191 protein-coding genes and 6 pseudogenes (1 of these 197 only partly in view) are annotated in these 228,090 nt (G+C 70.7%); 70 read left to right on the forward strand and 127 right to left on the reverse strand.

The annotated features are described in order from the left end of the window. Positions 1-44: pseudogene (locus AB0F04_RS24360) on the forward strand (winged helix-turn-helix domain-containing protein) (its annotated part extends 247 nt beyond the left edge of the window); the annotation flags it as partial. 21 nt (positions 45-65) lie between these two features. Here the strand turns inward: AB0F04_RS24360 and AB0F04_RS24365 are convergent. Further along, positions 66-791, reverse strand: a complete 726-nt coding sequence (locus AB0F04_RS24365; RefSeq protein WP_362044474.1) for a class I SAM-dependent methyltransferase — start codon at positions 789-791, stop codon at positions 66-68. A 4-nt stretch (positions 792-795) separates the two neighbouring features. Beyond that, positions 796-1,359 (reverse strand): PadR family transcriptional regulator, encoded by a 564-nt coding sequence (locus tag AB0F04_RS24370; RefSeq protein ID WP_362044476.1) that lies wholly within the window; start codon positions 1,357-1,359, stop codon positions 796-798. Between the two features lie 69 nt (positions 1,360-1,428). On the opposite strand from AB0F04_RS24370, the gene AB0F04_RS24375 reads away from it, so the two are divergent. The 4 genes and pseudogenes from AB0F04_RS24375 to AB0F04_RS24390 all read left to right on the forward strand — a co-directional run. Beyond that, on the forward strand, positions 1,429-1,827 hold the full coding sequence (locus AB0F04_RS24375) for a nuclear transport factor 2 family protein (protein WP_362044478.1): 399 nt from the start codon (positions 1,429-1,431) through the stop codon (positions 1,825-1,827). A gap of 68 nt (positions 1,828-1,895) precedes the next feature. After that, positions 1,896-2,723 carry a class I SAM-dependent methyltransferase gene (locus AB0F04_RS24380; protein WP_362044480.1) on the forward strand — a complete coding sequence of 276 codons (828 nt, stop codon included), beginning with the start codon at positions 1,896-1,898 and terminating at the stop codon, positions 2,721-2,723. A 246-nt stretch (positions 2,724-2,969) separates the two neighbouring features. Continuing rightward, positions 2,970-4,112: a transcription termination factor Rho gene (gene rho, locus AB0F04_RS24385; RefSeq protein WP_362044482.1), complete on the forward strand. Its 1,143-nt coding sequence runs from the start codon at positions 2,970-2,972 to the stop codon at positions 4,110-4,112. 84 nt (positions 4,113-4,196) lie between these two features. Then, positions 4,197-5,081 (forward strand): annotated as a pseudogene (locus tag AB0F04_RS24390) (serine hydrolase); the annotation flags it as partial. Positions 5,082-5,092: 11 nt separating this feature from the next. Here AB0F04_RS24390 and AB0F04_RS24395 read toward each other — a convergent pair. Together AB0F04_RS24395 and mptB are read right to left on the reverse strand one after the other, a co-directional pair. Next, positions 5,093-6,475 carry a glycosyltransferase 87 family protein gene (locus tag AB0F04_RS24395; RefSeq protein WP_362044484.1) on the reverse strand — a complete coding sequence of 461 codons (1,383 nt, stop codon included), beginning with the start codon at positions 6,473-6,475 and terminating at the stop codon, positions 5,093-5,095. Continuing rightward, positions 6,472-7,866: a polyprenol phosphomannose-dependent alpha 1,6 mannosyltransferase MptB gene (gene mptB / locus AB0F04_RS24400; protein WP_362044486.1), complete on the reverse strand. Its 1,395-nt coding sequence runs from the start codon at positions 7,864-7,866 to the stop codon at positions 6,472-6,474. The genes AB0F04_RS24395 and mptB overlap by 4 nt, the downstream gene beginning before the upstream one ends. Before the next feature lie 163 nt (positions 7,867-8,029). Here mptB and AB0F04_RS24405 point away from each other — a divergent pair, with 163 nt between their 5' ends. Then, complete coding sequence (locus AB0F04_RS24405) at positions 8,030-8,791, forward strand: alpha/beta hydrolase (protein WP_362044488.1); 762 nt, start codon at positions 8,030-8,032, stop codon at positions 8,789-8,791. A 28-nt stretch (positions 8,792-8,819) separates the two neighbouring features. On the opposite strand, the gene AB0F04_RS24410 is transcribed toward AB0F04_RS24405, so the two are convergent. The 11 genes from AB0F04_RS24410 to AB0F04_RS24460 all read right to left on the reverse strand — a co-directional run bounded on the left by AB0F04_RS24410 (position 8,820) and on the right by AB0F04_RS24460 (position 18,770). Beyond that, positions 8,820-9,743 (reverse strand): glutaminase, encoded by a 924-nt coding sequence (locus AB0F04_RS24410; RefSeq protein WP_362044490.1) that lies wholly within the window; start codon positions 9,741-9,743, stop codon positions 8,820-8,822. 43 nt (positions 9,744-9,786) lie between these two features. Beyond that, entirely contained in the window at positions 9,787-11,196 is a 1,410-nt protein-coding gene (gene aspA, locus AB0F04_RS24415) for an aspartate ammonia-lyase (protein WP_362044492.1), read from the reverse strand. Positions 11,197-11,319: 123 nt separating this feature from the next. Further along, positions 11,320-12,336 (reverse strand): asparaginase, encoded by a 1,017-nt coding sequence (locus AB0F04_RS24420; protein ID WP_362044494.1) that lies wholly within the window; start codon positions 12,334-12,336, stop codon positions 11,320-11,322. Between the two features lie 32 nt (positions 12,337-12,368). Beyond that, positions 12,369-13,811 (reverse strand): amino acid permease, encoded by a 1,443-nt coding sequence (locus AB0F04_RS24425; RefSeq protein ID WP_362044496.1) that lies wholly within the window; start codon positions 13,809-13,811, stop codon positions 12,369-12,371. After that, complete coding sequence (locus AB0F04_RS24430; protein WP_362044498.1) at positions 13,808-14,497, reverse strand: FadR/GntR family transcriptional regulator; 690 nt, start codon at positions 14,495-14,497, stop codon at positions 13,808-13,810. The genes AB0F04_RS24425 and AB0F04_RS24430 overlap by 4 nt, the downstream gene beginning before the upstream one ends. A 175-nt stretch (positions 14,498-14,672) precedes the next feature. Beyond that, entirely contained in the window at positions 14,673-15,509 is an 837-nt protein-coding gene (locus tag AB0F04_RS24435; protein WP_362044500.1) for an undecaprenyl-diphosphate phosphatase, read from the reverse strand. Between the two features lie 81 nt (positions 15,510-15,590). Further along, positions 15,591-15,938 (reverse strand): fluoride efflux transporter CrcB, encoded by a 348-nt coding sequence (crcB, locus tag AB0F04_RS24440; RefSeq protein ID WP_362044502.1) that lies wholly within the window; start codon positions 15,936-15,938, stop codon positions 15,591-15,593. Continuing rightward, a complete protein-coding gene (locus AB0F04_RS24445; RefSeq protein ID WP_362044504.1) occupies positions 15,935-16,315 on the reverse strand; it encodes a DUF190 domain-containing protein in 381 nt (126 codons plus the stop codon). Before AB0F04_RS24445 ends, crcB (AB0F04_RS24440) begins: the two co-directional genes overlap by 4 nt. Further along, positions 16,312-16,767, reverse strand: a complete 456-nt coding sequence (crcB, locus tag AB0F04_RS24450) for a fluoride efflux transporter CrcB (RefSeq protein WP_362044506.1) — start codon at positions 16,765-16,767, stop codon at positions 16,312-16,314. The genes AB0F04_RS24445 and crcB (AB0F04_RS24450) overlap by 4 nt, the downstream gene beginning before the upstream one ends. Before the next feature lie 737 nt (positions 16,768-17,504). Further along, entirely contained in the window at positions 17,505-18,464 is a 960-nt protein-coding gene (locus AB0F04_RS24455; protein ID WP_362044508.1) for an SMP-30/gluconolactonase/LRE family protein, read from the reverse strand. Between the two features lie 48 nt (positions 18,465-18,512). Continuing rightward, positions 18,513-18,770, reverse strand: coding sequence for a helix-turn-helix domain-containing protein (locus AB0F04_RS24460; protein WP_362044510.1), 258 nt, complete (start codon positions 18,768-18,770; stop codon positions 18,513-18,515). A 169-nt stretch (positions 18,771-18,939) separates the two neighbouring features. Between AB0F04_RS24460 and AB0F04_RS24465 the strand changes: the two genes are divergently transcribed. Next, the gene (locus AB0F04_RS24465; protein WP_362044512.1) at positions 18,940-19,971 is read left to right on the forward strand and encodes a LacI family DNA-binding transcriptional regulator; all 1,032 of its coding nucleotides are present in this window, start codon (positions 18,940-18,942) and stop codon (positions 19,969-19,971) included. Between the two features lie 61 nt (positions 19,972-20,032). Further along, positions 20,033-20,422, forward strand: a complete 390-nt coding sequence (locus AB0F04_RS24470) for a MarR family transcriptional regulator (protein WP_362044514.1) — start codon at positions 20,033-20,035, stop codon at positions 20,420-20,422. 305 nt (positions 20,423-20,727) lie between these two features. Here the strand turns inward: AB0F04_RS24470 and AB0F04_RS24475 are convergent, their stop codons facing one another. Beyond that, positions 20,728-21,126, reverse strand: coding sequence for an SseB family protein (locus AB0F04_RS24475; protein WP_362044516.1), 399 nt, complete (start codon positions 21,124-21,126; stop codon positions 20,728-20,730). Positions 21,127-21,403: 277 nt separating this feature from the next. Between AB0F04_RS24475 and AB0F04_RS24480 the strand changes: the two genes are divergently transcribed. From AB0F04_RS24480 to AB0F04_RS24490, 3 genes are all read left to right on the forward strand, one after another. Continuing rightward, positions 21,404-22,585: an MFS transporter gene (locus AB0F04_RS24480; protein WP_362044518.1), complete on the forward strand. Its 1,182-nt coding sequence runs from the start codon at positions 21,404-21,406 to the stop codon at positions 22,583-22,585. A gap of 91 nt (positions 22,586-22,676) precedes the next feature. Further along, positions 22,677-24,443, forward strand: coding sequence for a glycoside hydrolase family 35 protein (locus tag AB0F04_RS24485; protein ID WP_362044520.1), 1,767 nt, complete (start codon positions 22,677-22,679; stop codon positions 24,441-24,443). Between the two features lie 117 nt (positions 24,444-24,560). After that, positions 24,561-25,631, forward strand: coding sequence for a LacI family DNA-binding transcriptional regulator (locus AB0F04_RS24490; RefSeq protein ID WP_362044522.1), 1,071 nt, complete (start codon positions 24,561-24,563; stop codon positions 25,629-25,631). Positions 25,632-25,641: 10 nt separating this feature from the next. On the opposite strand, the gene AB0F04_RS24495 is transcribed toward AB0F04_RS24490, so the two are convergent. The 4 genes from AB0F04_RS24495 to AB0F04_RS24510 form a co-directional block, all read right to left on the reverse strand. Further along, the gene (locus AB0F04_RS24495) at positions 25,642-27,606 is read right to left on the reverse strand and encodes a heavy metal translocating P-type ATPase (protein WP_362044524.1); all 1,965 of its coding nucleotides are present in this window, start codon (positions 27,604-27,606) and stop codon (positions 25,642-25,644) included. Between the two features lie 106 nt (positions 27,607-27,712). Next, positions 27,713-29,152, reverse strand: a complete 1,440-nt coding sequence (locus AB0F04_RS24500) for an NAD-dependent succinate-semialdehyde dehydrogenase (RefSeq protein ID WP_362044526.1) — start codon at positions 29,150-29,152, stop codon at positions 27,713-27,715. Next, positions 29,149-32,016 carry an FAD-binding and (Fe-S)-binding domain-containing protein gene (locus tag AB0F04_RS24505; RefSeq protein ID WP_362044528.1) on the reverse strand — a complete coding sequence of 956 codons (2,868 nt, stop codon included), beginning with the start codon at positions 32,014-32,016 and terminating at the stop codon, positions 29,149-29,151. Before AB0F04_RS24505 ends, AB0F04_RS24500 begins: the two co-directional genes overlap by 4 nt. After that, positions 32,013-33,281, reverse strand: coding sequence for an aminotransferase class III-fold pyridoxal phosphate-dependent enzyme (locus AB0F04_RS24510; protein WP_362044530.1), 1,269 nt, complete (start codon positions 33,279-33,281; stop codon positions 32,013-32,015). The genes AB0F04_RS24505 and AB0F04_RS24510 overlap by 4 nt, the downstream gene beginning before the upstream one ends. A 212-nt stretch (positions 33,282-33,493) precedes the next feature. Between AB0F04_RS24510 and AB0F04_RS24515 the strand changes: the two genes are divergently transcribed. The 4 genes from AB0F04_RS24515 to AB0F04_RS24530 all read left to right on the forward strand — a co-directional run bounded on the left by AB0F04_RS24515 (position 33,494) and on the right by AB0F04_RS24530 (position 37,594). Continuing rightward, entirely contained in the window at positions 33,494-35,158 is a 1,665-nt protein-coding gene (locus tag AB0F04_RS24515) for a PucR family transcriptional regulator ligand-binding domain-containing protein (RefSeq protein ID WP_362044532.1), read from the forward strand. 62 nt (positions 35,159-35,220) lie between these two features. Then, complete coding sequence (locus AB0F04_RS24520) at positions 35,221-35,826, forward strand: RNA polymerase sigma factor (protein WP_362044533.1); 606 nt, start codon at positions 35,221-35,223, stop codon at positions 35,824-35,826. After that, positions 35,823-36,356 (forward strand): hypothetical protein, encoded by a 534-nt coding sequence (locus tag AB0F04_RS24525; RefSeq protein WP_362044535.1) that lies wholly within the window; start codon positions 35,823-35,825, stop codon positions 36,354-36,356. The genes AB0F04_RS24520 and AB0F04_RS24525 overlap by 4 nt, the downstream gene beginning before the upstream one ends. Further along, on the forward strand, positions 36,344-37,594 hold the full coding sequence (locus AB0F04_RS24530) for an acyltransferase (RefSeq protein ID WP_362044910.1): 1,251 nt from the start codon (positions 36,344-36,346) through the stop codon (positions 37,592-37,594). The genes AB0F04_RS24525 and AB0F04_RS24530 overlap by 13 nt, the downstream gene beginning before the upstream one ends. Here the strand turns inward: AB0F04_RS24530 and paaE are convergent. The 5 genes from paaE to paaA are packed head-to-tail and all read right to left on the reverse strand — an operon-like array spanning position 37,531 to position 41,270. Further along, positions 37,531-38,634 carry a 1,2-phenylacetyl-CoA epoxidase subunit PaaE gene (paaE, locus tag AB0F04_RS24535; protein WP_362044912.1) on the reverse strand — a complete coding sequence of 368 codons (1,104 nt, stop codon included), beginning with the start codon at positions 38,632-38,634 and terminating at the stop codon, positions 37,531-37,533. The two genes, AB0F04_RS24530 and paaE, sit on opposite strands and share 64 nt — an antisense overlap. 11 nt (positions 38,635-38,645) lie before the next feature. Continuing rightward, entirely contained in the window at positions 38,646-39,161 is a 516-nt protein-coding gene (paaD, locus tag AB0F04_RS24540; RefSeq protein WP_362044537.1) for a 1,2-phenylacetyl-CoA epoxidase subunit PaaD, read from the reverse strand. Continuing rightward, positions 39,155-39,982 (reverse strand): 1,2-phenylacetyl-CoA epoxidase subunit PaaC, encoded by an 828-nt coding sequence (gene paaC, locus AB0F04_RS24545; protein WP_362044539.1) that lies wholly within the window; start codon positions 39,980-39,982, stop codon positions 39,155-39,157. Before paaC ends, paaD begins: the two co-directional genes overlap by 7 nt. Positions 39,983-39,993: 11 nt before the next feature. Then, complete coding sequence (paaB, locus tag AB0F04_RS24550) at positions 39,994-40,287, reverse strand: 1,2-phenylacetyl-CoA epoxidase subunit PaaB (protein ID WP_030844556.1); 294 nt, start codon at positions 40,285-40,287, stop codon at positions 39,994-39,996. Then, positions 40,284-41,270: a 1,2-phenylacetyl-CoA epoxidase subunit PaaA gene (gene paaA / locus AB0F04_RS24555; protein ID WP_362044541.1), complete on the reverse strand. Its 987-nt coding sequence runs from the start codon at positions 41,268-41,270 to the stop codon at positions 40,284-40,286. Before paaA ends, paaB begins: the two co-directional genes overlap by 4 nt. Positions 41,271-41,480: 210 nt before the next feature. Here paaA and paaI point away from each other — a divergent pair, with 210 nt between their 5' ends. Both paaI and paaK read left to right on the forward strand, forming a co-directional pair. Continuing rightward, on the forward strand, positions 41,481-41,867 hold the full coding sequence (gene paaI / locus AB0F04_RS24560) for a hydroxyphenylacetyl-CoA thioesterase PaaI (protein WP_362044914.1): 387 nt from the start codon (positions 41,481-41,483) through the stop codon (positions 41,865-41,867). After that, the gene (paaK, locus tag AB0F04_RS24565) at positions 41,868-43,223 is read left to right on the forward strand and encodes a phenylacetate--CoA ligase PaaK (protein WP_362044543.1); all 1,356 of its coding nucleotides are present in this window, start codon (positions 41,868-41,870) and stop codon (positions 43,221-43,223) included. Positions 43,224-43,682: 459 nt separating this feature from the next. Here the strand turns inward: paaK and AB0F04_RS24570 are convergent, their stop codons facing one another. The 3 genes from AB0F04_RS24570 to AB0F04_RS24580 all read right to left on the reverse strand — a co-directional run bounded on the left by AB0F04_RS24570 (position 43,683) and on the right by AB0F04_RS24580 (position 46,866). Further along, on the reverse strand, positions 43,683-44,906 hold the full coding sequence (locus tag AB0F04_RS24570) for a PP2C family protein-serine/threonine phosphatase (RefSeq protein WP_362044545.1): 1,224 nt from the start codon (positions 44,904-44,906) through the stop codon (positions 43,683-43,685). 101 nt (positions 44,907-45,007) lie between these two features. Further along, on the reverse strand, positions 45,008-45,766 hold the full coding sequence (locus tag AB0F04_RS24575) for an IclR family transcriptional regulator (RefSeq protein WP_352099921.1): 759 nt from the start codon (positions 45,764-45,766) through the stop codon (positions 45,008-45,010). A gap of 14 nt (positions 45,767-45,780) precedes the next feature. After that, entirely contained in the window at positions 45,781-46,866 is a 1,086-nt protein-coding gene (locus tag AB0F04_RS24580) for a LacI family DNA-binding transcriptional regulator (RefSeq protein WP_362044916.1), read from the reverse strand. A 267-nt stretch (positions 46,867-47,133) separates the two neighbouring features. On the opposite strand from AB0F04_RS24580, the gene AB0F04_RS24585 reads away from it, so the two are divergent. From AB0F04_RS24585 to hypE, 7 genes are read left to right on the forward strand one after another with little or no spacing between them, the layout of a single operon-like run. Then, positions 47,134-48,879, forward strand: a complete 1,746-nt coding sequence (locus tag AB0F04_RS24585; protein ID WP_362044547.1) for an enoyl-CoA hydratase-related protein — start codon at positions 47,134-47,136, stop codon at positions 48,877-48,879. Beyond that, positions 48,876-49,463 (forward strand): hydrogenase maturation protease, encoded by a 588-nt coding sequence (locus AB0F04_RS24590; RefSeq protein WP_362044549.1) that lies wholly within the window; start codon positions 48,876-48,878, stop codon positions 49,461-49,463. The genes AB0F04_RS24585 and AB0F04_RS24590 overlap by 4 nt, the downstream gene beginning before the upstream one ends. 39 nt (positions 49,464-49,502) lie before the next feature. Further along, positions 49,503-50,246: a hydrogenase nickel incorporation protein HypB gene (gene hypB / locus AB0F04_RS24595; protein WP_362044551.1), complete on the forward strand. Its 744-nt coding sequence runs from the start codon at positions 49,503-49,505 to the stop codon at positions 50,244-50,246. Continuing rightward, positions 50,243-52,555, forward strand: coding sequence for a carbamoyltransferase HypF (gene hypF, locus AB0F04_RS24600; RefSeq protein WP_362044553.1), 2,313 nt, complete (start codon positions 50,243-50,245; stop codon positions 52,553-52,555). Before hypB ends, hypF begins: the two co-directional genes overlap by 4 nt. Before the next feature lie 3 nt (positions 52,556-52,558). Beyond that, positions 52,559-52,879: a HypC/HybG/HupF family hydrogenase formation chaperone gene (locus AB0F04_RS24605; protein ID WP_362044555.1), complete on the forward strand. Its 321-nt coding sequence runs from the start codon at positions 52,559-52,561 to the stop codon at positions 52,877-52,879. Continuing rightward, positions 52,876-54,021, forward strand: coding sequence for a hydrogenase formation protein HypD (gene hypD / locus AB0F04_RS24610; RefSeq protein ID WP_362044557.1), 1,146 nt, complete (start codon positions 52,876-52,878; stop codon positions 54,019-54,021). Before AB0F04_RS24605 ends, hypD begins: the two co-directional genes overlap by 4 nt. Then, positions 54,014-55,084: a hydrogenase expression/formation protein HypE gene (hypE, locus tag AB0F04_RS24615; RefSeq protein WP_362044559.1), complete on the forward strand. Its 1,071-nt coding sequence runs from the start codon at positions 54,014-54,016 to the stop codon at positions 55,082-55,084. The genes hypD and hypE overlap by 8 nt, the downstream gene beginning before the upstream one ends. A gap of 54 nt (positions 55,085-55,138) precedes the next feature. On the opposite strand, the gene hypA is transcribed toward hypE, so the two are convergent. The 8 genes from hypA to AB0F04_RS24655 form a co-directional block, all read right to left on the reverse strand. Next, positions 55,139-55,492, reverse strand: coding sequence for a hydrogenase maturation nickel metallochaperone HypA (gene hypA, locus AB0F04_RS24620; RefSeq protein WP_362044561.1), 354 nt, complete (start codon positions 55,490-55,492; stop codon positions 55,139-55,141). 7 nt (positions 55,493-55,499) lie between these two features. Further along, complete coding sequence (locus AB0F04_RS24625) at positions 55,500-55,691, reverse strand: hypothetical protein (RefSeq protein ID WP_159038813.1); 192 nt, start codon at positions 55,689-55,691, stop codon at positions 55,500-55,502. Positions 55,692-55,726: 35 nt separating this feature from the next. Beyond that, positions 55,727-55,933, reverse strand: coding sequence for a hypothetical protein (locus AB0F04_RS24630; RefSeq protein WP_344455147.1), 207 nt, complete (start codon positions 55,931-55,933; stop codon positions 55,727-55,729). 42 nt (positions 55,934-55,975) lie between these two features. Further along, positions 55,976-56,572 carry a DUF5947 family protein gene (locus AB0F04_RS24635; protein WP_362044563.1) on the reverse strand — a complete coding sequence of 199 codons (597 nt, stop codon included), beginning with the start codon at positions 56,570-56,572 and terminating at the stop codon, positions 55,976-55,978. After that, positions 56,569-57,120, reverse strand: a complete 552-nt coding sequence (locus tag AB0F04_RS24640) for a NifU family protein (protein WP_362044565.1) — start codon at positions 57,118-57,120, stop codon at positions 56,569-56,571. The genes AB0F04_RS24635 and AB0F04_RS24640 overlap by 4 nt, the downstream gene beginning before the upstream one ends. Next, positions 57,113-58,906, reverse strand: coding sequence for a nickel-dependent hydrogenase large subunit (locus tag AB0F04_RS24645; protein WP_362044567.1), 1,794 nt, complete (start codon positions 58,904-58,906; stop codon positions 57,113-57,115). The genes AB0F04_RS24640 and AB0F04_RS24645 overlap by 8 nt, the downstream gene beginning before the upstream one ends. Positions 58,907-58,970: 64 nt before the next feature. Further along, on the reverse strand, positions 58,971-60,059 hold the full coding sequence (locus AB0F04_RS24650; protein ID WP_053672768.1) for a hydrogenase expression protein HypE: 1,089 nt from the start codon (positions 60,057-60,059) through the stop codon (positions 58,971-58,973). A gap of 1 nt (position 60,060) precedes the next feature. Continuing rightward, positions 60,061-61,728: a hypothetical protein gene (locus AB0F04_RS24655; RefSeq protein ID WP_362044569.1), complete on the reverse strand. Its 1,668-nt coding sequence runs from the start codon at positions 61,726-61,728 to the stop codon at positions 60,061-60,063. Between the two features lie 362 nt (positions 61,729-62,090). On the opposite strand from AB0F04_RS24655, the gene AB0F04_RS24660 reads away from it, so the two are divergent. Both AB0F04_RS24660 and AB0F04_RS24665 read left to right on the forward strand, forming a co-directional pair. Then, the gene (locus AB0F04_RS24660) at positions 62,091-63,767 is read left to right on the forward strand and encodes an NAD-dependent malic enzyme (protein ID WP_362044571.1); all 1,677 of its coding nucleotides are present in this window, start codon (positions 62,091-62,093) and stop codon (positions 63,765-63,767) included. Positions 63,768-64,036: 269 nt separating this feature from the next. After that, positions 64,037-64,399: an MrpF/PhaF family protein gene (locus tag AB0F04_RS24665; protein WP_362044573.1), complete on the forward strand. Its 363-nt coding sequence runs from the start codon at positions 64,037-64,039 to the stop codon at positions 64,397-64,399. A gap of 78 nt (positions 64,400-64,477) precedes the next feature. On the opposite strand, the gene AB0F04_RS24670 is transcribed toward AB0F04_RS24665, so the two are convergent. The 3 genes from AB0F04_RS24670 to AB0F04_RS24680 form a co-directional block, all read right to left on the reverse strand. Beyond that, entirely contained in the window at positions 64,478-67,039 is a 2,562-nt protein-coding gene (locus AB0F04_RS24670) for a SpoIIE family protein phosphatase (RefSeq protein WP_362044575.1), read from the reverse strand. 100 nt (positions 67,040-67,139) lie between these two features. Further along, entirely contained in the window at positions 67,140-71,411 is a 4,272-nt protein-coding gene (locus AB0F04_RS24675) for a HAMP domain-containing protein (protein WP_362044577.1), read from the reverse strand. 243 nt (positions 71,412-71,654) lie between these two features. Then, positions 71,655-72,059, reverse strand: a complete 405-nt coding sequence (locus tag AB0F04_RS24680) for an STAS domain-containing protein (protein WP_362044579.1) — start codon at positions 72,057-72,059, stop codon at positions 71,655-71,657. A gap of 105 nt (positions 72,060-72,164) precedes the next feature. Here AB0F04_RS24680 and AB0F04_RS24685 point away from each other — a divergent pair, with 105 nt between their 5' ends. Continuing rightward, complete coding sequence (locus AB0F04_RS24685; protein ID WP_362044581.1) at positions 72,165-72,494, forward strand: helix-turn-helix domain-containing protein; 330 nt, start codon at positions 72,165-72,167, stop codon at positions 72,492-72,494. Positions 72,495-72,607: 113 nt separating this feature from the next. Here the strand turns inward: AB0F04_RS24685 and AB0F04_RS24690 are convergent, their stop codons facing one another. From AB0F04_RS24690 to AB0F04_RS24705, 4 genes are all read right to left on the reverse strand, one after another. Then, positions 72,608-72,985, reverse strand: coding sequence for a peptidase inhibitor family I36 protein (locus AB0F04_RS24690; RefSeq protein ID WP_362044583.1), 378 nt, complete (start codon positions 72,983-72,985; stop codon positions 72,608-72,610). After that, complete coding sequence (locus AB0F04_RS24695; protein WP_362044585.1) at positions 72,982-73,629, reverse strand: hypothetical protein; 648 nt, start codon at positions 73,627-73,629, stop codon at positions 72,982-72,984. The genes AB0F04_RS24690 and AB0F04_RS24695 overlap by 4 nt, the downstream gene beginning before the upstream one ends. A gap of 381 nt (positions 73,630-74,010) precedes the next feature. Further along, positions 74,011-75,318, reverse strand: coding sequence for a glucuronoxylanase (locus AB0F04_RS24700; RefSeq protein ID WP_362044587.1), 1,308 nt, complete (start codon positions 75,316-75,318; stop codon positions 74,011-74,013). Between the two features lie 251 nt (positions 75,319-75,569). Next, complete coding sequence (locus AB0F04_RS24705) at positions 75,570-76,436, reverse strand: LysR substrate-binding domain-containing protein (protein WP_362044589.1); 867 nt, start codon at positions 76,434-76,436, stop codon at positions 75,570-75,572. Here AB0F04_RS24705 and AB0F04_RS24710 point away from each other — a divergent pair. Both AB0F04_RS24710 and AB0F04_RS24715 read left to right on the forward strand, forming a co-directional pair. Continuing rightward, positions 76,423-76,761 carry a hypothetical protein gene (locus AB0F04_RS24710; protein WP_362044591.1) on the forward strand — a complete coding sequence of 113 codons (339 nt, stop codon included), beginning with the start codon at positions 76,423-76,425 and terminating at the stop codon, positions 76,759-76,761. The genes AB0F04_RS24705 and AB0F04_RS24710 overlap by 14 nt on opposite strands. Positions 76,762-76,830: 69 nt before the next feature. Further along, positions 76,831-79,287, forward strand: a complete 2,457-nt coding sequence (locus AB0F04_RS24715) for a SpoIIE family protein phosphatase (RefSeq protein WP_362044593.1) — start codon at positions 76,831-76,833, stop codon at positions 79,285-79,287. A gap of 89 nt (positions 79,288-79,376) precedes the next feature. Here AB0F04_RS24715 and AB0F04_RS24720 read toward each other — a convergent pair whose 3' ends face one another. Beyond that, a complete protein-coding gene (locus tag AB0F04_RS24720; RefSeq protein WP_362044595.1) occupies positions 79,377-79,934 on the reverse strand; it encodes a DM13 domain-containing protein in 558 nt (185 codons plus the stop codon). A 319-nt stretch (positions 79,935-80,253) separates the two neighbouring features. Here AB0F04_RS24720 and AB0F04_RS24725 point away from each other — a divergent pair, with 319 nt between their 5' ends. Next, positions 80,254-81,339 (forward strand): homoserine dehydrogenase, encoded by a 1,086-nt coding sequence (locus AB0F04_RS24725; protein WP_362044597.1) that lies wholly within the window; start codon positions 80,254-80,256, stop codon positions 81,337-81,339. Then, positions 81,332-82,762 (forward strand): aldehyde dehydrogenase family protein, encoded by a 1,431-nt coding sequence (locus AB0F04_RS24730; protein WP_362044599.1) that lies wholly within the window; start codon positions 81,332-81,334, stop codon positions 82,760-82,762. The genes AB0F04_RS24725 and AB0F04_RS24730 overlap by 8 nt, the downstream gene beginning before the upstream one ends. A 6-nt stretch (positions 82,763-82,768) precedes the next feature. Here the strand turns inward: AB0F04_RS24730 and AB0F04_RS24735 are convergent, their stop codons facing one another. The 14 genes from AB0F04_RS24735 to AB0F04_RS24800 all read right to left on the reverse strand — a co-directional run bounded on the left by AB0F04_RS24735 (position 82,769) and on the right by AB0F04_RS24800 (position 95,650). Beyond that, a complete protein-coding gene (locus AB0F04_RS24735) occupies positions 82,769-83,200 on the reverse strand; it encodes an Lrp/AsnC family transcriptional regulator (RefSeq protein ID WP_362044601.1) in 432 nt (143 codons plus the stop codon). 44 nt (positions 83,201-83,244) lie between these two features. Further along, positions 83,245-83,415: a hypothetical protein gene (locus AB0F04_RS24740; protein ID WP_362044603.1), complete on the reverse strand. Its 171-nt coding sequence runs from the start codon at positions 83,413-83,415 to the stop codon at positions 83,245-83,247. Between the two features lie 19 nt (positions 83,416-83,434). Beyond that, entirely contained in the window at positions 83,435-84,574 is a 1,140-nt protein-coding gene (gene solA / locus AB0F04_RS24745) for an N-methyl-L-tryptophan oxidase (RefSeq protein ID WP_362044605.1), read from the reverse strand. Between the two features lie 578 nt (positions 84,575-85,152). Further along, positions 85,153-85,281: a hypothetical protein gene (locus tag AB0F04_RS24750; RefSeq protein WP_362044607.1), complete on the reverse strand. Its 129-nt coding sequence runs from the start codon at positions 85,279-85,281 to the stop codon at positions 85,153-85,155. A 187-nt stretch (positions 85,282-85,468) separates the two neighbouring features. Continuing rightward, a complete protein-coding gene (locus AB0F04_RS24755; RefSeq protein ID WP_362044609.1) occupies positions 85,469-86,950 on the reverse strand; it encodes an NAD-dependent succinate-semialdehyde dehydrogenase in 1,482 nt (493 codons plus the stop codon). A 58-nt stretch (positions 86,951-87,008) separates the two neighbouring features. Then, the gene (locus AB0F04_RS24760; RefSeq protein WP_362044611.1) at positions 87,009-87,875 is read right to left on the reverse strand and encodes an ABC transporter permease; all 867 of its coding nucleotides are present in this window, start codon (positions 87,873-87,875) and stop codon (positions 87,009-87,011) included. Next, the gene (locus tag AB0F04_RS24765; RefSeq protein WP_362044613.1) at positions 87,872-88,768 is read right to left on the reverse strand and encodes an ABC transporter permease; all 897 of its coding nucleotides are present in this window, start codon (positions 88,766-88,768) and stop codon (positions 87,872-87,874) included. The genes AB0F04_RS24760 and AB0F04_RS24765 overlap by 4 nt, the downstream gene beginning before the upstream one ends. Positions 88,769-88,771: 3 nt before the next feature. Beyond that, positions 88,772-89,911 (reverse strand): ABC transporter ATP-binding protein, encoded by a 1,140-nt coding sequence (locus tag AB0F04_RS24770; protein WP_362044615.1) that lies wholly within the window; start codon positions 89,909-89,911, stop codon positions 88,772-88,774. Further along, a complete protein-coding gene (locus tag AB0F04_RS24775; protein WP_362044617.1) occupies positions 89,904-91,007 on the reverse strand; it encodes an ABC transporter substrate-binding protein in 1,104 nt (367 codons plus the stop codon). Before AB0F04_RS24775 ends, AB0F04_RS24770 begins: the two co-directional genes overlap by 8 nt. Before the next feature lie 429 nt (positions 91,008-91,436). Continuing rightward, the gene (locus AB0F04_RS24780) at positions 91,437-92,171 is read right to left on the reverse strand and encodes an SDR family NAD(P)-dependent oxidoreductase (RefSeq protein ID WP_362044619.1); all 735 of its coding nucleotides are present in this window, start codon (positions 92,169-92,171) and stop codon (positions 91,437-91,439) included. Positions 92,172-92,204: 33 nt separating this feature from the next. Next, positions 92,205-93,311: an alanine racemase gene (locus AB0F04_RS24785; RefSeq protein WP_362044621.1), complete on the reverse strand. Its 1,107-nt coding sequence runs from the start codon at positions 93,309-93,311 to the stop codon at positions 92,205-92,207. Between the two features lie 120 nt (positions 93,312-93,431). Next, positions 93,432-93,917: a RidA family protein gene (locus AB0F04_RS24790; protein WP_362044623.1), complete on the reverse strand. Its 486-nt coding sequence runs from the start codon at positions 93,915-93,917 to the stop codon at positions 93,432-93,434. A 355-nt stretch (positions 93,918-94,272) separates the two neighbouring features. Continuing rightward, entirely contained in the window at positions 94,273-94,482 is a 210-nt protein-coding gene (locus AB0F04_RS24795) for a DUF2180 family protein (protein WP_053674450.1), read from the reverse strand. A gap of 481 nt (positions 94,483-94,963) precedes the next feature. After that, positions 94,964-95,650: a GntR family transcriptional regulator gene (locus AB0F04_RS24800; protein ID WP_362044625.1), complete on the reverse strand. Its 687-nt coding sequence runs from the start codon at positions 95,648-95,650 to the stop codon at positions 94,964-94,966. Between the two features lie 291 nt (positions 95,651-95,941). Here AB0F04_RS24800 and AB0F04_RS24805 point away from each other — a divergent pair, with 291 nt between their 5' ends. The 3 genes from AB0F04_RS24805 (at position 95,942) to solA (AB0F04_RS24815) (ending at position 99,363) form a co-directional block, all read left to right on the forward strand. Beyond that, on the forward strand, positions 95,942-96,622 hold the full coding sequence (locus tag AB0F04_RS24805) for a haloacid dehalogenase type II (RefSeq protein ID WP_362044627.1): 681 nt from the start codon (positions 95,942-95,944) through the stop codon (positions 96,620-96,622). Positions 96,623-96,795: 173 nt separating this feature from the next. Further along, positions 96,796-98,199: an FAD-dependent oxidoreductase gene (locus AB0F04_RS24810; protein WP_362044629.1), complete on the forward strand. Its 1,404-nt coding sequence runs from the start codon at positions 96,796-96,798 to the stop codon at positions 98,197-98,199. 18 nt (positions 98,200-98,217) lie between these two features. Further along, positions 98,218-99,363 (forward strand): N-methyl-L-tryptophan oxidase, encoded by a 1,146-nt coding sequence (gene solA, locus AB0F04_RS24815; RefSeq protein WP_362044631.1) that lies wholly within the window; start codon positions 98,218-98,220, stop codon positions 99,361-99,363. Between the two features lie 39 nt (positions 99,364-99,402). Here the strand turns inward: solA (AB0F04_RS24815) and AB0F04_RS24820 are convergent, their stop codons facing one another. From AB0F04_RS24820 to solA (AB0F04_RS24895), 16 genes are all read right to left on the reverse strand, one after another. Then, entirely contained in the window at positions 99,403-100,575 is a 1,173-nt protein-coding gene (locus tag AB0F04_RS24820) for an ROK family protein (protein ID WP_362044633.1), read from the reverse strand. A gap of 75 nt (positions 100,576-100,650) precedes the next feature. Next, positions 100,651-101,730, reverse strand: a complete 1,080-nt coding sequence (locus AB0F04_RS24825; protein WP_362044635.1) for a phosphotransferase — start codon at positions 101,728-101,730, stop codon at positions 100,651-100,653. Positions 101,731-101,757: 27 nt separating this feature from the next. Beyond that, the gene (locus AB0F04_RS24830; protein ID WP_362044637.1) at positions 101,758-103,107 is read right to left on the reverse strand and encodes an aspartate aminotransferase family protein; all 1,350 of its coding nucleotides are present in this window, start codon (positions 103,105-103,107) and stop codon (positions 101,758-101,760) included. A gap of 139 nt (positions 103,108-103,246) precedes the next feature. Further along, the gene (gene aspA / locus AB0F04_RS24835) at positions 103,247-104,656 is read right to left on the reverse strand and encodes an aspartate ammonia-lyase (protein WP_362044639.1); all 1,410 of its coding nucleotides are present in this window, start codon (positions 104,654-104,656) and stop codon (positions 103,247-103,249) included. A 90-nt stretch (positions 104,657-104,746) separates the two neighbouring features. Further along, positions 104,747-106,030, reverse strand: coding sequence for an FAD-binding oxidoreductase (locus AB0F04_RS24840; RefSeq protein WP_362044641.1), 1,284 nt, complete (start codon positions 106,028-106,030; stop codon positions 104,747-104,749). 49 nt (positions 106,031-106,079) lie between these two features. Continuing rightward, positions 106,080-106,745, reverse strand: coding sequence for a haloacid dehalogenase type II (locus tag AB0F04_RS24845; RefSeq protein WP_362044643.1), 666 nt, complete (start codon positions 106,743-106,745; stop codon positions 106,080-106,082). A gap of 47 nt (positions 106,746-106,792) precedes the next feature. Further along, on the reverse strand, positions 106,793-107,731 hold the full coding sequence (locus tag AB0F04_RS24850) for an aldo/keto reductase (RefSeq protein WP_362044645.1): 939 nt from the start codon (positions 107,729-107,731) through the stop codon (positions 106,793-106,795). Beyond that, positions 107,728-109,188 carry an aldehyde dehydrogenase family protein gene (locus tag AB0F04_RS24855; protein ID WP_362044647.1) on the reverse strand — a complete coding sequence of 487 codons (1,461 nt, stop codon included), beginning with the start codon at positions 109,186-109,188 and terminating at the stop codon, positions 107,728-107,730. Before AB0F04_RS24855 ends, AB0F04_RS24850 begins: the two co-directional genes overlap by 4 nt. After that, entirely contained in the window at positions 109,185-110,138 is a 954-nt protein-coding gene (locus AB0F04_RS24860; RefSeq protein ID WP_362044649.1) for a M14 family metallopeptidase, read from the reverse strand. Before AB0F04_RS24860 ends, AB0F04_RS24855 begins: the two co-directional genes overlap by 4 nt. A 23-nt stretch (positions 110,139-110,161) precedes the next feature. Further along, the gene (locus AB0F04_RS24865) at positions 110,162-111,547 is read right to left on the reverse strand and encodes an aminotransferase class III-fold pyridoxal phosphate-dependent enzyme (protein WP_362044651.1); all 1,386 of its coding nucleotides are present in this window, start codon (positions 111,545-111,547) and stop codon (positions 110,162-110,164) included. Beyond that, positions 111,544-112,410 (reverse strand): ABC transporter permease, encoded by an 867-nt coding sequence (locus AB0F04_RS24870; protein WP_362044653.1) that lies wholly within the window; start codon positions 112,408-112,410, stop codon positions 111,544-111,546. The genes AB0F04_RS24865 and AB0F04_RS24870 overlap by 4 nt, the downstream gene beginning before the upstream one ends. After that, a complete protein-coding gene (locus tag AB0F04_RS24875) occupies positions 112,407-113,303 on the reverse strand; it encodes an ABC transporter permease (protein ID WP_362044655.1) in 897 nt (298 codons plus the stop codon). The genes AB0F04_RS24870 and AB0F04_RS24875 overlap by 4 nt, the downstream gene beginning before the upstream one ends. Before the next feature lie 3 nt (positions 113,304-113,306). Next, entirely contained in the window at positions 113,307-114,446 is a 1,140-nt protein-coding gene (locus tag AB0F04_RS24880) for an ABC transporter ATP-binding protein (RefSeq protein WP_362044657.1), read from the reverse strand. After that, positions 114,439-115,545, reverse strand: a complete 1,107-nt coding sequence (locus AB0F04_RS24885; RefSeq protein WP_362044659.1) for an ABC transporter substrate-binding protein — start codon at positions 115,543-115,545, stop codon at positions 114,439-114,441. Before AB0F04_RS24885 ends, AB0F04_RS24880 begins: the two co-directional genes overlap by 8 nt. Before the next feature lie 80 nt (positions 115,546-115,625). Continuing rightward, complete coding sequence (locus AB0F04_RS24890; RefSeq protein ID WP_362044661.1) at positions 115,626-116,687, reverse strand: succinylglutamate desuccinylase/aspartoacylase family protein; 1,062 nt, start codon at positions 116,685-116,687, stop codon at positions 115,626-115,628. Between the two features lie 2 nt (positions 116,688-116,689). Continuing rightward, the gene (gene solA, locus AB0F04_RS24895; RefSeq protein ID WP_362044663.1) at positions 116,690-117,829 is read right to left on the reverse strand and encodes an N-methyl-L-tryptophan oxidase; all 1,140 of its coding nucleotides are present in this window, start codon (positions 117,827-117,829) and stop codon (positions 116,690-116,692) included. A gap of 283 nt (positions 117,830-118,112) precedes the next feature. Here solA (AB0F04_RS24895) and AB0F04_RS24900 point away from each other — a divergent pair, with 283 nt between their 5' ends. The 3 genes from AB0F04_RS24900 (at position 118,113) to AB0F04_RS24910 (ending at position 120,222) form a co-directional block, all read left to right on the forward strand. After that, complete coding sequence (locus AB0F04_RS24900) at positions 118,113-118,859, forward strand: IclR family transcriptional regulator (RefSeq protein WP_362044918.1); 747 nt, start codon at positions 118,113-118,115, stop codon at positions 118,857-118,859. Positions 118,860-119,118: 259 nt separating this feature from the next. Then, complete coding sequence (locus AB0F04_RS24905) at positions 119,119-119,862, forward strand: IclR family transcriptional regulator (protein ID WP_362044920.1); 744 nt, start codon at positions 119,119-119,121, stop codon at positions 119,860-119,862. Positions 119,863-119,940: 78 nt separating this feature from the next. Continuing rightward, positions 119,941-120,222, forward strand: a complete 282-nt coding sequence (locus tag AB0F04_RS24910; RefSeq protein ID WP_362044665.1) for a hypothetical protein — start codon at positions 119,941-119,943, stop codon at positions 120,220-120,222. A gap of 17 nt (positions 120,223-120,239) precedes the next feature. On the opposite strand, the gene AB0F04_RS24915 is transcribed toward AB0F04_RS24910, so the two are convergent. Beyond that, positions 120,240-120,923: a haloacid dehalogenase type II gene (locus AB0F04_RS24915; protein ID WP_351414079.1), complete on the reverse strand. Its 684-nt coding sequence runs from the start codon at positions 120,921-120,923 to the stop codon at positions 120,240-120,242. Between the two features lie 353 nt (positions 120,924-121,276). Beyond that, positions 121,277-122,494: a helix-turn-helix domain-containing protein gene (locus tag AB0F04_RS24920; protein WP_362044667.1), complete on the reverse strand. Its 1,218-nt coding sequence runs from the start codon at positions 122,492-122,494 to the stop codon at positions 121,277-121,279. Positions 122,495-123,221: 727 nt separating this feature from the next. On the opposite strand from AB0F04_RS24920, the gene AB0F04_RS24925 reads away from it, so the two are divergent. Next, entirely contained in the window at positions 123,222-126,248 is a 3,027-nt protein-coding gene (locus AB0F04_RS24925) for an aminotransferase class III-fold pyridoxal phosphate-dependent enzyme (protein WP_362044669.1), read from the forward strand. Between the two features lie 190 nt (positions 126,249-126,438). Here AB0F04_RS24925 and AB0F04_RS24930 read toward each other — a convergent pair whose 3' ends face one another. From AB0F04_RS24930 to AB0F04_RS24965, 8 genes are all read right to left on the reverse strand, one after another. Next, a complete protein-coding gene (locus AB0F04_RS24930; RefSeq protein ID WP_362044922.1) occupies positions 126,439-126,636 on the reverse strand; it encodes a ferredoxin in 198 nt (65 codons plus the stop codon). Between the two features lie 32 nt (positions 126,637-126,668). Continuing rightward, positions 126,669-127,853, reverse strand: coding sequence for a cytochrome P450 (locus tag AB0F04_RS24935; protein WP_362044671.1), 1,185 nt, complete (start codon positions 127,851-127,853; stop codon positions 126,669-126,671). A gap of 267 nt (positions 127,854-128,120) precedes the next feature. Then, the gene (locus AB0F04_RS24940) at positions 128,121-130,274 is read right to left on the reverse strand and encodes a SpoIIE family protein phosphatase (protein WP_362044673.1); all 2,154 of its coding nucleotides are present in this window, start codon (positions 130,272-130,274) and stop codon (positions 128,121-128,123) included. Between the two features lie 84 nt (positions 130,275-130,358). Continuing rightward, on the reverse strand, positions 130,359-130,712 hold the full coding sequence (locus tag AB0F04_RS24945) for a DoxX family protein (protein ID WP_362044675.1): 354 nt from the start codon (positions 130,710-130,712) through the stop codon (positions 130,359-130,361). After that, positions 130,709-132,676 (reverse strand): acetoacetate--CoA ligase, encoded by a 1,968-nt coding sequence (locus AB0F04_RS24950; RefSeq protein WP_362044677.1) that lies wholly within the window; start codon positions 132,674-132,676, stop codon positions 130,709-130,711. Before AB0F04_RS24950 ends, AB0F04_RS24945 begins: the two co-directional genes overlap by 4 nt. Continuing rightward, positions 132,673-134,256, reverse strand: a complete 1,584-nt coding sequence (locus AB0F04_RS24955) for a bifunctional 3-(3-hydroxy-phenyl)propionate/3-hydroxycinnamic acid hydroxylase (protein ID WP_362044679.1) — start codon at positions 134,254-134,256, stop codon at positions 132,673-132,675. Before AB0F04_RS24955 ends, AB0F04_RS24950 begins: the two co-directional genes overlap by 4 nt. Positions 134,257-134,274: 18 nt before the next feature. Continuing rightward, positions 134,275-135,252: a fumarylacetoacetate hydrolase family protein gene (locus AB0F04_RS24960; protein ID WP_362044681.1), complete on the reverse strand. Its 978-nt coding sequence runs from the start codon at positions 135,250-135,252 to the stop codon at positions 134,275-134,277. A 29-nt stretch (positions 135,253-135,281) separates the two neighbouring features. Next, positions 135,282-136,427 carry a VOC family protein gene (locus tag AB0F04_RS24965; protein WP_362044683.1) on the reverse strand — a complete coding sequence of 382 codons (1,146 nt, stop codon included), beginning with the start codon at positions 136,425-136,427 and terminating at the stop codon, positions 135,282-135,284. Between the two features lie 135 nt (positions 136,428-136,562). On the opposite strand from AB0F04_RS24965, the gene AB0F04_RS24970 reads away from it, so the two are divergent. Continuing rightward, positions 136,563-137,243 (forward strand): TetR/AcrR family transcriptional regulator, encoded by a 681-nt coding sequence (locus tag AB0F04_RS24970; protein ID WP_362044685.1) that lies wholly within the window; start codon positions 136,563-136,565, stop codon positions 137,241-137,243. Between the two features lie 443 nt (positions 137,244-137,686). On the opposite strand, the gene AB0F04_RS24975 is transcribed toward AB0F04_RS24970, so the two are convergent. The 9 genes from AB0F04_RS24975 to AB0F04_RS25015 all read right to left on the reverse strand — a co-directional run bounded on the left by AB0F04_RS24975 (position 137,687) and on the right by AB0F04_RS25015 (position 145,832). Continuing rightward, positions 137,687-138,082 (reverse strand): SRPBCC family protein, encoded by a 396-nt coding sequence (locus tag AB0F04_RS24975; RefSeq protein WP_362044687.1) that lies wholly within the window; start codon positions 138,080-138,082, stop codon positions 137,687-137,689. A gap of 56 nt (positions 138,083-138,138) precedes the next feature. Next, a complete protein-coding gene (locus AB0F04_RS24980; RefSeq protein ID WP_362044689.1) occupies positions 138,139-139,599 on the reverse strand; it encodes an aldehyde dehydrogenase family protein in 1,461 nt (486 codons plus the stop codon). A 45-nt stretch (positions 139,600-139,644) separates the two neighbouring features. Further along, complete coding sequence (locus AB0F04_RS24985; RefSeq protein ID WP_362044691.1) at positions 139,645-140,430, reverse strand: SDR family oxidoreductase; 786 nt, start codon at positions 140,428-140,430, stop codon at positions 139,645-139,647. Then, the gene (locus AB0F04_RS24990; protein WP_362044693.1) at positions 140,427-141,290 is read right to left on the reverse strand and encodes a fumarylacetoacetate hydrolase family protein; all 864 of its coding nucleotides are present in this window, start codon (positions 141,288-141,290) and stop codon (positions 140,427-140,429) included. Before AB0F04_RS24990 ends, AB0F04_RS24985 begins: the two co-directional genes overlap by 4 nt. Continuing rightward, positions 141,287-142,159, reverse strand: coding sequence for a fumarylacetoacetate hydrolase family protein (locus tag AB0F04_RS24995; protein WP_362044695.1), 873 nt, complete (start codon positions 142,157-142,159; stop codon positions 141,287-141,289). The genes AB0F04_RS24990 and AB0F04_RS24995 overlap by 4 nt, the downstream gene beginning before the upstream one ends. Further along, positions 142,156-142,773 carry a carboxymuconolactone decarboxylase family protein gene (locus tag AB0F04_RS25000; protein ID WP_362044697.1) on the reverse strand — a complete coding sequence of 206 codons (618 nt, stop codon included), beginning with the start codon at positions 142,771-142,773 and terminating at the stop codon, positions 142,156-142,158. Before AB0F04_RS25000 ends, AB0F04_RS24995 begins: the two co-directional genes overlap by 4 nt. Before the next feature lie 70 nt (positions 142,774-142,843). After that, positions 142,844-143,632 carry an SDR family oxidoreductase gene (locus AB0F04_RS25005; protein WP_362044699.1) on the reverse strand — a complete coding sequence of 263 codons (789 nt, stop codon included), beginning with the start codon at positions 143,630-143,632 and terminating at the stop codon, positions 142,844-142,846. After that, entirely contained in the window at positions 143,632-144,288 is a 657-nt protein-coding gene (locus AB0F04_RS25010) for an MBL fold metallo-hydrolase (protein ID WP_362044701.1), read from the reverse strand. The genes AB0F04_RS25005 and AB0F04_RS25010 overlap by 1 nt, the downstream gene beginning before the upstream one ends. Before the next feature lie 8 nt (positions 144,289-144,296). Continuing rightward, on the reverse strand, positions 144,297-145,832 hold the full coding sequence (locus AB0F04_RS25015) for a carotenoid oxygenase family protein (RefSeq protein ID WP_362044703.1): 1,536 nt from the start codon (positions 145,830-145,832) through the stop codon (positions 144,297-144,299). A gap of 197 nt (positions 145,833-146,029) precedes the next feature. Here AB0F04_RS25015 and AB0F04_RS25020 point away from each other — a divergent pair, with 197 nt between their 5' ends. Beyond that, entirely contained in the window at positions 146,030-146,950 is a 921-nt protein-coding gene (locus tag AB0F04_RS25020; protein ID WP_362044705.1) for a LysR family transcriptional regulator, read from the forward strand. A gap of 396 nt (positions 146,951-147,346) precedes the next feature. Here the strand turns inward: AB0F04_RS25020 and AB0F04_RS25025 are convergent, their stop codons facing one another. Further along, on the reverse strand, positions 147,347-149,170 hold the full coding sequence (locus AB0F04_RS25025; protein WP_362044707.1) for an alpha-L-fucosidase: 1,824 nt from the start codon (positions 149,168-149,170) through the stop codon (positions 147,347-147,349). A 1,165-nt stretch (positions 149,171-150,335) separates the two neighbouring features. Here AB0F04_RS25025 and AB0F04_RS25030 point away from each other — a divergent pair. Further along, positions 150,336-153,698: a discoidin domain-containing protein gene (locus AB0F04_RS25030; protein WP_362044709.1), complete on the forward strand. Its 3,363-nt coding sequence runs from the start codon at positions 150,336-150,338 to the stop codon at positions 153,696-153,698. Positions 153,699-153,901: 203 nt separating this feature from the next. On the opposite strand, the gene AB0F04_RS25035 is transcribed toward AB0F04_RS25030, so the two are convergent. From AB0F04_RS25035 to AB0F04_RS25075, 9 genes are all read right to left on the reverse strand, one after another. After that, positions 153,902-155,500 (reverse strand): RICIN domain-containing protein, encoded by a 1,599-nt coding sequence (locus AB0F04_RS25035; RefSeq protein ID WP_362044711.1) that lies wholly within the window; start codon positions 155,498-155,500, stop codon positions 153,902-153,904. A gap of 252 nt (positions 155,501-155,752) precedes the next feature. Further along, complete coding sequence (locus AB0F04_RS25040; protein WP_362044713.1) at positions 155,753-158,050, reverse strand: ricin-type beta-trefoil lectin domain protein; 2,298 nt, start codon at positions 158,048-158,050, stop codon at positions 155,753-155,755. A gap of 1,115 nt (positions 158,051-159,165) precedes the next feature. Continuing rightward, positions 159,166-159,933 (reverse strand): SDR family oxidoreductase, encoded by a 768-nt coding sequence (locus AB0F04_RS25045; protein WP_362044715.1) that lies wholly within the window; start codon positions 159,931-159,933, stop codon positions 159,166-159,168. Next, complete coding sequence (locus AB0F04_RS25050; protein WP_362044717.1) at positions 159,930-160,901, reverse strand: fumarylacetoacetate hydrolase family protein; 972 nt, start codon at positions 160,899-160,901, stop codon at positions 159,930-159,932. Before AB0F04_RS25050 ends, AB0F04_RS25045 begins: the two co-directional genes overlap by 4 nt. Positions 160,902-161,014: 113 nt before the next feature. Beyond that, complete coding sequence (locus AB0F04_RS25055) at positions 161,015-161,953, reverse strand: VOC family protein (protein WP_362044719.1); 939 nt, start codon at positions 161,951-161,953, stop codon at positions 161,015-161,017. Between the two features lie 25 nt (positions 161,954-161,978). Then, positions 161,979-163,055 (reverse strand): amidohydrolase family protein, encoded by a 1,077-nt coding sequence (locus AB0F04_RS25060; RefSeq protein ID WP_362044721.1) that lies wholly within the window; start codon positions 163,053-163,055, stop codon positions 161,979-161,981. Next, entirely contained in the window at positions 163,052-164,173 is a 1,122-nt protein-coding gene (locus tag AB0F04_RS25065) for an FAD-dependent oxidoreductase (protein WP_362044723.1), read from the reverse strand. The genes AB0F04_RS25060 and AB0F04_RS25065 overlap by 4 nt, the downstream gene beginning before the upstream one ends. Before the next feature lie 22 nt (positions 164,174-164,195). Continuing rightward, positions 164,196-165,161 (reverse strand): cyclase family protein, encoded by a 966-nt coding sequence (locus AB0F04_RS25070; RefSeq protein ID WP_362044725.1) that lies wholly within the window; start codon positions 165,159-165,161, stop codon positions 164,196-164,198. Continuing rightward, the gene (locus tag AB0F04_RS25075; protein WP_362044726.1) at positions 165,158-166,153 is read right to left on the reverse strand and encodes a fumarylacetoacetate hydrolase family protein; all 996 of its coding nucleotides are present in this window, start codon (positions 166,151-166,153) and stop codon (positions 165,158-165,160) included. Before AB0F04_RS25075 ends, AB0F04_RS25070 begins: the two co-directional genes overlap by 4 nt. A 130-nt stretch (positions 166,154-166,283) precedes the next feature. On the opposite strand from AB0F04_RS25075, the gene AB0F04_RS25080 reads away from it, so the two are divergent. The 4 genes from AB0F04_RS25080 (at position 166,284) to AB0F04_RS25095 (ending at position 170,577) form a co-directional block, all read left to right on the forward strand. Further along, positions 166,284-167,225 (forward strand): LysR family transcriptional regulator, encoded by a 942-nt coding sequence (locus AB0F04_RS25080; RefSeq protein ID WP_362044728.1) that lies wholly within the window; start codon positions 166,284-166,286, stop codon positions 167,223-167,225. Between the two features lie 311 nt (positions 167,226-167,536). Further along, a complete protein-coding gene (locus tag AB0F04_RS25085) occupies positions 167,537-168,823 on the forward strand; it encodes an MFS transporter (RefSeq protein ID WP_362044730.1) in 1,287 nt (428 codons plus the stop codon). A 150-nt stretch (positions 168,824-168,973) separates the two neighbouring features. Next, on the forward strand, positions 168,974-169,675 hold the full coding sequence (locus AB0F04_RS25090; RefSeq protein ID WP_362044732.1) for an EthD domain-containing protein: 702 nt from the start codon (positions 168,974-168,976) through the stop codon (positions 169,673-169,675). 251 nt (positions 169,676-169,926) lie between these two features. After that, complete coding sequence (locus AB0F04_RS25095; protein WP_362044734.1) at positions 169,927-170,577, forward strand: TetR/AcrR family transcriptional regulator; 651 nt, start codon at positions 169,927-169,929, stop codon at positions 170,575-170,577. Between the two features lie 277 nt (positions 170,578-170,854). Here the strand turns inward: AB0F04_RS25095 and AB0F04_RS25100 are convergent, their stop codons facing one another. Further along, entirely contained in the window at positions 170,855-172,585 is a 1,731-nt protein-coding gene (locus tag AB0F04_RS25100) for a glycoside hydrolase family 6 protein (RefSeq protein WP_362044736.1), read from the reverse strand. 1,144 nt (positions 172,586-173,729) lie between these two features. Here AB0F04_RS25100 and AB0F04_RS25105 point away from each other — a divergent pair. After that, positions 173,730-176,645 carry a glycoside hydrolase family 48 protein gene (locus tag AB0F04_RS25105; protein ID WP_362044738.1) on the forward strand — a complete coding sequence of 972 codons (2,916 nt, stop codon included), beginning with the start codon at positions 173,730-173,732 and terminating at the stop codon, positions 176,643-176,645. A 286-nt stretch (positions 176,646-176,931) separates the two neighbouring features. Further along, positions 176,932-178,068 carry a cellulose binding domain-containing protein gene (locus AB0F04_RS25110; RefSeq protein WP_362044740.1) on the forward strand — a complete coding sequence of 379 codons (1,137 nt, stop codon included), beginning with the start codon at positions 176,932-176,934 and terminating at the stop codon, positions 178,066-178,068. Positions 178,069-178,207: 139 nt separating this feature from the next. Here the strand turns inward: AB0F04_RS25110 and AB0F04_RS25115 are convergent, their stop codons facing one another. Continuing rightward, complete coding sequence (locus AB0F04_RS25115; protein WP_362044742.1) at positions 178,208-179,029, reverse strand: hypothetical protein; 822 nt, start codon at positions 179,027-179,029, stop codon at positions 178,208-178,210. 211 nt (positions 179,030-179,240) lie between these two features. On the opposite strand from AB0F04_RS25115, the gene AB0F04_RS25120 reads away from it, so the two are divergent. Further along, positions 179,241-180,263 (forward strand): LacI family DNA-binding transcriptional regulator, encoded by a 1,023-nt coding sequence (locus AB0F04_RS25120; RefSeq protein WP_362044744.1) that lies wholly within the window; start codon positions 179,241-179,243, stop codon positions 180,261-180,263. Positions 180,264-180,388: 125 nt separating this feature from the next. On the opposite strand, the gene AB0F04_RS25125 is transcribed toward AB0F04_RS25120, so the two are convergent. Genes AB0F04_RS25125 through AB0F04_RS25145 form a run of 5 tightly spaced genes read right to left on the reverse strand, consistent with a single transcriptional unit; the run spans position 180,389 to position 184,674 of the window. Further along, positions 180,389-180,700, reverse strand: a complete 312-nt coding sequence (locus tag AB0F04_RS25125; protein WP_362044746.1) for an L-rhamnose mutarotase — start codon at positions 180,698-180,700, stop codon at positions 180,389-180,391. After that, positions 180,697-181,707, reverse strand: coding sequence for an aldo/keto reductase (locus AB0F04_RS25130; RefSeq protein WP_362044748.1), 1,011 nt, complete (start codon positions 181,705-181,707; stop codon positions 180,697-180,699). The genes AB0F04_RS25125 and AB0F04_RS25130 overlap by 4 nt, the downstream gene beginning before the upstream one ends. Beyond that, positions 181,704-182,477 carry an SDR family oxidoreductase gene (locus tag AB0F04_RS25135; protein ID WP_362044749.1) on the reverse strand — a complete coding sequence of 258 codons (774 nt, stop codon included), beginning with the start codon at positions 182,475-182,477 and terminating at the stop codon, positions 181,704-181,706. Before AB0F04_RS25135 ends, AB0F04_RS25130 begins: the two co-directional genes overlap by 4 nt. Further along, positions 182,474-183,811, reverse strand: coding sequence for an L-fuconate dehydratase (locus AB0F04_RS25140; RefSeq protein WP_362044751.1), 1,338 nt, complete (start codon positions 183,809-183,811; stop codon positions 182,474-182,476). The genes AB0F04_RS25135 and AB0F04_RS25140 overlap by 4 nt, the downstream gene beginning before the upstream one ends. A gap of 11 nt (positions 183,812-183,822) precedes the next feature. After that, on the reverse strand, positions 183,823-184,674 hold the full coding sequence (locus tag AB0F04_RS25145; protein ID WP_362044753.1) for a fumarylacetoacetate hydrolase family protein: 852 nt from the start codon (positions 184,672-184,674) through the stop codon (positions 183,823-183,825). 865 nt (positions 184,675-185,539) lie between these two features. Here AB0F04_RS25145 and AB0F04_RS25150 point away from each other — a divergent pair. The 4 genes from AB0F04_RS25150 (at position 185,540) to AB0F04_RS25165 (ending at position 190,158) form a co-directional block, all read left to right on the forward strand. After that, entirely contained in the window at positions 185,540-186,589 is a 1,050-nt protein-coding gene (locus AB0F04_RS25150) for a sugar ABC transporter substrate-binding protein (RefSeq protein WP_362044755.1), read from the forward strand. A gap of 147 nt (positions 186,590-186,736) precedes the next feature. Beyond that, the gene (locus AB0F04_RS25155) at positions 186,737-188,332 is read left to right on the forward strand and encodes a sugar ABC transporter ATP-binding protein (protein ID WP_362044757.1); all 1,596 of its coding nucleotides are present in this window, start codon (positions 186,737-186,739) and stop codon (positions 188,330-188,332) included. A gap of 2 nt (positions 188,333-188,334) precedes the next feature. Continuing rightward, complete coding sequence (locus AB0F04_RS25160; RefSeq protein WP_362044759.1) at positions 188,335-189,378, forward strand: ABC transporter permease; 1,044 nt, start codon at positions 188,335-188,337, stop codon at positions 189,376-189,378. A 78-nt stretch (positions 189,379-189,456) separates the two neighbouring features. Beyond that, the gene (locus AB0F04_RS25165) at positions 189,457-190,158 is read left to right on the forward strand and encodes an FCD domain-containing protein (RefSeq protein WP_362044761.1); all 702 of its coding nucleotides are present in this window, start codon (positions 189,457-189,459) and stop codon (positions 190,156-190,158) included. A 311-nt stretch (positions 190,159-190,469) separates the two neighbouring features. Here the strand turns inward: AB0F04_RS25165 and AB0F04_RS25170 are convergent. Continuing rightward, positions 190,470-190,645: pseudogene (locus AB0F04_RS25170) on the reverse strand (RICIN domain-containing protein); the annotation flags it as partial. A gap of 200 nt (positions 190,646-190,845) precedes the next feature. Here AB0F04_RS25170 and AB0F04_RS25175 point away from each other — a divergent pair. Next, positions 190,846-191,799, forward strand: a complete 954-nt coding sequence (locus tag AB0F04_RS25175; protein WP_362044763.1) for an expansin EXLX1 family cellulose-binding protein — start codon at positions 190,846-190,848, stop codon at positions 191,797-191,799. Between the two features lie 178 nt (positions 191,800-191,977). On the opposite strand, the gene AB0F04_RS25180 is transcribed toward AB0F04_RS25175, so the two are convergent. Then, the gene (locus AB0F04_RS25180; RefSeq protein ID WP_362044765.1) at positions 191,978-194,203 is read right to left on the reverse strand and encodes an MMPL family transporter; all 2,226 of its coding nucleotides are present in this window, start codon (positions 194,201-194,203) and stop codon (positions 191,978-191,980) included. 720 nt (positions 194,204-194,923) lie between these two features. Here AB0F04_RS25180 and AB0F04_RS25185 point away from each other — a divergent pair. From AB0F04_RS25185 to AB0F04_RS25205, 5 genes are all read left to right on the forward strand, one after another. Next, entirely contained in the window at positions 194,924-195,757 is an 834-nt protein-coding gene (locus AB0F04_RS25185; protein ID WP_362044766.1) for an alpha/beta hydrolase, read from the forward strand. 19 nt (positions 195,758-195,776) lie between these two features. Further along, on the forward strand, positions 195,777-196,682 hold the full coding sequence (locus AB0F04_RS25190) for an alpha/beta fold hydrolase (protein ID WP_362044767.1): 906 nt from the start codon (positions 195,777-195,779) through the stop codon (positions 196,680-196,682). Further along, a complete protein-coding gene (locus tag AB0F04_RS25195) occupies positions 196,679-198,268 on the forward strand; it encodes an FAD-dependent oxidoreductase (protein ID WP_362044769.1) in 1,590 nt (529 codons plus the stop codon). Before AB0F04_RS25190 ends, AB0F04_RS25195 begins: the two co-directional genes overlap by 4 nt. Then, positions 198,265-199,593, forward strand: coding sequence for an amidohydrolase family protein (locus AB0F04_RS25200; protein WP_362044771.1), 1,329 nt, complete (start codon positions 198,265-198,267; stop codon positions 199,591-199,593). The genes AB0F04_RS25195 and AB0F04_RS25200 overlap by 4 nt, the downstream gene beginning before the upstream one ends. Before the next feature lie 122 nt (positions 199,594-199,715). Continuing rightward, positions 199,716-199,892 carry a hypothetical protein gene (locus tag AB0F04_RS25205; RefSeq protein WP_362044772.1) on the forward strand — a complete coding sequence of 59 codons (177 nt, stop codon included), beginning with the start codon at positions 199,716-199,718 and terminating at the stop codon, positions 199,890-199,892. A 16-nt stretch (positions 199,893-199,908) separates the two neighbouring features. Here AB0F04_RS25205 and AB0F04_RS25210 read toward each other — a convergent pair whose 3' ends face one another. The 4 genes and pseudogenes from AB0F04_RS25210 to AB0F04_RS25225 all read right to left on the reverse strand — a co-directional run bounded on the left by AB0F04_RS25210 (position 199,909) and on the right by AB0F04_RS25225 (position 202,980). Continuing rightward, on the reverse strand, positions 199,909-200,535 hold the full coding sequence (locus tag AB0F04_RS25210) for a TetR/AcrR family transcriptional regulator (protein ID WP_362044774.1): 627 nt from the start codon (positions 200,533-200,535) through the stop codon (positions 199,909-199,911). Positions 200,536-200,982: 447 nt separating this feature from the next. Beyond that, positions 200,983-201,509, reverse strand: a pseudogene (locus AB0F04_RS25215) (amino acid deaminase/aldolase); the annotation flags it as partial. 53 nt (positions 201,510-201,562) lie between these two features. Further along, positions 201,563-202,416 (reverse strand): annotated as a pseudogene (locus AB0F04_RS25220) (MFS transporter). A 30-nt stretch (positions 202,417-202,446) separates the two neighbouring features. Then, positions 202,447-202,980 (reverse strand): 2,4'-dihydroxyacetophenone dioxygenase family protein, encoded by a 534-nt coding sequence (locus AB0F04_RS25225; RefSeq protein ID WP_362044776.1) that lies wholly within the window; start codon positions 202,978-202,980, stop codon positions 202,447-202,449. A 328-nt stretch (positions 202,981-203,308) separates the two neighbouring features. Here AB0F04_RS25225 and AB0F04_RS25230 point away from each other — a divergent pair, with 328 nt between their 5' ends. From AB0F04_RS25230 to AB0F04_RS25245, 4 genes are read left to right on the forward strand one after another with little or no spacing between them, the layout of a single operon-like run. Then, a complete protein-coding gene (locus AB0F04_RS25230) occupies positions 203,309-204,238 on the forward strand; it encodes an ABC transporter ATP-binding protein (protein WP_362044778.1) in 930 nt (309 codons plus the stop codon). Continuing rightward, positions 204,238-205,071, forward strand: a complete 834-nt coding sequence (locus tag AB0F04_RS25235) for an ABC transporter permease (RefSeq protein WP_362044780.1) — start codon at positions 204,238-204,240, stop codon at positions 205,069-205,071. Before AB0F04_RS25230 ends, AB0F04_RS25235 begins: the two co-directional genes overlap by 1 nt. A 20-nt stretch (positions 205,072-205,091) precedes the next feature. Further along, the gene (locus AB0F04_RS25240; RefSeq protein WP_362044782.1) at positions 205,092-206,408 is read left to right on the forward strand and encodes a histidine kinase; all 1,317 of its coding nucleotides are present in this window, start codon (positions 205,092-205,094) and stop codon (positions 206,406-206,408) included. After that, complete coding sequence (locus AB0F04_RS25245; protein WP_362044784.1) at positions 206,405-207,073, forward strand: response regulator transcription factor; 669 nt, start codon at positions 206,405-206,407, stop codon at positions 207,071-207,073. The genes AB0F04_RS25240 and AB0F04_RS25245 overlap by 4 nt, the downstream gene beginning before the upstream one ends. A 282-nt stretch (positions 207,074-207,355) precedes the next feature. Here AB0F04_RS25245 and AB0F04_RS25250 read toward each other — a convergent pair whose 3' ends face one another. After that, positions 207,356-208,021 (reverse strand): TetR/AcrR family transcriptional regulator, encoded by a 666-nt coding sequence (locus AB0F04_RS25250; RefSeq protein WP_362044786.1) that lies wholly within the window; start codon positions 208,019-208,021, stop codon positions 207,356-207,358. A 287-nt stretch (positions 208,022-208,308) separates the two neighbouring features. Here AB0F04_RS25250 and AB0F04_RS25255 point away from each other — a divergent pair, with 287 nt between their 5' ends. Both AB0F04_RS25255 and AB0F04_RS25260 read left to right on the forward strand, forming a co-directional pair. Next, entirely contained in the window at positions 208,309-209,526 is a 1,218-nt protein-coding gene (locus AB0F04_RS25255; protein WP_362044788.1) for an oxygenase MpaB family protein, read from the forward strand. 109 nt (positions 209,527-209,635) lie between these two features. Further along, complete coding sequence (locus AB0F04_RS25260; RefSeq protein WP_362044790.1) at positions 209,636-211,144, forward strand: MFS transporter; 1,509 nt, start codon at positions 209,636-209,638, stop codon at positions 211,142-211,144. 414 nt (positions 211,145-211,558) lie between these two features. Here the strand turns inward: AB0F04_RS25260 and AB0F04_RS25265 are convergent, their stop codons facing one another. Beyond that, positions 211,559-212,989, reverse strand: a complete 1,431-nt coding sequence (locus AB0F04_RS25265) for a glycoside hydrolase family 43 protein (protein WP_362044792.1) — start codon at positions 212,987-212,989, stop codon at positions 211,559-211,561. Positions 212,990-213,377: 388 nt separating this feature from the next. Between AB0F04_RS25265 and AB0F04_RS25270 the strand changes: the two genes are divergently transcribed. The 3 genes and pseudogenes from AB0F04_RS25270 (at position 213,378) to AB0F04_RS25280 (ending at position 213,963) form a co-directional block, all read left to right on the forward strand. Next, positions 213,378-213,554: a discoidin domain-containing protein gene (locus tag AB0F04_RS25270; RefSeq protein ID WP_362044794.1), complete on the forward strand. Its 177-nt coding sequence runs from the start codon at positions 213,378-213,380 to the stop codon at positions 213,552-213,554. Between the two features lie 18 nt (positions 213,555-213,572). Continuing rightward, positions 213,573-213,638, forward strand: a pseudogene (locus tag AB0F04_RS25275) (hypothetical protein); the annotation flags it as partial. A gap of 55 nt (positions 213,639-213,693) precedes the next feature. Further along, positions 213,694-213,963 (forward strand): RICIN domain-containing protein, encoded by a 270-nt coding sequence (locus AB0F04_RS25280; RefSeq protein ID WP_362044796.1) that lies wholly within the window; start codon positions 213,694-213,696, stop codon positions 213,961-213,963. 190 nt (positions 213,964-214,153) lie between these two features. Here AB0F04_RS25280 and AB0F04_RS25285 read toward each other — a convergent pair whose 3' ends face one another. Together AB0F04_RS25285 and AB0F04_RS25290 are read right to left on the reverse strand one after the other, a co-directional pair. Beyond that, positions 214,154-214,972, reverse strand: coding sequence for an LAETG motif-containing sortase-dependent surface protein (locus AB0F04_RS25285; RefSeq protein WP_362044798.1), 819 nt, complete (start codon positions 214,970-214,972; stop codon positions 214,154-214,156). 322 nt (positions 214,973-215,294) lie between these two features. Then, positions 215,295-215,825 carry an RICIN domain-containing protein gene (locus tag AB0F04_RS25290; RefSeq protein ID WP_362044800.1) on the reverse strand — a complete coding sequence of 177 codons (531 nt, stop codon included), beginning with the start codon at positions 215,823-215,825 and terminating at the stop codon, positions 215,295-215,297. Positions 215,826-216,093: 268 nt separating this feature from the next. Between AB0F04_RS25290 and AB0F04_RS25295 the strand changes: the two genes are divergently transcribed. Beyond that, on the forward strand, positions 216,094-217,515 hold the full coding sequence (locus AB0F04_RS25295) for an MFS transporter (protein WP_362044802.1): 1,422 nt from the start codon (positions 216,094-216,096) through the stop codon (positions 217,513-217,515). A 31-nt stretch (positions 217,516-217,546) separates the two neighbouring features. Here the strand turns inward: AB0F04_RS25295 and AB0F04_RS25300 are convergent, their stop codons facing one another. The 4 genes from AB0F04_RS25300 to lnt form a co-directional block, all read right to left on the reverse strand. Then, positions 217,547-219,466, reverse strand: a complete 1,920-nt coding sequence (locus AB0F04_RS25300) for a GAF domain-containing protein (RefSeq protein ID WP_362044804.1) — start codon at positions 219,464-219,466, stop codon at positions 217,547-217,549. A gap of 75 nt (positions 219,467-219,541) precedes the next feature. Then, the gene (locus AB0F04_RS25305) at positions 219,542-220,342 is read right to left on the reverse strand and encodes a 3-hydroxybutyrate dehydrogenase (protein WP_362044806.1); all 801 of its coding nucleotides are present in this window, start codon (positions 220,340-220,342) and stop codon (positions 219,542-219,544) included. Positions 220,343-220,396: 54 nt separating this feature from the next. Further along, positions 220,397-220,876, reverse strand: coding sequence for an NUDIX domain-containing protein (locus AB0F04_RS25310; protein WP_362044808.1), 480 nt, complete (start codon positions 220,874-220,876; stop codon positions 220,397-220,399). Positions 220,877-220,944: 68 nt separating this feature from the next. Beyond that, a complete protein-coding gene (gene lnt, locus AB0F04_RS25315) occupies positions 220,945-222,561 on the reverse strand; it encodes an apolipoprotein N-acyltransferase (RefSeq protein ID WP_362044810.1) in 1,617 nt (538 codons plus the stop codon). 216 nt (positions 222,562-222,777) lie between these two features. On the opposite strand from lnt, the gene AB0F04_RS25320 reads away from it, so the two are divergent. Further along, on the forward strand, positions 222,778-223,851 hold the full coding sequence (locus tag AB0F04_RS25320; protein ID WP_362044812.1) for an O-antigen ligase family protein: 1,074 nt from the start codon (positions 222,778-222,780) through the stop codon (positions 223,849-223,851). A gap of 78 nt (positions 223,852-223,929) precedes the next feature. Here AB0F04_RS25320 and AB0F04_RS25325 read toward each other — a convergent pair whose 3' ends face one another. Beyond that, positions 223,930-224,484, reverse strand: a complete 555-nt coding sequence (locus AB0F04_RS25325) for a hypothetical protein (RefSeq protein WP_362044814.1) — start codon at positions 224,482-224,484, stop codon at positions 223,930-223,932. Between the two features lie 116 nt (positions 224,485-224,600). After that, a complete protein-coding gene (locus AB0F04_RS25330; RefSeq protein ID WP_362044816.1) occupies positions 224,601-225,386 on the reverse strand; it encodes an aspartate/glutamate racemase family protein in 786 nt (261 codons plus the stop codon). A gap of 57 nt (positions 225,387-225,443) precedes the next feature. Between AB0F04_RS25330 and AB0F04_RS25335 the strand changes: the two genes are divergently transcribed. Continuing rightward, positions 225,444-226,616, forward strand: a complete 1,173-nt coding sequence (locus AB0F04_RS25335; protein WP_362044818.1) for a glycosyltransferase — start codon at positions 225,444-225,446, stop codon at positions 226,614-226,616. Positions 226,617-226,631: 15 nt separating this feature from the next. Here AB0F04_RS25335 and AB0F04_RS25340 read toward each other — a convergent pair whose 3' ends face one another. Further along, positions 226,632-227,912, reverse strand: coding sequence for a TerD family protein (locus AB0F04_RS25340; RefSeq protein WP_362044820.1), 1,281 nt, complete (start codon positions 227,910-227,912; stop codon positions 226,632-226,634). Positions 227,913-228,090 lie beyond the last annotated feature (178 nt).

The raw sequence follows: 228,090 nt of genomic DNA on the forward strand, positions 1-228,090 counted from the left end.
CGATGGAGACCCCTGCGTCGCTCACCTTCCCGCTCGGAGCCCGGCCGGGGCCGGACGGTCGGTGCCTAGGCCGGCAGCCGGGCCAGGACGAGCCGTACCCGGGCGCTGCGGTCCGGTCGCCGCCCGAACTCGGGCAGCGCGTGGAGCTCCACCCGGAAGCCGGCCCTGGTGAGTTCGCGTCGCACGTCCGCCAGACGGAACGCGCGGTAGTACATGACGAACGGAGGCCGCCAGAGCGCGTTGCGCACCCGCATCACGGTGTCGAAGCCGAGCAGCGCCCAGTAGCCGGGCGAGCCCGGGCGGGGCGGGGCGACCAGCGGGAAGGCGAAACAGCCACCCGGCCGCAGCACGGAGCGGACCTGCGCGAACAGCCCCGGCAGTTCGCGGGGCAGGAAGTGCCCGAAGGCCCCGAAGCTCACCACCAGGTCGAAGGCCGACGCGAAGGGCAGCGCTCGGGCGTCGGCCCGGACCCAGGAGACCGGCGGGCCCGGCGGCGTGACCTGCTGCCGTGCGACGTCGAGCATGCCCGCGCTGAAGTCGACGCCGGTGACCCGCTCCCGGCACACCCGCGTCAGCACACCGACGCCCGCCCCGGTGCCGCAGCACAGATCGAGGCCGGCGTCGAAGGGCCCGGTCCGCCGCAGCGCCGAGCCGACGGCGTCGAGGACCGCGTCGGGTGTCCGGAACGGCGTGTGGTCGAACTTCGGCGCGAGGAGGTCGTAGCCACGCTCGACGGACGACAGCGCCTGGACGGCGAGCTCGCGCAGACTGGGGCCTTCGGGGCTGAACATCGGCTCAGCCTAGGGGAGCCCGCTGCTTGAGAACGGCCAGTACGCGTTCGCACCAGCGGAGGTTCTCCTCCTCGAAGCCGATGCCTCCCATCAGGGTGAGGTACGGTCCGACGCGGTCGGCCTCCCTGAGGTACTCCTCCTCGCTGCGGCCGGCCAGGAGGCGCTCGCGTACACGCCGGTAGCGGGCGAGCTTGCCGCGGGACCACGCCTCGCGCTCCTCGACCAGCGCACGCGTCGCATCCGGGTTCACGCCGTCCATGGCCTGGATCTTGATGAGGAGTTCGTCGCGGATGGCGGTGGGCCGCCGGGGCGGCGTGGCGGCGAACGCGCGCAGGTCCTGCCGGCCGGTGTCGGTCAGCGTGAACATGCGCTTGTCGGGCCGCCGTTCCTGGCGCACCACCCTGGCCTCGATCAGTCCGTCCTGCGCGAGGCGCTCCAGTTCCCGGTAGAGCTGCTGGGGGGTCGAGGCCCAGAAGTTGGCCAGCGACACGTCGAACACCTTGGACAGCTCGTACCCCGAGGCCTCGCCCTCCAGGAGGGCCGCCAGAACGGCGTACTTGAGAGACATGTGGACACCGTATCAACGGGTGATTATTCTACTCCGCACCTACTCAATAAATTGACCAAGGCGGGTTCGATGCGTGCATTCCGTGAGGCGATCGAGAAGCCGGACCTCGACGCCGCCGAGGCGCTGCTGGCGCCCGACGTCGTCTTCACCAGCCCCGTCGTGTTCAAGCCGTACGCCGGCAAGGCGATCACGGCGGCGATCCTGCGTGCCGTCTCCGGGGTCTTCCAGGACTTCCGCTACGTGCGCGAGATCAACGACGCGGACGGGCGCGACTCCGCCCTGGTCTTCACCGCACGTGTGGGCGACCGGGAGATCAACGGCTGCGACTTCATCCACGTCGACGAAGACGGCCTCATCGACGAATTCACGGTGATGGTCCGCCCGTTGTCGGCGGCCCAGGCTCTCGCGGCGGCCATGGGCGAGCAGTTCGAGCGGATCGCCGAGGAGGCGCGCTCCCGCTCGGTCTGAGCTCCACGTCCCGGGCCTGTTCCCGCGTTCTGCGGGCAGCGGCGGCCGGTTCGCGGTTGGATGTCCCCATGACGTCCGTCGAGCACGACCGGCTGATGCGGGCCAACCAGGCGAACTGGGACGCCCGCACGCCCGTCCATCTCGCCAGCCGTTTCTACGGTCTGGACCAGGACCTCGAACCCGACCGCTGGTTCGCCCCGTTCGAGTGGGAGGACCTCGGCGAGCTCGCCGGGCGTGACGTGCTGCATCTCCAATGCCACCTCGGCACGGAGACGATCGCCTTCGCGCGGCGCGGCGCCCGGGCCGTCGGCCTCGACTTCTCCGAGGCGTCCGTGGCGGCCGCCCGGGACGTCGCGGCCAAGGCCGGAGCGGACGTGACGTACGTCCGGGCGAACGTGTACGACGCGGTCGAGGCGCTGGACGGACGGCGGTTCGACATCGTCTACACCGGCAAGGGTGCCCTGTGCTACCTCCCCGACCTGGGCCGGTGGGCGGAGATCATCTCGCGGCTCCTACGTCCCGGCGGTCTGCTGTACGTCGTCGAATTCCACCCCCTGCTCAACGCGCTCGGACCCAAGCCCGCCCCCGGCGAGGGGCCCGAGCTGTTGTTGCGCCACGACTACCTGGGCGGCGCCGGCCCGGTGCACCGCGACGGGACCCACACCTACACGGACGGCCCGGCCATCGAGGGCGCGACGGACAGTTACGAGTGGCCGCACGGAATGGGCGAGGTCGTGAACGCGTTGACGGGTGCGGGACTCGCCGTGCGGCGGCTCCGGGAGGGCGACGAGCTTCCCTGGCCGCGCTGGCCGCAGATGGTGCGCACCGAGTCCGGCTGGTGGCGGCTGCCCGAGCCGCGCGTTCCGTTGCTGTACGGGCTGCTGGCCACGCGTTGACGTAACGGCTTGCCCCCACCGTTGTCGGTGGTACAGTGCGAACAGCACTCGTGCACGCCCCCGTCGAGGGGCGCCGGTGCTGTCTCTTCACTCTCTCCTTCTTTCTTTCCGGCACCACGACGTGTTCGTCGTATCCGAGGTGCTGTTCCCCGCCGCCCGGAGGCGTGCCACAGGCCCTCCCCTCGCGGCCCTCCCCCCTTCCTCGCATGTCCCATGCCTGCCGTCCGTGAAAGGACACACACCCACATGACCACCACACTCGACAACCCACCCGTCCGGCAGCAGTCCCCGGACCGGACCGTGTCCGGTGTCCTCGACGTCGACACGAACGGGAAGGGGCACCTGCGCGCCGGGCACTGCCTGCCCTCGCCCGCCGACGCCGCGGTCTCCCCCGCGCTCATCCGCCGGTACGGCCTGCGCAAGGGCGACCTCGTCGAGGGCGTGACGGGAGACCGGCGCGCCCTCACCGACGTCGCACGCGTCGCCGGCCGTGCGCCCGGGGACCTGCGTGGCCGGCGCGACTTCCGGGATCTGACGCCACTGCACCCGCACGAGCGGCTGCGGTTCGAACACCCGGCCGCCGGCCTCGCCGGCCGTGTCGTCGATCTGATCGCGCCCGTCGGCAAGGGTCAGCGCGGGCTCATCGTGGCCCCGCCCAAGAGCGGCAAGACCGTCCTCCTCCAGCAGCTCGCCGCCGCCGTCAGCGGCAACCATCCCGAATGCCGGCTGATGATGCTGCTGCTCGACGAGCGGCCCGAGGAGGTCACCGACATGCGGCGCTGCGTACGGGGCGAGGTGTACGCCTCGACCTTCGACCGCAGCGCCCGGCAGCACATCGCGCTCGCCGACCTGGTGATCGAGCGCGCCAAGCGGCTCGTCGAGGCCGGCGAGGACGTCGTCCTCCTCCTCGACTCGCTGACCCGGCTGTGCCGGGCGCACAACAACGCGGCCGCCTCCGGTGGCCGCATCCTCACCGGGGGCGTCGACGCCTCCGCGCTGACCGGGCCCAAGCGGTTCTTCGGCGCCGCCCGGTCGGCCGAGGAGGGCGGGTCCCTCACGATCCTCGCGACCGCCCTGGTGGAGACCGGCTCCCGGGCCGACGCCTTCTACTTCGAGGAGTTGAAGAGCACCGGCAACATGGAGCTCCGCCTAAGCGGGGATCCGGCCTCCCGCCGGGTGTTCCCGGCCGTCGACATCACGTCCTCGGGCACGCGCCGCGAAGAACTCCTGCTCCGGCGTCCGGAGTTGACGGCAGTCCACGGCCTGCGGCGCGTCCTGCGGGACCGGGACGGTCAGGGCGGCCTGGAGACTCTCCTGGAGCGCATGCGCGAGACACCGGACAACGCGGCGTTCCTGCGGCGCATCCAGCCGACCCTGCCCGCGGGCTGACCGGATCATCCATCCGGGTGCCAGCGCGCGGACATGCGGCCCCGTCGTCGCCGTGCGGAACAGGACCGTTCCTACGTTGATCATATGATCATTGGACTCTCTTCCCGGGTGGCCGCGTCGGCCGGTGCGCTCTGCGTGGCGGGGCTCCTGGCTCTGACACCCGCGGCGGCGGCCGACCCCGGTGGCACGGAGCCCCCGCCACCGGGCGGGCCGAGGGCCGCGGCCCCGCACCCGTCGCTGCTGTACCGTCCCGGCACCCAGGTCCGGTTGCGCGCCGGGGCCCCTCGGGTCCCGGCGGTCTCCGCGCTGTCCTGGCTGGTGGCCGACGCCCGTACCGGGGAGGTGCTCGCCGCCCACAACGCCCACCGCAGGCTGCCCCCGGCCAGCACCCTGAAGATGCTGTTCGCCCTCACCTTGCTGCCGGGGCTGCCGGCGGGCGTCCGGCACACGGTCAGCGAGCGGGAACTGCGGGGCATCGGTGCCGGCAGCAGCCTGGTCGGGGTCACCGAAGGCCGCTCGTACCGGGTCGCCGACCTGTGGCGCGGGGTCTTCCTCAACTCGGGCAACGACGCCGTGCACGTCCTGGCCGAGCTCAACGGCGGCTGGCGGCTCACGGCCGAGCGGATGCAGGCCAAGGCCCGCTCCCTCGGCGCCCTCGACACCCGCGTGGTGTCGCCCGACGGCTACGACGCGCCCGGCCAGGTGTCGTCGGCGTACGACCTGGCCCTGTTCGGCCGGGTGGGGCTGCGCAACCCCGACTTCGCCCGCTACTGCGCCACCGTCGAGGCCACCTTCCCCGCCGGCGGCACCGCGTCGTACCCGATCCTCAACACCAACCGGTTGCTGAGCGGTGCCAAGGGGGTGAAGCCGTACCGCGGGCTGATCGGCATCAAGAACGGCTACACCAGCAAGGCCGGCAGCACCCTCGTCGCGGCGGCACGCCGGGACGGCCGCACCCTGGTCGTGACGGTGATGAACCCTCAGGAGGGCGGTGGGTCCGCCGTGTACGAGGAGGCCCGCTCGCTCCTCGACTGGGGCTTCAGGTCGGCCGGGAAGGTCGAGGCGGTGGGCTCGCTCGGCGCGCCGCCCACGTCCACGCGGCCGGCGCCCACGGCGCCCGCGGTCGCGGCGGCCGTACCGGAGGAGCACGACTCCGCCTGGACGGAGGCGGGGCTGATCGCGGGTGCCGCCGGTACAGGTGCGGCGGTCGTGGTGCTGGTGCTGCGACTCCCGGTGCGCGGACCGGGCCGGGACTGACCGACCGGAAGCCACAGCAGCAGCCCCAAGGCGATCCAGGCGTAGGTGTTGCTGCCCAGGAACCCGTCGACGCCGGAAGCGTCGTCGAACCACAGCCACACCACGCTGGTGCACAGCACCGCGTACAGGGCGCCCGCGATCCGGGGGCGCCCCGCCCGGACCAGCACGGCGAAGGACGGGAGCAGCCACACCAGATGGTGCACCCACGTGATCGGACTGACGAGACAGGCGGCGAGGCCGGTCAGGGCGAATGCCGCCGTCCACTCCCCCGCGGCGGCCGCCCGGCGCGTCCGCACCACCCACACGACGAGGACCGGCAGGACCGCCACCGCCCACACGGTGCGGTCCGTTTCACCGAGCCGGGCGAGGATGCCCTGCACCGACTGGTTCGAGACGTAGTCGAGGCGCCCCACGCGGCCGGTGTCCCACAGCGCCTCAGTCCAGTAGAAACGCGAGGCGTCCGGGTCCACCAGAGCCGCGAGGGCCGTGGCCCCGAGGGCGGTGGCCGTCGCGACCGCCGCCGCGTGCCACCGTCTGGCCACCAGCAGCAGACCGATGAACAGCGCCGGCGTGAGCTTCACCGCCGCAGCGAGCCCGATGCCGACACCCGTGAGGCGTCCGCGTCCGGTGCCGAGCAGCGTCGCGTCGGCGAGGACGAGTGCCAGCAGCAACAGGTTGACCTGACCGAAGCTGACGGTGTCGCGCAGGGGCTCGAAGAGGGCGAGCAGGCAGGCGATCAGGGCCCAGCCGAACCAGCCGGGGCGCCCCCGGTCCGGCCCCGCGAGCAGGCGCAGCACCACGGCGAGGGCGGCCAGGTTGAGCAGCAGGGCGACGACGATGGTGGTACGCAGTCCCAGCAGGGCCATCGGCAGCATGGCGACCGCGGCGAACGGCGGGTAGGTGAAGCCGTACGTCGTCCCCGGCACTCGGTAGTCGTACACCCGGCCGTAGTGGTGCACCCAGCTGTCGATGCTGCCGTGGTAGACGCGCAGGTCGAACCAGTCGCGCAGCAGCGGCACGGTGGCGGTGAAGACGGTCACCAGTGCGGCGAGGACCAGTACCAGCAGCAGCCGGCCCCGGTCGGTGGGCGGCAGGGCCGGGGTCATGCCGCGCGTCCCGGGGCCGGGGCGAGTTCGGCCTGGTGGGCCTGCCACAGCACGACGAGGGCGAGTGCCCCGCCGCAGACGGCCAGCACGAGTTGGCTCGAGTCCGCCGGACCGCCGCTGGGCAGGACGGACAGCGCGAGCACGGCGGTCACCACCGCCGTGCGGTGGCGGACGGAGGTGCTGGGCGCGGCGGCGGCGATGAGGAACAGGCCCCACAGGGCGTACCAGGGGCGGATGGCTGGGCCGAGCGCGGCCACCGTCGCCAGGGACAGGCCGAGCGCGTACACCGGCCGCGGGCGCAGCCGCCACCAGACCAGCACGATCGCGACCACGGCGGTCACGACGCCCAGCGCGTGCCAGGCGGGGACGGCGAACGGCGCGAGATCACTGCCGGCGTGCGTGAGCAGGGCCCGGGTGGCGCGGCCGAGCAGGCTCGTCAAGGCCCAGTTCTGGGGTGAGACGGGGGTGTTCAGGGCGCCGACCCAGCCGTATCCGGTGCCGGCCGCGGCCGTCGCGGCGACGGTGGTCCCCGCCGCCGCGACGGCGGTCGTCACCGCGGCTCTCGCCGGACCGCGTCCCGCGCGGACCTGGAGGAGGACGACGGCGGCGAGACCGAGCACGGCGGGCGCCTTGACCAGGGCGGCGAGGGTGACAAGGACGGCGCCTAGGACCGGCCGGCGGCCGAGCGCGGCCACCAGGCCGACGCCGAGCAGGCCGAGCATGACGGCGTCGTTGTGGGCGCCCGCGACGAGGTGCAGCAGGACGAGCGGATTGAGGGCTCCCAGCCACAGCGCGGCGGACGGGTCGGCGCCGTTGTGGCGGGCGAGGCGGGGCAGCGCGGCCGCCATCAGGGCCACGCCGGCGAGCGCGACGAGCCGCATCCCGAGAAGTCCGGCGGGCAGTTCGCCGCGGGTCATGCCCGACAGGGCCGCCGCCACGGCCAGGAACACCGGCCCGTACGGGGCGCCGGTGTGCCGCCAGAGCGGTGCGACCTCGTCGGCGAGCGGACCGCCGAGCAGGGACGGCCCGTGCGCGTAGACGTCCAGGTGTGCCTCGACCATCGCCCCCTGCGCGAGATAGCTGTAGACGTCCCGGCTGAACAGCGGCGGGGCGAGCAGCAGTGGGGCCGCCCAGGTCGCGAGCACGAGCAGCAGGGCGCGCGGCGCGGGGGGTCTCGGCCCGCGGACCACCCGGCCCAGCAGCGCCCAGGCCGCGATCAGCAGGACGACGCCGAAGTACGCGCCGACCAGGCCGAGAGCGGCGCGTGCGGAGTCCGGGTGAAGGAGGTCCTCCACGGGCAGGGCACCGGCTGTCTCACCGCCCAGGGCGAGGCAGGCGCTACCGGCCAGACCGAGCATCTGGCAGCGGCGGAGATCGACGGGGAAAGCCATGGCCAACACTCGGGCAGCGTGTCAACGGCGGATGGCCGGAAGGGGACGCACCGCTCTCCGGAGGGCGGCCCGGTGATGACCGGCCGGTGATCGCCGGCCGATGAGTTCCCGCCGGGACGGGAGTCCTACCGGCATCGGCACACCGACGAACGGACGTGATCCCATGACCGGCACCTCGGGCTACGCGAAGGTCAACGGCCTGGAGATGTACTACGAGCTGCACGGCACCGACGACGCGGAGCGGCCCCTGGTGCTGCTGCACGGCGGGGTGCTCACGATCGGTCTGTCCTTCGGGGCCGTCCTGCCGCACCTCGCGGCCACGCGCCGGATCGTGGCTCCCGAGTTGCAGGGCCACGGGCACACCGCCGACATCGAGCGGGAGATGAGCGTGCCGGTCCTTGCCTCGGACGTGGTCGCCCTGCTGGACGGGCTGGGCATCGAGCGGGCGGACTTCCTGGGGTTCAGCCTCGGCGGCCTGACGGCACTCGAAGTGGGCGTGCGCCACCCCGAGCGCGTGGGACGGCTGGTACTCGCCGCCACCCACTACCGGCAGGACGGCTACTACGAGGAGGTCCGGGACCCGGAATACGCCTCGCCACGACTGCCGAGCCAGGCCGACTTCCAGGAGATGGCGGACGCCTACGCGGCCGTGGCGCCGGACCCCGGGCACTTCGCGGACTTCATGGCCAAGTGCGGCACGGCGGCACACGCCCCGCTGCCCTGGACCGAGGACGACCTGCGCGCTCTGGCCGCGCCCACGCTCCTGGTGCTCGGGGACACGGACTTCCTGCGCGTCGAGCACGCCGCCGAGATGCGCGACCTGATCCCCGACGCCCGGCTGGCGGTGCTCCCGGACACCACCCACATGGCGCTCATGCGGCGTACGGAGCTGCTGCTGCCGATGCTGGAGGAGTTCCTCGGGTGAGGGAGCAGTGGCGGGACGGCACCGGCGGTCAGAACACCGACAGACCGGTCAGGGTGGTGAAGCGGTCGAGCGCGGCCACGCCCGCCACCGAATTGCCCCGCTCGTCCAGGCCCGGGCTCCACACGCACAGGGTGCAGCGGCCGGGCACGACCGCGATGATGCCGCCGCCCACTCCGCTCTTGCCGGGCAGGCCCACGCGGTAGGCGAAGTCGCCGGCCGCGTCGTACGTGCCGCACGTCAGCATGATCGCGTTGATCTGCTTGGCCTGGCTGCGGGTGAGCAGCCGGGTGCCGTCCGCGCGGATGCCGTGCCGGGCGAGGAAGCCCGTGGCGAGGGCCAGATCGGCGCAGGACGCGGCGATCGAGCACTGCCGGAAGTACTGCTCCAGGAGCGTCGGCACGGGGTTGTCGATGTTGCCGTAGGACGCCATGAAGTGGCCGAGCGCGGCGTTGCGGTCGCCGTGGGCGGTCTCGGACGCGGCGACCTCCTGGTCGAAGGTCAGGTCGGGGTTGCCGCTCTCGGCCCGCAGGAACGCCAGCAGTTCTCCTGAGGCGTCCCCGGTACGCGTGTGCAGCCGGTCGGTGACGACGAGGGCGCCCGCGTTGATGAACGGATTGCGCGGGATGCCGTTCTCGTACTCCAGCTGGACGAGGGAGTTGAAGGGATTGCCGGAGGGCTCGCGGCCCACGTGCTCCCACAGGACGTCGCCCTCGCGGGCCAGGTCGAGGGCGAGGGTGAAGACCTTGGTGAGGGACTGGGCGGAGAAGGGCTCCCGCCAGTCCCCCACCCCGTACACCGTGCCGTCCGGCTCGGCGACGGCCATGCCGAAGCTGCGCGCATCGCGGGCGGCGAGCGCCGGGATGTAGTCGGCGGGCCGGCCGCGGCCGGGGGTCCGCTCGACCTCCTCGGCGATGCGCTCCAGGACCGGCTGGAAGGTCGTCGACGACGTCATGATCGCTATTGTCCCTCCGCCGGTCCCGGTGCGCTCCGGCAGGTCAGGCCGGTGCCTGGCCGCTGCCGGCGAGGATCTCGGGGCGCAGCAGGCCGGCGAGGGTTTCGGCGGGCAGCAGGCCCTTCTCCAGGACGAGTTCGGCCACGCCCCGGCCGGTGGCGAGGGCTTCCTTGGCGATGTCGGTGGCGGCCGTGTAGCCGATGTGCGGGTTGAGGGCGGTGACCAGGCCGATGGAGTTCTCCACACTGGCGCGCAGCGCCTCGGTGTTGGCGGTGATGCCGGACACGCACCGCTCCGCCAGGGTCACGCACGCGCTCTGCAGGTGCGTGATGGACTCCGACAGGGAGTGCAGGATGATCGGCTCGAAGGCGTTGAGCTGGAGCTGCCCGGCCTCGGCGGCCATCGTGATCGTGACGTCGTTACCGATCACCTCGAACGCGACCTGGTTGACGACCTCGGGGATGACCGGGTTGACCTTGCCGGGCATGATCGACGAACCCGCCTGCACCGGAGGCAGGTTGATCTCACCCAGACCCGCACGCGGCCCCGAGGACAGCAGCCGCAGGTCGTTGCAGCTCTTGGACAGCTTGACCGCGATCCGCTTGAGCACCCCGGACATCTGCACGAACGCCCCGCAGTCCTGAGTCGCCTCGACCAGGTTGGCCGCCGTCACCAGCGGCAGTCCGGTGATGGCCGCGAGGTGGCGGCGGGCAGACTCGGCGTATCCGGCGGGAGCGTTGAGGCCGGTGCCGATCGCGGTCGCGCCGAGGTTGATCTCGTGGATCAGATGGACAGCCTCGGCGAGCCGGGCCCGGTCCTCGTCCAGCATGACGGCATAGGCGGAGAACTCCTGGCCCAGGGTCATGGGCACCGCGTCCTGCAACTGCGTGCGGCCCATCTTGAGGACCTCGCGGAACTCGACGGCCTTGCGGGCGAACGTGTCCTGAAGGACGGACATGGCGTCGAGCAGACCGCGCACCGCGAACACCGTCGCGATCTTGACGGCGGTCGGGTAGACGTCATTGGTCGACTGACCGAGGTTGACGTCCTCGTTGGGGTGCAGGAACCCGTACTCGCCCTTGGCGTGGCCCAGCAGCTCCAACGCCCGGTTCGCCACGACCTCGTTGGCGTTCATGTTGGTCGAGGTTCCGGCGCCGCCCTGCACGACGTCCACCACGAACTGGTCGTGCAGCTTGCCGTCGTGGATCTCCCGGCAGGCCTCGACGATGGCAGCGGCCTTCTTCGGGTCCAGCAGCCCGAGTTCCTCGTTGGCGAGGGCGGCGGCCTCCTTGACCGCGGCAAGGGCATCGATCAGATGCGGATAGGCGGAGATCGGCATGCCGGTGATCGGGAAGTTCTCCGTGGCCCGCAGGGTGTGCACACCCCAGTAGGCATCGGCAGGGACGTCACGGTCACCGAGCAGGTCGTGTTCGATGCGGGTGGCGGCGGTCATGAGGGTGAGGATCCTCTTTCTGAGGGAAGTGAGAGTGGGTGTGCGCCCCTTCAGGGGCGCGGGGAACTGCGCGACCAGCCACAGGGGCGCCGCAGCCACCGGACGGAAGAACCCGGCACACGTTCAGGGACGGGCCGCACCGGCGACCGGCTCCAGCGAACGAACGGGCCGCACCCGCCCGACCTCCCGCCCACCACCGAGCAGCGGCTCACCCGCGAACTCGGTGAGCAGCTCCGGGTCGACGCCCGCCCGGGCCAGCGCGGCGGCAGCCACCGGCACACGCGCCCGGTTCGCACCGTCCGCGATCTTCACCGCGACGGCCCGCCCATCGGCCAGAGCAGCGACCTGCACGCCCTCGAAACCGTCCTTGGACAACAGCCCCGGCACGGCCCGCATCAGCGCGGCGACGTCCCGGCCGGAGCCGGAGGCCATCTCGGCGTGCTCGCGCATCGCGTCGGCGACCCGGGCTTCGGGCGTGCCCGGCGCGGCGGTGGTGATCCGGGCGGCGGCCCTGGCCAGTCCGTGCAGGGAAAGGGAGAACAGGGGCGCTCCGCAGCCGTCGACGGTGACGCCGGCGATGCGCTGCCCGGTGAGGTCCTCGACGATCTCGGCGATGGCCTGCTGGAGCGGGTGGCCGGGGTCGAGGTAGTCCTCCAGGGACCAGCCGTTGAGGGTGCAGGTGTAGAGCATGGCCGCGTGCTTGCCGGAACAGTTCTGGGCGAGCCGTGAGGGCAGTCGGCCCTCACGCACCCAGGCGTCCCGGACGACCGGGTCGAACGGCAGATCAGGCACGTTGCGCAGGTGGTCCTCGGTGAGCCCGGCGAGTTCGAGGATGCGCCGGGCCCCGGCGAGGTGGCGTTCCTCGCCGGAGTGGCTGGCGGCCGTCAGTGACAGCAGCTCGCCGTCGAGCGGCAGCCCGGCCCGGGCCATGGCCACGGCCTGCACGGGCTTGATCGCGGAGCGGGGGTAGAAGGCGGCCTCGATGTCTCCGATCTGGAGCCGGACCTCTCCGTCGGCGTCGAGGACGACGACGGAGCCGTAGTGGATGCCTTCGACGATTCCGCCGCGTACGAGGTGGGCGACGGGGGCGTGGAGGGGTTCGCGGACAAGGGGTGCGTCCGCGAGAGAACTGCTGAACATCACTGCCTGCTTCTCAGGGAGCGACGCGTTCCTCACGCGTCGGCTCCGGTGGTGGACTTGCGTGCGATACGGCCGCGGATGCCGAACCATCCGGCGACCAGGGCCCCGACGATCAGCGGCAGGCACAGCACGGTGGTGCGGCCCGCGCCGCCGTCGGCGTACATGAGGACCAGGACGGAGGCGAGGAACACCAGCGTCACGATCTCGGTCCAGGGGGAGCCCGGGAGCCGGTAGCCCGGGCGGGTCAGCTCACCCCGCTGGGTCTTCTGCCAGAAGAGGAGGTGACAGATCATGATCATGCCCCACGTGGCGAGGATGCCGATGGCCGCGAAGTTGAGCACGATCTCGAAGGCGTCGGCGGGCACCACGAAGTTGAGGCCGACGCCCAGCACGCAGATGCCGCTGGTGAGCAGGATGCCGCCGTAGGGCACCTGGCTGCGGCTCATCACGGAGGTGAACTTGGGCGCGGACCCGGACATGGCCATGGAGCGCAGGATGCGGCCGGTGGAGTACAGGCCGGAGTTGAGCGAGGACATGGCCGCGGTGAGGACGACCAGGTTCATCACGCCGCCCGCGGCGGGGATGCCGATGTTGGACAGGACGGTGACGAAGGGGCTCTCGCCGGCGGTGTACTTGTTCCAGGGCAGCAGCATCGACAGCAGGACGACCGAGCCGACGTAGAAGAGGGCCACCCGCCACATGATCGAGTTGATCGCCTTCGGCATGATCTTCTCGGGGTTCTCGGTCTCACCCGCGGCGACACCGACCAGCTCGACGGAGGCGTAGGCGAAGACGACGCCCTGGATGATCAGCAGCATGGGCAGCAGGCCGTGCGGGAAGACGCCGCCGTTGTCGCTGATGAGGGACGGGCCCGGGCTGTGGCCGTCGACGGGGTGCTGGGTGACCAGCAGGAAGATGCCGATGCACATGAAGACGACGAGGGCGCCGACCTTGACGATCGCGAACCAGAACTCCAGCTCGCCGAAGATCTTCACCGAGATCAGGTTCACGGTGAGCACCACGGCCAGCGCGATCAGCGCGATGACCCACTGCGGGATGTCGGAGAACATGCCCCAGTAATGGGTGTAGGTGGCGACGGCGGTGATGTCGGCGATGCCGGTGGTCGCCCAGTTGAGGAAGTACATCCAGCCGGCGGTGTAGGCGCCCTTCTCCCCCATGAACTCGCGGGCGTAGGAGACGAAGGCGCCCGAGGAGGGCCGGTACAGGACGAGTTCGCCGAGGGCGCGCACCACGAGGAAGGCGAAGAGGCCGCAGACCGCGTAGGCGACGAAGAGGGACGGGCCGGCGTCGGCCAGACGGCCGCCCGCGCCGAGGAACAGGCCGGTGCCGATGGCTCCGCCGATGGCGATCATGTTGACGTGCCGGGACTTCAGGGACTTGCTGTAGCCCGCGTCTCCGGCATCGACATGGATGGAACGTTTCTGCACATCGTCGTGCAGGGACTGCTCGCTCACGCCTCGGTTCCGCCTTCCATGGGGGTTTCCGTGGTGGTGTCCGTGCGCGACGAACGCACGATGTCGGTGAGGGTCGTCTCGACGCGGTCCAGGTGGTGGGCCATGGCCTCCACCGCGTCGGTCTCGGAACCGTCGGTCAGGGCCTCGACGATCGCCCGGTGCTCGCGATTGGACTGCTCGCGGCGGCCGCCCAGCTCGTTGAGGAAGGCGGACTGGCGGGCCAGCGCGTCCCGGATCTCCTCGATGACCCGGCGGAAGACCGGGTTCTGGGCGGCCTCGGCCACGGCGAGATGGAACAGCGTGTCCATGGCGACCCACGCGGTGGTGTCCGTCTCCCGCTCCATCCGGTCCAGGAGGTGGGCCAGGTGGTCGAGGTTCTCCGGGGTGCGGCGCCGGGCCGCGTACCCGGCGACCGGGATCTCGACGTGGCGGCGCACCTCCAGCAGGTCGCTCGCGGAGTAGTCGCCGAAGGTGGGGTCCTCGACGGTACTGGCGACCACGAAGGTGCCCTTGCCGGTCCGGGACACGGTCAGGCCCATGGTCTGCAGCGCCCGCAGAGCCTCGCGCAGCACGGGCCGCGAGACCTCCAGGGTGCGGCACAGCTCCGCCTCGGAGGGGAGCTTGTCGCCGATGGCGTACTCGCCCCGCTCGATGGCGCCGCGCAGGTACGCCAGTACCGCTTCCATGGCACTGACGCGACGCACAGGCTGTCCGGCTGTCCGGCTGTCTGACAGGTTCACGGGAGAGATACTCCGGCCGACGGTCCAACCTGTCAAGGGCCGCCCCGAAAGGGGCGCGGGGAACTGCGCGACAAGCCACGACGGCGCCGCAGACAGCCGACGGCGCCTCCCGGCAGACCACTCAACTGTGCAGCACACCCGCTCCGAGCAGCCCGAACAGCACCACGCCCACCACAACCCGGTAGATCACGAACGCGTTGAAGGAGTGCTTCGCGACGAACCTCAGCAGCCAGGCGATGGAGGCGTACGCCACGACGAAGGAGACGACCGTGCCCACGGCGAGCGGGGCGGCGCCCACTCCCGTGCCCAGGGCGTCCTTGAGCTCGTAGAGACCGGCGCCGGTCAGCGCGGGGATGCCGAGGAAGAAGGAGAGCCGGGTGGCGGCGACGCGGTCCAGGTCGAGGATCAGCGCGGTGGACATGGTGGCCCCGGAGCGGGAGAAACCGGGGAAGAGCAGGGCGAGGATCTGGGAGCTTCCGACCAGCATCGCGTCCTTGAAGGAGGTGTCGTCCTCCCCGCGCTTGTGCCGGCCCATCTGGTCCGCCGCCCACATCACGCCGCTGCCGACGATCAGGGAGCCGGCGACCACCCACAGCGAGGCGAGGGGGCCCTCGATGAGGGGCTTGGCGGCGAGTCCGACGACGACGATCGGGATGGTCGCACAGATCACCCACCAGGCGAACTTGTAGTCGTGGTGGTACCGCTCCTCGCGGTCGCGCAGGCCCCTCCCCCAGGCGGAGACGATCCGCACGATGTCCTTGAAGAAGTACACGAGCACCGCCGCGATCGCACCGACCTGGATGACGGCCGAGAACCCGACCACCGCGTCGTCGTCGACGGGGATGCCCATGAGGCCCTCGACGATCTTCAGATGGCCGGTGGAGGAGACGGGCAGGAACTCGGTCACCCCCTCGACGGCTCCGAGGACGACGGCCTGACCGACGCTGATGACGCTCATGGGATCCAGTTCTGCTCGGGGGCGGGAGCGGAGGGGACCGTCTTACTACACCCGGACGAGAACGAAGCTCATGGAAGCGCCTCACATACGCGCCAGTGCCGCCCCCGCGAAAGCCGCGGCGAGGCCGGCCACCACAGTGAGGCCGACGTTGAGGGCGGCCTGGAGACGTGCCCCGGTCTCCGCCAGCCGCAGCGTCTCGTAGGAGAACGTCGAATAGGTCGTCAGGGCCCCGCACAGGCCGGTGCCGAGCAGCAGTTGGAGGTGGGTGGCGGCTCCGGTGAGCAGGCCGAGGACCAGGGAGCCGGTGACGTTGACCGTGAAGGTGCCCCAGGGGAAGACCGAGTCGTGGCGGGCCTGGACCGCCCGGTCGGTGAGGTAGCGCAGCGGGGCGCCCACCATCGCGCCGCAGACGACCAGCAGCCAGTTCACAACGACTTCTTACCGTGCTGGCCCGCTGTGCCGGGATCGTCCCCGCGTCCGGCGTACCGGATCACTTCGCAGTCGTCGAGGGTGACGAGCCCCTCGGTGACGATGTCGTCGAGGTGCGGAAGGAAAGCACGCACGCGTGGCTCGGTGTCGACGATCACCACGGCGACCGGCAGGTCCTCGCTCAGGGAGAGCAGCCGCGAGGTGTGGATCAGGGAGGAGGCGCCGAAGCCCTCGATGCCGCGGAAGACGCTGGCGCCCGCGAGGCCCGCCGCGTGGGCCCGGTGGACGATCTCCGAGTAGAGCGGCTTGTGGTGCCAGGTGTCACTTTCGCCGATGTAGACGGTCAGGCGCAGGGCCCTGCCGGTGAGCCTCGTCATCGGTGCCTCCCTTTCAGGACGCGGCGCGTGGTGCCGGCCGCGAGCCACACCGCCGTGAGGGCCGCGAGCGGGGTCGCGACGAGGTACGCCAGTCCGGGGCCGGCCTGGCCGGCGTCGAGGAGTCGCCGGATGTCGACGGCGTACGTCGAGAAGGTGGTGAAGCCGCCGAGGACGCCGGTGCCGAAGAAGGGACGGACGAGGGGGTGTGCGGTGCGGACCTCGGTGATGATCACCATGAAAACGCCGATCACGGCGCAGCCGGCGATGTTGATCCCGAGGGTCGTCCAGGGGAACCCACCCGCGGGCGTGGGCCACCCGAGGGAGGCGGCGTAGCGTGCGGTCGCCCCCGCCGCCCCGCCGAGCGCCACGACCCCGACGACGGGCGCCTGGGCACGCCAGGAGGACTGCCGCGGACTGGAACCCCGCACGCGGAGGCTCTCGGGGGATGTCATGGGGATGTGTCTCCTACTCGCCGGGAGCCCGGGGTCGTGCGGGCGCGTGCCGTCGCAAGTAGGGACCGTTGGCGGCGTCCTTGCCGCGGTTCGGGTACGGCGGGCCCCACCGCCGCGCCGCGACAGGGCCGCGGCCGGGATTCAGAGTAACCCCGGGGCGCGGTGGGGTCACTCCGAGGCGGTGGAGATCACTACGGGGCGGGCGGTGCGGTCACTTCGGCGCGGACGATGCGGGTCATCTGGGGCGGGTGGCTCACGGACCGCCACCCCGCGTACCCGGACGCTGCCGATGCCGATGCAGATCACTCGGGACGGATGGCTCTCGGAGGCGACCCCCGTACCCGGACGCTGCCGATGCAGATCACTCGGGCCGGGCGGCTCACGACGGCCAGGCGCCGTATCCGGCTGGTGGCGCTGCGGATCACTCGGGACGGGCGGACTCACGGACCGCCCCCCCGACGTACCCGGACGCTGCCGACGCAGATCACTTCGGGACGGGCGGACTCACGGACCGCCCCCCCCGACGTACCCGGACGCTGCCGACGCAGATCACTTCGGGACGGGCGAGCTCACGGACCGCCCCCCCGACGTACCCGGACGCTGCCGACGCAGATCACTTCGGGACGGGCGGACTCACGGACCACCACGCGCCGTACCCGGCTGCTCCCGCTGCGGATCAGTGGGGCGGGTGGCTTGCGGAGCGCGACACCCCCGTATCCGGAGGCTGCCGTTGCGGGTCACCCCAAGACGGGTCGCTCGCAGATCGCCACGCCCCGTTCCCAGACGCTGCCGAGGACCAGGTGCCCGCCCGCTTCGCAGACGCTGGTGGGCATGCGGTAGCCGGAGCGGCGGCGGGTGAGGTGGTGGACGACGCGGCCCTCGTCGTCGAACGCCTGCAGGGCGATCGTGCCGGTGGGACGGAACGGGGCGCGTACGGCGACACGCGCGGCGGCTGTCCGGAGGCCGGGCGCGCCGCGGTGGAGCAGGGCGAGGGGCGGGATGCGGGGCCCGGCCAGCGCGACCCAGATCGGTCCGTCGGGCGCGCCGCGCCAGAGGTTGTCGGGCATGCCCGGGAGGTTCTCGACGAACGGTTCGCTCCGCCCGGCCCGCGGCCCGGTGACCCAGTGGCGCAGAAGCCGGCAGGCGCCGGTCTCCGCGACGACCAGGAACGACTCGTCGGCCCCCACGGCGACCCCGTTGGCGAACTGCAGGCCGTCCAGCACGACCTCGGGTGCGTCGGCGCCGGGGGCGAGCCGCAGCAGCCGTCCCGTTCCGGAGTGTTCGACGATGTCGCCGATCCAGTGCTCCAGGGGGTACCGGCGGCTGGAGACGGTGAAGTAGACGCTGCCGTCGGAGAGGGACACGACGTTGCTGCAGAACCGCAGCGGCTCTCCCGCCACCGAGTCGGCGAGGATCCGCACCGTGCCGTCGCCGGTGCCCACGCGCAGCAGCCCGCGCTCGGCGTCGCACACCAACAGGTCGCCGTCCGGGAGGAGTTCCAGCCCGAGCGGCCTGCCACCGGTCTCGGCGAGCACCTCGACGCGGGCCGCGACCGGATCGGCGAGGGCGTCGAGCCGCAGGATGCGGCCGTCCGCGACGCCGGTGAGGACCCGGCCGCGCGGGTCGGCGACGACGTCCTCGGGGCCGGGGCCCACCGCGATGTAGTGGCGGGGGACGAGTGCTGTGGGACGGTCCATGGCGCGCGTGTCCTTCATCATCGGGGGCGATGCCGCGGTACGGGTCGCCTACCAGCCCTTCTCAAACATCCGGGCGACCTCGGCGATCCGCATGTCGTCGCGGTGGTAGCGCACACGGCCCGCGGACCTGCTGGTGCGCAGCATGCCGGTGGCCTCCAGCAGCCGGAGATGACCGACGGCGGCCGGGCGCGGTATCGAGAACCGCTCGGCGACGTCGTCCGCGGTGACACCGTCCGCCGCGGGGCCGGGTTCCTGCATCCAGGCCAGGATGCGCAGCCGTGTCTCGTCCGTGGGAGTCCTCAGCATGTCGTGCCCCTGCCTCGCGGCTTCGCCCTCTCACCGCGCCTTCCCCCACTGTCTCGCAGGCGACGCCGCCCCGTCCGGCACTCGGCATCGTATGACCGATACCGAACTGCCGTGACGGATCGCGGAGTTCGGATGGGCCGGTGAAGGGAGGGAGAGGAGCCGTACAGTCATGACCATGAACGCTGCGGGAGGCAGGCGCAGGCCGCCCACGATCCACGACGTGGCGCGCGAGGCGGGGGTCTCACGCGGCACCGTCTCGCGCGTGCTCAACGGCGGCCACTACGTCAGCCCGGCCGCCCAGGAGGCGGTCAACGCAGCCATCCGCAAGACGGGTTACGTCGTCAACCGGCACGCCCGCTCCCTGATCACCGGGCGGTCCGACTCGATCGGCTTCCTGCTCACCGAACCGCAGGAGCGGTTCTTCGAGGACCCCAATTTCAACGTCCTGCTGCGCGGCTGCACGCAGGCGCTCGCGGCGCACGACATCCCGCTGCTGCTGATGCTGGCGGGCACCGAGGGTGAACGGCGGCGCATCACGCGGTACATCACCGCCGGGCACGTCGACGGGGTGCTGCTGGTCTCCAGCCGCTCCGGTGCTCCCGTGGCGGAGCGGCTGCGCGAGGCGGGGGTGCCGCTGGTCGCGTGCGGAAAGCCGATCGGGCTGGCCTCCAAGGTCAGTTACGTGGCCGCCGACGACCGCGACGGGGCCCGCGACATGGTGCGCCATCTGCTGTCGCTCGGGCGGCGCAGGGTGGGCACGGTGACCGGGCCGCTGGACACACCCGGCGGCGTCGAGCGCCTCGCCGGCTACAAGGAGGTACTGGCGGAGGCGGGCCTGGAGTTCGACGAGCGGCTGGTCGTCTCCGGTGACTACAGCAGGGCGAGCGGCGAGGCGGGCGCCGAGCGGCTGCTGGCGCAGGCCCCGGACGCCGACGCGGTCTTCGTGGCCTCCGACCTCATGGCGCAGGGGGCGCTCACGGCACTGCGGCGGGCCGGGCGGCGGGTGCCGCAGGACGTGGCGCTCGGCGGCTTCGACGATTCACCGGCCGCCGTGGCCTCCAGTCCCGGGCTGACGACCATCCGGCAGCCCTGGGACCGCATCAGCAACGAGATGGTGCGCTTGCTGCTCGCGCAGATCGGGGGCGAGGATCCGGCGGCGGTGATCCTGCCGACGGAACTGGTGGAGCGGGAGTCGGCGTAGGGGTTGCCGAAGGTGATCCATGCACGGTCATTGAATCCCGCACCGGTGTTACCGTTCCCTTATGGCGGCGAGAACGGCTGGTGGACAGCTCGAGGAACGGTGGCGGGACATCCTGTCCGCTCACGCGCGCACGATGTGCGAGATCGACCGGGCGCTGCATCCGCACGGTCTCGGCGCCTCCGACTTCGAGGTCCTGGACATGCTCGCGACCACGGCGCCCGAGGAGGGCGAGCAGTGCCGGGTGCAGAACCTCGTGGGGCGGGTCCACCTGAGCCAGAGCGCGCTGTCGCGGTTGATCGCCCGGCTGGAGAAGGACGGTCTGGTGACGCGGTCCGTGTGCGCGGAGGACCGGCGGGGCGTGTATGTCGCCCTGACCGCCAGGGGCCGTGACCTGCACGCCGAGGTACTGCCGCTGCAGCGGGCCGCGCTGGCCCGGACGCTGGGCGAATAGGCGCCGGGCGTCACGCCCCGGCGGACAGGCCCCCGGGCATATCCCCTTGCCCCCTTCTCCCGTTGCCCGTCGTGCGGTGCGACGACGCCGCTCGGCGAGCGAGGAAGGGGCCGTCGCCCCGGCTGCCGGAGCCTTTGGTGACGACGTCGCAGCGGCCGGAGGAGCCGGCTCGGGCAAAGGCCCTGCCGACCGCCCGCGCGGTGCGGCGGCGGGTCAGGGTTTCTGTCGGCTCGCGGGGCGTCTCGAACCCCGGCAAAGCGCGCTCTGACCTGCCGCGACCGCGCGGGCACCCGGTGTGAGTGCTGCTATCGGACCAGTAGGGTGCGGACTCCCTCCGAGGTGAGCGTCAACCGGTGCTCGGAGCTGCCGTCGATGGTGAGCGACAGGTCGTCGGCCGGCCACTGGGCGGCGAGGGCGCCGAGTGGCACCATGCGGTAGCGGGAGACGAACGGCAGCAGCCCGGCCATCTCCACCTCGGAGGTGAACACGGGCACCACCGGTTCGCCGCCCGGCTGCTCGAGCACCGGCAGGGCCACCGCCGAGGGGTTGGTGGCGTCGGCGTCGGCCGCGTCGTCGGGCACGGGGATGAGCACGTCGCTGTTGGCGAGCGCGTCCAGAGCCGCCGCGTCCTCGGTGTTCTCGGCGAGGACGTCCAATGCCTGCTGGGCGGGCGTGGGCGTGGGGTCGTTTGCGGGTGTCTCCATGGCACATTCCCTGGTTGCGGCGGTCGTGCGGCCTGCCCGGGGCAAGATCCGCCCCGAGTACGGTCCTGCTCGCGTACCCGAACGGGAACGGGGCAACCCTGGTGGATCTTCAGGGTTCGTGGGAGGGCCGGGGAGATCCTGTGGTGGCACCCGGGCGATCTCCGGGCCCGCCGGGGATGTTGACGGGCTTGATGTTACCGGTAACATCACTCCTCTCATCCCGTCCGCAGACCGTGCCCTCCGCCCACCTCCCGGTGGGCCGTCCCCCGGAGTCCGCGTGATCGAAGAGCACGTCGCCCGTCCCTCTCCCGCCCCGCCCGGCCCGCTCTTCAGCAGAGCCGCCGTACTGGCCTCGTGCGCCGGTTTCGTACTGATCGGGGCGTTGCAGGCGCTGTACGGGCCGGCGATCCCGGCTCTGCGTGCCGAGTTCGGACTGTCGCCGTCCGCCGCGGGGCTCGGGCTCAGTGCGCACTTCGTCGGTGGTGTCGCCGGTGTGCTGCTGTTCGACCGGCTCTACGGGCGGGTCGGGAACCGGCGGATCCTCGGCAGTTCGTATCTGCTGATGGCGATCGGCGCGGCGGGTTTCGCGCTGGCGCCCGACTGGCCGGCCGCGCTGGCGGCGGCCCTGCTCGCCGGGCTCGGCTTCGGAGGCATCGACTACGGCCTCAACCAGTTGTTCGCCGTGGGCTTCGGCCACCGCTCGACCGCGATGCTGAACATCCTCAACGCGCACTTCGGCATCGGCGCCATCGCAGGCCCCGCCGTCATCGGCGCGGTCGGCTCCGAGCACTACCCGGCCGTCTTCCTCGCCTTCGCCGCCGCCAACCTGCCGTTGCTGCTGTGCCTGAAGGGCGTGCGGAACCAGGCGCCCGTCGCGGCCGCGGAGCGGACCGGCGGCACGGCCGTCCTCGGACGGAGCCTCGGCTCCGTGCTCGCCGTCTTCGTCGTCCTCTACGTGCTGCACGTCGGCATCGAGGCCGGTGTCGGCGGCTGGGAGCCCACCCATCTGGAGACCGTCGGCTACGGCGCCGGTGTCGCCGCCACCGCCACCTCCGTGTACTGGCTCATGATGACCGTCGGCCGCTTCCTGGTCGCCCCGCTCGCGGTGCGCTTCTCCGCCCAGGCCATCATCACCGTCTCCTGCGCGGGCATGACGGCGTGTCTGCTGGCCGCGGCCGTCCCGGCACTGGCGCCCTACGCGTACGCCGGTGTCGGTCTGTTCATCGCGCCGATCTTCCCCACCGGGCTGCCGTGGCTCAACCGCGCCGCCCCGCGGGCCCGGTGGGCCGGTGCGCTGGTCATCGCCGCCTCCATGGCTGGGGGCGTGGTAGCGGGGCCGGCTCTGGGCAAGGCCATCGAGTGGTCCGGGGTCCGCGCCGTGCCGCTCCTGCTCTGCGGTGTATCGGCGCTCTGCCTGTCCGCCACGCTCTGGCTGATCCGCGCCACCCGCTCCCGCTGACCGCACTCCCGCCCCTGCGGACCAGCTGCCGCGCTCCCGCATCTCCAGACCGGCCGACCGCACTTCCACCTTCCAGAAGGGAAGCCTCCGCATGCCCGCCCTGACGACGACGTCCGACGGATTCCTGCTGCACGGCGAGCCGTTCCGGATCATCTCCGGCGCGCTGCACTACTTCCGCGTCCACCCCGGGCTGTGGTCCGACCGGCTGCGCAAGGCGCGGCTGATGGGGCTCAACACGGTGGAGACCTACATCCCGTGGAATCACCACCAGCCCGGGCCCGAGGGCCCCCTCGTCCTCGACGGCTTCCTCGACCTGCCCCGGTTCCTCCGGCTCGCGCAGGACGAGGGGCTGCGGGTGCTGCTGCGTCCGGGGCCGTTCATCTGCGCCGAGTGGGACGGCGGCGGCCTGCCCGACTGGCTGACGTCCGACCCGGACATCCGGCTGCGCACCAGCGATCCACGCTTCACCGGGGCCGTCGACCGCTACCTCGACCTGCTGCTGCCCGCGCTCCGCCCCTACCTGGCGGCGGCGGGCGGTCCCGTCATCGCCGTACAGGTCGAGAACGAGTACGGGGCCTACGGCGACGACGGCGCCTACCTGAAGCACCTCGCCGACGCCCTCCGCTCCCGCGGCGTCGAGGAGCTGCTGTTCACCTGCGACCAGGCCGATCCCGAGCACCTGGCCGCGGGGAGCCTCCCGGGTGTGCTGACCGCCAGTACCTTCGGCAGCCGCATCGAGCGGTCCCTGGCCCGGCTGCGCGAGCACCGGCCCGAAGGCCCGCTGTTCTGCGCCGAGTTCTGGATCGGCTGGTTCGACCACTGGGGCGGCCCCCATCACGTGCGGGACGCGGCCGACGCCGCCGCGGACCTGGACCGGCTGTTGTCCGCCGGGGCGTCGGTGAACATCTACATGTTCCACGGCGGCACGAACTTCGGCTTCGGCAACGGCGCCAACCACAAGCACGCCTACACACCCACCGTCACGTCCTACGACTACGACGCCGCGCTCACCGAGTGCGGCGACCCCGGCCCGAAGTACCACGCCTTCCGCGAGGTCATCGCCCGCCACGCCGCCGTGCCCGACGAGCCAGCCCCGGCCCCGAGTGCCAAACTCCCGCCCACTTCGGTCGAGTTGGGCAGCCGGGCGGACCTCCTGCCGCTCGCCGGCTCGCTCGCGGCCGGCGTACGCGCCGACACGCCCGTGACCATGGACGAGCTCGGGCAGCGCACCGGCTACGCCCTCTACCGCACCGCCCTCCCCGCCGGCGGCGACGGCCTGCTGCACTTCGCCCACGGGGTCGGGGACCGCGCCCAGGTCTTCGTCGACGGTGCACCCGTGGGCGTGCTGGAGAGCGAGCGCCACGACGAGTCGCTGCCCGTGCGGGTGCCGCGCCCCGGCGCGAAGCTGGAGGTGCTCGTCGAGAACATGGGCGGCGTCAACTACGGCCCCCGCATCGGAGCGCCCAAGGGCCTGCTCGGGCCCGTCTCCCTCGACGGCACGGAGCTGACGGGCTGGGAGTGCCGTCCGCTGCCCCTGGACGACCTGGGCGCGGTGCCGTTCGCCCCGGCCGGCAAGGCACCGGTCACCGTGCCGGCCTTCCACCGCGGCAGCTTCGACGTCGGCACCCCCGCCGACGCGTTCCTCTCCCTGCCCGGCTGGTCGAAGGGCCAGGCCTGGGTCAACGGCTTCCACCTGGGCCGCTACTGGAACCGCGGCCCGCAGCGCACGCTGTACGTTCCCGCGCCGGTGCTGCGCCCGGGCACCAACGAACTCGTCCTGCTGGAGCTGCACGGCACCACGACCACCCGTGCCCGGCTCACCGACACCCCCGACCTCGGCCCGGAGAACACCTGGTGAGGCATGCCGTGGGTGCCCTGGTCCGCGGCTGGGACCCCGCGAGCGCCGCCCGGCCTATGCTGTGGTTCCGCCGGGCGGCTTCAGGACCGCCGTGCCGACCTCGAGGAATCATCCGCCATGACACCGAGCGCCCCCGACGGCCCCGTGCCCAAGGGCCGCAGCAGGCGCAACTTCGCCGGTACCCGGCCGGTGATGGCCGACGTGGCCCGGATGGCCGGGGTTTCCAAGCAGACGGTCTCGCGGGTACTCAACGACCATCCGGCCGTCCGGACACAGACCCGCGAGGCGGTCCTGGACGCCATGCGCACCCTCGGCTACCGGCCCAGCCGCAGCGCGCGGTCCCTGGCCAGCGGCAGGACCCGGATGCTCGGGGTGATCTCCTTCGACGCCGCGCGGTACGGGCCCGCCTCGATCCTCACCGCGATCAACACGGCGGCGCAGGAAGCCGGTTACCTCGTCAGCTCCATCGCTCTCGACACCGCCGACCACGACACCGTCGTCGAGGCGTTGAACCGGCTGTCGGCCGAGGGGGCGGACGGCGTGATCGCGATCGCGCCCCAGCTGTGGGTGGGCCGGGCCCTGGCGGAGGCGACCGATCCGGGCACTCCCCTGGTGGTGCTGGAGAACGCGCTCGACGACGAGACGTCCCTGGTCACCGGCGATTCGCGCACCGGTGCCCGCAAGGCCACCGAGCATCTCCTCGGCCTCGGCCACGCCACCGTGTGGCACCTCGCGGGCCCCACGGGCTGGACCTCCGCCGACCACCGGATGACGGGCTGGCAGGCGACGCTCCGGGCGGCCGGTGCCGCCGTTCCGGACCCCCTCGTCGGGGACTGGAGCGCCGGCTCCGGCTACGAGCTCGGCCGTCGGCTGGCCCGGCGCCCCGAGGTGACGGCGGTGTTCGCCTCCAACGACCAGATGGCGCTGGGCCTGCTGCACGCGCTGCACGAGTCGGGACGATCGGTCCCCGGGGACGTCAGCGTGGTCGGTTACGACGACATCCCCGAGGCCGCGCACTTCCTCCCGCCGCTGACCACCGTCCGCACCGACTTCGCGGAGATCGGAACCCGTTCGCTGCGGCTCCTCGTCGACCGCATCGACGGCCCGGGCGAGCGGCCCGGCGTCGGCACCCTCGTGCCCGTGGACCTCGTGGTGCGGGCGAGCAGCGCTCCCCCACCGGTGCGCTGACGGGCGTTCCTCAGTCGTCTCCCCCGGCGGCCCGCTGCCAGGCGCTCTCCCTCAGCAGCCGCAGCCCGTTCAGGCCGACCAGGACCGTGGAGCCCTCGTGGCCCGCGACGCCCAGCGGCAGCGGCAGGTCACCGGCGAGATCCCAGACGACGAGGCCGGTGATGAACACCCCGGCGATCACGAGGTTCTGCACGACGAGGCGGCGGGCGCGACGGGACAGGGCGATCGTGGCCGGAACCGCGGCGAGTTCGTCGCGCACGATGACGGCGTCCGCTGTCTCCAGGGCCAGGTCGGAACCCGCCCGGCCCATGGCGATGCCGGTGTGCGCGGCGGCCAGCGCGGGAGCGTCGTTGACGCCGTCGCCGACGACCAGCACCTTGCGGCCCGCCCTCTCCATCTCCTCGACGGCGGCCAGCTTGTCCTGCGGCAGCAGCCCGGCGCGCACGTCGTCGATGCCGGCTTCGGCGGCGAGGTGCGCGGCGGCGCGGGGGTTGTCGCCGGTGAGGAGCACCGGGGCGGTGCCGGTGAGCCGGGCGAGGGAGGTGACGGTGGCGGCGGCGTCCGGGCGCAGCCGGTCGGCGATGCCGAGCAGCCCGGCGGGAGTGCCGTCGACGACGACCAGGACGGCGGTACGGCCGGACTCCTCCAGTTCCGCGGCAGCGGCCACGGCGTCGGCCGCCAGCCGGGCCGGTGCGCCGACCTCGACCGTGCGGCCGCCGACGACGGCGGTGACTCCCACGCCGGGCGCGGAGCCGAAGTCCCGTGCGTCGGGCAGGTCGAGACCGCGCTCGCGGGCCGCGTCCACGACCGCCCGGGCCAGCGGATGCTCACTGGGCCGCTCGGCGGCGGCCGCCAGCGTCAGCACCTCCGCCTCGTCCAGGCCGGATCCGGGCAGCGGCCGGACGTCGGTGACACGGGGACCGCCCTCGGTGAGGGTGCCGGTCTTGTCCAGGGCGACGGCGTCCACCTGGCCGAGCCGCTCCATCACGACGGCCGACTTCACCAGCACGCCGTGCCGTCCGGCGTTGGCGATGGCCGACAGCAGGGGCGGCATGGTGGCCAGGACGACCGCGCACGGCGACGCCACGATCATGAAGGTCATGGCGCGCAGCAGGGCGTCGGTGAGCTCGGCCCCGAAGGCGAGCGGGACCAGGAAGACGGCCAGGGTCGCGGCCACCATGCCCAGCGAGTAGCGCTGTTCGACCTTCTCGATGAACAGCTGCGTGGGCGCCTTGGTCTCGGACGCCTCCTGCACCATGCGGACGATCCGGGCGATCACCGAGTCGGAGGCGTCGCGTTCGACCCGGATCCGCAGCGCGCCGGTGCCGTTGAGGGTGCCTGCGAAGACCTCGTCGCCGGGCTCCTTCGCCGCCGGCAGCGGTTCGCCGGTGATGGTCGCCTGATCCACCTCGCTCGCCCCGTCCAGCACCCGGCCGTCGGCGCCGATCCGCTCCCCGGGGCGTACGAGGACGGTGTCGCCGACCTCCAGCTCCTCGACGGGGACGGCCTGTTCGGCGCCGTCCGGGCCCATCCGGGTGGCGGTGGCGGGGGCCAGGTCGAGCAGGCCGCGCACGGAGTCGGCGGTACGGGCCGTGGCCAGGGCCTCCAACGCGCCCGAGGTGGCGAAGATGACGATGAGCAGGGCGCCGTCCATGACCTGCCCGATCGCGGCCGCGCCCAGTGCGGCGACGACCATCAGCAGGTCGACGTCGAGGGTGCGGTCCTTCAGAGCCTTGAGGCCCTCCCAGCCGGGCTCCCAGCCCCCGGCCACGTACGACAGGGCGTACAGGGCTCCCCAGGTCCAGGCGGGTGCGCCGGTCAGCTGCAAGGGCAGGGCGAGCAGGAAGAAGGCGGTGGCCGCGGCGGCCCAGCGTGCCTCGGGGAGCGCGAGGACACGGGTTCGCCGCCGGGCCGTCGCTCCGGTGCGTGCGGGCTTCGCCCGTTCGACCGGCTGGGGCGCGAGCGTGGAGGTCATCAGGGGTCCTTCTGGCGGGGTCGCGTGGCCACCCCACCATACAGGAACACATGAAGACTCATTCATACCTTCATGCGACAGCCTCGGCGCCGTCAGCACCCCGCCCTCACCGCACGGGCACCGCCAGGTACTGGTACTCCAGGAACTCGTCGATCCCGACGCGGCCGCCTTCACGCCCGAGCCCGGACTGCTTGACTCCACCGAAGGGCGCGGCGGGGTTGGAGACGAGGCCGGTGTTCAGGCCCACCATGCCCACCTCCAGGCCCTCGCTGACGCGCAGCCCGCGGTCCAGCCCCTGGGTGAACACGTACCCGACGAGGCCCCAGGGCGTGTCGTTGGCGCGGCGCAGCACCTCGTCCTCGTCGTCGAAGGTGAGGATCGCGGCGACCGGGCCGAAGATCTCCGTGTCCATCAGACGGCTGCCGGGATCGACGTCGGCCAGCACGGTCGGCGGGTAGAAGTGGCCGGGCCCTTCCGGAGTGCGGCCGCCGACGAGCACCCGGGCGCCGCGCTCCACCGCGTCGGCGACGAGGTCCGCGACCTTGGTGCGTCCGGCGGCGTCGATCAGCGGGCCGACGTCGACGCCGTTCCGGGTCCCGGGTCCCACCACGAGGGCGCCCATCCGCTCGGCGAGCCGCCGCCCGAACTCTTCGGCCACCGACCGGTGCACGAAGAACCGGTTCGCCGCCGTGCAGGCCTCGCCCATGTTCCGCATCTTGGCGACCATCGCCCCGTCCACGGCCACGTCCAGGTCGGCGTCGTCGAAGACGATGAAGGGCGCGTTCCCGCCCAGCTCCATCGAGGTGCGGACGACCGCGTCGGCGCACTGCGCGAGCAGCAGCCGGCCCACGGCGGTGGAGCCGGTGAAGGACAGCTTGCGGATCCGGCCGCCGCGCAGCAGCGGCTCGCACACCTCGCCGGCGCGGGAGGTGGTGACGACGTTCAGCACCCCGTCCGGCAGACCCGCCTCCTTGAGGATCCCGGCCAGCGCAAGGCTGGTCAGCGGGGTCTGCGGGGCGGGCTTGAGGATCATCGTGCAGCCCGCCGCGATCGCCGGGCCGATCTTGCGGGTGCCCATGGCCAGCGGGAAGTTCCACGGCGTGATCAGCAGGCAGGGTCCGACCGGGCGGCGGGAGAGCAGCATGCGGTTGCGGCCGTCGGGCAGGGTGCCGCAGCCGCCGTCGATACGCACGGCCTCCTCGGAGAACCAGCGGAAGAACTCGGCGGCGTACGCCACCTCTCCCCGGGCCTCGGCGAGCGGCTTGCCCATCTCGGACGTCATCAGGTGGGCCAGTTCGTCGGTGCGCTCCAGGACGATCTCGTAGGCGCGGCGCAGGATCTCGCTGCGCGCCCGGGGGGCCGTACGGGCCCAGTCCCGCTGGGCCTCCACGGCCGCTTCCTCCGCGAGCCGGGCGTCCTTGGGGCCGGCGTCGGCGATGCGGCAGAGGATCTCGCCGGTCGCGGGGTCGTCGACGGGCATGGTGGCGCCGTCCGCGGCGTCCACCCAGGCACCGCCGATGAACAATTGAGTGGGAACCTCGGTCATGTCGTTTCTCCTGGCTGGTCGGCGGCGGGGTCGAGCAGTTCGGCGAGGTGCAGGGCTCGGATGTCCCTGCCGCCCGCGAGGTGGTCGATCTGGGTGGCGCAGCTGAAGCCGTCGGCGATGACGGGCCGTCCGTCGAGGTGGTCGAGGCGGGGCTTCAGCGCGAGGTCGGCGACGGCCATCGAGGTGTCGTAGTGCTCTGCCTCGAAGCCGAAGTTGCCGGCCAGTCCGCAGCAGCCCTCGGCCTCGTCGACTCCGCGTACGCCCAGGCGCCGCAGCAGGTCGGCGGGGTGGCGGCCCTTGAAGGTGGCGTACTCGTGGCAGTGGGTCTGGAGCACGACGTTCTCGGGGAGGGGCGGTGGAGTCCAGCCCGGTTCGGCAAGGTCGGTCAGGGCCCCGGTGAAGGTCCGCACCCGGTCGGCGACCCGCCGGGCGGCCTCGGTGCCGAGGAGCTCGGGCACGTCGCGTTTGAGGGCGGCGGCACAGCTCGGTTCGGCCACGACGACGGGCCGGTCGTCACCGTCGTCGAGGGCGGCGACGGTACGGGCCATGACCTTGCGGGCCGTGTCCAGCTGGCCGGTGCTGACCCAGGTCAGCCCGCAGCACAGGCCGTCCCGGGGTGTGCAGGGGATACCGGCGTCGGCGAGCACCCGGCTCGCCGCTCCCACGACCCGGGGGCGGAAGGCGCGGGTGAAGCTGTCCACGAAGAGGACCGCCTTGGCGGGTCCTGCGGGCTGTGCCGCGCGCAGGGTCCTGCGCAGGGCGCGCCGGGAGGCGAAGGCGGGGATCCTGCGCTCGGTGGTGACACCGCCCAGACGGGCCAGGAGTCTGCCGAGCGGGCCGCGCAGCAGGGCGTTGACCGGCCGGGCGGCGTATCCCGCGAGCGCCGAGGTCTTCGGCAGCCAGCCCAGGGAGTAGTGCGACCGGGGGCGCAGGCGGCCCCGGTAGTGCTGGTGGAGGAACTCGGCCTTGTAGGTGGCCATGTCGACACCCACCGGGCAGTCGCTGGAGCAGGCCTTGCAGGACAGGCACAGGTCGAGGGCGTCCTTGACCTCGGTCGAGCGCCAGCCGTCCCGGACGGTCTCGCCCCGGACCATTTCCTGGAGCATGCGGGCCCGGCCGCGGGTGGAGTCGTTCTCCTCGCCCGTGGCGCGGTAGCTGGGGCACATCACCCCGCCCGCGTCACTGCGGCAGCGGCCGACCCCGACACAGCGGCGTACGGCTCCGGCGAAGCCGTCCGCGTCGTGCGGGAAGCCGAACGTCGTGTCCACGAGGGGGAGTTCACGCAGCGCGAGAGCGGCGTCCAGCGGGGCCGGGTGGACGATCACACCGGGATTGAGGAGCCCGTCGGGGTCGAAGACCCGCTTGAAGGCGGCGAACGCGGCGATCATGCGGTGGCTGTACATCACCTCGAGCAGCTCGCCGCGGGCACGTCCGTCACCGTGCTCACCCGACAGGGTGCCGCCGTGCTCCACGACCAGCGCGGCGGCCTCGGCGAGGAAGCGGCGCATGACCTCCCGGCCGGTGCCGGTGGTCATGTCGAAGTCGATCCGCACGTGCACGCAGCCCGCGCCGAAGTGCCCGTACAGCACACCCGTCAGATGGTGGGAGGCGAGCAGCTTGCGGAAACCGCGCAGGTAGGCCGCCAGGTCCTCCGGGGCGACGGCAGCGTCCTCCCAGCCCGGCCAGGACTCCCCGCCGTCGACGAGCCGGGCGGCGAGCCCGGCACCGTCCTCCCGCACCCGCCACAGCGACCGCCGCTCCGCCGGGCTCTGCACGACCCGGCCCCCGGTCAGCCGCCCCAGGTCCGTCAGCACGCCGAGCAACTCGGCGGCCCGGGCGTCCACGTCGGCCTGGTCGTCGCCTTCGAGCTCGACGTACAGCCAGGCGCGGCCCGCGGGCAGGCCGGTGACGGAACCGGGGCCGCGGCGGGCGCGCATGGTGGCGACGATCGCCTCGTCCATGCCCTCCACCGCGCTCGGCGAGAAGCGCAGGATCTCGGGCACGTCCTCGGCCGCGTCGACCACGTCGTCGTAGCCGAGCGTGAGGAGCGTGGTTGCCTGTGCGGTCGCCACCAGGCGGACCGTCGCGGCGGTGACGACCGCACAGGTGCCCTCGGTACCCACCAGAGCGCGGGCCAGGTCGAAGCCGTTCTCCGGCAGGAGGTGGTGGAGCTGGTAGCCGGAGACCTGGCGCGGGATGCGGCCCAGCTCGGTCCGGATCGGCGCCAGGTTCTGCTCGACCAGGCGCCTGAGGCCGGATTCGAGCCGGGCCACGGCCCCGGCGTCACCCGGGTCCACCGGACGCAGCCCGCGGTGATCGGCGACGGCCCGCACACCGTCGGCCGTCAGGATCTCCAGCGCCTCGACATGCCCGCTGGTCCGCCCGTCGCGCACCGACCGGTTCCCGCAGGCGTCGTTGCCGATCATGCCGCCGAGGGTGCAGCGGCTGTGCGAGGAGGGGTCCGGGCCGAAGTCGAGCCCGTGCAGCGCGGTCGCGCTGCGCAGCGCGTCCAGGACGACACCCGCCTCGACCCGCGCGGTGCGCGCCTCCACGTCGATGTCCAGGATCCGGTTCATGTACCGGGAGAAGTCCAGGACCACACCCGGCCCGACGGCGTTGCCGGCCATGCTGGTGCCGCCGCCCCGGGCGGTGACCGGCACACCGGCCTCCCGGCAGGCCCGCAGCACCGCGACCACGTCGTCGGCGGTGCGCGGGAAGACCACCGCCCTGGGCGGCACCCGGTAGTTGGAGGCGTCGTAGGCGTAGGGGCCGGTGGCCCCCGGGCCGGTCTCCACCCGCAGACCGGGCGCGAACTCGGCGATACGGGCCGTCAGACCCGCCAGGTCGCGGGTGGCGGTGGTCATCGGTCCGCCGCTCCCGAGGTTCCGGCCTCGACGGCCATGGCCCAGGCCCGCAGGCCCTCGTCGACGCCGTTCTCGTCGATCACGAGCGCAGGGATCATACGGACGACCTGGTTCCAGGCGCCGCACAGCAGCAGGAGCAGGCCCTCGTCGACGGCGGCCCGCTGGACGCGGGCGGCGGTCTCCGGGTCGGGGCTGCCGTCCTCCGTGACGAACTCGGTGGCGAGCATGAGGCCGAGGCCGCGGACGTCGCCGATGCCCGGGGTGCGGTCGGCCACGGCCTCCAGGCCCTGGCGGAGCCGCTTGCCCATCGCCTCGGCGTTCTCGACGAGCTTCTCGTCGCGTACGACGTCCAGCGTCGCGCAGGCGGCGGCGCAGGCGACGGCGTTGGCGCCGTACGTGCCGCCCTGCGAGCCGGGCCAGGCCTTCGTCATCAGCTCCTCGGAGGCGGCGATGCCGGAGAGGGGGAAGCCGCTGGCGAGGCCCTTGGCGGTGACCAGGATGTCGGGGGTGACGCCGAAGTGGTCGTGGCCCCAGAAGCGGCCGGTGCGGCCGACGCCGGTCTGCACCTCGTCGAGGATCAGCAGGAAGCCGTGCCGGTCCGCCCGCTCCCGCAGCCCTTCGAGGAAGGCGCGGTTGGCGGGGACGTAGCCGCCCTCGCCGAGGACCGGCTCGACGATGATCGCCGCAGTGTCGGCGGGCGAGGAGATCGTCTGGAGGGTGTAGTCGAGTTCCTTCAGCGCGAAGCGGGTGGCGGTCTCCTCGTCCCAGCCGTACCGGAAGGGCGTCGGGAACGGGGTGACGACCACGCCGCTCATCAGCGGCGAGAACCCGGAGCGGAAGCGGGTGCCGGAAGTGGTCATGGAGGCTGCGGCGACCGTGCGGCCGTGGAAGCCGCCGTGGCAGACCAGGACGTTGGGCCGGCCGGTGGCCTGACGGGCCAGCCGCAGCGCCGCCTCGACGGCCTCGCTGCCGGAGTTGGTGAAGAACAGGCTGTCCAGTCCGGCCGGCAGCACCTCGCCCAGCTTGTCGACGAGGCGGCGCAGCGGCTGGTGCATGACGGTCGTGTACTGGCCGTGGATCAGCGTGCCCACCTGCTCCTGCGCCGCCGCCACGACCTGGGGGTGGCAGTGCCCGGTGCTGGTGACGCCGATGCCGGCGGTGAAGTCGAGGTAGCGGCGGCCGTCCTCACCGTAGAGGTGGACGCCCTCGCCCCGGGCGGCCACGACGGGCGTGGCCTGGCGAAGGTGCGGCGACAGTGCGGTCATGGTGTCTCCCGGCCGTACGACGAGGTCTGGTGGCTTGGCTCAGCTCCGGTACCCGAGCATCGAAGCCGCCGCGAAACGGGACAACGCGTGATCTGTCCAGCCGGAACCCGTTGTCCGGACGTTGTGTCAACCGCCGAACCCCCCGTGCACCGCCCGCCCCTCCTGCGGGCAGCTCTTGCGCAGGTCAGCGCCGCTTGTCAGAGTGACCGGGCATGCAGGGAGGCACCGTGAACGCTCACCCCCCGGCGGCGGGCCCGGACCCCGCCCCGGCCGGCCGTGCGCCGACCCTCGCCGACGTCCTCGCCCTGCCGGTGCTGGCCGCCGGGCAGCCCCAGGTCGTCACGGGGCTGGACCTTCTGGACCGGCCGGTGCGCTGGGTGCACATCACCGAGCTGACGGACCCCGCCTCCTTCCTCAAGGGCGGCGAGCTGGTCCTGACCACGGGCATGCCGCTGCCCGAGGACCCCGCGGGGGTCCGCCGGTACGTCGAGGAACTCACCGAGGTGGGAGCCGCCGCCCTGGTCATCGAACTCGTACGGCGCTACCACCGGCCGCCCGACGCCCTCGTACAGGCCTGCCGGGCCCGGGGCCTGCCCCTGGTCACCCTCGCCCGTGATGTCAACTTCCTCGAGGTGACCCAGGTCGTGCACGCCCTGATCCTCGGCAACCAGGCCGACGCGATGCGGCGGACCCAGCGGATCCACGAGGCGTTCACGGCCCTGACGTTGCGCGGGGCGGGGCCGGAGGAGGTGGTCCGCGCGGCGGCGGAGATGAGCGGCCGAACGGTCGTGCTGGAGAACCTTGCGCACCAGGCGCTGATCTGCGAGCCCTCGGGGAGCACGGTGGAGGAGGCGCTCGGGGACTGGGAGCGGCGCTCCCGGGCGACCGCGCCCCGGGACCACACCGAGGTGGGCGGCCCGGAGGGCTGGCTCACCGCGCCGGTCTCCTACCAGGGCGAACGGTGGGGGCGGCTGGCCATGCTGCCCTCCGACGGGCCGGTCTTCGGGCCGGAGCACATCACCGTCCTGGAGCGGACGGCGATGGCCCTGACCGTGGCCCGGCTCATCCACTCCACGCCGTGGGAGCGCACGGCCCACCGCAACGCCCTGCGGGAGCTGGCCGAGCAGCGCCACCACTCCCCCGCGGACGTCCGTGCCCGCTGCGCCGCGCTGGGCCTGCCCACGGAGGCCGGTGTGTTCCTGGCGGTCCTCGTGGACCCGGGACCCGGCGGGGCGGGCGCCGAGCCGGAGAGCCGGCTGCACCGGGAGCTGAGGTCGGCCGGCGTCCCGGCCCTGGTCGGCGAACTCTCCCCCGGCCGCCTCGGCGTCCTGCTGGCCCTGCGCCCGGCCCAGCCCTGGCGGCCCGTGGCCGAACGGCTGAGCCGAACCGCGCTGGCCATGGCCCCGGCGGCGATCGTCGGGGTCGGCTCGGAGGTCACGGATCTCGCCGAGACCGCACGCTCGTTCCGGGAGGCGGCCCGGGTCATAGAGGCCACCCCGCCCGGCCAGGCCCCGCCCGCGGACCGTTCCTTCCACGAACTGCCGGACATCGACCTGCGCCGGCTGCTGTACGCGCTGCGCGAGGACACCAGGATCCAGGACTACACCGAACGCCGGCTGAGCCGCCTCATCGAGCATGACACCCGGCACGGCACCGACCTGCTGACGACCCTGGGCCACTACCTCGACGCGGCCGGCAACAAGACCACGGCGGCCCGTCGCGGCGGCCTGTCCCGGGAGACCATGTACCAGCGCCTGCGCGCCATCGAACGCCTCCTCGACACCGACCTCGAATCCGGCGACCGCCGCACCGAACTCCACGTGGCACTCATGGCGTTGCGGGTGCTGCGCGCCGACCGGGGAGCGCACCCCGTGTAACGCTTTTCGCGTCCCGTTCCAAGAACAAGTGACAGGCACCTGTCGACGAGAAGGGGACATTCGTGGAAGACGCGGAACGGTTACGGGGCGGGCTCGCTGCGGCGGCCGGCGACCCGCGGCTCTTCGAGGAGTTCTACCGGCGTCACGTCGACGCGGTGCTGCGTTTCGTGGCCCGCCGGGTGGACGACCCGCACACGGCGGCCGACCTGACGGCCGAGATCTTCCTCGCCGTCCTCGACTCGGCCGGCACGTACCGGCCGCACCTCGGCAGCGAGACCGCCTGGCTGTACGGCATCGCCCGCAACGTGGTGTCGTCGGAGCGCCGCCGGATCGCCCGGGAGACCGAACGCGATCTGCGCATCTCCGGGCGGCGGTTGCTGGAGCCCGACGACATCGCCCGTATCGAGGACAGGCTCGACGCGGAGAGCCCCGGGCGGCGCGTTCTTGCCGCGCTGGCGCGGCTGCCCGAGGGCGAGCGGGCCGTCATGGAACTGATCGCCGTCGACCAGCTCACGGTCACCGAGGCCGCGGCCGCCCTGGGCATCCGCCAGGTCACGGCCCGGGTCCGGCTGCACCGGGCGCGCAAGGCACTGCGCGAGGAGACGGACTGCCGGACCGCTCGCACGGCGGAGGCATCGCTGGTGTACGCGGCGAGGGGGGAAGCATGAGCGCGAGGACGACGTTCGAGGACCGGCTGCTCGGTGAGCTGAAGAGAGAGATCGCGCTGCGGGGGGCGGGGCCCGGGGCGGACGACGTGGGCGGGGCGACGGCTTCCGTGCGCCGCCGGTTCGCCCCGCGGCGGATCGCCGTAGTGGTGGCGGCCTGCGCGGCGGCGTGGGCCGCAACGGTGGTGGTGCCCGGTTCGCCCGCCGACTCCGGCGCGTTCGCGGCGGAACGCCGCGACGACGGCAGTGTCGAACTCATGGTCAGGACCAACGGCTTCGGCATCGACGACCAGCTGGAACTCGCGGAGCGCGTGCGCCCGTGGGGCATCCGGGTGGATGTGGTCGCCCCCGCGGACATGTGCAGCTCGTGGGACATCCCCCGGGTCAAGGTTCTCACCGCCGAGGGCGACCCCGTCCGGGCCTGGCCCATCACCCTGCGCCGGGGCAGCACGCTGGTGATCGAGAACTCCCTGGGCGAACCGGTGCGGAGGGACGAGATCGAGTACTACGAGGTCGAGTCCTGCACCCGGTGAGCCGGCTGGGCTGGCTCGACGCACTGCGCGGACTCGCCGCCCTCGTCGTGGTGTTCGACCACTCCTCGCACACCTTCATGCCGGACTTACGGGCGGAGTTGATGCCCCAGTTCAACACCAGCCGCTACGGCATCCTGGTGTTCTTCCTGGTCAGCGGGTACGTCATCCCGGCATCGCTGGAACGCCGGGGCTGTGTGCGGGCGTTCTGGATCGGGCGGGTCTTCCGGGTGTATCCGCTGTGGGCGGTCGTCGTCGCGGTGTTCCTCGGCGTCGACTTCCTCGGCCTCGCTGAGGTACGGGACGTCGACGGGCAGAGCACGCTCACCGTGACCGTCGCGCACGTCACGATGCTCCAGGAGTTGCTGGGGACGCCCAACGTCCTGCTCGTCCTGTGGACGCTGTCGTACGAGATGTGCTTCTACCTGCTGGTCGTCGCGCTTTTCACAGTCCGCTTGCACCGGCAGTCCGCGGCGGTCGCGGGCGGCCTGGCGGCCCTCGCGGGAGTGAGCGCAGGGGCGAGTGCCGTTCTGCCGGTTTCCGCGCTGTCCGGCCTGGTCGGCACCGGCCCGCTGATCGCCTTCGCGTCGATCGCCATGGGTGTCGCCCTGTGCTGTGCGAGCTCCGGCTCTCCCAAGCTGCGGGTGTTCGGGGGTGTGCTGGGCGGGGCGCTGGGGCTCGTGCTGATCGCGTGCAACGGCACGGTCCCGTTGTGGGAGGGCCTGGTGATCCTCGCGGCAATGTTCCTCGGCACCGCGGTCCATCGAGCCGAGCGGGGGCAGAGCACCTGGCGTCGCACGGGAGGCACCGCCATCGTGGTGGTCACCTGTGCCGTGGCCAGTGCCTACCGGTACGGCGACGGCCACCACTTCACCCGACGTGGCTGGATCACGGCGTTCCTGCTGGCCGTGCTCACCTTCGCGGCCGGATGGGCGTGGCGCCACCGGCGCGTACCACGGCTGCTGACCGGCCTGGGAGCGATCAGCTACTCGGTGTACCTGGTGCATCCGGTGCTGCTGGCAGTGATCGACAGCACCACCGGACGCAGGCGCGACGACGACGCCGTGCTCGAAGTGGCGTTCTTCGCCGTGCTGTTGCCCCTGTGCGTGCTGACCCACCGCCACGTCGAAGCGCCGGGCCGGGCCTGGGGCCGCAGGCTGGCCCGCCGCTTGGACGATCAGGTGTCGAAGTCCACCGTCAGCTCCTCCGACACCGGGAACGACTGGCAGGTGAGGACGTAGCCCGCGTCGACCTCGGACGGTTCGAGGGCGAAGTTGCGGCGCATCTCGGCCTTGCCGTCGGTGATCTGGGCCCGGCAGGTGCCGCAGACGCCGCCCTTGCAGGCGAAGGGCAGGTCGGGGCGGGTCTGCTGGGCCCCTTCCAGGATGGTGCGGTCGCGGGGCAGCGGGGACGTGGTGGAGCGGCCGTCGAGGGTGACGGTGACCTGGCTGACCGGGCCGGAGGGGCCGGTCTCGGTGTGCCGGACCTCGCGGACGGGCTCGTCGTCGGCGTAGAACAGCTCCTGGTGGACACGGTCGGCGGGGACGCCGAGGCCGGTCAGGACCTGCTGGGCGGCACGGACCATGCCGTGCGGGCCGCACAGCCACCAGTGGTCGGCCGATTCCACGTCCACCAGGGCGTCGACGAGCGCCGAGAGCCGCTCGGCGTCGAGGCGGCCGGAGAGCACCTCGGCCTCGCGGGGCTCGCGGGAGAGGACGTGGGCGAGCTGGAACCGTGTCGGGTAGAGGTCCTTCAGGTCGGCGAGCTCGTCGGCGAACATCACCGTGCCGGTGCGGCGGTTGCCGTAGAGCAGGGTGACGCGAGAGCGGGGGTCGGCGGCCAGGACGGACTCGGCGATGGAGACCATGGGCGTGATGCCGGAGCCCGCCGCGATCAGGACGTGGTGGCCGTGCGCGGTGAGGTCGGGGGTGAAGGCACCGGTGGGCGCCATGACCTCGACGGTGTCGCCGGGGCGGACGTCGTGCACCAGCCAGGAGGAGAACAGGCCGCCCGGCACCACCCGGACGCCGATCCGGGGCGCCGTGCCGGCGGGCGCGCAGATCGAGTACGAGCGGCGCTCGTCCCGGCCGTCGATGTCGCGGCGCAGGGTGAGCGACTGTCCGGGCGCGAAGGCGAACTCCTCGGCGAGCTCGGCCGGGATGTCGAAGCTGACGGCCACCGCGTCCTCGCACAGCGGCTGCACGGCGGCGACCCGCAGGCGGTGGAAGACCGGACGTCGGCGGGCACGCGGGCGGGCCGCCGGGGCGGGGGCCGGCTCCATCAGGTCCTCCATCAGATCTCCTTGACGTACTCGAACGGCTCGCGGCAGGCGAGGCAGCGCCACAGGGACTTGCAGGACGTGGCGCCGAAGCGGGAGGTCTCCTCGGTGTCGGGGTGACCGCAGCGCGGGCAGGGCACCGAGCGGCGGGGCGGTGTCAGCACCAGCGGGACCGGGCCGGGGGCGTGCCGCGGCACTGCTCCGGGCGGGGCGATGCCGTGCTCGGTGAGCTTGCGCCGGCCCTCCGCCGTGATCCAGTCGCTGCTCCACGGCGGGTCGAGGACCGTGCGGATCTCCACGCGCCCATAGCCCGCCTCGCGCAGCCGGGCCGCCACGCCCGCGCGCATCTCGGCCATCGCCGGGCAGCCCGAGTAGGTCGGGGTCAGGCTCGCGACGACCGTGCCGTCCGGGTCCAGCGTCACCTCGCGCAGCACGCCGAGGTCGGCCAGGGTGAGCATGGGCAGTTCGGGGTCGGGCACCTGCTCGGCGATGCGCCGGGCCCGTCGCGCGTCCAGGAGTGCCGTCACCATGCCGCCTCCGGGTGGGCACGGGCCACGCCCTGCAACTCGGCCAGCAGCGGGGCCAGATGCTCGGTGTGGTCCCCCGTGCGGCCCGAGCCGGGCAGGGGGCGGTAGACCGGCATGGGCAGTCCGGCCGCCCCGGTGACCTGGCGGAGGACCGCGACGACCTCGTCCCGGACGTCGTAGGCCGTGAACAGCTCGCCCAGGTAGGGCGCCACCTGTTCCTGCGCCTTGCGCATCCGGCGGTGGGACTCCTCGGTGCCGTCGCCGAGGCGCACGGCCCACTCGGCGGCGTACTGGCGGTGGTAGGTCAGTTCCTTCACGCCCTTGGCGGCGATCGCCGCGAGCACCGGGTCGCGGTGTTCGGTGAGCCGCTCGAAGTGGGCGAGGCGCCAGCTGGAGAGGACCAGCAGTCGCACGATCGAGAAGGCGAAGTCGGCGTTGGGAAGTTCGGCCAGGCGTACGTTGCGGAAGTCGCCGGGGTCGCGGAAGTAGGCGTAGGCGTCCTCGTCGCGGCCGGTGCCGTCGGCCTGGCCGGCGCGGGAGTAGAGCAGGCGGGCCTGGCCGAGGAGGTCGAGCCCGATGTTGGCCAGCGCCACCTCCTCCTCCAGCTCGGGGGCTCGGGTGGTCCACTCGGCGAGCCGCTGGGCGCAGACGAGGGCGTCGTCGGCCAGGGTGACGCAGAGGGCGGCCAGTTCACCGGCGTCCACGTCGTCCGGCACGGTCGTGTCGATGCCGTGCAGGGGGTCCTCGAAGCCGGTGCCGTAGGCCCAGCGGGTGTCGTCCTCGTGTCCCTCGGCGAGGGTCAGGTAGACGTGGTCGTCGCTCAATGCCCTCTCCTTCAGATGTGCGGGACGTCTTCGGGGATGTCGTAGAAGGTCGGGTGCCGGTAGACCTTGTCGGCGCTGGGCTCGAAGAAGGGGTCCTTCTCGTCGCGGGTGGAGGCGGCGATGTGCTCGGAGCGCACGACCCAGATGCTCACGCCCTCGTTGCGCCGGGTGTACAGGTCACGGGCGTGGGTGAGCGCCATGCGGTCGTCGGCGGCGTGCAGCGATCCCACGTGGACGTGGTTCAGCCCGCGCTTGCCGCGTACGAACACCTCGTACAGCGGCCAGTCCTGCTTGTCGGCGGTCATGCCACCGCTCCCTTCTCCGCGCGGGCGGCCTGCTTGGCGGCGTGGGCGGTGGCCGCCTCGCGCACCCAGGCGCCCTCCTCGTGGGCCGTGCGGCGCCGTTGCATCCGCTGGTCGTTGCACGGGCCGTCGCCCTTGATGACCCGCATCAGCTCGTCCCAGTCGGGCGTGCCGAAGTCGTGGTGGCCCCGTTCCTCGTTCCAGCGCAGCTCCGGGTCGGGGAGCGTCACGCCGAGCTTCTCGGCCTGCGGGACGGTCATGTCGACGAAGCGCCGGCGCAGTTCGTCGTTGCTGTGCCGCTTGATCTTCCAGGCCATGGACTGCGCGGAGTTGGGCGAGGCGTCGTCGGGCGGGCCGAACATCATCAGCGACGGCCACCACCAGCGGTTCACGGCGTCCTGCACCATCTCGCGCTGTTCCGGGGTGCCGCGCATCATCGTCATCAGCAGCTCGTAGCCCTGCCGCTGGTGGAACGACTCCTCCTTGCAGATCCGGACCATGGCGCGCGCGTACGGTCCGTAGGAGGAGCGGCACAGGGGCACCTGGTTGCAGATCGCGGCGCCGTCCACGAACCAGCCGATCACGCCGACGTCGGCGAAGCTCAGCGTCGGGTAGTTGAAGATCGACGAGTACTTCTGGCGGCCCTCGATCAGCCGCTCGGTGAGGTCCGCGCGGTCGGCGCCCAGCGTCTCCGCCGCGGAGTACAGGTACAGCCCGTGCCCGGCCTCGTCCTGGACCTTGGCGAACAGAATGGCCTTGCGGCGCAGCGACGGAGCGCGGGTGATCCACTCGCCCTCCGGCTGCATACCGATGATCTCCGAGTGCGCGTGCTGCGCGATCTGCCGGATGAGGGTCTTCCGGTACCCCTCCGGCATCCAGTCGCGCGGCTCGATCCGCTGGTCCCGCGCGATCGTCGCGTCGAAGTGCTGCTGGAGATCCGGCTCGGCGCCGTCCGCCCCCGGGGCGCTGGAGTGTGTCGTGTCCATCCGTCCCACTTCCCAACCGACCATTCGTTCGGTCCATCGTAGGACACGTCGGCGCACCTTGGTAAGACCCTTCGGGCAAGTCCGGGACCCTTGACAGGCGTCCAGCCGCCCGGATTACATGACAGCCCCAGCTAACCGAATGTTCGGTCGGGCTTTGAGGTGGTGCGAGAAGTGACCCATACCGCTGACGCGACGCCGCCCGCGGAGGCGATGTTCGCCGCGGACCAGGCCTCCCGCGGGCTCGGGATGGAGCTGCTGGAGCAGGGCGCGGGGACCGCCGCACTGCGGATGACCGTGACCCCGGCGATGGTGAACGGGCACGGGATCGCCCACGGCGGATACGTCTTCCTGCTCGCCGACAGCGCCTTCGCCTGCGCGTGCAACAGCCACGGCCCGGTGACCGTCGCGGCCGGCGCCGACATCACCTTCGTGGCCCCGGCGTACGAGGGCGACGAACTCGTGGCGCGGGCCGAGGAACGCACCCGGTACGGGCGCAGCGGCCTTTACGACGTGACGGTCCGGCGCGGCGACGAGGTGGTCGCCGAGTTCCGGGGCCGCAGCCGCAGCATCAGGGACGCGAGGCCGGAGGAGTCCTGAATGAGCAGCGAGACGACGGCCTCACAGGCCCCGGGACCGGCGGGACGGCGGCGCGGCGAGCCCCTTCCCCACGACCTGCTCGACGACGGTGAGCGACTGACCCGCGAGCAGCTGCGCGAACTCCAGCTCGACCGCCTGCGCAGCAGCCTCCGGCACGCCTACGACCACGTGGAGGCGTACCGGAAGAAGTTCGACGCGGCCGGGGTGTCCCCCGAGGACTGCCGCTCGCTGGAGGACCTGTCCCGCTTCCCCTTCACCACGAAGGCCGACCTGCGGGACACCTACCCGTTCGGCATGTTCGCCGTCCCCATGGACCGGGTGCGGCGGGTCCACGCCTCCAGCGGGACCACCGGCCGCCCCACGGTGGTGGGTTACACCGAGAACGACCTGTCGATGTGGGCGGACCTCGTCGCCCGCTCGATCCGCGCCGCGGGCGGGCGCCCGGGCCACAAGGTGCACGTCTCCTACGGCTACGGGCTGTTCACCGGCGGTCTCGGCGCGCACTACGGGGCGGAGCGCGCGGGCTGTCTGGTGATCCCGGCCTCCGGGGGCATGACCGCGCGCCAGGTGCAGATCATCCAGGACTTCCGGCCCGAGATCATCATGGTCACGCCGTCCTACATGCTCACCCTGCTCGACGAGTTCGAACGGCAGGGCGTCGATCCGCGCGCGAGCGGTCTGCGGGTCGGCATCTTCGGCGCCGAGCCCTGGACGGAGGAGATGCGCCGCGAGATCGAGGAGCGTACGGACATCCACGCCGTCGACATATACGGCCTGTCCGAGGTGATCGGTCCCGGTGTCGCGCAGGAGTGCGTGGAGACCAAGGACGGGCTGCACGTGTGGGAGGACCACTTCTATCCCGAGGTCGTCGACCCGGTCACGGGTGAGGTGCTGCCGGAGGGCGAGGAGGGCGAGCTGGTCTTCACGTCCCTGACCAAGGAGGCCCTGCCGGTCGTCCGCTACCGCACCCGCGACCTGACCCGGTTGCTGCCCGGCACGGCGCGGCCCGCGTTCCGCCGCATCCAGAAGATCACCGGCCGCTGCGACGACATGATCATCCTGCGCGGGGTGAACGTCTTCCCCAGCCAGATCGAGGAGATCGTGCTGCGCACGCCCGGCGTCGCCCCGCACTTCCAGATCCTGCTGACCAGGCGCGGCCGCCTGGACCACATGACCGTCCGGGTCGAGGCCCGGCCCGGAGCCGGCCCGGAGCGGGGCGAGGCCGCGGCCGCGACGATCGCCCAGGCCGTCAAGGACGGCATCGGCATCACCGCCGAGGTGACCATCGTCGAACCGGAGACCCTGGAGCGTTCCGTGGGGAAGATCCGCCGGGTGAAGGACCTGCGCGAGGCGTGATCCGCCGTGACCGCGAGGCTCGCGGGAACAGCACGGGGCGCGAGCGTCCGGCCGGGTGCAACCGCCGCGGCTGTCCGAGCAGCACTCCGCCTCCGGCACCGGGGCGGCAGCGTCCGGCCGGTGCGACCGCCGCGGCTGTCACGAGCAGCCCCTCACCACCGTCACCGGGACAACAGCGTCCGGGCCACCGACCACGACAGTCACCAGCAGCACTCCGCCTCCGGCACCGGGGGGCGGCAGCGTCCAGCCGGTGCGACCGCCGCGGCCATCACGAGCAAACCCTCACCACCGCCACCGGGACAGCAGCGTCCGGGCCACCGACCACGACAGTCACCAGCAGCACTCCGCCTCCGGCACCGGGGGGCGGCAGCGTCCAGCCGGTGCGACCGCCGCGGCTGTCACGAGCAGGCCCCCGCCACCGCCACCGGGAGGCAGCGTCCGGGCCACCGACCACGACAGTCACCAGCAGCACTCCGCCTCCGGCACCGGGGCGGCAGCGTCCGGCCCGGTGCCGTTCGCCACGCCGGCCTTCGCTTCCGCCGCGCGCACGGCCGGCTTGCGGATGAGGAGCAGGGCCGCGTCGTCGTGCAGCCTGCCGCCCACATGGGCCAGCAGTTCCTCGTGGAGCGCACCCAGGGTGTGCGCCGGCTCCTGTGAGACATGCCGCTTCAGGCCCTCGGCCAGCGGATAGAAGGCGCGGCCTCCGTCGCGCGCCTCGGTGACCCCGTCGGTGTAGAGCAGCAGCTGGTCGCCGTCGTCGAAGGGGAGCGTGTGGAGCCCCGGGGTGTACCCCGCGAGGTCGCGCAGTCCGAGGGGCGGCGCCGGGAGCACGGGCTCCACCGGGGTGATGGTCCCGGAGGCGCGTACCAGGAGCGGGGGCGCGTGCCCGCAGTTCACCACCTCGAGCTGCCCCTCCCGCGGGTACCCGGCGACCACGGCGGTCACGAAGTCGTCGCGGCCGAGGTTGCGGGCGAGGCTCCGCTCGATCCGGTCGACCACGGCGAGGAGGTCGGCCTCGTCGTGGGCTGCCTCGCGGAAGACACCGACGACCAGCGCGGCGGTCCCGACGGCGGGCAGCCCCTTGCCCCGCACGTCGCCGACGATCAGCCGCACCCCGTGCGGGGTGGGTATGAGGGCGTAGAGGTCACCACCGATGCGGGCCTCGGCCGCGGCGGCGCTGTAGCGGACGGCCACCTGGAAGGGCCCGACGGTCGACGGCACGGGCTTGAGCAGGGCGTGCTGGGCGGTCTCCGCGACCGACCGGACGGCGGCGAGCACCCGCTCCCTGCGTCCGCGCAGCACGCCGGCCAGGCCGCTCGCGAGCGTGACGGCGACCAGGGCCGACAGCACGGCGGCCAGCTCCCGGCCCGGCACACCGTCCCGGATCCCGAGCGTCGCACCGACGGCCACGGCGAGGCCGCCGACGCAGAGGACCCCGCGTGGCCCGTTGGTCGTGGCCGCCAGGGCCGGCCCGGCCGCGAGCAGGGGCAGCCAGATCATCCCCGCCCCGCCCAGGAGGTCGGCCGACACGACGGCCGCGACGACCACGACGGGCAGGACGGGGGCGCCCGGGCCCAGCTGCGCGACGGCGCGCCTGCGGGCCGAAGCCCCGGCACCGGCTGCTCGGTTGCTGAACGGCCGTATCGGCCGGTGGTGGACTCCATGGTTGCGGGCTTGGCTCATGTCGGTGTCCGCAGTCCTCACCTGTGCGCGGGGCACGTCCCGGAAATGTCTGACTTATCCAGAAAACGGGGCGAGGGCAGTCACCGGCAAGAAGCGACTTTTCAGATAGTGAGCGAGAGGCTCCTGGTCACGCGGCTCGCGGTCGGAAGCAGGCGCTCCCGGATCTCCGGCAGCCGGGAGAGCCGGTTCGACGGCAGCGACACACCGAGGGAGCCGAGCGTGTCCCCGCTGTAGACCGGGACGGCGACACAGACCGTGCCGAGGGCGTACTCCTCCAGGTCCGTGACGGCCGGGGCCATGGGCGGGGTCTCCAGCCTCCGCAGGAGTTCGGGGAGACTGGTGATCGTCCGCGGGGTGAGGTCGGCGAGATGGTGCCGGGAGAGGTAGTCCTGGCGGGCCTCCTCGTCCAGCTCCCGCAGGACGGACTTGCCCAGTGCGGTGGCGTGCCCGGCGTCCTCGAAGCCCACCCAGAGATCGACGCGGGGCGTCCCGGGTCCGTCGACGATCTCGGCGACCCGGATCTCGCCCTCTTCGTAGAAGGTGAGGTACGCGGCTGTCGCGAGCTCGTCCCGCAGCGCGGCGAGGGTCGGCCGGACGCGGCTGAGCAGGGCCTGTGCACGGCCCGTGGACTGCAGCGTCTGCAGTTTGTCACCGAGGACGAAGCCACCGTCGTCCAGCTTCCGCACGTACCCGTCGTGCACCAGGGTGCGCAGCAGGTGGTAGGCGGTGGCCAGGGGCAGGCCCGTCTCACGCGCCAGCTGCTTGGCCGGTGCGCCGTTCTCGTGCGCGCTCACCGCCTCCAGCAGACGCATGGCGCGCTGGACGGAGTTGATGAGCGTAGGGCCGTCTTGCCCACCCATACGAACAGCGTGCGTCAGGCCCGGGCACCGGGCAAGGGGGAGGCCGGTGGATCAGCGGGACCGGCTGCCGTGCCCTCCAGCCGCCCCGCGGCGGTGGGGGCGGGCGGGCGTGCACCCCGGGGCGGCGGTGCCGTGGACGCGCGGACGACGAGGTCGACCGGCGGCTCGTACGCAGGCGGCAGCTCCGCGTCCGGCTCCTCGATCGCCCGCACCAGGAGCCGGATGCCCTCCTGCGCCACGGCGTCGAACGGCTGCCGGACCGTGGTCAGCGGCGGGGTCACGTAGGCGGCCACGGGGATGTCGTCGAAGCCCACCACGCTGATGTCGTCCGGCACGCGCAGCCCGGCCTCCGTCAGGGCGCGGACGACACCGATGGCCATGTCGTCGTTGGCGGCGAAGACGGCGGTGCAGTCGCCGTGCGCGGCGAGCTCGCGGCCCACCGCGTATCCGGACGCGGCCGACCAGTCGCCGTGCAGCACGGGCGGCGGCGCGATGCCGCGGGCGGCGAGGGCACCGCGCCAGCCCTCCAGCCGGTCCCGCGCGGCGAACCACCGCTGCGGGCCGGCGAGGTGGTGGACCGTCGCGTGCCCGAGGTCCAGCAGATGCTCGGTGGCCGCGCGGGCGAGGAGTCCGGCGCCCACTCCCCTGGTCATGGTGCGGGCACCGCCGAAGGCCGCCGGTGCGCCGAGCACGAGGACGGGCACGTCGACGCCGATGGAGACCGGCCCCTCGTCGATCGGCTCGGATACCACGATGCCGTCCACGCCCTGTTCCAGCAGCGACTCCACCGCGCCGGCCACCCCGCCCGGGTCGCCTTCGAGCGTGTTGACGACGCGGAGCGCGTAGCCGGCGTCCCGCGCGGCCCGCTCGATGCCGATCAGCAGCGACGCGGGGCCGTAGAGCGCGGTTCCCAGGGTGATCACGCCTATGGAACGGGTCCGCCCCGAGGCCAGGGCCCGTGCCGCGCTGTTCAGCCGGTAGCCGAGTTCCCCGGCCGCCGCGAGCACTCTCCGGCGCACGTCCTCGGAGACATAGCGCTCTCCGTTGAGGACCCGTGACACCGTCTTCTGCGAAACCCCGGCCAGCCGGGCCACGTCCACCCCACGCGGCGCGCCGCCACCGGCCCGTCCTCCCACTCGCGTCACCCTCACTCCCCCGTGTCCGGCGGCCGCACCACGACCACTCACGCCCAGCGTTCCACACCCCCGCACGCACCTGCCCGCCCGGTGGCCACCTCCTCGAACGACCGCAGGCCCGGGACGCCGGCGAGGGCCGCCGCCCACCCGTTCCGCCGGAAGCGGATGAGCACCGCGAAACGCCGCCGTGGTCCTTCACGGCCCTGCCGGGAAGGGCGACCATGCCGTGTCATGGACATCTTGCTCGTCGCCAGCGCGTTCAACAGCCTGTCCCAGCGTGTGTTCGCCGAACTGTCGGACGAGGGGCACGACGTGGACGTCGTGCTCGCCTCGCACGGCCCCGACGCCGTCCGGGACGCCGTACGCGAGACAAGCCCGGAGCTGATCGTCGCCCCGATGCTGAAGTCGGCCCTGCCGGAGGACGTGTGGCGGGAGCACACCTGCCTGATCGTGCACCCTGGTCCACCCGGCGACCGGGGTCCGTCGGCGCTGGACTGGGCGATCGCCGAGGAGGTCTCCGAGTGGGGCGTCACGGTGCTGCAGGCCGAGGCGGCCATGGACGCCGGGGACGTGTGGGCGGACGGCACCTTCCCGGTGCCGCCGGCGGGCAAGAGCGACGTGTACCGCAACGAGCTGGCGGACGCCGCCTCGGCCGCCGTGCTGCTGGCCGTACGCCGCTACGCCGACGGGTCCTACAAACCGCGTGCGCAGAGCGACAGCGGGATCCACGTGGTGTGGCGGGACTTCTTCCGCCAGGAGCAGCGGCGGATCGACTGGGAGAACGACGACACGGCGACGGTGCTGCGCAAGCTCCGCGGGGCCGACTCGCAGCCCGGCGTCCGGGACGAGATCTGCGGCCGGGAGGTGTTCCTGCACGGCGGTCACCCCGAGGACCGTCTGCGCGGCGAGCCCGGTGAGCTGCTCGCGACCCGGGCCGGCGCGGTCTGCCGGGCCACCCGGGACGGCGCGGTGTGGATCCCGGAACTGCGCCCCCGCAAGAGCTCCGGCGACCCGGCGCCGTTCCGCCGCCCCGCGGCCTCGGTGCTCGCCGGTTTCCCCGCCCCGCCCGGCAGCGGGCCGGGCATGCCGGGTTCGCACGACCGCCCGTACTGGCTGCCCGAGATCGCGGCACCGCTCGAACTGCCGCCGGACCGCACCACCTGGACCGACATCCGCTACCGGCAGCGCGGTCCGGTCGGCTTTCTGACCTTCTCGTTCCCCGGCGGGGCCATGAGCACCACCCACTGCCGCAGGCTGCTCGCCGCCTGGCGCTACGCCCTCACCCGCCCCACCTCGGTGCTGGTGCTCGGCGGCGCCCGGGACTTCTTCTCCAACGGCATCCACCTCAACGTCATCGAGGCGGCGAGCGACCCGGCGGGCGAGTCCTGGTCCAACCTGAACGCCATGAACGACCTGGTGGAGGCAGTACTGCGCACCACCGACCGGCTGGTGGTGGCGGCCCTCGGCGGCAACGCGGCGGCGGGCGGTGTCATGCTCGCCCTGGCCGCCGACGAGGTCTGGTGCCGCACGGGCGGCGTCCTCAACCCGCACTACCGGAACATGGGCCTGTACGGGTCGGAGTTCTGGACGTACTCGCTGCCCCGCCGGGCGGGCGCCGAGACGGCCGAGCGGCTGACCAGCGAGGCGCTGCCGGTGAGTGCCGTGACCGCCGAGCGGCTCGGACTCGTGGACCGTCTGGTGCCGGTCGCGGCCCGGGACTTCGCCACCGAGGTCGAGCGGCTGGCCGCCGACCTGGCCGGCGATCCCGATCTCCCCAGTCGTATCACCGCCAAGGCGACGGCACGGCACGCGGACGAGCTCCAGCGGCCCCTCGCCGAGTACCGGCGGGACGAACTCGCCCGGATGCGCGCGGTCTTCTTCGACCGCGAGGCGCCGTACCACGCGCTGCGGTCCGCGTTCGTCCGCAAGCTCCCGAGCGGCTCCGCCCGGCCACTGACCGCGGGAGCAGCGCAGTGAGCGCGCGGCTGCTCGTGGCGGGCGTCGGCAACATCTTCCTCGCGGACGACGCCTTCGGCCCCGAGGTGATCCGCGCCCTGGACCTGCGCCCGCTGCCGCCGGAGGTGCGGGTGCGGGACTTCGGCATCCGCGGCATGGACCTGGCCTACGAGCTGCTCGACGGCTACGACACGGCCGTCCTGGTCGACGCGGCCGTGCGGGGCCACGAGCCGGGCACACTGTCGCTGATCGAGCCGGACCCGCCCGGCGGATCCACCGCGGGCGCCCCGCCCGAGGCGCACGGGATGGACCCGGCGAAGGTCCTCGCCCTGGCCGCCCACCTGGGCGACGAGCCGCTCCCCCGCGTCCTGGTGCTGGCCTGCGAACCGGAGCTGCGGGCGCCCGCCGACGAGGACATCGCCCCGGGCATCAGCGCGACGGTGAGGGAGGCGGTGGGGCGGGCCGTCGCGGCCCTGCACACGATGGTGCCGGTGCTGCTGGCCGACCCGGGGGCCACGCCCCCGTTGAGCCGCCCGGACGAATCCGCCGCCCTGTCGTCGGCCGGGCTGCCGGGCACGGTGAGCGGCGGCGCGGAGGATCGGTAGCGGAACGATTCGACTACCGAACCGCGAGGAGCGGCGCTCATGTGCGATTCCGTGGACGAGGTCACCCAGGCCGTCCTGGCGAAGAACGACTCCCTGGCCGCGGGCCTGCGTGAGGAGCTGGCCCGGCGCGGAGTGAGCGTGGCCAACCTGCTGTCCAGCCCGGGCAGCGGCAAGACGGAGCTGCTCGGCCGGGTGCTGGCCAGGGCGGTGGAGCGGGGCCTTCCGGTGGCCGCGCTCACCGCCGACCTGGCGACCGAGAACGACGCCGAGCGCCTGGCGCGTTCGGGAGCCCCGGTGAAGCAGCTGCTGACGGACGGGCTGTGTCATCTGGAGGCGCGGCAGCTGCGCGGCCACGTCGAGAGCTGGCTGCCCGAGGGGACCTCGCTGCTCTTCGTGGAGAACGTCGGCAACCTCGTGTGTCCCGCGTCCTACGACCTCGGCGAGCGTCTGCGGATCGTGCTCATGGCGGTGACGGAGGGCGAGGACAAGCCCCTGAAGTACCCCACCGCGTTCGGGTCCGCCCACTTGGTCGTGCTGACGAAGACCGACCTGTCCGGGCCGGCCGGGTTCGACGAGGCCGCCTTCGAGACGAACGTCCGGCGGGTCAACCCGGGGGTGGAGGTGGTGCGCTCGTGCGCCCGCACCGGCGCCGGCGTCGACACCCTGCTGGAACGGGTACTGGCCGTCCGGGACGGGGCCCCCGTCCACCGGCCGCCCCTGGCGCCCCGGCCGCACACCCACACCCACTCCCCCGAGGGCGCCGAAGCCGGCCTCGTCCCGTGACAGCGCCCGTCACCCGGGCGGTACGCCGTCGCGTCACCGTGCGCGGAACCGTGCAGGGCGTGGGCTTCCGCCCGTTCGTGCACCGCCTCGCCACCGAGCTCACGCTGGCGGGTTTCGTGAGCAACACGGCGAGCGGCGTCCTGATCGAGGTGGAGGGCCCGCCGGAGGGCGTCGCCGACTTCTGCGACCGGCTGGCGAAGGAACCTCCCCCGCTGGCCACCGTCACCGGCGTGGGGTTCGAGGAGCTGCCCGCGACGGGCGCCGACGGAACGTTCGGCATCCGCTCCACCGACCGCTCCTCCGGCAGCACCCTCCTCCCGCCCGACACGGCGACCTGCCCGGACTGCCTGCGGGAGCTGGGCGATCCGGCCGACCGCCGGCACCGTCACCCGTTCGTCACCTGCACCCACTGCGGCCCCCGCTTCACCATCGCGACGGGCATGCCGTACGACCGGGCGGTCACGACCATGAGCGGTTTCCCGATGTGCGCCGCGTGCTCCCGTGAGTACGGCGATCCCCTCGACCGCCGCTTCCACGCCCAGCCGGTGGCCTGCCCCGACTGTGGCCCCCGGCTCCGCCTGGTGCCCGCCTCCGGGAGCGGGGTCCGCCCGGCTCGGGACGCCGAGGCCCTGGCATCGGCCCGCGCGCTGCTGGCGGCCGGGCGGATCGTCGCCGTCAAGGGGCTCGGCGGCTACCACCTGGCCTGCGACGCCGGCGACGCACGCGCCGTCGCCACCCTGCGCACCCGCAAGGCACGCGGCGGCAAGCCGTTCGCGGTGATGTGCGCCGACCTCGACGAGGTACGGCGCGTCGCCCGGCTCTCCTCGTCCGAACGGGCCGCGCTCACCGGCCCCCACCGCCCCATCGTCCTGCTGCGCCGGCACCGGGAGGCGAACGGCCTCGCGCCCGGCGTCTGCCCCGGCAGCCCGCACCTCGGCGTGATGCTGCCCTACACGCCCGTGCACACCCTGCTGTTCGGCCTGCCCGGTGATCCGCCCGGCCCCCGCGTGCTGGTCATGACCAGTGGCAACCGTTCCGGGGAGCCGATCGTCACGGACGACGACGAGGCACTGGACCGGCTCGCCGGGCTGGCCGACGCCTGGCTCGCCCACGACCGGCCCATCGCCTCCCCCTGCGACGACTCCCTGCTGCGGGTACGCCCCGACGGCACCGAGCAGGTGCTGCGCCGGTCCCGGGGGTTCGTGCCCCGGCCGCTGCGGCTGCCGGTGCCGGTGCGGCCCGCTCTCGCCGTGGGCGGTGACCTCAAGAACGCCCTGTGCCTCGGCGCGGACGACCAGGCCTGGTTCGGCCCGCACATCGGCGACATGGGCGACCTGAGCACCCTGGAGGCGGCCCGGCGGGCGGACGCGCACCTGCGGGCCCTCACCGGGGTGAGTCCCGAGCTGGTCGCCGCCGACCGGCACCCCGGCTACCACTCCGCACGCTGGGCCTCCCGACTGGCCGGGCACGCCCCCGTGCTGGTCCAGCACCATCACGCCCACATCGCCTCCGCCATGGCCGGGCACGGCCTCGACGGCACCACCCCCGTGATCGGCGTCGCCTTCGACGGCACGGGCTACGGCGACGACGGCACCGTCTGGGGCGGCGAGATCCTGCTCGCCGACTACACCGGCTTCCGCCGCTACGCCCGCCTTGCCCCCGCCCCGCTGCCCGGCGGTGACGCGGGCGTCGCCAACCCGTGCCGTCTGGCCCTGGCCCGGCTGTGGGCGGCCGGACTGCCGTGGGACGCGGACCTGCCGTGCGTGAGCGCCTGCGAACCCCGGGAACTGACCGTGCTCGAAGGGCAGTTGTCCGGCGGACTGGCCTGTGTGCCGACCTCCAGCATGGGCCGGCTCTTCGACGCCGTGTCGTCGCTCGTGGGCGTGTGCCATCGCGCGGGGTACGAGGCGCAGGCCGCACTGGAGCTGGAGGCCGCCGCCGCTTCGGCGTGGGACGCCGAACCGTCGGCGTACGCCTTCGCCGGGGATCTCGACCCGGCACCCGTACTCGGCGCGCTGATCGCCGACCTGCGGCGCGGCACCCCGGCCGCCGTGCTCGCGGCCCGTTTCCACCGTGCCGTCGCACGGGCGGTGGCGGAGATCTGCCGGCGGGCGCGTCGAGACACCGGCCTGGCCACCGTCGCGCTCAGCGGCGGGGTGTTCGCCAACGCACTGCTGGAGGAGGAGTGCGCGCGGCTGCTGTCCGAGAACGGCTTCGCGGTGCTCCGCCACGGCGAAGTCCCGCCCAACGACGGCGGGCTGGCCCTCGGCCAGCTGGTGGTCGCGGCACACCTACGACAGGAGGAGTGACCCATGTGTTTGGCAGTGCCCGGCAAGGTCGTGTCCATCGACGACAGCGCCGACCCGCTCACCGGACTGATCGACTTCGGCGGCGTGCAGAAACAGGCGTGCCTGGAGTACGTGTCCGACGTGCAGGTGGGTGAGTACGTCATCGTGCACGTCGGTTTCGCGCTCCAGCGTCTGGACGAGGAGTCGGCCCTGGCCTCCCTGAAGCTGTTCGAGGAACTGGGGCTGCTGGAGGAGGAGTTCGGGGACGCCTGGGAGCAGGCGGCCAAGGAGGCGGGCGCCGCCGCGGTGACGGAGCCCCAGGACAGCGGGAGTGAGGCCCGGTGAAGTACATCGACGAGTTCAACGACCCCCAGCTGGCCCGGCGCCTGCTGGACGAGATCCGCGCCACCGCCACGCGGCCCTGGGCACTGATGGAGGTGTGCGGCGGCCAGACCCACTCGATCATCCGGCACGGAATCGACCAACTGCTGCCCGAGCAGGTCGAGTTGATTCACGGGCCCGGTTGCCCGGTGTGTGTCACGCCGCTGGAGGTCATCGACAAGGCGCTGGAGATCGCCGCGCGGCCCGGGGTGATCTTCTGCTCCTTCGGCGACATGCTGCGGGTGCCGGGCACCGACCGCGACCTGTTCCGGGTCAAGGGCGAGGGCGGCGACGTACGCGTGGTCTACTCGCCGCTGGACGCCCTGGAGCTGGCCCGCCGCAACCCGGACCGGGAGGTGGTGTTCTTCGCGATCGGCTTCGAGACCACCGCTCCGGCCAACGCGATGGCCGTGCACCAGGCGCGCCGGCTCGGCCTGGCCAACTTCAGTCTGCTGGTGTCGCACGTGCGGGTGCCCCCGGCCGTCGAGGCGATCATGACGGCGCCGGAGTGCCGGGTGCAGGGCTTCCTGGCCGCCGGGCACGTGTGCAGTGTGATGGGGATGGCCGAGTACCCGGAGCTGGCCGAGCGGTTCAAGGTGCCGATGGTGGTGACCGGCTTCGAGCCGCTGGACATCCTGGAGGGCATCCGCCGGGCGGTACGCCAGCTGGAGCGCGGTGAGCACCGGGTGGAGAACGCCTATCCGCGGGCCGTGCGCGAGGAGGGCAACCCGGCCGCTGTGCGCATGATCGAGGAGGTCTTCGAGGTCACCGACCGGAACTGGCGCGGCATCGGGCGGATCCCCGCCAGCGGCTGGCGGCTGACCGACGCCTTCCGCGCGTACGACGCGGAGCACCGCTTCGACGTGAGCGGGATCCGTACCGAGGAGCCCGCCGAGTGCCGGGCCGGCGAGGTGCTCCAGGGCCTGATCAAGCCGACCGAGTGCGCCGCGTTCGGCACGACCTGCACCCCGCGCACCCCGCTCGGCGCCACCATGGTCTCCAGCGAGGGCGCCTGTGCGGCCTACTACCTCTACCGGCGCATGAACGCCCCGGCCCCGCAGTCCGCCGGGGCCGGGGCGCAGGAGGAGGTGACTCCCGTTGCCTGAGCACGTCACCGACGTGGTCGACCCGGCCAACTGGACCTGCCCCGCCCCGCTGCGTGACCAAGGGGTCGTGGTCATGGGGCACGGCGGCGGGGGCGCGCTGTCGGCGGAGCTGATGGAGCAGATCTTCACCCCCGCCTACGGCAACGCCACCCTGTCCGGTCTCGCCGACTCCGCCGTGCTCGAACTGGGCGGCGCGCGGCTGGCCTTCTCCACCGACTCCTACGTGGTCCGGCCGCTGTTCTTCCCCGGCGGCTGTCTGGGCGACCTCGCGGTCAACGGCACCGTCAACGACCTCGCGATGAGCGGCGCACGGCCCGCGTACCTCTCCGCCGCCTTCATCCTGGAAGAGGGCGTGGAGCTGACGGTGGTCGAGCGGATCGCGCGCTCGATGGGGGCGGCCGCCGAGGCCGCCGGGGTCACGATCGCCACGGGTGACACCAAGGTGGTGGAGTCGGGGCACGGCGACGGGGTGTACGTCACCACCGCCGGGGTGGGGGTCGTGCCCGGCGGGGTGGACATCCGGCCCCAGCGTGCCCGGCCCGGGGACGCGGTCATCGTCAGCGGACCGATCGGGCTGCACGGAGTGGCGATCATGAGCGTGCGTGAAGGGCTGGAGTTCGGGGTGGAGGTCGCCAGCGACACCGCGCCGCTGGCGGATCTCGTGGCGGCCATGCTTGCCGTCACCCCGGACATCCATGTGCTGCGCGACCCCACCAGAGGCGGCCTGGGAGCGTCGCTCAACGAGATCGCCCGTGCCTCCGGGACCGGGGTCCGGTTGCGGGAGCGGGCGATCCCGGTACCGGATGCCGTGGCGAACGCCTGCGGCTTCCTCGGGCTCGATCCGCTGTACGTCGCCAACGAGGGGCGGCTGGTCGCGTTCGTGCCCCCTGCGCGGGCGGAGGAGGTGCTGGCGGCCATGCGGGCCCACCCGCAGGGCGCCGGGGCGACGCAGATCGGTGAGTGCGTCGCCGAGCATCCCGGGATGGTGGTGGTCGCCACCGGGCTCGGCGGGACGCGGGTGGTGGATCTGCCGCTCGGGGAGCAGCTGCCGCGCATCTGCTGAGCGACGGACAGAGCGAGGGGCCCCGCCGAGGCGTCGGCGGGGCCCCTCGCCCGTTCACTGTGCCGGTGCCGGCTCGATCCCGGCGATCTCCAGCTCACGGCCGCTGCGCAGGTCGCTGGAGGGCTTCTCGCAGCGCGGGCACCAGAAGAACGGGGGCAGACCCACCGCGAACTCCTCGGCGCACGCGCCGCACCAGGCCTGCGCGGGGATCTGCTCGACGACGAGCCGTGCGCCCGCGAGGGACGTGCCGTCGCGGGCCACCTCGAAGGCGAAGTCCAGGGCGTCCGGGACGACGCCCGCCAGCTCGCCGACCCGGACGGTCACCTTCGAGACGGTGTCCGTCCCGTCCGCCCGGGCCAGCTCGCCGGCCCGCTCGACGATCGCGGTCGCGATCGACAGTTCGTGCACGGCCCGCTCACGGGTAGCGGTGGCCGGCGCGGAATCCGCCCGCCATCCGCCAGATCCGCGCCTCGCGCCTCAGGCTGGGCCACTCCCAGCACAGCAGGGCCAGGACCGCGCCGCCCACCAGGACGGCCTCGGTCTTCAGCACCCGCTGCCCGCTCATCCCGCCACGCCTGCGCATGACGGTTCTGCGTACTCGTTTCATTGCGGCGACTCCCTGCTCGTTCGCGTCACGGTGTGTCATCCCGGCGAGATGTTCGGCATGGTCTCGGCCAGGGCGTCATGCCGTTTCCAGTGGATCCCGGTGGAGCGGCGCGCGTCGGCGGTGCCGTCCGCGTGGTGCCCCTTCTGCTGCTGGCGCGGTCCCTTGTTGCCCTGGTGCATCCCGGCGACGTGCCGGGGCGTGTCGGGCTTCGCCTGGGGCCGGCCCACTCTGATGCTGCCCATGGGGTGCTCTCCTTCCTCGCCTCCGACCTGCGGAGTGCGTGGCTATGGCCGCTCGGTGAGGTCCTCGAAGAACTGCCGGACGGCCGGCCAGACCCGGCCGCCGCCGGACAGGCCGCGCCACTCCCGGCGTACGACGGCGACCATCCGGTAGCAGTCGTCGATCGGCACGATCCAGTGGTGGTCGAGGCCGTGGACGGTGTTCACGAGCAGGGCCTCCACATCGGGTTCCACGGTCGCGAGCGGTGGACACGTCCCGGCCACCTTCTCCCAGGCGGCAGCGTCCACCTCCCAGCGCATGGCTCCCGCCGGGCTCGGGCCCTCGGCGGTGACGGTGCCGTCGGCCCGGGGCACGAAGAAGACCAGGCCGACGGGGACGCCCAGCGCGGCCGTGTCGACCTCGGGCAGCCGGACCCGGCGCCGGGGCACGAGCCGGTACTGGCTCTCCCCCGCCGCCGCGTCGGCGAACAGCACGGAGCAGGGGCCGCAGGCGCAGCGCACCTCCTCCTGCCCGGTGTCGTACAGGTGGGCGTGTTCGTCGGCGACCGGCGCGGCGCACAGGTCGCACACCTCCTTCTCGGCCGCCGCCGTGCGGTCGGCCGAGGAGCGGATGAGGCGGGCCAGTGCGCCGTCGGTCGTCACGGTGCGCCCCGGTGGGTCAGCGTGGTCAGGGGGACGAAGGCGGGGGGCGTCTCGGTCAGGGGCTCCACCGCCGTCAGCTCGGGAGCCACGGCGAGCACCGCCGCGCGGACCGCGTCGGTGACCTCCGATCCCCCGCCGCCGCAGCCGGATCCGCACCCGCCGCCGCCCTTCGTCAGACGGACCCGGGCGACCTGCCCTTCGACCCCGGCCCACTCCACGTCGCCGCCGCGTTCCCGTACGGCGGGCCGCAGCCGCTCGACCGCGCGGGCCGCCCGGCGTTCGGCGGGCTCGGGGTGGATGTCGTGCAGCACCATGAGGTGCCCGAGCAGCTCGTCGTCGGCGAGCCGCTCGGCCAGTGCCTCGTCGGCCTGGTCCAGCACGCGGGCCAGCGCCTCGCCGTAGACCTCCGTCAGCAGGGCCACGGCCTCGGTCGCGGAGCGGGTCGTCGGGCCGGGGGCGGACTCGAGGCTTTCCAGCGCCTGGTCGAGCCGGGCGAGCCGGGCCTCGACGTCCGGGTCGGCCAGCCGTGCGCCGGCGGCCTCAGCCATGGTTCGCCCCGTACGTCGGCGAATGCAGGGTCGTCAGTGTCTTGCCCTTGCCGACGTACATGTGCACACCGCACGGCAGACACGGGTCGAAGCTGCGGACCGTGCGCATGATGTCGACGCCCTTGAAGTCGTCCGGCCCGTTCTCCTCGAAGATGGGCTGGCCCTGGACGGCGTCCTCGTAGGGGCCGGGGGTGCCGAACTTGTCACGCGGGCTGGCGTTCCACGGGGTGGGCGGGTACGGGTGGTAGTTGGCGATCTTCTTGTCCTTGATCACCAGGTGGTGGGAGAGGACGCCGCGCACCGCCTCGTGGAAGCCGCAGCCGATGGCCTCCTCGGGCACCTCGTAGTTCTCGAACACCTTGGTCTCGCCGGCGCGCACCATGCCCATGGCCTCTTCGAGGAACTGCAGGGCCATGGCGGCGGCGTAGGCGATGAAGTAGGGCCGGGCGCGGTCGCGTTCGATGGTGTTGCTCCACTGCGGGATGCGCCACTCCAGGGTGGTCTCCGGCAGCGACTCGCCCTTGGGCAGGGAGATGCGCACGCTGTGGCCGGTGGCCTTGACGTACGGGGTGTCGACCAGGCCGCTCAGCGCGGTCGACCACAGGCGGGCCAGGGGGCCGCCGCCGGTGTCGAGGGCGAGGTGGTCGCCGGTGCGCTGGTCGAACCAGCGGGGGCTCATCACCCAGCTGTACTTGTCGTCGAAGTTGCGCTTCTGCGGCACCGGGACGGTGGTCTGGTTCCACGGGTGGCGCATGTCGACGGGGTTGCCGAGCGGGTCGTGGGTGACGAACGGCTGCTCGTTGACCCAGTCCTCGTAGTAGGAGCTGCCCAGCATGATGCGCAGGCCGAGGTTGATGTCGACGAGGTTGTTGGTGACCAGTTCGCCGTCGACGATGATGCCCGGGGTGACGTACATGTCCTTGCCCCAGGAATTCATGTTCTCGTAGCGGTAGTCGACGGTCTGGGGGTTCTGGAAGGCACCCCAGCAGCCCAGCAGGACACGGCGGCGGCCGACCTCCTCGTAGCCGGGCAGTGCCTCGTAGAAGAAGTCGAAGACGTCGTCGTTCATGGCGACGGCCTTCTTCACGAAGTCGATGACCCGCATGAGGCGCGCGAGGTAGTCGGTGAAGACGGTCGGCTGCGGCATCGTGCCGACGCCGCCCGGGTACAGCGTGGAGGGGTGGACGTGCCGCCCCTCCATCAGGCAGAACATCTCGCGGGTGACCCGGCTGACCTTCAGGGCCTCCTTGTAGACCTCGCCCTCGAAGGGGTTGAAGGCCTTCATGATGTCGGCGATCGTCCGGTAGCCGTGGATCTCGCCGCGCGGTGCCTCGGTGCGTTCGGCGCGGGCCAGGACACCGGGGTTGGTCGCCTTGACCATGGCCTCGCAGAAGTCCACGAAGACCAGGTTGTCCTGGAAGATCGTGTGGTCGAACATGTACTCGGCGGCCTCGCCGAGGTTGACGATGTGCTCGGCCAGCGGGGGTGGCTTGACGCCGTAGGCCATCTGCTGGGCGTAGTCGGAGCAGGTGGTGTGGTTGTCGCCGCAGATGCCGCAGATCCGGGACGTGATGAAGCCCGCGTCGCGCGGGTCCTTGCCCTTCATGAACACCGAGTAGCCGCGGAACAGCGACGAGGTGCTGTGGCATTCGACGACTTCCCGGTTGGCGAAGTCGATCTTCGTGTAGATGCCCAGGTTCCCGATGATCCGTGTGATCGGATCCCAGGACATGTCCACGAGCTGTGGCGGCTTGCGGTCCGTGGGCCGCGCCTCGGTGGTGGTCATCTGCGGTACTGCCCCTCGCTGTCGGTGGTGGGTGGGGTGGTGGTCTCGCTGCGGTGAGGCCTCATCAGGCGCGCCAGTGCGGGTCGTAACCGCTGGTCAGCTTGCGCTGGTTGTGGCGCCATCTGGGCTCGTGGTTGACGAGTTCGTTGGTCATGCCGCGCAGTCGGCGCACGACGGCCCCGTACGGCTTGATGACCAGGGACGACAGGGTGCTGCCCGGAGGCTCGTCCATGAACGGCATGAAGGCGTCGGGGAAGCCGGGCATCGTGCAGCCGATGCAGATGCCGCCGACGTTGGGGCAGCCGCCGATGCCGCCCATCCACCCGCGCTTGGGCACGTTGCAGTTGACGACCGGCCCCCAGCAGCCCGTCTTCACGAGGCACTTGGGCGAGTTGTAGTCCGCGGCGAAGTTGGCCTGCTCGTAGTACGAGCCCCGGTCGCAGCCCTCGTGGACCGTCTTCCCGAACAGCCACTGGGGCCGCAGCATGTGGTCCAGCGGCGGCGGGGGCGCGGAGCCGGCCGCGTGGTAGAGGACCCAGATCAGGGTCTCCATGAAGTTCTCGGGCTGGATCGGGCAGCCGGGCACGTTGACGACGGGCAGGCCGGCCTGGGAGGTGTAGTCCCAGCCCAGGTAGTCCGCCAGGCCCATGCAGCCGGTCGGGTTGCCGGACATGGCGTGGATGCCGCCGAAGGTGGCGCAGGTGCCTGCGGCGACCACCGCCCAGGCCTTGGGGGCCAGCTGGTCGATCCACCAGTTGAGGGTCTGCGGCTCGCCGGTCTCCGGGTCGTTGCCGAAGGACGTCCAGTAGCCGTCGCCCTCGATGATGTTCTGGTTGGGGATCGAGCCCTCGATGACGAGGATGAACGGGCCCAACTCGCCACGTACGGCGGCCCGGTAGGGCGCCAGGAAGTCCTCGCCGCCCAGGCTGGGCGAGAGCACCTTGTTGACCAGGTTCACCTTCGGCAGGCCCGGGATCAGCCCGAGCACCAGGTCCTCGATGGAGGGCTGGTCGGCGGCGGTGAGGGAGACGGTGTCGCCGTCACAGCTCATGCCCTCGGAGATCCAGAGGATGTGGATCTCGTCGATGCCCTGCCGGACCTCGGACCGTTCGGGTTCCTTGCTGACTTCTTCGGTGCTGCTGTGAGTGGTCATGTCACTCGGCCTCCGCTGCGGGGGTCTCGGAGTCGGACGTGTGCCGCGCAAGAGCTGCGGCGGGAGCCGGTGCCGACGGCTCGTCCGGGGATCCGGCGGGCTCGAGGGGTTCGAGCTCGTCGGGCCGGAAGTAGTGGAAGCGGCCGTACCAGTGGTTCAGTTCGGCGGCCGGGTCGTCGTCGAGGGTGACGGCGAGGTGCACACTGCCGTCCACATCGTGGAAGACGGCGGCGACTTCGGCGGTCCGTCCGGCCAGGAACATGTCCTGGGCGTCGGCACCGCGTCCCCGGGGGCGCAGCCGCACGCGGCTGCCGCCGCCGAGCCGGACGCCGTCGACGAGCACGGTGTCGGTGGCCGGGGAGAGACCGTCGTCGGCCCCTTCGTGCCACCAGGCGGGGCGGTCGGCGGGCGCCGTGGGGGTGGCGGTGGCCGGGAAGGGGTCGGCGGACGCCGTGGGAGTGACGGTGGACGGGAAAGGGTCGGCGGACGCCGTGGGAGTGACGGTGGCCGGAAAGGGGTCGGCGGACGCCGTGGGAGTGACGGTGGCCGGGAAAGGGTCGGGGGACGCCGTGGGAGTGGCCGGTGTCAGGGAGCGGACGGCGCCGTGCAGCCGTTCGAAGACCTCCTGCGGCATGGTGTCGACGCGGTCGAGGATCGCCGCCGCCCGCGGGTCGGTGGCGCGCGCCTCGCGCTTCTCCTCATCGGTCAGCAGCATCGTGCGCAGCGTGAGGATCTCGTCGATCTCCGCGGCGTCGTGCAGGTCACCGGGGCTCTCAGGTGCCACTTGGGGGTGGTCGGGCAGGATGATCGGCGCGGACAGCAGGACGGGTCCGGTGTTCCCGGCCTCGCCTCCCAGCACGGGAAAGGTGAACTCGTTGCGGCACGCGCGCACCGGTGCCTGCAGCTCCGCCGGGGGATCGATCAGCGAGACGAACTCCAGCCCGTCGCCGCCGACGAGGGTGTGGGTGGCGATGAGGGCCCGGCGCAGTGCCTCGTCCCGGGCGGTACCCGGGCGCGGTGCGGGTGCGGTGTTCGCCGTGCGCACGCGGATCCGGCAGAGGTCCTCGGAGAGCCGTTCGGCGGTGAGGGTGGTCTCGGCCCGGATCTCCTCCCGGCTTCGCACCACCCGCCCCGTGCCGTCGGGCAGCGGCTCGACGTCCTCGCCCGCCGCGGCGCCCACGGCGACGGCGCGTCCGCCCCGGAGGAGTTCGTCGAGCGGCACCTCCACCTCGCACTCGCGCGGCAGGGCCTCGTCGAAGGTCAGCTGCACCGTGCCGTCGGCGCCGTGCAGCGACTCGACGGGGCGGCCCGCTTCTTCCACCTGCTTGCGCTGCATCTGGAGGTAGCGGACCCGCACGCGTACGCGGGCGCCGTCCGGCTGACGGATCCGCAGCAGGCACTCGGTCTGCTGGTACCAGGAGTCGGCGGAGCCGGAGACACCGGGGCTGACGGGGCCGTCCGCCTCCACCCAGTCGCGGGGGAACAGCACGCCGAACTGCCAGCGGACGCGGTTCTTCGTGGAGGAGCGGCGGTAGGGGTAGAGGAGGTAGCCCTCGTAGAGGACCGCGTCGGCGACGGCGCTGAGCTGCTCGAAGACACCCGGGGACGGGCGCGCGCCGCCCATCGTGGCCGCGCCCTTCGCGCCACCCTCGACCAGTGCCTGCGCCATTGCGTCTCCTCGTCCCTGTGTGCGAGCAGTCCCCGCGTGCGAGCGGTCCCGGTGTGCACGCGGTCCCGGTGTGCACGCGGTCCCGGTGTGCACACGCATCCCTTCCACCACCGTCACACCGCTCATCCACGTTCGCCTCCTCCGGCGCAGTGTGATTGGGCTGTTCGGGGTGGTCACCCGCCGGCCTCGGCGCCCCGGAGACCCGCCGCCTCCCCGGGGACACCGGCGGTCCGGGCGCACGAGGTGACCGGGCGGCAGGACGGAACTCTTCAGTGGCCAAGGGGCGTTTGCCCTGAGCCGGTTTCGTCCGGATGGCACACGTCACCCGCACGAACGCGCGTGTCACGGGAAGGCGTCACCTCATGGACCAGCCGACACATCGCCCTCGCCCCACCACCAGCCCCGCCGTCACGACGCTGGCCGACCCCCTGGTCAACAAGGGCACCGCCTTCAGCCGGCGCGAACGCGAGGAGCTGGGCATCGACGGACTGCTGCCACCCGCCGTGGAGACCCTCGACGAGCAGGTCGCCCGCGCCTACGAGGCGTTCCACGGCTACGACAAACCCCTCAACCGGCACATCTACCTGCGCCAGCTCCAGGACACCAACGAGGTGCTCTTCTACCGCCTGGTCACCGAGTACCTGGAAGAGCTGCTGCCCGTGGTCTACACGCCCACGGTGGGTGAGGCCTGCCGGCGCTTCAGCGAGATCTACCGGCGGCCCCGCGGCCTGTTCCTGACCTGGGAGGACCGGCACCGCTTCCGGGACATCCTGCGCAACCGTCCGCACCGTGACCACGACGTGGACGTCATCGTCGTCACCGACGGCCAGCGCATCCTCGGCCTGGGCGACCAGGGCGTCGGCGGCATGGGCATCCCCGTCGGCAAGCTCAGTCTCTACACGGCGATCGGCGGCATCCACCCGGCCCGCACGCTGCCGATCCTGCTGGACGTCGGCACCGACAACGAGACCCTGCTCGACAACCCCCGCTACCTGGGCCGGCGCGCCCGGCGGCTGACCGGCGCCGAGTACGACGAGATGATCGAGGCGTTCGTCTCGGCGGTCGAGGCGGAACTCCCCGGGACGCTGCTGCAGTGGGAGGACTTCGCCACCGCCCACGCGTACCCGATCCTCACCCGCTACCGCGACCGGCTGCTCACTTTCAACGACGACATCCAGGGCACCGCGGCCGTCACACTCGGTGCCCTGTCCACCGCGGCGGACGTGGCCGGGACCCCGTTGCCGGAGCAGCGTGTGGTGATCCTGGGCGCCGGATCGGCCGCCATCGGCGTCGCCGACATGATCCGTACCGCCATGGTCGACGAGGGACTTGCCGAGGACGAGGCCACGGCACGGTTCTGGATCCTCGACGTCGACGGGCTGCTGGTCTCCTCGCGTTCCGAACTGACCCCGCAACAGCGGGTGTTCGCGCGCGACGACAGCGAGGTGGCCGACTGGGACGGCACCGGCCTGGCCGAGGTGGTGCGCCGCGTGGAGCCGACGGCGCTCATCGGGCTGTCGACGGCGCACGGCGCCTTCACCGAGGAGACCGTGCGGCAGATGGCGTCGACCTGCGAACGGCCCGTGGTCTTCCCGTTGTCCAACCCCACCTCGCACTCCGAGGCCGACCCCGCGGACCTCACCCGCTGGACCGACGGGCGGGCGCTGATCGCCACCGGTTCGCCCTTCCCGCCGCTGAAGGTCGACGGGCGCGAGGTCCCCGTGGCGCAGTCGAACAACGTGTACGTCTTCCCGGCCATGGGCCTGGCGGTGACCGCGAGCGGGGCCACCAGGGTCACGGACCGCATGCTCGTGGCCGCTGCCCGGGCCGTCGCGCGGTGCGCGGTGCGGGCGGCGGAGGGCGACGACCTCCCCGTGCCGCTGCTGCCGCCGCTGACCGGGATGCGGGAGTCCGCCCGCGAGATCGCGCTGGCCGCGGCCCTCGCCGCCGTCGAGGACGGGGTGGCCCCGCAGGCGACGGAGGAGGACCTGCGCGAGGCCGTCGCCCGGGCGCAGTGGACGCCCCGGTACGAGGGTTAGGAGCCGTGTGCCGGCGCTACGGCCCACGGCCGATGCCCGGCGCCCGGCCCACGCCGGGCGCCGGGCCGCCGGACGACGCCGGTGCGATGTCCGGCATCGCGAACAGGGCCCACCGATAGGCTGATCATCGTGGCGGACGAGAGGGCCGGAGAGCCCGTCGGAGCGGTGTGTCCGAGGTGTGGCGGCAGCCGGGCCCTGACGGTGGAGCAGGCGCGCGGTGGCAAGGGTGCGATGCGCAACGACCTGTTCGGCCGGCCGGCGACGGGTGCATGCACATCGCGGAGGGCATGGTGCTGACCGGCATGGGCATCGCCCTCGCCCACGTCGGCGTGCACCAGGACAAGCCGCTGTACCTGGTCGGCGGGGCGGCCTTCGCGCTGCTCTGCTTCGTCGGGACCATCGTGGTCGCGCGGAGCGACGGCAGGGAGAAGGCCGCGGCCGAGGCCGGTGCACAGCGCGCCGAGCGCTTGTGGCGGCCCGCGCACTACTGCCCCGACTGCTCCTCGGTGTTCTGCCCGGGCGGCACCCCGTGGCAGGGAGCGCTCACCCCGGAGCAGTTCAAGAAGCTGGTGTGGACCGAGGCCGGTACGCCGACCGACTCCCCGCGGGGGACAAGGCCGAGGACGCGGTGATCCCCTCGGGCATCCTGCCGCGACCGTGACGCGCGAGGGGCGGCGGAGCCGCTCCGCGCGCCGCCTCGTCGCTGCCCCTCACCCGACCCGGATACCCACGATGCACGTGTCGTCGTCGGTGTCCGACTTGCTGTAGGTCAACAGGCGGTCCAGCTGCTGGTCGAGGGTGCTCGGCGCCGCGCGGGCTGTGGTCAGGAGGTGGGTCAGGGACTCCTCCACCGGCCGGTCACGGCGTTCGACCAGACCGTCCGTGTACATCAACAGGGTGTCCTCCGGAGCCAGCTGGAGCTCCGTCTCCTCGTAGACGGCCTCGGGGACGGCCCCCAGCAGCAGGCCCTTGACCAGAGGCAGGGGGGCCGCTTCGGCGTCCCTGACGAGCACGGGCGGCAGGTGACCGGCCCGGGCCCAGCGGAGCGTCCGCCGGACGGGGTCGTACAGACCGCACACGGCGGTCGCGGTGACGGCACCCGTGAGATGGTGCGCCACGATGTTGAGCCACGACAGCAACTGCGCCGGCCCGGCGCCGGTCACCGCCAGACCGCGCAACGCGTTGCGCAGGACGACCATGCTGGTGGCGGCCTCGATGCCGTGGCCTGCCACGTCCCCGACGCACAGCAGCACCTGCCCGGTCGGCAGCACGACGGTGTCGTACCAGTCGCCGCCCACCAGTTGCTCGGTCTCCGCGGGCCGGTAGCGCACGGCGACCTGGAGGCCGGACACCTGGAGCGGGGCCTGGGTGGGGGGCATGATGGCGTGCTGCAGCTGCAGGGTCAGCCGGTTGCGTTCGGTGGCCTGCTGCTCGGTGTGCGCCAGCTGGTCGCGGGTGGCGGCGAGCGCCACCTCGGTCCAGTGCTGGGCCGAGATGTCCTGATAGGCGCCGCGCACCAGGAGCAGCCGGTCGTCCGTGTCGAGCACCGGTTCGGCGACGATCCGGATGTGCCGGGTCACCCCGTCCGGCCGCTGCAGCCGGAAGGCGGCGGCCGCCGGCCGCTGGTGGTGCAGCAGCGTGCGCAGGAAACGGCGGATGGAGACGCCGTCGTCCGGGTGCGCATGGGCCGGCAGCTCTTCCAGCGGCACCGGGGTGCTCGTCTGCGGGCGCCCGTACAGGTCGAAGAGCTGCCCGTTCCAGGTGATCTCGCCGGTGAGCACGTTCTCCTCGAACCCGCCGATACGGCCCAGCCTTTGGGCGTGCTGGAGGAGGCTCGCCAGCCGTGCCGTCTCGTCCTCGATGCGCCAGATCAGGAGGACGGACATGCCATGGCGGCTGATGCTGATGTCCGCGACCGCCGAAAGGGGGACCTGGTCGACGAGTGCGGTGAGGTTCATGCGGCGGGCCCGGAAGGGCTCACCGGTGGCGTAGACCCGCTCGACGCGCTGGAACAACTCGCTGTCCCCGGCGGCCATCGGGTAGGCCTCCAGGAGCAGCGCGCCGTTCACGACCGCCCGCGGCCGGCCGGCCGGGTCCAGGAAGCGGTTGTTCGCGTGCTGGATGCGGAAGTCCACCAGGTGCCCGTCACCGTCCAGGTGCGGCACCAGGACCAGGGCGGGGTCGTACAGCCCGTCGGCCAGGTCCATCAGCTCGGCGGCGTCCGGCAGCACGCGCGGCTCCTGGGCCGCTCCCTGCGGCGGCGAGTACGTCTCCAGGGTGTGGGCGCACAGTTCGGCCAGCGCCTCCATCTGCCGGACGATCTGCGGGGGTTGCGGCGCCTGCGGGGTCGGCCAGGCGATCTCCAGCACACCGTGGATGCGGCCCCCGGTGCCGGCGGGCAGGGCGACCCGGCCGCCGTCCGGATGGTGGCGCAGGCCGATGGTGGGCAGTCCGGTCGCGCCGAGGGTGTGGATCCACTGCCCCTCCCGCTCGATGAGCCCCCGTCGCGCCACGGTCACCACGTCCGGCGGGACGTAGCGCCAGCGCTCCGCCTCGGCCGGCGAGAAACCGGCGCTGCCCGCCAGGGTGAGCGAACCGTCGGCGCCAGCGGCCCATATGGCCACGGCCGCCGCGCCGAGCGGACGCAGCGCCTGCTCCAGCAGGGCGTCCGCCACGGCCTGGGCGTCGTCCGCCGCCAGGACACCGCTCTCCGCCACGCGCAGGCGTACGGCGGCCGATTCGGTCTCCGCCTCGTCGGCGGCCCTGGTGGCGGCGAGGAAGGCGTCCGTCACCTCGGACATCCGGTCCCGGGCTGCCTGGTTGATGACGTCGACGGCGAGTTCCAGAGGGGTGACCTGGGCCTGCTCGGCCAGCTGGTTCAGCTGTCGGGCCGCCTGGGCGGGGCCGCACTGCAGCCGCTCGACCAGGACGCCCTTGGCGAGCTCGATCAGGGCACGCCCTTCGGCCTCCGCCTGGGCGGCCCGCACCTCCCGGCTGAGCCGTTCCACGGTGGCGGCGAGCCGGCCCACCGAAGAGGCGGGTGAGAGGTCCTCGGGGCCGGCGGGCGGCTCGTCGCGGGACTCCGGCGCGTGATCGGTGCCCTGCGACGGCCCGCCGGGGGCCGCGTGTGCGTCGGAGGAATCGGACGCCCCGCCCCTGACCGGGGACGACGCTTCTGAGGTCACCGACGGCAGCGAGGACTCCGGATCTGCGGCCGAACCGCGCTTCGGCTCGCCGTCACCCGGCTCGCGCGGCTGCTCGGACATGCTCACGGTGTTCAAGCTCCTCGGCTGGAGTGCCCTGGGGCGCGGAAGGACAGGCCCTGCGGGGCGTCCGGCCCGCAGGTGCGCGGGTGGTCGGACGCCGGTGTGCTCATACGGGCAGCCAGCGGCGGACGCAGGCCATGAGGTCGCGCGTGTCGACGGGCTTCGTGACGTAGTCGCTGGCCCCCGAGGCGAGGCTCTTGTCCCTGTCTCCCGGCATCGCCTTCGCCGTGACGGCGATGATGGGCAGGTCGGCGTACTGCGGCATGCGGCGGATCTCGGCCGTCGCGGTGTAACCGTCCATCTCCGGCATCATCACATCCATCAGCACCAGGGCGATGTCCGGGTTGTTCACCAGCGTCTCGATGCCTCTGCGCCCGTTCTCGGCGTGCAGCACGCGGAAGCCGTGGAGCTCCAGGATCCCGCTCAGCGCGAAGAGGTTCCGCGCGTCGTCGTCGACGACGAGAACGGTGCGGCCGGCCGACGTGTCGTGGACGGCGGGCGGCGCCACGTGCTGCGGCCCTTCGGTCCGGACGAGGGAGAGCACGTCCCCGGGTTCCTCCGCGGACAGGTGCAGGGCGATGCGCTCGCGCAGTTCGTCGAGGCTGGACAGCAACTCCAGTGCGCCGCCCTCCGAACGCGAACGCAGCGTCTCGTCCATGGGCACGTCCGTGGGGTGGCTGCTGTGCACCAGCACCGGAACGCTCGTCAGCGCCGAATCGCCCTCCAGGGCCTGGAGGAAGCGGGACGCCTCGTCGTCGGGCATGCCCAGTTCCAGGACGACGCAGTGGCACGGCTCGGACGCGAGGGCACCGGCCGCCTCCTGTGCCCCGACGGCGGTGATGATGTCGACCGCGGGACGCTGAGCGCCGTCGGAGCGGCCGTGGGTCAGGTCGGCGACCACGCTCTCCGCGACGAGCGTCAGCAGTCCGCGCGACCGCTCCTCCACGACGAGCAGACGCCGGGGCCGGGGACCGGGCCCGATCTGGGGCACCGGCACCGAACCGGTCAGTCCGTCCGGCACGGGTTCCGCCGAGGCCCGCTCCAGCGTCCTGCCGGAATGCAGCAGTTCCTCGAAGTCGGGGCGTGCCACGGGCAGGAACAACGTGAACGTGCTGCCCTGTCCGGGCGTGCTGTGCACCGAGACGGCGCCGCCGAGCAGTTGGGCAATCTCCCGCGTGATGGACAGACCGAGGCCCGTACCGCCGTACTTCCGGCTGGTCGTGCCGTCCGCCTGCTGGAAGGCACCGAAGATCGTCTCCAGGTGCTGCTCAGGGATGCCGATGCCGGTGTCCTTGACGCGGAAGGCGACCACGGAGGCGCCCCGCACCACGCCTTCGGGCACCTCGTCGTCGTCGGCGGGCTCGATGCTCAGTTCCACGCCGCCCTGCTCGGTGAACTTCACGGCGTTCGACAGGAGGTTGCGCAGCACCTGGCGCAGCCGGGAGTCGTCCGTGAGCACGTCGGCGGGCGCACCGGGCGCGGTCGTCACCGTGAACTCGAGGCTCTTCTGCGTCGTCATCGGCCGGAAGGTGGCCTCGACGTACTCGATGAGCTGCCGCAGGGTCACCCGCTCGGGCGTGACGTCCATCTTGCCGGCCTCGACCTTCGACAGGTCGAGGATGTCGTTGATCAATTGCAGCAGGTCCGAACCGGCGGAGTGGATGATCTGCGCGTACTCGACCTGCTTGGGCGTGAGGTTGCGGGAGGGGTTCTGTGCGAGCAACTGGGCGAGGATGAGCAGGCTGTTGAGCGGGGTGCGCAGTTCGTGGCTCATGTTGGCCAGGAACTCCGACTTGTACTTGGAGGCCAGCGACAGCTGCTGGGCACGGGTCTCCAGCTCCTGGCGCGCCTGCTCGATCTGCAGGTTCTTCGCCTCGATGTCCCGGTTCTGCGCGACCAGCAGCGAGGCCTTCTCCTCCAGTTCCGCGTTGGAGCGCTGCAGTTCCTCCTGCTGCACCTGCAGCTCGGTGGACCGGGCCTGGAGTTCGACGGTCAGGCGCTGGGACTCGACCAGCAGCTCGTCGGTGCGGGCGTTGGCCACGATGGTGTTGACGTTGACGCCGATGGTCTCCATCAGCTGCGCCAGGAAGTCACGGTGGATCTGGGTGAAGCGCGTGACCGACGCCAGCTCGATGACGCCGAGGACCTGGCCCTCCACCACGATGGGCAGCAGCACCAGCGCGGACGGCACGACCTGGCCGAGGCCCGAGGAGATGGTGACGTAGCCGTCCGGCAGTTCCTCGACCATGATGGTGCGCCGACTGCGCGCGGCCTGTCCGACCAGGGTGCGGCCGAAGGCGATGCGGGAGGGCCGGCTGCTCTCCTCCGGATAGCCGTAGGAGCCGACGAGCCGCAGTTCGGGCCCGTCGTCGCCGTCCTCGGCGAGGTAGAAGGCCCCGTACTGGGCCGACACCAGCGGGACCAGCTCGTCCATGATCAGCTCGGCGACCACGGGCAGGTCGCGGTGGCCCTGCATCAGGCTCGAGATCCGGGCGAGGTTCGTCTTGAGCCAGTCCTGCTCCTGGTTGGCCCGGGTGGTCTCGCGCAGGGACTCCACCATCGAGTTGATGTTGTCCTTGAGCTCGGCGACCTCGCCGGACGCCTCCACGTTGATCGACCGGGTCAGGTCGCCCTCGGCGACGGCGCTGGTGACCTCGGCGATGGCCCGCACCTGACGGGTCAGGTTGCCCGCCAGTTCGTTGACGTTCTCCGTCAGGCGCTTCCAGGTGCCGGAGACGCCCTCGACCTCGGCCTGGCCGCCGAGGCGTCCCTCGGTGCCGACCTCGCGGGCCACGCGCGTGACCTCGTCCGCGAAGGCCGACAGCTGGTCCACCATCGTGTTGATGGTCGTCTTGAGTTCGAGGATCTCACCGCGGGCGTCCACGTCGATCTTCTTCGACAGGTCTCCCCTGGCCACCGCGGTCGTCACGAGCGCGATGTTGCGCACCTGACCGGTGAGGTTGTTGGCCATCGAGTTGACGTTGTCGGTGAGGTCCTTCCAGGTGCCGGCCACGTTCGGCACGTGCGCCTGGCCGCCGAGGCGCCCCTCGGTTCCCACCTCGCGGGCCACACGCGTGACCTCGTCGGCGAAGGCCGACAGCGTGTCGACCATCGTGTTGATGACCTCGGCCAGTGCCGCGACCTCGCCCGCGGCCTCCACGGTGATCCGCTGCGACAGGTCGCCGCGCGCCACGGCGGTGGCGACCTGGGCGATGGAGCGGACCTGGCCGGTCAGGTTCGACGCCATGACGTTGACGTTGTCGGTGAGGTCCTTCCAGGTCCCCGACACACCGCGCACCTGTGCCTGGCCGCCGAGGCGTCCCTCGGTGCCGACCTCGCGGGCCACACGTGTGACCTCGTCGGCGAAAGCGGACAGCTGGTCCACCATCGTGTTGATGGTGCTCTTCAGTTCCAGGATCTCCCCGCGCGCGTCCACGGTGATCTTCTGCGAGAGGTCGCCCTTGGCGACGGCCGTGGCCACCAGGGCGATGTTGCGGACCTGGCCGGTCAGGTTGCCGGCCATGAAGTTCACGGAGTCGGTGAGGTCGCGCCAGGTGCCCTTGACGCCCTTGACGTCCGCCTGGCCGCCGAGGCGTCCCTCGGTGCCGACCTCACGGGCCACACGTGTGACCTCGTCGGCGAACGCGGACAGCTGGTCCACCATCGTGTTGATGGTGCTCTTCAGCTCCAGGATCTCCCCGCGCGCGTCCACGGTGATCTTCTGCGAGAGGTCGCCCTCGGCCACCGCCGTGGTCACCTGGGCGATGGAGCGGACCTGGCTGGTGAGGTTGCCCGCCATGTGGTTCACGGAGTCGGTGAGGTCACGCCAGACGCCCGCCACGCCGGGCACCTGCGCCTGGCCGCCGAGCCGTCCCTCGCTGCCGACCTCGCGGGCCACCCGGGTGACCTCGTCCGCGAAGGCCGACAACTGGTCGACCATCGTGTTGACGGTCTCCTTCAGCTGCAGGATCTCACCGCGGGCGGGCACGTCGATCTTCTGCGAGAGGTCGCCCTTGGCAACCGCCGTGGCCACTTGGGCGATGTCGCGGACCTGGGTGGTGAGGTTGCCCGCCATCGCGTTCACCGAGTCGGTCAGGTCGGCCCAGGTGCCCGAGACTCCCGGCACCTCCGCCTGTCCGCCGAGCGTGCCCTCGGTGCCGACCTCACGGGCCACCCGGGTGACTTCGGAGGTGAACACGGACAGCTGGTCGACCATGCCGTTGAAGACCGTGGCGATGTCGCCCATGAGGCCGTCCGCGTCGTCCGGCAGCCGGGTACCGAAGTCCCCGTCGCGGACCGCTGTCAGGCCGGCGAGCAGCCGGCGCAACTCCTGATCACCCGGCACCGCATCGACGACCCCAGTGCTGTCGCTGGTCATGCGCACCCTCGTTCCGCTCCCCAAGAGCCCTCGAAGCCGAGGACTCGGAACCCCCCGAACCGAAGTGCGGCCCGGTTGTCGTGCAAGCGTGTTCCACGGTCACAGATGTGTATGCGAGGTGGAAATACGCCGCAGGTTAACCCACGTTTCAAGCCCTGAACAAAGCAGACCCGTCATCCTCGGCCGAACCGCGCCAGTGCGCCCCGAACCCGCGCTGCGCGGGCGGGCGCGAGGCGGGCCCGCTCAGGAGACGGCGGCGACGTCCAAGGAATCCCGGGTCTCCAGGATGGTGTCGACTCCGGTGATCTCGCAGAGCCGCTGCAGCTGCGCCGACGGCTCCACGACCCGCAGGGCGCCTGCCTGGTGGGTGAGGATGAGCAGGTTCAGCAGGGTCGAGTCGGCGAAGGTGATGCCCGAGGCGTCCAGGATCACCTTCGGATGCTCGCGGACCGCGACCGCCAGCGCGTCCGCCAATGGCGTGATCGAGTCCATGTCGTAGGAGCCGCGGGCGACGACGACCCAGGCCCCGCGCCATTCGTACTGCAGGACCGCGGCCCCTTCCGAGGCAGACGCGATGGCCCGTTCCGGCAGCGTCTCGGCGCCGGTGTCGCGCGTGAGCGCCGGCGCGCCGGCCTCGTCCCAGGGCATGGTCGGGCTCCTTCTGTGGATCCCCGAGGGGAGCACGTCATATGTTGCATGAAAAGTATGTCACGTATCTACGTTCCGGCAACAAGCTCCTCTAAAATGCTGCGCATGGTCGGAGTGCCCGAGTCCCACAGCGGATGGACGTTCATCACAAGCCACGCGCGCGTACTGGCAGTCATTGCCGACAACCCGAACGTCCGCATCCGCGACATCGCTGCCCGCTGCCGTCTCACGGAACGTGCCGTCTCGCGGATCATCGTTGATCTGGAGCAGGACGGTTACCTCTCCCACACCCGGGACGGACGCACGAACACCTACCGCATCGAGCCGGACAAGGTGCTGCGCCACCCGGCCGAAGCCGGCCTCTCCGTGGCCTCCTTGCTCTCCCTGCTCCTGCAGGACGAGTCCGCCCGTGTCAGGAAGCCCGTCTCCCGATAGCAGGCCTGCGGGGCACGCGGATCTCGCCGGCCCGGTCTCACGCGTTCGGGGCGGGGCGACGTGCGAAGCCCCTGCGTGACGTGCGTCGGCAGGGGCTCCGGTCGTGCGGCGTGTCAGCAGCTCATGGCCCAGGTGTGGGAATCGCCCCGGTCGTTGGCCGCGCCGTTGTAGCCGACTTCCTGGCCGGGGGTGAGACAGATCGTCATGTGTCCGCCCAGACTGGCGCTGGAGTAGACCCTGACGTGGTCCTTGATGCCGGGCCCGGAGATCCCGTGGTTGGCCCAGGAGGAGTCCGTGTCCGCGATCCAGCTCTCCCACCAGCGGTCGTCGCCGGACCAGTTGGCACGCTGGCCGGAGAAGTGGGCGTTCTGCCAGACGCAGAACTCACCGCGGGGGCAGTCGGCGGCGCCTGCCGTGCCGGCCGTGCCGAGAGCGCCGGCGAGGAGGAGGAACACCGCTGCGACGGCGGTGGACAGCCTGCTTTTCGTCATGACGGATCGGGACCTTTCTGGTGGGGGGTGGGGCGGCCGGCCAGCAGCCGGGCCGCGCGGCGCAGTGCGCGGTCGCGCAGCTGCTCGTATGTGGCGATGTCCTCGCGGTGTGCGGCGCGGACGGCGTCGAGCCGGGCGGGCTCCAGCCGGGCCCGCAGGTCGTCCAGCCCGCTGTCCCGCGCACAACGGGTGTCTCCCTCGGGGCAGGCGGCCCGGCGCGCGAGCGCTGCCCGGTACCGGGGATCCTGCCGGAGGCGGGCCTGCGCCTCCGGGCGCAGGTTGTTGACGGTGACCTCGGCGCGGAACCAGCGGGCCTGGTCGCCGTAGAGATGGCGGTGCGCCCGGGCCAGGCAGCCGTCCGTGTGCGTACGGACGGTGTGACCGGTGGCGAGGGTGACCTCCAGTTCGGCCGGGTCCGTCCCGAAGAGTGCGTCCTCCTGCGAGGCGGACGGATCCGCGGTGCCGTGGGCGGTCATGCACCGGTCCACCAAGATCTGCTGTGCGGCCTTGATCAGGTCGCTGCGTGCCCGCTCCGAGGTCGGCAGCGCCGGTTGCGGCGGCCCGGCGCAGCCCCCGGCCAGCAGCATCGTGAGTACCGCGGCCGGAAGCGTCCGGCCCGTGCCCCGGGTCCAAGCAGCGCTCATCTCCACGTCACTTGGAACGATCAAGGACCGGGCAGGACACGGCACTTGAACCGGACCGGGAGGCGCTCGGCGTGCGGAGCGCCGGTCGTCCGCCGTCGAGGGGGGCGTGCGCGCGTCGAAACGGCCGTGGGGGGGCGCATCGAGACGGCCACGAGAAACGGTGGAGCCGAGTGACGGCCTTCGTGCTCTTCGAGGGCCCTGACACCGTGGCGCCCTCGCCGGGATGCTGCTCTCTCGTGGCACGGCCCGGCAAGCTGGGCGGCGGCCGGGCCGTGCGTCGCAGTCGCAGTCGCAGTCGTAGTCGCAGTCGCAGTCGCAGTCGGTCCCCTGCCCTCGGTCGCGTCCCTCACCCCGGGATGCGGGAAGAAGGCAGGGGGATCCTCACCCGGTGACGAAGGTCGTCACGCTCTGCGCGGGAAGCTGACCGGTGAAGGAGCCGTTCGACACGGTGATCCTGCCCTGGGACGCGAGATTCCTGCCGGCGTCCGTCAACCACGAGGACACACCGGACGAGGTGTTGTTCTGCAGGACGAACTGCTGGCTGACTCGCGCGGTTCCCTTGTTGACGGCGACGATGACCAACCGGGAGCCGCTCCCCTTGTACGCCGAGACGTAGACGTTCGGCTGGGGATTCGGCGTCACTGCGAGGCGTACATGCCCTGGGCGGACGAACTTGGAGAAGTGCGCCATGCCGGCACCGCGTTTGCTGATCCGGCCGTCTTCCCGCATGGGTCCGTAGCCGCGCCGGATGTACCACCACACGTACGCCTGGAACTCGGCGTCCACCATCGCGCGGTGGACGTGTTCCGCGACGCCGAGTGCCTGGGGCCAGAGATCGGCCGAATCACTGCTGTTGGGGTAGTAGACCTCCGTCATCCACAGTTCCTTGCCCCCTCCCTTCTGCTTGAAGAGGGGATAGGGGAAGTTCTGGAACGGTGTGCCGTACAGGTGCGCCCCGAGGATGTCCACGTTGGCGAGTGCTCTGGCGTCGTTGAGGATCGGGTCCGAGAAGCTCTTCACATACTGGAAGGACTCGGGGGCGATGACCCTGGTACTGATCGAGCCGGCGTTCTCCCGCAGGAACCGGGTCATCTCGCCCGGAGTCCACCACGTCCAGTCGTGCGCGTAGTCGGGCTCGTTCTGCACGGAGATGGCGTACAGGTTCACTCCGTTGTTCCGCATGAAAGCGACGAAGTCGTTCAGGTGCTGCGCATAGGCGCCGTACATGTTGTACCGGAGCCGCTTCGCGTTGGTCTGCTGGCCGTGGGTGAAGGTCTCGACCATGCCGGCCGGGGGATTCCAGGGCGATGCGAAGACGGTCGCCCCGAGTTCGATCGCACGCTTGGCGGTGGCGACTTCGCGGCTCCAGTTCGCACGGTCCTCGGAGACGAAGATCCTCAGCACCGAGAAGCCGAGCTGTCCGTCGCCGTTGCCGAATGCCGTGTCCCTCTGAGCGGGTGTCAGATCACCGATCCAGAGCGGGTGATTCATACCGCCGAATCCCCGGATCGTCTGCCGCGTCGCAGACGGGTCGATGGTCAGCGCAGCCGCGACGGACGGGGTGCGAGGTGCTCCCACGGCCGGCGTCGCGGCCGCGAGGACGGGCAGGGCGCCCATCGTCGCCAGAAGGGCACGGCGACTCGGAGATTCCGGTCCTGTACTGCTGGATCCATTGCGGTGTAACGACATGGTTCCTCCTGGGCGGGGGCGTCGCTTGACTCGGCATCTGCTTTCTTCGCAGCGAACAGGAGCGTGGGAGCGCTCCCTCATGCGGCGAAAGTTTCGTGCAATCAACCGATCGGGAGCGGTGTAGGGAAGGTAGGTGCGCGCTCTTTCACCGTCAAGACTTCTGGAACCGGCCGCGTGCGGCCGCTCTGTGGATGTTCACGCCCCGAACGATGAGCCGGGACCGGCCCGGGTGTGGGCGGCGTGCCGGCTCCTCAGCCGCGCCGTACGGCACCGAGCTGGGCCCGGTGCAGGCCGGGAGCGGTGAACCGCTGCGCCACCGTGCGCAGGACGCGGGCCATCGCCTGGGCGGGTGGAGTGGCGGGGCGGGCCGTGGCTCGGGTGAGCAGGATGCGGCGGGTGGGGGCCGGTACGTCGGAGGCGAAGGGCAGCCGACGTGCCTCGCTGCGACGGCTGGTGAGGGCCGGGCGGGGTGCCAGGGCGATACCGAGCCCGGCGGCGACCATGGCCTGTGCCTCCTGGTAGTCGTGCGAGGAGTAGGCGCTGCGCGGCTCGAAGCCCGCCCGGCGGCAGCTTCGGCGCAGGACGTCGGCGACGGGGTGGTTGTCGGCGCGGATGATCCATTCGTGGTCGGCGAGGTCGCCGAGGCGCACGGAGGGGTGGGTGCGCGGGGGTGAGTCGGCGGGGACGACCAGCACCGTGGGGTCGTCCAGGAGGTGGGTGAGGGAGAGCGCCGGATCGTCGAGGCGGTTCCACTCGTAGTGCCAGAGCAGCCCCTGCTCCACCTCGCCGGTGTGCAGCATGTCCCGGAGCTCGGCGAGGACCCCGGCGCGTACCTCGATGCGGATGCCGGTGTGCCGGCGCCGGAAGCGGGTGAGCGCGAGCGGCAGCACGGACGCGCTGGCCGTGGGGAAGGCACCCAGCCGCAAGGTGCCCTGGTCGAGGGCTGTGAAGGAGTCCGGATCGGACTGCGCCGCGCGCAGTTCGCGGCGGATCGCCTGACCGCGCCCGGCCGGTGCGGCACCCGCCGGGGTGGGGCGGATCCCGCGTGGCAGCCGCTCGATCAGGGGCTGTCCGGCCTCCTGCTCCAGCAGCGTGGTCGGCACGGTGCTGGAGATCAACCTGGGCGTCCTCGCCTTCGTCGCCACCTTCGCCGTCGGCACCGCCTCGCTCGGCCTCACCGAGGACGAGATCTTCGAAGGGCTCCCGGCGAAGCTCTTCGTGACCATCGTCGGGGTCACCTACCTGTTCTCCGCCGCCCGCCGCAACGGCACCATCGACCGGCTGGTCGCGGCCGGGGTGCGGCTGGTGCGCGGCAAGGTCGCCCTCATCCCCCGGGTGTTGTTCCTCGTCGCCGCCCTGCTGACGGCGTTCGGCACCTTCACCCCCGCCGCGGTCGCGCGAAGGCGCACCAGCCGGAGCGCCGTACAGCGGGGGCCGCTCTAGGCTGGAAGCAGCCGCTGGAGACCAGCCCCGAAGGGCACGGCGATCCGGACGGAGGCGTGGTAGGTGCAGATGGCCGGCAAGCAGGATTCCCCCACGGCCGCTGTCGTGGTGGGCCCCGACGGCATCGTGAGCGGCTGGAGCGAGGGGGGCCGGCTGCTGCTGGGCTGGACGGCGGAGGACATCGTCGGGCGTCCCGTGACCGACCTGCTGGCCGACCCGCCGCCGCCACCCGGCTTCCCGGAGGGCTACGGCGCCGGCCCCGACCCGACGGGGTTCATCCTCCTGCGCCACCGGGACGGTTCCACCGTGGACGCCGCGGTGACGACCCACCCGCTGTCCGGCCCGGACGGGCGGGCGCTGGGCCACGTGGTGACCATCCAGCGCTGGGGACGCCGTCCGGTGGTCGCCGACCGGGCCTTCGAGCAGTCGCCCTTCGCTCTGGGCGTGTACGACCCCGAGCTGCGGTTCCTGTGGATCAACGCCTCCTCGTGCCGGGTGATAGCGCACTCGGAGGAACAAGTGCTCGGCAGGAAGTACCGCGAGGTGCTTCCCGAGTTCGACCGCACCCTGTTTCCCGAGCGTGACGACAAGCCCTACACCGACGCGCTCGCCCAAGTGGCGAGGACGGGCGAGCCCACGCGTCTCATCACCGTCTTCCGTCCGCGCGGCAGCGACTACGCCAACGCCTGGGCCACCAGCATCTGGCCGGTCCGGGATGCCGGGGGCGCAGTCCGCGCGATCGCCAACTGGGGATTCGACATGAGCGCCGAGTACTGGGCTCGGCAACGCCTGCTCCTCCTCAACGAGGCCAGCGGCGGCATCGGCCGGACCCTCGACGTGATCGGCACCGCCCAGGAACTGGCCGCGACTCCGGTGCCGGGATTCGTGGACCTCGTCAGCGTGGACCTCTTCGACGAGGTGCTGCGCGGGGAGGAGCCGCCCTCAGGATTGCCGTCCGCGCCCGGCGAGACCATCAAACTCACCCGTGCCGCAGAGCACAGCACGAAGGCGGACGCCGGCCAGGCTCCGGGCGTCACGACACCGGTCACGCACACACCCGGTTCCGTCGCCGCCCGCTGCATGGCCGCCGGCAGGTCCACGGTGGAACTCTCGGTCGAGCCCGGCCAGGGCGGCGAGTGGGCCTTCGGGCCCGGACTCGCCGCCGACCCGGCCGGCTGGCCGCCGGACAACCCCGTGATCGACGCGTCCCTCGCCGCGGACGGGCTGACCGGCCGGATCACCGTGCCGCTCCGGGCGCGCGGAGCGCTGCTCGGCGTCGTCGCGTTCTCCCGCGTCGAGCGGCCCGAGGCCTTCACCGCCGACGACTTGATCCTCGCCGAGGAGCTGGCCGCCAAGGCGGCCGTCGCCATCGACAACGCCCGCCGCTACTCGCGCGAGCGCACCACCGCGCTGACCCTGCAACGCACTCTGCTGCCGCAGGGCCTGCCGAACCATGAGGCGGTCGAGGTGGCCTCCCGCTACCTGCCCGGCGGGACCGGTACGGAAGTGGGCGGTGACTGGTTCGACGTCATTCCGCTGTCCGGCGCCCGGGTGGCCCTGGTCGTCGGCGACGTCGTCGGTCACGGCCTGCACGCCTCGGCCAGCATGGGCAGGCTGCGCACCGCGGTACGCACCCTCGCCGACGTCGATCTGCCACCCGACGAACTACTGACCCACTTGGACGACCTGGTCCTCCACCTGGCCGGCGACCTCCAGCCCACCGGACACTTCCAGTCGACCGGCGAGTCCGGGGCCACCTGCCTCTACACCGTCTACGACCCGGTCTCACGGCTCCTCACGCTGGCCAGTGCGGGCCATCCCCTGCCGCTGATCATCTCCCCGGACGGCCGCCGCACCCCGGTGTCCGTCCACCCGGGACCGCCGCTCGGCATCGGTGGGCTGCCTTTCGAGGCCACCGAGCTCGAACTGCCGGAGGGCAGCCTGCTCGCCCTCTACACCGACGGACTGGTGGAGAGCCGTGAGCGCGACGTCGACCAGCGGACCGCCGAACTGCAGCGAGCCCTGAACCACTCGACCGCCTCGCTGGAGGTCCTGTGCGACACGGTGATGGACGCCATGCTCCCCCGACGCCGCACCGACGACGCCGCCCTGCTGCTCGTTCGTACCCAGGCGCTGGACCCCCACCACGTCGCCGACTGGGACGTCGAGCCCGACACCGCGCAGGTGCCGCGTGCCAGGAAGCTCGCCGTCGACCAGGTGGACGCCTGGGGGCTGGAAGAGGCGGCCTTCGTCACCGAACTGGTCGTCAGCGAGCTGGTCACCAACGCCATCCGGTACGGCGAGCCGCCCATCAGGCTGCGGCTGATCCGCGACACGTCCCTGATCTGCGAGGTCTCCGACGCCAGCAACACCGCCCCGCACCTGCGCCGGGCCCGCGCCTTCGACGAGGGCGGCCGTGGCCTGTTGCTCGTCGCCCAGCTCACCCAGGGGTGGGGCACCCGGCACACCACCGACGGCAAGACGATCTGGTGCGCGCAGAACCTGTCCGAAGCTGAGCGGCACTGACATCCGAGCCCGCGGACGTCTGCTCGTGTGCGCTCGCCGGGCATGGCGGCTTGCCAGGCTCTCGGTCTCCTGTTCCGGCCTGAGAGACCTCAGGCGCGGGCGAGTTCGGCCGCGCCGAAGGAGACGTCGAAGCGGTCGCACCAGATGCTGACGCTGGTGTAGCGCGCGGGGTCGACGTCGTCGGGCAGGACGTAGTTCTGGCTTCCCTTGTTGCCCTTGAGCTTGCCCAGGCTGACGTACTCCCCGTCGTCGAAGACGTGCCAGCCGGACTTCCCCTCCTTGACGGGTGCGTCGGTCAGCCACACGCGCAGGTCCGGTCCATTGCTGGTGTCGAGGTTCTCCAGCCGGACGACGTGGGAGCCGTCCGCCAGTTGCACGAGTTTCGCCCTGCCCGATGTCGCGTGTTCGTGGCTGATCAGTTCACCACTGGCCAGCGTCCGGGGCCGGGCCGGGGAGGAGGGCGTCCGGGCCTCCGCCGCGGGCGGGGCGGAGGTGGCCACGGTCTCGGGCAGCGCCTCTTCGACGGTCTCGTCCTGCCACAACTTCCAGGGCTGGAACCAGTACAGTCCGAATCCGACCGCGGTCACCGCCACCACCAGCACCCCGATGACCAACGATCTGGTCACCGCTTTCCGCTCGCGCCTCATCGTCGCCTCACCCCTTCGGAGTCCGCCTGTTGCTGCCCATTCAACGTGGCGCACTGCCGTCCTGGGGCCCGCAGGAGATGACGGAACCCTTACGCCTGTCGCCGCTTCGGCACGAGGGTGGAGCTCTCGTCGTCCCCAGGCCTTCGCCTTCGGCCGGAACGACCCGGGTCCCACCGGGCCCGGAGCGAGCGAATCGTCATCGCAAGCGTGCAGATCGGCATGCCGTGCGGCCGTTGCGGCATGGCGCGGGTGACAGGCGCGCAAACCAAGCTCTGACCAGCCGCACCGTGAAGGCGGCGGACTGTGAAGGAGCGATCTCATGGGCCGATACGATCTCGCCCTCATCGGATTCGGCGGCGTCAGTCGCGCGCTTGCCGAACTCATCTCCCGGAACGGGGAGCGCCTGGCCGAGGACCTGGGCTTCGCCCTGCGGGTGGTGGCGATCACCGATCTGCGGGCCGGTTCCCTGGTGGACACCGACGGCATCGACTTGGCGCCGTTGCTGGCCACCGCGCCCGGGGAGCTGAGCTTCGCGGGCCTGGCCGGCGGCAGCGCGGATCCGCGCAACGAGTGGGTGATCCGGGAGGTGCCGGCCGACATCGTCGTGGAGGCCACGTTCACCCGTCCCACCGACGGCGAGCCCGCCCTGTCCCACGTGCGCTGGGCCCTGGAAGCGGGCAAGCACGTGTGCACCACCAACAAGGGACCGGTCGCGCTCGCCGGTCGTGCTCTGAAGCAGCTGGCCGCCGAGCGCGGTGTCGGCTTCGAGTTCGAGGGCTCGGTCCTCAGTGGCACTCCCGTTCTGCGCACCGCCCGGCGCATGTTCGGCGGCCTGGAGATCACCGGTGTCCAGGGCATCATGAACGGCACCTCGAACTACATCCTGGGCCGCCTCGAAGAGGGCCTCGAACTGTCGGCCGCCATCGCCGAAGCCCAGGACCTCGGGTACGCCGAAGCCGACCCCACCGCCGACATCGAGGGCCATGACGTCCAGCTCAAGGTCATGATCCTGGCCAACGAGGTCCTCGGCGCCGACCTGCGCCGCGAGGACGTCTTCCGCGAGGGCATCTCGGCGATCACACCGGACGAGGTACGGGACGCCGCCCGCAAGGGGCTGCGCTGGAAGCTGGTCGGCTCCGCCATCCGCCACGAGGACGGCAGTGTCGATGCCCGTGTCGCCCCGCTCGCCCTGCCGGCACACCACCCGCTGGCGGGGATCTCCGGCCCCCTCAACGCGGTCGCCTTCGAGACCGACCTCCTCGGCACCGTCACGGTGTCCGGGCCGGGCGCCGGTCGCATCGAGACCGCCTACGCCCTGCTGTCGGACATCATCGCCATCCACCGGCGCCACGCCGACGACGCCGCTCCGACGCGCCCCGTTCTGAAGGAGACTCACCGTGTCTGAGACCACCGTGGCCCCCGGCGTCGAACTCGGCGCCGACACGGCGCCCGTGTACAACCCCTACACCGGTGAGGTCATCGCCTCGGTCCCGACCGTCGACGCGAACGCCGTCGGCGGCATCCTGCAACAGGCCAGGTGCGGGCGCCGCACCGCGGCCACGCTCTCCCGCGCCTCCAGGGCCGGGGTCCTGGAACGCGCCGCCCACCTGGTCGAGCGGCGCGCCGAGTCCTTCGCCCGGCTGATCGTCAGTGAGGCGGGCAAGACCCTCATCCAGGCCCGCAAGGAAGTCGCCCGCGCGGTGAACACCCTGTCCCTGTCCGCAGCGGAGGCACGGCGCAACGCCGGCGAGGTCATCCCCTTCGACTCCTACGAGGGCTCCGAGAAGCGGCAGGGCTGGTTCACCCGCGAGCCGCTGGGCATCATCGCCGCCATCACCCCGTTCAACGACCCCCTCAACCTGGTCGCCCACAAGCTCGGCCCGGCCATCGCCGGGGGCAACGCGGTCATCCTGAAACCCTCCGCGCTGACGCCGCTGTCCGCCCTGCGGCTGGTCGACACCCTCATCGAGGCCGGCCTGCCCGAGGAGATCGTCACCGTCGTCAACGGCGACGCGGGCATCGGTGCCGCGATCGTCTCCTCCCCCGACGTGCGCATGGTGTCCTTCACCGGCGGGTTCGCCACCGGCGAGGCCATCTCCCGCACCGCCGGCCTGAAAAAGCTCGCCATGGACCTGGGCGGCAACGCCCCGGTCATCGTCATGGACGACGCCGACCTCGACGAGGCCGTCGCCTCCTGCGTCTCCGGCGCGTTCTGGGCCGCCGGCCAGAACTGCATCGGCACCCAGCGGATCCTCATCGCGGCCCAGGCCTACGAGCGTTTCCGCGACGCCTTCGTCGCCCGCACCCGGCGGCTGCGCCTCGGCGACCCGCTCGACGAGCGCACCGACGTCGGCCCCATGATCACCCCGGAAGCCGCGGCCGCCACCCGGGCCAAGGTCGACACGGCGATGGCCCAGGGCGCGGTCCTGCTGTGCGGCAACGAGGTCACCGGCGCCCTGTACGCGCCGACCGTCCTGGAGGACGTCCCGGCGACCTGCTCCATCTGGCAGGAGGAGGTGTTCGCGCCGGTCGTCGCGCTGCAGCCGTTCACGTCGTTCGAGGACGCCATCGAGCAGGCCAACGCCATCGACTACAGCCTCCACGCGGGCATCTTCACCTCGCGCCTGGACCGCGCCCTGAACGCGGCACGGCTGCTGGAAGCCGGCGGCGTCATGATCAACGACTCCTCCGACTACCGCTTCGACGCCATGCCGTTCGGCGGATACAAGTACGGCAGCATGGGCCGCGAAGGTGTGCGCTTCGCCTTCGAGGAAATGACCCAGCCCAAGGTCGTCTGCGTCAACCACATCGGTGAAGTGGTCCGATGACGCCACTCACCGGCGGTTGACGACGCCGGACAGGGTGAGCGCGGTGACCGTGTCCCGTACACCGGGCATCTGGGCGATGTCCTCCCAGATGCCCCGTACGCGTTCCAGGGAGGCCGCCTCCAGACGCACCATGATGTCGAAGTCACCGCTGAGGATCTCGCAGATGACGACCTCGGGGATGCGCTTGAGCGCGGCCAGGACGTCGCCGCCGCGCATCCGGTCCCGGCGGTACACGAGCACGAGCGCGGAGACCACCTCGCCGGTTCCGCCGCCCGCGCGGACGAGGGTGTAGCCGGCGATGTGGCCCTGACGCTCGAGCCGTTCGATGCGCTGGCGCACGGCGTTGCGGGACAGCAGCACCTTGCCCGCCAGCTCCGAGTGCGAGACGCGGGCGTTACGGGTCAGCTCCGCGATGATCTTCTCGTCGATGGTGTCCATGGAGCACCTCCTCCTTCCCGGCACAGCGGGTCGAGGGGAGCGGTTCAGCGGCCGCCGCCGTGGACACCACCGGTGATCACGACCCTGGGGCCCGGGCGGGAGCCGTTGACGAGGATCAGGGGAACCTCCACCGTCGTGGTGCCGAGGTCGGCGGACAGGCTCCCGCGGGTCTTCCGGCCGGGCTCGGCCCTCAGCGCGCCGATGGTCAGGGTCATGGCTTTCCCTTGTTCGTGCTCAGGCCGCGGTGCGGCCGTTCGTGGTGATGAAGTCGATCGGCTGGGACGTGCGGCCCTCCAGGGCGAGATCCGCGGCGATGTCGCCCATGGCGGGCGAGATCTTGAAGCCCTGGCCGGAGAAGCCGGCCAGCAGGACGATGTCGTCGCAGCCCGGCAGGGGGCCGACCAGCGGGCGGGTGCTGTCGGTGTAGCCCTCCATGAAGACGGACAGGCGCACCGGGTCGGGGTTCAGGCCGGGCAGGTGGCGTCGCACCGCCGCGGTGAAGGTCTCCAGCTCTTCCGGCGCGACGGTCCGGTCCAGCCGGTTGGGGTCGTCCACGGGCTTGTGGTGCGGCTGCGGCAGGCCCAGCTTGACGGCCAGGCCGTCCGGGGACGGGATGCCGTAGAACGAGGTGGCGCCGCAGCGTATGAAGGCCGGACGCTCGGCGTCCGCGGGGTGGTCCTCGTAGGGCAGGAACCAGGCGCTGATCGCGCGGTGGACGCTCACTTCCCACGGCAGGTCGGGCAGCAGGTCGCCCACCCAGGGGCCCGGCGTGACGACCGCGGCATCGAAGCGCTCGGTGTCGTGGTCGGTGCGGATCTCCACGCCTCCCCCGGCGACGGGAGTGACTTCCCGCACCGGGGTGTACCGGCGGATCCGGGCGCCCAGTTCCTCGGCACGCCGGGCCGCTGTCTGGACCGTCAGCTCGGGGCGGACGAACCCCGCGTGGGAGTCGAGGACCACCACGTCGCCGTCGTCGACGCGGAACTGCGGGAAACGCTTGGCCATCGCCTCGGTGTCGATCATCTCGTGGTCGAGGCCGTGCTCGGCGATGCCGTCCATGACCGTACGCATCTCGGGGTCGTCGGCCGGCCCCATGACCAGGGCTCCGGTCAGACGGCGCAGTTCCCGGCCGGTCTCCGCCTCCAACCGCTTCCAGAGGGTGTCGGCGTGCCGTACGAGCGGCACGTAGCGGCCGTCGTGGGTCTGCACGCTGCGGAAGACGCGGGTCTCGCCGCCCGCGGCGCTGCGGTCGTGGCCGGGCGCGAACCGGTCGTAGCCGACGACCTCTGCACCCCGGCCGGCCAGCCGCCATGCGGCCTGGCTGCCCATCGTTCCCACGCCGACCACCGCGACGCGTTTCCTCGCAGCTGACACAGGACTTTCCTTTCGTGGCGCCGGGCCGCAAGCCGGCCCCGAGCATGAGGGTGCTCTGTGGCGGTTTGGAGGGCGCACGCCCTTGGGGCCCCGGAGTTCCCGTCCGTCCCGGCTTCGGAGATCCTCCCGCACAGTGTTCCACAATGTGGCACGCTGTGCTATCATCTGGCACAGAGGATGGCAGCGACTCAGGGGGGAGTCAAGAGGTCGGCGGAAGAGCGCGTGGCCCGACCTCACCTCGCCTGTGCTGCAGCGCGACCACCGGGGCCAGTGCTCTTCGGCACTCATCGGCGATGCGGTCCGGGTCGCCGCCGAGACGGTGGGGTGCCCGAGGGGTTCTCCGGCGAAGGACAGGCAGCCGATGGAGGTGCCGCGCAGGAGGCAGAGCGGACCCGCTTGTTCGCCGAGCGGATCGGACCCGTCTGCCGACCCGATCTCGCGACCCGCCTGCCCGACGCCGCCGGCATGGCGCAGGCAGACCTTCTGCACACCGACACACGGCCGCAGGCGTGGGACGACTGGCGACGTATCACCGGCATGCAAACAGAACCAGCCTCCCAGCGGACGCTGGAGCACTTCTACCTGACCCTCCAGGCCGCCGCTCCGGCGTCGGTGTCGCGATCGCCCCGTATGCCGTCGCCCGCGACGACCTGGAGCGGGGGCAACTCGTCGCCCCCTTCGGCTTCGTCGCCGACGGCACCAGCCACCACCTCCTCAGCCGTCGATCCCCCGAGCGGGACGAACGGGTCCGCCGGTTGACGGCATGGCTGCGGGCCGAGACCAGCCGACTCGGAAACGATTCCTGACCAGGGTCGGTGAGCAGGCCCCTGCCGGTGTCGAGGACAGAGGCGTCGGCCCACAGCACAGTCCGACTCGCGCACTGTGTCGCCTTGCTCAGGTGTTGAAGCCGGGCATCGACAGGTACTTGAGCTGCTGATACTCGTGGAGACCTTCGGGCCCGCCCTCGCGGCCCAGGCCGGACTGCTTGACCCCGCCGAAGGGTGCCGCGACCTCGGAGACCAGGCCGCGGTTGATGCCGACCATTCCCGCCTGCAGACGGGCGGCGACCCGGCGGGCGCGGTCGATGTGGGATGTCATCACGTACGACGCGAGGCCGTGCTCGGTGTCGTTGGCCACCGCTATGGCCTCGGCCTCGGTGGAAAAGCGGTGGATGGCGGCGACGGGTCCGAAGACCTCCTCGTGCATGATCGCGGCATCGGCAGGGACATGATCCAGCACGGTGGGTGCCGCGTAGTGGCCAGGCCCGTCAGGGATCTCCGCCTTGCCGACGACGACGGCACCACGCGCCACGGCGTCCTCGACGAGGCTACGGACCTTGTCCACCGCACGCTGGTCGGCCAGCGGGCCGAGCTCGGTGTCCTCCCGGTCCGGAGGGCCCACCCGGACAGCGGCCATCTGTTCGCCCATCGCCTCGGCGAACGCGTCGGCGATTCCCCCCTGGACCAGGAAGCGGTTGGCGCCGACACAGGACTGGCCGCCCAGTCGCATCTTCGCGATCATCGCTTCGCGGACCGCTAGGTCGAGGTCGGCGTCGTCGAAGACCAGGAACGGTGCGTTGCCGCCCAGCTCCATGGAGGTGCGCAGCACCCGCGCACCGGCTTGCTGGAGCAGCAGCCTGCCGACCGGAGTGGACCCGGTGAAGGACAGCTTGCGCAGCCGGGGGTCGGCCAGCAACGCCGTACTGACTGCTGCCGCGTCACTGCTGGTGATCACGGTCAGGACACCCGCCGGTGCGCCGGCCTCACGGGCCAGCTCGCCCAGGACCAGGGAGGACAGCGGGGTGAGCGCGGCCGGCTTGAGCACGGCGGTGCAGCCCGCGGCGAGAGCGGCGGCGGCCTTGCGGGCGGCCATGGCCAGCGGCACGTTCCACGGGGTGATCAGGAGGCAGGGGCCGACCGGTTCGGCGACGGTGACGATGTGGCTCCTGCCGTCCGGGGAGGGAGTGCTGCGCGCGTGCGGGCGGACCGCCTCCTCGGCATACCAGCGGAAATAGGCCGCGGCGTAGTCGACCTCGCCCCGGGCTTCGGTGATCGTCTTGCCGATCTCAAGGGTGATGATCCGGGCCAGCCGTTCACGGTGTTCGGCCATGGCGTCGGTGATCCGGTGCAGGACGTTCGCGCGATCTCGGGGGCTGGTGCGGGCCCACCGGTCGGCGGCCGCAGCCGACGCGTCCAGTGCCTTCAGCGCGTCCTCTGCGCCGCAGTCGGCGACGGTGGCTATGACTTCTTCGGTCGCGGGGTCGCCCACCTCGAAGGTGCGGCCACCGGTGGCGGGTTGCCAGTCGTGGGCGAGGAAGCCGCGGGGGACGGATGCGAGGACTGCCGCCCCTGAGGGAGCGGCGAGGGTGTCAGTCATGCGCGTGGCTCTTTCCTGGTCGCGGACTGTGTGGTGAGAGAGCACGATCGAGCGGTGGTCATACGGCTTCGCCTCCCGGGTTGGCGACGCCGACGGTGTTCTCGACGGAGAGGAGGGATTCCTGTCGTCCGGAGCCGATCCAGCGGACCAGGGCGACCAGGCCCAGGGCGAGGATGGCGAAGGCGATGAGGATCGCGCTGACCGCGGTGACACTGGGGTCGATCTCGAAGGTCAGGGAGTTGTAGACCTGCACCGGCAGGGTGACGGTGTCGACCGAGGACAGGAACTGGGAGATGTAGAACTCGTCGAAGCTGGTGATGAAGGAGAAGACCGCGGCTGCGATCATGCCGGGTGCGGCAAGGGGGAAGGTGATCTTCCGGGCGATGGTGAGGCGGCCCGCACCCATGCTCGCGGCTGCGTCCTCGAGCCGTTCGTCGATCCCGCGCAGTGTCGCGATCAGGATGAGTACCGCGATGGGTGAGGCGAGCACGGTGTGGCCGAGGGCGATGGCGATGGGGCTGCCCAGCATCGCCGCGGGTTCGAAGAACAGGAACAGCCCGAGTGCGGTGACGATCTGCGGGATGACCAGCGGCCCGAGGACCAGGGCGAAGACCGCCGAACGCAGCGGCAGTTCGCTGCGGACCAGGGCGGTCGCCGCGGTCACCCCGATGATCAGGGAGAACACGGTACTCAGAGCCGCGATCAGAGCGCTCAGGGACAGCGCGGCCGGCCACTTGCTGCCGTCGGCGAACAGCGCCTTGTACCAGTTCAGCGTCCACGTCTGGGGCGGGAACGAGGCGAAGGCGTTGTTGCTGAAGGAGGTGACCAGGATGACCACGATCGGCAGCGCAAGGAACAGCAGGATCACGGTGGCCACCGCCGTCAGGACGATGCGCCCGGCGACGGACTTGCGCAGCTCCATCATGTCGCGCTCCTCTTCTTACGGCTGGCGCCGAGGGAGGTGACGGCCTTGACCAGCAGCAGTCCCGCGAGGGTGAGCACCAGCAGGATGACGCCTTGCGCGGCGGCTCCGTTCCACTGGTTCTCCTTGGTGACCTGCTGGTTGATGAGGGTGGCGATCATCGTCTGGTTGGGGCCGCCCATCAGGGCGGGGGTGATGTAGTAGCCCAGCGACAGGATGAAGCTGAGCAGTCCGGCACTGGCCAGGCCCGGGGCGACCAGCGGCAGGTAGATACGGCGGAAGATGGTCACCTTGCCCGCGCCCATGCTGGAGGCGGCCGCCAGCAGACGCCGGTCCACCCCCCGCATCACCCCGTACAGCAGCAGCACCGTGTACGGCAGCATCATCGACGTGGTGCCGATGACCACACCCAGCTCGTTGTAGAGCAGCTGGAACGGAGCCCCGGGCACCGACATCGTGGTCAGGGTCTCGTTCACCAGGCCCTTGTCGCCCAGCATGATGATCCAGCCATAGGTGCGCACCAGAGCGGACACGAAGTGCGGGACGACCACGACCAGCATCGCCAGACCCGCCCACACCGGCCTCAGCCGGGTGATCGCCTGAGCCAGAACGAACCCGAACACCAGGCTCAACACGGCCGTTTCGGCGGAGATCCTGAGCGTGGTGAACAGCACGGACAAGTTCACGCCGGTGAGTGCGTCGGCGTACCAGTGCAGGGTGAATGAACCGTCGGTGTTCTTCAGGCTCAGCAGCAGCGTGGAGAAGATCGGGTAGACGAACAGCACCAGCAGATAGACGACGACCGGCAGCGCATAGAAGATCCCGACCCGCGTCCGGCGCGAAGCCAGCAGCTTGCGCGGACGGGCGGGAGCCCCCGCGGTAAGGGTGGCAGCCATGACTCACCCCGCCTGTTCGTCGGCGAAGAGGTTGACATCCTCGGGATCCGCACTGATGCCCACCCGCTCACCGGCGACCGGACCCCGGCCGGCGGGGACTTCCAGGCGCAGCAGCGGCCCCTGACCGCCGTCGATGCGCACACCGGCGCGGACCAACGTGCCGACGTAGGTGGCGGTCTCGACCGTGCCGGTACAGAACCCGTCATCGGCGGCACAGGCCCGCAGCCGGCCCGGCTGCACAGCAACCTTGACCTGACTGCCGGAGGGCAGGTCGTGACGGCGCGCCTTGATCAGGCCGCCACTGTTGTCGAGGCGGACCAGGGTGTGGGCGTCGGTGTGCTGCTCGATGCGGCCGGGCAGGAAGTTCGCCGCGCCGAGGAAGTCCGCCACGAACGGCGTCCTGGGCCGCTCGAACAGCTCCCGGGGAGTGTCGAACTGCTCGATCAGACCGTTGCGCATCACCGCGATGCGGTCCGACATCACCAGCGCCTCTTCCTGATCGTGCGTCACATAGATGACGGTCAGGCCGAGTTCCTGCTGGATGGTCTTGATCTCCACCTGGAGCTGGTCACGCAGCTTCTTGTCCAGCGCGCCCAGCGGCTCGTCCATGAGGATCACCGGCGGCCGGTACACCAGCGCCCTGCACAACGCGACACGCTGCTGCTGACCACCGGACAGCTCACGCGGCTTACGACCACCGAACCGGGACAGGCCCGCAATCTCCAGCGTCTCCCCCACCCGGCGGCGGATCTCGTCCTTGCCCACCCCGCGCAGCGTGAGCGGGAAGGCAACGTTCTCCTGCACGGTCATGTGCGGGAAGAGCAGATACTGCTGGAAGACGAAGCCGAGATTGCGCTTCTGCGGCGCGAGGCGGGTGACGTCACGGCCGCCGACGGTGATGGTGCCGGAGTCGGGTTCACAGAACCCGGCGATCATCATCAGCGTCGTGGTCTTGCCCGACCCGGACGAGCCGAGGAAGGTGACGAACTCCCCCGCCGCGATCTCCATCGACGCCTCGTCGACGGCGACCACGTCCCCGTAGGTCTTGCGCAGCGCCACTACCGACAGCGCCTTGCCGGTCGCAGTGACCGGCTTGTCGCCGGCCACCTTCACCGACGGTGCCGCGATACCGAATTCAGCCACGAGCCCACTCCAACCAGCGCTTGGTGACAGCCGACTCGTTCTTCAGCCACCAGTCGACATCCGCGTCGAAACCCTTGTCGTAGTACTTCGGAGCACCCGCGGACGCGTTGCGCTCGTCCTCCGTGAGCTTGGCGTAGGCCACCGGCGAGGACGGGTTGGACGGGAAGAACTTGACCAGGGCGGCCTGACTCTCCGCCCGCAGCGAGAAGTCCATCAGCTGGTAAGCGGCGTCTATGTTGGCCGCGCCCTTGGCGATGGCATAGCCCGAGAACTGGCGCCGCATGCCGTTGAGCTGCCGCTCCACCGGCACACCCTGCTTCTGCAGATCCGCGAGCCGGCCGTCCCACACGGTGGACATCGTGACCTCCTGGCGGCTGAGGAGCACACCGGGCAGCGGGCCACTGTCCCAGTACTTCTTGATGTCCGGCCGCAGCCGGGTCAGCACCTTGAAGGCGCGGTCCACATCCAGCGGGTACAGCTTGTCCATCGGTACGCCGTCGGCCAGCAGCGCGAACTCCAGCTCCGGCAGGTCACCGTCCGGACTGACCATCGAACGGCCACCCTTGAACACCCTGGTGTCCCAGAAGTCCGCCCACGACTCCGGCTTCCTACCCCCGAACGCATCCGTGCGGTACCCGATGCACTGGCCGTAGAAGGCCGCGGCGACGGCATGGTCGGTGATCTGGTTGCCGGGGATCTTGGCGCTCTTCACGCTCTTGAGCCGGTCGAGGTCCAGCTTCTCCAGCGCGCCCTGCTTGACGTACTTGGTGTGCGACATCATCGAGTTGTTGATCAGGTCGCACTGCGGCCGGCCCTGCTTGATCTGCGCCAGCAACGGGGCGTCGTCCAGGTTCAGCACCTTCACCTGGATACCGGTCTCCTGCGTGAACGGCGTATAGATCGCCTTCTGCAGCGCCGCGCCGTAGGAGCCGCCGCTGTCACGGACGACCACCGTCTTACCGCCCTTACCGCCGCTGCCGGCGACGGACCGGCTGGTACCGGTACCGCAGCCGGAGAGCGCGGGAAGAGCGGCGAAGGCGGCGAGGCCGCCTGCTCCACGCAGGAGCGCTCTACGGCCGATCTGGGGATCACTCATGGCAATACTCCTCGAACAGGATGCATGGGACCAGCTGTGCGGGGGCTCTACCTCGCAGATGCGGGGGGGCAGGGCGACCGACGCGGACGGAAGCATTGCCCGCTTGCGTTGCGGGTCGCCTCCGCCTTGGGCACCGGTTCGCCGGGTTCGCCGTGGGTCGAAGTTCCCGGCGACCTTGTGTCGGGCGATGCCGGCTGGAATGCCGGTGAGTGGGGGGAGCCTGAACCGTCGCAGGTGGTGACCGGAGGGGTGGCGGCGGTTTCGATCAGCGCCAAAGCAAGACGCTTGAGAAGTCGGTAGCGGCGCCCACGGTCAATGCGCTCGACCAGTGGTCTTTCGTCGCGCGGCAAGCAGCGGTGGCCGAGCAGAAGGTGAGAGGAAGGCAAGGCGTTCAGCCCATCGCTGAGGTGGTGACGCCCTCAGGGATGGTCAGGAAGCGGTGTATCCGCCGTCGACGGTGAGGACCGATCCGGTCACGTACGACGACTCCGACGACGCGAAGAAGAGCACCGCGTCGGCGACCTCTTCGGGGGTGGCGAGGCGCTGGAGCGGAATCGTGCTCTCGCGCTCGCGGCGGTAGCCCTCGGGGTCGGGCCTGCGCTGGAACGCCGCTGCGATGACCGGGGTGGCGGTCAGGCCCGGAGCGACGACGTTGACACGGATGTTGCGCGGGGCCCATTCGATCGCCGCGCCCTTGGCGAGCATGATGAGGCCGCCCTTGGCGGCGGAATACAAGACCTGCCCGGACATGCCGACCATGCCCAGCCGTGAACTGACGCAGACGAACGATCCCCCTGCCTCGGGCATCAGCGGCGCGAAGTGCTTCATCACCAGGAACGCGCTGAGCAGGTTGCTCTCCAGTACGTTCTTCGCGTCTTCGTAGGGCATCTCGGTGAGCGGACTGGTCGCCTGCAGGCCGTGGTTGAGGACGACGACGTCAACGGTGCCGAAGGACTCGGCGGCCTGCTTGGCCAGGTGCTCGACGAACGCCTCGTCATTGAGGTCTCCGGGAACATACAGGTCGTCGGGCTCAGCGCTGTCGAGTTGCTCCCTGCGGCCGGTGAGCAGCAGTCGCGCACCCTCGCGCCGGAAGTGGGAACTCACCGCCTCTCCGATGCCACTGCTGGCACCGGTCACCAGGGCCGTGACGTTGTCGAGTCTCATGTAAGGCACTCCTGTACGGGGAGGTATGTGGGTTCAGTTGAGGAATCCGCGAGCGTCGACCGGCCAGCGTTGCAGCGAGGTGCCGGTACTGTCGGTGACGATCAGTTCCTCGAAACCGAGGACGACGGGACACACGTGGTTGGGCACCACCGGTACGACGGTGCCGACGCTCGGGCGGAAGTCACCGTCCGGCAGCGGGAGGAACCCGTGGTACTCGTTGACCTTGGACAGGACCGCCTTCGTGCCGGCGATGCCGCCGTAGCCGATCTCGGGGCTTCCTTCCTTGCTGAGGGCCTTGTTGCCCACATCGACGATGACCTGGTCGGGGACCCAGTCGCTGACCACGGTCCCGGCGACGAACAGTGCGATCTGGTCCTCCGTGCAGGAGCCCAGCCGGACGTTGTTCAGATCACCGAAGACGTACTCTCCGGGACGGATCTCCGTGATCACGCTGCTGGTGGAGAACTCGAGGGTGGGAGTGGAACCGGCGCTGACCACCTCAGCGGTGACCCCGACGTCGGAGAGGCTCCGTACCGCGGTGGTGAGCGAGGTCTCCTGGTCCTGCGCGGCTCGTCGGCGAACGTCCGGGCCGACGCCGCCATGACCTGGATAGGTGAAGACGCCCACCGGCACCAGACCGCGCTTGCGGGCGGCGAGCGCGAGTTCGCCCGCAGCCTCGGGCGGCGCCCCGGAACGACGGGCACCACAGTCGACCTCGATCACGACCTGCAGCCGCTCCGGTTCGTCTCCCATCGCGTCGGCGAGGGCCTCGATCGCCGCGACGTTGTCGACACCGACTCGCAGCCGGGCGGACTCGGCGAGCCGCCGGATCCGGGTTCGCTTCGTTCCCGCGGCCCAGATCGGGTAGGCGAGGAAGATGTCGTCGAACCCGGCCGCGGCGAAGACCTCGGCCTCACCGACGTTTCCCGCGGTGATCCCGACCGCGCCGGCATCGATCTGGCGTCGCCCGATCTCCACGCACTTGTGCGTCTTGACGTGCGGCCTGACCTTGAGGTCGTGCTGGTCGGCGAAGCCTTGAACACGTTCGATGTTGCCCTGCATGACGTCGACCAGCACGATCGGCGCGGGGGTGTCGATCCGCTCGACAAGGGCGTCGAGTGCTCGTTGCAGCCTGCTCACGCTGCTCTCCTTGTGGTTCTGTCTGGTGACCGAGGGGCTGGGGGCTGACTCCCCCGGGATGCCGAACGCGCGCGGCCCGCGATGACGCGCACACTCGCGCGCAGCGCCGCCGGGCCCGCACTACACAGCGGTGCAGACCATCTGGATCTCGACCGGACTGTTGAGCGGCAAGCCGGCGACACCGATCGCGGTGCGTGCGTGCCGTCCGTTCTCGCCCAGCACCTCGATGAGCAGTTCACTGGCCGCGTTGGCGACGTTGGACTGCTCACCGAAGTCCGGCGTACTGGCCACGAAGACCAGCATCTGCACGATCCGGACCCGTTCCAGATCTCCCACCGCCTGCACAGCGGCTGCGAGCGCGTTGACCGCGGCATGGCGCGCGAGCTCCCGGGCCTCGTCCAGCTCGACGTCCCGGCCGACAACGCCCTGCCCGAGCAACCATCCGTCCTGGTAGGGAAGTTGACCCGAGATGTAGATGCTGGATCCCAGGGCCCGGTGATGCACGTAGTACGGATTGTCACGCAGCTCGGGGAGGGTCAGGCCCAGGGCCTGGAGCCGATCGGAAGCCGAGCCGGTGTTCGCTGCCGAAGCTATGGACTGGCTCATCGAGCCACCTCCTCGGAAGGAACAGGGCACATGGCCGTCCAAGCGGCCACGCGAACCCGTTTCGGATGAATTTGACCATCTGCACTCGGTTCTCCACACGAGCAGCAGCGGCGACATGACACCGTATGGTGGCTTAAAATCGCCACCGTATTGTCGTTTGTCGACCATATGGCGGCCTGTCGAGCACTGTCAATAAGAACTTCAACCTCATGACCCCCCGGCCATGGCTACAACCGAAGCCCGGACGCCGTGCCAGCGATCTGGGACGGCGTCCGGGCGAATCAAGAAGGGGTGCTTGGACGGGCAACGCTCGTTCGGGCACCGATGGTGCGGTGCGACAAGCGCACCACGGGGATCAGTGCGCCGTCTCGGCCATGTCGCAGGTGTGGCACACCACCCTGCGCGCCGGGACGCGGCCGTACGCGGCACCCATGCCGATCTGGCGGGTGACCTGTGCCTGACGTACGCGGGCGTGGTTTTCGCAGGCGGCCAGGCCGCAACGCGAGCACACACCGATTCCGGTGGTGTCGCCGCGCGCCTCCTGGAGGCAGTCGTAGCACCTCATGTTCAACTCCGTTTTCAGCCGGGGGCCAGGTGCGGCGGCCGACCAAAGCGAACAAACCCACCCAGGCCACGCACACCTACTCAAGGGGCTTGAAAACTATGCCCAATTTTAGACATTGTCAAGACTAAGACTCCATCGCGAGCATGGCTCGAGGGCCCGCGCCGGCCAACGGTTGCGCAGACGGTTCTGTCCCGCCGAGAGACGTGAGGCATCGTCAGGGCAGTGGCCGACAGTGGGCCGGCCCCCCGGGACCCTTCGAGCCCTGCTGCCTTCGACGCGGATCGCCGACGAGCGGGCCTGCGGCCGTTCGCCGACAGCCCTGCCGACGGGTATGCAGGCCACAGCCGAGGCCGACATCGAACCTCGGCAGTGCAGTTACCGGCGCCCTACCCGTGATCGCGTACCTCGATCACCGGGCACACCGGGTCGACTCCGACCGCCCGTCCCACCGTGCCGACCGGCACAGGGCGCCGTCACCGCCTCACGCCTGCCGGGGCGGGCGCTCCCCCGGTTCTCCCGTCTGGGCTCCCAGCCCCATGGGGAAGTGGGCGGCCAGCTCCTGACGGAACGCGTCGGTGTCGCCCTCCAGGGCGACGGCGGCCAGCCGCTCGTGCTCGACGACCAATTGCTGCGGGTCGTCGCTGTAGGTGCGGTGATCGACGCTGAGGTGGAGGCGCAGCTTGGTCTCCCAGCCGCTCCAGAGGCTCTGCAGGACGCCGTGCCCCGAGAGATCGTAGAAGAGGCCGTGGAATCGGAGGTGCGCGTCGATGCTGGCCGGGATGTCGTCCTTCTCCATCGCACGGCGGAGATCCTCGACGGTTTGCAGCAGCCGGTGCCGCTCGGAACCGCGCAGCGCTTCGGCCGAGAGCTCGGCGGCGTACGGCTCGACACGCAGCCGGACCGAGTCGATCTCGGCGACCTCACGAGCGCTCACCTCTACGACGAACGCCCCGCGGTAGGGAATCTTGACGACGAGGCCTTCCTCCTCCAGCTTGGTCAGCGCCTCGCGCAGTGGTGACCTGCTGATGCCGAGGTCCGCGGCGATGTGCGCCTCGCGCAGCTGGCCACCGGGAGGTACGGTCCCGTCCAGGATGGCGGCACGCAGGGTGCGGTAGACGCCGTCCGGCGTCGTCATCCGCTGCTCCTGCCACTCGAACTTGTGGTCCACCCCGTGGCCCTCCCTCGGCACTTGTCGACCACTTGGTCGTTTGTCGACTATACCTCTGGCGTTCGCAGTCACGCCTCAACCGGGCTGCCCGGCAGGGGCTCTGAGAATCCACGGCCGCACCTGCAGCCCTGCCCGGCCCACGCGGGTACGGATGCGGAACAGCGCCGGCCCGCCCCGCACACTTCTCCGGCGCTATTGACAGTCGGAATTCATTTGGTCGACAATCGACCAAGCAGATGGTCGACAATCGACCAGAGCAGCGACTGCTCCACTCAGGCACCAGGAGGACCGATGGGATTCGACGTCAAGCCCAAGTTCGTGACGTTCGACATGAACGGAACGCTGATCAACTTCAGCATCAACGCCACCATGCGTGAGGTCCTGGGAGACCGGCTGCCGGCCGAGGTCGCCGATGAATACCTGCGGATCTGCAAGGCGTACCGGATCGACGAGTGCACGGGCGCGTACCAGCCGTTCCACCAGGTCGTCGCGCGTTCCATGGAACGCGCCTCGCGCACGGTCGGTCTCGAGTACCGCGAGGACGAGGCGCGCGCGGTGTACGAGCGCATCCCCACCTGGGGCCCGCACCCCGGTGTCACCGAGGCGCTGAACCGCCTGGCCGAGGCGGTCCCGCTGGTCATCATCACGAACAGCGACACGGCGCACGCCGTCCGCCTCGCGGAGAACCTCAAGGCCCCGTTCGAAGTCGTCATCAGCGCCGAGGAGATGGGTGTCTACAAGCCACGGCTGCGCGCGTTCGAGTACATGTTTGACAAGCTCGGCGTGACCCCCGACGAGCTCGTGCACGTCTCCGCGAGCCCGATGTACGACCTGCGCTCCGCAGCCATCATGGGCATCGAGAACAAGGTGTACGTCGACCGCGGCTGGGAGTACGACGAGCACTGGCTCGGCTACGAGCGGATCACCGACATCGCCGACCTCCCCGTCCTCTTCGGCCTCCCGCGCCCCTGACGCCTGCACGGAGAAGCCGGCGAGGACGTGGTCGGACGGGACGTGGAGCCGGAGACCGCGAAGGAGTCGTCCGAGTCCTCGGACCCCCACCGGTGCAGCCTTCCCGTCGACGGCGGCTGCACCGCCTTCCCCCACCGGCCCCCACGGTTCCCAGACACAGAAGAAGGACACACATGAACGCCCTCGAGGCGCCACCCCGAAACGGAGAACTCGGCTTCTGGGTGACCCAACTGGCCGACAAGAGGCCGTCGTTCCCCCGCTTCACCGGCCAGGACCGTGTAGACGTGGCCATCGTCGGCGGCGGTTATACCGGCCTGTGGGCGGCGTACTTCGCCAAGAAGCTCGAACCGTCGCTCTCGGTGGCCGTTTTCGAGGCCGAACAGGTGGGCTACGGCGCATCGGGGCGCAACGGCGGCTGGCTCTCGGCCATGCCTCCGGGAAACCGTGCCACCTTCGCCCGCGTCGGCGGCGGGCTGGAGGCGAGCCGGGCGCTGCAGCAGGAGTTCGTCGCCGGTGTCGACGCGGTCCTGGACATCCTTGAGGCCGAGGGCATCGATGCGGATCAGCACAAAGGTGGCGCGCTCGTCGCCGCCCACACTCGGGCAGGGCTGGGCCGACTCGTCACCAGACGTGATACCGACATGAAGTACGGGCTGACCGAGGACGAGATCCAACTGCTCGACCGGGACGAGTTCCAGTCACGGATCAACATCTCCACCGTCCACGGCGGGCTCTTCTACAAGCACTGCGCAAGGATCCACCCCGCGAAACTCGTCTACGGCCTCGCCGACACCCTGACCTCCATGGGGGTCGGCATCTACGAGGGCAGCCGCGTGGACGGTGTCGAGGGCAGGACGCTCAGCCTGGCCGGCGGGCGTGTCACCGCGGCGAAGACGTTCATCTGCACCGAGGGCTATTCGGGACAGCTGCTGGGCCGCCGGAGCGTGATCCCGGTCAACTCCTCGATGATCGTGACCAAGCCTCTGCCGGAGGAGGCGTGGCAGCAGATCGGCTGGAACGGGCCACAGTGCCTCAACGACTCCGCGCACACGTTCATCTACTCCCAGCGGACGTCGGACGGCCGTATCGCCATGGGCGGCCGCGGTGTCCCCTACCGCTTCGGGTCCGGCACCGGGGGTGCCGGTGCGACCGCTCAGTCCACCATCGACCTGATCTCGCACAAGCTCAGTTCCTTCTTCCCGGGCATCCCCTTCGAGGTGGAGCACGCCTGGTCGGGAGTCCTGGGTGTCACGCGGGACTGGAACGGCGGCGTGCACTGGGACCCGGTGTCCGGGGTCGGATCGTCCACCGGTTACGCGGGGCACGGTGTCACGTCGGCCTACGTCGGCGGCAGGACTCTCGTGGAGCTCGCCTTCGAGAGGGAGACCGAGCGGACCGCCCTTCCCTGGGTCGGCTACCGCGCACGCAAGTGGGAACCGGAACCCATCCGCTGGCTGGGCGTGCACGCCATGTACCGGCTCTTCGGCATCGCCGACCGGTGGGAGGAGCGCAGGGGTTCCAGCAAGACCTCACTGCTGGCGAGATTCGGCAGCAGACTCGCGGGACTTCACGAGTAGAGAAAAGGAACTGCTCTCATGGACGCAGAACTCGCAGTCATCGGCCTGGGCAGCATCGGAAGCATGGCCCTGTGGCAGGCCTCCCGGCTGTCCGACTCGGTCGTGGGCTTCGAGGCCGCCACCCCCGCCCACGGCCGGAGTGCCGTGGGCGGGGACACCCGGCTCTTCCGCATGGTCTACCTCGGCAGGCCCGACTACTACCCCATCATGGAACGCTCCCGCGGCCTGTGGGCCGAGCTCGAAGCGGAAACCGGGCAGGACATCTTCACCCGTACCGGGGGCCTGTCCATCGGGACGGCGAACGGCAGCTTCATCAACAGCCTCCTCGAGACGACACGCATCAACGGAGCCGAGCATCGCGTCCTCGGCCGGGAGGAGTTGGCGGAACGCTACCCCCAGCACAACCTCCGCCCCGACGACTGCGCCGTCTACGACCCGCGCGCCGGCGTTCTGCGCACCGACCGCGCCGTCAGCGCCGCCGTCACGGCGGCCCGGGCCAATGGCGCGACCGTTCTCCAGAACACACCCGTGGACGGCATCACCGAAACCGACCACGGCGTGGTCGTCACCTCGGGCGACAGAACCTGGACGTTCGAGAAGGTCATCGTCGCCTCGGGCGGCTGGTCCCGACGGCTCATGCCCGACCACCTCAAGGCCGTCACGGAAACCCATCGGATCGTCCTGACCTGGTTCGTCGCCCAGGACGGCAGGCAGTTCTCGCCGGAGAACTTCCCCGTCTTCAGCCGGCTGTACGGCGATCGCTCCCTGTACGGCGCACCCGCCGTCGACGGGGTGACGGTCAAGGCGTCGGTGGACGGACCGCTGGACGGACGCGGACGGGAAACTCCCGACCCGGGCTCCGTGCCCAGGGAGCTCACCCCGCAGGAGATCGAGAAGGTCACCGGGATCGTCACCGACTTCCTCCCCGGGCTGGTCCCCACCATCGTGCGCTCCGACGCCTTCCCCGACCTCTTCACCGAGGACCGGCATCCGCTCCTCGGATGGCTGGACGAGAACAGCAGGGTCTACTGCGCCACCGGATTCTCCGGAAAGGGCTTCAAGATGGCCACCGGCTATGGCCACATCGCCGCACACGAGGCGCTCGGCAAACAGAGTGTCGACGGCCTGGACTTCGTGCGTCCGGGCCGGTTCAGGACCAGGTAGCCCACCCGGTTCCGCGCCTCTGCGCGGCAACCCCCGGAATCAGAACGCCGGCGCAGCCGGTTCCGCCCTCGGTCCCTGAGCGCGTGCCCTGAGCAGTGCGTCCTGCAGGCGGTTGTGGGTCATGATCAGGCAGGCGTGCACCGCGCCGCATGCAACCGAGAGTCCCAGAACCTGGGAGACGGTCGTGATCCGGGGGACGGCCGGCACGCTGTGTTCGAGTCGCTCGCGTACTTCGGGGAGCACTTCGTCCACCAGGGGGCGCAAGCGGCCGACGAAGTAGACGGATTCGGGGTCGAGGGTCACGGTGACGACGCTCACGGCCGTAGTGACCGCCGTCGTGAAGGCCTTGAGCATCTCCGCACGGGCTCGATGGTTCTGGGCCGTGAGCCACAGGTCCTCGACACGCTCGATGTCCAGTCCTTGGTCACGAGCGAACTTCACCAGCCCGCTGGTGCTCAGCAGTTCGTTGAGGGGCCGGTCGTCGATGCCTGAGGAGAGGGAACCGATGTCGCCGAAAGCGGGTGTACGTCCCCGAGCCAGTTCCCGGTCCCTGCAGGTGGCGAAGTTCAGGGTGCTGCTGACGCTGAACAGGGCAGCGTTGCAGACGTTCGCGTCGTCCGTGAGCACCTGGAGCAAGGACGCGTTCGCGTCACTGTCGAAGGTCACCGGAGCGTCGAGAAGCTCTTCGACGACGCGGTGGAGATGTCTGCCGGAGAAGACCCTCATCGGATCGGCGGGCCGGAAGACCTCCGCGCCGTCACGGACGTGAGCAGGCAGCGCCACGACGACCTGGCGCAGGGGCCCTCGGGCGGATGCGCCGGTCCGCGCGATCAGGTCGGCCAACCACCGGCCTGCAGCGGGCACGTCGTGGTGCTCGACCGTCGGGACGGCCACGTGTCCGATCTCGCGGCCGCGCAGGTCGGTCACCAGCACGCCGGTGGTCAGGGCGCCGAAGCCGACCCCCACGACGTGTCCGGCCGTCTCGGGCACGTCGAGGTACGTCGACGGACGGCCACGCCCGCCGACGGCGTCGACTCCCCCGTCCACGACGAACCCGTCGGAGCGCAGGTCTTCGACGGCCCGCGACACCGTCGCCTTGCTCAACCCCGTGAGCTCGATGAGCTTGTTGCGGGTCATCGGCGCATGGGAGAGAACCACGTCGAGGACACGTGCCTTGTTGTAGTCGCGTGGTGTGGGGTTGATGCTGCTCACCTCATGACCTTAGCGAGATCGGACACGGTCCTGGCCAGTGGTCTCCACCGGACGTGCCGGCTGCCGGGGGGCCGCTCAAGGCGCGCCGTCGCGGGTGCTCAGCAAGCGGTCCACCACCTCCTCCATGGCGACGGCCATGGCCCGTTCGAGGTTGACCCAGTCATCCGCGGCGTGCCCGAGCAGGTAGTCGCGACGCTCCGGCACCCGTTCCGCGCGCCAGTGGGTGACCAGCGCGCGCAGCGTCAGGCGTGCCAGGGCGGCGACAGGCAGGAGCGGGAGTTCCGTGTCCTTGATCGGCCTGGCCCGTTCGTAACCCGCGACGAAGCTGCATGCCTCGCGCCAGGGGTCCCGCGGTGACCGGCCGAGGAGGTTCGCGAGGGACACAGCCGGGTCGAAGATCAAAGCGCTGCGCATGCTGTCACCGAAGTCGATCACTCCGGTGACGAAGCTGTCTGCCCGCGGATCCACCAGGACGTTGTAGGGACTGTAGTCACCGTGGATCACTTGGGTCTCGAGGTCACCCAGTCTCGGAACAACGGTCTCGTGGAAGAGACGGAACACCTGGTGTGCCAGCCGACGGTGGGCGGCACCGGGCGTGTACTCGATCAGCTCCCGCAGCCGGTCGAAGTGCCGGAGGTCCCACACGAGGCGCCGCTCGTCCGCCGGATGCCTGAACGACCTCAGAGCCAGGTCCACTCGCCCGAGCATCCGCCCGGCCTCGGCGATCTGGTGGTGAGCGGGGTTCGTCTTCGCCAGAACGGCACCGTCGACGAAGTCGAAGACGCGCAGGACCCGAACCCCGCCCTCATTCCCCTCGATCGGTACGTTGTCGCTGCCTTCGATGGTCTCCTTGACTCGCTGGACGGGGAGATGAGGAGCTTCGGTCTCGAGGTGACGCATCACAGCCGTTTGCAGAGCTACGACCGCTACCGCCTCGTCGGGCGGGGAGACCTTGACGAGATGGTCGGCTGCTCCGGTCCGCAGCCGGAACGTGTCGTCCTTCTCGGTCGCCAGCCGCTCGAGACGGCCGCTCAGCCGGTAGTGCCGGGCGAGGAGGGCATCCACGTCGCTCATCGCGATGGGTTCGTGGGACGAAGCCAGGCCGCTCTCTTCGAACAGCTGCTGGGCGATACGCGCGGGGGGCGAGGTGTTCACCGTTCGGTCCCTTCGGCTTTCGGCCTGCTAAAGGCGCGTCCGGGCGATCTCCGCGAAGGTTTCGAGGAATCGCGTGACGTCGGCCGAGTCGAAGGCCAACGGCGGTCGGATCTTGAGCACATTGACTGCTTCGCCGGTGCCGCTGATGAGGACGCGGCGCTCGCGCAGGTCGTTGATGACGTCGTCGGCGCGGACCCGATCGGGCTGCAGCGACTCCCGGTTCTTCACGATCTCGACGCCCACGTACAGACCGCTGCCGCGGACCTCCGCCACGTGGGGAGACTCGCGAGTGATCTCCTCGAGGCCGGCTCGAAGGGCTTTGCCGTTGTCGAGAACTCGCTGCTGCACGTTCTCCGCTTCGAAGACGTCCAGCACCGCGGCCCCGGCGGCAACCGCGATCGAACTGCCGGCGAAGGTGTTGAAGTAACGGACGTTCCGTCCGAACTCCTCGCACACCTCGGGTCTGAACACCACGCCGGAGATCGGCATACCGTTGCCCATGGGCTTGCCCATCGTGACGATGTCCGGAAGGACCCCATGGCGACTGAACCCCCACATCGACTCTCCGAGCCGGGCGAATCCCGACTGGACCTCGTCGGCGATGTACACGCCGCCCGCGGCATGCACCTCCTCGACCATGCCGCGCAGGTAACCGACAGGGTCGGTGAACAGGCCGTCGCTGGAGTGCGCGCAGTCGGTGATCAGCGCCGCGAGCCTGTAGCCGTGGCGTTCGAGGTCGTCGATCGCGCCGCGCACCTGGCCGCGCATGTGGTCGGGAAGCGATGAACCCGGCGGGACGAGTCGCGGATCCGGGGCATCGATGAGCCGCACATTCGGCCCGAGCGGCGACCCCGCGCCGAGCGTCGGCGAGAAGCTCGCGACCTCGCGGGTGAGACCGTGGTAGGCCCAGCGGGTCACGATGATTCCCTCGCCGCCCGTGTGGAAGCGAGCCACACGCATGGCCAGGTCGTTCGCCTCGGATCCGCTGCACGCGAAGCTGACCCTGGAGAGCGCTTCGGGCATGGTCGCGACGAGGCGCTCGGCGTAGTCGACGAGTGACTCCTGCACGTACCGCGTATTGGTGTTGACCGCCGCCATCTGGCGGGACACGGCCTCGACGACGTGCGGGTGTGCGTGACCGACACACGGCACATTGTTGTAGGCGTCGAGGTAGTCGTTGCCCTCCCGGTCGAACAGGTGAGCACCTCGACCGGAGACGAACTCGACCGGCTCCCGGTAGTTCAGTGCGTAGCCCGGGCCGAGCACGCTGTTTCGCCGCTTGACGGTGGACCGCAACCGCTCGGGCAGGCCGCCGAGCGCCGCGGGGTCGAACCGGTTGGGGTAGTTGGCCAACGCGCGACTTGGCGTGGAAGTCATCAGCGAATCCCCTCCTTCGTGGCATCTCACCGCGATCGCTTCAGCTGTGGATGCTTTTTGTTTCAGTTTCAGCCTGAAACTTATACCTGACGCGCCGGCACGGCAACCCTTGTGACGGCCAAGAGTGCCCGCGCGTGTCTCAGGCCAGGGTGGGACCGCTGCCGACGAGGATCTCGGGGCGCAGCAGCCCGGCGAGGGTTTCGGCGGGCAGCAGGCCCTTCTCCAGGACCAGTTCGGCCACGCCCCGGCCGGTGGCGAGGGCTTCCTTGGCGATGTCGGTGGCGGCCGTGTAGCCGATGTGCGGGTTGAGGGCGGTGACCAGGCCGATGGAGTTCTCCACACTCGCCCGCAGTGCCGCGGTGTTGGCGGTGATGCCGGACACGCACCGCTCGGCCAGGGTCAGGCACGCCGCACGCAAGTGCGTGATCGACTCCGACAGGGAGTGCAGGATGATCGGCTCGAAGGCGTTGAGCTGGAGCTGCCCGGCCTCGGCGGCCATCGTGATGGTCACGTCGTTGCCGATCACCTCGAAGGCCACCTGGTTGACCACCTCGGGTATCACCGGGTTGACCTTGCCGGGCATGATCGACGAACCCGCCTGCACCGGAGGCAGGTTGATCTCACCCAGACCCGCACGCGGCCCCGAGGACAGCAGCCGCAGGTCGTTGCAGCTCTTGGACAGCTTCACCGCGATCCGCTTGAGCACCCCCGACATCTGCACGAACGCCCCGCAGTCCTGAGTCGCCTCCACCAGGTTGGCCGCCGTCACCAGCGGCAGCCCGGTGATGGCCGCGAGGTGGCGGCGAGCCGACTCGGCATATCCGGCGGGAGCGTTGAGCCCGGTACCGATCGCCGTCGCCCCCAGATTGATCTCATGGATCAACTCCACCGCTTCCGCCAGCCGGGACCGGTCCTCGTCCAGCATCACGGCATAGGCCGAGAACTCCTGGCCGAGCGTCATGGGCACCGCGTCCTGCAACTGGGTGCGGCCCATCTTGAGCACATCGCGGAACTCGACGGCCTTGTGGGCGAACGAGTCCTGCAGAACCGCCATCGCTTTGAGCAGCCCGCGCACCGCGAACACCGTCGCGATCTTGACAGCGGTCGGATAGACGTCATTGGTCGACTGACCGAGGTTCACGTCCTCGTTGGGGTGCAGGAACCGGTACTCGCCCTTGGCGTGGCCCAGCAGCTCCAGCGCCCGGTTCGCCACGACCTCGTTGGCGTTCATGTTGGTCGACGTGCCGGCACCGCCCTGGATGACGTCGACCACGAACTGGTCGTGCAGCTTGCCGGTGCGGATCTCCCGGCAGGCGGCGACGATCGCTGCGGCCTTCGCCGGTTCCAGCCGGCCGAGTTCCTCATTGGCCAGCGCGGCGGCCTCCTTGACCGCGGCAAGGGCATCGATCAGATGCGGATAGGCGGAGATCGGCATGCCGGTGATGGGGAAGTTCTCCGTGGCCCGCAGGGTGTGCACACCCCAGTAGGCATCGGCGGGGACGTCCCGGTCACCGAGCAGGTCGTGCTCGATGCGGGTGGCGGCGGTCATGGGCTGGGGGTCTCTCTCGGGAGGCATGGTGGGGGCCTTCCGCGCCGCTGCGAGGAAGGCCCCCGTGGTGTCACCGGTGCAGGTGCCTGCTCAGAGCAGGCGGTCCTTCGCCTTGTAGTAGGCGCCGCCGAACGGCAGGAACCAGGGTGTGCCGTTGTAGAAGGGGACGGGCACCTTGGGGAAGCCGAAGCCGCGCATCGGGTTGGCCTCGGGGTTGCCGTCCATCATCTCGGCGACCGCGCGGCCCATGTAGGTGGCCATCTGGACGCCGTGACCGCAGTAACCCATGGAGTAGTACAGGCCGTTGACGTCACCCGCGTGCGGGATACGGTCCCAGGAGAAGCCGACCATGCCACCCCACACGTAGTCGATGCGCACCCCCGCCAGCTGCGGGAAGATCTCCGTCATCTCCCGCTTGAGGATGTCACCGCTCTTGACGTCGGACGCCGGGTTGGACGGGGCGAAGCGGGCCCGGCCGCCGAAGGCGAGGCGGTTGTCGGGGGTGAGACGGATGTAGTTGCCGACGTTCTTGTGGGCGACCAGCAGGCGGCCGTTGGGGATGAGCTCCTTGGCGCGCGCCTCCCCCAGCGGCTCGGTGACGATGATGAAGCTGCCGACGTTGATCAGCCGCTTGCGGAACCACGGCAACGACTGGTCGGTGTAGGCGTCCGTCGCCGCCATGACCTGCTTGGCACGGATGGTGCCGTGCATGGTCTCCACCACGAAGCCGCCGCCGGGGAGGCGGGTGAGGCCGGTGGCGGCGTTGCGCTCGTGGATCTCGGCACCGGCACGCTCGGCGGCGTCCGCCAGGCCGACGACGAACTTGCCCACGTGCAGAGCTGCGCCGAGCGGGTCGAGCAGGGCGCCGTGGTAATGATCCGAGCCCAGCTCGGCGCGCAGCTCGCGCTTGCTCAGGACGACCGTCTCGTGGCCGAAGTTCTCGGCCAGGTCGCGCTGCTTGGCGTGCATGCCCTCGAGGTGCTTGGGCTTGCAGACCAAGCCGAGGCGTCCGGCACGGTGGAAGTCGCAGTCGATGTTCTCCTTGACCGCGATCTCCTCGACGAGGTCCACAGCGTAGCGGAACGCGTCGTAGAGCTCGCGGGCGCGCTCCTGCCCGTAGCGCTGGCGGGCCTGGGCCGGGCTGATGGTGATGCCCGGGTTGCAGTGGCTGCCGTTGCGCCCGGAGGCGCCCGACCCGACCTGGTCCTTCTCGACGAGGACGACCCGGGCACCCTTGCGGGCGGCGTGGTAAGCGGTGGACAGGCCGGTGAGGCCGCCGCCGATCACCACCACATCCGCCTCGTCGGGCAGGTCCTTCCCGGAACGGTCGGGCAGGGAGGGGGCTGTGTCCATCCAGTAGGGGATCTGCTTCATGGCGTGCGTCCTCTGTGTTCTCGGTCTGTTTCGCCGGTTGCGCCGTCGGTCAGCAGCCGAGGAGCTTCGGCAGGCCCGACAGGTCGGGCAGCTCGTCGTACGGCTGATAGTCGGCGCTGCCCTTGCGGCCGTAGCGGTTGATCCACACCCGGCGCTTCAGGCCCAGGTCGCGGGTCGGGATGTGGTCGTACTCCCAGCCCTGGGCGACGTGGATGACCTGCGACGAGTCGACACCCATGGTCCGGAAGGCGTGCTTGAAGGTCTGGCGGTCCGGCTTGTAGGCGCCGGCCTGCTGGGCGGTGATGACGTAGTCGAAATCGACGCCGATGTTCTCGACGTTCCGCGCGATCAGGTTGTCGTCGGAGTTGGAGATGATGGCGATCTCGTACTTGGTCTTCAGCTTCCGCAGGGCGTCCGGGACCTCCGGCCAGGGGCCGAAGGTGGGGACGGCGTCCACGAGGGCCTCGCCGTCGGTCTCGCGGTACTCCAGGCCGTGCAGGCGCATGGCGTTGCGCAGGCTGGAGTGCAGGACCTCGTGGTAGGGGCGGTAGGCCTCCAGGACGGCCTGGAAGCGCATGACGCGGAAGTCGTCGAGGAACTCGTCGACATCCAGGTTGTCCAGGTCGAGCCGGTCCTCCAGGACCTTCAGGGTGGTGGGACCGAGCTCGAAGTTGATCAGGGTGGCGTAGGCGTCGAAGGTGACGATCTCTCGCATGGTGTCCAGCCTTGCTCTCGCGGTTCTCTAAAACAGGGGTGGGGGCTTCAGACGACGCGTTCGCCGGGGGCGACGATCGCGTCGAGCACGGCCAGGTCGGCCGGGCTCGGTATCCAGTCGGCCGCCGCCGCGTTGGCGGTGACCTGGTGCGGAGTCATGGCGCCGCAGATGACGGAGCCGACGGCCGGCAGGGCCGCCAGGGCGCCGATCGCCACCTGGAGGAGGGTCAGACCGCGATCGGCGCCGTACGCGGTGAGCGCCTCGACCTTGTCGAGGGCCGCGTCGGTGAGCCAGCCCTGCCGCCAGGACAGCCTGCTGCCGGGCGGAGGCTCCTCGCCGCGCCGGTACTTGCCGCTGAGCAGGCCGTTGGCCAGCGGGTAGTACGGCAGCAGAGCGACGCCGTGGCGCAGACAGGCCGGGATCAGGTCCCGCTCCACGCCGCGGTCGAGCAGGTGGTAGCGGTCCTGGGTGGACACGAAGGCGTCCGTGACCTGCTCGGCCGGGAGGTTGGAGCAGCCGATGTACCGGATCTTGCCCTCGTGGACCAGCTCCTGGAGCGCGGCGACCGTCTCCTCCAGCGGCGTGACGCCGTCCGGTTCGTGGTACTGGTACAGGTCGATCCGGTCGGTGCCGAGCCGGCGCAGTGACGCCTCCACCGCGTAGCGGAGGTAGGCGCGGGATCCACGCGGACCGTACAGGTCGGCCTCCCGGCTCATCTCCATGCCGAACTTGGTGGCCAGGACCACGTGGTCACGGCTGCCCTTGAGCGCGGCGCCGAGGAGCCGTTCACCGTCGCCGCGGGAACCGCCCCGTTCGCCGGACCCGCCGTACATGTCGGCGGTGTCGAACAGGGTGATCCCGGCGTCGAGCGCGGCGTGGACGACGGCCTTCGTGCCGTCCTCGTCGAGGCGGGCGCCGAAGTTGTTGCCGCCCACGCCGACCACCGAGACGGTCGGGCCGCGCTCTCCGAGCGAGCGGTATCTCATGACCGGTTCCCGAACCCGATACAGACGTTCTTGGTCTGCAGATAGCTGGCCAGGCCTTCGAGACCCTTCTCCCGGCCCCAGCCACTGTGCTTGTAACCGCCGAAGGGGAGCTCGACGCCGGTGCCGATGCCGGTGGCGTTGACATAGACCTGGCCGGCACGGATGCCCTCGGCCAGCCGCATCGCCTTGTCGATGTCGCGGGTCCACACGTACGAGGCCAGGCCGTACGGGCTGTCGTTGGCGATCTCCAGGGCCTCGTCCGCGTCGTCGAACTCGATGACGGTGACGACGGGGCCGAAGATCTCCTCGCGGGCACAACGGGCCTGGTTGTCCAGTCCGGTGAGGACGGTGGGCTGGACGTAGTAGCCGTCGGCGAGTTCGGGGTCGGCGGGGGCGCCTCCGCCGGCCCGTGCCACGGCGCCTTCCTCGCGGGCCAGTTCCAGGTAGCCGAGGACCCGGTCCCGCTGCCGTGCGGCGACGAGGGGACCGACGTCCGGGTCGCTGAGACCGGGACCGATGCTGAGGGAGGCGGCGTGCGCGACGAGCTTGTCCAGGAACTCCTCGGCGCCGCGCTGGAGCAGCAGCCGGGTGCCGGCGGAGCAGGTCTGCCCGGCGTTACCGAACGCTGAGGCGGCGACGGCGCCGAGCGCCGCGTCGAAGTCGGCGTCGGCGAAGACGACGACCGGGGACTTGCCGCCCAGTTCGGTGACCGAGGGGACCACGTTGGCGGCGGCCGCCTGGGCGACCTTGATGCCGGTCGGCACCGAGCCGGTGAAGGTGACCTGGTCGATGTCCGGGTGGCCGGCGAGGTCCGCGCCGGTCTCCCCGTCGCCGGGGACGACGTTCAGAACGCCCGGCGGCAGCCCGCACTCCAGGGCGATCCTGCCGATCTCCAGCGGGGTCAGCGGCGCCTCGGGCGACGGCTTGAGCACCACCGTGCAGCCGGCGGCCAGTGCCGGGGCGGAGCCCCTCGCGGTGTTCTGGAGGGGGTAGTTGAACGGGATGATGTGGCCGGAGACGCCGATCGGCTCGCGGACGGTGTAGTCGAGCAGGCCGGGGCCGAGCGGGACCGTCGAACCGCCGAGCTTGTCGGCGACGCCCGCGTAGAACTCGAAGTAGCGGGCCGCCGCCTCGACGTCGTTCTTGGCCTGGCGCAGCGGCTTGCCGACGTCCTGGCTCTCCAAGCGGGCCAGGCGTTCGCCCTGGCAGCGGATGGCCTCCGCGATCCGGTACAGGATGCGTCCCCGGTCGGCGGCACGCATCCCGGCCCACTCGGGGGCGGTGAAGGCCGCGCGCGCGGCGGCCACCGCCTGGTCCACGTCCGCCTTGCCGGCCAACGCCACCTGGGCGATGGCCGTGTCGTTCGACGGGTCGAGGACGGTGAAGGAGCGTCCGTCGGCGGCGGGGACGTGCTTGCCGTCGATCAGCAGCTCGGTCAGCTGCAGTTCGTCGCTCATGGCTGGATCTCCCCCAGGACCTCGCCGAAGATGACGACCTCGTCGCCCGGGCGGACCGTGCGGATCCGGCGGACCCAGAGCACGATGCCGTCCTGCGGCGCGGTGACCTCTTCCAGCGTGGTGCCGTAGTGGTCGGTGATGGTGGCGATCAGGTCGCCTTCCTTGCAGGTCTCCCCCGGCTCGGCGCGGGCGACGAAGAAGCCGCCGGAGGCGGAGCGGGCGAAGGTACCGGAGACCGTCGTGTAGGTGTCCCGCAGCTCTGCCTCGCCGTCGATCATGCCGAGGCTGCGCAGGATGTTGCGGATCGAGTGCATGTGGTGCTCGACGTTGGTCTCGCGGTAGGTGGCGCCGCCGCACTCGATGGTGATGGCGGGCTTGCCGGCCTCGAGGACGGGGTGGCGGACCGTGCCGCCCCACTTGCCGCCCTTCCAGACCAGCTCGTGCCCGGCGGCCAGGGCCAGGTCCGTCGCCAGGTTCTCGTACCCGCCCTGGAGGATGACGAGGGGGGCGATCTCGCCGTAGGCGCCGCCGGTGTGCAGGTCGACCACGGCGTCGACGGCCGGCACGACCTGCTCGACGAAGGTGGCGGCCAGACGCTGCGAGTACGAGCCCTCGGCGTCACCCGGGAAGATCCGGTTGAGGTTGAGGTGGTCGATGCCGCTGGCGCGGGCGGCCGCCTCGAAGGCCGGGGTGTTCAGGCAGGGGATGCCGACGACGGTGCCGCGCAGCGTGGCCGGGTCGATCTCGGCGAGCACACGGCGGATGGCCTCCTGCCCGTCGTACTCGTCGCCGTGCACGCCCGCGTCCACACAGAGGACCGGGCCGTCCTGGGCGCCGTTGACGACGATCAGCGGAATGCCGAGCTCCACGCCGTAGCTGCTGGTGCCGACGGGGATGAGGCCGTGGGCGCGCTCGCCGGGGGCGACGGTCAGCGGACCGATGGAGTACATGTGGTTCCTTCCCAATACGTGGATCAGATGCGGGACGACGCCTCGGCGAGGGTGCCGGCGATGATCGCGGCGATACGGTCGAGGAGGGCGCGGTCGCTGATCAGCGGGGGCGCGATCTGGACCAGCGGCGCGGAGCGGTTGTAGACGCGGGCCAGCAGGCCGGCCTCGCGCAGCCGACGCGGGATCAGATCGCCGATCAGCTCGGACCGGGCCTTGGCACTGAACCCGCCGTCGTCGAGGTCGCCGACGAGTTCGCAGGAGTAGAAGAACCCGGTGCCGCGGACGTCGCCGACGATCGGCAGGTCCTTGAGGGCCGCCATGCGGTTGGCCAGATCGCCCTGGAGACCGCGGACGTTGTCCAGGATGCGGTCCCGCTCCATGATCTCCAGGTTGCGCAGGGCGATGGCCGTGCTCAGCGGGTGCCCGGCGAAGGTGTAGCCGTGGTTGAGGACCGCGCCGGGCCGGTTGATGACCTCGGTGACCTTGGCGCCGACCAGGGTCGCGCCCAGGGGGGCGTACCCGGCGGTGATGCCCTTGGCTACGGTGACCATGTCCGGGCGGGCGCCGTAGCGGTCCCCGCCGAACCACTCGCCGATCCGGCCGAAGGCCGTGATGACCTCGTCGGCGACGAGCAGGAAGCCGTACCGGTCGGCCAGCGCCCGCAACCCCTGCCAGTAACCCTGGGGCGGGGTGATGCAGCCGCCTCGGTTCTGCACCGGCTCGGCGATGAGCATCGCGACAGTCTCGGGGCCCTCGGTTAGGATCGCGGCCTCCAACTCCGCGAGCAGCCATGCCGTGTACACCTCGTCGTCCGCGAACTCCGGTGCGAGACCGTGGCGGTTGGTGTTCGACACGAACCGGGTGTCGATCGCCGGCGGGCCGTACGGCTCCGTCAGGCCGGGGTCGTCGTTGAACGACAGAGTGCCGATGGTCAGGCCGTGGTAGGCGCCGCGCCGGGCGATCGCCTTGGTGCGGCCCGGCTCGCCGCGCAGGGCGTGGTAGCGGCGGGCTATCTTCCAGGCGGTCTCGACGGCTTCGGCGCCGCCGCTCGAGAAGAAGGTGTGCTCGATGTCGACGGGGGCGATCCGGGACAGCCGCTCGGCGAGTTCGATGGCCGAGGGGTGTGCGGACCCTGTCCACAGCGGGCTGTAGCACAGTTCGCGCAGCTGCCGTTCGGCTGCCTCGGCGAACTCGCCGCCGTAGGAGTACCCGAGCTGGCAGCAGTACAGCCCCGACAGGCCGTCGATGTAGCGCCTGCCGTCCGCGTCGTCGACGTACGGGCCCTCCCCTCGCTGGACGACGAGGAGGTCTTCGCCCTGGTCGCCGAGCGATCCGTTGGCGGTCATGTGCAGCAGCAGGTGCCGCTGAGCGGTGGCCGCGGTCAGCTGAGCGGCGGCGGTGGTGGTCATACGGCTTCGCCTCCGGGGTTGGCGACGCCGACCGTGTTCTCGACCGACAGCAGGGAGTCCTGTCGTCCGGAGCCGATCCAGCGGACCAGGGCGACCAGGCCCAGGGCGAGGACGGCGAAGGCGATGAGGATCGCGCTGACCGCAGTGACACTCGGGTCGATCTCGAAGGTCAGGGAGTTATAGACCTGCACCGGCAGGGTGACGGTGTCGACCGAGGACAGGAACTGGGAGATGTAGAACTCGTCGAAGCTGGTGATGAAGGAGAAGATCGCCGCTGCGATCATCCCGGGTGCCGCCAGCGGGAAGGTGATCTTCCGGGCGATGGTGAGGCGCCCGGCACCCATGCTCGCGGCTGCGTCCTCCAGGCGTTCGTCGATCCCGCGCAGTGTCGCGATCAGGATGAGTACCGCGATGGGTGAGGCGAGCACGGTGTGACCCAGCGCGATCGCGATGGGGCTGCCCAGCATCGCCGCGGGTTCGAAGAACAGGAACAGCCCGAGCGCGGTGACGATCTGCGGGATGACCAGCGGCCCGAGGACCAGGGCGAAGACCGCCGAACGCAGCGGCAGTTCGCTGCGGACCAGGGCGGTCGCCGCGGTCACCCCGATGATCAGGGAGAACACGGTACTCATCGCGGCGATCAGAGCGCTCAGGGACAGCGCGGCCGGCCACTTGCTGCCGTCGGCGAACAGGGCCTCGTACCAGTTCAGCGTCCACGTCTGGGGCGGGAAGGAGGCGAAGGCGTTGTTGCTGAAGGAGGTGACCAGGATGACCACGATCGGCAGCGCCAGGAACAGCAGGATCACGGTGGCCACCGCCGTGAGAGCGATGCGGCCGGTGAGGGACTTGCGCAGTTCCATCATGTCGCGCTCCTCTTCTTACGGCTGGCGCCGAGGGAGGTGACGGCCTTGACCAGCAGCAGTCCCGCGAGGGTGAGCACCAGCAGGATGACGCCTTGCGCGGCGGCTCCGTTCCACTGGTTCTCCTTGGTGACCTGCTGGTTGATGAGGGTGGCGATCATCGTCTGGTTGGGGCCGCCCATCAGGGCCGGGGTGATGTAGTAGCCCAGCGACAGGATGAAGCTGAGCAGTCCGGCACTGGCCAGCCCCGGGGCGACCAGCGGCAGGTAGATACGGCGGAAGATGGTCACCTTGCCCGCGCCCATGCTGGACGCGGCCGCCAGCAGACGCCGGTCCACCCCCCGCATCACCCCGTACAGCAGCAGCACCGTGTACGGCAGCATCATCGACGTGGTGCCGATGACCACGCCGAGCTCGTTGTAGAGCAGTTGGAAGGGTGCTCCGGGAACGGACATGCTGGTGAGGGTCTCGTTCACCAGGCCCTTGTCGCCCAGCATGATGATCCAGCCGTAGGTGCGCACCAGAGCACTGACGAAGTGCGGCACGACCACGACCAGCATCGCCAAACCTGCCCACACCGGCTTGAGGCGGCAGATCGCCTGGGCCAGCACGAACCCGAACACCAGGCTGAGGATTGCCGTTTCGGCGGAGATCCTGAGCGTGGTGAACAGCACCGACAGGTTCACACCCGTCAGCGCGTCGGCGTACCAGTGCAGCGTGAACGAACCGTCGGCGTTCTTCAGGCTCAGCAGCAGCGTGCTGAAGATCGGGTAGACGAACAGCACCAGCAGGTAGATGACGACCGGCAGGGCGTACAGGATCCCGACCCGCGTCCGGCGCGAAGCCAGCAGCTTGCGCGGACGGGCGGGAGCCCCCGCGGTAAGGGTGGCAGCCATGACTCACCCCGCCTGTTCGTCGGCGAAGAGGTTGACGTCCTCGGGATCCGCACTGATGCCCACCCGCTCACCGGCGACCGGACCCCGGCCGGCGGGAACCTCCAGGCGCAGCAGCGGCGCCTCCTTGCCCTCGATGCGCACACCGGCGCGGACGAGCGTGCCGACGTAGGTGGCGGTCTCGACCGTGCCGGTACAGAAACCGTCGTCACTGGCGCAGGCGCGCAGCCGGCCCGGCTGCACAGCAACCTTCACCTGACTGCCGGAGGGCAGGTCGTGACGGCGCGCCTTGATCAGGCCGCCACTGTTGTCGAGGCGGACCAGGGTGTGGGCGTCGGTGTGCTGCTCGATACGGCCGGGCAGGAAGTTCGCCGCGCCGAGGAAGTCCGCCACGAACGGCGTCCTGGGACGCTCGAACAGCTCCCTGGGTGTGTCGAACTGCTCGATGAGGCCGTTGCGCATCACCGCGATGCGGTCCGACATGACCAGTGCCTCTTCCTGATCATGCGTCACATAGATGACGGTCAGGCCGAGTTCCTGCTGGATGGTCTTGATCTCCACCTGGAGCTGGTCACGCAGCTTCTTGTCCAGCGCGCCCAGCGGCTCGTCCATGAGGATCACCGGCGGGCGGTACACCAGCGCCCGGCACAGGGCGACGCGCTGCTGCTGGCCACCGGACAGCTCACGCGGCTTACGACCACCGAAGCGGGACAGGCCCGCAATCTCCAGCGTCTCCCCCACCCGGCGGCGGATCTCGTCCTTCGGCACTCCACGCAGGGTGAGCGGGAAGGCGACGTTCTCCTGCACGGTCATGTGCGGGAAGAGCAGATACTGCTGGAAGACGAAGCCGAGGTTGCGCTTCTGCGGCGCCAGCCGCGTCACATCCCGGCCCCCGACGGTGATCGTGCCGGAGTCGGGTTCACAGAACCCGGCGATCATCATCAGCGTCGTGGTCTTGCCCGACCCGGACGAGCCGAGGAAGGTGACGAACTCCCCCGCCGCGATCTCCATCGACGCCTCGTCGACGGCGACCACGTCCCCGTAGGTCTTGCGCAGCGCCACTACCGACAGCGCCTTGCCGGTCGCGGTGACCGGCTTGCCGCCGGCCACCTTCACCGACGGTGCCGCGATACCGAATTCAGCCACGAGCCCACTCCAACCAGCGCTTGGTGACGGCCGACTCGTTCTTCAGCCACCAGTCGATGTCCGTGTCGAAACCCTTGTCGTAGTACTTCGGCGCACCGGCGAGCGCGTTGCGCTCGTCCTCGGTGAGCTTCGCGTAGGCCAGCGGGGACGACGGGTTCGACGGGAACGCCTTCGCCAGCGCGGCCTGGCTCTCCGCCCGCAGCGAGAAGTCCATCAACTGGTAGGCGTTGTCCGCATTGGCGGCGCCCTTGGCGATGGCATAGCCCTGGAACTGCCGGCGCATACCGTTGAGCTGCCTGGTGACCGGGACGCCCTGCTTCTGCAGGTCGGCGATACGACCGTCCCAGACGGTGGACATCGTCACTTCCTGGCGGCTGAGCAGCACACCGGGCAGCGGGCCACTGTCCCAGAACTTCTTGATGTCGCCCCGCAGCCGCGTCAGCACCTTGAAGGCGCGGTCCACATCCAGCGGGTACAGCTTGTCCATCGGCACACCGTCGGCCAGCAGCGCGAACTCCAGCTCCGGCAGGTCACCGTCCGGGTTGCACATCGAACGGCCCCCCTTGAACACCTTGGTGTCCCAGAAGTCCGCCCACGACTCCGGCTTCCTACCCCCGAACGCATCCGTGCGGTACGCCATACAGGCGCCGTAGAAGCTGCTGCCGACGGCATGGTCGGTGATCTGGTTCTCGGGGATCTTGGCGCTCTTCACGCTCTTGACCCGGTCGAGGTCCAGCTTCTCCAGCGCGCCCTGCTTGACGTACTTGGTGTGCGACATCATCGAGTTGTTGATCAGGTCGCACTGCGGCCGGCCCTGCTTGATCTGCGCCAGCAACGGGGCGTCGTCCAGGTTCAGCACCTTCACCTGGATACCGGTCTCCTGCGTGAACGGCGTATAGATCGCCTTCTGCAGCGCCGCGCCGTAGGAGCCGCCGCTGTCACGGACGACCACCGTCTTACCGCCCTTACCGCCACTGCCGGCGACGGACCGGCTGGTACCGGTACCGCAGCCGGAAAGGGCGGTCGCGGTGGCGACACCCGCAGTGACCCCGCCTATTCCTCGCAGGAACAGTCTGCGGTCTATTCGGGCATCTTTCATCGTGTGCCTCCTGGGTGGTGCTGGCCGTGAGAAGGGGTGCGGCTGGGGACGTAGAAGAAGGGGGGGTGGCTTGAGGGGGGCTAGGGGCGGGGATCCGCCTCGTCCGATCCGGCGCCCAGACCGGGGGGCCGGAGGGTGTCGGCCCGCGCGGCCGTGTCGGGGTCCCACGGGACGGCCAGGGCGGCCAGTTCCTTGCCGGGGGCGACGGTGAGGCCGTGCATGCCGTAGAAGATCCGGCCGTCGGCCGGGGCGTGGACGGTGTGCTCGGTGCCGTCGGCCGGGTCGATGATGCGGCCGAGGACGTCGCCCTCGGCGACTTCGCCGATGACATCGGCGTCGAAGGAGAACTCCGGGAACCACAGGCCGGTGGCTTCGGCGGTGGCGCCGCCGGACCATACCCACTCGCGGATCGGTTCCGGAGCGGAGCCGTCCTGTTCGAGGACGCCGAGATGGCGAAGTGCCTTCAGCAGACCGTCGACACGGCGGAGGGCGGTGGCCTCGTCCCGCCGGCCGAGCTCGCCCACCTCTACGAGGACCGCCGAGATGTTCCGGCGGGCGGCGGCAGCGTGGCTGTTACCGCCCTCGGGTGTCAGCCCGAGGATGACGTCCTGGATGCCGAAGGAGCCTGCCAGTTCGGCCGTCGCCTTGTCCAGGTCGGGGTCACCGGTGAGGCGGTAGCCGACGAAGTCCCGCAGGACCTGGTCGATGCCGCCGCAGTGCAGGTCGACGTAGACGTCGGCGCCGTCGATGAGGTGGGTGAAGAGCCAGGCGGCCAGCCGCTCGGTGGGGCCGCCGTCCGGGTCACCGGGGAAGACACGGTTGAGGTTCACGCCGTCGACCGGGGAGACGTTGAGCCGGCCCTGGTACACGGCGGGAGGGTTGGCGACCGGACAGACGATCACCTGACCGCTCACCTCACCGGGCTCCAGCAGGTCTGCCAGGCGCACGGCGGCTTCGATGGGCGTGAACTCGCCGCCGTGCACACCGGCGGTGATGACGACCCGGGGGCCCGGGCGGGATCCGTTGACCAGGGTCACCGGGATGTCGGCGGTGAGGGTACCGAGTTCGGCCCGGAGCGTGGCGCGCGCCTTGGTGCCGGGCAGGGCCTGAAGGGAGCCGACGCGGAGGGGGGTGTCGTGCATGGTCATGCCTCCGTACGGCCGACGGTGGAGAGGAAGTCGATGGGCTGGGATGAGGCGCCGTGCAGCGCGAGGTCCGCGGCGATGTCGCCGAAGGCGGGCGAGAGTTTGAAGCCGTGACCGGAGAATCCGGCGAGGAGGATGACGTTCTCGGCGCCGGGCAGCGGGCCGACCAGAGGGCGGCTGCTCTCGGTGTAGCCCTCCATGTAGACGGAGAGGCGGGTGGGGTCCGGATGCAGGTCGGGCAGGTATCGCCCGATCAGCTCGGAGAAGATCTCCAGCTCGTCCGGGCGCACGGTGCGGTCCAGTCGGTTGGGGTCGTCGGCGAGCCGGTGCAGCACGCGGGACAGCCCGAGCTTGACCGAGATGCCGTCCGGGGAGGGCAGGCCGTAGCAGTGGGTGGGTGCCGTGCGGATGAACGCCGGGCGTTCCTCGCCGAACCAGGCGTCGGGGGCGGTGGGTACGTACCAGGCGCTGACGAGGCGGCGGACTTCCACCTCCCAGGGCAGGTCGGGCAGCAGGTCGTTGACCCAGGGACCGGGAGTGACGACGGCGGTGTCGAAGCGCTCGCTGCCGGAGTCGGTGCGGATCTCCACGCCGCCGGCCACGGGGACGATCTCGCGGACCGTGCTGTAGCGGTGGATCACGGCGCCCAACTGCTCGGCGCGGCGTGCGGCGGTCTGGATCGTCAGCTCCGGGCGGATGAACCCGGCGCGGCGGTCGAGTACGGCCGCGTCGCCTTCCTCGATGCGGTACTGCGGGAAGCGCTTGGCCAGCGTGTCGGCGTCCAGTACCTCATGGTCGAGGTCGTGCTCGGCGATGGACTCGAGGACGGTGGCCATCTGCTGGTGCTCGGTCGGCCCCATGAGCAGGCATCCGGTCAGGCGGCGCAGCTCGCGGCCGGTCTCCTGCTGGAGCTGTTCCCAGAGGGCGTCCGCGTGTTTGAGGAGCGGAACGTACCGGGAGTCCTCGAAGTGCGCGCTGCGGAAGATGCGGGACTCGCCGCCGCCGGCACTGCGGTCGTGGCCGGGTGCGTAGCGGTCGTATCCGACGACGTCGGCACCGCGGGCCGCCAGCCGCCAGGCGGCCTGGCTGCCCATCGTTCCGACGCCGATCACCGCGACGCGCTTCCTGGCAGCTGACACAGGACTTTCCTTTCGTATCGCCGAGGCGCATGCTGAGCCATCGACGTGAGGCTGTTCGATTCGAGAGGATTTGGACGGGAGCCAGGTCCTCCTCGCGGACCTGCGGCTCGCAACCGCCGCTTCTCGCAGTCCGGCTCGCTTCTGAGGGATCTCCCCGAGGGCCGTGCCACTATGTGGAATGCTGTGCTAGAATCTGGCACAGAGAATGACAGTGGCCTCAGGGAGGCGTCAAGAGGGTGTCCGGCGAAATTTTTACGGATCAACAGGGGGAAAACGGATGGAAATGAAGAGCGTCACCAGGTCCCTTCGGGTCCTGGAGGCGGTCGCTCAGCATCAGCCCGTGACCGTGGGGGAGCTGACGAAGCTGTTCGGGCTGCCCAAGTCCACCGTGCAGCGCACGTTGGTCACGCTGGCGGAGGCCGGCTGGCTGCGCGCCAACCGCAAGGACACCACCCGCTGGGAGATCGGCGCCCGCGTCCTGGCCGTACGCCCCGCCGCACTGCAGGGCTCCAGCCTGTTCGCCGCCGCCCGTGAACCCATGATCCGGCTCCGCGACGCGCTCAGCGAGACCATCCACCTGTCGGTGCCGGACGCCCTGCAGGGCATGGTCGTCGTGGACCGCGTCGACTGCGACCACGCGGTACGAACCTTCCACACGATCGGCGACACCTCACCCCTGCACGCCACCGCCGTCGGACGCGCCGTCCTCGCCCACCTTCCGAGGCAGGACGTCGAAGAGCTCATCGCGGCGGGGCTTGAGCGGTTCAGCGACACGACCCCCGTCGAGCCCGACGAGCTGCGCGCCGAGCTGGGCCGGATCCGCGCCGACGGTTACGCGGTCAACCGAAACCAGTACCGGCCGGGTGTCTGCGCCGTCGCCGCCGCCGTGCTCGACGAGGACGGCACTCCGCTGGCAGCCGTGGCAGCCTCCATGCCCGAGGCCCGGTACACGGATGAGCGGGCACCCAAGTGGGGCCACCTCGTCGCCGACACGGCCGCGGAAATCTCACGGCGCCGCCTGGGCGCCTGACCGGCAGACGATCCACAAGCCGTCGACCGAGGGCCGGCTCCCGCGCGTCAGCGTGGGAGCCGGCCCTCGGCCTTGTGTCACGGCAGCCTTGCCCGCGCCCGGTGGGCTGCGTCGTCTTCGGCTTGCCGAATGACCCCCCTCCGTACCACATCGTGGAACGCTATGCTGTACTCTGGCATGGATCGCGGCCGAGAACTCCGTACTGGAGCCAAGAGATGAGCACCGGGAATCCACGGGCCCGAGGGGGTATCGAATGGAGATGAAGAGCGTCACCAGATCGCTGCGCGTTCTGGAGGCGGTCGCCCGGCATCAACCCGTGACCGTCGGGGAGCTGACGAGGATCTTCGGGCTGCCGAAGTCCACCGTGCAGCGCACCCTGGTCACCCTCAATGAGGCGGGTTGGCTACGGGCGAACCGCGAGGACACCACCCGCTGGGAAGTCGGCGCCCGCGTCCTGGCCGTACGCCCCGCCGCGCTGCAGGGTTCCAGCCTGTTCGCCGCCGCCCGTGAACCCATGATCCGGCTCCGCGACGCGCTCAACGAGACCATCCACCTGTCGGTGCCGGACGCCCTGCAGGGCATGGTCGTCGTGGACCGCGTCGACTGCGACCAAGCCGTTCGCACCTTCCACGCCATCGGCGACACCTCACCCCTGCATGCCACCGCCGCCGGGAACGCCGTCCTGGCCCATCTGGCGAAGTCCGAGGTAGAAGAGGTCGCCGCGGGGACGCTGGAGGGTTACGGCGAGGAGACCATCACCGACCCGGGTCAACTGCGCGCGGAGCTGTGCCGGGTGAGAGAGCGTGGCTACGCCGTGAACCACAACCAGTACCTGCAGGGTGTCTGCGCGATCGCGGCGCCCGTGCTGGACGAGGACGGCACCCCGCTGGCCGCCGTGGCCGTCTCCCTGCCCGACTCCCGCTTCGAGCCGGACGGTCTGCCCGAGCTGGGCCGTCTGGTCGCCGAGACGGCTACGGAGATCACCGCCCGGCACCTGGCCTGACGACGGTCCCGGCGACGGCCGACCGGGGGACTCCAGCCACGGCTGCGCGCGTTCGAGTACAGGCTCGACAAGCTCGGCGTGCCACCCGACGAGCTCGTGCATGTCTCCGCGAGCCCGATGTACGACCTGCGGTCCGCGGCCGTCCCGGGCATCGAGAACAAGGTGCACCTCGACCGCGGCTCCGAGTACGACGAGCACCGGCTCGGCTACGAGCGGACCGCCGACATCGCCGGCCTCCCCGTGGACGTGAAAGTGCGCGCTGAGCGGATCGAGCAGGGCTCCGTCGTAGTAGTCGCAGCCCTGCTCGGCACCGCCGCGCCGAAGGCGTCGTACGGCTTCCGGGCCCGCGGCTGCCCGTAGCGCTCCGGGTCCCGGCCTCAGCAGCCGAGCAGGGCCGGCAGGCCGGACAGGTCGGGCAGCTCGTCGAAGGGCTGGTAGTCGGCGCTGCCGCGGGCGCCGATGGAGCCGTTGTGGCCGTAGCGGTTGATCCACACGCGGCGAGCGAGGCCGAGGTCGCGGGTGGGGATCAGGTCGTACTCCCAGCCCTGGGCGACGTGGATGACCTGGGCGGGGTCGATGTCCATGGCCTGGAAGGCGTACTCGAAGGTCTGCCGGGACGGCTTGTACGCCTTGGCCTGCTGGGCGGTGATGACATGGTCGAACTCGACGCCCATGTTGGCCAGGTTCTGGGCGATGAGGTCGTCGTCCGTGTTGGAGATGATGGCGATCTCGTACCGGGACTTCAGCGCCCGCAGGGCGGCCGGGACCTCGGGGTGGGGGCCGAAGGTGGGCACGGCCGCGACCAGGGCCTCGCCGTCGGACTGCCGGTACTCCAGGCCGTGCAGACGCATGGCTGTCTCCAGGCTGGCGGGCAGCAGCTCGCGGAAGGGGCGGTAAGCCTCCAGGACGGCGTGGAACCGCATGATGCGGAAGTCGTCGAGGAACTCGTCGACGTTCAGACGGTCCAGGTCCAGCCGGTCGGCCAGGACCTTCAGGGTGGTGGGGCCGAGCTGGAAGTCGACCAGGGTGCCGTAGGCATCGAAGGTGACGATCTGGCGCATGGTGTTTCAACCTCTTTCCGGATGTGTGGGCACCTGTCAGCCGGGAGTCACGATCACGTCGAGTGCGTCCGGGCCGGCCGCATCGGGGTCTCAGGGCCTGAGGGCTGAGCCGGTGTCCGACGGGCCGCCGCAGAAGGACGAGCACCCGGACAGGGCCCGGGACGGCGAATGCTTGATCAGGTAGTCGGTGGCAGCATCATGACTGCTCCGATGCGATGAGCCTTTCCGGCTCGAAGTGATGCGTCAGTGAAGCACCGGGGAGAATCCGGCAACAAGGGACGTGAGGCCCCGAGTTCGACTGCGGATTTTGTGCCTCTGCACAATTTGCCTCGCCCCGTCCCGCGATCGGCGGATCAGGACATCGTCGCCCGGAAGCGGGTGCCCGCGTCCGTCTCCAGCCAAGACAGGGCCAGTACCAGCCGGGCGGCGTCGTTCGGTCGGGACAGCTTCAGCCCGGTCGCCTCTTCCACAGCCTGCAGGCGATTGCCCACCGTGTTCCGGTGACGGTAGGTGCGTGCGGCCACCTCGGCGACAGAGCCCAGGTCGAAATACCGGCGCAGGGTCTCGACGATGCTGTCGCTGTCGCGCAGCCCGAGCAGTGGGCGCAGCACGCCGATGGCCATCGCACCGGTGAGCTCCTCCTGCGCCGACATGATCGCCCCGATCCAGTGGCCCTCCACGTGCCGCACCCCGGGCTGCGCGGAGCTGCGGATCGCGGCACGTGCGAACCGGATGCCCCGCGCCGTCAGCGCCAGGCCGGGGACTTCCGCGACGCCGCAGCGCCACGGGGCGAACGGCCGGAGCATGGCAAGCACCGTCTCTTCATCGCGCCGTCCGTGACCGATGATGCCGAGGAGCTCGTCGCCCATCCATCCGAAGTGACGGACCAGGCCGCCCCGACGCAGCGCATCGTCGACCTGGGACACGGCCGGGTCCCCGGTGGGAACGGATTCGACCACGACCACGGTCAGGGCGGCGTTCTCGGAGAAGCCCAGCAGCGTGGAGGCCTCGGCGACGGTGGAGGGATCCTGCTCCCCTTCCAGGACCAGGCGGCTGAAGGCGCGGTTGCGCACCTCCGTACGACGGCTCGCCAGGTCGCGCTCGGTGCGGCGGTAGGCGTCGACGACCTCGACGCTGTTGGCGTCCGTCGCCTCCCAGACGCGGATCAGCCCGTCGAGGAAGTCGGGATCGGCACTGATGCCACGCGCTCGCCCCTCGGCGAGCACGGCCTCCCACAGGGTCCTGAGATCCAGTTGGAAGGAGTGCATCAGAGCGGTCAGGGGGAACCCCTGCTCCGCTCGCTCACGTCCCACGTCCTCGGTGGCGCGCGAGACCGCCCGGGGCACGGGACCGCCGGCCAGCCGGGTCAGGGCGAGTTCGAGGGTCCGTCGCATCCCCTCCCGCTTCTGGACCGGGTCCCAGCCGGCCGACGCGTAGGCGGGCTCCTCGGCTTCCAACTGTTCCAGAGCACGAGAGGTCAGTTCGTCGAGGCGTTCCTCGAGGAGCCGGCGCGCGATCTCCTGCACGGCGTCGTGGCGAGCCCCGCCCTGACGGCGTCCCGGGCCGCTCATGAGGACCGCCTCTCCCGACGGCAGCTGTCACCGGACGGATCCGGGGCCGTCTCCTGGTGACGCTGCTGACGTGCTGGTGTGGGTCCCTGACAGAAATTGTGCACAGGCACAAAATACGGGGTCGATGTCACGGCCTCGCGTCCCTTGTTGCCGGATTCTCCGCGGTGTTTCACTGACGCATCACCTCGGCTGGAGTGAGCTCGTGACTCGACCACGCACTTGGAGCAGCCATGGCACTTCCGTAAGCACCCGATCCCCCGGTCCGTCACCTCCAGCGGGCGCTGCCGAGGGTCGCCGCGTTCCTCGGGTCGGTGTCAGCGGTTGGCCAGGCGGAGCGGGATCGAGATCGCCCGGGAATCCCCCAGAGAATACGCCGGGCTCAAGGCGAGGGTCGAGGACGACGAGGACACCGATGGAACCCGCCGAGGCGGTGCGCGGTGTGCTCGCCTCCCACGTCACCTGGGACGTCCTGACCGCCGCGTGAGACCTGCTGGCCGTCGACTCGGCCGAGGTCTGCGCAGCCCGTGCAGCGATCGAGACACAGCCGCGGCAGCCCTGCCCGCCTCCTCCCGGGAACCGCATCGGTCGGACCGTCCGGCAGCCGACTGTCAGCGTCGGCCCGAGGCCCGGCACGGTGGGGGGCGGAGGACTGGCGACGACCTGAGCGTCGTGACGTGGGCCCGCGGTGAGTGATGAGCGACCTGACGACAAGAGAGAGAACGCACCGATGACCTCAGTGACCACCACCGGCCAGGACGGAACGACCGTCCCCGGTCACACCGGCCAACTGCCGGGCCCGCTCCTCGATCACGTGCTGCGGCAGTCCTTCGGACTCGAGGGATATGTCCAGCGCCCCCTGGGAGGGGAGGTCGACCAGAACGTCCGCATCACCGGCGATGACGGCATGCGCTACTTCGTGCGGGTCACCCGCGCGGAGCCGGACTCGGCCGACGTCCTCTGGCAGAACTCGCTCCTGCGGCATCTGGCCTCCACCGTTCCCGGCCTTCCGGTGCCACGGCTGGTCCCGACACGCGAGGGGAAGTCCCTTGCCACTGTCGTCCACGAGGGCCGAACGCACGTGGTCCGTGTGATGAGCTGGATCGAGGGCCGGGTCCTGGCGGAGCTCGACGACCACCCCGCGAGGCTTCTGCGTCAGCTGGGAGAAGCGGCCGGACGGCTCAGCCTCGGACTCTCCAGCGTGGAGCCACCGGTGGGCCTGGAACCGCACGACTGGGACATGCGCCGGGCCGCTGAGATCGTCGAGGCGTCGCTGCACGCCGTACAGGACGCGGACCGGCGGGAGTCGGTGCGCACGATCATGGACTGGTACGCCGATCTCCTGCCGACGTGGGACCGACTGCCTCGGAGCGTCGTACACCAGGATCTCAATGACGCCAACGTCCTGGCCGACACCGACGAGGACGGGGGGCTGCGGATCTCGGGCATCGTCGACCTGGGCGACTCGCTCTACGGTGTGCGCGCGGCGGAGGTGGCGATCGCGGCGGGCTACGCCATGCTCCGCAAGGCCGACCCGCTCGCCGCTGCGGCCGAAGTCGTGGCCGGCTTCCACTCGGTGCTCCCCCTCACGGCTGAGGAACTGGCGGCTGTCTATCCGCTGGCCGCCGCCCGGCTGTGTATGAACGCCGTGACGTGGACGCGCCGGGTCGCCGAGAGCGACACGCCGTACGGGCGGATCCGCATGCAACACACCTGGCCGGCGATCGCGCGGGTGGCCGAGATCTGCCCCGACGTCGCCGAGGCGACGTTCCGGGTCGCGTGTGGGCTCCCCCCGACGCGGGAGCAGCGGGGTTTGGAAGAGGTCTTGGCAGAGGCGGCCCGAGACGGTGCCCCGTACGCACCGGCCCCGCAGCTGCTCGACCTGCGACCCGCAAGTGATCTCTACGACGACGTCGACTGGCACGACGCGAGGGCGGTGCGCGCGAGCATCGAGGACGTCCTCGACGGACGACGGCGACGGGGCTACGTGCCCCACCTCAGCGCGTCGCTGCTCCTGGGGGGCCGGCGCCGCCCTGGAGCCGACCAGCCCGCGACGGTTCAGGTCGGCGGCTCACTGATCGTGGCAGACACCGAGGAGGTTGCCAGCCCGCTGTCCGGCGTCGTCGAGGCCCGCGGTGGCGCCGGGATGCCGTTGGTACTGCGACACGGGGTCGAGGGGCGGGAGTTCTGGACCTGCTGGTGGGGACTCGACGACACGCCGCCCGTCGCCGCGACGGTCCCGGCCGGGGCGCCGTTGGGACGCGCCGGCGCGAGCGAGGAGACGGACCCGCTCGGGCCCTGTGTCCACGTACAGGTCCACCGCACCGCGCGGATGGCCACGTGGCCGCCGCCTCGTGTCGTGCCGCCTTCCGCACGGCAGGTGTGGAGCCACCTGTCACCCGACCCCGCCCGGCTCCTCGGGTTCACCGAATCCCCCGCCGCAGTCCCCACCATCGACGACGTCGTCTCGGTGCGCCGTCGCCACATCGCTCGCTCCCAGCGCAACTACTACCGCACCCCGATGAACCTTGTGCGCGGGCGGGACGTGTGGTTCCACGACGAGGACGGCCTGGCCTATCTGGACTCGCTGAACAACGTCACCCACGTCGGCCATGCCGAGCCACGCGTGACGGCAGCCGCCGTCCGGCAGATGCGCAAGCTCAACACCAACAGCCGTTTCGTCTACCCGCAGATCGCCAGTTACGTGCAGAAGCTGGTGGCCACGCTGCCCGACCCGCTCGAGGTCGTCTTCCTCGTGTGCACGGGCAGCGAGGCGAACGACCTGGCGCTGCGGATCGCCCGCCAGGTGACAGGTCGTCAGCACATCGTCAACATCGACGGCTCGTACCACGGAAACACCGGCGTGGTGACCGGGATCAGCCCGAACCGTTACAAGGGTCCCGGCGGCGCCGGTGCACCCGCGACCACCCACGAGGTCGTCATCCCGGACCGCTACCGCAGTACCTACGGGTACGACGACGCGGACGCGGGGGTGAAGTACGCGCGCGACGCCGCGGCCGTCATCGAGCGGATCACGGCCGACGGCCGCCCCCCGGCCGCCTTCATCGCCGAGTCCCTGATGGGATCGGGTGGGAACATCGTGTTCCCCGACGGCTACCTCGACGGTGTGTTCACCGCTGCCAGGCGGGCGGGCGCCCTGTGCATCTCCGACGAGGTCCAGGTCGGCGTCGGACGACTCGGGCCCTGGTGGGGGTTCGAGCTCCAGGGGGTGGTCCCGGACATCGTCACGATGGGCAAGCCGCTCGGGAACGGGCATCCCCTGGCGGCGGTGGTGACGACCCGGGAGATCGCCGACGCGTTCGACACGGGCATGAAGTACTTCAACACCTTCGGCGGCAACCCGGTCTCCTGCGCGATCGGCGAGGCCGTGCTGGACATCGTCGAGCAGGATGGGCTGAGGGAGAACGCCGTGCGCGTGGGCGGGTACTTCGCCCAGTCGCTGCGCGAGCTCCAGCAGCGCCAACCGCTCATCGGTGACGTGCGGGCGGAAGGGCTCTACCTCGGCGTCGAACTGGTCCGCAACCGCAGCACCAAGCTGCCGGCCACTGAGCAGGCCTTCATGGTCACCGAGCTCATGAAGGAGCGAGGTGTCATCGTCTTCCCCAACGGCGTGCACGACAACGTACTGAAGATCAAACCGCCCATGACCTTCCGCCGCGAGCACGTGGATCTCTACGTCGACGTGCTGGACGAGGTCCTGTCCCTGCCCGAGCTGCGCTCGGCCGTTCAGCCCTGAGAACTGCCAAGGTCTCGCCCGCCACGGGCGACATCGCCGCGGAACTCGCCCTGGAGGGCCGCACCTCCCAGCCGATCGACGTCATCCCCCACGACCAGCGGCAGCCGTCAGGACACCATGTGTGCAAGTGGCGGCGGGCGGCGGTGCCGGCAGGTGACTCGCCGACGACCGGCATCGAGCGGGGGTGCGGTCACGACACGGTTCGAAGGGCGCCGACCGGGCAGGCGTTGACGGCCGCGCGTGAGGCGGTCAGATGCTCGTCGGGTATCTCTGCGCCCTCGAAGTGCTGGGTGAGTTCGGCGTCGTCGTCCAGGCTGAAGACGCCGGGGGCCTGCTCGGCGCAGAGGCCGTGGCCTTCGCAGCGCGTGGTGTCGACAAAGACCTTCATCGTGCTGTCCTCGGAGTGGTCGTGCGTGGGGCTCACGCGGGGATGAGTTCGAGAGGCAGGCTCTCGAGGCGGTGGATGACGTTGTTCAGGGCCCACTCGGGTGTGCCGGCCACCTCGATGCGGTCGACGCGGCCGACCAGGGCGCGAAGCATGGCGGAGGTCTCCATGCGGGCCAGGCCCTGGCCGGCGCAGCCGTGGGTGCCGTGCCCGAAGCCCAGTTGGCGGGCGGCGTTGCGGCGGATGTCGAAGGTGTCGGGGTCGTCCCATTCCAGCGGGTCGCGGTTGGCGGAGCCGTAGAGGACCAGCACCCGGGAGCCCTTGGGCAGGGGGATCCCCGCGAGTTCCGTGTCGTGGGCTGCGGTCCGGGAGAAGGCGCGGATCGGGGATGCGTAGCGGACGACCTCGTTGACCGCTTTCGGCACGAGGTCCGGGTCCGCCTTCAGCAGGCCCCACTGTTCGGGATGAGTGGCGAACAGGTGCAGGGCGCTGGAGATGGCGCTGATCGTGGTGTCCAGGGACGGTGCCAGGTAGTCGATCATCATCGTGGCGCACTCGTCCGGCATGATGCGGCCCTCGTCGGCGGCACGCAGCAGATCATGGCCCATGCTGCCGTCCAGCACAGACCGGTCGCGCACGACACCGCGCGCGTAGCGCAGCATGCCGAGGGACGCAGGGAGGGTGCGCACCGCCTGGCGATTGAGCGGACCCAGGGCGTCGAAGGTGGCGCCGGCCCATCGCAGCAGGTGCTCGCGGCCCTGCCGGGGCCAGCCGACCAGGTCGGGGACGACCGACATCGGCAGCGCCGTGGCGACCTCCACCGCGTCCACCGTCCGGCGGGCTACGGCTGCCGCGACCACGGCGGCGGCCTGCTTCTCGACCGTGTCCTGCATCGTGCGCAGCGCCCTGGGGGTGAGGCGGTGCGCGAGGAGGGAACGGCGGCGGATGTGCTCATCGCCGTCACTGAACAGCGTGGTTCCCTGGCCCACACAGTTGGCCACTGGGTTCAGGCCGACACCGCCCGAGGAGACGAACGTGTCGTCGTCCAGCAGTACCTGCTTGCACTCGGCATAGCGCGGCAGGGCGTAGACCTTGTGCTTGCTCAGCCGGACCACGGGGCCGAGTGCGCGCAGCGCGGCGTAGTGCGGATACGTGTCGCGGATGGCCGAGGCCGAGTACAGATCGGGGTCGTAGACGGGAATCTCCGTACGCATGGGCATGAAGAGGCCTCCTGAAGGAGCCGTGAGAGTGCGTGGGGCATGACGGTGCTTGTCGGGGCCGGCTGGTCCGTGGGCGGCTGACGGGAGCGCAGCCTCGGTGAGTCCCCGCCCCCTCTCCCCCTGTTGCGCGAACGGGCGCCGTGAGCGCAACGACTCCGTTCTGACGAAATACTCAAGCTTGATGGAATGCACCGTCAAGGGTTACGGCCGAGAAAATGATGAACTCATCAGGACTGCGGGTTCTCTGCTTGCATGTGTGGGCGCCGGCTAACGGACGGAGGCAGACCCCGTGGGCCCGGCGTGCTTCTCCGCGCCCAGTTCGGCCCAGACCGTCTTGCCCTGCCGGGCGTGGCGCGTTCCCCAACGCTCGGCGAGCTGGGCGACAAGGAGCAGGCCGCGGCCGCCCTCGTCGGACGCGCGGGCCCGGCGCAGGTGAGGGGTGGCGCCGCCGGCGTCGGACACCTCGCACAGGAGGGACTGGTCACGGATGAGGCGCAGACGGATGGGGGGCCTGCCGTGGCGGATGGCGTTGGTGACCAGTTCGCTGACCACCAGCTCGGCGACGAAGTCGAGGTCCCCCAGTCCCCAGGACGACAGCTGCCGGACGGCGCTCGAACGAGCCCGGGCGACGGCTGCCGGGTCTGCGTCCATGTCCCACGCCGCGACCTGATGCTCCCCGAGGGTGCGGGCGCGGGCCAGCAGCAGGGCGACGTCGTCGTGAGGTCGGCCTGTGGGCAGCAAGGCCTGGAGCACCGTGTCGCAGGCGGCCTCCAGGGAGGCGGAGGGTTGCGCAAGGACGAGGCGCAGGAGGGTGAGGCCCGCCTCGATGTCGCGGTCGCGGGCTTCGAGCAGGCCGTCGGTGTACAGGGCGAGAAGGCTGCCTTCGGGCAGGTCGACCTCCGCCGCCTCGAACGGCAGGCCACCCAGGCCCAGCGGCGGGCCCGGTGGCAGATCCAGGAAGTCGACGGTTCCGTCGCCGCTCACCACGGCGGGCAGCACGTGCCCCGCGCGGGCCAGTGAGCACCGGCCGTCGACGGGGTCGTAGACGGCGTACAGGCATGTGGCGCCGATGTCCCCGGCCCCTTCCGTCTGGTCGGCCGAGGCTTCGGCGGACAGACGGACGACGACGTCGTCCAGGTGCGTCAGCAGCTCTTCGGGCGGCAGGTCGATGTCGGCGAGGGTACGCACCGCGGTGCGCAGGCGCCCCATCGTGGCGGCGGCGTGAATGCCGTGGCCGACCACGTCGCCCACGACCAGGGCGACCCTGGCTCCGGACAGCGGGATCACGTCGTACCAGTCGCCCCCCACACCGGCCTGGGCACCGGCGGGCAGATAGCGGCAGGCGACATCGACGGCGGACTGCTCCGCCGTACGCCGTGGCAGCAAACTGCGCTGGAGCGTGAGGGCCGTGGCACGGGCGTATGTGTAGCGGCGGGCGTTGTCGATGGCCACGGCCGCCCTGGCCGCGATCTCCTGGGCGAGGAACAGGTCCTCGTCGTCGAAGGGAACCGGGTCGTGGTGACGGCAGAACCGCGCGACGCCAAGAGTGGCGCCGCGGGCGCTCAGCGGCACCACCAGCGTCGAGCGGGCTGGATGGGTGCCGACGCCGTCGGCCGGATCCGTCGGCGTCGTCGAGTGCCGGGAGGGCCGGCCGGTGGCCAGGGCGCGAGCCGTGACCGATCCGGCCGCGCAGGTGTGAACCGCGCCCAGCCCGACCGTCGGCTCCGGGCCGCCTTGCGCCGACGACGCGTGGGCGACCCGGCGCAGTACGAGCGGGCCCGGCGCCGGACCGCCGTGCCCGTGGACCATGGCGTCGAGCAGGTCGACGGTGACCAGGTCGGCGAAGTGGTCGAGGGCGAGGTCCGCCAGTTCCTGGGTGGTGCGAGCGATGTCCAGGGTGGTGCCGATACGCAGACCGGCCTCGTTCACCAAGGACAGTCGCCATTGCAGTCGCCGGTCCCGCTCCTCCTGGAACGCCGTGACACCCTGCTCGGACGCGTCGTCGACGTATCCGTTCGCCATCGCGATCAGGAGGCGCGATGCCGCGCTGATCAGCTCCGCGTCCTTCGTCAGCCGAGGCATCTCGGCAAGCAGTCTGTCCAGGACGACACCCTGACCGAACCGGAAGGCCCGCAACAGCGCTGTGACCGGCGCGCCGTGCCGGGCCAGCCGGCGCGCGCGTTCCAGCTCGGCGGCCGGCGGATCTATCTCGCTCGGCTCGATGCCGTATTCCAGGCCGGCCAGCACTCCGACAACATGCTCGGTGATGTTCTCGGACGTCATGCGGACGAGTTCCGGGTTGCTCCACAGTTCGGGAACCTCACGCCGCAGGCACCGCACCACGTCGGCGATCACCTCGTCCGCCATCGGCCCGAGGTCCCCGGCGACACGGGACACAAGGCCGGCGGCCGTGTACTCCACACGTTCGACAGTACGCCGGACGGGGGGCTGCTGAACTGTCGGGCATCGACAGCCTCCCGCTCGATGCGGCGCACACCCGGGCCCTCAGCCGGCCGCGATCGCCACCCCGGCGTACGCCACCGCCGTCACAGCCAGCACGGCGGCGGGCAGGGCCCGCACGGGCGGGTCGCCTTGGCGCAGGTGCACCACCGCGGCAGCCGCCATGAGCACAGCCAGCCCGGCAGCGGCGGCCACGCCGAGCGGGGCCGACGCCAGACCGAGCAGCAGTCCGGCGGCTCCGGCGAGCTCCAGTGTGCCGATGACTCGGTAAAGGGCCGTTGACATGCCGAGGTGCGCGGCTGCCTGACGCATGAACCGCACGGCGGCGATCTTCGCCAGCCCCAGGGGGAGGAGGATGAGGGACAGCGCTACGGCGAGGGTGGTCTGTGCGGTTGTCATGCCGATCCGTCCCGGCGTTCGGCGCCCAGGCGGGCGTAGTGGTCGATGAGGTCGGGGGCATCCACGGCTGCCGGGTCGACCACCTGCTCGACCGGGGCGCCCTGGAGGAGGCGTTTGACGGGGACTTCGAGTTTCTTGCCGGTGCGGGTGTGCGGGATGCCGGGGACCTCGAGGATGTCGTCGGGGACGTGGCGGGGTGAGGCGCCGGTCCGGATCGCTTCTCTGATCTTTTCGCGGAGGGCGTCGTGCAGGGTCGCCCCGGCGGCGAGCACCACGAACAGTGGCATCCAGTACCCGCCGCCCGGCTCCTCCACACCGATGACCAGCGCCTCCGCGATCTCCGGAAGGCGTTCGACGACGTCGTGGATGTCGGCGCTGCCCAGGCGGACGCCGTTGCGGTTGAGCGTGCTGTCGGAGCGGCCGTGGACGATCACCGAGCCATGGGAGGTGAGGGTGATCCAGTCGCCGTGGCGCCACGCACCGGGGTAGGAGGAGAAGTAGGCGTCGCGGTAGCGGGTGCCGTCGGGGTCGTTCCAGAAGGACAGCGGCATCGACGGCATCGGGCGGGTGACAACCAGCTCGCCGACCTGGTCCACCACCGGGAAGCCCTCGGCGTCATAGGCGGCCAGCGCCACACCCAGCTGGGGCGCGGACAACTCCCCCGCCCAGACGGGTGTGTTGGGCGCTCCGCCCGCGAAGCCGGAGACGACGTCAGTGCCGCCGCTGATGGAGGCCAGCAGCACGCGGTCGCCGACGTGGTCGCGGACCCAGGGATAGGCGGAGGCAGGCAGGGCGGCGCCGGTGCAGCCGACCACGCGGATCGACGACAGGTCGTGGACGGACGGGTCGATGCCGAACTTCTCCATGCCGAGCAGGTACTGGGGGCTGGTGCCGAAGACGGTGACCCGGTGACGCGCGGCCAGTTCCCACAGGACGTCGGGCTTCGCGAGGGGCGCCGGGCTGCCGTCGTAGGTGCAGGCCGTGGCACCGGTCAGCAGCGTCGAGGCGACGAGATTCCACATCATCCAGTGCGTGGTGGTGTACCAGAGGAGGCGGTCGCCGGAGCCCAGGTCGGAGTGCAGGCCCAGGGTCTTGAGATGCTCCAGCAGGACACCGCCGTGGCCGTGGACGATGCCCTTGGGCAGGCCGGTGGTGCCGGAGGTGAACAGGACCCACAGGGGGTGGTCGAACGGCACCGGGACGCAGGTGAGTTCCTCGCTACGGGTGGAGGCGTCCTCCCACGGGACGATCAAGGACGGGTACGCCCGCGACGGCCACGGCAGGCCCAGGTGGTCCACCAGCAGTGTGGCCTTCAACGTCGGTAGTGCGGCGGCGAGTTGGAGGACGGCGTCGCGGCGGTCGTAGGTGCTGCCGTTGAAGAGGTAACCGTCTGCGGCGACCAGGACGGTCGGTTCGAGCTGGGTGAACCGGTCGGCTGCCGCATGGGGGGCGTAGTCCTGCCCGCACACCGACCACACGGCGCCCAGGCTCGCGGCGGCCAGGAACGCGACGATCGCGTGCGGCGTGTTGGGCAGATAGCCCACCACCCGGTCGCCTGGCCCCACGCCGAGCTCGCGCAGGGTGGCCGCGACCGAGGCGACCTGGGCGCGCAGGTGGCCGGCGGTCACCTCGTAGCAGGAGCCGGTCTCGTCGAGGGCGATGACCGCCACGGCGTCCTCGGCGTGGTTGCGCAGGGCGTGGTGGGCGTAGTTGAGCGTGGCGCCGGGGAACCAGCGGGCGCCGGGCATCCGGTCCTGCGCCAGGACCTTCTCGTAGGGGGTGTCGGCGTCGATGTCGAAGTACTCCCACACCGCACCCCAGAAGCCCTCCAGATCGGTGACCGACCAGCGGTGCAAGGTGGCGTAGTCGGAGCCGGGCATCCCGACGTGGCGGGCGAAGTCCATGATGTAGCTGTCCGCGACGGCCCGCGGATCAGGCGTCAGGAAGGGGTCGGGCGCGCTCATCGTCTGATGCTCCTCAGCAGGCTGTTGTCGACGGTCCGGGAGGAAGGGTGGGGGCCGCGCGTGGTGTGCAGGAGGGACGCCCAGGCGGTGGTGTCCGTGAAGTCGAGGCCGCCGGCCGGGACGATGTCCATGACGATGCGGTCGGGACGCAGCAGTACGGCGTCCGCCCGGCCGGAGCGCAGCCAGGCGGCGAGGGTGCCGTCGTCGCCGAAGTCCGTGACGGGGATGGCGCGGATGCCGAGTCCGTGGGCCAGGGCGTGCAGCGAGGGTCCGGGTTCGGCGGCGGTCAGGAGGGCGAAGGAGTCGCCGAGCAGCTCATCGAGGCGGGTACTCCGCCCGTTGGCCGTGATCCACGGTTGCGGGCAGTAGGTGCCCACCAGGCCCCTGCGGGTACGGCGCCGGACGAGGGGCCCGGTGGTCAGGGGCGGACTGAGGTCGCGGCCGGCCGCCGTGGTGAGCCCGGGTATGCGGCAGGCTACGGCCAGCAGCCTCCGGCGCACCGCGGCGGCGCCGTCCTGGCCGCCGGTCATGGCCCAGCCCATGGCGACCGCGAGCCGGATGACATGGCGGGCATGCGGCTTGCGTTCACTCTCGTAGGTGTCCAACATCTGCTGGGAGCCGCCCTGTTGGAGGACACGGGCGAGTTTCCAGGTGAGGTTGTAGGCGTCCCGCAGGCCCGCGCACAGGCCCTGTCCGATGAAGGGCGGGGTGAGGTGGGCGGCGTCACCGAGGAGGAAGACCCGTCCGCTGCGCCAGCGGTCGGCGACACGCGCCCGGAAGGTGTACTGCGTCTCACGGACGACCTCGAAGTCCCCGTCGTACGACTGCGGCAGCCACGGGGCGATCAGCTCGCGGACCGGCTCCTGGCCGTCCCGAAGCCGGAACTCCCAGCGGTAGCGGTCCTCACCGACGCGCATGAAGGTGGCCGGCCGGTCCGGGTCGCAGACCTGGTCGACGCCCTCCCAGCAGCGGACGTCGGCCGTCGTGCGGACGTCGACGACGGTCCAGCGTTCCTCGAAGCGCAGGTCCTCCCATACGGCGCCGATGGCCTTGCGGGTGAGGCTGCCCGCGCCGTCGCAGCCGAGGACCGCCTCGGCCCACAGCCGGTGCTCGCCGTCGTCGTCGCGGTAGGTCACGCGCACGGGGCCGGCCGTGTCCGGTCCGACGGCGGTGACCTCCACGCCACCCCGCAGTTCGCACTCCGGGCGCCGGGCCAGGGCAGCGCGCAACAGGCGTTCCAGCTCGGGCTGGTCGAACATGCTGGTCTGCGGGTAGCCGTGCAGGCCGTGCTCGGTGCGGCGGAACTCGGCCATCACCCGGTGCCGGGCGTCGAGCAGCCGCAGCCCGTTGGCCGGTCGGGCGATCGCGGCGAACTCCTCTCCCACGCCCGCGGCCTGGAGGATCCGGCGTACCTCGTCGTCGGTGGCGACCGCGCGGGGCAGCGGGTAGACGTCCTGGTGGCGTTCGAGGACGACGCTGCGGATTCCGCGCCGGGCGAGGAGGAGGGCGGCGGTCACGCCCACGGGTCCGGCCCCGATGATCACCACGGGTACGGCTGCCGGGTTGTGCTCGACGGTCATGTGCGGCTCACCTCTGCCCTACTGCGCGTCCGCGACGGGCGTGCGCTGCTCGCCGAGGTCGATGCGGCCGTCCGGGGTCGCGATCGTCGCCGTGATCACGTCACCCGCGTGCAGGTAGTGCGGGTTCTTCGCCTGGGACTTGAAGAAGGCCTTCCATTTGACGGCGGGCGGCAGCAGGGCGCCGATCTTCTCGACCGCTTTCGGCGGGGCCTTCAGCGCTGTGCCACCGGGCGTGCCGGTCAGCAACAGGTCACCGGCGTCCAGGGTCTGGAAGCGGGCGAGCAGGGTGAGCGCCTGCGCCGGGCGGACGATCATGTCGGCGAGGGTGCGGTCCTGGCGCAGTTCGCCGTTGACGGACAGCTTCAGCCGCAGGTCGAGGAGGTGGGCGAAGTCCTCCGGCTCCAGCAGGGTGAGGTACGGCCCGGTCGGGGTGAAGGTCGGGTACGACTTGCTCTCGTAGAACTGCGTCTTGGTCAGCTGGACGTCCCGCGCGCTGACGTCGTTGGTGATCACGAGCCCGGCGACGTACGACGGAAGGTCCGGCTCGTCGACTCGGGTGCCGAGGGGCAGCGGCGCCCCCATGACGAGGCCGAGTTCGATCTCGTAGTCGAGGAACTTCACATGCGGGGGCCGGACGACGGCGTCGCCTGGGCCCGTGACCGAGCCGGACGCCTTGCGGAAGAAGGCGGGCGGGATGTCGCCGGTGAAACCCGAATCACGGGCGTGGCTACGGTAGTTGACCATCTGCGCGACCACCCGGCAGGGCGTGGTGACCGGCGAGAGGGCGGCCAGGTCGGCGACGGGCGTGCCGGGCTCGCCGGAGAGCGTGGCCGCTTGTACGGCGGCTCGGTCGGCGATCAGTTCGGCGGTGGTGACGGCCTTGGTGTCGACCGGGACGGCCCGGTCGATGGGGGTCCCCCCTGCTCGAGCGGAGTCGAGAGCTTGGGGGAGGACCGCCCACCACCCGTCGGCGGTGCGCAGGACGTTGGTGCTCATGTCAGTACTTTCGTGAAGGAGGTGAGGACTCAGGACTTGGCGGCATGGAGCAGACCCAGCAGACGCGCCACGTCCATCTCGTTGTCACCGCGCAGGGCCTCGATGACGTGGCGGATCCGCTCCGGGGAGGGGCTCGCGCCGAGGAAGTCACGCGTGGCCGGCGGACCCCACTGGGCCAGTCCGCTGGTCGAGAAGGCCGCCCAGCCGGGCTCGACGTCGCAGGAGAACAGGTCGCCGTCGGCGAAGTGCTCGAGCATGAAGTGGTCGGGATCGCGCCAGTAGTCGAAGAGCTGGCTGCCCTGGATGTGCCGGCCGATGCCCCAACTGCGCCTGTATCCACGCTCCTTGAGATATTCGCCACCGGCGGCGATCGAGTCCAGGTCGGTGACCTGGTAGGCGGAGTGGACATAGCCGGTGCCCGGCCCCAGGTGCATGGCCAGTGTGTGGTGGTCGGCCGGCACGCTGCCGAGGTCGCAGCGGATGAACGCCATGACCGGGCCGCGTTCGCGCTGCCCGTCCAGGAACAGGAAGTCCGACACGATCATGCCGAGGGTGTCGAGGTACCAGTCCAGCGCCCGCGCGAAGACCCGCGTCTCCAGTACCAGATGTCCCAGCCGCTGGATCCGGGACGGCTCGCGCGGTGGGCGCTGCGTGGTGTTCGTTCGACGGTGAGCGGTGCCGAAGTTGAGCAGCTGCGGCTGCTGCTCGGGCAGCGCAGGAAGCTGTTCTCCGCAGTACACCACCCGCACCGGGAGGCCGGACGGGTCGAGCAGGCCGACCACTTTGCCGCCACCGGGCACGTCCGCGTCCCGCACGTCGGACCCGGTGGCGCGCGCCAGCCGGTCCAGGTCGGCCCGCTCCGCCGCGCGGAACGCCGGGCCGATGAAGCGCGAGCTCCGCCCGCGCCGGATAACCATGCAGGGCGAGCCCGGGAAGGTGCCGCGCAGCCACAGCTCCCGCTCCGTGCGGGCGGCGACACCGAACCCGAAGTCGCGGGCGAAGACCTCCGCCCGGTCCAGGTCGGGCTTCTCGAACTCCAGCCAGGCCAGGTCCGCCACCTTGACGACGGGATTGCGGGAGCGGCCGGGGTGCTCGCCGCGCAGGGCGCCCTGGTCGCTGTGCAGGTCCTGGTGGGCCGTCTTGACGTCGGTCCCGTGGACGCGGGGTTCAGACATGGTGCCCTCCGAGCAGCATTGCCGTAATGAGGGAATCATCAACTTTGACAGTCTCGTCGTCAAGGCCTTCTCGGCATGAAATGATGATTCCATCAGAGATGCTGCGGTCATCGCCCTCGCGGTTAGACTCTGTGCATGCCTACGTCAGCCCCGCCCAGCAACCGGTTCGAGCGGCGCCGCGCCGAGACCCGTCGCGCGCTCATTCGCGCCGCCCGGCAGATACTCGCCGAGACCGGGGACACCAGCGCCAGCATCCAGGCGATCGCCGAGCGCGCCGACGTCGGCTTCGGCTCCTTCTACAACCACTTCGAGTCCAAGACGGAGCTGTTCGAGGCAGCCGTGGTGGACGCCCTGGAGGAGTTCGGCCAGAACTTCGACGAGCGCCTCGTAGGGATCGACGACCCCGCGGAACTCGTCGCGGCGGGTTTCCGGCTCAGCGCCCGCATGGCCGACTCCCACCCCGAGCTGATGCAGGTCCTGCGCCTCCGCGGCATGGGCCACATCCACTCCGACAACGGCCTGGCCCGGCGGGCCCTGCGCGACCTCGAGGCCGGCCTCGCGTCCGCACGCTTCGCCCCTGTCGACCCGGTCGTCGCCCTGACCGCCCTGGGCGGAACTCTGCTGTCCCTGGTGGAGCTGAGATTCGCCCGCCCCGACCTGGACGGCGACGAGGCCGCGGTGAACCTCGCCGAGATGGTCTTGCGGATGCTGGGCGTGCCACAGGACGACGCCCACGAGGTCGCCCGGCGCCCCCTCCCCGACCCCGCCTCACCGGCCACGCCTACGGGTGGAACGACGAGCTCGGCCGGAGGGTGATCGAGCAGCCGGTGAGACAGGCGCCGATCGCGTCCCCGGCAGGGGGGTGACCCCGCACAGGCGCAGCCCCTCGGGCACGTTCCGGGCCCGTGATGGCCTTGTCCGCCTTGTCTCTTGTCCGGCAGCGGCTTCAGCGAAGTGAGCAGCTCACCCCGAACGCTGCGGATGTCCGTGAAGACGATGCGATGTCTGGCTGCCGCCGAGGCGACGCGGCCTTCCGCTCGGCGGTACTGCCGACTCCGGCAGGCCATGCGCCCGCCCGGTGTGGGTTCCCCGTATTCGTCGGCCTGGTGATCACCGCGGCGGACTCACCGTCAATCCGTGACACGGAGGCCCGCCTCGTACAGGAAGGCGGGCCGGCTCACCTGACCCGGCCCGCATCGGAGTGCCCCGCTGCGTTCACCGCGGTCGGCACGGTTCTCACCTCGTGCGCCCCTGCCGGGTCAGGGGTGCGCTGCGAAGTACCGGGCGATGCCCTCGATCCCCTCGCCCACGGCTCGCTCGACCATGGGTGCCAAGGACTCGGGAAGGATCTCCTGGCTGTAGACCACGCGTGAGCCGTGCCCGTCGGGAAGCACGTCGATGGTGCCCAGGTGGAAGTCGATGGGCTGGGGCATGCCCTCGACGAACCGGTACTGGAAGCGGCGCAGTTCGTCGTTCTTCGTCACCACGAGGGACTTCAGCGTGCCCTCGGGCGTGGTCAGGTGGCGGTGCGTGCCGTCGAAGTGTGCCTCCTCCACGGCCGGGAACCACTCCGCAATCATGCTCACGTCGGTGAGGACGGCCCAGACGCGGTCGGGGTCCTGATCGACCCGGGTGTCGAAACGGAATGTTGCCATGCGCACTCCTTGATTGTGGTGATGACGGCTCCGCGCAGGCGCCGTACGCGGCAGGATCAGAAGGGGTAGCGGGAGTGCTCCGTGGAGAGGGTGACCCAGCGGGTGTTCGAGAAGGACTCGATGCCCCAGCGTCCGCCGAAGCGGCCGTAACCGGAGGCCGCGAACCCGCCGAAGGGGGCCTGCGGTTCGTCCCCCACCGACTGGTCGTTCACGTGCACGATGCCGGTGCGGATACGGCGTGCCACCTTCAGGCCGTGGGTGCCGTTCTCGGTGAGGATGCCGCAACTGAGGCCGTGCTCGGTGTCGTTCGCCAGGGCCACCGCCTCGTCGTCGTCCGCGAAGGCCCTGACGGCGACGACGGGTCCGAAGGCCTCGGTGTGGTGCAGTTCCGCGTCCTCGGGCAGGTCGGTCAGCACGGTCGCCGGATACAGGGCCCCGTCCGGTCTGCCACCGCCGGTCAGGACGCGCGCGCCCTTACCGACCGCGTCCGTGACCAGGGCGGCGACCCGCCACGCGGCGGCTTCGTCGACCAGCGGGCCGATGACGGTGCCGGCCAGGCCGGGGTCACCGCTCGGCAGGTCGGCGACCTTCGCGGTGAACCTGCGGGTGAATTCGCCGACGAGTGAGGTGTGGACCAGGACGCGGTCGGCGCACATGCAGATCTGGCCGGAGTTCATGAACGCGGCGAACACGGCGGCGTTCACGGCGTGGTCGAGGTCGGCGTCCTCCAACACGATCACGGAGTTCTTGCCGCCGAGTTCCAGCACGGCCGGCTTGAGGTGCTCGGCCGCGAGGGCACCGATGACCCGCCCGACGCCGGTCGAACCGGTGAAGTCGACCGCACGGACACGCGGATCCGCGATCAGTTCCCGCGCGATGCCCGCGGCGTCCGCCTTGTCATTGGTGATGACGTTGAGGACGCCGTCGGGCAGTCCCGCGTCGCGCAGCACGTCGGCGACGAACAGGCCGCACGCGATCGGGGCGTCCTCGCTCGCCTTGACCACGACGGTGTTGCCCGCCGCGAGCGGGGCGGCGACCGCCCGGGTGCCGAGGATGACCGGAGCGTTCCACGGCGCGAACGCGGCCACGACGCCGAGGGGTTCGCGGACGGCGAGGCTGAGTCCGCCCGGCTCCTGGGTGGTGAGCACGTCCCCGCGCGGGGCGGTGATCGCGGCGGCGGCCTCGCGCAGCATGCCGGCGGCCACCTCGACGTTGAACAGCGCCCATCCCCGGGTCCCGCCCGTCTCGACGGCCATCAACTCAACGGCTTGTTCGCCGCGCTGTTCCATGAGATCCGCCGCGCGCAGGAAGATCTTCCGCCGGGCGAAGGGTGCGAGCGCCGCCCACTCGGCGAAGGCGGCATCCGCCGCGTCCACCGCGGCTCGCACGTCCTCGGAGCCGGCGGCAGCGACCCTGGCATACGGCTCGCCGGTCCAAGGGCTGATGTCGGCGGTGGTCCGACCGGAAGTGGCCGGGGTCTCCTTGCCGCCGATCAGAAGATTACGGTCAAGTGGCACGGGGGCGTCCTTCTTGGTTGCTCGGGCCGGTGCGCGACCTGCGGGTCAGGCGCCGATCATGTTGAAGCCGCCGTCGGCGTTGAGGTAGACGCCCGTCATGTGGGCGGCGTCGTCGGTTGCGAGGAAGAGGGCTGTGCCCGCGAGTTCGGCGGGGCCCGGGATACGGCCCATCGGGGTCTTGGCGATCATGTCCTCGCGGCGGCCGGACTTCCAGTCCGCACGGTTGAGGAGCATCCCGGTCTCCATGAAACCGGGGGCGAAGGTGTTGACCCGCACGGCGGGGGCGAACGCCTGGGCGTAGGACTTGGTGATGCCGAGGAGGCCGTACTTCGCGGCGGCGTACTGCGGGGCGCGTGCGCTGCCGCGGACGATCACGGTGGAGCCGATGTTGACGATCGCGCCGTGGCCCTGCTCCAGCATGCGGGAGCCGAACTCGTGCACGCACAGCATCGTTCCCTTGACGTCCACCGCGAGGACGTGGTCGATGGACTCCTCGGTGAGCTCTCGCCAGGACATCTGGTCGCCCGCCGTGTCACCGACGTTGTTCACCAGCACGTCCAGGCTGCCGAAGCGGCCGAAGACCTCCTCGGCCATGCGGATGACGTCGGCGTGGACGGCGATGTCGGCCTGCACGGTGAACGCCTCGCCGCCGAGGTCCTTGATCCTGGCGACGGTCTTGTCCGCCCCGGCGGCGGAGTTGCGGTAGTGGACGGCGACCCGGGCGCCTTCGTGGGCGGCACGGACGGCGATCTCGGCTCCGTAGCCGGTGCCGGCACCGGTGACCAGGACGGTACGGCCTTCGAAGCGTCGGGGAATGCTCTGCTCTGTCATGGGAGGTCCCTTCGGAGGTGTACGGCCGAGAAGAACTGACGGATCTCGCCGATGCCCTCGATACGGCTGACGAGCTCGTCGCCCTCGGTGAGATATCGGGGTGGATCCATCCGGTTGCCGACGCCGGCCGGAGTGCCGGTGAAGACCAGGTCACCCGGGAAAAGCGGCACTACCGCCGAGAGACGGGCGATGAGCTCCGGCACCGGGAAGATCATGGACTTGGTGCGGTCGTGCTGGACGGCCACGCCGTTGAGCAGTCCGGTGATCTCCAGGTCGTCGGGGTCGGCGAACTCGTCCGGGGTGACCAGGACGGGGCCGGTGGGGCCGAAGCCCGGAAACGACTTGCCGAGACTGAACTGTGCGGGTGTGCCTCGCAGTTGAGTGACGCGTTCGGAGAGGTCCTGGCCGACCGTCAGACCGGCGACGGCCTCCCAGGCCCGGTCCTCGCTCACCCGGTACGTCTCCCGCCCGATGACCACGACGAGTTCGACCTCCCAGTCCACCGTGCCCGCCGGAAGGGCCACGGTGGTGTGCGGGCCGGTGATGCAGGCCGGGAACTTGGTGAAGACAAGGGGTTCGTCGGGCGGGGTGAAGCCGGCTTCCGCCGCGTGCGGCGGGTAGTTGAGGGCGATGGCGAACACCTGCCGGGGGCGGGGCACCGGTGCGCCGAGTGCGGTGGGGTCGACGGTGATGTCGTATGCCCGATCGGACAGTCCGGCCGCCCACTCGCACAGTCGGGGCCACTCCCCCAGCAGGGTCATCGGATCGGTGGGCAACCGTCCCTTCGAGGCCCTCCGGACATCCGCGGCCCGGTCGCCGCGGACCAGGACGGCGCGTCCGCCGAGGACGCCGAGCCTCACCAGTCCACCTTCTGCGGTACGGGGGTGCCGTGGCCCTGCTCCCAGCTGACGATGGGGTTGCGCAGCACGCCGAGGCGTTCGACCTCCGCCTCGACGACGTCACCGGGCTTGAGGTACATCTCCGGGTCGCCGCTGAAGCCGGCGACGCCCTGCACGGTGCCGGTGGTGATCAGGTCGCCGGCGCTGTAGCCCTGCGGGGAGTGGTAGGCGACCAGGTGCGGGATGGAGACGGACATGCGGTTGGTGTTCGACTTCTGCCGGACCACGCCGTTGACCCGCAGCTCCATGTCGAGGTTCTGCGCGTCCCGGATCTCGTCCGCGGTGACGATGTACGGGCCCACCGGGCAGAACGTGTCGATGGCCTTGCAGAAGGAGAAGACGCCGGACTCCATCTCTCGGCGCTGGATGTCGCGCGCGCTGATGTCGTTGAAGACGACGTAGCCGGCGATGTGGTCGGGCGCGTCGTCCACCCCGAAGAACTTGCCGGGCTTGCCGATGACGACGGCGATCTCCAGCTCGTAGTCGAGTTCGCTGGTCAGGTGCTCGGGGTAGATCACCGGCTCGTCGGGGCCGACGATCGCGTCGACGTTCTGGAAGAAGACGATGCCCTTGTGCATGGGGTGCGACCAGTCGACGTTCTTCGACTCGTCCTCGTGCTCACGGAAGTTGCCGGAGGTGTGGAAGAACTTCTTCGGCACGATGGGGGCGCGTAGTCTCACGTCGTCGAGCCGCAGTCGCTCGCCGGTCTCCGCGACCTTGCCGTCCCGCTCGAAGTACTCGCGTGTGGATCCGGTCTCCAGGGGAATGACGAGCCGCTCCTCCAGCTCCAACCGGCCGACGCGACCTTCGTCGAAGGTGATCAGTTTCATGCTGTCCCGCTTTCGGTGTGTGGTGTGTCGCGGTGATCCGCCTGAATCGCCGGGCCCTCTCCGGCGAAGACCCGCAGCTGAAGGGCCAGCAACGCGTAGTAACCCACCAGGGAGGTGAGTTCGAAGAGACCTCGCTCTCCCCACGCGGCCACGGTGTCGAAGTACTCCTTGTCGCTCAGCGCACCGGCTCGGGTCAGCGCGGCGGTCGCGAGCAGCGCGGTCCGCTCTGCCGGGTCCGGCAGGTCCGGCAGTCCGCCGGCGCGCAGGGCGTCCAGCTCGGATTCGGTGACACCGCGCGTCCGGCCCACAGCCTCGTGCGCCTCCCGCTCGAAGGCACTCCCCCAGTGGGCGGCGACGACCAGGATGGCCATCTCGCGCGCACGGTCGGTCAGGACCGACTCGTAGCGCACCGCCGTCCCGACCGCCTGGACGGCGAGACCGACGGGCGGACTGAGCAGCATGGCGTTGAACGGGCCGAGCAGCCGTCCCTCCTCGTCGGCGAGGGCGAAGGCCTGTGGTCCGGCGGCCCGAGGGCCACCGGTGACAGCCCGGTAGACCTCGCTCTGCTGCTCGTCCAGCTCGCCGGGCAGCAGTCCGGCCAGACGCGCGGTCATCCGCGCTCCCTTCAAGGCATGTCCAGGGATGTCAGGGGAGGTCCAGGGAAGTGGCGAAGGAGTCGGGAGCTCAGACGAGCGTGCGGCCGCCGTCCACGTAGAGCACCTGTCCGGTGATGTACGAGGCGCGGGCGGAGGCGAGGAACAGCACGGCTCCGACCACGTCCTCCGGCTGTCCCAGGCGTCCGGCGGGGACCAGTCCGGTCATCTCCTCACGCATGCCGGGTCTGGCCAGGTACTCGCGGGTCAGCTCGGTCTCCGTGTAGCCGGGGGCGACGGCGTTGACGGTGACGCCGTCGGCGGCCCATTCGCGGGCCATGACCTTCACCAACTGGTCAAGGCCGCCCTTCGACGCCGCGTACGGACCGTGATGGCGGTGGGCGAGCAGGGAGGAGACGGAGGAGAAGAACACCATGGTGCCGCGGCCCGCCTCGCGCATCAGCCGGCCCGCGGCGCGTCCTGTCCAGAACGCGGTCGACAGGTTCAGGGTCAGGATGCGGTCCCACACCTCGTCGGGTGTGTCCACCACGGGACGGCGGTCGTTCGTGCCCACGGCGTGCACCAGCACATCCAGGCCGGCGAGCTCGCGGGCCGCCGTGGCGACCGCCCGCTCGCATGCCTCGGACGACGTCAGGTCCGCGGTGAGCGTCCGTACGACGGCGGCGGCGCAGGCCGGATCGCTGCGCAGGGCCTTGAGGCGGGCCTCGTCCGCGTCGACGACCGTCAGCCGTGCTCCGGCTTCCGCCAGTCCCCGGACGCAGGCAGTGCCCAGTCCGCCGGCTCCGATGACGAGCGCACCGCGCCCCTCAAGGCCCGGCCACCCGACGGGCGGTCTCTGTGTCTGTGTCGATCCGGCCATTACGTGAGCTCGATTCCCGCCGCGGCGGCCACGCGCTGGTAGTCGGCCCCGGTGTCCTGCAGGCACACCTGCAGCATGTGGTCCGCCAGCGCGTTCCCGCTCTCGCTGAGACCGCCGTCGTGGATCGACACAGCACTGCGAGGTTTGATCTCACGGGCGTAGTCGATGACTTCGCCCGTCTTGGACCAGGGGCCGTGGACGGGCAGCAGGAGCGTGTCCACCGGGCGCGTGGGAACGGTGAAGGCGTCGCCCGGGTGGAAGACGGTGGCTGTGTCGGTGTCTCCCACGAGGAAGCCGACGTTGGTGACCCGCGGCAGGTCCGGATGGACCACGGCATGCAGTTCTCCGTGCGCCTCGACGCCGACGCCTTCGATGTCGAAGGCGTCCCCGTCACCGACCACGGTGACCCGGTCCCCGCCGAGCCCGGCGAGCTGGTCCGCCACGGACCGGTCGGCCCAGATCCGCAGGCCGGGGTCGGCTTCGGCCGCCGCGCGCAGCACGGGTTCGGCGAAGTGGTCCACGTGCTCGTGGGTCACGAGCACGGCGTGGGCACCGTCGAGCGCGTGCGGGTCGGAGTAACTGCCGGGGTCGATGACGATGACGACGCCGTCCTGCTCCAGCCGGACGCAGGCGTGGCCGCACCTGGTGAGTCGCATGAGTGTGCTCACTTTCCCAGTTCGCTGCCGGGCACCCAGGTGCCGTGAAAGCCGTACCGGAGCCGGAAGGGGATCTTCACGGTGGCGATCGGACCGGCGGCGATGTCGAGCGCGTCCAGGACGACCAGGTCGTGCCGCATCTGGTCGCGCCGGCCGACCAGTGCCAGCAGATAGCCCTCGCCCTCGCCGGCGTCCGCGGACTTCGGTACGAACACCGGCTCCTCGGGCGCGGCATGCTCGCCGGGGGTCCAGAAGGTCGTCGCACCGGTGTGGTCGTCGCGGTGGATGAGGGAGTTGAACGGCGGGCCCATGGGTCCGACCGCGGCCATCGGCACATCGGGGTGCATGCCGCCGACCCATGCGTGCCGGTTCTTCTCCATCAGCACGCGGGGGTCGACCCGGGGCATGTCACCGGGCGAGGCGAGGAGCTGCTCGCTGCGGTAGGTGTCGGTGGCGTCGTCCCAGTGGGGGGCACCCTGGGTGAGGTCGAACGTCCAGCGGTGCAGGAACGGCGGCTGTTCGGGCAGGAAGCCCGCGGTCGTCTTCGGAAACTGGGAGAACCAGCCGGACTTGGTGGTGAAGTGATCGCCGACGAGGGTGTCGCCGTCCGTCCAGGCGTTCAGGGTGTGCGTCTCCAGGAGCCGCTCGCTGCGGAACCACTTGATGCCGCTCACGCCCTCGTCGCGGGGGATGACCGCGACGTAGGTCTCCCGGTCCGGGTCCCAGACGAAATACTGCTCCTCCCTCTTCAGCTGCTCCGGGTCGGCGACCATGGGCGAGATCGTGAAGACCAGGTGGTCCCGGGTGACCAGCCAGTCGTGCACCATCGACGAGTACGGCACCTCGAAGGTCTGGGTACGGGTGACCTTGCCCTCGGCGGAGATCTCGTAGAGGTGGACCTGCTTGTCCGGCAGACCGCTCGCGTTGTACGCGAAGGCCATCAGCTCGCCGGTGCGCGGATCGTGCTTGGGGTGCACGGTGAAGGTACGGCCCGGGATCTGGCCGGAGAAGTCGTAGACGCCCTTGGTCTCCAGCGTCGCCGGATCCAGCTCGTACGGAAGCGCCGCCTCCTTGAGCGCGAGCAGCTTGCCCGCGTGCCAGATGATCGCGGTGTTGGCGTTTCCGTCGTCGACGCCGGCGACGGACGGGTCGTCGGTGTAGGGGTTGCGGTAGGCGCCGAACAGGGCCTTGCGCGCCTGGCGTTCGAGCTGGAAGCGCTGGGTGCGGACGTAGCGCGTCTTCAGATCCGCGTGGCCGTTGTCGAACCGCACCATGTGGATCATGCCGTCGCCGTTGATGTACACGTCGTTCGGGAACCGCGGCGGGTACTGGGTGTCCGCGGCGGCGCGGTAGAAGGCACCGTTCAGCTCGGGGGGTATACGGCCCTCGACCTCCAGGTCGTAGACGTCCGCCTCGATCCGCGACGGGGCGAAGAACCCGTGGAAGTGCCGCGTGTCCGGGAACTGCATGGTTTCCGGAGGCGGCTGGGTGCCCACGGGCTGCTGCCCGGGTGTCCCGTCGGGCCGCGTCGTTGCAGTGGCCATGGCTCTCTCCCCTGTGACAAGGTCGGATCAAGCGAAGAACGTGATTGATTCCGTTTGGCTGGCAGCGCTCTGTCGCGAGAAGGGGCGCAGCGGAATCTTGGGTGAAACCGAGCCGATCAGCTGGTACTGACCATCATGTCCTCGGGGCGTCGTCGGCGTCCAACACTGAAACACGCACGAAATGATCGGAGAATGCGATGGATCTGCGGCAGATGGAATACGCGGTGGCCATCGCCGACGAGCTCAACTTCACCCGGGCCGCGGCCCGCTGCCGCATCGGGCAGTCCGGGCTCAGCCACCAGATCACCCAGCTGGAGCGGGAGGTCGGTGCCCGGCTTTTCGAGCGGACGAGCCGCAGCGTCCGCGTGACCCAGGCCGGGCAGATCTTCGTCGCCTGCGCGCGGCGGGTGCTCAAGTCGGTCCAGGAGATGCACGCCGAGATCTCCTCGCTCGACGGGCCCGTGCGAGGGCGGCTGCGGATCGGCTCGGTGACGCTCACGGCGGGCAACATCGACCAACTCGGCCTGCTGCTGGAGTATCAGGAGGCGTACCCCGCGGTCGAGGTCACTCTCTCCGACTCCGACGGTGTGCACGCCGTCGCGCAGCTCCTCACCGGTGAACTGGAGGTCGCCGTCGTCGCCCTGCACGAGCACCAGCTGCCCCCGGGCATCGCCTACCACCTGCTGAGCGTGGTGCCGCTGGTGGCCGTTGTCGGGCGACAGCACCGGCTGCGCGGGGCAGGCGTCACCGACCTGGGCAGGCTGGCCGACGAACGCTTCCTCGAATGCGTTCCCGACACGGGCCTGCGCGCGCAGGTGGACGCCGCGTTCGACCGGGCGCGGGTCCGTCGCCGGGGTGTCTGCGCGCTGCGCAGCGCGGGTGATCTCGCCTCACTGGCGTTCGAGGGCATCGGGGTGACCGTCGTACCCCGCCCGGCGGCGGACGCGATCGTCCCCGCCGATCACGCCGATTGCGTCCTGCGCCTCGACGACCCGCAGGCGCTCCAGCCTCTGGCCCTCGTCCACCGTGATCCGGCTCCGACCTCACCCGCCGCGCAGGCGTTCCTGCGTCTCGCGCTCACCCGCCTGCCCGGGCGGGGAGCACCTGAGCTCGAGTAGTGCGAGCTCGGACTGGTGTCCGGGAGCGGTGACAAGCTGCTGTCCGAGCCGTCCGATCGAGCTCCGGCGGCAGTGCTCCGCAGGCAGCGGTGACCGCGCCCCGCACGACGACCGAAGTCCCGACAGCCGCCGCCCCGGCCCGGCGCGCCACGCCGAATGTTGTTTTGTAGTCCTCGGTGTCCCACACGCGTCGTCCTCCTGGCCGGGCGTGGGGCGGGGTTACAGCCGTATCGGCAGCGACGAGCCACCGCCGCCGGGGATTTCGTTGCCCGGGGCGGTCGCAGCTGACCGAAGCGCCTCGGGGACCTCAGACGGGGGCCGCCGCGTGCGCGCACACCGGAGCCGGTCGCGGCCTCTCGCGGCCCCGACCGGCTCCTTCATCCCTTCACCGGGTGCTCAGCCGACCTTGGTCGCGGTCCACCGCTGGGTGGGGCCGGTGTTCTTGGTGTACTGGATGACCGGGTTGCCTTCCTGGGTGGTGTTGGCGTTGTCCAGTGCCTTGCCGCTGGCCCGGTTGACGAGCTGGTACCCGCCGTTGCCGAGCGAGGTGATGGCCCACTGCTGCTGCCGCTGCCAGCTGCTGTTGTCGGTCCGCTGCACCACCGTCGACTGGTCGGAGGTGCTGTTGTTGTTGTCGAGTGCCTTGCCGCTGCGCACGGAGACCAGCTTGTAGTAGCCGTGGCTCAGGTCAGTGACCCTCCACTGCTGGGTGACGCCGCTGTTGAGGGTCCACTGTACGCACTGGTTGCCCTCGGCGGTGGTGTTGGAGTTGTCGAGGGCCTTGCCGCTCTGGGCGCAGACGAACGTGTAGACGCCGCCCGCGAGGACGGCCGGCATGCCGGTGACCTCCACGCAGACCACGGAGTCGTTCGCGTTGGGCGCGGTGGTCGGCACCTGGACGTTGATCTGGCCGCCGCTGACCGAGTAGTTGAGCGAGACGGAGGGGTTGTTCATCAGGTAGACGCGGTTGATCGTGTTGTGTACCGCGGGGATCTGCAGGGTGCCGTTCGTGGGCCAGGTGAAGACGTGGGCGAAGAGCTTGCCGCTCTTCTTGGTGATCCTGCCCCAGGACGGCTCGGTGGCGAAGGGGCTGCCGCTGGTGCCGTGGACGCTGTCGGAGTAGGTCGCCATCCAGGAGGCCAGGCCGTTCAGGATGTTCACCTGCTGCTGTGGGACGTGGCCGTCGTTCGCGGTGCCGTCGGCGTTGAGGCCGCCGTCGGGGCCGATGTTCAGCAGGTAGTTGCCGTCCCGGGAGATGCAGGTGACCATCTCCTGGATGAAGTACTGGGGCGACTTGTACCAGGTTTCCTTGTTTATGTTGTAGCCCCATGCGTCGTTCATGGTGGCGCAGTATTCCCAAGGGCGGTCCATCGGCTCGGTGGGGAAACCGAACTCCGCGACCGCGTAGTCGCCCATGCCGTGGTCGCGCTTGACGCGTTCGTTGACGATGACGTTCGGCCAGGTCTGGGTCAGCCAGTTGTACAGGCTCTGGCCGTCGGCCTGGGTCCACCAGTCGACGAGGGTGGGCGTGGAGGGGTTGCCGCACCAGTCGCCGTCGAACCACAGCAGGGCCGGGTTGTAGGCGTTCATCAGCTCCGTCAGCTGGGCCTTCATGTCGTTGATGTAGTTGGTGCGGGCAGTCATCGACGACATGGTGGACCAGCCGTTGTAGATCGTCTGCGAGGGGTGGCACCAGTCGAGGATCGAGTAGTAGAGGCAGAACTTGAGGCCCCGGGCGTCGCACGCGGCCTTCAGCTCGCCCAGCAGGTCGCGCTGGAAGCCGATGTAGTCGCGCAGGTTGTACAGCTTGGTGCCGGTGGTGTCGGTGAAGCTGGGGACGTTGGAGTCCCACATGCCGAAGCCCTCGTGGTGCTTGGCAGTGATCACGATGTACTTCATGCCGGCGTTCTTGGCCAGATCGGCGATCTGGTTGGCGTTGAAGCTGACCGGGTTGAACCCCTGGGTGACCTGCGTCTGCCAGGCGGACTTGCTCCAGTTGTCGACGCTGAACGCCCACTCGCCCTTCCGGTTGTGGGCGTAGGACCCGAAGTGGATGAACATCCCGAAGCGAGCCTGGTACCACCAGTCCAGCTTCGAGGAGATGGAGTAGGCCTCGGCGGTGGCGGGCCACAGGGCCTGCGGCAGACCGAGCGCCATGGTACCGCCGGCGAGCGCGGCGGCCTTGATCAGCGAGCGGCGGCTGAGGGGTGCGGAAGACATGTGCGGCTCCTGGTGAAGCGAGGGGATGCCGGCCGCTTGTCTGCGCACAACAACGACAGCGGATCACGGCGGCTCGTGCCCGGCCGAGCTCAAGGTGACCTCGTTGGACATCGGATGTATTAACGGGCATCGGCGCCCCACTTGTCCAGAGTTCTTGCCGACTCAATCCGATGACCCCTGCATTTGCGTGATCTTCAATGCTGGGCGTCCGTACGCAGGTGGTTAGACGCTCCTATACATAGGAGGTGTGGCGGGTCATGTCGCGGGGCTCAGCGGACACGCGCCGCGCTGTGCCGACCGCAACGAGCTCACCCATCGAGGCGATGCAGCAGCCCCGGCCACCCAGTTCTGGGAGGGTGTGGGCGGAGGAAGCGGTGGCGGCGCGGGGAAGTCGACGCGGGCACCACCGCCTCCGACGACGAAGCGGCTCGCGACCCCACAGGTCCCACATGCGTCGACTGCACCGACCGCAAGCACTTCGTCCAGCACGCCGCCGCTCTCGCCTCAGCCTGGCGGCTGGTCGGCAGCGGAGCCGCCTCGGGCGCGAGACCGATGTGTCGGAGCTGGTCCATGCCGACCGGAGTCCGTCTCGGTGGCTGAGCAGACCACGAAGGTGGCAGCGGTCCAGGCCTGTCGAGGTCCCCGCCTGCCGGGCGTGCGCCGAGATGTATGTGGGCGAGTCGTCCTGCGACAGTCAGAGTGAACGGAGACGGACCGTTTGCGGATGCGGGCCATCGACGGCACCTGGGCCCTGTCCAGGACTGCCGCATCGCCACTTCGGGATCATGCCGCGGATCCGGCTGGGTACGGGTGTGACCACCGCTGGTCAGTCACTGGATCGCATGGCATCGGCACGCCGCTCCGCGTCATGCTCGACCTGGCCCACCTGACCCGGACAGCACCAGGCCGCGGCCACTGCCGACGGCGCTTCGGGGAGTTCCTCGGCAGACCACAAAACCGCACTGGTGCGGGCCGGAAAACCCTTCTTCTGCCGCATGCCGCCTGCACAAGCCTTGACACCCTCTCGCTCGGCGACCAAGAATTCCCGCTGCAAACACGTTAATGAAACGATTCAATCCTGACGTCCCGCGAATCCCCCTCTTCCGATCCCCAGGACGCCTCTCCCCGCCCCGCCCATCACCGCACATCCACAGTAGGAGCCAGCATGTCCTCTGTATCGCGCCGGTCCGTCCTGCGCTCGGCCATAGCCGTGGCGCTCGCGCCCACCCTCGGCTCGGTGTTGCTGCCGGGGCTCGCTCCCGTGGCGTCGGCCGCCGTCTCCTGGACCGCGAAGTGGATCTGGGCTCCACCCAGCTCGGCGAACCAGTGGGTGGCGTTCCGCAGATCGTTCACCCTGGGCTCCGCGCCGTCGAAGGCGGTGACGCAGATCGCGGCGGACTCCAAGTACTGGCTGTGGGTCAACGGCACGCTCGTGGTCTTCGACGGGCAGCTCAAGCGCGGCCCCAACCGCACCGGCACCTACTACGACGAGATCGACCTCGCCCCGTACCTCACGAGCGGCCGCAACACGGTGGCGTTGCTGGTGTGGTACTTCGGCAAGCAGGGGTTCTCGCACAGCAGCAGCGGCAGCGGCGGTCTGCTGTTCCAGTCCGACATCACCACCGGTTCCACCACCACCCGGATCGTCAGCGACACCGCTTGGAAGCACACCGTCCACCCGGGCTACTCCAACAACACCAGCGGCACCCAGGTCAACTTCCGCCTGCCCGAGTCGAACATCTACTACGACGCCCGCAACGCCACCGCCATGACCGCCTGGGAGTCGGCCGGCTTCGACGACAGCGCGTGGAGTGCCCCCACCGACTTCGGGGCCGTCGGTGCCGCGCCCTGGAACGGTCTCGTCCGGCGGCCGGTCCCACAGTTCCGGTACTCGAGCCGGAAGTCCTACGGCAACGCGTCGTCGCTGCCGTCCACGGGACAGGGCACCACCGCCATCACAGCCACCCTGCCCTCGAACCTCCAGGTCACGCCCTATTTGAAGGTGGACGCTCCGGCCGGCGCGGTGATCGGCATGCAGACCGACCACTACGCCGACGGCGACGGCCTGACCGGCCTCACGCCCGGGGCGGAAAACAACATACGCGCCACCTACGTCTGCACGGGCGGGGTCCAGGAGTTCGAGGCGCTGGCCTGGATGAGCGGCACGGCGGTGAAGTACACGATCCCCACGGGCGTCACCATCCTGGATCTCAAGTACCGGGAGTCCGGTTACGACACCGACTTCGCCGGATCGTTCAGCAGCAATGACGCCTTCTTCGACAGCCTGTGGGGCAAGGCGGCGCGCACCATGTACGTCAACATGCGCGACACCTACATGGACTGCCCCACCCGCGAGCGCGCCCAGTGGTGGGGCGATGTGGTCAACCAGCTCAAAGAGGGCTTCTACACCTTCGACACCCGCTCCCACGCCCTCGGCGCCAAGGCCATCGCCGAGCTGACCGCCTGGCAGAAGCCCAGTGGCGTGCTCTACTCGCCGATGCCGTCCACCATCTGGACCGCTGAACTGCCCGTCCAGATGCTGGCCTCGGTGTGGGCCTTCGGTACGTACCACCTCTACACGGGCAACGCCGATGCGGTCGCCGGCACCTACCCGGCGGTGAAGGCGTACCTGAACCTGTGGAGCCTGGACGCCGACGGTCTGGTCAGCCACCGGGCCGGGGACTGGGACTGGGAGGACTGGGGCACCAACATCGACGCCCGCGTCCTGGACAACTGCTGGTACTACCTGGCCCTCGACACGGCCATCACCCTCGCCGGTCTCAGCGGCAACAGCGGCGACGTCGCCGCATGGCAGGGCAAGCGCGGCAGCATCAAGACCAACTTCGACCGCGTTCTGTGGGACACGTCCAAGAACGAGTACCGCTCCCCCGGCTACACCAGGGACACCGACGACCGCGCCAACGGTCTCGCCGTCGTCGCCGGCCTCGCGCCCGCCTCCCGGCACCGGGCGATCACCGAGGTGCTGCGCACCCACCTCAACGCCAGCCCCTACATGGAGTTCTACGTCCTGGAAGCGCTCTACCTCATGGGGGCGGCCACCGTCGCCGAGGAGCGGATGCGCAACCGCTACGCCGCCCAGGTCGCGGACCCCACCTGCTACACCCTTTGGGAGATATGGGACAAGTCGGGTGGCACCGACAATCATGCCTGGAACGGTGGCCCCCTGTACGCGCTGTCCGCCTACGCCGCCGGCGTACGTCCCACCAAGCCCGGTTGGGAGACGTACGACGTCATCCCACAGACCGGCACCCTCACGAACATCAACACGGTCACGCCGACCGTCAAGGGCGACATCCGCTTCGGCATCACCCGCGACGGCGACCAGGTCACCCTGACCCTCACCTCCCCGAACGGCACGACCGCGCGAGTGGGTGTCCCGACGTACCGCGGATCCTCACCGGCCATCAAGGCCAACGGAACGACCGTCTTCACGGGCGGCGCCGCCACCGGCGGCGTCTCCGGTCTCAGCTACGCCAGCAAGGACTCCTCGTACGTCTACTTCACCCTCCAGCCGGGCAGCTGGACGTTCACCGTCACCGGCGCCGGCCGCCTCGACAACCTCGCCCTCGGCCGGCCCGTCACCAGCAACAACAGCCTGGAGAACAGCGACTGGGGCAAGAACCGGCTCACCGACGGCAAGCTCACCAGCGTCACCGGCGCCAAGGGCTACACCAGCAACGACTTCCCCTCCGCCGATGTCAGCGGCACCCCCGTCTGGGTGGAGATCGACCTCGGCGCCGACACCGACCTCGACGCCGTACGGCTCTTCCCGCGCACCGACACCCCGGCGGTGGGCGGCGGCACGGCGGGCTTCCCCGTCGACTTCACGATCCAGACCCGCCCCGACGGGTCGAGCACCTACGCCACCGTCCGCACGGTCACCGCCGAGCCCAACCCGGGCGGGCGCGTGCAGACGTACGGTTTCGCAACCACGACCGCCCGCTACGTACGGCTGCAAGCCACCAAGCTCGGTACCCCTCCCGTCGACGAGACCACCAAGTACCGCCTCCAGCTCGCCGAACTCACCGTTCCCACCGCCGCGACCACCGTCAGCGCCAACTACACGCTGGAGAACGGTGACTGGGGCAAGACACGTGTCCTCGACGGCAAGCTCACCAGCGTGACCGGCGCCAAGGGCTTCACCAGCATCGACTTCCCCTCCGCCGACGTCAGCGCCACCCCCGTGTGGATCGAGATCGACCTCGGCGCCGACCGGGCCATCGGCTCCGTCACTCTCCACCCCCGCACGGACGCCGGCGCAGCCGGCGGCGGCACAGCGGGCTTCCCCGTCGACTTCACCATCCAGACCCGCTCCTACGGGTCGAGCACCTGGACCACAGCCCGCACGATCGCCGCCGAACCCAACCCCAACGGAGCCGCTCAGACGTACGCCCTCACGTCCGCCACCGGCCGCTACGTACGACTGAAGGCCTCGAAGCTCGGCAAGCCCGCCTCGGACGAGACCAACAGGTACCGCCTCCAACTCGCCGAGATCCGCATCAAGTAGCAGGCCATCCCGAAACGGGCGGCGGTGCTGGTCCCTCACCACGACCTCACCGCCGAAAGCCCGCGAACGCGACATCCGGGCCTGGCTCGCCGACAGGAACGAACACGGAACGAACACCCCGGACCCTTCATCCGGACCAAGACAGCCGACGAGATCCTCGACCAAGTCGCCGCCTGCTGCCGGCGAATTCCTGACTCAGGTCATCAGCGCAGCACGGCCAGATCGATGGCGTTCGCCATGGCCGCCATGCCGGCGTCGTTGGGGTGCAGATGGTCACCGCTGTCGTAAGCGGGAAGCATCCGGGCGTGGTTGTTCGGGTCCCGGATGACGGCGTCGAAGTCGACGACCGCGTCGAACGCGCCACTGGTGCGGATCCAGTTGTTCACTGTGGTCCGGATGCCGGCCTGTGCACTGCTCTGCGAGGAGTAGGGCAGCATGGTGCCGCCGACGATCTTCACGCCGGCGGCGTGTGCCTGCGCGATGATGTCCTGGTATCCCGCGATCAGTTGGTCGGCGGTGAGGGAGGGATTGTTGTTGATGTCGTTGATGCCCTCCATGAAGATCACGCTGCGCACTCCGGGCTGGCCGAGTGCGTCGTGCGCGAACCGGACCCTGCCGGCCAGGCCCTGGGGAGCCCAGCCGGCATCGGAGCGCACCATGTTGCCGCCGATGCCCGCGTTGGCGACGGCGAACCGCTGACCGCCGCTCTCCGCCTGCAGCCGGGCGGCCAGGCGGTCCGGCCAGCGCCGATTCGCGTCGAAGGTGGTGCTGGCGCCGTCGGTGATGGAGTCGCCGAAGGCCACCACGGTTCCGGTGGTCACGGCCGCCGGCACGACGTCCACGCCCGACAGGTAGTGCCAGCTCCACATGGAGGTGGTGAAGTCGGTGGCGGCGTCCTCACCGGCATGGTTGCCGGAGCCGGCCGCCGACCGGTACGAGGTCTGGAAGGCGTCACGGTGGAAGGTTGAGGCACCGGTGTCGCCCCGCAGGTACACGCTCACCAGGAGGTCCTGCCCCGCGGTGACCGTCATCGGGATGACGTCGCTGGTGAGTTCCGCCCCGGCGGGGATGGTCGGGTCGCCGGATCTGCCGAAGGTCACGGTGCGGTGGGTGCCGGGTACCGCGGCCGCGCCACTGGAGCGCACGGCCACATCGACGGCGCCGACGGACAGCGGCGTGGTGCTGCGCAGGTTGGACAGACGGATCCGCACCCCGGAACCGGCGACGCTGGTGCGGACGACCATCCGCAGTGTCTGCTCGGAGAAGGTCTCACCGCCGGCGGTCATGCTGGGACCGAAGGCCACGACCCGGGGGCGTTCGGTGAGGCTCCACTGCTGGTTGGGGTTGCCGGTGCACGCCCACTGGATGAGCGCCGTGCCGTCGGCCGTGGAGTGGCCGGGGATGTCGAGGCACATCCCGCTGTTGACGGAAACGATCGAGGAGCCGCTGAAGGTCCAGCGCTGGTTGCTGTTTCCGGTGCACGTCCACTGGATGACTCGCGCTTCCGCCGCGGTGGATGCTCCGCTCACATCCAGGCACTTACCACTGTTGATGTTCACCAGCGAGAACGACCCGTCTCCGCCGTGGGCAACGGCCTGCCACAGCTGGCTCGGACCGCCGGAGGGGGTGTTCTGCACCACGGCAGCCGCGTCGGACGGCGAAGCCGACTGGACCTGTGCGTTCTTGCCGCTGTGCGCTGCGGTCAGCGCGTACACATGGCCGTCCTGCGGTCCGGTGGCGGCCGTGGCCGCGTCGGCCGGGACGAGCACCAGCCCTACGACGCCGAGAGCCGCGGCTCCCATGGAGGCCGTCCTGTTCCGAAACGCTCTCATGAGTCCTGCTTTCATGTTGTGTTTCTCCTAGTGGGCACGCCGCGGGAACCGCCCGAGCCGCCGGAAGGGCCGGCTCGGGCGGAACCTCGGTCTTGCCAGATGTGGCAGCTGCCGTGTCACCGGGGTGGGCGTCGGGCCTCGCGGCCCGGCCGCCGAAGGCGGCCTGCCCCACGCAGCGCCGCAGCCGCGGTCACGCCGGCAGCAGCCGATGCGTGGCTCGGATCAGTTCCGTGTCCATCGCTGGTTGGTGTCGCCGTGGCACGACCAGAGCTGGATCCCGGTGCCGTTCGCGGTGCGCCCCTCGACGGCGTCGAGACAGAGCCCGGACTCGACTCCCACCACGGTGCCGTTCGCATTGACGGTCCACTGCTGGTTGCCGCCGCCGTTGCAGGACCAGATCTCCACGGGTGTGCCGTTGTTGGTGCCATGGTCCTTCGCGTCCAGGCACTTGTCGCCGAAGACCCGCAGCTCCTTGGCGGAGGTCAAGGTCCACTGCTGGTTGTCACCGGCGTGGCAGTCCCACAGCTGCATCAGGGTGCCGTTGGTCTCGTTGTAGCCCGGCACATCCAGGCAGCGGCCGGACCCGACGCCGACGACCTTCGTGGTCGATCCGATCGACAGGTTGTCGAACTGGCCTGTCTGTCCTTGGCTGTTGCCGTAGCCGGCCTGTCCCTCGGTGTAGGTGTTGTCGTTGACCGCCCCGACCTTCACGCCGTCGATCCAGGCGGTGATCCTGTTGCCGTGGAAGCCCAGCCTCAGGTTGTGCCAGGAGTTGGTGCCCAGCGCGGCGACCGTACCGCTGGCCAGCGTCACGAAGTCGTTGTCGGTGTCGTTGCGCAGGATGGACCAGGCACCGGTGTTGCTGACCCGCAGGTAGTAGCCGTTCAAGCCCTCCGGACCGAAGGAGTGCTGCCAGGTGGCGCGGCCGATCAGCTCGGTGAAGCCCGCGCTCTCCAGCAGCACGTCGCTGGCGACCTGGTAGTCCTTCCAGCCCAGGTCGCCGAAGAGTGCGTAAGGGTGTGACAGGGGCGCCCAGGTGATCGGCGCCTGGGCCGACATCTGGCGGACGCACTTTCCGGAGCGTCCGCCCCCGCAGCCGACGACCTCGTAGGCGCCCTGCTGGTCCTGGACGTACTTCGCCTGGGTGCCGGTCGGGTAGCTGTCGTAGGAGTCGGCGTACGGCAGTGCCAGCGACCCCTTCGCCGGACTGGCGGCGGTGCCCTTGCCCTGCCCTGTCGTGGTGGTGATGGTGTAGACGTACCCCGGCTGGACGGTGAGCGAGTAGGCGCCCCCGGAGGGGGTGATGTCGCTGCGGCGCACCATGGCGGTCGAGGAGTCGGTGGAGTTGACGTTGGTCGACCAGACGTGGACGGTCCCGGTGGACAGGCCGCCGGTCACCGTGAAGTCGAGCGTCTGCGCCGCGGAGGCCTGGGTGGTCTCGATGATGGTGCTGTAGTCGCGGTTGTTGGTGGACTTGAGGGTCACATAGCTGCCGTTGGAGGCACTGCCACCGATGTAGCCGGTGGAGCTGTCGAGGTACTTCCAGCCCGGCGAGGTGAACTGGGTGGTCTGAGCGGTGACCCACAGGCTCTGGCCCGTGGAGTACCAGCCGGACCAGGGCTGGTTGGCGACCATCAGGCCCGTCGTCGCGTAGGGCAGGTTGGGCGTCATGGCGCCGATGAGCGGCCAGTTGATGGTCGCGGTCATCCTGCCGTCGATGTAGTCCCGGTTGTTCGCGCGAGCCATGGGTGCCGCGCCGCTGTTGTAGTCGTGCGAGCCGTTCTCACTGGCCCACAGCTGCTTGCCGGTTGCCTTGGCGTTCGCGGAGCTCGGGCAGGAGGCCTGGGGGGTGAGCCAGCCGCACGGGTAGTGGGCGCCGATGATGTCCACGGCGGAGGCGAACGTGGGGTCCGCGAGTATGTCGTTGGCGATGTCCCAGCTGTGGTCGTCCGAGCCCACGATCTTGACCGAGGAGTAGCCGTTCGAGTTGAGCGCCGAGCGCAGGTTCTTGTACCAGCCTATGTTGTAGCCGCGCTCGTTCCAGCCGCCCAGGTAGCTGATGTTCAGGCCGTGCGACTTGGCGCAGCCCAGCCAGGAGATCAGATAGTCGATCATGTCGGCGGTCCAGAAGTTGCCGCCGCCGATCCAGCCCGGGGCACCCCAGGCGAGGCCGGCCAGCTTGATGCCGGGGTTGCGGGCGACCGCCTGCTCCATCAGCCAGAACTCATAGCCGACGTTGCAGTTGATCGTTCCCCTGGTGTGCTCGATGCTCGGCTCGGCGCCGCTGGTCGAGTTGGTGTCGCCGCCGATCTCCGTCTTGAGGATCTGCAGATTGGCGCCGTAGTTCGGCTTGAAGAGGTAGTCCAGGATCTGGCTGCGCTGCGGCTCCGGGTAGTCGATCAGCAGTCTGCTGTTCCCCCCGCCACCGCTGATGGCACCGATACCGTCGAAGGTACGCCCGCCCGAGGCGCCGTCGAGGGTGATCGATGTCGCGGCCTGGGCCGGGCCAGCGGTGAGCATGGATCCGATCAATGCGATGACGAGCGCGCACACCATGGCGAGTGTCCGCGGTAGGCGGCGGCGCCTGTCGCGCCCAGTGGGCGGGTGTCCGTGCATCAGCATCCGTTCTCCTTGGGTTGTTTGTTCATGACGGATTTCGTCGAAGAGAGCAGGTCAGTGGACGAGGAGTGAGCTTCGGTACGAACGACATCTGAGCTGCAGAACCTGCCCGTTCATCCCGGATGACTCGTCCGACATCCAGACAACGTCAGAGGTTCGGGCGCCGAAGGTATGGGCGATTTTGTTCGGCGTCAACGTTTCTCACAGAGCAGGTGGCGGCCGGCCCGCTGTGGTGGCCGTCCACGTGAGACTGCCGGACAGAAGCCCTCCTCCCACTCCATGAACCGAGCAAGACATCCGATCTATCATGAGCACGGAAGAGAGCCTCGATCGGTTCACACTCCGTGGGACGGAGTCAGGGGAAGCAGCATCGAGGCCGTCGGGGTATGCGCTCCGGCACAGCGAGAGCGCGGTCGCCGCCGCGCTGGAGCACGGAGCGGGCGCGTGACCGGTCGACCAGGATCAGGTTGCCGTGCCGGTCCCCGCGCCGGACCCGGAGGAGGGCGGCCGGTGTGAAGGAGCCGTGCTCCCGGACATGCGGTCGGCCTGGGAACGCGCGGGTTTCCCCGGGCGCGGAGGCCACTGCGACCGAACCGTTCGCCGTGCGCCTCGACGCCGGGAAACCAGCCCATCACGGACGATCCGCAGGTGCCGTGCGGGCTCCCTCGGCAGCGCCACGGGGAGTGCATCCGAGCGCTCGGGGAAGCGCGGTCCCCCGGTCGGTGAGCCAACCGGTCAGGCGGCTGTGGACCTCACGGTGATGACGCGGCCGCGACCGCCCACCGTGCGCGGCCAGGCGACGTGGGCCGCAAACGGTGTGCGGCCCGGCGACGTGGGTCGCCGGCCACTCGTCGGGGCAGGGAATCCAGGTGCCGCCGCAAGCGTCGCAGGCGTCTACTCGTATCGCAGGTCGCCGTCGACTGCGGACATACCCGCGGCCGCGAAGCGCAGCGCCTGCGCGAGTCCCTGACCGCGGTTCGTGCCGACGCCAGGGCCGCTTGGCCCACCAGCCTTCTTCAGTTCGCCGCCGGGCCCGCAGCAGTCGAACTCAGGGCGTCCGAGATGGACTTGACGCCGCCGTGCGCGGTGAGTCCGCCGTCGACCGGGATCTCGGCGCCGGTGATGAAGGCGGCACCGTCGGACAGGAGGAAGACCACGAGCGGGGAGATCTCGTCCACGGTGCCGGTGCGGCCGAGCGGGGTCTCGCGGATGTTCGCCTCGCGGAAGGCGGGGGCGGCGGAGGCGGTCATCTCGGTCTCGATGAAGCCGGGGTGGATCATGTTGACCCGGATGCCGCGAGGGCCGAGCTCCGTGGCCGCGGTCTTCGACAGGCCGCGCAGTGCCCATTTGCTGGTCGTGTAGGCGACCGGGTAGTGGCCGCTGAGTGCGGCGGTGGAGCCGACGTTGACGATGGACGAGCCGGGCGGCATCAGCGGCGTCAGGTGCTGGATGGCAAGGAGCGGGCCGGTGACGTTGACGGCGTGGACGCGGGCGAGGTCGTCGGGGGTCACGTCGCCGAGGCGGGCACGCCAGGTGATGCCCGCGTTGTTGACCAGCCCGTTCACCTGGCCGTACGACTCGCTCAGTTCGGCGGCCAGCTCCGCCCAGTGCTCCTGGTCGGTGACGTCGAGACGGCGGCAGCCGGGGGCCTCGGACACGTCGGTGGCGATGACGTGGGCGCCCTCGCGGGTCAGGGCCTCGGCCTCGGCGGCGCCCTGGCCGCGCGCGGCGCCGGTCACGACGACGACCTTGCCGAGAAGCCTCTTGGGGTGCGGGTCGTTCACGGCCGCTCCCGGCTGCGGCGCCGGGCGGTCGGCAGGGGCACCGGATCGGTGCCGGCGACCACGGTGTTGGAGACGGTGCCGATGCCCTCCACGGTGAGGGTGACGGTGTCCCCCGGCTTCAGTGGCGGCGGGGACTGCTCGCCCCGGACGCCCCACAGCTCGGCGAGGCAGCCGCCGTTGCCGCAGGTGCCGGAGCCGAACACGTCGCCGGGGCGGACGACGGTGCCCCGCGAGGCGTAGGCGACCATCTCCTCGAAGGTCCAGCTCATGTTGGACAGCAGGTCCTTGCCGACGGCCTCGCCGTTCACCGAGGCGGTCAGCGCCACGCGCAGAAAGCCCTCGGGGTCGCGGTACGGCTCCATCTCGTCGGCGGTGACCAGGTACGGGCCGAGGGTCGCGGCCGTGTCCTTGCCCTTGCACGGGCCGAGGCGGACCTGCATCTCGCGGGACTGCAGGTCGCGGGCCGACCAGTCGTTGAAGACCGTGTAACCGATGATGTGGTCCCGGGCCTGCTCCGGGGTGAGGTCCCGCCCCTCCCGTCCGATGACGGCGGCGACCTCCAGTTCGAAGTCGAGGACGTGACTGCCCGGCGGCACGGGGACGTCGTCGTGGGCGCCGATCACGGCGTACGGGTTGGTGAAGTAGAACGTCGGGGCGTCGTACCAGGCTTCGGGCACCCCGCCGACGCCGTCCACGGACCGCCGTACCCCTTCGACGTGCTCCTCGAAGGTGACGAAGTCCCGCACGGTGGGCGGCTGAAGCGGTGGCAGCAGCCGCACCTCGGACACGTGAGGGCCCGGCGGGACGTCGAGCGTGGCGGCGCCGGCGCGCAGGAGCGCGTCGAGTCCGTCGCCGCAGCTGATCAGCTCCGTGAGCGAGCGCGCCACGGGAACCGGGTGGAGGGTGCCGTCCTCCTCCACGACGGCGACCCGGCGCTGGTGTCGGTGTTCATAGGTGGCGAAACGCATGTACGGCTCCAGGCTCCGGCGGTCTTCGACAGGGGTGGAGACCGGGGACGCGGCAAGGGCGTCAGGGCGGTTGACAGGGCCACCACGTCCCCGGGGACTGGGGGTTTCCCCGGTCAGACCGGCGGGGCGACGAAGCAGCCGCGGTCGACGTCGTTGAAGGACTCCTTGGCGATCAGTTCGTTCATGGGGTTGGCGGTGCCCCACTGGTCGGTGACCTCGGGCTGGGAGAAGTCGTAGGTGTGGGGGTGCCAGGTGTCCTCGTCCAGCAGTTCCAGTTCCGTCGTGTACTCGACGGTGTTGCCGTGCGGGTCGAGGAAGTACGTGAAGGTGTTGTCGCCCGCCATGTGCCGGCCCGGGCCCCAGATCTTGCGGAAGCCGGCCCGCATCACCCGGCCGGAGCCGCGCATGTACTCGTCCAGGCCGCGCATCTCGAAGGAGACGTGGTGCAGGGAGGTGTGCGGGCCCTTGGCGATGGCCATGGAGTGATGCTGGTTGCTGATGCGCATGAAGTGCATGACGTCACCGACGTACGGCGAGCTGAGCGTGTCGGAGTGGCGGAAGCCGAGGTGGGTCTCGTACCACGCGCGGGTCCTGTCGAGGTCCGGCGAGTTCAGCACGACGTGTGACAGCTTGACCGGGATCGACTCCTTCTCCTCGATCTTGCGGTGCTGCCGCACCTCCACATCGGCGGAGACTTCGATGGTGCGGCCGTCGACGTCGAAGAAGCGGAAGCCGTAGCCGCCACCAGGTGTGTCGATCTTGCCCGGCCGGGAGATCAACTGCACGCCTCCCGCGAGGAGTTTTTCAGCGAGGGTGTCCACGTCCTCGGTGGAGCCGGCGCCGTAGGAGACGAGGTCGAGGCGCTTCTCGTCGGCCTCGCGCAGCCGTACGACGTACTGCTCGGGGCTGCCCTCGGCGGCGAGGAAGGAGATCCCGGAGTCCTCGGCGACCTTGGTCAGGCCCCAGACGCCGGCGTAGAAGTCGAGCTGCTTGTCGTAGTCGGGCACGGCGAGGTCGACGTGCCGCAGATGTGTGAGCAGGCGTGCGCTCATGGTGAGTTTCCTCCGGTGTGGGGGGTCAGGTCAGGCGCAGCAGCGCTGTCGCGTTGCCACCGCGCACGGCGTGGAAGTCGTCATCGGGCAGGCGTGCGGCGCGCAGCGCGCCGACGGGGTCCTCGGTGCCCATGTCGAAGGGGAAGTCGGAGCCGAGCAGCACACGGTCCGCGCCGACCGCGCCGATCAGTGCCCGCAGGACGTGCGGGTCGTGGACGAGGGAGTCGAAGTACAAGCGCTTGAGGTAGCTGCTGGGCAGGTGGGCGCAGCCCGCGCCCGCGTCGGAGCGGGACGACCAGGCATGGTCGGAGCGACCGATGTGGGTGGGCAGGTAGCCGCCCCCGTGCGCGGCGATCAGCTTCAGCTCCGGGTGCCGGTCCAGCACCCCGGAGAAGATCAGGTGCGAGAGGGCGACGGCGTTCTCGGTGGGCTGGCCGACGGTGTTGGACAGGTACCACTGGTCGAGGCGCTCGTCGAGCGTGCAGCCGAAGGGGTGCAGGAAGAGGAGCGCGCCCGTCTCCTCGGCCCGGGTCCAGAAGGGTTCGTACGCAGGGTCGGACAGCTCGCGGCCCGGTGCGTGACTGGAGAACTCCACACCCAGAAGGCCCTGGTCCAGGGCATGCTCCAGGGCCCGCACGGCCTGCTCCGGATGCTGGAGGGGCGCGAGACCGAGTCCCCGCAGCCGGTCGGGCGCCTGTGCGCAGTGCGCGGCCGTCGCCTCGCCCGCGAGCCGGTGGAGCTTCTCGGCCGTCTCCTCGTCGGCCCAGTAGTGGTAGTGCGACGGGGACGGGCTGACCAGCTGGACGTCCACGCCCTGCGCGTCCATCGCGGCCAGCCGCACCGTCACGTCGGTCATCATCGGGATGCGCTCGCGGACCATGGGGCCGTTGACGGCGAGGGCTGCGGGCCCGTTGCGCCGGGCGTCGAGGGCCCTGGCCTCCGCCTGTGCCGGCAACTCCGACACCAGCGCCTCGACCCCGGGGATCAGGACGTGCGCGTGTACGTCGACGGTCGGGGAACGGCGCGCGGCAGCGCTCGGCGTGGGGCGGTGGTCGGGCTGGGGGCACCTCCCGGAGAAGTCTGAGGCCGGGAGGGCCGTCACGGCAGCTCCTTGAGAGGGGTCATCGTGGAGTACATCAGCCCGGGCACGTCACCGCGGACGCCGTCGAGTTGCCACTGCCCGATCTGGACGGATGCTTCGACGACCGACCGGACCCGATCGATCCGCCGTTCGTAGTAGCCCCTGAGCAGTTCCTCGTCCCACTCGGATCCGCTGGTCAGCATCTGGGACAGCACCCAGGCGTCCTCCAGCGCCATCGCCGCACCCTGGGCGATCGTGGGCGGGCAGCAGTGCGCCGCGTCACCGACGAGGACGACCCGGCCCCGGTGCCATGACCCCTCGACCAGCATCCGTTCGAACCAGGTGTAGTTCACCTGCGCCGGGTCGGTGATCGAGTCGCGGATCTCGTCCCAGGCGCCGCCGTAGCCCTGCGAGAGGCGGCGCATCTCCTGCGCGTAGGACTCGGGCGGGATCGTGCCGCGGTCACGGCTGGGCTCCACCAGGTAGGCGTAGATGGTGTCCTTGCCGGTGGGCGTGTATCCGGCGATGTAGCAGGGCCCGCCGTGCGCGAGGTCGCTGCGCTCCACGCCGGCCGGACGAGGTGCCGGGACACGCCAGATGCCCATGCCGGTCGGCTCGGGTCTGGCGTCGATTCCGATGGCGGCGCGGGTCGCGGACTGCAGGCCGTCGGCAGCCACGACGAGGTCGTAGCGGCCCTCGGTGCCGTCACTGAGGCGGACGGTCACCGACGTCCCGTCCTGGGTGAGGATCTCGGCGGTGGTGCCGAGCCGGACGTTCGCGCCGGATGTCCGGACCGCGTCGACGAGGATGCGCTGGAGCACCGGGCGCTGCATGCCCAGGGTGGCGGGGAGGTCGCCGCCGCCGGTGCGGACCGTTTCCATGACGCGGAGCACGGTACCGTCGGGCGCCGTATGCCCCAGGGAGTCGGAACAGTGGCCCTGTTCGCGGACCTCGTCCCAGACGCCGATCTCTCGCAGTACGCGCAGGGCGTTGCCCTGAAGGGTGATGCCGGAGCCGTGTACGTTCCAGTCCTCCTTGACCTCGACGAGGTCGACGTCGATGCCCGCCCGCCGCAGCAGCACGGTCATGACATTGCCGGAGGTACCCCCTCCGATGACCAGGACTCTCTTTCCTTCCATGACCAACTCCTTTGTTGGCAGGTCACTTGACGGCGACCGGATTGACGGGGGAGCCGACGGCTCCGGTGATGGGCAGAGGCGCGGCGGTGAGCCAGAACTCGTACACGCCGTCGCGAGCGCAGTCGTCCGCGAGAGCGTCGGGGTCCCACATCTCGCCGATCAGCAGGCCCATGTGGGGAATGGCGACCTGGTGCAGCGGCTGGAACGCGCCGTCGAACTCGTTCGGCCGTACCTCGAAGCCCCAGGTGTCGGTGGCGATCGCGGCGATTTCGGTGCGGTGCAGCCAGCCGGCGGTGCTGAAGGACAGACCGGGAGAGTCTCCGCCCGCGTAGTCGCCCCAGCCCTCGCGGCGGGCTCGCGACAGCCGGCCGGTCCGGACGACGACCATGTCCCCGCGGCCGACGGACACGCCATGGGCCTCGGCCGTCGCGGTCAGGTGCTCCTCGGTGATCGCGAAACCGTCCGGAAGTTCTCCGGATCCGTCGCCGATCGTCCGGCCGACGTCGAGGAGGACTCCGCGTCCTGCGACGTACGGCGCCATGTGCTCGATACCGGTGACGAGGTCGCCGTCGGAGGTGACGACCTTCTCGGCCGCCCGCCCGTTCCACGCCTTACCGTGGTCGAAGATGTGCCCGAGCCCGTCCCATTGGGTGGAGCACTGCAGCGGCATCGTGATCACGTCGTCGGCGCCGCCGATGCCGTGCGGGAAGCCCTGGTTGCCCAGCGCCGCGTCGGTGCCGGTATCGAGCATCGTGTGCACGGGGTTGGTGCGCCGGCGCCAGCCCTTCTGCGGCCCGTTCATGTCGAACCGCTGCGAGAGTGAGAAGCTCACGCCCCGCCGCACCAGCACGGCGCCCTCCCGGCGCTTGGCCTCGTCGAGGAAGTTGAGCGTGCCGAGGACGTCGTCCTCACCCCAACGCCCCCAGTTGGAGTACGCCTTGGCGGCCTCGGAGATCGCTCCCTCGGGGTTGTGGCGGTCCAGGCTCATGACGTCTCCTCCGCCACACAGCGGGTGCGCTGCACGCCCAGCCCGGTGATGGAGCCCTCCATGACGTCGCCGTCGCGCAGCAGCCGGCCCCAGTGCATGCCGTTCCCGGCCGGGCTGCCGGTGAGCACCAGGTCACCGGGCAGCAGTCGGGCGGTCCGGGAGATGTACGCCACCAGCCGGGCGATCCCGAAGAGCATGTCCTTCGTGGACTCGTCCTGCATGGTCTCGCCATTCAGCTTCAGCGTGACCCGCAGGTCGCCGGGATCCGCGATCGACCCGGCGGGCACGATCCACGGGCCGAGCGGGGTGAAGCCGGGGGCGTTCTTGCAGCGCAGCCAGTCGGTGCCGATGGCCTTCATGTCCCGGCGGAAGACGGTCGCGCGGTCGGTGAGGTCGTTGGCGATGGTGTAGCCGGCCACGTACTCCAGCGCCTCCTCGACCGTCACCCGGTAGGCAGGCTCGGCGATGACGGCCGCCAACTCCAGCTCCCAGTCCGGTTGTTCGGCCCAATCCGGAAGGGCGACATCGTCGAAGGGGCCGGTGATCGCACTGGGCAGGCCGATGAACACGTACGGCAGGTCCTCGGCCGCCCGCCGGTCCATGACCGCGGCGATCTCCGCGCGCGCCTCCTCCACGGTGCGCGGGTCGTCGGGGGAACGGTGGGCGACCTCCAGGTCGATGACGTGCTGCCGGTAGTTGGCGCCGGACTGGAAGACCTGGCGGGGCTCGACCGGCGCGTGCACCCGCAGTCCCTCCAAGGGGTTCCAGTCGGCCGTCTTATCGGCCGCGAGCTCGTGCAGGCGAGGGAGCATCTCGTCCCAGCGCTCGAGGATCCCCCGGGTCGTCAGGGACGGCTCTCCGAGGGCCGTGCGAAGATTCAGCACGCGCCCCCCGGGGATCACAAGACCGGGGAAGGACGCCTGGTCAGAGGCAGAGAGGACGCCAAGGGCGAAGGGTCCGGAGAAGGACGCGGAAGCGGCTGCGGGTTTCACGGGAATGTCCTCCAGATTGCGGTGCGACCAATGTGACCGCCACCGCGTAATCTGGGAAATCGATTCTTTAGATGTTGATCATCCGTGGCGCGAATACCGCCGCCGCAAGCGTCCTAGCTCTGGAGGCGTCGTGTCCCTCTCCGGCCTCGATCTCAATCTCGTCCTGTCCCTGCGGGCTCTGCTGGAGGAACGCAACGTCACCCGCGCCGGGCAGCGCGTCGGGCTCAGTCAGCCGGCGATGAGCGCGGCCCTGGCCCGGCTGCGCCGCCACTTCGACGACGACCTGCTCTCGCGCGTCGGCAGACAGTACGAACTGACCGCCCTCGGGCGCGCTCTGCTGGACCGCACCTCGACCGCCTGCGACCTGCTGGAACGGGTCTTCAGCAGCAGGGCCGACTTCGCCCCGGGCAGCGAGGAGCGCGAGTTCACCCTGCTCACCTCCGACTACGCCCTCGCCGTGTTCGGCGCCGAGCTCGCCCGGACCGTGCACGCCGAGGCCCCCGGGGTACGGCTGCGCTTCCAGCGGACGCCCATCGACGTCACGGAGGACACGGCACCGCTGCTCAGCACGGCCGACGGGCTGCTGATGCCGCGCGGCGTCATCAGCGGTTTCCCCGCCGTCGACCTGTTCACCGACCGCTGGGCCTTCCTGGTCGCCGAGGCGAACGACGAGGTCGGCGACCAGCTGACCATGGACGACCTGGCACGGCTGCCCTGGGTCATCTACCAGCGCGCCTACGACGCTCCGGCCGCCCGTCAGCTGAGCATGCTCGGTGTCGATCCCCGCGTGGAGATCTCCGTCGACAGCTTCCAGGCGCTGCCCTTCCTGGTCGCCGGCACCCGCCGGATCGCCCTGGTGCAGCAGTGCCTGGCCGAGCTGCTGCGCGGCGTGGCCGCCGTGCGCCTCATGGAACCGCCCTACGGGGCGGTCCCCCTCCAGGAGGCACTGTGGTGGCACCCGGTGCACACCCACGACGCGGCCCACATCTGGCTGCGCGAGACCGCGGCCCGCGTAGGAGCGGAGCTCGCCGCTTCCCAGCCCGGCCGTATCGCCACGGCCGCACCGGGATAGCGGGCTCCTGCAGGTACCCGGCATCCAAGTCCCGGATGATCCACATCTTCGATATCGATCGGACGGGGGCTAGGCAGGACCTGCCCGTTGGCCCATAGTCGTCTCAACCCGACGCCGGGCCGCACCTATGACCCGCTGACCGAGCCGCACCTTCACCCGCGCCGGGCTCGCACAGGCGCCCGACGAGCCGGCCCGCCGGCGACGCCCAGCCGCATCGGCACCGCTGTCACGTGCTGCCACGGACACCGGGTGGCCCGACCGCGACGGCCGCGCCGTTCCATTCCCTCCGACACGCCCCGTGGAGTTCCCGCATGCCTGCATCCGTGCCCCCGCTCCCATCCCCACCGTCCGAGGCTGTCGCGGACTCCCCGGCCGAGCAGACCGTGTCCGGTCCCGGCCACCGGCTTCGCCTCACGCTGCTGATGGCCGGCGCCTGTCTGCCCATCCTCGGCGCCGTGCTCATCGCCCCGGTCCTGCCGCAGATGCAGGACCAGTTCGCCGACGTGCCGGGCGTCGACGCGCTCGTCCCCATGGCCCTGACGATCCCCGCCCTGTCGCTGGCCCTGCTGGCCCCCTTCGCCGGCGTCCTGGTGGACCGGCTCGGCCGCAAACGCCTCCTGGTCACCGCCACTGTGCTGTACGCGATCCTCGGCACCGCGCCCCTGTGGCTGGACTCCCTCGGCGCCATCGTCGCCAGCCGCGCCCTCGTCGGCGTCACCGAAGCCGCCATCATGACCTGCTGCACCACCCTGATCGGCGACTACTACTCCGGCCGGCAACGCGACCGCTACCTCGCGATGCAGACGATGTGCGCCGCGATCTCCGCGACAGCCTTCTTCGTGCTGGGCGGCGTGGCCGGATCGGCCGGCTGGCGCGCACCGTTCTGGGCCTACGCCGTGAGCCTGCTGCTCGCTCCCGCCATGGCCGCCTTCCTGCCCCGGCCCCGACCCGACGACCACGCCGGCGCCCCCTCCCCCACCGTCTCGGAACCGATGGCCAGGCGGCCCTTCCCCTGGCGTCCGCTGGTCGGCACATGCGCGCTGACGGTCTTCGGCGCCGTCCTCTTCTACACCCTCCAGGTGGAGATGGCGTTCCTCCTGGACGACATGGGCGTGACCGAGAGCGGCATCATCGGGCTGGCCACCGCCATCACCAGTGCCGCGATCGTGGTCGGCTCCGCCACGTTCGCCAAGGCCGGCCGCAGCCCGCAAGCCTGGCTGCCCACCGCCTTCGGCCTGTGCGCCCTCGGCTTCGCGGTGGTCTGGCTCGCTCCCAACCCCGTCGTGCTGACCCTCGGTGCCGTGATCACCTGCCTCGGCGGCGGCATCATGCTGCCGAGCCTGCTCACCCTTGCCATGTCCAAGCTGGAGTTCGCCGACCGCGGTCGTGGCATCGGGCTGTGGACAGGTACCTTCTTCCTCGGTCAGTTCCTGTGCCCGCTCGTGGCACTCGCCCTCACCTCAGCCGTCGGCACCCTTGAGGGCGCCATGGGCGTACTCGCCCTCGCCGGGGCCGTCGCCACCGCCGCACTCGGCCTCGCGGCCCGGCGTCGCCGGATCGGCGCCGGCCCGGAACCGGTCCAGCAGTTGGCTGGCTGACCTGCTACGGCGCTGATCCGCCGCGAGAACCGCACACCCTCGGGATCGGCATCGCGGCCGTCCCCGCGATGCCGATCACACCACTCGTGCCACTCGTCCCACCGGAGATCCATGCTGAACCTGATCGCCGCCATCCGTCGCAAACCGGGCATGACTCATCGGGCATTCCTGCACCACCTCCACCATGTGCACGGATCCCTGGCCGCCGCGAACCCTCTCCGGATTCGGCGCTACGTCCAGAACCACGTCTTCGACGCGTCCTTCGGCAGCGAGGGGGACCTGACATACCTGACCGAGTTCGGCCGGGACTCCGTCACCGAGCTGCGCTTCGAGAACATGGAGGCGCTGACCGCCACGATGTCGGACCCGTACTCGCGCGAGGTCATGGGCCCCGACGGCGCCCACTTCAACGACCTGCCCAGCGCCCTGGCCCTGCTGACCCGCCCCGCGGTACTCATGGCCCCGCCGGCATCCGACGCGGGCGAAAGCCGCGTGAAGGTACTCCATTTCGTCCACAAGTCCGGAGGACCGGTCCCGGACGACGTCACCGAGCGGTGGCAGGCCGCCCACGAAGAGGTGCTCGACGCCGAGGAGCCCCAGGCCAAGGTGCTGCGGGGATACGTCCAACACCGCGGGGTGCCGGGGGCCGGGAGGGCGCTGCGCCATTTCGGCGGCGGGGGCGAACCCGCGTACCTGGGAGTCGCTGCCCTGTACTACGACTCCCAGGACGAAGCGCTGACCCACTTCCCCTCGTACGAGCGTTCACTGCGAGAACGGTCCGCCGAGACCGGCGGCTTCCACGACCCGTCCCGCTCCTTCGCCCTGTACAGCCGCGAGGTGACCATCTTCTGAGCCGCCGGTCACTTACCTAACCGGCGGTTCGTGGCCGTACCGGCAGCCGGAGCGGGGTGGGCCGAGTGGGTGGTCATTTCGCTGCCTCCTGCGGGCGGTTGCCACAACAGGACGCGGTTGTAGCCTCACGGTCCGGAACCGCCTCCTGCAACCAGGTCTTCGTCGTCGGCAGCCCCGACTGGACGCCGTACCAGGAGAATCCGAATTGTTCGAGTGACTCCATCGAGCAATCAAGTCGGTATGGTAGGTGCATGGCTCACGTCTCAGCGGCCGAGCGCCGCCCTCAGTTGATCAAAGCAGCCATCGAACTCATGGCGAGAGAGGGAGTCGCTGCCGGAAGTACCCGTGCGATCGCCGCCGAACTCGGCGTCGCGCAGGCCACGGTGCACTACACGTTCGGCACGAAGGAGGATCTGTACCGTGCCGTCATCCAGCACCTGACGCAGGAGATGGAGAGCCAGGTGCGGCAGGCCGCACCGGTCGACGCCGGCTTCGAGGAAACCGTGGGAGTGCTTGCCTCCGCCTTGTGGCGCACGGTGCGTGACCAGTCGAAGAGCTATCAACTGCTCACCGAACTGACCATGTTCGCGCTCCGGTCGCCCCACCTCCGAGAGGCCCTCGAAACGCACAACCTCGGTGTCCTCAGCGTGACATCGGAGCTTGTGACAGAAGCCGCCGAGCGCGCCGGCCGGCAGCTCGCACAGCCGGCGAGCACGGTCGCGCGGTTCTTCCTCGCCGGGTTCGACGGACTCGTGCTGCAGCACCTGACGCACCCCGACGACGAGGCGGAACTGTCCTGTCTCCAGGCCCTGATCTCCGCCACGCTGGCCCTCGCCAGCGGTGGCGTGGAGATGGTCGCCGTACCTCGTGACCTCATCGAAGGGGTTCAGTCGAGCGGTTGATCCGCTTCGGCGGGGGTCGCTGGCCGCGTGAAGGGTGACGGCGGGTGCACATGAGCACGTGTTCGGGTCGGGTGGCCCCCGGATTGCTGCCGGGCTCGGCATCTCGGTCGGCACCACGCAGTCCGCACCGGCACGGCGAGCTGCCGGCTGAGCCACCGGCGGCGGGGCGCGTGCCGGCCGGTCCGGACAAGCCGCGCTGCCGATGCAGACGCGATCCGCCGGTGCCCCGGCCCTCAGGGAGGGCTGGGCACCGGCGGACGCTCACCGCGTCAAGGGTTTACGGAAGCGGCGGGTAGGCGTTCTGCATCAGCTGCCTGAACTGGGCGGAGAACCAGTGTCCCGCCACGGGCGCGTTCGCCAGTGAACCCGTGGGGTTGTTGCCGTTGCGGGGGTTGCCGCCGTAAGTCGGGTCGCACATGCGGTCGAAGCCCTTGCCCTCGTCGTTGGGGATGGCGCTGCTGGAGCCGTCGGACTCCCCCGGCGGCTTGACCCACACGTAGGCGTCGATGCCGGCGGCCGGTGCCGCGGTGGGCCGTTCGCCGAGGCCGGCGCCACTCTGGTTGCACCAGTTGCCGGCGTGGATGCGCCGGTCGATGCGGCTGCCGTTGACGTAGTCGTCCACAGAGGTCATCGGTCCGGGGCCGGTGGGCCGGGCGGTGCCGCCCCAGCCGTTGCGGGACGTGTCGATGAGCATGCCGAGGCCGGAGTGGAAGCCGGCCGCGACGAGCTTGTCACGCAGCGCCTGGGCGAAGGACTGCTCGTCCGCGTACTGGTTCCAGTCCAGCCACTTGGACTGACGTACGGTCTGCCCGCTGACCGTGTCGGTGATCTTCAGGTACGGCTCCTTGGTCGGACTGTAGTTGGCGGTGTTGACGATGAACCCGGCCACGTCGTTCACGCTCGCGCCGTTGGTGGTTGCGACCTTGTGGAACTGCTGCACGGCGGGGCCGAGGTTGCTGTCCCAGCCGAGCCAACCGTGGTGTGCGGCGTCGATGTAGTTGTAGACGTTCGGGATGGCGCCGAGCTTGTCGAGGGCGTAGGAGACGCCCTTCTCATAGTTGCCGTTGCTCTTCATGGTCACGCACGCGTCGGTGGTGGTGGGGGTGCCGCCGGCGTTGGTGACGAGGTTGGGCAGTGAGTCGGGTTCGATGATGGTGGCGATCCTGAGGGACGCGTACTTCGAGTCGGAGAGGATCGAGGCGATGGGGTCGATGTACTGGGTCCTGTACTTGTCGATCTCGTCGGGCTTGAGCTCACCGTTGGAGGCGAGGGCGGCGCAGTCGCGGCCCGGGAGGTCGTAGATGACCACCTGGATGACGAGCTCGCCGGAGCCCTTCTGCTTCAGGGCCTCGTCGAGGTGGGCGCGCAGACCCATGCCGCCGTTCACGCCGTCGATCGCGGCGATCCGGTCCATCCAGACCGCGGTGGGCTGGTTGGAGATACGGCTGCCGCCCGGTTCTGCGGCGGCCTTCGCGGACCACTCCGGGTTCACATAGACCTTGGCGCCGGAGTACGGGTTGCCTGCCTTGGGCCCGGTCGGGCCGGGGTCCGTCGGGCCCGGGTCGGTCGGGCCGGGGTCGGTCGGGCCGCCGTCGACGTTGCAGGTCACGCCGTCGAGGGTGAACGTGGCCGGGATGGCGTTGGTGCCGCTGTAGCTGCCCTGGAAGCCGAAGCTCACTGAGCCGCCGGTGGCGAGCGTGCCGTTGTAGCCCTCGTTGGCCGCGGTGACGGCGGTGCCGCTCTGGCTGATCTTCGAGTTCCAGAAGTTGGTGATCTTCTGGTTGCCCGCGTACGACCACTTCACCGACCAACCCGACTTGGCAGCCGCGTTGTTGGTGATGGTGACGGCAGCGGTGAAGCCGGTGTCCCACTGGTTCTGCACCTTGTAGTCCACCGTGCAGGGTACGGAGGCGGTGGCGGCACCGGCCGGTGCCGAGAGAAGCGCAGCCCCTGAGCTTCCGGTGAGCAGCGCGAGGGCGGCGAGCAGTGAGGTCCTGGTGCGACTCATGAGTGTGGGTTCCTTCTCCTTCGGCATTCTTCTACTGATCACGGCCGCGCAGGAGGTTGCGCGGTCCGATGGCGTGCAGGGTGGGCGTAGCGTCGTGGTTCGAGACCGGGGACGGGGCGGAGGAGCGGTGCCGGGTTCCCGCTCCGTCCCAGGTGGGGCGGTTTGCGGTCGCCGGACCACTCATGACCTTGTCGGTGAAGCCGTGTGGGGAGGTGCGCGCACCGATCTCTCGCGCCACCAAAGGCACGTGCGCGGCGATGGGAGCGAGCGGGGCCGGCCGCCCGCTCTCGTCGGTGCGGATGTCGGAGCAGGTGTCGCTGGTGTGGACGCGCCGGGGGCGACCGGATTGCCCGCCGGGCCGGTGGGCTCGTGCAGTAGCCACAGATCGGAGTTGCCGGGGTGTGCCGGTCCACCCGCCAGGATCACGTTCCTCGCTCTGATGCCGCCGGTACTTCCGCACGTCCGCGGCACCGCAGGTCGTGCGGTCCGGGCACGACTCACCGAACGGGTCGGCATGGACCACGATCTCGCGTGATCCGGTGTGATGTCGGACAGACCGAGTCGACGCTCCTGGCTGCCGGTCGGCTCGGAGCCCTCGTTCATGGCGGGCGCCGTCGTGCCGGAGCGGGACCAGACGGTGTTCCGGTCCTGGGCGGGCTTGCGACCGTCGGCGAGAGTCGAACGGCTCTGTCCGACTGTGCGACGGGGCGGACTTGTCGGTGCTTTGCGCTGATCCGTGGAAGCCGTTGTCCCCCTGGCCGTGGACGGTGTGCTCCCTCGGCCAGGGATGCACTGCTCCCTGGGCCGAGACCATCGGGACGGCCGTGGTGGCGACGAGCGTGTCGGCGCCCGCAACGGCTGATAACGAAGGTGGGGGGTGTCGCATGAGCGACTCCTTGCAGTTGAGCGCGTCGTGACCGGCGCGTCGCCTGATTGGAACCGCTCCCACTGGTGCGAAGGAAGGTAGCGCCGAGTGGCGCGGTTGCCCAGAGGTGCTGCGAAACTTTTCGTGAACCAAGCGATTTTGTGCCTTCGACTCTTCAAGCGCCTTGACCGCCACTGCCCGCATCCCCATGATGGGAGCGCTCCCACTGGCCAAGACTTGTCCTTCCCCGAGCCGCAAGCCGCTAGGAGGAACCAGTTCATGGATCCCGGACGCAAACGCAGAACCGTTCGGCGGGTGTGGACCGCCGTGGCGACCGCTTTAACCCTGCCCCTGTCGTTACTGGCCACGGGTTCGACTTCGGCCCAGGCGGCCGCACTTCGGTGCAGTGTCGACTACAAGACGAACGACTGGGGCTCCGGCTTCACCGCGGACCTGACGATCACCAACCGCGGTACGGACGTCATCGACGGCTGGACCCTGACCTACAGCTACACGGGCAACCAGAAGCTCAGCAACGGCTGGAACGGCACCTGGTCCCAGTCGGGCCAGGCGATCACCGTGAAGGACGCCGGCTACAACGGGCGGATCGCCGCCGGCGCCGCCGTGTCGACCGGCGCCCAGTTCAGCTACAGCGGCACCAACGCCGCCCCCGCGAACTTCGCGATCAATGGCACCAGCTGCACCGGCGCCCACCAACCACCCATCACCGTGCTCACCAGCCCGGCGGCCGGCGCCGTCTACACGCAAGGAGACGAGGTACCGCTCGCGGCCACCGCAGCGGCCGCGGACAACGCCACCATCAGCAAGGTCGAGTTCTACGACGACACCACACTGCTGGGCACGGATACCACGGCGCCGTACTCGCTCTCGGCCTCAAGTTTGACCGTGGGCAGTCATTCACTCGTCGCGAAGGCCTACGACAGCCTCGGCGCGTCCGCGTCGTCCACGCCCGTGGGCATCACGGTCGCCTCAGGGCCCACCGTGGTCGCGACGCCCACCCAACTGGGTATCCAGCAGGGCAAGACGGGCACGTACGAGGTGAAGCTGTCGAAGCAGCCGTCCTCGAACGTCACCGTCAGCACGGCCCGGACGGGCGGCAATTCAGGTCTGTCGGTGACCGGCGGCGTCTCGCTCACCTTCACGCCGCAGAACTGGAACACGGCGCAGAAGGTGACCATCACCGCCGACAGTTCCGGTACCGGCGCGGCGACTTTCGAGTCGACGGCCCCCGGCCACGCGAAGGCCTCGGTCACCGTGACGCAGCTGGGAGCGACGAAGGCGTACGACGCCCGTTTCCTGGAGCTGTACGGCAAGATCACCAACCCGGCGAACGGCTACTTCTCCCCCGAGGGCATCCCCTACCACTCGATCGAGACGCTGATCGTCGAGGCGCCGGACCACGGCCACGAGACCACCTCCGAGGCCTACAGCTACCTCCTGTGGCTCCAGGCCATGTACGGCAAGGTCACGGGCGACTGGTCCAAGTTCAACGGCGCCTGGGAGATCATGGAGAAGTACATGATCCCGACCCATGCCGACCAGCCGACCAACTCCTTCTACAACGCGTCCAAGCCGGCCACGTACGCGCCCGAGCTGGACACGCCGAACGAGTACCCGGCGAAGCTCGATCCGTCCGTCGCGGCAGGCCGGGACCCGATCGCGGCGGAGCTGAAGAGCGCGTACGGCACGGACGACGTCTACGGCATGCACTGGCTGCAGGACGTCGACAACGTCTACGGCTTCGGCAACTCGCCGGGCAAGTGCGAGGCGGGTCCGTCGGACACCGGTCCGTCGTACATCAACACCTTCCAGCGCGGCGTGCAGGAGTCGGTGTGGGAGACGGTGCCGCAGCCGACCTGCGACGCCTTCAAGTACGGCGGCAAGAACGGTTACCTGGACCTGTTCACCGGTGACGCCTCCTACGCCAAGCAGTGGAAGTTCACCAACGCCCCGGACGCCGACGCGCGTGCGGTGCAGGCCGCGTACTGGGCCGACATCTGGGCCAAGCAGCAGGGCAAGGGCTCGGCCGTCTCCGCGACCGTGACCAAGGCCGCGAAGATGGGCGACTATCTGCGCTACGCGATGTACGACAAGTACTTCAAGAAGATCGGCAACTGCGTCGGTCCGTCCACCTGCCCGGCGGGTACCGGCAAGGACGCCTCGATGTACCTGCTGTCCTGGTACTACGCGTGGGGCGGCGCCACCGACACGAGTGCCGGCTGGGCCTGGCGCATCGGCTCCAGCCACGCCCACGGCGGCTACCAGAACCCCCTCGCGGCCCACGCACTCGCCAACTACGCGCCGCTGAAGCCGAAGTCGGCGACGGGGCAGGCGGACTGGGCCAAGTCCATGGACCGGCAGCTGGAGTTCTACCGCTGGCTGCAGTCGGACGAGGGTGCCATCGCCGGTGGCGCGACCAACAGCTGGGCGGGCCGGTACGCGACCCCGCCGGCCGGGAAGCCGACCTTCTACGGCATGTACTACGACGAGAAGCCCGTCTACCACGACCCGCCGTCCAACCAGTGGTTCGGCTTCCAGGCGTGGTCGATGGAGCGGGTCGCCGAGCTGTACCAGCAGACGGGGAACGCCCAGGCCAAGACCGTCCTGGACAAGTGGGTCAAGTGGGCGCTGTCCAAGACCACGTTCAACCCGGACGGCACCTACCGGATCCCGTCGACACTGCAGTGGTCGGGCCAGCCCGACACCTGGAACGCCTCGAGCCCCGGTGCCAACAGCGGGCTGCACGTCACCGTCGCCGACTACACCAACGACGTCGGTGTGGCGGCCGCGTTCGCCAAGACCCTGACGTACTACGCCGACCGGTCCGGCGACACCGAGGCCGCGTCCGCGGCGAAGAAACTGCTGGACGGGATGTGGACCAACTACCAGGACGCCCTGGGCATCGCCGTCCCGGAGACCCGCACCGACTACAACCGCTTCGACGACGGTGTCCACATCCCGAGCGGGTGGACGGGCACCATGCCGAACGGTGACGCGATCAACTCGTCGTCGACGTTCGACTCGATCCGCTCCTTCTACAAGAGCGATCCGGCCTGGTCGAAGATCGAGTCCTATCTGAAGGGCGGGGCCGCCCCCTCCTTCACGTACCACCGGTTCTGGGCCCAGGCGGACATCGCCCTGGCCATGGGCTCGTACGCGGAACTCCTCGAGTAGCCCCCCGCTGAGGCCCGCGTGCGCGACCCCGTCACAAGGCGACGGGGTCACCCGCCGGGCGGCCCCCACCCCCTGGGGGCCGCCCGGCGCTCAGGCTCGGACAGCGGTCGAGCCACGTCCCACCCGCCGCTACCTGCCGCTTTGGAAATCCCCTCAGGACACCGAAGTCCGCCTCCTTGTCAGGAACATGACCCTCTTCTACAGTCCCAGCGAGGCCTCTGCTTGGGAGCGCTCCCAATTCCCTGCGGAAGCCCTCGTCCCCCCACATCCCCCGCGGAGGACCCGCATGCAACCGTCACGTCATCAATTCCGCAGGACGCACGCGCTCTGCGGTGCGCTGCTGACCACGCTCGTCGCGCTGGCCGCCCTGCTCACTGGCGCTACGGCCTCTCAGGCCGACACGACGATCTGCGAGGAGTTCGGCTCCACCACGATCCAGGGCCGTTACGTCGTACAGAACAACCGCTGGGGCACCAGCGCCACCCAGTGCATCTCCGTCACGGACTCGGGCTTCAGGATCACCCAGGCCGACGGCTCGGTCCCGACGAACGGCGCCCCGAAGTCCTACCCGTCCGTGTACAACGGCTGCCACTACACCAACTGCTCCCCCGGCACGAAGCTCCCCGCACGGCTGAGCTCCATCGCCGACGCTCCCACGAGCATCTCCTACAGCTACGTGGGCGGCGATGCCGCGTACAACGCCTCGTACGACATCTGGCTGGACCCGACGCCCCGCACCGACGGCGTGAACCGGACCGAGATCATGATCTGGCTCAACAAGGTGGGCCCGATCCAGCCCATCGGCTCCCAGGTCGGTACGGCGAGCGTGGCCGGACGCACCTGGCAGGTGTGGTCGGGCAGCAACGGCTCCAACGACGTGCTCTCCTTCGTCGCGCCGTCGGCGATCGACAGCTGGAGCTTCGACGCGATGGACTTCGTCCGGCAGGCCGTCTCGCGCGGACTGGCGCAGAACGACTGGTACCTGACGAGCCTTCAGGCGGGCTTCGAGCCTTGGCGGAACGGCGCGGGACTGGCGGTGAACTCCTTCTCGTCAACCGTCAACCTCGGCGGCGGCACACCCGGCCCCGGAACTCCCGGCGGACCCGCGGCATGCAAGGTGGCCTACGGCACCAGCGTGTGGCAGGGCGGCTACACCGCCGATGTCACCTTGACCAACACGGGTTCCTCGCCGGTCAACGGCTGGAAACTCGCGTTCACCCTGCCCGCGGGGCAGACGATCACCAGCGCGTGGAACGCCGGGATCTCTCCGTCGTCGGGAGCGGTCACGGCCGGCAACCTGGCGTACAACGCATCTCTTGCGCCTGGCGGCCAGGTCTCCTTCGGCTTCCAGGCCTCTTACAGCGGCGGCTTCGCCAAACCGGCCGCCTTCAGCCTGAACGGCACGCCCTGCACCACCGCGTGATGTATTCACCATGACTCGCCTGACCCGAGCGCCGGTCGGCCGGCTGCCCCACTGCCGAGCACACACCGGACCCGAGTCGCATCCGCTCACCCGGGACCCGCCCGCCAGGCTCGTGCCTGACGGGCGGGTCCCGTCTTTCTCATGAGACACCCGTCTCCGACTGTTCGAGTACGTTCCACCCGCGCACACGGTGGACACGAGCGGTCTTCGGGTAGGAGGTCTCGGCGTCCGAGCGTGGGCCGATCTCGAACAGGTCGATCATCAAGAAGAGCGGGTAGGCGGGAGACTGACGCGTCCGCTTCACCATGACGCCCTCGCAGCCGATGATCGTGCCCGATGGCCCCCACACAGCCGTCCAGGTGTGGGGTTTCGAGGCGTCCAGGGGAAGGGCGACTTCCGTCATGTCGGTTGTCAACCGGCTGTCCGAATGCGCTTTCACCCCGCACCTGGCGTGACTCCGCCCCTCACCGACGGCATCGGCGTCGATCTCGAAGACACAGATCTCACCGCTCTCCCCCTCCGACAGATGCTCCGTGCCCACGAGCCACGCCGCGAGCATGCATCCCTCGTCCACGCTCGCGCTCACCGTCACCTCCACCCGCCCGGCCGTGGGCGCCCAGAGCAGCCGCTCAGGGGTCTCCGTGCGGACGACGAGTCCGTCGGAACGGTGTCGGTGTGTTCCCCGGTGAGAGCCCACCGGGCCGGAGAAGACCCCGGTCTGCACGTTGGACACGCGCAGGGGAGCGTCCTCCTCTCGCCAGTCCGGCTGCTCGGCGTCGATACGCAGCCGCAGCCCCGAACCGTCGATGTCGTAGCGTGCCCGAGACCGCTCGGGTGACGTCCAATGGGGCAGATAGTGATCGACCCAGCGATCCTTCCTGAGCCGCGGAACGGCGAAATCGTCCTCGAAGTCGGGCTCACGAGCCGGAGACGCGGGGAGCCACAGGCCATCTTCACCCATGCCACCATCGTCCCAGACGACAGCCGCCGCCGTTTCGACGCCGCTCTCCCTGTGCGCGGAACGAACCCGGCGATGTGCACGGCGCATTCACTCATGAATGAGGCGAACCAGGCGTCGTCACCTGGCCGACAGAGCACGGGTCACGCCTGGAAGCCGTGTGCCCCGTTCCTTCACCCCGTAAGATCGGATGATCTCGTGGGGGGAGGTGGTTATGGGCAGGCGACGCCCCGGTACGCCGACGCTGGAAGAGGTGGCCGCCCACGCCGGGGTGGGGCGTGGCACGGTCTCTCGCGTCATCAACAACGCGGCCGGTGTGAAGGAGTCGACGCGCGAAGCCGTGCAGCGAGCCATCGAGGAGCTGGGGTACGTTCCCAATCTCGCGGCGCGCTCCCTGGCCGGGCAGCGAACCGATGCCGTCGCTCTCGTCCTGACGGAGCCCGACTGGCGCGTGTTCGCCGAGCCGTTCTTCTCGGAGATCGTCCGCGCGCTCGGGGACGCGTTGACGGACACCGGGATGCAACTGCTGCTGACCCTGGTCCGCTCGGACACCGAGCGGGAGCGCTTTCTGGAGTATGCGCGCGGCGGTCGCGTCGACGGGGTCCTGCTGTTGTCGGTGCATGCGGGGGACCGGCTGCCGGACCGGCTTGCCGAGGCGCGGTTGCCGACCGTGATGCTGGGGCGCCGCTCGGGCGACGAGTACGTCAGTTACGTGGACGCGGACAACCTGGGCGGTGCCCGCAGCGCCGTCTCCCACCTGCTGGCACGGGGCTGCGGAACGATCGCCACCATCACGGGGCCGTTGGACATGTACGTCGCCCAGTGCCGGCTGCGCGGCTACCGGGATGCTCTGGCGCTTGCCGGCTTGGGGTACGAGGAGTCCTTGGTGGCCGAAAGCGACTTCTCGGAGGACAGCGGGCGCCGCGCCATGGCGGAACTGCTCGAACGGAACCCGGAGATCGACGGCGTCCTCGCCGCGTCGGACACCACGGCGGCGGGGGCTCTGCAAGCACTGCGCACCGCGGGACGGCGCGTACCGGAGGACGTCGCCGTGATCGGTTTCGACGACTTCCCGCTGGCTCAGCGCACCGATCCGCCCCTGACCACCGTGCGTCAGCCCCTGGAGGAGATGGGCCGGGCCATGATCCGGCTGCTCTTGGAGGACATGGACGAACCGTCGGTGGCCTACCGCCACGTCATCCTCCGCACGCAGCTGCAGGTCCGTGAATCGGCGTGACGAGCGTCGTCGCCCGCCGGGCCCGAGCCGAAGACAGCCGCCACGGGCTCCGGGAGCGCTCCCACTCACTGTGCGTGTCGTTGAAGCAGGTGACGAAGAGGGCTATGCGCAGGGGTGGTTCCCAGTCACAGCTGCCACACCACGGGCAGTGAGGCGTCGGCGCCTTCGGTGGAGTAATCGTGGACGACGTCCAGCAGTTCGGCCATCCTCGCCTGCCAGGCGACGTTGACCGGCAGCTTCTCGAGTGCGGTGATCATCGCCGGGTAGTCCTCGACCTCCAGGAGATGGAACAGGTCGGTACGGCTGCGCCAGATCGTCCACTCACTGACCCCCGCGGCGCGGATGGCCGCGGTCAGTTCCTCGGGGACCTCGCGGTGCGCCGCCTCGTACTCCGCGATGCGGTCGGCACGGATCCTGGTGTGCAGGGCGACTCTCATGGCGCCTCCTTCGACGGTGTGGCGGCGGGGACCGGCGTGTCCGGGGCCAGCAGCTCCTCGGCGTGCAGTTCGTCCCACAGGGCGGCGGGGACGGGGTGTCGCAGCTGATCCACGGTGTCGTGCACTTCCTCGGCGGAGCGGGCTCCGCTCAGGACGCTCGCGACCGTCCGGTGGCCGAACGGGAAGTGCAGGGCGGCCGCGCGCAGCGGCACACCGTGGCGTGCGGCGATCGCCTTGAGCCGCAGCGCGCGGTCGAGCACCGGTTGCGGGACGGGCGCGTAGTCGTATGTCGCACCGGGCCTCGGGTCGGTGAGCAGCCCGGAGTTGAACACCCCTCCGATGATCACGCTCCTTCCGCGGGCGGCGGCCTCGGGCAGTACCTCGGCGAGCCCCTCCTGTTCCAGCAGGGTGTAGCGGCCGGCGAGGAGGACCACGTCGATGTCGGTCTCCCGCAGGAAGCGGGCGGACAGCGCGCAGTGGCTGGTTCCGATGCCGATCGCCTTGACGACACCTTCGTCCCGCAGCCGCTCCAGCGCCGGATAGGCCTCGGTGAGGGCCTGCGCGGCGTGGTCGTCGGGGTCGTGCAGGAGGGCGATGTCGACGCGGTCCAGACCGAGGCGGTTCAGGCTGGCTTCGAGAGAGCGCAGTACGCCGTCGGCGCTGAAGTCCCAGACGCGCCGACGGGTGTCGGAGACGGCGAAGCCGTGCGCGAGGTCGTCGCCCGCGCCGCCCTGCGGATTCGGCTCCAGCAGCCGTCCGACCTTCGTGGACACGGTGTACGCGTCCCGCGGGCGGTCGCACAGCGCGGTGCCGAGGCGGCGCTCGGACAGGCCGAGCCCGTAGTGGGGCGCGGTGTCGAAGGTGCGGATGCCCGCGTCCCAGGCGGCGTCCACGGCGGCGAAGGCCGCCTCGGCGGTGACGGGGCGGTAGAGGTTGCCGATGCCCGCCGCCCCGAATGACAGCTCGGTGACCCGGACACCGGTGCCGCCCAGCGGCGTTGTCCTCATGAGCCGGCCGCCGGGCGGAGCCTGAGCCCCTGCGTTCCGCCGTCGACGGCGAGGGCGGTACCGGTCACGGAGGCGGCGGCCGGGGACGCCAGATAGACCACGGCCGCCGCGATTTCGTCCGCGGTGACCAGGCGGCCGATCGGCTGGCGTGCGTTCAGGGCGGCACGTTCGGCCTCGGGGTCGTCGGCGGCGCCCAGGAGCCGGGCCACCCAGGGGGTGTCGGCGGTGCCCGGGTTGACGCAGTTGACGCGGATGCCCTCGCGGACGTGGTCGGCGGCCATGGCCAGGGTGAGGGACAGCACGGCGCCCTTGCTCGCGGAATACAGGGCGCGTTGCGGGAGCCCGGCCGTGGCCGCGATCGAGCAGATGTTGACGATGGCCGCGGTGCCCGGACGGGCGGTGGCGGTGCGCCGCAGGTACGGCAGGGTGGCGCGGGTGGTGCGCACCATGCCGAGGAGGTTGACGTCCAGGACGCGGTGCCACTGTTCGTCGGGGTTGTCCTCGACGGTGCCGACGGCGCCGATGCCCGCGTTGTTGACGAGGATGTCCAGGCCGCCGAGCCGCGCGGCCGCTTCCTCCACGGCGCGGCGGATCGAGGTGTCGTCGCCGACGTCGGCCTTGAGGGCGTACAGCGGCTCCGGCACGCCGGACACTTCCAGGTCGACCACGGCCACCGCCGCGCCTTGCGCGGCCAGCGTCTGGGCTGTGGCCAGTCCGATGCCGGACCCGCCGCCGGTGACGAGGGCCCTGAGGCCCGACAGCCCGGTCATGCCACCTCCTCCCGTCCGGCGTGGTCGGCGACCCAGAACGTCCCGTCCGGGTAGCGGTACTCGGCGATGGACTCCTCCTTCATCGTGGCGGAGAAACCCGGTGCGAAGGGCGCGGTGTAGTGCCCGTCGCGCATCACCACGGGCACGGTGAAGTGCTGGTGGAGGTGGTCGACGTACTCGATGACCCGGTTCTCGGTGGTACCGGACAGGGCCAGGTAGTCGAACATCGACAGGTGCTGCACCAGCTCGCACAGCCCCACCCCGCCGGCATGCGGACACACCGGCACCCCGAACTTCGCGGCGAGCAGCAGGATGGCCAGGTTCTCGTTGACCCCGCCGACTCGGGCGGCGTCGATCTGGAGCACGTCGAGGGCGCCGGCCTGGAGGAGCTGCTTGAAGATGACGCGGTTCTGCACGTGTTCGCCGGTGGCCACCTTCACCGGCGCGACCGCTTCACGCACGGCGGCGTGTCCGAGGATGTCGTCGGGGCTGGTGGGCTCCTCGATCCAGTACGGGTCGAAGGCGGCGAGCGCGTCGGTCCACCGGATCGCCTCGTCCACGTTCCACCGCTGGTTGGCGTCGATGGCGATGCGTATGCCGTCACCGACGGCGGCACGGGCGGTGCGCAGACGCCGGACGTCGTCCTCCAGGTCCGCGCCGACCTTCAGTTTGATCTGGGTGAACCCGTCGGCGACCGCCTGCTTGGCCAGGCGGGTCAGCTTGTCGTCGGAGTAACCGAGCCAGCCGGGCGAGGTCGTGTAGCCCGGGTATCCGCGGTTCACCAGCACGGCCTCGCGCTCCTCGAGCCCCGCGCGGCCCTCGCGCAGGAGGGCGAGGGCGTCCTCGGGGGTGAGGGCGTCGGCGATGTAGCGGAAGTCGACCTGGGAGACCAGCCACTCCGGTTCGGCGTGGGCGAGCAGACGCCACAGCGGCTGGCCGGCTCGCTTGGCGGCCAGGTCCCACACGGCGTTGACGACCGCGCCGATCGCCATGTGCATCACGCCCTTCTCGGGGCCGAGCCAGCGCAGCTGGCTGTCGCCGATCAGGTCGCGGCTCAGCGAGCCCGGGTCGGCGCACAGCTCCGTGACGGAGCGGCCCACGACGTGGTGGCGCAGTGCGCCGATCGCGGCGACCTGCACATCGTTGCCGCGTCCGATGGTGAAGGTGAAACCGTGGCCCTCGAGCCCGTCACCGGCGTCGGTGCGCAGCACGACATAGGCGGCGGAGTAGTCGGGGTCCGGGTTCATCGCGTCGGAACCGTCCAGCTCCCGCGAGGTGGGGAAGCGGACGTCGTAGGTGTCGACCGCGGTGATCCGGGGTGAGATGGCAGTCAAGGGGGTGCCTTTCACGCTTGGCCGAGGGTCTGGCGCTGGCTGCCGAGCCTGTCGACGCAGAGTTCGACGGTGTCGCCGGAGCGGAGGTAGGGAGTGCCGGGCAGGCCGAGGGCCACGCCCGCGGGCGTTCCCGTGTTGATCACGTCGCCCGGCTCCAGGACCATGTACTGACTCAGGTACGCGACGATGTGATCGACCGGGAAGATCATGTCCCGGGTGTGCCCGTTCTGCCGCTTCACGCCGTTGACGCTCAGGTGCAGCCCGAGGTCCTGCGGGTCGCCGACCTCGTCCGCGGTGACCAGCCAGGGCCCGAGGGGGTTGAAGGTCTCGCAGGACTTGCCGAGGTCCCACTGCGAGGAGTACTCCAGCTGGAACTCGCGCTCCGAGACGTCATGGCTGATCGCGTACCCGGCTATGACGGCGTGCGCGGCCTCGGGACCGTCCAGGTACCGCGCCCGGCGGCCGATGACGACCGCCAGCTCGACCTCCCAGTCCGTCTTCACCGAGCCGCGCGGAACGAGTACCTGGTCGTAGGGCCCGACCACGGTCCCCGGGTCCTTCATGAACACCACCGGCCGCTCCGGGATCGCGGCACCGGTCTCGGCGGCGTGGTCCCGGTAGTTCAGGCCGACGCAGACGATCTTTCCGGGGCGGGCGACGGGCGGACCGATCCGCAGGCCGTCAGCCTCCAGAACGGGGAGGGCTCCCGCCGCGACCGCGGCACGGGCACGGTCGATGCCGTCCGAGGCGAGGAACGCGCCGTCAACGTCGGAGGTCACGGAGGACAGGTCCAGCAGCCGGCCGTCGTCGGTGCGGACAGCGGGCCGCTCTTCGCCGGGGGCACCGACGCGTAGCAGTTTCACTGGCGTTTCCCTTGCCATAGGCGGGTTCAGGGAGGGACGGTCGGTCGTACGGGCGGGTCATCGCCGCCGGTAGAGCCCCGACCGGACCATGCGGAGCGCCTCAGCGGCCCGTTCCCTGAGTCATCGGATGAATGGCGGCATCGAGACTGTAGACGCAGGAGCACCCGCTGGCAACGGATTCCTCGGATGTATTCTCCCCGTCGGGGGCGTTCACCCGGGAAGGACGGGCCATTTCAACCCGGTAACCGCTGACGTACGGGCGACGACCGAGATGTCGTCCGATGACTTCGGGCGAGCCATGTGCGGCAGAGTCCGCTGGTGGGAGCGCTGACCTCGTGCCGCCGGACCTGACCGGAGTGGGTGACAGCAGCCCGGCGGCGCCGTTCCGTCGCCGTGACAGCCCAGCGGACGCAGTGGTCGTTGCCGAATCGTGAGCCGCGGCCGCCCGGTGCGACCCGATCAACCGATTGGGCATAGGCGCAGCTCACAGGTCGGCTCACTGGTCCTCCTGACGCGTTCGTGCGGGACCGCTCGGCATGGTTTCGCCCTGCTGCGCAATTCAACGGCTGCGGAGCCTTGTCAACTTCGGCAACCCCGTCGTAACGTCCTCGACGTCCGAGAGACATCGGAGGAATGCTCCAGGGTCCCCTGGCGCCTTTCGAACGGTTGGATACAGCCCCTGACCTGCGTCTCTCGGGCAGGCTCTCCCTCCTTTCCGTCCCCTCGGGCGCGGTCCCGCACTGCCTTGTGCCGGGCCACCCTCTGCCCGGCCCGCTGCCTCGCCCGCCCTCTCCGGCAGGCGAGTACGCCTTCCTCTCATCGCTGTCTCGCGGTCCTCCGCCCCGTCAAAGGAGACAACATGGCCATGAAGCTCACTCGCACCCGCTCCACTGCCACAGCCGCCACCGCCGTGCTCGCGGTCCTCGCCCTCGCCACCGCGTGCAACCGGGGCGGCTCGGAGTCGGCCGCCTCGGGCGGTGACAAGCCGGCCATCGGCATCGACCTGCCGCGTTCCGACTCCGACTTCTGGAACTCCTACGCGCAGTACCTGAAGAAGGACCTCAAGGCGGACGGCATCAACGCCCTGCCGGTCAGCAACTCGCAGAACGACGTCACCAAGCTCGTCGCCAACGTCCAGGTCTTCCAGAACACCGGAGCGAAGGCCGTCGTCATGGCGCCCCAGGACACCGGCGCCATCGCCTCCACCCTCGACACCCTCGCGTCCAAGAAGATCCCCGTGGTCAGTGTCGACACCAGGCCTGACAAGGGTGAGGTCTACATGGTGGTCCGCGCCGACAACCGGGCGTACGGCACCAAGGCCTGTGAGTTCCTCGGCAAGCAGCTCGGCGGCAAGGGCAAGGTGGCCGAGTTCCAGGGCTCCCTGGACTCCATCAACGGCCGCGACCGTTCGGAGGCTTTCGCCGAGTGCATGAAGACCAAGTTCCCGAAGATCAAGGTCTTCGAGCTTCCCACGGAGTGGAAGGGTGACGTCGCCTCCGCCAAGCTGCAGTCGCTGCTGGCCCAGCACCCGGACCTGAACGGTATCTACATGCAGGCCGGCGGCGCGTTCCTCCAGCCCACCCTGGCGCTGCTGGAGCAGAAGGGCCTGCTCAAGCCGGCCGGCGAGAAGGGCCACATCAGCATCGTCTCCAACGACGGCATCCCGCAGGAGTTCGACGCCATCCGCAAGGGCCAGATCGACGCCACGGTCTCCCAGCCCGCCGACCTCTACGCCAAGTACGCCCTCTACTACGCCAAGGCCGCGGCAGAGGGCAAGACGTTCAAGCCGGGTGCGACCGACCACGGCTCGACGATCGTCAAGATCCCGATCGGGCTGGAGGACCAGCTGCCCGCCCCGCTGGTGACCAAGGACAACGTGGACGACAAGTCCCTGTGGGGCAACAACGTCGGCTGACAACCGGCAGCCACCGCCGCGTCAACGCCGGAGGACCCCACCCCCCTCCCCCGGCTGCGGCACCCCGACCCGGATCCGGCCGGCTCCTTGCTCCCCGGTTCACGATCCCCGGCCCCCACCATCCGTACCCGAAGGACGGTATCCAGCATGGCGGACACCGCCACCCGCCCGGCGAGCGGCCCCGGAACCCGGGCCCCGGTCGCCGAGGCGACCGGCATCAGCAAACGATTCGGCGCCACCGTCGCGCTGCGCGACGCCCGCATCAGCATCGCCGAGGGCGAAGCGCACGCCCTGGTGGGGCGCAACGGCGCCGGCAAGTCGACGCTCGTGTCCATCCTCACCGGTCTCCACCAGCCCGACACCGGTTCGCTGCGCTTCTCCGGTGCGCCGGCGCCCGCCTACGGCGACCTCGACGCCTGGCGCGCCAAGGTCGCCTGCGTCTACCAGCGGTCCACCATCATCGGTGATCTGACCGTCGCCGAGAACCTCTTCCTCAACCGGCAGAGCCCCGGCGCGGTGCGCCCCATCCGCTGGAAGCAACTCAGGCAGCGGGCGGAGGAACTCCTCGGCGAGTACGGCGTGGCCGTCGACCCCGCCGCCAGGGCCAGGGACCTGACCGTCGAGCAGCGGCAGTTCGTGGAGATCGCCCGCGCACTGTCCTTCGGAGCCCGGTTCATCATCCTCGACGAGCCCACCGCCAAGCTCGACGCCCGCGGCATCGGCCGCCTCTTCGGCAAGCTCCGGGACCTGCAGGAGCAAGGCGTCGCCTTCCTCTTCATCTCCCACCACCTGCAAGAGGTCTACGACCTCTGCACCACCGTCACCGTCTACCGCGACGCGGCCCACATCCTCACCGCACCCGTGGCCGAACTGGGGCACCACTCCCTCGTGGAGGCCATGACCGGTGACGCCGCCTCCGTGGCAGCAGGCCCCGTGAACGCGTCCCCGACCGCACCGGCCGACGGGACGGAGCTGCTGCGCATCGACGCCCTCACCCTGCCCGGCGCCTGCGAGGACCTCTCCCTGGCGGTGCGCTCCGGCGAGGTGATCGGGCTCGCCGGAGCGGCGGCCAGCGGCAATGTGCAGGTGGGCGAGACCGTCGCCGGTCTGCACCGTGCCGAGGCCGGCCGGATCACCGTCGGCGGCACAGTCGTACGCACCGGCAGCGTGCCGTCCGCCCTGGCCGCCGGAGTGGGTTTCGTCCCCGAGGACCGCCATCTGCAGGGCCTGGTCAACAACCGGAGCGTGGCGGAGAACGCGACGCTCACCGTCACCGATCAGCTCGGCCCGTTCGGCACCGTCCTGCCCGCCCGCACCAGGGTTTTCGCCCAGCACATGATCCGCGACCTCGACATCAAGACCCCGGCGGCCAACACCCCGGTCTCCGCGCTCTCGGGCGGCAACCAGCAGAAGGTCGTCGTCGCCCGCGCCCTGGCCACCGATCCGCACGTCCTGGTGGCCATCCGTCCCACCAACGGCGTCGACGTCAAATCCAAGGAGTTCCTTCTCGGCCGGATCCGGCGGGCCGCCGACGAGGGCAAGGCCGCCCTGATCGTCTCCGACGAACTGGACGACCTCAGAACCTGCGACCGCGTCGTGGTCATGTTCCACGGACGGGTGGTCGCCGAGTTCGACCGCGGCTGGAAGGACGAGCACGTCGTCGCCGCCATCGAGGGCGTCGCCGACACCACCACTGCATCCGCCGCGTCCACCGCGTCCGGCACTCACCAGCACGGAAGGTAGCCATGTCCGCCACCACAGATGTCACGGAGCCCGCACCGAGCACAACGGAGCAGGCCGCGGCGGACACCGCCCGGCACCGGCTCGACCTCGGCCGTTTCCGTGAACTGTCCCTGGTCCCGGCCATCCTCGTGCTGGGCCTCATCGGTTTCATCGTCTCGCCGGCCTTCCTGACCGCCGACAACCTCATCGGAGTGGCGCAGCAGTCCACCGAACTGAGCCTGCTCGTCCTGGCCACCGCCCTCATCCTCATCTGCGGGCGCATGGACCTGTCGCTGGAATCGACCATCGGCGTGGCCCCGGTCATCGCCGTTTGGCTCGTCCTGCCGACGACCGGTGGGCGGTTCAACGGCCTCGGGCTCTTCCCCGAGTGGACGGCCATCCCGTTGTGCCTCCTGGTCGGCGTGGCGATCGGCGTTCTGAACGGCTTCCTCATCCTCAAGCTGCGGCTCAACGGGTTCATCGTCACCCTCGGCGGGCTGACGATGCTGCGCGGACTCCAAGTCGCCCTCTCCGAGGGCCAGTCGATCGTGGAGCTGCCGTCCTCGTTCACCTACCTGGGCAAGGCGTCCTGGCTCGGCGTACCGGCGGCCATCTGGATCTGCGCGCTGCTGTTCGCCGCGGGGGGCAGCGCACTGGCCTGGTTGCGGCACGGCCGGGCGCTGTACGCCATCGGCGGCAACGCCGAGGCGGCACGCACCGCCGGCATCCGTGTCGACCGGATCGTGTGGGTCGTCCTCATCATCGGCAGCCTGCTCGCCGCGTTCGCCGGCATCCTCTACAGCGGCCACTACGGCTCGATCTCGGCGACCCAGGGCAGTGGCTGGATCTTCCAGGTCTTCGCCGCGACCGTCATCGGCGGGGTGAGCCTCAACGGGGGCAAGGGCTCGGTGTTCGGCGCCCTCACGGGAGTCCTGACCCTCCAGCTCGTCGTCAACGTCATGACGCTGGCGGGCGTGCCGGCGCTGTGGAACCAGTTCCTGAACGGCGCGATCATCATCGTCGCCTTGATCATCTCTCGTTTCGCCTCCGGCGAGAAGCAGGAGTAGCGGTCGCCCGCTCCGCCCCGGCCCCGTGCCGAGTGGCGGAGCGGCGCTCGTACGTCCCCGGCACAGGAAGGCACGCACGTGGCACTCACCGACGAGGCGATGGACAAGATCAAGGCGATGATCGTCGCAGGCGAACTCGCGCCCGGCTCCCGCCTGCCGAAGGAGGAGGTACTCGCCGCGCAGCTGGGCCTGTCCCGCAACTCGCTGCGGGAGGCCGTCCGCGCGCTCACCGCGATGCGCATCCTCACCGTGCGGCAGGGGGACGGCACCTATGTGTCCAGCCTGGAGCCCCATCTCCTCCTCGAGTCGCTCTCCTTCGCCTCGGACGTCTCCCAGGGGCGGACCGCCCTGCAACTGCTCCAGGTGCGCAGGCTCCTGGAGCCACAGGCGACCGGGCTGGCCGCCGCGCTGCTGACCTCCGAGGACCTGCAAGAACTCGGCGACCTCCTGGAGCGGTCCAAGTCGGCCGCCACGGTCGAGGAGTTCATCGCCCACGACATCGCCTTCCACGTGAGGATCGTCGAAGCCGTCGGCAACCCGGTGCTGTCCATGCTGCTGCGCGTGTTGTCCACCAGCACCCAGCGGGTACGCATCGTCCGGGCCAGCCAGGCCCGCCGTGCGGTGGCCCACGCGCACCGGGACCACGAGCAGATCCTCGGCGCGCTCCGGTCCCGCGACGCCCTGCTGGCCGCTTCGGCCGCGACGGTGCACATCACCGCCGTCGAGCAGTGGCTGGCGGCCAGCCTGAACGAGGCACCGGAGGAACCTCTCGCCGGCTGACCGCGCCCGTCCCCCTTGCTCCCGCCGCCGCCCGACGCCCCCTCCCATGCCGGCCGGGCGGCGGCGGGTCATTCATGCCGCGGCACGGCACCGCAGGAGCGTCCGAGCAGGTGATGCGGCCGGGCGGCAGCGCATGGGGACGTCGTACGCACAGGGGCGATACCGAAGTGGCACATCACTGGTCTCTGCATAACAGCCCTCCAGCTCTCCAGCCCTCACGTGACCGTCGGGACGGCATGAGCGGCCCGGGCGTGTACCGAGCAGAGGTCGGCGCCCGAAGCGACGGCAGCCGGCGGTGCGCTTCCGGCGTCTCAGGAAGTGGCCCTGCTGTGAGGCCAGTCGGAAGCTGGAAGTGATGCGTACGGCTGCTTCCCGACGGTGGCTCGTCGGCGGTGCTGCCCCCGTCGACGGCCAGGCAGAGCCCGCTGCAGCGGTTGATGAGGACGCAGGAGCCGTCACCGGTGGGCGTGACGGCCCAGTGCTGCCGGGAGGGCTCTGGTGTCCGTCGCGCGGGCGTCGAGCTGGTCCTCGTTCATGGGTTCAGTCGGCCGGCCGGCCACCCACCAGCGGGGGGCGCTCCGTCCAAGCCGGGTCGGCGCCAGGGACCCGGAAATCGTCGGCAACCTTTTCGCTTCCCACGGTCACTGAGTAGTGCACCACGTCTCGATCTTCCGAAACGGACAGTCAATGAACACTCCAAGGCAGGCCGCGCGGCAGCGCAGACACAGACGCACGCTCATCCTGGGCACCACGGTGGCGCTGACCACCGTGAGCGTTCTCGCCTACCTGCTCATGTGGTCCTCACCCGACCGCACCGCGGATGCAAGACCTGCCGCGTCTACCCCCTTCGCCACCCCCCACAAGAAGGCCGCCACCGCCACAGCCACCAGGACAAGCACCCCGAGCCCGACGGCGAGCCCGACCGGGTCCCCCAGCCCCAAGGCATCCGCGACCACGACGACAGCGGCGCCGTCCCCCAAAGACACCCCCCAGCCGCCGCGAGAGGCGTCGAACACGACCCCGTCAGCAGGACGGATCAAGCCCGGCGCGACCTATCAGGGCGTCGCCACCGCCTACAAGGCCGGTGTCGGAGACGGCGCCTGCCTGTTCGGCCCGAGCCCCGACCTCATGATCGCGGCCATGAACACCACCGACTACGAGACGTCCAGGGCGTGCGGCGCGTACGTGCTCGTCCGGGCGGCCAACGGCAAGTCCGTCACCGTACGGATCACCAACGAATGCCCCCTGCCCTGCGCACCCGGGCAGATCGACCTCAGTGAACAGGCCTTCGCCAAACTCGCCGACCTCAAGCTCGGCCGACTCCCCATCACCTGGAGCCTGGTCAGTCCGAGCACGATCGGCCCGATCTCCATCAGGTACAAGACCGGGTCCAGCCAGCACTGGTGCGCCATCCAGGCGATCAACCACAGGAACCCGGTCACCGGGCTGGAGGTCCGCACCGCGGGCGGCTGGCGGCAACTGCCCCGCACCGCCTACAACTACTTCATCTCCGCCGACGGCGGCGGGTGCGGCGGTGCGATCAGAATCACCGACATCTACGGCGAACGGCTGACCATCACCGGACTCGAGGTGCGGGCGGACGTCGTCCAACCCACCCAGGTCCAGTTCGCCCGGCACTGAGCCCACCGCCCGTCCGAAGCCACCGGCGGTTCCCCTCGACGTCCGGATGGCATGGGCGACGGCCGCGCACCAGCGGCCGGCCGTTGCGGACCTGTGACGACGCACCCGCCGCACGGCGTGAGGGGCGGCTGCACAGCATCGCTGTGCAGCCGCCCGCGTGACGGGGATGCGTCCCGGCTCAGGACACCGGCTCGGGTTCCGAGGCGGGCTTTGGTTCCGAGGCGGGCTCGCTGGGCTTGGGTACGGCCTTCTGCAGACGTGTGCCCTCGACGTCGAGGTCGGGCAGGACACGGTCGAGCCAGGCGGGCAGCCACCAGGCGTGTCGTCCGGCGAGGGCGAGGACGGCAGGGACCAGGGTCATGCGGACGGCGAAGGCGTCGACGGCCACGCCGACGGCCAGCGCGAAGGCGATGGGCTTGATCAGGGCGTCGTCGAGCGGGAAGAACCCGGCGAAGACGGTGAACATGATCAGGGCGGCCGCGGTGACGACCCGTACGCTGTGCCGCGCGCCGTCGATCACCGACCCGCGGGCCACGCCGGTGTGGACCCACTCCTCCCGCATCCCGGAGACGAGGAACACCTCGTAGTCCATGGCGAGTCCGAACAGCACGCCGACCAGGATGATCGGCAGGAAGCTGACGACCGGACCGGTGTGGTCCAGGCCGAAGGCGTCCGCCAGCCAGCCCCACTGGAACAGAGCGACGACCATGCCGAGCGCGGCGCCGACCGACAGCAGGAATCCGACGGCGGCCTTGAGCGGGATCAGCAGCGAGCGGAACACCATGGTCAGCAGGATCAGGCTCAGCCCGACGACGATCAGCATGAACGGCAGCAGGGAGTCGCTGAGCCGGTTGGAGACGTCGATGTTGACGGCGGTGGTTCCGGTGACCGCGACCCTCGCTCCGGACGTCTCGCGGATGTCCGGGGCCGCGGCCCGTATGTCGCGGACGAGGCGGCCGGTGCGGGCGCTGTCGGGACCGGTCTCGGGGATGACCTGGATCACCGTCTGCGCGGGATCGCGCGTGGGCTGCGGCGGCAGCACCGCCTTGACCCCGTTGAGGTTCCTCAGCTCCCGCGCGGCGTCCGCACCCGCCGACGCCCCGGACCGGCCCTTGGCCTCGGTCAGCACCAGAAGCGGGCCGTTGAAGCCGGGGCCGAACTTGTCGTCGACCATGTCATACGCCTTGCGCTCCGTGGAACTCACCGGGGCCGAGCCGTTGTCCGGCAGGGCGAGACGCAGGTCCGCCGCCGGGAGTGCGAGCGCCACCAGGATGCCGGCGACGGCCAGAACGGTCAGCAGGGGCCTGGCGACGACCGACTTCACCCAGCGGGTGCCCAAAGCGGCCCTTCCTGCGGATTCGCCGGAGTCGACGGCCTGCCTGGCCGCCTTGCTGCCGGCCTTGGGGGTCAGCCGGGCGCCGAGGAATCCGGCGAGAGCCGGAAGCAGCGTGATCGCGGCCAGGACGGCGATGAGGACGGCACCGGCGGCGCCGAGGCCCATCGTGGTCAGGAACGGGATGCCGATGACACTGAGTGCGGCGAGGGCGATGATCACGGTGCTGCCGGCGAAGACGACCGCGCTGCCGGCCGTGCCGTTGGCCAGCGCGATGGATTCCTGCGGGTCGGCTCCGCGGGCGAGCTGCTGGCGGTGGCGGGAGAGGATGAACAGGACGTAATCGATGCCCACGGCCAGACCGAGCATCAGCGCGAGCGTGACGGCCGTGGAGGAGACGCTGACCGCCGGGGCCAGGGCCAGCAGCCCGGTCAGTCCCACCGCCACGCCGAGCAGGGCGGGCAGCAGCGCCATTCCCGCGGCGAGCAGTGAGCCGAACGTGACGACGAGGACGAGCAGGGCGACCGCGACACCGATGATCTCGGACGGGCCGATGTGGACACCCTTGCTGCCGTAGACGCTGCCGCCCACGAAGGTCTTGAGTCCGTCCTTCTCGGCCGCCTTGGCCACCTGCTCGATGGCGTCCAGGGATGAGGCGCGCACCTCGGGCTGCTGCACGGAGTACTGCACCTGCACGATCGCGGTGGTCCGGTCGGCCGAGACGGCGCCCGAGGCGGTCGGGCCTATGACGGCGCTGACCTGGGGCACCTTCGCGGCCGCCGCCTCTGCTCCGGCGATGGCCGCCGTATAGGGGGCCTCGGTGACGCGGTGGCCCTCGGGGGCGGTGAAGACGATCTGGGCGGCCGCTCCGGATGCCTCGGGCAGCGTCCTGCCGAGCGTGTCCAGGGCCCGCTGGGATTCGGTCCCCGGCACGGTGAAGCGGTCGTCGAGCTTGCCGCCGAGGACACCGACGCAGGTGATGAGCGCGGCCAGGACCGCGAGCCAGATGGCGAGCACCAGCTTGCGGTGGCGGTAGGCACTTCGGCCCAGCCGGTGGAGCAGGACAGCCATGACGAACTCCCAAAGTCGGTGGAGAGATTCCCGGACGCCTCGACACGGACGCCGGACGGGCGGTGCAGCGCCGCACGTCGACTCGAACCGATCCGTGCGACTGACTTTATCACTCGCTCAAGTCAACTGCACAAGTCGCTTGCCTGAAATCATTCACCTCACCCGCGAATGCCGTCGTGATGGGCAGGCGTCGAGAGCGCCGGACCCAAGGGCGTGCGCGACGGTGTGTCCGAGGACCTCGCCGGTGACGTCGTCGAGGTCGGCCCCCAGGACGACGACATCCTCGGCCTCTCGCCGACCGCCCTGTCGGGTACGGGGGTTGCGAGGGTCACGGCCGTGACGTCGGGCCGGTCCGACAGACGGCGGATGCCACGACACGACACCGCCACTCCCGCTCGCGGCCTCCCGTACGACGGCCGCACCCATCCGTACCGCTGCCGCGAACCCCGGACGCGGCGTCGGCGGAGGTGCACCCCACCAGTGGAATTCGAAGGCCGGCCGGTGGGCGCCTCGTACCGGCCGAGGCTTCTCGTGCACGTCCCGGCAGCGGCCGGATGCGTTGCCGGGCGCCGCGCGGTGTGGCCGGCGGGCTGCCAACCGCTCACCCGGCACCGACACATGGCCCGACTTGCGTGGCCACGGTGCCGACCAGCGCGGTGCGGCCTCTCCGGTCGGACCCTCGCTTGACACGACCACCTTATCGGTAACAGTGTATCCATTATGAGTACCTGGTCTGACCCCCAACCCGATTCCCGGTTCATCACGGTGGGCGGTCTGCGGATCCACTACAAACGCGCCGGGCAGGGCCCGGCACTCGTCCTGCTGCACGGCAGCGCTTCGTCGCTACAGCACTTCGACCATGCGGCGGGCCTGCTGTCGGAGTCGTTCGACGTCATCCGCCCCGACCTGCCGGGGTTCGGCCTGACCGGCCCCCGCGAGGACCGCGACTACCGCATCCCGGCCTACGCCGCGACGGTGGCGGACTTCCTGGAGGCACTGGGGGTGCCGCACTACGCGGTCGCCGGCAATTCACTGGGCGGCAACATCGCCTGGAACCTCGCTCTGGACCATCCGGAGCGGCTGACCGGCCTGGTGCTGGTCAACGCCACCGGGTACCCGGAGAAGGAGATACCGGCAGGCATGCGCCTGACGCGCAACCCGCTGCTGCGCCCTGTGTTGCGGCGGGTGATGCCGCGCGGCGCCATCGAACGCAACCTCCGCGCGAACGTCGGCCCCCGCTCCACGGTCGTCGACGACGCCATGGTGGACCGCGCCCACCAGCTCATGAACCGGCCCGGGAACCGCTCGGCCTTCGTCGACTTCTGCAACACCGACCAGCCCGACCGCAGCGCGCAGATCCCCCGCATCGCGGCGCCCACGCTCGTGCTGCGCAGCGCCCGCATCGAGGGCCAGCACTTCAGCCGCGACATCCCCGGCGCCGTGGAGCTGGTGCATCCCGACGGCGGTCACCTGCTGCCGGAAGAGGAACCGCAGTGGGTCGCGGACGCGATCGCGAAGTTCCTCCGCTCCTCCGCCGACACGCCCACGCTCTGAGGCCTAGGAGGCCCGTCCCATGAAGTACTTCGTCGCCTCCGGCGAGGACCGCCGGCTCACCGCCGACTCACGGCCGGCCCTGCGCGGCAGCTTCATCGAGCTGTCCGACGGTGTCACGCACTACGAACTGAAGGGCCCCGAGGACGGGGATCTGGTCGTGATGGCGGGCGGACTGACCATCCCGCTGTTCTACTGGGACGGCCTCGTCAGCGAGCTGCACGCCCGCGGGCTGCGGACTCTGACCTGCAGCGCGTACGGCCGCGGCTACTCGGACCGGGTGCGGGCGCGGTACGACGAGAGGCTGTTCGCGCGGCAGCTGGCCGAGCTGACGGACCGGCTCGGCCTGACGACGCGGCCACTGCACCTCATCGGTACCTCCATGGGCGCGCTCGTCGCCATGACCTACGCCGCGCAGCACCGCTCACTGGTGTCCACCCTCACCATCGCCGGACCCGCCGGTCTCGCGAAACCGCGGGCGACCTCCCCTCACCGGCTGCTGCGCAGCGATCTACTGGCGGGCGTCGTCGCCCGGCGGCGCGGCAGCCAGATCCTCCAGGGGCACCTCCGGCACAACGTACGAGACCCCGAGCTCGGCGCGAAACTGACGGACATGGTCCTCGACGCCTTCCGCTTCGAGGGTTCGCTCTACGCGGTCTTCGACACGCTGCAGCACCTGCCGCTCTCCGGTCGCGACGATCTCTTCCGGCAGACGGGTGCGCTGGGTATTCCCACCCTGCTCCTGTGGGGCGACGAGGACAACGTCACGCCACTGACGCACTTCGACACGGCACGCACCCTGCTGAAGCCCCAGCACCATCATGTAGTTCCTGAATGTGGCCATATGGCGCCGTTCGAGCGCCCTCGATACGTCGCAGACCAGATCGCCCCGTTCGTGGCCGAACGCGCCGAAACGCTCGGCTCATGAGCAACGCACATGTCATCGACGTACTGGTCGTCGGTGCGGGCCCTTCGGGTTCCGCCGTGGCGATCGACCTCGTACGGAGGGGACTCGACGTACGGATCGTCGACAGGTCTCCCCATGCCTTCGACGGCTCCCGCGCCAAGGGGGTCCAGCCCCGCAGCCTGGAAGTCCTCGAAGACCTCGGTGTCCTGAGCGACGTGCTGGCCGGTGGCAGCACCTACCCCAAGCTCGGGATCCATGCGGGCCCCCTCGCCGTGCCCTGGAAGATGTTCACCCACAGGGAGGCGACGCCGGACATCCCGTACCCGAACACCTGGCTGATCCCTCAGTTCCGCACGGACCGCGCCCTGCACGACCGGCTCAACGAGCTCAGCCATGAGATCGAGTTCGGCAGGGAACTGACCGAGCTGACGCAGGACGAGGACACGGTGGTCGCCAAGGTGGCGGGCGCGGACGGCACGGAGGAGATCATCGCCCGGTACGTCGTGGGCGCTGACGGCGGTTCCAGTGCGGTGCGCAAGCAACTCGGCATCGGTTTCGTCGGGACGACGGACGAGAGCGATCGAATGCTGATCGTGGATGCCTCGGTGACCGGTCTCGGCCGTGACCGGTGGCACATGTGGCCTGGCCGGGGCGGCAGGTTCATCGGTGCCTGCCCGCTCCCGCACAGCGACATGTTCCAGTGGATGATCCGCCTCACACCGGACGAGGAACCGCCTTCGCAGAAGGACGACATCGTCCAGCGGATCCACTCCCACACCCGCGACCGGCGCATTCAGCTGCACGACATCCACTGGACGTCGGTGTTCCGGCCCAACATCCGCCTGGCCCAGAGTTATGGCCGCGGGCGGGTCTTCCTCGTCGGTGACGCCGCGCACGTCCACACTCCGGCCGGCGCCCAGGGCCTGAACACCGGCATACAGGACGGCTACAACCTCGGCTGGAAGCTCGCGCAGGTCCTCGCCGGGGCGGACGAGACGCTGCTGGACACCTACGAGGCCGAGCGGCAGCCGATCGCCGCCGGAGTCCTGGGCCTGTCCACGGAGAAGTGGGGCGGCATCGCCAAGCTCGACCCGTCGAGCATGAAGCGAGGCAAGGACGAGCAGCAGCTGGCCCTGACCTACTACGGCGGCCCGCTCGCCCCCGCCGACGGCATGCGTACCACGACACTGCGCGTGGGTGACCGCGCCCCGGACGCCGAACTGCTCAGCGCCGACGGGACCTGGACCCGGTTGTTCGACGTCTTCAGCGGGCCGGAATTCACCGCCATCGCCTACGGCCCGGGTGCCGCCCGCGGCCTCGAAGACCTCGCGTGGCCGACGACGGGCGCCCGACTGAAGCGGCTCACCGTCCAACCGGCCGCCGACGGCCGAACCTTCGCCGACTCGAAGCACACACTGCGCCGTGCCTACGGCCTGACCGGCGACACGCTGCTGCTGATCCGTCCCGACGGCTACATCGGGCACATCGCCACTTCCGACTTCCTCACCACCATACGAACCGCCGTGCGGGCGATGACGCCGCAGGCAAGGAGCCGCACCATGTCCCAGCAGAGGCACACCTCCTCCGGTTCGGGGGGCACTGCATGAGCCGCGTACTCCTGCGCGGAGCGCAGGTCATCACGATGACTCCGGACCGGCCCGACGCCGAGCACGCCGACATCCTCGTCGACGGCGACCGCATCGCCGCCGTCGGCGAGAGCATCGAGGCGCCCGACGCCGAAGAGGTCGACTTCTCCGGCCGCATCGTCATGCCGGGCCTGGTCAACGTCCACCTGCACACCTGGCAGACCGCGCTGCGCTCGGAGGGCGCCGACTGGACGCTGATGCAGTACCTCACCCACCTCCACGGCGAGTGCGTCGGGCACTACACCCCGTCCGACATGTACATCAGCAACTTCGCCGGCGCACTGAACCAGCTCAACTGCGGCACGACCACCCTCGGCGACTGGTGTCACAACGTCCTGTCGCCCGAACACGCCGACGCGGCAGTCGACGGCCTGGCCCACGCCGGGATCCGCGCCGTCTTCCTGCACGGCACTCCCTACCGGTCGCCGGACATCCCCCACCCGCTCGCCGAGATCGACCGGCTGCTCGACGGGCCTTTCCGCGACCACGCCCTTCTCACCCTGGGCATGGCAGTCCAGGGCCCGCAGTACTCCTCCCCCGAGGCCGCGGTGGCCGATTTCCAAGCCGGCGCGGAACGCGGTCTCGTCGTCTCGATGCACCAGAGCGGCGGGGAACCCGCACCCGGCTGGGAGGCCGTGCGCGCCGCCGGGCTGTTCAGCCCTCTGACCAACATCGTGCACGGAGTCGGCCTGCCCGACCACTGGCTCAAGACGCTCGTCGAGGCGGGTGTCACCTTCACCTCCACCCCCGAGAACGAACTGGGCCAGGGGCACGGCACACCCGTCACCGGGTCACTGCTGCACCTGGGCGCCGCGCCCTCGCTGGGTACCGACATCGACACCGCCGTGCCCGGCAAGCTCCTCACCGCCGCCCGGATCGCCCTGGCCCACCAGCGCAGCCTGGACCATGCCCGTCACGTGCAGACGACCGGAACGCACGCCAACACGCCCTCGGTCACCGCCAAACAGGCACTGGCCTGGGCCACAGTCGAAGGGGCGAAGGCACTGGGCCTGGCCGACCAGGTGGGCCGGATCGAGGTGGGCATGCAGGCCGACCTGGTCGCCGTCGACGCCCGGGCACTCAACCTGTGGCCGGCACACGACCCGGTCGCCACGGTCCTGCACGCCGACATCGCGAACATCGAAGCCGTGATGGTCGCCGGCACCTGGCGCAAACGCGATCACACCCTGCTCGCATCCCGACTCGACGAGGTCAAGGACCAGCTCCGAGAGTCCGGAGAGCGGCTGCTGCGCACCATACACGGTGCCGTGGGCTCCCCCTCCTGACACGGCCCCGAACCCAGGAGCCACGCGCCGACGAGCACAACACTCCGTGTTGGCCGGCGCGATGGCCACCCCTCCTCATATCCGCACACCGCAACCCCGCCAGGAGCAGACAGGGCATCGGTGTGACGGTGGCACCGGAGAACGCGGTGCCTCTGCGCTGGTCGCGCCATGCGCGGCGGATCGGGACCGGCTACTTCCGGGAGCTGGTGGTCTTCAGCAGAAAGCAGCCTTCCCGACTGGCGGAACGCTACCGGGACATGCTCACCTCTGTGGAGCTGCCGCTGACCAACCTGTCGTAGTGATCACGTCGCTCGGTCAGGCCTCGTCGCGCAGGCGAGCAAGCCCGCTGATGAGGAGTTCGAGGCCGAAGGAGAACTCGTCCTCGATCGGAACCGGCATCACCCCGGCCACGGTCACGGTGGCCGGGAACAGGTCCGGATCCACGCTCTGGAAGACGGCCGCCGACTCTGCGTCGTCGGACCGTCCTGCGCCGCCCTGCCCGGTGACCTGCACGGCGAACCCGAGGACGTAGCGGGCCAGAGTCGCATACGCGTACGCGGCCACTCGTGGCGGGAAACCACTGTCGAGCAACACCGCGACACAGCGCTCCCGCAATGCCATGGCGTTCGGTCCCATGGGAATCTGCTCGACCAGCAGGCGTGCCGCGTTACTGTGCCGGGCCAAGGCGCCGAACATGGTGTGCGCGACCGTCCGCAGCGCCCGCTCCCAGCCCATCGTGAGGAGTTCGTCACCGTTCAGCTCCACGATGCCGAACATGCGGTCCACGACATGAGCGACCAGAGCTGCCCGGTTGTCGAAGTGCCGGTACAGCGTCGCGGTGCCCGAGCCCAGACGCTGGGCCAGCGTCCGCATCGAGAGAGCGTCGGAGCCCTCCTCCTCCACGATCCGCAGTGCGGTGGCGACGATACGCTCCAACGGCACGGGCGGCCGCCCCGGAGAACGCCGAGCCGATGCCCTCGTGCCTTCTCGCGCAGGACCCTTTTCTGCCACGGAACGTCGACCTCCTCCGTCGGCACCATGACAGCAACACCGTAGCCGATACGAAGGCCGCCCGTCGGACGAGGCGCTTGATCATTCCCCCAGCACCCTGCGAAACGGCGTTGACGACGGCGAAGTCATGCACCTTCGATGCGGGGTCGATCGCTTCCAACTGCTGTGGGAGCAGCAGTTGGAGGGGGACGAGAGTCGCCGTCCAGTAGCCGAACCAGGCCAGGCCGAACAGGGTGGTCCATGCGCGGGAGACGGGGGCGGTCGGTCCGTGGCCGGCATCCGCCCCCGCGGTGCCGGGCGACGCAAAGGCAGGACGGTGGAACTCTGCGGACATCGGGCCTCCGAGGGGACGGGCAGGAGCCCTGAGCGGGGACGGGATCAGAGGAAGGCGTGACCTTCGCCGCGGTAGGTGGGGACCTGCTCAACGATGTCGTCGCCCGACACCAGGTGGAGGGTGTTGACGCGTTCGCACAGTTCGCCCGCCTTGGCGTGGCGGAACCACACGTGCTCCCCCAGCCGCAGTCCGTGCGCCGCGCGGCCCAGGACCGGGGTCTGGACTTCTCCGGCCCCTTCCCTGGGGTTCGTCCGCAGGCCATGGGGCCAGCTCGGGGTGGGCTGACGGTCCGGGCCCGGCGGGCCGGAGGCGATCCAGCCGCCGCCCAGCACGGTGGCGATCCTGGCAGTCGGACGGCGTACGACGGACATGACGAAGTAGGCGGCGGGCCGGGGTTGGAAGTGTCGGTAGAAGTCGAACAGTCCCGGCCCGTACAGACCCGACCCGGCACGGACCTCGGTGATGACGTGTTCGGCCGCGGTCTGCTCGATGGGCCCGTGCCGCCGCCGTTGACGAACTCCAGCGGTGCGACGGCTTCGACGGCGGCGCCAGCGGCGGCTCGCCGGTCGGCCGGTCAGAAGATGCTCGCCGGTCAGACGCAGCACCTCGCGGCTGTCCTCGCTCTCAGTCCGGGAGAGCACCAGGTGACCTATGAGCTTTGACGGTCAGCAGGTACGTAGGGGTGAAGGTGACGATGATGATGAACCAGGTCAGGTAGCAGCACGCGATCGCCATGCACAGGACGATGTTGCGGTGTCGCAGAACCTCCCGCACCGACGGCCTGGGGGCGGCCGTCGTCTCGGGGGCGGCCTCGGCATCGGCGGTGGCGACCTGGATCCGGCCGCCGGGCGGCACCTCCCTGACCGACTTGGCGATCCAGACCGCGATGAGCAGACCAGGCACGATCGTCACGAGCAAGGCTGTGCGCCAACCATGCAGCTCGGCCAGCCACACCACCGCCAGCGGGGCGAGGATCCCGCCCATCAGGCCTGCCGACGAGCCCTGGAGCAGCCCCATGTTGAGCCCGCGACGGCCCTCCCGGGACGCCTCCACCATCAGTGACTGGGCCAGCGGCAGCACGGTGCCCTCCCCCACGCCATCAGGGCCCGGGCGACGAGGAGACCGAGGAAGCCGGTCATCAGCCCGCCCGCCGCGGAGAAGCAGGAGAAGAGGACCACCGCGGCGATCAGAATGGGTTTGCGTCTGCCGAGCTTGTCCGACAGATGGCCGGCCACCAGCCCGGACAGTGCCCAGGTGAGTGCCAGCACTCCGGACAGTGTGCCCAGTTCGGTGTTGGACAGATGGATTTCCTTGCTGATGAAGGGGGCGAGGAACGGCAACGCCTGGCGGTCGAAGAAGACGAATCCGAAGGCCAGGAAAAGGATCAGCAGCAGCCGGTTCTCATAGCGGCGGGCAGTGGTGTCGGTGGCCGCGGACGCTTCTGCTTCGGGCCGCATGCGGGCACGGATACGTGGCATCGAAACCTCGTTCGAGCGATGGGACCGGGGTCACCGGAAGAGCGAGTTGACGTAGTCGGCACCGATGCCGACCTTGTCGTAGTGGTTCCTGCACAGCTCGATGTAGTCGTGGACATCGAAGTAGCCGGTGGTGTCGCCGTCCTCGTCCAGCCATATCAACGGACCCTTGACGACGAAGAACGCCTTCATCGGCTCGTCGCTCTCGTAGGCCACCAGCGTGTGTCCCTCGCCGGGGGCCTCGTAGACGAAGTCACCGGCCCGCGCGGTCCAGGGCCGCTCCAGGTAGCCCCACTTGCCGGAGATCGTGTACGCGAACACCTCGTGCGGGTGGTAGTGCCGGTTGACGAGTCCGGCCTGCTTGGCGCAGAGGGTGTCGGCCCAGGAGTTGTCCTTGACGTTGATCCACAGCGGGCGGGAGCCGACGGTCTCGCTGAGCGGTGCGTAGTACCGGTCGTCATCGGTGGCCGCCTGGGACAGATAGACCTCCGGTTGTGCGTCGGGCTTCACCGAGTCGGTGATCGGCTTGAGGCCCTTCCAGAATTCCGACCTGGCTTCCTCGGGCATGTTTCGGCTCCTTCTCGTCGAGGTGGCCGACAGTGAACCCCTGGAGCCGTGGCCAGGTCTTTCCCGTGGGAGACATGGCGGATTGCCCGTTTGGGACATGCGCCCTCTCCACGACTCCAGTGCGCGGCGGTGGGCCGGCTCCCCCGCCCACCCGCCGGGGTGTCATACCTGAGGCGTACCGGTGATCAGCGCCGAGTGGCACCGCCGTACCACTCGGGCGGTCAAGTGTCCCCCGTAGTCCCAGGGGTTCGGGCCGGCCTCGCTTCTAACGTCGACTGCACAGGCCGCGGCGCTCGCCCGGCCGAGTCCGAGGGAAAGGCCCACACCCGTGATCGAAGCGCGTGAGCTGACCAAACGGTACGGCGACAAGACCGTCGTCGACGAGTTGAGTTTCACCGTCAAGCCCGGTGAGGTCACCGGCTTCCTCGGCCCCAACGGTGCCGGCAAGTCCACCACCATGCGCATGATCGTCGGCCTGGACTCCCCCACCAGGGGCTCGGTGACGGTCAACGGCAAGTCGTACGCGAAGCACATGGCACCGCTGCACGAGATCGGCACCCTGCTGGAGGCCAGGTCCGTCCACCCCGGCCGCAGCGCGTTCAGCCATCTGATGGCGCTCGCCCACACGCACGGCATTCCGCGCCGCCGGGTCGACGAGGTCATCGAACTGGCCGGGCTGACCAGCGTGGCCGGTAAGCGGGTCGGGGCCTTCTCGCTCGGGATGGGCCAGCGGCTCGGTATCGCGGCGGCCCTGCTCGGCGACCCCGCGATCGTCATGCTCGACGAGCCGGTCAACGGCCTCGACCCCGAGGGCGTGCTGTGGGTGCGCAATCTGCTGCGTTCGCTGGCCGACGAGGGCCGGGCGGTGATGCTCTCCTCGCACCTGATGAGCGAGACGGCGATGATCGCGGACCATCTGGTGATCATCGGGCGTGGGCAGCTGCTCGCGGACACCACCGTCGACGACTTCACCCGGGAGGCAAGCGGCGGCGGCGTGAAGGTCGCCTCCGCCGAAGCCGGCAGGCTGCGTTCGCTGCTGGCGGGGCCGGACACGACGATCTCCTCCTCGTCCGCCGAGGAACTCCTGGTCTTGGGACGCGACGCCCGGGAGATCGGACGGATCGCGGCCGAGCACGGGGTGGCGTTGTACGAACTCACCCCGCAGGCCGTCTCGTTGGAGGCGGCCTTCATGGACCTGACCAGGGACGTCGTCGAGTACCAGAGCCATCCCGTAGAGACCGAGCGAACGGCAGCCTGATGACCATCACCGAAATCTCCCCCACCCGGGCAGGCACCCGGGCCTACAAGGTCACCGGTCCGCGGGTGGTGCGCGCGGAGTGGGCCAAGTTCTGGTCGTTGCGTTCCAGCTGGATCACCCTCGCCGTAGCCGTGGTCCTGCTGATCGCCCTCGGCTCGATTGCCTCCGCCACCTACAGCCCCAACGCGGCCGCCCAGGGCGGACCGCCGGGGCCCGGCTCCGGCGAGCAGGACGCTGTCAGCCTCGCCCTGCTCGGGGTGACCTTCGCGTCGCTGGCCGTCGGTGTGCTCGGCGTCCTGTCGTCGGCCGGCGAGTACACCACCGGCATGATCCGCTCCACCCTCACCGCCGTCCCCCGCCGCCTCCCGGTCCTGTGGTCCAAGGCTGCCGTGATCGGCCCCGTCATCCTGGTCCTGACCACGCTCGGTGCCCTGGCCGCGTTCCAGCTGGGCACCGTGGGCCTGGACGGCGAGAAGATCGCCCTGTCCCTGGGCGACGACGGTGTACTGCGCAGCCTGGCCGGTGCCGGCCTCTACCTCGCCCTCGTCGCCGTCGCGGGTGTCGCCCTGGGCATCCTGCTGCGCTCCAGCGCCGGCGCGATCGCGGTCCTGGTCGGCGTCCTGCTCATCCTCCCGGGCCTGGCCTCCCTGCTGCCCGACTCCCTCTACGACGACATCAACCCCTACTTCCCCAGCAACGCGGGCTCGGCGATGTACGCCCTGCACGAGTCCTCCGACGCCCTCTCCTCCGGAGCGGGACTCGCCGTCTTCGCCGGCTGGGTGGCCCTCACCCTCGCCGGAGCCGCCTGGCGGCTCCTCAAGAGCGACGCCTGAACGTGCGAGACAGTTGGGTCATGAGACAGGTTCCCGCGACCATCGCCCGGGGGACGGCCACCGCGCCGTCCCCCGGGCTCGCCGACGCCTGGGCACACCCGCTCCTGGGCCGGATACTGCGCGGTCGAAGCGCCCGACGCCGGCTGGACCAGCGGCATCCGTGGGTGCTCGACACCGCGGTCGTCCTCGTTGTCGCCCTGCTCAGCCTCCCCGACCTGCTCTCCCACAGCCGCCACGGACCCTTCGGGGACCCGACGGATCGCAGCCACTTGCCCATGCCGGTGCTGGTAGCTTTCGCCATCGCACTCGTCGTGCCGCTGTGGTGGCGCCGCAGGGCCCCGGCCGCCACGTACTGGGTGATCTCCGCGGTGTTGCTGGCCCAGTGGTCGCTGGGGGTGTGGCAACAACCCGGCATGGCCGCGCTCATCGCCCTCTACAGCCTTGCCCTGCACGGATCCCTGCGCGCCCTCGGCTGGGCCGCCGCTCTCACCGCCGCCCAACTCACGCTCGCAGTCGCGCGGCTGGTCCCTGTCGAGCACCCGTTCCTCGGTCTCTTCTTCCTGATGGGCACGACGACGGCGGCCATCGCCATCGGCCTGACGCTGCGGATCCGTCGCCTCTACCTCGCGGCCCTGGAGGACCGGGCCACACGCCTGGAGGTCGAGCAGGACCAGCGCATCCGGCTCACGACCGCCGCCGAACGCACCCGCATCGCCCGTGAGATGCACGACATCGTCGGCCACAACCTCTCCGTCATGGTCAGCGTCGCCGACGGAGCAGCCACCCTCGCCGCCAGCCGCGGCGAGACGTCCGCCGACGCACTGCGCATCCTCGCCGACACCGGCCGCCAGGCGATGAGCGAGCTCCGGCGGGTCCTCGGCGTGCTGCGCGAAGAGCGGGGCCCTGAAGAGGACGAACGGCTGCTCGGCCCGCAGCCCGGCATCCGGGACCTGGACGCGTTGCTGACGCGTGTGCGAGCGGCGGGGCTGCCCGTGACCTACCGGACGATGGGCGACCTCGACGCCCTTGGCAGCGGCGTTCAGCTCACGGTGTACCGCATCGTGCAGGAAGCCCTCACCAACACCCTCAAACACGCCGGCCCCGGCGCCACGGCCGACGTCACCGTCATCAAGGACACCGACACCGTGCACGTCACAATCGCCGACACCGGCGCAGCCGCCGGCGCGCGGTCCGGCGACGCCGGGCATGGCCTCGTCGGCATCCGCCAGCGGGCCGCCATGTATGGCGGTACCGTCGCCCTCGGCCCGCGTGCCGCAGGCCACGGCTGGCTCGTCGACGTCGTCCTCGACGTACCCCCAGGAGATCATCAGCCATGACCACCGTCCTCATCGCCGACGACCAGCCCCTGCAACGCATGGGCGTGCGCATGCTTTTGGAGGGCACGCCCGGCCTGACCCCGGTCGGTGAGGCAGCACACGGCGCCGAGGCCGTCCGCATGGCCGCCGAACTCCGGCCAGACGTCGTCCTCATGGACATCCGCATGCCCGGCATGGACGGCATCGAGGCCACCCGCCGCATCATCGCCGCGGGCGGCCGCACCCGCGTCCTCATCGTCACCACCTTCGACCTCGACGAGTACGCCTACGACGGCCTGCGCGCCGGCGCCGGCGGCTTCCTGCTCAAAGACGCCCGCCCCGAGGAACTCGTCGCCGGCATCCACGCGGTCGCCACCGGCGACGCCGTCGTCTCCCCCCGCCTCACCCGTCGCCTCCTGGACGCCTACACCCACCGGGTCCTGGCCCCCGCGGACAGCCCACCCGCCGAGGACCCCCGCCTGAAGACCCTCACCGACCGCGAACACGAAGTCCTCGTCGCCATCGGCCAGGGCTGGACCAACACCGAGATCGCCGAGCGCCTCGTCCTCACCGAATCCACCGTCAAGAAGCACGTCGGCCGCGTCCTCGCCAAGATCGGCGCACGCGACCGCGTCCAGGCCGTCATCACGGCGTACGACACCGGTCTGGTCAGAGCCAAGTCGTAGTCGGCCAAGCCTGCCGCGGGCCGGAGCGGAGGCCGACATCCGGTGGGCGGCGCGACCGCCGGCGCAGCACCTGTTCGTGGTTCGGCTCGGCGACCGGTTCCTGCGCGGATACCCGAACCATCCGACCGGTGGCCGGACGCCGTCCGTGCCGAGCGGGGACGGCATAAATCTCTTGGAGGGGCGAGCCGGCCGTCACGGCCGGCTGCAGCGGATCGCCCCGGCCGAGCTGTACATCGAGCCTGATACAGGCTCCAAGATCCGCCGAACGGGCCCCGGTCGAGCTCACCGGTCGCTTGGCGCACCCGTCGCGAGGAGTCCGTTGACCACGAGCGTCGCCAGCGCCTCCGCTGTGTCCGTGAGCCGTTGCGACGAGGCGGATTCCGGTCGGCCGAGGCGCCGCGCCAGAGGGCCCTCCACCATTCCCGCGACGGGCGGGATGACGGCGAAGAACAGCACGTCCATCGGAATGGGCGCCATGCGTCCGGAGGCGACGAGCCGCTCGATGCTGGGCGACATGAGCTGCAGGGTCGGAGCGACGAAGCGCTCGTACAGATAGTCCAACCGTTCGGTGTCCCGGGACGACTCGTCGACGAAGACGCGTCCGATCAACGGCGTGTCCGCCGCGGCGCGGTAGAAGCCGGTGACGATCCGGCGCAGCTGCTGGGCGTCGTCGATCCCGGAATCCGCCTGTTGCAGGCGCTCCAGTTGCGGCCCCAGCGCATGGTCCATGACCGCACGCCAGAAAGCCGCCTTGGACCCGTACCGGTCGTTGATGAAGTTGTGGCTGACGCCCAGGCGGCGGGCCAGTTCGCGTGCGGAGGCACGGTCGTAGCCCAGCTCTGCGAAGGCCTCGAGGCCTCGCTGGAGGATGCTCTCCTCCCCGGGCACCGCCGGAGTGCCGGCCCCTGGACGCCCCGGCCGCCTGACGGACTCGGTTCGTGCTCCCATCACTGCCTCCATGACTGCTGTTTCGTGCCTGCGCGGCGTGCACCTCACAGGCGTCGTTCGTCGGCCTCGCATTTGCTCCGAAAAAGACCTGCCTCGGCTGCCCGGGAGGGTTGCCCGCAGTCCGGCCCTGGGGTCACGGGAACAAGTTTACTTGACACCTGTCAGATTGTCTCTAATCTGACAGGTGTCAGACGTTGTTCGTGACGGACGCCCCCACCTCCCCGATCGGCTCGGGACTGAGTGCGTCCGACGCCCTGGTCGCACCTTCCCGGAAGTGAGAGAGCCACGTGACCGCGAACCACACCCCCCACACACCCTCCGCTCGAGTGGTCGCCCTCGAAGCGGCGGGCCCCCGGCCCTCCATGAAGGCCGACCGCATGGCGCCACTGCTCACCGCCGGAGATCCGCTCGCCGACGCCGTCATAGCCGATCTGGACCTCTACGGCCCCAAGGCGCGGCAGGCTCTCGACGCCGGTCTGAGGAAAGGGCTGGCAGGTCTCGACGAGCGGCCCCCGAAAGCCGTCGCCGCGCTGCTGAAGCAGGTGGAGACGACCCCTCCCTGGGTCGACCCTCTGATGCTCCACCGCGGCGACACCGTGAGCCTGTCCGTCCCGCCCCTGTGGTTCGGTCTCTGTGCGATCACCGGTGCGCTCGCTCACACTTACGCCTGCCCGGCCACCGCACGGATGCTGATGCGAACCGACAAGCCGACGCCGACCGTTTCGTTCCGGCTCGCGGAGACCGGGGTGTGGGCGCGGCAGACCATCCGGCCGGGCGGGCTGCTGCGTGGAGGGCCCGGGTACGTGGCCACCGTCGAGGCCCGGCTGCGCCACGCCCGCATGCGGGCCGCCTCCCTCACGGACCGGGACATGGGCGTCCCGGGTCTGCCGATCGGTCAGCTCGACATGGCACGCACCTGGCTCGGCTTCACTCTCACCGCCTTCCAGGCCCTGACGGCCGTGGGCATCGGCATCACTGCCGAGGAGGAGAGCCGCCTCTACCGGTACTGGTCCTACGTCGCCCATCTCCTCGGGCTCGACGAGCGCCTGTACAGGGACGTCGCCGACCACGCCGGCGCCCGCCGCCTGCAGGAGTTGCTGAACACCATGACGGCCACACCCGATGACACCTCACGCGCTGCGACAGCCGCCATGATCGGCGCACAGGCCCACGCGACGGCTCACGCGCCGGGCGCGGTCCTGTCCGAGGAGCAGCTGGAAGACCTCATCCGCTGCGTGCTTCGGCGGTCCCTCGGGAACACGGCGGCAGACCGGCTGGGCATCCCCGACGTCCCGGCCGCGGCCGACCTGGTGCCGCTGATCAGCACCTTGAACCGGCAGGCCCGGTACTGGCAGACCTTCTCCCCCGCCTCGGCGCAGGAAGCCCGCCGACAGGCCGCCGAAGAGCCCGGGCCCGAATCGCAACCGATCGCGGCTGTTCTTCCCCTCGGTGTCGCTCTTCAGCGCCAGGCAGGAGTCCGTCGCTCAGGTACGCCGGCGGCCTGACGGCTACGCGATCACTGACCGCATCACGTGACGAGCTCCAACGAAGCAGCCGTCCACATCACATCACCGCACCTTCCTGCTCCTTCACCACTTCTCCGGAGACTTCGTCATGTCCCGAACCTCCCTCGGCACACCGGCCGAGGCCACCGTGTCCCCGCTCCCGTCCTCCGGCGCACCACCTCGCCATCGCTGGTGGATTCTCACCGTCATCGGCGTAGCCCAGCTCATGGTGGTGCTCGACTCGACGATCGTGAACATCGCCCTGCCCTCGGCCCAGAAGGACCTGGGCTTCTCCGACGGCGACCGGCAGTGGGTCGTCACCGCCTACGCCCTCGCCTTCGGCAGCCTGCTGCTGCTCGGCGGACGCATAGCCGACCTGTTCGGCCGCAAGATCACCTTCCTGGTCGGACTGGTCGGCTTCGCCGGGGCCTCCGCCCTGGGCGGCGCCGCGAACAGCTTCGAGCTGCTGGTCGCCGCGCGCGTCGGCCAGGGCCTGTTCGGGGCCTTGCTCGCCCCGGCCGCGATGTCGCTGCTGACCACGACGTTCACCGACCCCAAGGAGCGCGCCAGGGCCTTCGGTGTCTACGGCGCCATCGCCGGCGCCGGCGGTGCCATCGGCCTGCTGCTCGGCGGTGTGCTCACCGAGCACCTCGACTGGCGCTGGACCCTCTACGTCAACCTCGTCTTCGCCGGTGTGGCGTTCCTCGGAGGTGCCCTCCTTCTGCGCCGTTCCCACCGCGACAAGACCACCAGCCTGGACATCCCCGGCGCCGTCCTCGTCGGCGGCGGCCTGTTCAGTCTGGTCTACGGCTTCGCCAACGCCGAGAGCCATGACTGGAGTTCGCCGCAGACATGGGGCTGGCTGGTCGCCGGAGTCGCCCTGCTCGCCGCGTTCACCGTGTGGCAGACCAGGTCCTCCCATCCCCTGCTGCCCCTGCGCGTGCTGCTCGACCGCAACCGCGGCGCCTCCTTCATCGCCGTGCTGATCAGCGGCGCCGGCATGTTCGGGGTGTTCCTCTTCCTCACCTACTACCTCCAGCAGAGTCTCGGCTACACGCCCATCGAGACCGGACTGGCCTTCCTGCCCATGACCTGCGCGCTGGTGATCAGCTCCACCCTTGCCACCAGCGTGCTGATCCCCCGCGTCGGTCCCAAGCCGGTGGTCCCGCTCGGCATGGGCCTGGCCGCCGCCGGCATGGTCTGGATGACCGCCCTCGATCTGCACAGCTCCTACGTCACGGACATCCTGCCGACTCTGGTGGTGGTGGGTCTCGGCCTCGGCCTGGTGATGCCCCCTGGCATGAGCCTGGCCGTCACAGGCGTGGACGCCGAGCACTCCGGAGTCGCCTCCGCCACAGTCAACGCCATGATGCAGGTCGGCGGCTCGATCGGTACCGCCCTGCTCAACACCCTCGCCACCAGCGCCGCCACCGACTATCTGACCGGCAAGGACCCCAGGGACCCCGCTGTGCAGGCCCACGCGGGCCTGGAGGCCTACTCCACCGCCTACTGGTGGTCGGCCGTCTTCTTCGGCGTCGGCCTGGTCATCAGCGTCATCCTCTACCGACGCGGCGTACCGGAGCAGGACCCTGACGCCGCCCCCGTCGTACACATGTGACGTCCGAGCAAGGGCCGAACCGACCCCGGTGTACCGGGGTCGGTTCGGCCCTTTCGGCGCTCCGGCGTCGCCGGCACTGCCACACGCCCCACGCAAGTCGACCACCGTGAAACGCCTGAGAGCGCCGCAGGTTCGCCACCTGTCGTTCACGCAGACAGCCCCCATCCCGCCCCGGCCCAGGAAGACGCGCCCAACGACACCGACCTGGCCGGACACACCGCTCGGGACCTCGGCGAGGTGACCTGACAGCTCAACCGTCAACCCCGCGCCGTGCTCGGCGACAAGACTCCCGCCGAAGCCGTACGAGAGTCACCCACAGGCCCGTTGACCAGGTGATGCGCGACGACTGCAGGTATCCGCCTTCCCGCCGAGCGGACGGTGGGCCTGACAGCACCGGCATCCCCCTCGGTGGGGTCAGCTCGTCACGCGGAAGGTGGCGTCGCTGCGTCCGACGGCGGTGGTGATCGGGTCCAGCCGCAGTTCGTAGGCGTAGTGGCGGATGTAGCGGTCCGGGTGGTTGTACGACTGGAACGAGGACCAGGCGGAGTCGGCGAGGCCGGCGACCTGGCGGAAGGTGGCGTCCGCGGCGAACTGGGCGGTGCCGTCGTTGCGGACCAGCTGGAAGTCGTAGTCGGAGTGGCGCAGGAAGTACCCGGGGAAGTTCACCGACTCGAAGGAGACGGTGCCGGAGCCCGCCAGGCCGGGCCTGAGCCGGAACTTGGCGTCTTCGCCGGTGATGTTCTGGTCGATGCGCACGTCGAAGTCGGCGTGCCGCACGTACCGGTCCTGGAAGTTGTACGACTGGAGCCGGTTGACCGCGGTGTCGGGCCAGCGTGCGAGGACGCGGCTCTCCTCGGCGGCCGTCAGGTTCAATATCGAACCGTGACGCTTCTTCGTCCCGCCCATGTCGTACGTGCCCGACGCCGGAATCCGGTAGGTGCCGGGGGCGGAGGGGTTGGTCGTCGTGACCGGCATGTAGCCGCGCCCTGAGGCGTACTGGTCGAGGTACAGGGTCCACTCGTTGCGGTCCCGGAACTTCATCCACATCGGGCCCTCGACCTGGGAGCCGGTCAGGCCGATGCCGGAGAGGTTGCCGAGATTCGTCCAGGTCCCGAGGATCGAGTTGCTGCCCTCAAGCGTGATCTGGCCGTCACCGGAGGCCCGTATGTAACGGTAGTTGCCGATGCCGGCCGGCATCTCGACGATCTGGGTGTCGATGAGTTCCTGGGTGCCGGGGCGGTCGATGTACATCTGCGGGGTGGTGACGGTGCGGAAGTCGCTGGTGCGGGCGGAGAAGATGCGGTGCTTCGTCGCGCCGTTGAGGGGCACGTTCGTCGCCCAATACAGGACGTAGTCGTTGGTGGCCGGGTTCCAGATGGCTTCCGGCGCCCAGGCGTTGCGTCCGTCGGGGATGGCGCCGGCGACGTTGAGCAGCCACGGCTGTGACCAGGTGACCAGGTCCGTGGACTCCCAGACCACGAGGTTGCGGCTGCCGTCGTTGATGGACTGACTCCACGTCTGCCCGCAGCCGATGCACAGGTCGGTCGCGATGATCCAGTACTTGTCACCGTTCGGGGAGCGGACCAGTGCGGGGTCGCGTACCCCGCGCGTGCCGACAGTGGAGCGCAGGGTCGTTCCCCCGCCGTTGAGGTCGTTCCAGTGCAGGCCGTCCGCGCTGTGCGAGAAGTAGATCTGCTGACCGTTCGCCCCCTCCCCGATGAAGTGCGCCATCAGGTAACCCGGGTCGGCGGCGGCCGCCCGCCCGGGTGCGGTCAGGACTTGGGAGGTGAAGAGCAGGCAGGCGGCGACCAGTATCGCCGACAGCCGTGCGAGTACAGCGGACATGTACATCTCCTGTCGTCGAGCCCATGCCACCGTGGGGTGAGCAGGCGCAGTGGGATGGCATGGGTAGCTCGGTGCAGAGGGGGCGGACGGGGCTACCGGGCGACTTTTCTCTTCTCCCACGCTCAAGGGCTTTCAGGGGGTCGCGATGCCAGTGTCAACTCGTTCTCGATATCGAACGCCGTTCGTAAATGCGGGCAAAGTCAAGTGGCAGGAAGAGGGGCGCGTCAACACTTTTGACAACTGTGGTGCGTGGGGCCCGAAGGGGGCGGTCGGGGGCCGACGCGCTCGGTAGCACCCGACGTCCGGCTACAGCGGCACCGGCTTCACCACCCCGTCCCTCGGTGACGCGCAGGTCACCCGCGTCGTCGGCGTCACGCTGGACCGCTCCGTGCAGCCGGCGAACATCGCCGCAGACAAGACCGCTACGGCCAGCAGCGAGGAGACGTCCAAGGGCAACACCGCGGCGAAAGCCGTCGACGGCTCCACCGCCACCCGCTGGTGCGGCGGCAACGGCAACACGGGACGGTGGCTGAAGGTGGACCTGGGCTCGACATCAAGCTGGTGAACCAAGAGGGGCAAGGTGATGGATGTCAGCGACGGCTCGACCGTCGACGGCGCCGCCATCATCCAGTGGCCCTCGAACGAGGGCCGTAACCAGCAGTGGAAGCTGCTGCCGAACATCGACGGCTCGTACCGGCTGCCGAATGCTGTCCAATGTCAAAGGCCGCAAGGTGCTGAACAGCCCGGACGGGTCCGCCCAGGGCGCGACCCTCGACCAGTCGACCGACAGCGGCAGCGACAACCAGTCGTGGAAGCTGGTCCCGTCCTCGACCAGCGGCTTCCACACGCCGGTCAACGTGCGCAACGGCTGGTGTGCCGACGTGAAGGACGCCTCCACCGCGGACAAGGCCCCGGTCATCCAGTGGCCGGCCACCGGAGGGCCCAACCAGGACTGGCAGATCGTCCCCCGCTGACCGTGCCGCGCGGTGATGTTCCGGCTTCACGCCGCGAAGGGCCGTAGCGACCAGGTACATCAGGTCACTACGGCCCCTGTTCGGCGACAGGCGCCGGCCCCGGAATTCACGCCGAAGACCGGTCACCTGCAGGTCTCCCACCGCGACGGCGGTCCCGCTCAGCGGGAGGGAGCGAACTGCCGCGCTGACGTCACGAGCGACGCGTGCGGCGCGTCACGAACAGGGCGCCGGCTCCGACGGCGACCACCAGGGCCGCACCGCCCACGACGGGCCCGACCGGCGTGCTGGAGCCGGTCTCCGCCAGGGGCGGCGTGCTGTCACTGGGCGTCGGTGCCGGAGTGGTGGGCGGCGTCGACTCCAGCGGGGGAACGTCCGGGGTCGTGGGCGGCTTCGTCGGCGGCGTGTCGGTGGACGGCGGGGTCGTCTCTCCCGCGGGCGTCGTGGGCGTGGCGGGAGTGCTCGGCGCCGGCTCCGACGGGGTCGGGGTGGGTGACTCCGGCGTCTTCGGGGTGCACGGCTTCTCGCCGCCGTTCCACGCCGCTATCAGGTGGTTCGGCGTGACGACGCCGCCGGGCTCGTACGGCGCCGGGCCGTGCCCCTCACCCGTGCCGCCGTCGTACGTGACGTCGTCGCCGTACAGATCGATCTGGCCGTAGCAGTCGGGCGTCTTCACGCTCAGCTTCTGCCAGGTCCGCCCGGAGTCGTCCGAGCCGGCGACGTCGGCGGCGGTGAGGTAGACCGTGGCCTTGTCGATCAGCGTCTGGCGGCCGGAGGAGTACCAGTCCGGCCCTTCCGTGGTGTACTCGGCGAGGGAGACGGGGTACTTGCAGCCGTCTCCGACCGTCTGACCGGGAGCGAGCCGGACCTCTACGGTCCCGGGTGCGGTCTTCCAGAGGTAGAGCCCGCCCTGCGAGGTCCAGTCGGCACCTACGACGTTCCCGTCGGCACCGACGATGCGGTACTGCACGGTGGCGGACTGGCATCCCTCTGATCCCGTGGCGCTTGCCACGCCGGCTCCGAGCGCCGACAGGACGACGGCAGCGCTGAAAGCGGTTACGGCGAATGCGGACAGACTTCTGAGACGTTGCGAGCGCGACAAGGTGAGCCCTTACTGACAATGAGGGTGTGGGAGGCGGCACAGCGCGAACGGCGGGCGCACGCCGGGAATCCTTGGCTGTATGCGCGAACGGACCGGTCGCATCACTTCGCTCGCTTCAGCCGCGAGGAAGTGAGCGGACCGTACTCGATCTTCGGAACTCCCGTCAATCCCGCGTAAGTTCACCTCACTTCCCTCTGGTCCGCGAGGTACGCCGGCAAGCCCTGTCCGCCCCTCACACGGGGACGATCTGCCACTCCTGGTTGCTGCCGGTGTTGGCCGGCCACTGGATGAGCGGGGTGCCGTCGGCCGTGTGACCGTTGGAGGCGTCCACGCATATCCCGCTCTTGACGTTGACCAGGCGGTGGCTGCCGCTCGTGGCGGGGGCGAGCTTCCACCACTGGTGTGGTCCGGTGGGGTCCGCCGACTGGTCGAGTGCCTGGCCCTGCGTGGTCGACCCGCCGGGGCATTCGAGGAGCTTGCCGCTCTTGACGCAGGCCAGACGGAAGGATCCGTCGTGGTTGGGCAGAAACCGCCACTGCTGGTTGGTGCCCTTCGGGAACTGGTCGGGAAGCGCGGGGAGGATCTCCAGCATGCCGGGCCGGCTGTAGATCAAGGACTCGGCGAGCAGGGCGGGCAGGGCGTGGGCCGCGTCCGCGTCCGCGTTGCAGATCGTCAGGTTTGCCCATACGGCCAGCGCCCCGTCGCTGTTGACCCGGTGGTCGGGAAGTCTGGCCAGCAGAGCGGTCCAGCGCCCCCCCCCCACACCCTGACAGCTGCCCTGCTCGACGCCGAGGCTGTTGGCGGCGTCGACGGTCGCCTGCAGGGCGTGCCGGCCTGCCGCTGTCTCCCCGGTGGCGTTGATGTTCGCCCCTCTCCAAGCCCCTCGGCCGCCGCTCCGTGAACCGGCATGGTGGACCGACGCATAGCCGTGCCCCGAACTATGTTGCCCCACCACATGTGCCCCTGACCTGCACGTTCCTACGGTGTGCCGACACGTACCCGTCCCCACCGCACACGAGGAAGTGGCGCACATGGCCTCAGCAACCACCGCTCCCCCACCCCCGGGCAACCTCAAGCGCATCGTCGCCGCCAGCCTCATCGGCACCACCATCGAGTGGTACGACTTCTTCCTCTACGGCTCCGCCGCCGCGCTCGTGTTCAACAAGCTGTTCTTCCCGGACTCCGACCCGCTCGTCGGCACCCTGTTGTCGTTCCTGACGTACGCGGTCGGGTTCGCCGCCCGGCCGCTGGGCGCGCTGGTGTTCGGACACTACGGCGACCGGCTCGGGCGCAAGAAGCTGCTGGTGCTGAGTCTGCTCCTGATGGGCGGGGCGACTTTCGCGATCGGGCTGCTTCCGACGCACGCCTCCATCGGGACGGCCGCGCCGGTGCTGCTGACCGTGCTCCGGCTGGTCCAGGGGTTCGCGCTCGGCGGTGAATGGGGCGGCGCCGTCCTGCTGGTGTCGGAGCACGGGGACGCTCGGCGGCGCGGGTTCTGGGCGTCGTGGCCGCAGACCGGCGCGCCGGCGGGGCAACTCCTCGCCACCGGTGTGCTGTCGCTGCTCACGGCCCTGCTGTCGGACACCGCGTTCGGCAGCTGGGGCTGGCGGGTGCCGTTCCTGCTCTCGGGCGTGCTGGTGATCGTCGGTTTGTGGATTCGTCTGTCTGTCGACGAATCGCCCGTCTTCCAGCAGGCGTTGGCGCAGGCCGAGGCGCGCAGGGCGGACGCGGCGGCGAACGCCGATGAGCTGCCGCTCGTCTCCGTACTGCGGCACCACTGGCGTGACGTCCTGGTCGCGATGGGGGCCCGCATGGCGGAGAACATCAGCTACTACGTCATCACCGCCTTCATCCTCGTCTACGCCACCACGGCGGCCGGCGTCTCCAAGCAGACCGCGCTGAACGCGGTGCTGATCGCCTCGGCCGTGCACTTCGCGGTCATCCCGGCGTGGGGCGCGCTGTCCGACCGGATCGGCCGCCGGCCCGTGTATCTGATGGGTGCGGTCGGTGTCGGGCTGTGGATGTTCCCGTTCTTCTCACTGATCGACACCGGCGGCTTCGGCAGCCTGATCCTCGCCGTCACCGTCGGGCTGGTCCTGCACGGAGCGATGTACGCGCCCCAGGCCGCGTTCTTCTCCGAGATGTTCGCGACGCGGATGCGCTACTCCGGTGCGTCGATCGGCGCACAGTTCGCCTCGGTCGCGGCGGGTGCGCCCGCGCCGCTGATCGCCACGGCGCTGCTGTCCGACTACGGCGATTCCACGCCGATCGCGCTGTACGTGATCGGCGCCGTCGTCCTCACGATCGTCGCGGTGGCGGCGGCCGAGGAAACACGGCACCGGGACTTGGCCGACGCAGACGCCGACGCAGACGACGACGCAGACGCCGTGCTTCCCACCGACCGAGGAGCGGACCGCAAGGCCGCCGCCTCGGAGGACGCCCGCACCCCCTGATCTGCAACCTGTGCCCTCCGGCCCCCGTGCGTCACGCGTGCGGGGGTCTGTGCGGTGCCGGCGCCGACAAGCGGTGCAGGCGCAGGGCGAGCTGGATCTCCAGGGCCCGGGCCGGGCTCTGCCAGTCGTCCCCGAGCAGGCGCCCGACGCGCTCCAGGCGCTGGGCGACCGTGTTCACATGGACGTGCAGTTCGTCCTTGGTGCGCGCCGGGCTCATTCCGCAGGTGAAGTACGCGTCGAGGGTGCGCAGCAGTTCCGTGCCGCGCCGCCGGTCGTAGGCGACGACCTCGCCGATGGTGCGGTCGACGAAGCCCGGGATGTCCCGGTCGCCGGCCAGGAGCAGCCCCAGGAAGCCCAAGTCCTCGGCGGCTGCCCCGTCTCCGCAGCGACCGAGGACGCGCAGGGCTTCGAGACAGCGGCGGGCCTCCGCGTAGGCGGTGGCCACGGCCTCGGGGCGGGTGACGAGGTCCTGGGCGGGTGCGGAGGCGCCGACGGTGACCGGTGCGTGGACCGCTGTGCCCAGGTGCCGGGCCGCGCGGCGGGCCAGATCGGTCGCGGTGCCGCCGGGGCCGAGGGGCAGCAGCAGGACGGTGCCCCCGTCGCGTGCCGCGGCCAGACCGTGCCGGGTGGCGGCCAGGTGGGACGCCGCCGCTGCCAGCCGTCTGCGGGCTTCGGCCTCCTGGCCGGCGTCGGTCGCGTCGCCCTCCCCTCGTGCGGCCAGGACCACGTGCCGGGCGTCGAGGTCGGCGTGGAGCCGGGCCGCGCGCTCCCGCAGCAGGCGCGGGTCGCGGTCGCGGGCGTCGAGCAGGTCGTCGAGCAGTTCACCGCGCACACGCTGTTCGGCCTCGGCTGCGGATCTGCGGGCCAGAAGCAGCAGGGAGGTGACCATGGCGGCGCGCTCCAGGGTGCGCTGGTCCACGGGGTCGAGCCCCGGGTGCCCGCGCAGCACCAGGGCGCCGAGCACCTCGCCGCCGGCGGCGACGGCGGCGACCCAGGCGTCCTCGTGCAGCACCGCGTGTCCCTGCGTGCCGGACTTCTCCAGGGCGGCGGCGGGTGCGGCGGCGGCCTCGGCGAACTCGACGGTTCCGTCGAGGATCTCGGAGACCGCCGCGGCCACGTCGTGCACCCCGCCGCCGCGCAGCACGAGTTCGGCGAGCCGGTCGTGCACGTCGGAGGCGCGTTCGATGACGCCGCTGCGGTCCCGGATGATCTCGTTCGCGCGCTCCAGGCCGGCGAGGGCGGATCTGGTCTCGGCGAGCAGGTTGGCGGTGTCGATGGCGGCCGCGGCGAGGGCGGCGAAGGAGCCGAGCAGGGCGATCTGCTCCCGCTCGAAGACGCGGGCGCGGCGGTCCGCGGCGAACAGCACGCCGATGACGTGGTGTCCGAGCGTCAGGGGCACCCCGAGGATGGCCACCAGCCCTTCGTCCCGCACGCCCGCGTCGATGGTGAGGGTGTGCTGGAAACGGTCGTCCTTGAAATAGTCGTCGGTGACATAGGGGCGCGCCGTCTGTGCGACCAGACCGCCGAGCCCCTCCCCCATGCCGAGCCGCAGCTGCTGGAACCGGGCCGCGACCGAGCCTTCGGTGACCCGCATGTAGGTGTCGCCGCGCTCCGTGTCGTTCAGGCTGAGGTAGGCGACGTCCGTGCCCAGCAGCGAGCGGGCGCGCTGCACGATCGCCTGTAGCACGGCGTCGAGGTCGCGCAGCCCGGCGAGGTCGTGGGCGGTCTCGAACAGTGCGGACAGCTCGGCCTCGCGCCGGCGTCGTCCCTCCAGCTCCGCGCGGACGCGCAGGGCGAGCGGCTTGGCCTGCCGGAGCGCGGCGATCCATTCCGCCGGGCGCCCTTCGGCCCGCGCGAGCAGCTCCGGCTGCTCGTAGGCGTCGGCCGACGCGCCCCGGGCCAGGAGCGCGAGGAACGGCATTTCGGCGGACTGCACGTGATCGCTGGACATGCTCACAGGATTCACCATGTCGGGGCCGCCCCGTCAGCCCTGTGGACAACTCCCCGGGCCGAGGGGAACGGCCGCTCAGTGGGCGGTCCAGCCACCGTCGAGCACGAGCGAGGTGCCGGTCACGAAGGACGCCTGCGGGCTGCACAGGTAGGCCACCGCCTCGGCGACCTCCTCCGGCTCGATGAGCCGTTTGACGGCGCTGTCCTGCAGCAGCACTTCGGACAGGACGCGTTCCTCGGGGATGCCGTGTGCCCGCGCCTGGTCGGCGAGCTGCTTTTCCACCAGCGGGGTGCGCACATAGGCGGGGTTCACACAGTTCGAGGTGACACCGTGGGGAGCTCCTTCGAGGGCGGTGGTCTTGGACAGTCCCTCCAGCCCGTGTTTGGCCGCCACATAGGCCGACTTGTAGGCCGAGGCGCGCAGCCCGTGCACGGAGGACACGTTCACCACGCGGCCCCACCCCTGCCCGTACATGTGGGGCAGGGCCCCGCGGATGAGCCGGAACGGTGCTTCCAGCATCACGGTGAGCACCGTGTGGAAGACCTCGGGCGGAAACTCCTCGATGGGGCGCACCAGTTGCATCCCGGCGTTGTTGACGAGGACGTCGGCGCCCGCTGCGACGAGTTCGGCGGCGTCCAGGTCGGTGAGGTCGAGGACGTGCGGCTCCACCGTGCCGGCCAGGCCCTGCCCCCGGTCGGCCAGGGCCTCCAGGCCCGCCGCGTCCCGGTCGACGGCTCTCACCTTGGCTCCGGCGGCCGCGAGTCGCAGCGCGCAGGCCCGGCCGATGCCACCGGCGGCGCCGGTGACGAGCGCGGTGCGGCCGCCCAGGTCGAGCGGGGAGGCGTGGGGGGCCAAGGAGGCGCGGGGCACGGTCATGCCGCGACCCTAGGCAGCGGCGACGCCCCACCCCATGTGGTCACGCCCCATAGTTCAGCCGGAGGCAGTGGGGTCGAACCATGTGGGGGCGTCCGACAGGGCCTGCTTGATCCGGTGCAGGCCGAACTCCTCCAGCTGGGGCAGTGCGTCGACGTCGAACCAGGCGACGTCGAGCGACTCGTCGTCGTTCACCCGCGCCTCGCCGCCGAGGGCCCGGCAGCGGAAGGTGATGTCCATGTACTGGCAGATGTCCCCGTTCTCGTACGTGACGGGCTGCAGAGCCTGGACGAGCACGACCCGTTCGGCCACGCAGCGTACGGCCGTCTCCTCGTAGACCTCGCGCACCGCGCAGGCCGCGGGCTGCTCCCCAGGGTCGGGGATGCCGCCGAGCACGGACCACCTGCGGGTGTCGGCACGGCGGTTGAGCAGCACCCTGCCCTCGTCGTCGAAGACGAGGGCGGTGACCCCGGGGAGCCAGAGCAGCTGTTGACCGGCCGAGGCGCGGAGTGTGCGGATGAAGTCGGGAGTAGCCATGCGGTCGACCCTAACGGGCCGCTCACGGCGCCCCGGCGTGATTCCAGCGGCGTGTGACGGGCGTACGGTTACGCGTCACCGGCGCGTCGCCCGCGCAGCCCGGCGCCGACGGCCCAGCCGAGGCCGCCGGCCGCGATGAGGACGAGGGCGATCTCCGGCAGGATCCCGAGCTGTGTGGCGGGGGTCTGCGAGGAGCGCAGCGGCACCTTCTGCACCAGGAAATCGGCCACGAACATGCCGGTCTTCTGCGTGATCCTGCCGTCCGGCATGATGATCGCACTGACGCCGCTGGTCACGGGTACCGTCACGGTCCGGCTGTGTTCGACCGCGCGCACCCGGGACATGGCGAGCTGCTGGTAGGTCATCTCGCTGCGGTCGAAGGTGGCGTTGTTGCTGGGCACGGAGATCATCTGGGCGCCGTCGGTGACCTCGGAGCGCACGGTCCAGTCGAAGGCGGCCTCGTAGCAGGTGACGAGGCCGACCTTGGCGCCGTCCATGGTGAACACGCCCGGCTCGGTACCCCGGCTGAAGTCCTGGCGCTGCATCGAGGTCCAGTTGCTGTTGATGGCCCCGATCAGCGAGCGGAACGGCAGGTACTCGCCGAACGGCTGGATCTGGCGCTTGTCGTAGGTGTCGACGGGGCCCTTGGCCGGGTCCCACAGGATCTGCTCGTTGTACAGCTTGCCGTCCCGCTCGACGACACCGCCCACCGAGACGGGCACGCCGACGGACTTCGCGGCGGCGTCGATGACGGCGCGGGCGTCGGGGTTGGCGAAGGGATCGATGTCGGAGGAGTTCTCCGGCCAGAGGACGAAGTCGGGTCGTGCGACCTTGCCCGCCTTGACCTCGGCGGCAAGGCGTTCCGTCTCGCGCGCGTGGTAGTCGAGTACGGCCCGGCGCTGGGAGTTGAAGTCGAGGCCGGCGCGGGGCACGTTGCCCTGGATCACCGCGACGGTGGCGGTGCCGTCCTCGGCCTTGTCGCTGACCAGGGTTCGGGCGGCGAACGCCCCCAGGACCGGGACGCCCATGCTCAGCACGGCGACGGCCGCCGCCACGTACCGCACGACCCCGGTGGCACGCCGCTCCAGGCCGAGACGCACGACCTCGTACAGTCCGAAGCCGCACAGGACCACGGCGAAGCCGAGTACCGGGGTGCCGCCCACCGCGGCGAGCGGCAGGAACACGCCGTCGGCCTGACCGAACGCGATCTTCCCCCAGGGGAAGCCGTGGAAGGGCACACGCGCGCGTGCGGCCTCACCGGCGATCCATACGGCCGCCGCCCACACGGGCCAGCCGGGGAGCTTGGACACGGCCGCGACTCCGGCGCCGACCGCGGCGATGAAGAGGGCCTCGATCGCCACCAGGGCGAGCCAGGGACCGGGGCCCACCTCCACACCGGTCCACACCAGCAGCGGCAGCAGGAAGCCGAGGCCGAAGAGGTAGCCGAGTCCGAGTGCCGCCTTCCAGCTTCGGCCGCGCAGCACCCAGCCGAAGCCGGCGAACGCCGGCAGCGCCAGCCACCACAGCGTGCGGGGCGGGAAGGAGACGTAGAGGAGGAGGCCGGAGAGCGCGGCTGCGGCGGCCGGAGCGAGACGGACGAGCCGCCGGGCCCACGTCCGCGCCCCGGGCGCGATCCGCGGCTCCAGCTGGTCCGACTGGCCGACGGAGGTTGCGGTGACGGTCACTCCCGGAGTGTAAGACGCCTGACCTGGGAGCCGACACCGCGGTATGCACCGCGGACTGTCTGTTCATTTCGTCACGACACATCCTCAAACCGTCCACCAGCCGTTACGGTGTGCCCAGCCTCAGTCGTGCGGCCCGTGGCGGCTCGTGACGGCGGGGGTCTTCACGAGTCGGGGGCGACGGTGCGCCGGGGGGCGGGCGGGGTGGGTTCCAGCGGGATGACGTCCGTGTCCGGACCGGACGCGGACGGCGAGAGACGAATCGTTTCGGACACGGCCGGTGTCGTGGTGCTAGGCGCCTGCGCCACCTGGTCCCTGGTCACGGCGGCCGTGCACGACGGCAGGCCCGAAGGGGTTCTCCTGGCGGTGCTGGCCGTGGCCGCCGGGTACGCCGCCGGACGGATCAGCGGGGCACTGCTGCCCGTCGGCGCGCCCTTCGCCGGGGCACTGGCCGGTATCGCGCTGACGGTGGCCGTCCCCCACCTCGCGCCGGGCCCGCAGATCACCGCGCCCCTGGGGCATGCGGGAGCCACCGCCGCCGTACTGACCCTGTCGGCCGGTGCCGCGTGCTGCGCGGCCTGGGCCACGCCGGTACGGTCCGCCCGGTTCGCCCTGCGTCTGCTGGCCACCGGGACCGCGGTGCTGGCGGCCGTGCTCGGTTCCACCAGCGGCTTCGCGGCCTGTCTCGCGGTCCTGCTGTCCTCGCTGGCCGCCGGCCGCCTCCGTCGCCGCGGCGCCGCTACGGCGGCACTGGCCGCCGTCGCCGTCCTGGTCACCGCTCTGGTCTGGGCGGTTGCCGCGCGAGCCGTACCGGGCGGCTTCGCCGCGGCTCTGGAGGGGCGGCTCACCCAGCACCGCGTGCGGTTGTGGCAGGACGCATGGCACCTGCTGGGCGAGGACACCCTGCTGGGGGCCGGACCGGGCCGCTTCGGGGAGCTGAGCACGACGTCCGCCCAGTCCCTGCTGTCCGACGACAAGCCCCACTCGGCGCCCCTGCAGCAGGCGGCGGAACAGGGGATCGTCGGCGTGGCCCTGCTCGTGGCCGTGTTCGGCTGGGTCCTGTACGCCCTGTGGCGCGGTCCGCGCCCGACCCCGGTGGCGCTCACCGCGGGCGCCGCCCTGACGGCACTCGCCGCGATCTCCGCGGTCGGCAACGCGCTGAGCTTCACGGCGGTGACCGTAGGAGCGGGCCTGCTGGCGGGCATGGCCACGGCACGCCCCCTCGCCGACGAGTCGTCGAGCCGTACGGCGCGGGGCCAAACGCGTGGAGCGGGTCGGGCCCCTGCGTGGTGACCGGCGGACAGCCGGCGTACGGGGCCGTGGACGGCACCGTACGGTGGTCACAGCCGGTGACGGATGCCGTCCCGCGGTTCAGTGGGCGGGAGCGCCCGGCTTGGTGGGCCGCAGCCGGGCCTCGATCACCCGCACGGCGGCCTCCGCGTCGTCCACGGTGATCGTGAAGGTGTGCCCGTCCCACAGTTCGAGCTCGACGCCCTCGCCGCGTCGTACGACCACCGCGGTGCCCTTCTCGGGCCGCCACCGGTAGCCCCAGCCGCCCCAGTGGCGGGGGGTGACGTGGGAGATGTACGTGGCGCCGGCCACGCTGGAGAGCGGGATACGGCGGCGGGGCACGCCGATGTGGCCGCAGCGCACCTCGAGGTGCTCCTCGTCGACCCGCAGGGCGACGTGCACGAAGGCGAGCGTTCCGAAGAGAACCAGCAGCCCGGCGGCGATGCACCCGACGACGGCCATGACCAGTGGGGCGATGCCGGACGTCCACGCCGAGTCGACGGCCAGCGCGATGCCGAGTGCCATGCAGGCGGCGCCCACGAGCGCCAGCAGCCACTGCACCCGGTTCGTGGCACGGCCGGTCCAGACGTCGGTGTGCGGGTGGGGGGCGTTCTCGCCGTGGCGGTGGTCCCTCATGCTTCGAGGGTACTCAGATTTCGCTCCGCAGGTACTTCGTGGCGGAGCGTGACGGCACCGGGCGGGCGTCACAGCGCTCCGGGTCACCGGTGACCGCCGATGACCGGTTTCTCCGGTCAGCGGGCGGGCGTGACCGCCTGCAGCAGACGCCCTTCGGCGTACGCCAGGGCGGGCGCGGGCAGCGCGCCCTCGCGTCCGCTGAGCAGCACGGTGAGCGTGCCGTGCGGGGTGGCTCCCGGAGCGGGCTGCCGGCCCAGGCGGCGCAGAGCCTGGGCGGCCACGGCTCCGGCGGAGCCGTGCAGCACGAGAGGCGGGCGGCCGGGGCGCTGGACGGCGGCCCTGATGCGCTCGGCGACCAGTTCGTAGTGGGTGCAGCCGAGGACGACGGTGGTCACCTCGTCCGGGGTGAGGGCGGCGGCTGCGGCCACGGCCGCGTCGATCGCCGCCTCGTCCGCGTGTTCCACGGCCTCGGCGAGGCCCCAGCAGGGCACCTCGGTGACGGGCACGCCACCGGCGAATTCGCTGATCAGGTTCTGCTGGTAGGGGCTGCCCGTGGTGGCCGGGGTGGCCCAGATGGCGAGGTGGCCGCCGCCGGCCGCGGCCGGTTTGATCGCGGGGACGGTGCCGATGACCGGAAGCTCCGGTTCGAAGCGGGCGCGCAGGGCGGTCAGCGCGTGCACGGTCGCGGAGTTGCAGCCGACGATCAGGGCCTCCGGGCGGCGCGCCGCGGCGGCTTCGGCGACGGCCAGGGCGCGCTCGGTCAGGTCCTCGACGGTGCGCGGGCCCCATGGCATGCCGTCGGGGTCGAGGGAGAGCACGAGATCGGCGTCGGGGCGCAGCCGTCGCACCGCGGCCGTGGCCGCCAGCAGACCGATTCCGGAATCCATGAGCGCGATCTTCACCCGATCACGATAGACGATGAGCCGTCCGGGGCAGCGGGGGTGGGGCAGACTGCGCCCGTGAGCGCCGTTGTGTGGACTGCCGCTGGATCACTCCTCGCCTGGTTGTGGCTGCTGCTGTGTCAGGGCTTCTTCTGGCGCACCGATGTGCGACTGCCGTCGCGCACGGAGCCGGAGGTGTGGCCGTCGGTATGTGTCGTCGTCCCCGCCCGCGACGAGGTGGCCGTGCTGCCCGTCGCACTGCCGTCGCTGCTCCTTCAGGAGTATCCGGGACGGGCAGAGGTCTTCCTCGTCGACGACGGCAGCTCGGACGGCACCGGTGATCTGGCGCGTGAGCTGGCCCGCCGGCACGGCGGGCTGCCTCTGACGGTGGGGTCGCCGGGTGAGCCTCCGGCGGGCTGGACCGGCAAGCTGTGGGCGGTGCGCCACGGCATCGGTCTGGCAAGCGCGCGTGGTCCCGAGTACCTCCTCCTGACGGACGCCGACATCGCGCACGCCCCGGACAGTCTGCGGGAGCTGGTGGCGGCGGCCCGTTGCGGTGGATACGACGTCGTCTCCCAGATGGCCCGGCTGCGGGTGGACAGTGTGTGGGAGCGGTTCGTGGTGCCGGCGTTCGTCTACTTCTTCGCGCAGCTCTACCCCTTCCGCCGGATCGCCGCGGCGGGCCGGACGGCGGCCGCGGCCGGGGGCTGCGTCCTGCTGCGGGCCGATACCGCGGAGCGGGCACGGATCCCGGACGCGATCCGGCACGCGGTGATCGACGACGTGGCGCTCGCACGTGCCGTCAAGCGCGGCGGTGGCCGCGTCTGGCTCGGGCTGGCCGAGCGGGTGGACAGCGTGCGGCCCTATCCGCGTCTGCACGACCTGTGGCGCATGGTGTCGCGCAGCGCGTACGCCCAGCTGCGGCACAATCCCCTGCTGCTCGCCGGGACGGTCGCCGGGCTGGCGCTGGTGTATCTGGTGCCACCCGTGGCGGTCCTGACCGGCCTCGCCGCCGGCAGCACGTCCGCTGCGGTCGTCGGCGGTGCCGCCTGGCTCGTCATGGCGGGGACGTACGTCCCGATGCTCCGCTACTACCGGCAGCCGCTGTGGCTCGCTCCGCTGCTGCCGTTCACGGCGTTCCTCTATCTCCTCATGACCGTCGACTCGGCGGTGCAGCACTACCGGGGACGGGGCGCGGCCTGGAAGGGCCGCACCTACGCGCGCCCGGACGCCCTGCCCGACGAGGGCTGACGGCCGCCGGAGGAGTCATTTCCGGCCAGGGGTCCAGTTCATGCCCCAGCCATAGGCGTGGTCGACGGTCCGCTGCGGACTGACCCCCCGTTCGGGCACCAGGTAGCGCGCCTCGCGCTGGACGACCAGGTCGCCTCCGGTGTTGGTGATCAGGGCGAGCGCGCACACGAGCGAGGGAACCGTGCACTCGTCGAGGGAGAACTCGATCGGAGCGCCGTGCTGCGGCCGGAGCGTCACCGAGGCGTGCAGATCGGCGAAGGAACGGGCGCCTTCGTAGATGGTGACGAAGACGAGAATGCGCCGGAAAGCGCTCTTGTGGTCGAGGTTGACGGTGAGGTTCTCGCCGCTCGACACGGCGCCGGTGCGGTCGTCCCCGTCGAGGTGGATGTACGGCGGCCGGTGCAGCGCTCCGAAGCTGTTGCCGAGGGCCTGGACGACGCCCTTGCTGCCGTCGGTGAGTTCGTACAGCGCGCACAGGTCGAGATCGAGGTCGGAGTGCGTCGCGGTCGGGCGCCCGAACTTGCCGCTCCAGCCGGAGAACTGTTTGCGCACCTGCCAGTTGAGGTTGACGTGCAGCGCTCCGGAGGTGCCGCCCTGTTTGGTGAGGGAGACGGACGGGGCCGCCTTGGTGAGCGTCACCTTGGTGAGGGGGACGGGCGTGGGCGGCGCGGCGGGCGGGGGCGGAGCGACGGCGGGCTGGGGCATGGGCGCGGGCGGGTACGCGGCGGAGGGCGTGGTGGTGGGAGGCGCCGGGGCGGGGACCGGTGCCGTCTGCTGAGGTTCGTCCACCGTGATGCCGTAGTCCGTGGCCAGCCCTTCGAGGCCGCTGCTGTAGCCCTGGCCCACGGCGCGGAACTTCCAGGCGCCCTGGCGACGGTAGAACTCGCCCAGGACGTAAGCGGTTTCGGTCGTGGCGCCCGGGTTGTCGAAGCGGGCCACCGGGGCGCCCTGGGCGGCATCCTGGACTTCGATGTAGAGGCCGGGGACCTGTCCGAACGTGCCGCCGTCGGCCGAGGCGGCGAGGACGACGGTCTCGATGGCGGGTTCCACGCGCGCGAGGTCGAGGAGGAGCGTGTCGGTCACCCGGCCGTCGGAGGTGCGTTTGCCCTCGTGCCTGATCGCGCCGGAGGAGTGCGCGGGCTGGTTGTAGAAGACGAAGTCCGCGTCGGAGCGGACCTTCCCGCTCACCAGCAGCAGAGCGGAGGCGTCGACGTCGGGCACGCCCGCTCCTGCCCGCCATCCCAATTGCACCCGCAACGCGGCTGTCGGCACCTGAGTATTTGAACCTTTCAGCATTTGCATGTCCGCCCCCATTGCGTGTCGCCGCACCAGGACCGTCCCGGCCGTCCTTCGCGTTTCGTGCGCACAACCTAATTGCTCGCCACGGCGAAGTCCCCTGCCCGACCCCACGAGGACCGGCGCCCGACCGTCGGTAACCCGCCCGGAACTCGGCCTTTACACGATCAAGGCCTCG

It is taken from the genome of Streptomyces sp. NPDC029041 (genome assembly GCF_040637515.1).
Taxonomy (GTDB): Bacteria; Actinomycetota; Actinomycetes; order Streptomycetales; family Streptomycetaceae; genus Streptomyces.

What these genes read in the sequence shown, in the direction of transcription:
- AB0F04_RS24955 (WP_362044679.1), bottom strand. Translation starts at nt 134,256, where the DNA reads ATGACCGTCGAGCACAACCCGGCAGCCGTACCCGTGGTGATCATCGGG.
- AB0F04_RS24575 (WP_352099921.1), bottom strand. Translation starts at nt 45,766, where the DNA reads ATGGGTGGGCAAGACGGCCCTACGCTCATCAACTCCGTCCAGCGCGCC.
- AB0F04_RS25095 (WP_362044734.1), top strand. Translation starts at nt 169,927, where the DNA reads ATGGCTCACGTCTCAGCGGCCGAGCGCCGCCCTCAGTTGATCAAAGCA.
- paaB (WP_030844556.1), bottom strand. Translation starts at nt 40,287, where the DNA reads ATGACCGCCGACAAGCAGGACTGGCCGCTGTACGAGGTGTTCGTACGC.
- AB0F04_RS24510 (WP_362044530.1), bottom strand. Translation starts at nt 33,281, where the DNA reads ATGACCGCACTGTCGCCGCACCTTCGCCAGGCCACGCCCGTCGTGGCC.
- AB0F04_RS25015 (WP_362044703.1), bottom strand. Translation starts at nt 145,832, where the DNA reads ATGGCCACTGCAACGACGCGGCCCGACGGGACACCCGGGCAGCAGCCC.
- AB0F04_RS24985 (WP_362044691.1), bottom strand. Translation starts at nt 140,430, where the DNA reads ATGACAGAGCAGAGCATTCCCCGACGCTTCGAAGGCCGTACCGTCCTG.
- AB0F04_RS25250 (WP_362044786.1), bottom strand. Translation starts at nt 208,021, where the DNA reads ATGGGAGCACGAACCGAGTCCGTCAGGCGGCCGGGGCGTCCAGGGGCC.
- AB0F04_RS25155 (WP_362044757.1), top strand. Translation starts at nt 186,737, where the DNA reads ATGGCGGACACCGCCACCCGCCCGGCGAGCGGCCCCGGAACCCGGGCC.
- AB0F04_RS25235 (WP_362044780.1), top strand. Translation starts at nt 204,238, where the DNA reads ATGACCATCACCGAAATCTCCCCCACCCGGGCAGGCACCCGGGCCTAC.
- AB0F04_RS24775 (WP_362044617.1), bottom strand. Translation starts at nt 91,007, where the DNA reads ATGAGTGATCCCCAGATCGGCCGTAGAGCGCTCCTGCGTGGAGCAGGC.
- AB0F04_RS24915 (WP_351414079.1), bottom strand. Translation starts at nt 120,923, where the DNA reads ATGCGCCAGATCGTCACCTTCGATGCCTACGGCACCCTGGTCGACTTC.
- AB0F04_RS24930 (WP_362044922.1), bottom strand. Translation starts at nt 126,636, where the DNA reads ATGAAGGTCTTTGTCGACACCACGCGCTGCGAAGGCCACGGCCTCTGC.
- AB0F04_RS24570 (WP_362044545.1), bottom strand. Translation starts at nt 44,906, where the DNA reads ATGAGCCAAGCCCGCAACCATGGAGTCCACCACCGGCCGATACGGCCG.
- AB0F04_RS24860 (WP_362044649.1), bottom strand. Translation starts at nt 110,138, where the DNA reads ATGTACTCCATCGGTCCGCTGACCGTCGCCCCCGGCGAGCGCGCCCAC.
- AB0F04_RS25200 (WP_362044771.1), top strand. Translation starts at nt 198,265, where the DNA reads ATGAGCCGCGTACTCCTGCGCGGAGCGCAGGTCATCACGATGACTCCG.
- aspA (WP_362044639.1), bottom strand. Translation starts at nt 104,656, where the DNA reads ATGACCGCCGCCACCCGCATCGAGCACGACCTGCTCGGTGACCGGGAC.
- AB0F04_RS24805 (WP_362044627.1), top strand. Translation starts at nt 95,942, where the DNA reads ATGGGATTCGACGTCAAGCCCAAGTTCGTGACGTTCGACATGAACGGA.
- AB0F04_RS25025 (WP_362044707.1), bottom strand. Translation starts at nt 149,170, where the DNA reads ATGTCTTCCGCACCCCTCAGCCGCCGCTCGCTGATCAAGGCCGCCGCG.
- AB0F04_RS25050 (WP_362044717.1), bottom strand. Translation starts at nt 160,901, where the DNA reads ATGCGTTTCGCCACCTATGAACACCGACACCAGCGCCGGGTCGCCGTC.
- AB0F04_RS24935 (WP_362044671.1), bottom strand. Translation starts at nt 127,853, where the DNA reads ATGCCCATGCGTACGGAGATTCCCGTCTACGACCCCGATCTGTACTCG.
- AB0F04_RS24630 (WP_344455147.1), bottom strand. Translation starts at nt 55,933, where the DNA reads ATGGGCAGCATCAGAGTGGGCCGGCCCCAGGCGAAGCCCGACACGCCC.
- AB0F04_RS24495 (WP_362044524.1), bottom strand. Translation starts at nt 27,606, where the DNA reads ATGACCTCCACGCTCGCGCCCCAGCCGGTCGAACGGGCGAAGCCCGCA.
- AB0F04_RS24700 (WP_362044587.1), bottom strand. Translation starts at nt 75,318, where the DNA reads ATGTCGTTACACCGCAATGGATCCAGCAGTACAGGACCGGAATCTCCG.
- AB0F04_RS24650 (WP_053672768.1), bottom strand. Translation starts at nt 60,059, where the DNA reads ATGACCACTCACAGCAGCACCGAAGAAGTCAGCAAGGAACCCGAACGG.
- AB0F04_RS25085 (WP_362044730.1), top strand. Translation starts at nt 167,537, where the DNA reads ATGCCTGCATCCGTGCCCCCGCTCCCATCCCCACCGTCCGAGGCTGTC.
- AB0F04_RS24665 (WP_362044573.1), top strand. Translation starts at nt 64,037, where the DNA reads ATGCACATCGCGGAGGGCATGGTGCTGACCGGCATGGGCATCGCCCTC.
- rho (WP_362044482.1), top strand. Translation starts at nt 2,970, where the DNA reads ATGACCACCACACTCGACAACCCACCCGTCCGGCAGCAGTCCCCGGAC.
- AB0F04_RS24715 (WP_362044593.1), top strand. Translation starts at nt 76,831, where the DNA reads ATGGCCGGCAAGCAGGATTCCCCCACGGCCGCTGTCGTGGTGGGCCCC.
- AB0F04_RS25020 (WP_362044705.1), top strand. Translation starts at nt 146,030, where the DNA reads ATGGATCTGCGGCAGATGGAATACGCGGTGGCCATCGCCGACGAGCTC.
- AB0F04_RS24900 (WP_362044918.1), top strand. Translation starts at nt 118,113, where the DNA reads ATGAAGAGCGTCACCAGGTCCCTTCGGGTCCTGGAGGCGGTCGCTCAG.
- AB0F04_RS24810 (WP_362044629.1), top strand. Translation starts at nt 96,796, where the DNA reads ATGAACGCCCTCGAGGCGCCACCCCGAAACGGAGAACTCGGCTTCTGG.
- paaD (WP_362044537.1), bottom strand. Translation starts at nt 39,161, where the DNA reads ATGGTGACGGCACTCCTGGACGCGCGACGGGCCCGGCGCATCGCCGAG.
- AB0F04_RS24470 (WP_362044514.1), top strand. Translation starts at nt 20,033, where the DNA reads ATGGCGGCGAGAACGGCTGGTGGACAGCTCGAGGAACGGTGGCGGGAC.
- AB0F04_RS24660 (WP_362044571.1), top strand. Translation starts at nt 62,091, where the DNA reads ATGGACCAGCCGACACATCGCCCTCGCCCCACCACCAGCCCCGCCGTC.
- AB0F04_RS25185 (WP_362044766.1), top strand. Translation starts at nt 194,924, where the DNA reads ATGAGTACCTGGTCTGACCCCCAACCCGATTCCCGGTTCATCACGGTG.
- AB0F04_RS24885 (WP_362044659.1), bottom strand. Translation starts at nt 115,545, where the DNA reads ATGAAAGATGCCCGAATAGACCGCAGACTGTTCCTGCGAGGAATAGGC.
- AB0F04_RS25115 (WP_362044742.1), bottom strand. Translation starts at nt 179,029, where the DNA reads ATGGGTGAAGATGGCCTGTGGCTCCCCGCGTCTCCGGCTCGTGAGCCC.
- AB0F04_RS25180 (WP_362044765.1), bottom strand. Translation starts at nt 194,203, where the DNA reads ATGGCTGTCCTGCTCCACCGGCTGGGCCGAAGTGCCTACCGCCACCGC.
- AB0F04_RS25150 (WP_362044755.1), top strand. Translation starts at nt 185,540, where the DNA reads ATGAAGCTCACTCGCACCCGCTCCACTGCCACAGCCGCCACCGCCGTG.
- AB0F04_RS24735 (WP_362044601.1), bottom strand. Translation starts at nt 83,200, where the DNA reads ATGGACACCATCGACGAGAAGATCATCGCGGAGCTGACCCGTAACGCC.
- AB0F04_RS24410 (WP_362044490.1), bottom strand. Translation starts at nt 9,743, where the DNA reads ATGACGTCGTCGACGACCTTCCAGCCGGTCCTGGAGCGCATCGCCGAG.
- AB0F04_RS25260 (WP_362044790.1), top strand. Translation starts at nt 209,636, where the DNA reads ATGTCCCGAACCTCCCTCGGCACACCGGCCGAGGCCACCGTGTCCCCG.
- AB0F04_RS24675 (WP_362044577.1), bottom strand. Translation starts at nt 71,411, where the DNA reads ATGACCAGCGACAGCACTGGGGTCGTCGATGCGGTGCCGGGTGATCAG.
- AB0F04_RS25340 (WP_362044820.1), bottom strand. Translation starts at nt 227,912, where the DNA reads ATGCTGAAAGGTTCAAATACTCAGGTGCCGACAGCCGCGTTGCGGGTG.
- AB0F04_RS24780 (WP_362044619.1), bottom strand. Translation starts at nt 92,171, where the DNA reads ATGAGACTCGACAACGTCACGGCCCTGGTGACCGGTGCCAGCAGTGGC.
- AB0F04_RS25135 (WP_362044749.1), bottom strand. Translation starts at nt 182,477, where the DNA reads ATGACCGGGCTGTCGGGCCTCAGGGCCCTCGTCACCGGCGGCGGGTCC.
- AB0F04_RS25055 (WP_362044719.1), bottom strand. Translation starts at nt 161,953, where the DNA reads ATGAGCGCACGCCTGCTCACACATCTGCGGCACGTCGACCTCGCCGTG.
- AB0F04_RS25265 (WP_362044792.1), bottom strand. Translation starts at nt 212,989, where the DNA reads ATGTCCGCTGTACTCGCACGGCTGTCGGCGATACTGGTCGCCGCCTGC.
- AB0F04_RS24690 (WP_362044583.1), bottom strand. Translation starts at nt 72,985, where the DNA reads ATGACGAAAAGCAGGCTGTCCACCGCCGTCGCAGCGGTGTTCCTCCTC.
- AB0F04_RS24740 (WP_362044603.1), bottom strand. Translation starts at nt 83,415, where the DNA reads ATGACCCTGACCATCGGCGCGCTGAGGGCCGAGCCCGGCCGGAAGACC.
- AB0F04_RS25110 (WP_362044740.1), top strand. Translation starts at nt 176,932, where the DNA reads ATGCAACCGTCACGTCATCAATTCCGCAGGACGCACGCGCTCTGCGGT.
- AB0F04_RS24890 (WP_362044661.1), bottom strand. Translation starts at nt 116,687, where the DNA reads ATGCACGACACCCCCCTCCGCGTCGGCTCCCTTCAGGCCCTGCCCGGC.
- AB0F04_RS24490 (WP_362044522.1), top strand. Translation starts at nt 24,561, where the DNA reads ATGACACCGAGCGCCCCCGACGGCCCCGTGCCCAAGGGCCGCAGCAGG.
- AB0F04_RS24920 (WP_362044667.1), bottom strand. Translation starts at nt 122,494, where the DNA reads ATGAGCGGCCCGGGACGCCGTCAGGGCGGGGCTCGCCACGACGCCGTG.
- AB0F04_RS24970 (WP_362044685.1), top strand. Translation starts at nt 136,563, where the DNA reads ATGCCTACGTCAGCCCCGCCCAGCAACCGGTTCGAGCGGCGCCGCGCC.
- AB0F04_RS25065 (WP_362044723.1), bottom strand. Translation starts at nt 164,173, where the DNA reads ATGGAAGGAAAGAGAGTCCTGGTCATCGGAGGGGGTACCTCCGGCAAT.
- crcB (WP_362044506.1), bottom strand. Translation starts at nt 16,767, where the DNA reads ATGACATCCCCCGAGAGCCTCCGCGTGCGGGGTTCCAGTCCGCGGCAG.
- AB0F04_RS24505 (WP_362044528.1), bottom strand. Translation starts at nt 32,016, where the DNA reads ATGACCACCGCCACCCGCGACCTGGCGGGTCTGACGGCCCGTATCGCC.
- AB0F04_RS24855 (WP_362044647.1), bottom strand. Translation starts at nt 109,188, where the DNA reads ATGAGCGACGAACTGCAGCTGACCGAGCTGCTGATCGACGGCAAGCAC.
- aspA (WP_362044492.1), bottom strand. Translation starts at nt 11,196, where the DNA reads ATGACCGCCGCCACCCGCATCGAACACGACCTGCTCGGTGACCGTGAC.
- AB0F04_RS24640 (WP_362044565.1), bottom strand. Translation starts at nt 57,120, where the DNA reads ATGGCTGAGGCCGCCGGCGCACGGCTGGCCGACCCGGACGTCGAGGCC.
- paaI (WP_362044914.1), top strand. Translation starts at nt 41,481, where the DNA reads ATGTTCGCCGCGGACCAGGCCTCCCGCGGGCTCGGGATGGAGCTGCTG.
- AB0F04_RS24525 (WP_362044535.1), top strand. Translation starts at nt 35,823, where the DNA reads ATGAGCGCGAGGACGACGTTCGAGGACCGGCTGCTCGGTGAGCTGAAG.
- AB0F04_RS24500 (WP_362044526.1), bottom strand. Translation starts at nt 29,152, where the DNA reads ATGACCGAGGTTCCCACTCAATTGTTCATCGGCGGTGCCTGGGTGGAC.
- AB0F04_RS24375 (WP_362044478.1), top strand. Translation starts at nt 1,429, where the DNA reads ATGCGTGCATTCCGTGAGGCGATCGAGAAGCCGGACCTCGACGCCGCC.
- AB0F04_RS24865 (WP_362044651.1), bottom strand. Translation starts at nt 111,547, where the DNA reads ATGACCACCACCGCCGCCGCTCAGCTGACCGCGGCCACCGCTCAGCGG.
- AB0F04_RS24365 (WP_362044474.1), bottom strand. Translation starts at nt 791, where the DNA reads ATGTTCAGCCCCGAAGGCCCCAGTCTGCGCGAGCTCGCCGTCCAGGCG.
- AB0F04_RS24995 (WP_362044695.1), bottom strand. Translation starts at nt 142,159, where the DNA reads ATGAAACTGATCACCTTCGACGAAGGTCGCGTCGGCCGGTTGGAGCTG.
- paaK (WP_362044543.1), top strand. Translation starts at nt 41,868, where the DNA reads ATGAGCAGCGAGACGACGGCCTCACAGGCCCCGGGACCGGCGGGACGG.
- AB0F04_RS24625 (WP_159038813.1), bottom strand. Translation starts at nt 55,691, where the DNA reads ATGAAACGAGTACGCAGAACCGTCATGCGCAGGCGTGGCGGGATGAGC.
- mptB (WP_362044486.1), bottom strand. Translation starts at nt 7,866, where the DNA reads ATGGCTTTCCCCGTCGATCTCCGCCGCTGCCAGATGCTCGGTCTGGCC.
- paaE (WP_362044912.1), bottom strand. Translation starts at nt 38,634, where the DNA reads ATGGAGCCGGCCCCCGCCCCGGCGGCCCGCCCGCGTGCCCGCCGACGT.
- AB0F04_RS25130 (WP_362044748.1), bottom strand. Translation starts at nt 181,707, where the DNA reads ATGAGGACAACGCCGCTGGGCGGCACCGGTGTCCGGGTCACCGAGCTG.
- AB0F04_RS25195 (WP_362044769.1), top strand. Translation starts at nt 196,679, where the DNA reads ATGAGCAACGCACATGTCATCGACGTACTGGTCGTCGGTGCGGGCCCT.
- AB0F04_RS25295 (WP_362044802.1), top strand. Translation starts at nt 216,094, where the DNA reads ATGGCCTCAGCAACCACCGCTCCCCCACCCCCGGGCAACCTCAAGCGC.
- AB0F04_RS24685 (WP_362044581.1), top strand. Translation starts at nt 72,165, where the DNA reads ATGGTCGGAGTGCCCGAGTCCCACAGCGGATGGACGTTCATCACAAGC.
- AB0F04_RS25125 (WP_362044746.1), bottom strand. Translation starts at nt 180,700, where the DNA reads ATGAGAGTCGCCCTGCACACCAGGATCCGTGCCGACCGCATCGCGGAG.
- AB0F04_RS25240 (WP_362044782.1), top strand. Translation starts at nt 205,092, where the DNA reads ATGAGACAGGTTCCCGCGACCATCGCCCGGGGGACGGCCACCGCGCCG.
- AB0F04_RS24795 (WP_053674450.1), bottom strand. Translation starts at nt 94,482, where the DNA reads ATGAGGTGCTACGACTGCCTCCAGGAGGCGCGCGGCGACACCACCGGA.
- AB0F04_RS25305 (WP_362044806.1), bottom strand. Translation starts at nt 220,342, where the DNA reads ATGACCGTGCCCCGCGCCTCCTTGGCCCCCCACGCCTCCCCGCTCGAC.
- AB0F04_RS24760 (WP_362044611.1), bottom strand. Translation starts at nt 87,875, where the DNA reads ATGATGGAGCTGCGCAAGTCCGTCGCCGGGCGCATCGTCCTGACGGCG.
- AB0F04_RS24945 (WP_362044675.1), bottom strand. Translation starts at nt 130,712, where the DNA reads ATGACAACCGCACAGACCACCCTCGCCGTAGCGCTGTCCCTCATCCTC.
- paaA (WP_362044541.1), bottom strand. Translation starts at nt 41,270, where the DNA reads ATGGACACGACACACTCCAGCGCCCCGGGGGCGGACGGCGCCGAGCCG.
- AB0F04_RS24830 (WP_362044637.1), bottom strand. Translation starts at nt 103,107, where the DNA reads ATGACTTCCACGCCAAGTCGCGCGTTGGCCAACTACCCCAACCGGTTC.
- AB0F04_RS24420 (WP_362044494.1), bottom strand. Translation starts at nt 12,336, where the DNA reads ATGTTCAGCAGTTCTCTCGCGGACGCACCCCTTGTCCGCGAACCCCTC.
- AB0F04_RS25160 (WP_362044759.1), top strand. Translation starts at nt 188,335, where the DNA reads ATGTCCGCCACCACAGATGTCACGGAGCCCGCACCGAGCACAACGGAG.
- AB0F04_RS24840 (WP_362044641.1), bottom strand. Translation starts at nt 106,030, where the DNA reads ATGAAGCAGATCCCCTACTGGATGGACACAGCCCCCTCCCTGCCCGAC.
- AB0F04_RS25000 (WP_362044697.1), bottom strand. Translation starts at nt 142,773, where the DNA reads ATGACCGCGCGTCTGGCCGGACTGCTGCCCGGCGAGCTGGACGAGCAG.
- AB0F04_RS24585 (WP_362044547.1), top strand. Translation starts at nt 47,134, where the DNA reads ATGGACATCTTGCTCGTCGCCAGCGCGTTCAACAGCCTGTCCCAGCGT.
- AB0F04_RS25010 (WP_362044701.1), bottom strand. Translation starts at nt 144,288, where the DNA reads ATGCGACTCACCAGGTGCGGCCACGCCTGCGTCCGGCTGGAGCAGGAC.
- AB0F04_RS25310 (WP_362044808.1), bottom strand. Translation starts at nt 220,876, where the DNA reads ATGGCTACTCCCGACTTCATCCGCACACTCCGCGCCTCGGCCGGTCAA.
- AB0F04_RS24395 (WP_362044484.1), bottom strand. Translation starts at nt 6,475, where the DNA reads ATGACCCCGGCCCTGCCGCCCACCGACCGGGGCCGGCTGCTGCTGGTA.
- AB0F04_RS25245 (WP_362044784.1), top strand. Translation starts at nt 206,405, where the DNA reads ATGACCACCGTCCTCATCGCCGACGACCAGCCCCTGCAACGCATGGGC.
- AB0F04_RS24925 (WP_362044669.1), top strand. Translation starts at nt 123,222, where the DNA reads ATGACCTCAGTGACCACCACCGGCCAGGACGGAACGACCGTCCCCGGT.
- AB0F04_RS24475 (WP_362044516.1), bottom strand. Translation starts at nt 21,126, where the DNA reads ATGGAGACACCCGCAAACGACCCCACGCCCACGCCCGCCCAGCAGGCA.
- AB0F04_RS25325 (WP_362044814.1), bottom strand. Translation starts at nt 224,484, where the DNA reads ATGAGGGACCACCGCCACGGCGAGAACGCCCCCCACCCGCACACCGAC.
- AB0F04_RS25090 (WP_362044732.1), top strand. Translation starts at nt 168,974, where the DNA reads ATGACTCATCGGGCATTCCTGCACCACCTCCACCATGTGCACGGATCC.
- AB0F04_RS24870 (WP_362044653.1), bottom strand. Translation starts at nt 112,410, where the DNA reads ATGATGGAACTGCGCAAGTCCCTCACCGGCCGCATCGCTCTCACGGCG.
- AB0F04_RS24605 (WP_362044555.1), top strand. Translation starts at nt 52,559, where the DNA reads ATGTGTTTGGCAGTGCCCGGCAAGGTCGTGTCCATCGACGACAGCGCC.
- AB0F04_RS24765 (WP_362044613.1), bottom strand. Translation starts at nt 88,768, where the DNA reads ATGGCTGCCACCCTTACCGCGGGGGCTCCCGCCCGTCCGCGCAAGCTG.
- AB0F04_RS24725 (WP_362044597.1), top strand. Translation starts at nt 80,254, where the DNA reads ATGGGCCGATACGATCTCGCCCTCATCGGATTCGGCGGCGTCAGTCGC.
- AB0F04_RS24380 (WP_362044480.1), top strand. Translation starts at nt 1,896, where the DNA reads ATGACGTCCGTCGAGCACGACCGGCTGATGCGGGCCAACCAGGCGAAC.
- AB0F04_RS24790 (WP_362044623.1), bottom strand. Translation starts at nt 93,917, where the DNA reads ATGAGCCAGTCCATAGCTTCGGCAGCGAACACCGGCTCGGCTTCCGAT.
- hypB (WP_362044551.1), top strand. Translation starts at nt 49,503, where the DNA reads ATGTGCGATTCCGTGGACGAGGTCACCCAGGCCGTCCTGGCGAAGAAC.
- AB0F04_RS24645 (WP_362044567.1), bottom strand. Translation starts at nt 58,906, where the DNA reads ATGACCACCACCGAGGCGCGGCCCACGGACCGCAAGCCGCCACAGCTC.
- AB0F04_RS24845 (WP_362044643.1), bottom strand. Translation starts at nt 106,745, where the DNA reads ATGCGAGAGATCGTCACCTTCGACGCCTACGCCACCCTGATCAACTTC.
- AB0F04_RS24460 (WP_362044510.1), bottom strand. Translation starts at nt 18,770, where the DNA reads ATGCTGAGGACTCCCACGGACGAGACACGGCTGCGCATCCTGGCCTGG.
- AB0F04_RS24445 (WP_362044504.1), bottom strand. Translation starts at nt 16,315, where the DNA reads ATGACGAGGCTCACCGGCAGGGCCCTGCGCCTGACCGTCTACATCGGC.
- AB0F04_RS25320 (WP_362044812.1), top strand. Translation starts at nt 222,778, where the DNA reads ATGACGTCCGTGTCCGGACCGGACGCGGACGGCGAGAGACGAATCGTT.
- AB0F04_RS25005 (WP_362044699.1), bottom strand. Translation starts at nt 143,632, where the DNA reads ATGGCCGGATCGACACAGACACAGAGACCGCCCGTCGGGTGGCCGGGC.
- AB0F04_RS25070 (WP_362044725.1), bottom strand. Translation starts at nt 165,161, where the DNA reads ATGAGCCTGGACCGCCACAACCCCGAGGGAGCGATCTCCGAGGCCGCC.
- AB0F04_RS24850 (WP_362044645.1), bottom strand. Translation starts at nt 107,731, where the DNA reads ATGAGATACCGCTCGCTCGGAGAGCGCGGCCCGACCGTCTCGGTGGTC.
- AB0F04_RS24485 (WP_362044520.1), top strand. Translation starts at nt 22,677, where the DNA reads ATGCCCGCCCTGACGACGACGTCCGACGGATTCCTGCTGCACGGCGAG.
- AB0F04_RS25175 (WP_362044763.1), top strand. Translation starts at nt 190,846, where the DNA reads ATGAACACTCCAAGGCAGGCCGCGCGGCAGCGCAGACACAGACGCACG.
- AB0F04_RS24965 (WP_362044683.1), bottom strand. Translation starts at nt 136,427, where the DNA reads ATGTCTGAACCCCGCGTCCACGGGACCGACGTCAAGACGGCCCACCAG.
- AB0F04_RS24975 (WP_362044687.1), bottom strand. Translation starts at nt 138,082, where the DNA reads ATGGCAACATTCCGTTTCGACACCCGGGTCGATCAGGACCCCGACCGC.
- AB0F04_RS24370 (WP_362044476.1), bottom strand. Translation starts at nt 1,359, where the DNA reads ATGTCTCTCAAGTACGCCGTTCTGGCGGCCCTCCTGGAGGGCGAGGCC.
- AB0F04_RS24435 (WP_362044500.1), bottom strand. Translation starts at nt 15,509, where the DNA reads ATGAGCGTCATCAGCGTCGGTCAGGCCGTCGTCCTCGGAGCCGTCGAG.
- AB0F04_RS25035 (WP_362044711.1), bottom strand. Translation starts at nt 155,500, where the DNA reads ATGGGAGCCGCGGCTCTCGGCGTCGTAGGGCTGGTGCTCGTCCCGGCC.
- AB0F04_RS25300 (WP_362044804.1), bottom strand. Translation starts at nt 219,466, where the DNA reads ATGTCCAGCGATCACGTGCAGTCCGCCGAAATGCCGTTCCTCGCGCTC.
- AB0F04_RS24455 (WP_362044508.1), bottom strand. Translation starts at nt 18,464, where the DNA reads ATGGACCGTCCCACAGCACTCGTCCCCCGCCACTACATCGCGGTGGGC.
- AB0F04_RS25040 (WP_362044713.1), bottom strand. Translation starts at nt 158,050, where the DNA reads ATGCTCACCGCTGGCCCGGCCCAGGCCGCGACATCGATCACCCTCGAC.
- AB0F04_RS24720 (WP_362044595.1), bottom strand. Translation starts at nt 79,934, where the DNA reads ATGAGGCGCGAGCGGAAAGCGGTGACCAGATCGTTGGTCATCGGGGTG.
- AB0F04_RS24905 (WP_362044920.1), top strand. Translation starts at nt 119,119, where the DNA reads ATGAAGAGCGTCACCAGATCGCTGCGCGTTCTGGAGGCGGTCGCCCGG.
- AB0F04_RS25190 (WP_362044767.1), top strand. Translation starts at nt 195,777, where the DNA reads ATGAAGTACTTCGTCGCCTCCGGCGAGGACCGCCGGCTCACCGCCGAC.
- AB0F04_RS25100 (WP_362044736.1), bottom strand. Translation starts at nt 172,585, where the DNA reads ATGAGTCGCACCAGGACCTCACTGCTCGCCGCCCTCGCGCTGCTCACC.
- AB0F04_RS24515 (WP_362044532.1), top strand. Translation starts at nt 33,494, where the DNA reads ATGCAGGGAGGCACCGTGAACGCTCACCCCCCGGCGGCGGGCCCGGAC.
- AB0F04_RS24430 (WP_362044498.1), bottom strand. Translation starts at nt 14,497, where the DNA reads ATGGAAGCGGTACTGGCGTACCTGCGCGGCGCCATCGAGCGGGGCGAG.
- AB0F04_RS24695 (WP_362044585.1), bottom strand. Translation starts at nt 73,629, where the DNA reads ATGAGCGCTGCTTGGACCCGGGGCACGGGCCGGACGCTTCCGGCCGCG.
- AB0F04_RS24655 (WP_362044569.1), bottom strand. Translation starts at nt 61,728, where the DNA reads ATGGCGCAGGCACTGGTCGAGGGTGGCGCGAAGGGCGCGGCCACGATG.
- AB0F04_RS24405 (WP_362044488.1), top strand. Translation starts at nt 8,030, where the DNA reads ATGACCGGCACCTCGGGCTACGCGAAGGTCAACGGCCTGGAGATGTAC.
- AB0F04_RS25105 (WP_362044738.1), top strand. Translation starts at nt 173,730, where the DNA reads ATGGATCCCGGACGCAAACGCAGAACCGTTCGGCGGGTGTGGACCGCC.
- AB0F04_RS24875 (WP_362044655.1), bottom strand. Translation starts at nt 113,303, where the DNA reads ATGGCTGCCACCCTTACCGCGGGGGCTCCCGCCCGTCCGCGCAAGCTG.
- AB0F04_RS25030 (WP_362044709.1), top strand. Translation starts at nt 150,336, where the DNA reads ATGTCCTCTGTATCGCGCCGGTCCGTCCTGCGCTCGGCCATAGCCGTG.
- AB0F04_RS24960 (WP_362044681.1), bottom strand. Translation starts at nt 135,252, where the DNA reads ATGAGCACCAACGTCCTGCGCACCGCCGACGGGTGGTGGGCGGTCCTC.
- AB0F04_RS24950 (WP_362044677.1), bottom strand. Translation starts at nt 132,676, where the DNA reads ATGAGCGCGCCCGACCCCTTCCTGACGCCTGATCCGCGGGCCGTCGCG.
- AB0F04_RS24680 (WP_362044579.1), bottom strand. Translation starts at nt 72,059, where the DNA reads ATGCCCTGGGACGAGGCCGGCGCGCCGGCGCTCACGCGCGACACCGGC.
- AB0F04_RS24755 (WP_362044609.1), bottom strand. Translation starts at nt 86,950, where the DNA reads ATGACTGACACCCTCGCCGCTCCCTCAGGGGCGGCAGTCCTCGCATCC.
- AB0F04_RS24465 (WP_362044512.1), top strand. Translation starts at nt 18,940, where the DNA reads ATGACCATGAACGCTGCGGGAGGCAGGCGCAGGCCGCCCACGATCCAC.
- AB0F04_RS25120 (WP_362044744.1), top strand. Translation starts at nt 179,241, where the DNA reads ATGGGCAGGCGACGCCCCGGTACGCCGACGCTGGAAGAGGTGGCCGCC.
- AB0F04_RS25225 (WP_362044776.1), bottom strand. Translation starts at nt 202,980, where the DNA reads ATGCCCGAGGAAGCCAGGTCGGAATTCTGGAAGGGCCTCAAGCCGATC.
- AB0F04_RS25280 (WP_362044796.1), top strand. Translation starts at nt 213,694, where the DNA reads ATGCTGTCCAATGTCAAAGGCCGCAAGGTGCTGAACAGCCCGGACGGG.
- solA (WP_362044631.1), top strand. Translation starts at nt 98,218, where the DNA reads ATGGACGCAGAACTCGCAGTCATCGGCCTGGGCAGCATCGGAAGCATG.